191 protein-coding genes, 1 tRNA gene, 3 pseudogenes and 1 riboswitch (1 of these 196 only partly in view) are annotated in these 229,056 nt (G+C 56.9%); of the genes and pseudogenes, 118 read left to right on the top strand and 77 right to left on the bottom strand.

Annotated elements, in window-relative coordinates; translation table 11 throughout:
* Window positions 1-19: the 3' end of a choline sulfate utilization transcriptional regulator gene (locus tag CUC55_RS14410; protein ID WP_103088304.1), read on the top strand. 875 nt of this gene lie to the left of the window's left edge; only the last 19 of its 894 coding nucleotides appear in the window; its start codon lies beyond the left edge, outside the window; it ends in the stop codon at window positions 17-19.
* A 20-nt stretch (window positions 20-39) separates the two neighbouring features.
* Here the strand turns inward: CUC55_RS14410 and CUC55_RS14415 are convergent, their stop codons facing one another.
* Entirely contained in the window at window positions 40-873 is an 834-nt protein-coding gene (locus tag CUC55_RS14415; RefSeq protein ID WP_067646702.1) for an AraC family transcriptional regulator, read from the bottom strand.
* A gap of 102 nt (window positions 874-975) precedes the next feature.
* Here CUC55_RS14415 and CUC55_RS14420 point away from each other — a divergent pair, with 102 nt between their 5' ends.
* Window positions 976-2,181 (top strand): MFS transporter, encoded by a 1,206-nt coding sequence (locus CUC55_RS14420; RefSeq protein ID WP_103088306.1) that lies wholly within the window; start codon window positions 976-978, stop codon window positions 2,179-2,181.
* 56 nt (window positions 2,182-2,237) lie between these two features.
* On the opposite strand, the gene minE is transcribed toward CUC55_RS14420, so the two are convergent.
* The 3 genes from minE to minC are packed head-to-tail and all read right to left on the bottom strand — an operon-like array spanning window position 2,238 to window position 4,078.
* Window positions 2,238-2,498, bottom strand: a complete 261-nt coding sequence (gene minE, locus CUC55_RS14425; RefSeq protein WP_045229302.1) for a cell division topological specificity factor MinE — start codon at window positions 2,496-2,498, stop codon at window positions 2,238-2,240.
* On the bottom strand, window positions 2,495-3,307 hold the full coding sequence (gene minD / locus CUC55_RS14430) for a septum site-determining protein MinD (RefSeq protein ID WP_067646708.1): 813 nt from the start codon (window positions 3,305-3,307) through the stop codon (window positions 2,495-2,497). The genes minE and minD overlap by 4 nt, the downstream gene beginning before the upstream one ends.
* A 33-nt stretch (window positions 3,308-3,340) precedes the next feature.
* Window positions 3,341-4,078 carry a septum site-determining protein MinC gene (gene minC, locus CUC55_RS14435; protein ID WP_170063890.1) on the bottom strand — a complete coding sequence of 246 codons (738 nt, stop codon included), beginning with the start codon at window positions 4,076-4,078 and terminating at the stop codon, window positions 3,341-3,343.
* 339 nt (window positions 4,079-4,417) lie between these two features.
* Between minC and CUC55_RS14440 the strand changes: the two genes are divergently transcribed.
* The 6 genes from CUC55_RS14440 (at window position 4,418) to CUC55_RS14465 (ending at window position 11,298) form a co-directional block, all read left to right on the top strand.
* Window positions 4,418-5,191 carry an amino acid ABC transporter substrate-binding protein gene (locus CUC55_RS14440; RefSeq protein ID WP_103088307.1) on the top strand — a complete coding sequence of 258 codons (774 nt, stop codon included), beginning with the start codon at window positions 4,418-4,420 and terminating at the stop codon, window positions 5,189-5,191.
* A 104-nt stretch (window positions 5,192-5,295) separates the two neighbouring features.
* Window positions 5,296-5,976 (top strand): amino acid ABC transporter permease, encoded by a 681-nt coding sequence (locus tag CUC55_RS14445; RefSeq protein WP_067646717.1) that lies wholly within the window; start codon window positions 5,296-5,298, stop codon window positions 5,974-5,976.
* Window positions 5,973-6,728 carry an amino acid ABC transporter ATP-binding protein gene (locus CUC55_RS14450; protein ID WP_067646721.1) on the top strand — a complete coding sequence of 252 codons (756 nt, stop codon included), beginning with the start codon at window positions 5,973-5,975 and terminating at the stop codon, window positions 6,726-6,728. Before CUC55_RS14445 ends, CUC55_RS14450 begins: the two co-directional genes overlap by 4 nt.
* Before the next feature lie 99 nt (window positions 6,729-6,827).
* Window positions 6,828-8,360: an acyl-CoA carboxylase subunit beta gene (locus CUC55_RS14455; protein WP_103088308.1), complete on the top strand. Its 1,533-nt coding sequence runs from the start codon at window positions 6,828-6,830 to the stop codon at window positions 8,358-8,360.
* Between the two features lie 10 nt (window positions 8,361-8,370).
* Window positions 8,371-10,374 (top strand): acetyl-CoA carboxylase biotin carboxylase subunit, encoded by a 2,004-nt coding sequence (locus tag CUC55_RS14460; protein ID WP_103088309.1) that lies wholly within the window; start codon window positions 8,371-8,373, stop codon window positions 10,372-10,374.
* Window positions 10,375-10,431: 57 nt separating this feature from the next.
* Window positions 10,432-11,298: a D-amino-acid transaminase gene (locus tag CUC55_RS14465; RefSeq protein WP_103088310.1), complete on the top strand. Its 867-nt coding sequence runs from the start codon at window positions 10,432-10,434 to the stop codon at window positions 11,296-11,298.
* 22 nt (window positions 11,299-11,320) lie between these two features.
* Here the strand turns inward: CUC55_RS14465 and CUC55_RS14470 are convergent, their stop codons facing one another.
* On the bottom strand, window positions 11,321-12,832 hold the full coding sequence (locus tag CUC55_RS14470; RefSeq protein ID WP_103088311.1) for a serine hydrolase domain-containing protein: 1,512 nt from the start codon (window positions 12,830-12,832) through the stop codon (window positions 11,321-11,323).
* Window positions 12,833-12,949: 117 nt separating this feature from the next.
* Here CUC55_RS14470 and CUC55_RS14475 point away from each other — a divergent pair, with 117 nt between their 5' ends.
* The 9 genes from CUC55_RS14475 (at window position 12,950) to thiD (ending at window position 24,416) form a co-directional block, all read left to right on the top strand.
* The gene (locus CUC55_RS14475) at window positions 12,950-13,987 is read left to right on the top strand and encodes a dipeptidase (protein WP_103088312.1); all 1,038 of its coding nucleotides are present in this window, start codon (window positions 12,950-12,952) and stop codon (window positions 13,985-13,987) included.
* 182 nt (window positions 13,988-14,169) lie between these two features.
* Window positions 14,170-16,770, top strand: coding sequence for a bifunctional lysylphosphatidylglycerol flippase/synthetase MprF (gene mprF, locus CUC55_RS14480; RefSeq protein ID WP_103088313.1), 2,601 nt, complete (start codon window positions 14,170-14,172; stop codon window positions 16,768-16,770).
* Window positions 16,767-18,134, top strand: a complete 1,368-nt coding sequence (locus CUC55_RS14485) for a virulence factor family protein (protein ID WP_067646743.1) — start codon at window positions 16,767-16,769, stop codon at window positions 18,132-18,134. The genes mprF and CUC55_RS14485 overlap by 4 nt, the downstream gene beginning before the upstream one ends.
* 86 nt (window positions 18,135-18,220) lie before the next feature.
* On the top strand, window positions 18,221-19,375 hold the full coding sequence (locus tag CUC55_RS14490; protein WP_103088314.1) for a M24 family metallopeptidase: 1,155 nt from the start codon (window positions 18,221-18,223) through the stop codon (window positions 19,373-19,375).
* A 66-nt stretch (window positions 19,376-19,441) separates the two neighbouring features.
* The gene (telA, locus tag CUC55_RS23750) at window positions 19,442-20,782 is read left to right on the top strand and encodes a telomere resolvase TelA (RefSeq protein WP_103088315.1); all 1,341 of its coding nucleotides are present in this window, start codon (window positions 19,442-19,444) and stop codon (window positions 20,780-20,782) included.
* Between the two features lie 212 nt (window positions 20,783-20,994).
* The gene (gene iolG, locus CUC55_RS14500; protein WP_103088426.1) at window positions 20,995-21,987 is read left to right on the top strand and encodes an inositol 2-dehydrogenase; all 993 of its coding nucleotides are present in this window, start codon (window positions 20,995-20,997) and stop codon (window positions 21,985-21,987) included.
* An 81-nt stretch (window positions 21,988-22,068) separates the two neighbouring features.
* Window positions 22,069-22,172: riboswitch (TPP riboswitch) on the top strand.
* Window positions 22,173-22,235: 63 nt separating this feature from the next.
* Complete coding sequence (locus CUC55_RS14505; protein WP_103088316.1) at window positions 22,236-22,973, top strand: hydroxyethylthiazole kinase; 738 nt, start codon at window positions 22,236-22,238, stop codon at window positions 22,971-22,973.
* Window positions 22,963-23,619 carry a thiamine phosphate synthase gene (gene thiE, locus CUC55_RS14510; RefSeq protein WP_067646756.1) on the top strand — a complete coding sequence of 219 codons (657 nt, stop codon included), beginning with the start codon at window positions 22,963-22,965 and terminating at the stop codon, window positions 23,617-23,619. The genes CUC55_RS14505 and thiE overlap by 11 nt, the downstream gene beginning before the upstream one ends.
* Window positions 23,616-24,416, top strand: a complete 801-nt coding sequence (gene thiD / locus CUC55_RS14515; RefSeq protein WP_103088317.1) for a bifunctional hydroxymethylpyrimidine kinase/phosphomethylpyrimidine kinase — start codon at window positions 23,616-23,618, stop codon at window positions 24,414-24,416. The genes thiE and thiD overlap by 4 nt, the downstream gene beginning before the upstream one ends.
* A gap of 3 nt (window positions 24,417-24,419) precedes the next feature.
* Here thiD and CUC55_RS14520 read toward each other — a convergent pair whose 3' ends face one another.
* Window positions 24,420-24,881, bottom strand: coding sequence for an Lrp/AsnC family transcriptional regulator (locus CUC55_RS14520; protein ID WP_067646764.1), 462 nt, complete (start codon window positions 24,879-24,881; stop codon window positions 24,420-24,422).
* Between the two features lie 127 nt (window positions 24,882-25,008).
* Between CUC55_RS14520 and alr the strand changes: the two genes are divergently transcribed.
* Both alr and CUC55_RS14530 read left to right on the top strand, forming a co-directional pair.
* Window positions 25,009-26,163 (top strand): alanine racemase, encoded by a 1,155-nt coding sequence (gene alr / locus CUC55_RS14525; protein WP_067647308.1) that lies wholly within the window; start codon window positions 25,009-25,011, stop codon window positions 26,161-26,163.
* Between the two features lie 7 nt (window positions 26,164-26,170).
* Entirely contained in the window at window positions 26,171-27,427 is a 1,257-nt protein-coding gene (locus tag CUC55_RS14530) for a D-amino acid dehydrogenase (protein ID WP_103088427.1), read from the top strand.
* Window positions 27,428-27,433: 6 nt separating this feature from the next.
* On the opposite strand, the gene CUC55_RS14535 is transcribed toward CUC55_RS14530, so the two are convergent.
* Window positions 27,434-28,144, bottom strand: a complete 711-nt coding sequence (locus CUC55_RS14535) for a GntR family transcriptional regulator (RefSeq protein WP_103088318.1) — start codon at window positions 28,142-28,144, stop codon at window positions 27,434-27,436.
* Between the two features lie 262 nt (window positions 28,145-28,406).
* Between CUC55_RS14535 and CUC55_RS14540 the strand changes: the two genes are divergently transcribed.
* From CUC55_RS14540 to CUC55_RS14565, 6 genes are all read left to right on the top strand, one after another.
* A complete protein-coding gene (locus CUC55_RS14540) occupies window positions 28,407-29,492 on the top strand; it encodes an ABC transporter ATP-binding protein (RefSeq protein WP_103088319.1) in 1,086 nt (361 codons plus the stop codon).
* Window positions 29,493-29,521: 29 nt separating this feature from the next.
* Window positions 29,522-30,811, top strand: coding sequence for an ABC transporter substrate-binding protein (locus CUC55_RS14545; protein ID WP_067646773.1), 1,290 nt, complete (start codon window positions 29,522-29,524; stop codon window positions 30,809-30,811).
* 74 nt (window positions 30,812-30,885) lie between these two features.
* On the top strand, window positions 30,886-31,797 hold the full coding sequence (locus CUC55_RS14550; protein ID WP_067646776.1) for an ABC transporter permease: 912 nt from the start codon (window positions 30,886-30,888) through the stop codon (window positions 31,795-31,797).
* A 1-nt stretch (window position 31,798) separates the two neighbouring features.
* Window positions 31,799-32,617: an ABC transporter permease gene (locus CUC55_RS14555; protein ID WP_067646781.1), complete on the top strand. Its 819-nt coding sequence runs from the start codon at window positions 31,799-31,801 to the stop codon at window positions 32,615-32,617.
* A gap of 10 nt (window positions 32,618-32,627) precedes the next feature.
* Entirely contained in the window at window positions 32,628-33,374 is a 747-nt protein-coding gene (locus CUC55_RS14560) for an aspartate/glutamate racemase family protein (RefSeq protein ID WP_067646784.1), read from the top strand.
* A 120-nt stretch (window positions 33,375-33,494) separates the two neighbouring features.
* Entirely contained in the window at window positions 33,495-33,977 is a 483-nt protein-coding gene (locus tag CUC55_RS14565; RefSeq protein WP_067646787.1) for a BA14K family protein, read from the top strand.
* Window positions 33,978-34,032: 55 nt separating this feature from the next.
* On the opposite strand, the gene CUC55_RS14570 is transcribed toward CUC55_RS14565, so the two are convergent.
* Both CUC55_RS14570 and CUC55_RS14575 read right to left on the bottom strand, forming a co-directional pair.
* On the bottom strand, window positions 34,033-35,391 hold the full coding sequence (locus CUC55_RS14570) for a sigma-54-dependent transcriptional regulator (protein ID WP_103088320.1): 1,359 nt from the start codon (window positions 35,389-35,391) through the stop codon (window positions 34,033-34,035).
* A 1-nt stretch (window position 35,392) separates the two neighbouring features.
* The gene (locus tag CUC55_RS14575; protein ID WP_245417765.1) at window positions 35,393-37,210 is read right to left on the bottom strand and encodes a sensor histidine kinase; all 1,818 of its coding nucleotides are present in this window, start codon (window positions 37,208-37,210) and stop codon (window positions 35,393-35,395) included.
* 246 nt (window positions 37,211-37,456) lie between these two features.
* Here CUC55_RS14575 and CUC55_RS14580 point away from each other — a divergent pair, with 246 nt between their 5' ends.
* From CUC55_RS14580 to CUC55_RS14590, 3 genes are all read left to right on the top strand, one after another.
* A complete protein-coding gene (locus CUC55_RS14580; RefSeq protein ID WP_103088321.1) occupies window positions 37,457-38,797 on the top strand; it encodes a dicarboxylate/amino acid:cation symporter in 1,341 nt (446 codons plus the stop codon).
* A 243-nt stretch (window positions 38,798-39,040) separates the two neighbouring features.
* Entirely contained in the window at window positions 39,041-40,189 is a 1,149-nt protein-coding gene (locus CUC55_RS14585) for an amidohydrolase (RefSeq protein ID WP_103088322.1), read from the top strand.
* 141 nt (window positions 40,190-40,330) lie between these two features.
* The gene (locus CUC55_RS14590) at window positions 40,331-40,861 is read left to right on the top strand and encodes a flavin reductase family protein (RefSeq protein ID WP_067646804.1); all 531 of its coding nucleotides are present in this window, start codon (window positions 40,331-40,333) and stop codon (window positions 40,859-40,861) included.
* A 12-nt stretch (window positions 40,862-40,873) separates the two neighbouring features.
* On the opposite strand, the gene CUC55_RS14595 is transcribed toward CUC55_RS14590, so the two are convergent.
* The 6 genes from CUC55_RS14595 to bcsN all read right to left on the bottom strand — a co-directional run bounded on the left by CUC55_RS14595 (window position 40,874) and on the right by bcsN (window position 50,492).
* Window positions 40,874-41,317, bottom strand: coding sequence for an RrF2 family transcriptional regulator (locus CUC55_RS14595; protein WP_067646808.1), 444 nt, complete (start codon window positions 41,315-41,317; stop codon window positions 40,874-40,876).
* Between the two features lie 99 nt (window positions 41,318-41,416).
* Window positions 41,417-43,687, bottom strand: coding sequence for a cellulose synthase (locus CUC55_RS14600; protein ID WP_103088323.1), 2,271 nt, complete (start codon window positions 43,685-43,687; stop codon window positions 41,417-41,419).
* Complete coding sequence (locus CUC55_RS14605) at window positions 43,684-44,694, bottom strand: family 8 glycosyl hydrolase (protein WP_425352852.1); 1,011 nt, start codon at window positions 44,692-44,694, stop codon at window positions 43,684-43,686. The genes CUC55_RS14600 and CUC55_RS14605 overlap by 4 nt, the downstream gene beginning before the upstream one ends.
* Before the next feature lie 35 nt (window positions 44,695-44,729).
* Complete coding sequence (locus tag CUC55_RS14610; protein WP_103088325.1) at window positions 44,730-47,126, bottom strand: cellulose biosynthesis cyclic di-GMP-binding regulatory protein BcsB; 2,397 nt, start codon at window positions 47,124-47,126, stop codon at window positions 44,730-44,732.
* Window positions 47,123-49,318, bottom strand: a complete 2,196-nt coding sequence (gene bcsA / locus CUC55_RS14615) for a UDP-forming cellulose synthase catalytic subunit (protein ID WP_103088326.1) — start codon at window positions 49,316-49,318, stop codon at window positions 47,123-47,125. The genes CUC55_RS14610 and bcsA overlap by 4 nt, the downstream gene beginning before the upstream one ends.
* 115 nt (window positions 49,319-49,433) lie before the next feature.
* Window positions 49,434-50,492 carry a cellulose biosynthesis protein BcsN gene (gene bcsN / locus CUC55_RS14620; RefSeq protein WP_425352843.1) on the bottom strand — a complete coding sequence of 353 codons (1,059 nt, stop codon included), beginning with the start codon at window positions 50,490-50,492 and terminating at the stop codon, window positions 49,434-49,436.
* A 186-nt stretch (window positions 50,493-50,678) separates the two neighbouring features.
* On the opposite strand from bcsN, the gene CUC55_RS14625 reads away from it, so the two are divergent.
* A complete protein-coding gene (locus CUC55_RS14625) occupies window positions 50,679-51,863 on the top strand; it encodes an AGE family epimerase/isomerase (protein ID WP_103088327.1) in 1,185 nt (394 codons plus the stop codon).
* Window positions 51,864-51,916: 53 nt separating this feature from the next.
* Here the strand turns inward: CUC55_RS14625 and CUC55_RS14630 are convergent, their stop codons facing one another.
* The 5 genes from CUC55_RS14630 to CUC55_RS14650 all read right to left on the bottom strand — a co-directional run bounded on the left by CUC55_RS14630 (window position 51,917) and on the right by CUC55_RS14650 (window position 58,104).
* Window positions 51,917-53,920: an aldo/keto reductase gene (locus tag CUC55_RS14630; protein ID WP_103088328.1), complete on the bottom strand. Its 2,004-nt coding sequence runs from the start codon at window positions 53,918-53,920 to the stop codon at window positions 51,917-51,919.
* Window positions 53,921-53,954: 34 nt separating this feature from the next.
* Window positions 53,955-55,040 (bottom strand): ABC transporter ATP-binding protein, encoded by a 1,086-nt coding sequence (locus tag CUC55_RS14635; RefSeq protein WP_067646828.1) that lies wholly within the window; start codon window positions 55,038-55,040, stop codon window positions 53,955-53,957.
* Window positions 55,041-55,055: 15 nt separating this feature from the next.
* Window positions 55,056-55,892 (bottom strand): carbohydrate ABC transporter permease, encoded by an 837-nt coding sequence (locus tag CUC55_RS14640; RefSeq protein WP_103088329.1) that lies wholly within the window; start codon window positions 55,890-55,892, stop codon window positions 55,056-55,058.
* On the bottom strand, window positions 55,889-56,749 hold the full coding sequence (locus CUC55_RS14645) for a carbohydrate ABC transporter permease (RefSeq protein ID WP_067646834.1): 861 nt from the start codon (window positions 56,747-56,749) through the stop codon (window positions 55,889-55,891). The genes CUC55_RS14640 and CUC55_RS14645 overlap by 4 nt, the downstream gene beginning before the upstream one ends.
* An 80-nt stretch (window positions 56,750-56,829) precedes the next feature.
* Window positions 56,830-58,104 carry an ABC transporter substrate-binding protein gene (locus CUC55_RS14650; protein ID WP_103088330.1) on the bottom strand — a complete coding sequence of 425 codons (1,275 nt, stop codon included), beginning with the start codon at window positions 58,102-58,104 and terminating at the stop codon, window positions 56,830-56,832.
* 84 nt (window positions 58,105-58,188) lie between these two features.
* Between CUC55_RS14650 and CUC55_RS14655 the strand changes: the two genes are divergently transcribed.
* From CUC55_RS14655 to recX, 4 genes are all read left to right on the top strand, one after another.
* The gene (locus CUC55_RS14655; RefSeq protein ID WP_067646839.1) at window positions 58,189-59,082 is read left to right on the top strand and encodes a helix-turn-helix domain-containing protein; all 894 of its coding nucleotides are present in this window, start codon (window positions 58,189-58,191) and stop codon (window positions 59,080-59,082) included.
* Between the two features lie 222 nt (window positions 59,083-59,304).
* Window positions 59,305-59,535: a helix-turn-helix domain-containing protein gene (locus tag CUC55_RS14660; protein WP_103088331.1), complete on the top strand. Its 231-nt coding sequence runs from the start codon at window positions 59,305-59,307 to the stop codon at window positions 59,533-59,535.
* Window positions 59,536-59,696: 161 nt separating this feature from the next.
* Complete coding sequence (locus tag CUC55_RS14665; protein ID WP_103088332.1) at window positions 59,697-60,917, top strand: adenylate/guanylate cyclase domain-containing protein; 1,221 nt, start codon at window positions 59,697-59,699, stop codon at window positions 60,915-60,917.
* A gap of 82 nt (window positions 60,918-60,999) precedes the next feature.
* Complete coding sequence (recX, locus tag CUC55_RS14670) at window positions 61,000-61,551, top strand: recombination regulator RecX (RefSeq protein ID WP_067646846.1); 552 nt, start codon at window positions 61,000-61,002, stop codon at window positions 61,549-61,551.
* A gap of 1 nt (window position 61,552) precedes the next feature.
* Here the strand turns inward: recX and CUC55_RS14675 are convergent, their stop codons facing one another.
* The 3 genes from CUC55_RS14675 to CUC55_RS14685 form a co-directional block, all read right to left on the bottom strand.
* Window positions 61,553-61,933, bottom strand: coding sequence for a c-type cytochrome (locus CUC55_RS14675; protein ID WP_067647317.1), 381 nt, complete (start codon window positions 61,931-61,933; stop codon window positions 61,553-61,555).
* Window positions 61,934-62,032: 99 nt separating this feature from the next.
* Entirely contained in the window at window positions 62,033-62,563 is a 531-nt protein-coding gene (locus CUC55_RS14680; protein WP_103088333.1) for a DUF992 domain-containing protein, read from the bottom strand.
* 259 nt (window positions 62,564-62,822) lie between these two features.
* Window positions 62,823-64,253, bottom strand: coding sequence for a mannose-1-phosphate guanylyltransferase/mannose-6-phosphate isomerase (locus CUC55_RS14685; protein ID WP_103088431.1), 1,431 nt, complete (start codon window positions 64,251-64,253; stop codon window positions 62,823-62,825).
* Window positions 64,254-64,561: 308 nt separating this feature from the next.
* Here CUC55_RS14685 and CUC55_RS14690 point away from each other — a divergent pair, with 308 nt between their 5' ends.
* The 3 genes from CUC55_RS14690 to CUC55_RS14700 all read left to right on the top strand — a co-directional run bounded on the left by CUC55_RS14690 (window position 64,562) and on the right by CUC55_RS14700 (window position 69,918).
* On the top strand, window positions 64,562-66,850 hold the full coding sequence (locus CUC55_RS14690) for an NADP-dependent malic enzyme (RefSeq protein ID WP_103088334.1): 2,289 nt from the start codon (window positions 64,562-64,564) through the stop codon (window positions 66,848-66,850).
* Window positions 66,851-67,070: 220 nt separating this feature from the next.
* Entirely contained in the window at window positions 67,071-68,588 is a 1,518-nt protein-coding gene (locus tag CUC55_RS14695) for a glycosyltransferase family 39 protein (protein WP_425352853.1), read from the top strand.
* Between the two features lie 76 nt (window positions 68,589-68,664).
* The gene (locus CUC55_RS14700) at window positions 68,665-69,918 is read left to right on the top strand and encodes an NAD(P)/FAD-dependent oxidoreductase (RefSeq protein WP_103088336.1); all 1,254 of its coding nucleotides are present in this window, start codon (window positions 68,665-68,667) and stop codon (window positions 69,916-69,918) included.
* A gap of 58 nt (window positions 69,919-69,976) precedes the next feature.
* Here the strand turns inward: CUC55_RS14700 and CUC55_RS14705 are convergent, their stop codons facing one another.
* From CUC55_RS14705 to CUC55_RS14715, 3 genes are all read right to left on the bottom strand, one after another.
* Entirely contained in the window at window positions 69,977-70,924 is a 948-nt protein-coding gene (locus CUC55_RS14705; protein WP_067646857.1) for a substrate-binding domain-containing protein, read from the bottom strand.
* A 67-nt stretch (window positions 70,925-70,991) separates the two neighbouring features.
* Complete coding sequence (locus CUC55_RS14710) at window positions 70,992-71,999, bottom strand: ABC transporter permease (protein WP_067646859.1); 1,008 nt, start codon at window positions 71,997-71,999, stop codon at window positions 70,992-70,994.
* Window positions 72,000-72,046: 47 nt separating this feature from the next.
* On the bottom strand, window positions 72,047-73,573 hold the full coding sequence (locus tag CUC55_RS14715) for a sugar ABC transporter ATP-binding protein (protein ID WP_103088337.1): 1,527 nt from the start codon (window positions 73,571-73,573) through the stop codon (window positions 72,047-72,049).
* Between the two features lie 160 nt (window positions 73,574-73,733).
* On the opposite strand from CUC55_RS14715, the gene CUC55_RS14720 reads away from it, so the two are divergent.
* Window positions 73,734-74,765 carry a LacI family DNA-binding transcriptional regulator gene (locus CUC55_RS14720; RefSeq protein ID WP_067646874.1) on the top strand — a complete coding sequence of 344 codons (1,032 nt, stop codon included), beginning with the start codon at window positions 73,734-73,736 and terminating at the stop codon, window positions 74,763-74,765.
* A 9-nt stretch (window positions 74,766-74,774) separates the two neighbouring features.
* Here CUC55_RS14720 and CUC55_RS14725 read toward each other — a convergent pair whose 3' ends face one another.
* Window positions 74,775-75,050, bottom strand: a complete 276-nt coding sequence (locus tag CUC55_RS14725; protein ID WP_342585710.1) for a DUF6074 family protein — start codon at window positions 75,048-75,050, stop codon at window positions 74,775-74,777.
* A 413-nt stretch (window positions 75,051-75,463) separates the two neighbouring features.
* On the opposite strand from CUC55_RS14725, the pseudogene CUC55_RS23225 reads away from it, so the two are divergent.
* Both CUC55_RS23225 and CUC55_RS14735 read left to right on the top strand, forming a co-directional pair.
* Window positions 75,464-75,547, top strand: a pseudogene (locus CUC55_RS23225) (exopolysaccharide production repressor protein); the annotation flags it as partial.
* Between the two features lie 297 nt (window positions 75,548-75,844).
* A complete protein-coding gene (locus CUC55_RS14735; protein WP_103088339.1) occupies window positions 75,845-76,840 on the top strand; it encodes a glycosyltransferase family 2 protein in 996 nt (331 codons plus the stop codon).
* A 21-nt stretch (window positions 76,841-76,861) separates the two neighbouring features.
* Here CUC55_RS14735 and CUC55_RS14740 read toward each other — a convergent pair whose 3' ends face one another.
* Together CUC55_RS14740 and CUC55_RS14745 are read right to left on the bottom strand one after the other, a co-directional pair.
* The gene (locus CUC55_RS14740; protein ID WP_103088340.1) at window positions 76,862-77,812 is read right to left on the bottom strand and encodes a polysaccharide pyruvyl transferase family protein; all 951 of its coding nucleotides are present in this window, start codon (window positions 77,810-77,812) and stop codon (window positions 76,862-76,864) included.
* A 37-nt stretch (window positions 77,813-77,849) separates the two neighbouring features.
* Entirely contained in the window at window positions 77,850-78,815 is a 966-nt protein-coding gene (locus CUC55_RS14745) for a glycosyltransferase family A protein (RefSeq protein WP_103088341.1), read from the bottom strand.
* A gap of 120 nt (window positions 78,816-78,935) precedes the next feature.
* Between CUC55_RS14745 and CUC55_RS14750 the strand changes: the two genes are divergently transcribed.
* The 10 genes from CUC55_RS14750 to CUC55_RS14795 all read left to right on the top strand — a co-directional run bounded on the left by CUC55_RS14750 (window position 78,936) and on the right by CUC55_RS14795 (window position 91,349).
* The gene (locus CUC55_RS14750; protein ID WP_103088342.1) at window positions 78,936-80,408 is read left to right on the top strand and encodes a lipopolysaccharide biosynthesis protein; all 1,473 of its coding nucleotides are present in this window, start codon (window positions 78,936-78,938) and stop codon (window positions 80,406-80,408) included.
* 362 nt (window positions 80,409-80,770) lie between these two features.
* Window positions 80,771-81,919, top strand: a complete 1,149-nt coding sequence (locus tag CUC55_RS14755; RefSeq protein ID WP_103088343.1) for an acyltransferase family protein — start codon at window positions 80,771-80,773, stop codon at window positions 81,917-81,919.
* Window positions 81,920-81,923: 4 nt separating this feature from the next.
* On the top strand, window positions 81,924-82,712 hold the full coding sequence (gene exoK / locus CUC55_RS14760) for an endo-1,3-1,4-beta-glycanase ExoK (protein WP_103088344.1): 789 nt from the start codon (window positions 81,924-81,926) through the stop codon (window positions 82,710-82,712).
* A gap of 247 nt (window positions 82,713-82,959) precedes the next feature.
* The gene (locus CUC55_RS14765; protein ID WP_425352854.1) at window positions 82,960-83,946 is read left to right on the top strand and encodes a glycosyltransferase; all 987 of its coding nucleotides are present in this window, start codon (window positions 82,960-82,962) and stop codon (window positions 83,944-83,946) included.
* A gap of 13 nt (window positions 83,947-83,959) precedes the next feature.
* Window positions 83,960-84,976 (top strand): glycosyltransferase family 2 protein, encoded by a 1,017-nt coding sequence (locus CUC55_RS14770; RefSeq protein ID WP_103088346.1) that lies wholly within the window; start codon window positions 83,960-83,962, stop codon window positions 84,974-84,976.
* A complete protein-coding gene (locus CUC55_RS14775) occupies window positions 84,973-85,911 on the top strand; it encodes a glycosyltransferase family 2 protein (RefSeq protein ID WP_103088347.1) in 939 nt (312 codons plus the stop codon). Before CUC55_RS14770 ends, CUC55_RS14775 begins: the two co-directional genes overlap by 4 nt.
* Window positions 85,908-86,903, top strand: a complete 996-nt coding sequence (locus tag CUC55_RS14780) for a glycosyltransferase family 2 protein (protein ID WP_103088348.1) — start codon at window positions 85,908-85,910, stop codon at window positions 86,901-86,903. The genes CUC55_RS14775 and CUC55_RS14780 overlap by 4 nt, the downstream gene beginning before the upstream one ends.
* A 43-nt stretch (window positions 86,904-86,946) precedes the next feature.
* A complete protein-coding gene (locus CUC55_RS14785) occupies window positions 86,947-87,852 on the top strand; it encodes a UTP--glucose-1-phosphate uridylyltransferase (RefSeq protein ID WP_103088349.1) in 906 nt (301 codons plus the stop codon).
* A gap of 75 nt (window positions 87,853-87,927) precedes the next feature.
* Complete coding sequence (locus CUC55_RS14790) at window positions 87,928-90,276, top strand: polysaccharide biosynthesis tyrosine autokinase (protein WP_103088350.1); 2,349 nt, start codon at window positions 87,928-87,930, stop codon at window positions 90,274-90,276.
* Window positions 90,277-90,404: 128 nt separating this feature from the next.
* Window positions 90,405-91,349, top strand: coding sequence for a 2-hydroxyacid dehydrogenase (locus tag CUC55_RS14795; RefSeq protein WP_067646915.1), 945 nt, complete (start codon window positions 90,405-90,407; stop codon window positions 91,347-91,349).
* A gap of 12 nt (window positions 91,350-91,361) precedes the next feature.
* On the opposite strand, the gene CUC55_RS14800 is transcribed toward CUC55_RS14795, so the two are convergent.
* Both CUC55_RS14800 and CUC55_RS14805 read right to left on the bottom strand, forming a co-directional pair.
* Window positions 91,362-94,298: a hybrid sensor histidine kinase/response regulator gene (locus CUC55_RS14800; protein ID WP_103088351.1), complete on the bottom strand. Its 2,937-nt coding sequence runs from the start codon at window positions 94,296-94,298 to the stop codon at window positions 91,362-91,364.
* A gap of 141 nt (window positions 94,299-94,439) precedes the next feature.
* Window positions 94,440-95,654 (bottom strand): TIGR03862 family flavoprotein, encoded by a 1,215-nt coding sequence (locus tag CUC55_RS14805; RefSeq protein WP_103088352.1) that lies wholly within the window; start codon window positions 95,652-95,654, stop codon window positions 94,440-94,442.
* A gap of 80 nt (window positions 95,655-95,734) precedes the next feature.
* Here CUC55_RS14805 and CUC55_RS14810 point away from each other — a divergent pair, with 80 nt between their 5' ends.
* The 3 genes from CUC55_RS14810 to CUC55_RS14820 are packed head-to-tail and all read left to right on the top strand — an operon-like array spanning window position 95,735 to window position 97,667.
* Complete coding sequence (locus CUC55_RS14810; RefSeq protein WP_067646924.1) at window positions 95,735-96,322, top strand: IMPACT family protein; 588 nt, start codon at window positions 95,735-95,737, stop codon at window positions 96,320-96,322.
* 45 nt (window positions 96,323-96,367) lie between these two features.
* Complete coding sequence (locus tag CUC55_RS14815; RefSeq protein WP_067646927.1) at window positions 96,368-97,036, top strand: RluA family pseudouridine synthase; 669 nt, start codon at window positions 96,368-96,370, stop codon at window positions 97,034-97,036.
* A 7-nt stretch (window positions 97,037-97,043) separates the two neighbouring features.
* Window positions 97,044-97,667 (top strand): class I SAM-dependent methyltransferase, encoded by a 624-nt coding sequence (locus tag CUC55_RS14820; RefSeq protein WP_067646930.1) that lies wholly within the window; start codon window positions 97,044-97,046, stop codon window positions 97,665-97,667.
* Window positions 97,668-97,673: 6 nt separating this feature from the next.
* On the opposite strand, the gene CUC55_RS14825 is transcribed toward CUC55_RS14820, so the two are convergent.
* Window positions 97,674-97,859, bottom strand: a complete 186-nt coding sequence (locus CUC55_RS14825) for a hypothetical protein (protein WP_067646933.1) — start codon at window positions 97,857-97,859, stop codon at window positions 97,674-97,676.
* Window positions 97,860-98,050: 191 nt separating this feature from the next.
* Here CUC55_RS14825 and CUC55_RS14830 point away from each other — a divergent pair, with 191 nt between their 5' ends.
* From CUC55_RS14830 to CUC55_RS14860, 6 genes and pseudogenes are all read left to right on the top strand, one after another.
* The gene (locus CUC55_RS14830; RefSeq protein ID WP_103088353.1) at window positions 98,051-99,280 is read left to right on the top strand and encodes a PQQ-dependent sugar dehydrogenase; all 1,230 of its coding nucleotides are present in this window, start codon (window positions 98,051-98,053) and stop codon (window positions 99,278-99,280) included.
* A 114-nt stretch (window positions 99,281-99,394) separates the two neighbouring features.
* The gene (locus CUC55_RS14835; RefSeq protein WP_103088354.1) at window positions 99,395-100,411 is read left to right on the top strand and encodes a DNA topoisomerase IB; all 1,017 of its coding nucleotides are present in this window, start codon (window positions 99,395-99,397) and stop codon (window positions 100,409-100,411) included.
* A gap of 879 nt (window positions 100,412-101,290) precedes the next feature.
* Complete coding sequence (locus CUC55_RS14845; protein ID WP_067646942.1) at window positions 101,291-102,952, top strand: phosphoethanolamine transferase; 1,662 nt, start codon at window positions 101,291-101,293, stop codon at window positions 102,950-102,952.
* Between the two features lie 65 nt (window positions 102,953-103,017).
* Window positions 103,018-103,671, top strand: a complete 654-nt coding sequence (locus CUC55_RS14850; RefSeq protein WP_103088356.1) for a response regulator — start codon at window positions 103,018-103,020, stop codon at window positions 103,669-103,671.
* A 4-nt stretch (window positions 103,672-103,675) separates the two neighbouring features.
* A pseudogene (locus tag CUC55_RS14855) lies at window positions 103,676-104,995 on the top strand (sensor histidine kinase); the annotation flags it as partial.
* A 77-nt stretch (window positions 104,996-105,072) separates the two neighbouring features.
* Window positions 105,073-106,173, top strand: a complete 1,101-nt coding sequence (locus tag CUC55_RS14860; RefSeq protein ID WP_067646949.1) for an RHE_PE00001 family protein — start codon at window positions 105,073-105,075, stop codon at window positions 106,171-106,173.
* Window positions 106,174-106,250: 77 nt separating this feature from the next.
* On the opposite strand, the gene CUC55_RS14865 is transcribed toward CUC55_RS14860, so the two are convergent.
* The 3 genes from CUC55_RS14865 to CUC55_RS14875 form a co-directional block, all read right to left on the bottom strand.
* Entirely contained in the window at window positions 106,251-108,173 is a 1,923-nt protein-coding gene (locus CUC55_RS14865; protein WP_103088358.1) for a methyl-accepting chemotaxis protein, read from the bottom strand.
* A gap of 328 nt (window positions 108,174-108,501) precedes the next feature.
* Complete coding sequence (locus tag CUC55_RS14870) at window positions 108,502-109,812, bottom strand: HlyD family type I secretion periplasmic adaptor subunit (RefSeq protein ID WP_067646955.1); 1,311 nt, start codon at window positions 109,810-109,812, stop codon at window positions 108,502-108,504.
* Window positions 109,799-111,643: a type I secretion system permease/ATPase gene (locus tag CUC55_RS14875; protein ID WP_103088359.1), complete on the bottom strand. Its 1,845-nt coding sequence runs from the start codon at window positions 111,641-111,643 to the stop codon at window positions 109,799-109,801. Before CUC55_RS14875 ends, CUC55_RS14870 begins: the two co-directional genes overlap by 14 nt.
* A 328-nt stretch (window positions 111,644-111,971) precedes the next feature.
* Here CUC55_RS14875 and CUC55_RS14880 point away from each other — a divergent pair, with 328 nt between their 5' ends.
* The 5 genes from CUC55_RS14880 to CUC55_RS14900 all read left to right on the top strand — a co-directional run bounded on the left by CUC55_RS14880 (window position 111,972) and on the right by CUC55_RS14900 (window position 116,459).
* Entirely contained in the window at window positions 111,972-112,703 is a 732-nt protein-coding gene (locus CUC55_RS14880; RefSeq protein WP_067646957.1) for a FadR/GntR family transcriptional regulator, read from the top strand.
* 245 nt (window positions 112,704-112,948) lie between these two features.
* Complete coding sequence (locus CUC55_RS14885; protein ID WP_103088360.1) at window positions 112,949-113,971, top strand: ABC transporter permease; 1,023 nt, start codon at window positions 112,949-112,951, stop codon at window positions 113,969-113,971.
* Window positions 113,971-114,855: an ABC transporter permease gene (locus tag CUC55_RS14890; protein ID WP_103088361.1), complete on the top strand. Its 885-nt coding sequence runs from the start codon at window positions 113,971-113,973 to the stop codon at window positions 114,853-114,855. Before CUC55_RS14885 ends, CUC55_RS14890 begins: the two co-directional genes overlap by 1 nt.
* Before the next feature lie 3 nt (window positions 114,856-114,858).
* A complete protein-coding gene (locus CUC55_RS14895) occupies window positions 114,859-115,695 on the top strand; it encodes an ABC transporter ATP-binding protein (RefSeq protein ID WP_067646970.1) in 837 nt (278 codons plus the stop codon).
* Window positions 115,695-116,459 (top strand): ABC transporter ATP-binding protein, encoded by a 765-nt coding sequence (locus CUC55_RS14900; RefSeq protein WP_103088362.1) that lies wholly within the window; start codon window positions 115,695-115,697, stop codon window positions 116,457-116,459. The genes CUC55_RS14895 and CUC55_RS14900 overlap by 1 nt, the downstream gene beginning before the upstream one ends.
* A 4-nt stretch (window positions 116,460-116,463) precedes the next feature.
* On the opposite strand, the gene CUC55_RS14905 is transcribed toward CUC55_RS14900, so the two are convergent.
* The 4 genes from CUC55_RS14905 to katG form a co-directional block, all read right to left on the bottom strand.
* Window positions 116,464-117,159 carry an FkbM family methyltransferase gene (locus CUC55_RS14905; protein ID WP_103088363.1) on the bottom strand — a complete coding sequence of 232 codons (696 nt, stop codon included), beginning with the start codon at window positions 117,157-117,159 and terminating at the stop codon, window positions 116,464-116,466.
* Window positions 117,160-117,238: 79 nt separating this feature from the next.
* Window positions 117,239-119,170 carry a putative bifunctional diguanylate cyclase/phosphodiesterase gene (locus CUC55_RS14910; RefSeq protein ID WP_103088364.1) on the bottom strand — a complete coding sequence of 644 codons (1,932 nt, stop codon included), beginning with the start codon at window positions 119,168-119,170 and terminating at the stop codon, window positions 117,239-117,241.
* Window positions 119,171-119,179: 9 nt separating this feature from the next.
* Complete coding sequence (locus CUC55_RS14915) at window positions 119,180-119,686, bottom strand: putative pterin-binding protein (RefSeq protein ID WP_103088432.1); 507 nt, start codon at window positions 119,684-119,686, stop codon at window positions 119,180-119,182.
* A 345-nt stretch (window positions 119,687-120,031) separates the two neighbouring features.
* A complete protein-coding gene (gene katG / locus CUC55_RS14920) occupies window positions 120,032-122,221 on the bottom strand; it encodes a catalase/peroxidase HPI (RefSeq protein ID WP_103088365.1) in 2,190 nt (729 codons plus the stop codon).
* Between the two features lie 189 nt (window positions 122,222-122,410).
* Between katG and CUC55_RS14925 the strand changes: the two genes are divergently transcribed.
* The 4 genes from CUC55_RS14925 to CUC55_RS14940 all read left to right on the top strand — a co-directional run bounded on the left by CUC55_RS14925 (window position 122,411) and on the right by CUC55_RS14940 (window position 128,361).
* On the top strand, window positions 122,411-123,352 hold the full coding sequence (locus CUC55_RS14925) for a hydrogen peroxide-inducible genes activator (RefSeq protein ID WP_103088366.1): 942 nt from the start codon (window positions 122,411-122,413) through the stop codon (window positions 123,350-123,352).
* 90 nt (window positions 123,353-123,442) lie between these two features.
* Complete coding sequence (locus tag CUC55_RS14930) at window positions 123,443-124,000, top strand: TetR/AcrR family transcriptional regulator (protein ID WP_103088367.1); 558 nt, start codon at window positions 123,443-123,445, stop codon at window positions 123,998-124,000.
* 74 nt (window positions 124,001-124,074) lie between these two features.
* Complete coding sequence (locus tag CUC55_RS14935) at window positions 124,075-125,214, top strand: efflux RND transporter periplasmic adaptor subunit (RefSeq protein WP_245417772.1); 1,140 nt, start codon at window positions 124,075-124,077, stop codon at window positions 125,212-125,214.
* Between the two features lie 9 nt (window positions 125,215-125,223).
* Window positions 125,224-128,361, top strand: a complete 3,138-nt coding sequence (locus CUC55_RS14940) for an efflux RND transporter permease subunit (protein WP_103088369.1) — start codon at window positions 125,224-125,226, stop codon at window positions 128,359-128,361.
* A 109-nt stretch (window positions 128,362-128,470) separates the two neighbouring features.
* Here the strand turns inward: CUC55_RS14940 and CUC55_RS14945 are convergent, their stop codons facing one another.
* The 5 genes from CUC55_RS14945 to CUC55_RS14965 form a co-directional block, all read right to left on the bottom strand.
* Entirely contained in the window at window positions 128,471-128,791 is a 321-nt protein-coding gene (locus CUC55_RS14945; protein WP_067646998.1) for a hypothetical protein, read from the bottom strand.
* 131 nt (window positions 128,792-128,922) lie between these two features.
* Complete coding sequence (mutT, locus tag CUC55_RS14950; RefSeq protein WP_067647001.1) at window positions 128,923-129,336, bottom strand: 8-oxo-dGTP diphosphatase MutT; 414 nt, start codon at window positions 129,334-129,336, stop codon at window positions 128,923-128,925.
* Window positions 129,336-130,121, bottom strand: coding sequence for a GNAT family N-acetyltransferase (locus CUC55_RS14955; protein WP_425352190.1), 786 nt, complete (start codon window positions 130,119-130,121; stop codon window positions 129,336-129,338). The genes mutT and CUC55_RS14955 overlap by 1 nt, the downstream gene beginning before the upstream one ends.
* 3 nt (window positions 130,122-130,124) lie before the next feature.
* On the bottom strand, window positions 130,125-131,366 hold the full coding sequence (gene argJ / locus CUC55_RS14960; protein ID WP_103088370.1) for a bifunctional glutamate N-acetyltransferase/amino-acid acetyltransferase ArgJ: 1,242 nt from the start codon (window positions 131,364-131,366) through the stop codon (window positions 130,125-130,127).
* A gap of 79 nt (window positions 131,367-131,445) precedes the next feature.
* Window positions 131,446-132,321, bottom strand: coding sequence for a peptidylprolyl isomerase (locus CUC55_RS14965; protein WP_067647007.1), 876 nt, complete (start codon window positions 132,319-132,321; stop codon window positions 131,446-131,448).
* Between the two features lie 243 nt (window positions 132,322-132,564).
* Between CUC55_RS14965 and secA the strand changes: the two genes are divergently transcribed.
* The 4 genes from secA (at window position 132,565) to CUC55_RS14985 (ending at window position 138,354) form a co-directional block, all read left to right on the top strand.
* A complete protein-coding gene (secA, locus tag CUC55_RS14970) occupies window positions 132,565-135,279 on the top strand; it encodes a preprotein translocase subunit SecA (RefSeq protein WP_103088371.1) in 2,715 nt (904 codons plus the stop codon).
* A 183-nt stretch (window positions 135,280-135,462) separates the two neighbouring features.
* Window positions 135,463-135,798, top strand: a complete 336-nt coding sequence (locus CUC55_RS14975) for a hypothetical protein (protein WP_067647342.1) — start codon at window positions 135,463-135,465, stop codon at window positions 135,796-135,798.
* A 172-nt stretch (window positions 135,799-135,970) separates the two neighbouring features.
* Window positions 135,971-136,858 (top strand): DMT family transporter, encoded by an 888-nt coding sequence (locus CUC55_RS14980; protein ID WP_067647015.1) that lies wholly within the window; start codon window positions 135,971-135,973, stop codon window positions 136,856-136,858.
* A gap of 224 nt (window positions 136,859-137,082) precedes the next feature.
* A complete protein-coding gene (locus CUC55_RS14985) occupies window positions 137,083-138,354 on the top strand; it encodes a GNAT family N-acetyltransferase (protein WP_067647018.1) in 1,272 nt (423 codons plus the stop codon).
* A 49-nt stretch (window positions 138,355-138,403) separates the two neighbouring features.
* On the opposite strand, the gene CUC55_RS14990 is transcribed toward CUC55_RS14985, so the two are convergent.
* Complete coding sequence (locus CUC55_RS14990; RefSeq protein ID WP_103088372.1) at window positions 138,404-139,000, bottom strand: hypothetical protein; 597 nt, start codon at window positions 138,998-139,000, stop codon at window positions 138,404-138,406.
* Window positions 139,001-139,358: 358 nt separating this feature from the next.
* On the opposite strand from CUC55_RS14990, the gene CUC55_RS14995 reads away from it, so the two are divergent.
* The 7 genes from CUC55_RS14995 to CUC55_RS15025 all read left to right on the top strand — a co-directional run bounded on the left by CUC55_RS14995 (window position 139,359) and on the right by CUC55_RS15025 (window position 145,825).
* The gene (locus CUC55_RS14995; protein WP_067647034.1) at window positions 139,359-140,969 is read left to right on the top strand and encodes an ABC transporter substrate-binding protein; all 1,611 of its coding nucleotides are present in this window, start codon (window positions 139,359-139,361) and stop codon (window positions 140,967-140,969) included.
* A 3-nt stretch (window positions 140,970-140,972) separates the two neighbouring features.
* The gene (locus CUC55_RS15000; RefSeq protein WP_103088373.1) at window positions 140,973-141,959 is read left to right on the top strand and encodes an ABC transporter permease; all 987 of its coding nucleotides are present in this window, start codon (window positions 140,973-140,975) and stop codon (window positions 141,957-141,959) included.
* Window positions 141,959-142,786 (top strand): ABC transporter permease, encoded by an 828-nt coding sequence (locus tag CUC55_RS15005; protein WP_103088374.1) that lies wholly within the window; start codon window positions 141,959-141,961, stop codon window positions 142,784-142,786. The genes CUC55_RS15000 and CUC55_RS15005 overlap by 1 nt, the downstream gene beginning before the upstream one ends.
* Complete coding sequence (locus CUC55_RS15010) at window positions 142,783-143,589, top strand: ABC transporter ATP-binding protein (RefSeq protein WP_103088375.1); 807 nt, start codon at window positions 142,783-142,785, stop codon at window positions 143,587-143,589. The genes CUC55_RS15005 and CUC55_RS15010 overlap by 4 nt, the downstream gene beginning before the upstream one ends.
* Entirely contained in the window at window positions 143,586-144,386 is an 801-nt protein-coding gene (locus CUC55_RS15015; RefSeq protein WP_103088376.1) for an ABC transporter ATP-binding protein, read from the top strand. The genes CUC55_RS15010 and CUC55_RS15015 overlap by 4 nt, the downstream gene beginning before the upstream one ends.
* The gene (locus CUC55_RS15020; protein ID WP_103088377.1) at window positions 144,373-145,470 is read left to right on the top strand and encodes a pyridoxal-phosphate-dependent aminotransferase family protein; all 1,098 of its coding nucleotides are present in this window, start codon (window positions 144,373-144,375) and stop codon (window positions 145,468-145,470) included. Before CUC55_RS15015 ends, CUC55_RS15020 begins: the two co-directional genes overlap by 14 nt.
* Before the next feature lie 172 nt (window positions 145,471-145,642).
* Window positions 145,643-145,825, top strand: a complete 183-nt coding sequence (locus CUC55_RS15025) for a hypothetical protein (RefSeq protein WP_067647056.1) — start codon at window positions 145,643-145,645, stop codon at window positions 145,823-145,825.
* A 244-nt stretch (window positions 145,826-146,069) separates the two neighbouring features.
* Here CUC55_RS15025 and CUC55_RS15030 read toward each other — a convergent pair whose 3' ends face one another.
* The 3 genes from CUC55_RS15030 to CUC55_RS15040 form a co-directional block, all read right to left on the bottom strand.
* Window positions 146,070-147,257, bottom strand: a complete 1,188-nt coding sequence (locus CUC55_RS15030; RefSeq protein WP_103088378.1) for a Gfo/Idh/MocA family protein — start codon at window positions 147,255-147,257, stop codon at window positions 146,070-146,072.
* Window positions 147,258-147,273: 16 nt separating this feature from the next.
* Window positions 147,274-148,329 carry a sugar phosphate isomerase/epimerase family protein gene (locus CUC55_RS15035; RefSeq protein ID WP_067647062.1) on the bottom strand — a complete coding sequence of 352 codons (1,056 nt, stop codon included), beginning with the start codon at window positions 148,327-148,329 and terminating at the stop codon, window positions 147,274-147,276.
* A 97-nt stretch (window positions 148,330-148,426) separates the two neighbouring features.
* Window positions 148,427-149,500, bottom strand: a complete 1,074-nt coding sequence (locus CUC55_RS15040; RefSeq protein WP_103088433.1) for an NAD(P)-dependent alcohol dehydrogenase — start codon at window positions 149,498-149,500, stop codon at window positions 148,427-148,429.
* A gap of 134 nt (window positions 149,501-149,634) precedes the next feature.
* Here CUC55_RS15040 and CUC55_RS15045 point away from each other — a divergent pair, with 134 nt between their 5' ends.
* The 6 genes from CUC55_RS15045 (at window position 149,635) to CUC55_RS15070 (ending at window position 155,998) form a co-directional block, all read left to right on the top strand.
* Window positions 149,635-150,321, top strand: a complete 687-nt coding sequence (locus CUC55_RS15045) for a superoxide dismutase (RefSeq protein ID WP_067647066.1) — start codon at window positions 149,635-149,637, stop codon at window positions 150,319-150,321.
* Window positions 150,322-150,611: 290 nt separating this feature from the next.
* Window positions 150,612-152,213 (top strand): ABC transporter substrate-binding protein, encoded by a 1,602-nt coding sequence (locus CUC55_RS15050; RefSeq protein ID WP_103088379.1) that lies wholly within the window; start codon window positions 150,612-150,614, stop codon window positions 152,211-152,213.
* Window positions 152,214-152,361: 148 nt separating this feature from the next.
* Window positions 152,362-153,366, top strand: coding sequence for an ABC transporter permease subunit (locus tag CUC55_RS15055; protein ID WP_103088380.1), 1,005 nt, complete (start codon window positions 152,362-152,364; stop codon window positions 153,364-153,366).
* Between the two features lie 67 nt (window positions 153,367-153,433).
* The gene (locus tag CUC55_RS15060) at window positions 153,434-154,300 is read left to right on the top strand and encodes an ABC transporter permease subunit (protein WP_425352855.1); all 867 of its coding nucleotides are present in this window, start codon (window positions 153,434-153,436) and stop codon (window positions 154,298-154,300) included.
* A gap of 1 nt (window position 154,301) precedes the next feature.
* Window positions 154,302-155,156: an ABC transporter ATP-binding protein gene (locus CUC55_RS15065; RefSeq protein ID WP_103088381.1), complete on the top strand. Its 855-nt coding sequence runs from the start codon at window positions 154,302-154,304 to the stop codon at window positions 155,154-155,156.
* Complete coding sequence (locus CUC55_RS15070) at window positions 155,153-155,998, top strand: dipeptide ABC transporter ATP-binding protein (RefSeq protein ID WP_067647074.1); 846 nt, start codon at window positions 155,153-155,155, stop codon at window positions 155,996-155,998. Before CUC55_RS15065 ends, CUC55_RS15070 begins: the two co-directional genes overlap by 4 nt.
* 687 nt (window positions 155,999-156,685) lie before the next feature.
* On the opposite strand, the gene CUC55_RS15080 is transcribed toward CUC55_RS15070, so the two are convergent.
* The 5 genes from CUC55_RS15080 to CUC55_RS15100 all read right to left on the bottom strand — a co-directional run bounded on the left by CUC55_RS15080 (window position 156,686) and on the right by CUC55_RS15100 (window position 163,712).
* A complete protein-coding gene (locus CUC55_RS15080; protein WP_067647078.1) occupies window positions 156,686-157,633 on the bottom strand; it encodes a DUF4167 domain-containing protein in 948 nt (315 codons plus the stop codon).
* A gap of 393 nt (window positions 157,634-158,026) precedes the next feature.
* Entirely contained in the window at window positions 158,027-158,851 is an 825-nt protein-coding gene (gene prmC / locus CUC55_RS15085; protein ID WP_067647351.1) for a peptide chain release factor N(5)-glutamine methyltransferase, read from the bottom strand.
* Between the two features lie 38 nt (window positions 158,852-158,889).
* Window positions 158,890-159,969 carry a peptide chain release factor 1 gene (gene prfA, locus CUC55_RS15090; RefSeq protein WP_067647081.1) on the bottom strand — a complete coding sequence of 360 codons (1,080 nt, stop codon included), beginning with the start codon at window positions 159,967-159,969 and terminating at the stop codon, window positions 158,890-158,892.
* A gap of 29 nt (window positions 159,970-159,998) precedes the next feature.
* A complete protein-coding gene (gene ptsP, locus CUC55_RS15095; protein ID WP_103088382.1) occupies window positions 159,999-162,266 on the bottom strand; it encodes a phosphoenolpyruvate--protein phosphotransferase in 2,268 nt (755 codons plus the stop codon).
* 168 nt (window positions 162,267-162,434) lie between these two features.
* Window positions 162,435-163,712 (bottom strand): aspartate kinase, encoded by a 1,278-nt coding sequence (locus tag CUC55_RS15100; protein ID WP_103088383.1) that lies wholly within the window; start codon window positions 163,710-163,712, stop codon window positions 162,435-162,437.
* Between the two features lie 353 nt (window positions 163,713-164,065).
* Between CUC55_RS15100 and CUC55_RS15110 the strand changes: the two genes are divergently transcribed.
* Window positions 164,066-165,916 (top strand): DEAD/DEAH box helicase, encoded by a 1,851-nt coding sequence (locus tag CUC55_RS15110; RefSeq protein WP_103088384.1) that lies wholly within the window; start codon window positions 164,066-164,068, stop codon window positions 165,914-165,916.
* A 54-nt stretch (window positions 165,917-165,970) separates the two neighbouring features.
* Here CUC55_RS15110 and CUC55_RS15115 read toward each other — a convergent pair whose 3' ends face one another.
* On the bottom strand, window positions 165,971-166,810 hold the full coding sequence (locus CUC55_RS15115) for an SH3 domain-containing protein (RefSeq protein WP_103088435.1): 840 nt from the start codon (window positions 166,808-166,810) through the stop codon (window positions 165,971-165,973).
* 207 nt (window positions 166,811-167,017) lie between these two features.
* Between CUC55_RS15115 and ubiG the strand changes: the two genes are divergently transcribed.
* Complete coding sequence (gene ubiG, locus CUC55_RS15120; RefSeq protein WP_103088385.1) at window positions 167,018-167,764, top strand: bifunctional 2-polyprenyl-6-hydroxyphenol methylase/3-demethylubiquinol 3-O-methyltransferase UbiG; 747 nt, start codon at window positions 167,018-167,020, stop codon at window positions 167,762-167,764.
* A 12-nt stretch (window positions 167,765-167,776) separates the two neighbouring features.
* On the opposite strand, the gene CUC55_RS15125 is transcribed toward ubiG, so the two are convergent.
* The 4 genes from CUC55_RS15125 to CUC55_RS15140 all read right to left on the bottom strand — a co-directional run bounded on the left by CUC55_RS15125 (window position 167,777) and on the right by CUC55_RS15140 (window position 170,120).
* The gene (locus CUC55_RS15125; RefSeq protein ID WP_103088386.1) at window positions 167,777-168,205 is read right to left on the bottom strand and encodes a DUF1178 family protein; all 429 of its coding nucleotides are present in this window, start codon (window positions 168,203-168,205) and stop codon (window positions 167,777-167,779) included.
* Window positions 168,202-169,062 (bottom strand): carbon-nitrogen hydrolase family protein, encoded by an 861-nt coding sequence (locus tag CUC55_RS15130; RefSeq protein WP_103088436.1) that lies wholly within the window; start codon window positions 169,060-169,062, stop codon window positions 168,202-168,204. Before CUC55_RS15130 ends, CUC55_RS15125 begins: the two co-directional genes overlap by 4 nt.
* A 35-nt stretch (window positions 169,063-169,097) precedes the next feature.
* Complete coding sequence (gene grxC / locus CUC55_RS15135; RefSeq protein ID WP_067647100.1) at window positions 169,098-169,352, bottom strand: glutaredoxin 3; 255 nt, start codon at window positions 169,350-169,352, stop codon at window positions 169,098-169,100.
* A gap of 45 nt (window positions 169,353-169,397) precedes the next feature.
* Window positions 169,398-170,120: a ComF family protein gene (locus CUC55_RS15140; RefSeq protein WP_245417773.1), complete on the bottom strand. Its 723-nt coding sequence runs from the start codon at window positions 170,118-170,120 to the stop codon at window positions 169,398-169,400.
* Window positions 170,121-170,235: 115 nt separating this feature from the next.
* Between CUC55_RS15140 and CUC55_RS15145 the strand changes: the two genes are divergently transcribed.
* Window positions 170,236-171,132, top strand: coding sequence for a methyltransferase domain-containing protein (locus CUC55_RS15145; RefSeq protein WP_103088438.1), 897 nt, complete (start codon window positions 170,236-170,238; stop codon window positions 171,130-171,132).
* A gap of 13 nt (window positions 171,133-171,145) precedes the next feature.
* On the opposite strand, the gene CUC55_RS15150 is transcribed toward CUC55_RS15145, so the two are convergent.
* Window positions 171,146-171,343 carry a Flp family type IVb pilin gene (locus CUC55_RS15150; RefSeq protein ID WP_067647106.1) on the bottom strand — a complete coding sequence of 66 codons (198 nt, stop codon included), beginning with the start codon at window positions 171,341-171,343 and terminating at the stop codon, window positions 171,146-171,148.
* A gap of 225 nt (window positions 171,344-171,568) precedes the next feature.
* Here CUC55_RS15150 and CUC55_RS15155 point away from each other — a divergent pair, with 225 nt between their 5' ends.
* The 4 genes from CUC55_RS15155 (at window position 171,569) to CUC55_RS15170 (ending at window position 176,288) form a co-directional block, all read left to right on the top strand.
* Window positions 171,569-172,144, top strand: a complete 576-nt coding sequence (locus CUC55_RS15155) for a PAS domain-containing protein (RefSeq protein WP_103088387.1) — start codon at window positions 171,569-171,571, stop codon at window positions 172,142-172,144.
* Window positions 172,145-172,177: 33 nt separating this feature from the next.
* Window positions 172,178-175,588, top strand: coding sequence for a chemotaxis protein CheB (locus tag CUC55_RS15160; RefSeq protein WP_245417767.1), 3,411 nt, complete (start codon window positions 172,178-172,180; stop codon window positions 175,586-175,588).
* Complete coding sequence (locus tag CUC55_RS15165) at window positions 175,578-175,964, top strand: response regulator (protein ID WP_170063891.1); 387 nt, start codon at window positions 175,578-175,580, stop codon at window positions 175,962-175,964. The genes CUC55_RS15160 and CUC55_RS15165 overlap by 11 nt, the downstream gene beginning before the upstream one ends.
* 141 nt (window positions 175,965-176,105) lie before the next feature.
* Window positions 176,106-176,288, top strand: coding sequence for a hypothetical protein (locus CUC55_RS15170; protein ID WP_067647112.1), 183 nt, complete (start codon window positions 176,106-176,108; stop codon window positions 176,286-176,288).
* Here the strand turns inward: CUC55_RS15170 and CUC55_RS15175 are convergent.
* From CUC55_RS15175 to CUC55_RS15200, 6 genes are all read right to left on the bottom strand, one after another.
* Window positions 176,285-177,220: an aldose epimerase family protein gene (locus CUC55_RS15175; protein ID WP_425352845.1), complete on the bottom strand. Its 936-nt coding sequence runs from the start codon at window positions 177,218-177,220 to the stop codon at window positions 176,285-176,287. The genes CUC55_RS15170 and CUC55_RS15175 overlap by 4 nt on opposite strands.
* On the bottom strand, window positions 177,135-178,322 hold the full coding sequence (locus CUC55_RS15180) for a galactarate dehydratase (protein WP_067647118.1): 1,188 nt from the start codon (window positions 178,320-178,322) through the stop codon (window positions 177,135-177,137). The genes CUC55_RS15175 and CUC55_RS15180 overlap by 86 nt, the downstream gene beginning before the upstream one ends.
* 39 nt (window positions 178,323-178,361) lie before the next feature.
* On the bottom strand, window positions 178,362-180,086 hold the full coding sequence (locus tag CUC55_RS15185) for an ABC transporter ATP-binding protein (RefSeq protein WP_067647121.1): 1,725 nt from the start codon (window positions 180,084-180,086) through the stop codon (window positions 178,362-178,364).
* A gap of 8 nt (window positions 180,087-180,094) precedes the next feature.
* A complete protein-coding gene (locus CUC55_RS15190) occupies window positions 180,095-181,219 on the bottom strand; it encodes an ABC transporter permease (protein ID WP_103088389.1) in 1,125 nt (374 codons plus the stop codon).
* 9 nt (window positions 181,220-181,228) lie between these two features.
* On the bottom strand, window positions 181,229-182,215 hold the full coding sequence (locus CUC55_RS15195; protein ID WP_103088390.1) for an ABC transporter permease: 987 nt from the start codon (window positions 182,213-182,215) through the stop codon (window positions 181,229-181,231).
* Between the two features lie 119 nt (window positions 182,216-182,334).
* A complete protein-coding gene (locus CUC55_RS15200) occupies window positions 182,335-184,284 on the bottom strand; it encodes an ABC transporter substrate-binding protein (RefSeq protein WP_103088391.1) in 1,950 nt (649 codons plus the stop codon).
* A gap of 271 nt (window positions 184,285-184,555) precedes the next feature.
* Here CUC55_RS15200 and CUC55_RS15205 point away from each other — a divergent pair, with 271 nt between their 5' ends.
* Together CUC55_RS15205 and CUC55_RS15210 are read left to right on the top strand one after the other, a co-directional pair.
* Window positions 184,556-185,275, top strand: coding sequence for a FadR/GntR family transcriptional regulator (locus tag CUC55_RS15205; RefSeq protein ID WP_103088392.1), 720 nt, complete (start codon window positions 184,556-184,558; stop codon window positions 185,273-185,275).
* A gap of 12 nt (window positions 185,276-185,287) precedes the next feature.
* On the top strand, window positions 185,288-186,169 hold the full coding sequence (locus CUC55_RS15210; protein ID WP_067647137.1) for an SMP-30/gluconolactonase/LRE family protein: 882 nt from the start codon (window positions 185,288-185,290) through the stop codon (window positions 186,167-186,169).
* A gap of 3 nt (window positions 186,170-186,172) precedes the next feature.
* On the opposite strand, the gene CUC55_RS22895 is transcribed toward CUC55_RS15210, so the two are convergent.
* The 3 genes from CUC55_RS22895 to CUC55_RS15220 all read right to left on the bottom strand — a co-directional run bounded on the left by CUC55_RS22895 (window position 186,173) and on the right by CUC55_RS15220 (window position 187,852).
* The gene (locus CUC55_RS22895) at window positions 186,173-186,331 is read right to left on the bottom strand and encodes a hypothetical protein (protein WP_170063892.1); all 159 of its coding nucleotides are present in this window, start codon (window positions 186,329-186,331) and stop codon (window positions 186,173-186,175) included.
* 163 nt (window positions 186,332-186,494) lie between these two features.
* A complete protein-coding gene (locus CUC55_RS15215; RefSeq protein WP_067647140.1) occupies window positions 186,495-186,689 on the bottom strand; it encodes a hypothetical protein in 195 nt (64 codons plus the stop codon).
* A 146-nt stretch (window positions 186,690-186,835) separates the two neighbouring features.
* Window positions 186,836-187,852, bottom strand: coding sequence for a substrate-binding domain-containing protein (locus CUC55_RS15220; RefSeq protein ID WP_103088393.1), 1,017 nt, complete (start codon window positions 187,850-187,852; stop codon window positions 186,836-186,838).
* 262 nt (window positions 187,853-188,114) lie between these two features.
* On the opposite strand from CUC55_RS15220, the gene CUC55_RS15225 reads away from it, so the two are divergent.
* The 7 genes from CUC55_RS15225 (at window position 188,115) to CUC55_RS15255 (ending at window position 195,797) form a co-directional block, all read left to right on the top strand.
* Window positions 188,115-189,380, top strand: coding sequence for an ABC transporter substrate-binding protein (locus tag CUC55_RS15225; protein ID WP_067647150.1), 1,266 nt, complete (start codon window positions 188,115-188,117; stop codon window positions 189,378-189,380).
* A 67-nt stretch (window positions 189,381-189,447) separates the two neighbouring features.
* Window positions 189,448-190,422, top strand: coding sequence for a carbohydrate ABC transporter permease (locus CUC55_RS15230; protein ID WP_103088394.1), 975 nt, complete (start codon window positions 189,448-189,450; stop codon window positions 190,420-190,422).
* Window positions 190,419-191,252 (top strand): carbohydrate ABC transporter permease, encoded by an 834-nt coding sequence (locus CUC55_RS15235; RefSeq protein ID WP_103088395.1) that lies wholly within the window; start codon window positions 190,419-190,421, stop codon window positions 191,250-191,252. Before CUC55_RS15230 ends, CUC55_RS15235 begins: the two co-directional genes overlap by 4 nt.
* 11 nt (window positions 191,253-191,263) lie before the next feature.
* Window positions 191,264-192,289, top strand: coding sequence for an ABC transporter ATP-binding protein (locus CUC55_RS15240; RefSeq protein ID WP_067647160.1), 1,026 nt, complete (start codon window positions 191,264-191,266; stop codon window positions 192,287-192,289).
* Window positions 192,290-192,352: 63 nt separating this feature from the next.
* Window positions 192,353-193,138 (top strand): ThuA domain-containing protein, encoded by a 786-nt coding sequence (locus tag CUC55_RS15245; protein WP_103088396.1) that lies wholly within the window; start codon window positions 192,353-192,355, stop codon window positions 193,136-193,138.
* A gap of 5 nt (window positions 193,139-193,143) precedes the next feature.
* Entirely contained in the window at window positions 193,144-194,193 is a 1,050-nt protein-coding gene (locus tag CUC55_RS15250; protein ID WP_067647166.1) for a Gfo/Idh/MocA family protein, read from the top strand.
* Window positions 194,194-194,384: 191 nt separating this feature from the next.
* Window positions 194,385-195,797: a Gfo/Idh/MocA family protein gene (locus tag CUC55_RS15255; RefSeq protein ID WP_425352846.1), complete on the top strand. Its 1,413-nt coding sequence runs from the start codon at window positions 194,385-194,387 to the stop codon at window positions 195,795-195,797.
* Between the two features lie 184 nt (window positions 195,798-195,981).
* On the opposite strand, the gene CUC55_RS15265 is transcribed toward CUC55_RS15255, so the two are convergent.
* Both CUC55_RS15265 and CUC55_RS15270 read right to left on the bottom strand, forming a co-directional pair.
* Window positions 195,982-196,743, bottom strand: a complete 762-nt coding sequence (locus CUC55_RS15265) for an SDR family oxidoreductase (protein ID WP_103088398.1) — start codon at window positions 196,741-196,743, stop codon at window positions 195,982-195,984.
* A 32-nt stretch (window positions 196,744-196,775) separates the two neighbouring features.
* Window positions 196,776-197,345 (bottom strand): nucleoside 2-deoxyribosyltransferase, encoded by a 570-nt coding sequence (locus CUC55_RS15270; protein WP_103088399.1) that lies wholly within the window; start codon window positions 197,343-197,345, stop codon window positions 196,776-196,778.
* A 161-nt stretch (window positions 197,346-197,506) separates the two neighbouring features.
* On the opposite strand from CUC55_RS15270, the gene CUC55_RS15275 reads away from it, so the two are divergent.
* Both CUC55_RS15275 and CUC55_RS15280 read left to right on the top strand, forming a co-directional pair.
* A complete protein-coding gene (locus CUC55_RS15275; RefSeq protein ID WP_103088400.1) occupies window positions 197,507-198,133 on the top strand; it encodes a ribonuclease D in 627 nt (208 codons plus the stop codon).
* Between the two features lie 252 nt (window positions 198,134-198,385).
* Window positions 198,386-199,960, top strand: coding sequence for a hypothetical protein (locus tag CUC55_RS15280; protein WP_067647183.1), 1,575 nt, complete (start codon window positions 198,386-198,388; stop codon window positions 199,958-199,960).
* Window positions 199,961-200,037: 77 nt separating this feature from the next.
* On the opposite strand, the gene rpsA is transcribed toward CUC55_RS15280, so the two are convergent.
* Together rpsA and cmk are read right to left on the bottom strand one after the other, a co-directional pair.
* Window positions 200,038-201,738, bottom strand: a complete 1,701-nt coding sequence (rpsA, locus tag CUC55_RS15285; protein ID WP_103088401.1) for a 30S ribosomal protein S1 — start codon at window positions 201,736-201,738, stop codon at window positions 200,038-200,040.
* Window positions 201,739-201,906: 168 nt separating this feature from the next.
* Entirely contained in the window at window positions 201,907-202,539 is a 633-nt protein-coding gene (cmk, locus tag CUC55_RS15290) for a (d)CMP kinase (RefSeq protein ID WP_067647189.1), read from the bottom strand.
* Between the two features lie 230 nt (window positions 202,540-202,769).
* On the opposite strand from cmk, the gene CUC55_RS15295 reads away from it, so the two are divergent.
* Both CUC55_RS15295 and CUC55_RS15300 read left to right on the top strand, forming a co-directional pair.
* Window positions 202,770-203,156, top strand: a complete 387-nt coding sequence (locus tag CUC55_RS15295; RefSeq protein WP_103088402.1) for a TIGR02300 family protein — start codon at window positions 202,770-202,772, stop codon at window positions 203,154-203,156.
* A 152-nt stretch (window positions 203,157-203,308) separates the two neighbouring features.
* Window positions 203,309-203,384: transfer RNA gene (locus CUC55_RS15300), tRNA-Ala, on the top strand.
* 138 nt (window positions 203,385-203,522) lie between these two features.
* Here CUC55_RS15300 and CUC55_RS15305 read toward each other — a convergent pair.
* Entirely contained in the window at window positions 203,523-204,731 is a 1,209-nt protein-coding gene (locus CUC55_RS15305) for a low temperature requirement protein A (RefSeq protein WP_103088403.1), read from the bottom strand.
* 38 nt (window positions 204,732-204,769) lie between these two features.
* Complete coding sequence (locus tag CUC55_RS15310; protein ID WP_067647198.1) at window positions 204,770-205,060, bottom strand: hypothetical protein; 291 nt, start codon at window positions 205,058-205,060, stop codon at window positions 204,770-204,772.
* Between the two features lie 333 nt (window positions 205,061-205,393).
* On the opposite strand from CUC55_RS15310, the gene CUC55_RS15315 reads away from it, so the two are divergent.
* A complete protein-coding gene (locus CUC55_RS15315; protein ID WP_103088404.1) occupies window positions 205,394-206,287 on the top strand; it encodes a helix-turn-helix domain-containing protein in 894 nt (297 codons plus the stop codon).
* A 41-nt stretch (window positions 206,288-206,328) separates the two neighbouring features.
* Here the strand turns inward: CUC55_RS15315 and CUC55_RS15320 are convergent, their stop codons facing one another.
* Complete coding sequence (locus CUC55_RS15320; protein WP_103088405.1) at window positions 206,329-208,446, bottom strand: TonB-dependent siderophore receptor; 2,118 nt, start codon at window positions 208,444-208,446, stop codon at window positions 206,329-206,331.
* Between the two features lie 229 nt (window positions 208,447-208,675).
* Here CUC55_RS15320 and CUC55_RS15325 point away from each other — a divergent pair, with 229 nt between their 5' ends.
* The 8 genes and pseudogenes from CUC55_RS15325 (at window position 208,676) to CUC55_RS15360 (ending at window position 216,042) form a co-directional block, all read left to right on the top strand.
* On the top strand, window positions 208,676-209,677 hold the full coding sequence (locus CUC55_RS15325; protein ID WP_103088406.1) for an iron-siderophore ABC transporter substrate-binding protein: 1,002 nt from the start codon (window positions 208,676-208,678) through the stop codon (window positions 209,675-209,677).
* A complete protein-coding gene (locus tag CUC55_RS15330) occupies window positions 209,677-210,720 on the top strand; it encodes a FecCD family ABC transporter permease (protein WP_067647212.1) in 1,044 nt (347 codons plus the stop codon). Before CUC55_RS15325 ends, CUC55_RS15330 begins: the two co-directional genes overlap by 1 nt.
* Window positions 210,721-210,722: 2 nt before the next feature.
* Window positions 210,723-211,757 (top strand): FecCD family ABC transporter permease, encoded by a 1,035-nt coding sequence (locus CUC55_RS15335; RefSeq protein WP_425352856.1) that lies wholly within the window; start codon window positions 210,723-210,725, stop codon window positions 211,755-211,757.
* A complete protein-coding gene (locus CUC55_RS15340; protein WP_067647219.1) occupies window positions 211,754-212,554 on the top strand; it encodes an ABC transporter ATP-binding protein in 801 nt (266 codons plus the stop codon). The genes CUC55_RS15335 and CUC55_RS15340 overlap by 4 nt, the downstream gene beginning before the upstream one ends.
* A gap of 144 nt (window positions 212,555-212,698) precedes the next feature.
* The gene (gene argE / locus CUC55_RS15345; RefSeq protein ID WP_103088408.1) at window positions 212,699-213,823 is read left to right on the top strand and encodes an acetylornithine deacetylase; all 1,125 of its coding nucleotides are present in this window, start codon (window positions 212,699-212,701) and stop codon (window positions 213,821-213,823) included.
* Between the two features lie 101 nt (window positions 213,824-213,924).
* Entirely contained in the window at window positions 213,925-214,848 is a 924-nt protein-coding gene (locus CUC55_RS15350) for a 2-hydroxyacid dehydrogenase (RefSeq protein ID WP_067647225.1), read from the top strand.
* Window positions 214,849-214,952: 104 nt separating this feature from the next.
* A pseudogene (locus CUC55_RS23235) lies at window positions 214,953-215,094 on the top strand (aspartate aminotransferase family protein); the annotation flags it as partial.
* 129 nt (window positions 215,095-215,223) lie between these two features.
* A complete protein-coding gene (locus CUC55_RS15360; RefSeq protein ID WP_067647368.1) occupies window positions 215,224-216,042 on the top strand; it encodes an alpha/beta fold hydrolase in 819 nt (272 codons plus the stop codon).
* Between the two features lie 61 nt (window positions 216,043-216,103).
* Here CUC55_RS15360 and CUC55_RS15365 read toward each other — a convergent pair whose 3' ends face one another.
* The gene (locus CUC55_RS15365; RefSeq protein WP_103088409.1) at window positions 216,104-216,745 is read right to left on the bottom strand and encodes a TetR/AcrR family transcriptional regulator; all 642 of its coding nucleotides are present in this window, start codon (window positions 216,743-216,745) and stop codon (window positions 216,104-216,106) included.
* Between the two features lie 267 nt (window positions 216,746-217,012).
* Between CUC55_RS15365 and CUC55_RS15370 the strand changes: the two genes are divergently transcribed.
* A complete protein-coding gene (locus CUC55_RS15370; protein ID WP_103088441.1) occupies window positions 217,013-219,484 on the top strand; it encodes a glycoside hydrolase family 3 C-terminal domain-containing protein in 2,472 nt (823 codons plus the stop codon).
* A 57-nt stretch (window positions 219,485-219,541) separates the two neighbouring features.
* On the opposite strand, the gene CUC55_RS15375 is transcribed toward CUC55_RS15370, so the two are convergent.
* Window positions 219,542-220,756: a putative bifunctional diguanylate cyclase/phosphodiesterase gene (locus CUC55_RS15375; RefSeq protein ID WP_103088410.1), complete on the bottom strand. Its 1,215-nt coding sequence runs from the start codon at window positions 220,754-220,756 to the stop codon at window positions 219,542-219,544.
* A gap of 1,344 nt (window positions 220,757-222,100) precedes the next feature.
* Between CUC55_RS15375 and CUC55_RS15380 the strand changes: the two genes are divergently transcribed.
* The 4 genes from CUC55_RS15380 (at window position 222,101) to CUC55_RS22755 (ending at window position 229,026) form a co-directional block, all read left to right on the top strand.
* Window positions 222,101-223,378, top strand: coding sequence for a dsDNA nuclease domain-containing protein (locus CUC55_RS15380; protein ID WP_067647234.1), 1,278 nt, complete (start codon window positions 222,101-222,103; stop codon window positions 223,376-223,378).
* A complete protein-coding gene (locus CUC55_RS15385) occupies window positions 223,375-223,983 on the top strand; it encodes a hypothetical protein (RefSeq protein ID WP_067647237.1) in 609 nt (202 codons plus the stop codon). Before CUC55_RS15380 ends, CUC55_RS15385 begins: the two co-directional genes overlap by 4 nt.
* 3,192 nt (window positions 223,984-227,175) lie before the next feature.
* Window positions 227,176-228,612 carry a recombinase family protein gene (locus CUC55_RS15405; protein WP_157940964.1) on the top strand — a complete coding sequence of 479 codons (1,437 nt, stop codon included), beginning with the start codon at window positions 227,176-227,178 and terminating at the stop codon, window positions 228,610-228,612.
* An 87-nt stretch (window positions 228,613-228,699) separates the two neighbouring features.
* On the top strand, window positions 228,700-229,026 hold the full coding sequence (locus CUC55_RS22755; RefSeq protein ID WP_157940965.1) for a hypothetical protein: 327 nt from the start codon (window positions 228,700-228,702) through the stop codon (window positions 229,024-229,026).
* Window positions 229,027-229,056 lie beyond the last annotated feature (30 nt).

Genomic DNA, 229,056 nt, shown 5'->3' on the forward strand with positions numbered 1-229,056 from the left:
GCGTGAGCAAGCGCCATAGCGATAGCAGATCCNTTTACGTCATGGATGCCTGACTATCCGCACACCCGATGATTTGAGGTAAGCGCTTGGCGAACTGCCCAGCATGCGCCTGAACATTGTGGTGAAGGCGGAAACATTCTCATAGCCCGCATCCAGCGCAACATTCGTCACGCTTTCCCCGTTTGCCAGACGCGGCAGCGAGGCAAAAATACAGGCTTGCTGGCGCCATGTCACGAAACTCACACCAGTTTCGGCGCGAAACACGCGGGTAAATGTCCGCCTGCTCATACCCAGCGTCTGCGCCCAATCATCAATGCTGGCGTTGGCGGCCGGGGCACTCAAAAAATGCCTGCAAAGCGCTGCTATGTTTGGTTGAGACGGAAAGGGAAGCCCCAGCGGCTTTTCGGGAAGCTGACTGATTTCGTCCATCAGCAACTCCATGACCAGTTCACGCCTGCGCGTTGCCGATCGTCTTACGTCATCTTGAACGAGTTCCTCGATCAAGTTTTCAGCGAGAACGGTGACCTCCACGACGCGTGGCCTGTCGGTGTTGATGACATCGCGATGCACGTAGACGGAATGCATTTCCACATCGCTGATCATTTCGCTGGAATGTTGCAATCCGGCAGGAATGATCAGCCCATGGCCAGGCGGGATCATCCAGCGTCCATCACCTGTACTGACGATCACGACACCGCTATGGGCAAACCACAACTGCGTCTTTCTGTGTAAGTGCACCGGGCTCTTGAAGCCTTCGGGATAGACGCGACGAAGTGCTAGCACGGCTTCATTATTGCCATCGATGAAACTGAGCATGGCGTCATGCTCGTCACTGCGCAAAAAGCTCAATCCCTGGGAATGATCGTCAAGCATTTGGCCCACTCTCGTAAAAACTAGACCACACCACAAAAGCAGGCCGAAAACAATGAGGGTAGAAGAGCGCNAAATCATGACGAATATCTGGAGAGAAACCCTATGGCGAGTGTGACCAGCACGAGCTTCAGTGCCGNAAAAACGACGNTTTCCATCATCGCCGCAGCCAGCTTCTGCCATATGCTCAACGATATCATGCAGTCGCTGCTCACGTCGCTGTACCCGCTTCTCAAGGCGAACTATGCGCTGGATTTCGTCCAGATCGGCCTGCTGACCTTCGCCTTTCAGGTGACTGCCTCGCTGCTTCAGCCAGCCGTGGGCATAGCAACAGACAAATGGCCGATGCCATTTTCATTACCAGTCGCCATGCTCTCCACCTGTGCCGGACTGTTCACGCTTGCCTACGCACATAGCTTTGCGGTCTTGGTGATCGGCGCTTGCATGATTGGCATCGGCTCTGCCATTTTCCACCCGGAAGCGTCGCGCGTCGCGCGCGTCGCATCGGGTGGTCGCCACGGTCTTGCACAGTCGTTCTTTCAGGTTGGTGGCAACACCGGCACGGCCATCGGCCCGCTTCTCGCAGCCTTCATCGTTCTTCCGATGGGTCAGCAGAGCCTGAGCTGGTTTTCCGTGATCGCCCTTATCGGCTTTGCCGTTCTGTCATGGGTGAGCGTCTGGTACAGCCGTCACCGCCGCAGCAATGCGGGCCGCGCACCCGTCAGCCGTACTTTGNCCATGGCCNAAAACAAGGTGATCATGACGCTTGTCGTCTTGATTATTCTGACGGCGACCAAGAACGCCTACCTCGCCAGCCTGTCGAGCTACTTCACCTTCTACACGATTGAGAAGTTCGGCCTGTCTGTTCAGGATGCGCAGCTGCTGTTGTTCCTGTTCCTTGGCGCATCCGCTGCGGGCGTGTTCTTCGGCGGGCCGATTGGTGACAAGTTCGGCTCGCGCGTCGTTATCTGGNTTTCGATCCTCGGCGTCATCCCGTTTGCACTGCTTTTGCCCTACGCCAATTTGATGTGGACTGCCATTCTCGTTGTCATGATCGGCTTCATCNTTTCCTCGGCGTTTTCAGCCATCGTCGTGTTTGCGCAAGAGTTGGTACCCGGACGTGTCGGCCTGATCGCAGGCATGTTCTTCGGATTTGCCTTCGGTTTCGGGGGCATTGGTGCTGCGGTTCTAGGCGTCTTCGCAGACCGCGAGGGCATAGATTTCGTCTACCGCCTCTGCTCCTACATGCCGTTGCTTGGCTTGCTCACGGTGTTTCTACCGCAATTGCCAAGCCGCCGCAGGGCCGCTTGAAGTCAATAAAAAGCCGCCCGGAAACCATCCGGGCGGCTTTTCTATATTGCTATCTATCAGGCTGCACGAAGACTCGCAGCCAGAGGAATCTCAACGTCGATCTCCAGCAGCGAGACATGCTCGTCGCTGTCCATCTTGACGTGAACCTTGTCGCTGTCGATCTGGACGTGCTTGGCGATTACAGCGAGAATTTCCTCACGCAGCAAGGCGACGAGCTCGTTGCCAACACCGTTGCGTTCATGCGCGAGCAGAACCTGCAACCGCTCACGGGCAAGGGGTGCCGATTTTTGTTTGCGGAAAAGGTTGAAGATGCTCATGCGGCCCTCCCGAAGAACTTGGCGAAGATGCCACGCTTTTCGCCGGGAATCATCATCGGAACGTCTTCACCGCGCAGGCGGCGTGCCGCATCGAAATAAGCCATGGCCGGTGGAGATTTCGCATCCGCCAGAGTAACCGGCGCACCGACGTTCGACGCGCGCAGAACATCCATGCTTTCAGGGATGATGCCGATCAAAGGAATGGATAGAATTTCCAGAACGTCTTCGACCTTCAGCATATCGCCACGCTCGGCACGAACCGAATCGTAACGGGTCAGCAGCAGGTGCTTTTCCATCCGCTCGCCGCGCTCGGCCTTTAGTGTCTTGGAATCCAAGAGACCGATAATGCGATCGGAATCGCGAACCGAGGATACTTCCGGGTTTGTAACGACAACGGCAACATCCGCATGGCGCATTGCCAAGGTCGCGCCGCGTTCGATACCAGCCGGGCTATCGCAGATGACCCAGTCGAAATGCTTCTTCAGCTCGCCGATGACCCACTCGACACCTTCAGGCGTCAGATTGTCCTTGTCGCGTGTTTGCGATGCCGGCAACAGAAACAGCGTGTCGAGACGCTTGTCGCGGATCAGCGCCTGCGGCAGCTTCGCATCGCCTTGAATGACGTTGACCAGATCGTAAACGACGCGGCGTTCCGCACCCATGACGAGATCGAGATTGCGAAGACCGACGTCAAAATCAACGACGACGACCTTCTCCCCGTTCTGCGCCAGCGCTGCACCAAGCGCGGCTGTCGACGTGGTTTTACCAACGCCTCCCTTGCCGGAGGTAACGACGACTACCTTCCCCATCCTGCTCTCCTATCCGTTTTTGCCGCATACGGCTTAATTGAGTTTGTCCGCTTTGATCGTATCGNTTTCCAGCCATAGCTGGACGGCCTGACCGCGAAACTTCGGGTCGATATCTTCAGCCACTTTGTAGACGCCATCGATGGCCAGCAGCTCGGCCTCCAGCTTCTTGCAGAATATCCGCGCCGAAGCGTTGCCCAGCGATCCCGCCATGGCACGACCGCGCAGCGCGCCGTAAATGTGGATCGATCCACCCGCGATGACTTCGGCACCCGAGGCTACGGACCCGACTATGGTCACATCGCCCTCAGGAAAGATGATCGATTGGCCGGAACGCACCGGCTCGCTGATCATCAGGGACTGAACCACACTGCGGATTTCCGTAACGGGTGGCTTCGAAACATCCTCAGCCGCTTCGGCCGTGGCGAGCGATACGGGTTCCACATCGACGTCCGAAGCTGCCTTTCCACCCTTCAAAGCGGGAGGCATGCCGGGCTCAATCATGGACGGGCGTGCGCCTTCGATACCCATAATGGCGACATTACGGGAAAAAAGCTCTGCCAGAAGGCCTTTCAGCCCCGCCTTGTCGAGCTTCAGTTCCGCAACATCCAGAACCACGGGGCGCGACAGAAAAAACCCGGCAGAGCGTGCTGCCAGATCATCGAGTCGCTCAAGCCATTGGTCCAGAGGCTGTTCAGGAGATAGCACGACCGCAAGAAACGAGCGGCCTTTGATGCGGATTGAGCGTGAGGTGTCTGTTAGCACTTTGGTCATCTTGGTAAAGAAATCATTGACAATGAGGTACCGCGAATGTGGTTAACAAATGGTTAACAGGCACCATGTCAACCAAGAGAAATTAACCTCGACATGGCCTTGACAGACGTACATCTTGCAGCGGCCATAGCGCTGAATTTCCAAGTGATTCTGCCTTCGGACGAAGTATGCAGCTCGCCTTTAGAGAGTGGCCATCCACCCTTCAACCAGTCGACCCGGACGACGCACTTGAGAAGAGAAAAATATTCTCCCAAACTGCATCTTTTTGCGTCTTTGTGCCGTTTAAACCAGCACGATTTATGGGAAGAGACATCAACAGAAAATTCTGAAAGGAATACCATGAGCTGGCTCAAGACAATCACAACCGCAGCAGCCCTGAACGCTGCCATGTTCGCTCCAACATTTGCTGGCGAAAATCTTGACCAGATCAAGTCCGCGGGCGTCATCAAGATCGGCACCGAAGGCACTTACGCGCCATTCACGTTCCATGATTCTGCCAACAAGCTGGTTGGCTTCGACGTGGAGATCGGCGAAGCCGTTGCAAAGAAGCTCGGCGTCAAGGCCGAGTTTGTTGAGGGCAAATGGGATGGCCTGATCGCCGGTCTCGATTCCAAGCGTTACGACGCCGTCATCAATCAGGTCGGCATCACCGAAGCGCGCAAACAGAAATACGCCTTCTCCGAACCTTACATCGCCTCCAAGGCGGTGCTGATCGTCAGCGAGAAGAATACCGACATCAAGGGCTTTGCAGACCTGAAGGGCNAAAAATCGGCCCAGTCGCTGACCAGCAACTTCGGCAAGCTGGCAACGGAAGCGGGCGCTGAGCTCGTTGGAACAGATGGCTTCGATCAGTCGATCCAGCTGGNTTTGACCGGTCGTGCCGACGCGACTGTCAACGACAGCCTCTCGTTCCTGGATTTCAAGAAGAAGCAGGCAAACGCACCCGTGAAGATCGTGGCTGAAAAGCCGGATGCCGATTATTCCGGTATCATCGTGCGCAAGGGTGACGACGATCTGGTAGCCTCCATCAACAAGGCATTGGCCGACATCAAGACCGATGGCACTTACAAGAGGATTTCCGACAAATATTTCGGTCAGGACGTCTCCAAGTAAGCTGACGTGACGTCTATTTTCCTTCGGGNAAATAGGCCATTGTTGAGATAAGATCATAAAGTCCGGCGTCCAGCGCCGGACTTCGCATTTTTAAGGGGTTTACCGTGCCGCATTGGCTTCAACTGATGATGGATTCCCTGCCCACGCTGCTTTGGGCAGGTGTGAAATTCACCATCCCATTGACATTGCTGTCCTTTCTCTTTGGATTAACGCTGGGTCTTGCCACCGCTGTCGCACGATTGTTCGGCCCTACGCCGCTCCGGTTGCTTGCGCGGTTTTACGTCTGGGTCATCCGTGGCACGCCGCTGCTGGTGCAGTTGTTCGTGATATTCTACGGCCTTCCCAGCATGGGCATTCTGCTGGATGCGTTCCCGGCGGCCCTTATCGGCTTTACGCTGAATGTAGGCGCCTACACGTCCGAAATCATCCGCGCTGCCATTTCGTCGGTTTCGAAAGGTCAGTGGGAAGCGGCATTTTCGACCGGCATGAACTGGCGGCAGGCCATGCAGCGTACCATCCTGCCGCAAGCAAGCCGGGTGGCCGTACCACCGCTGTCCAACACCTTCATTTCTCTGGTGAAGGACACCTCGCTCGCCGCCGCCATTACCGTGCCGGAACTTTTTCAATCGGCACAGCGCATCGTGGCCACCACCTATGAACCGCTCATCCTCTATATCGAGGCGGCCATCATCTATCTGGCCCTGAGTTCCGTGCTGTCCAACTTGCAGGCGCGGCTGGAAGTGCGTTTCGCCCGTTACGGCGGCATGATGGAGAACAGCCGATGATCGAGCTTTCCAATATCGAAAAACGTTTCGGCGAAGCGGTCATCCTCAAGGACATTTCGCTCAGCTTTCCTGAAGGCAGCGTAACCGCTTTGGTCGGCCCATCCGGCGGCGGCAAGAGCACCCTGCTTCGTTGCATCAACCTGCTGGAGTTGCCAACGGAAGGGACCGTAAAGATCGGCACCGATGCGGTTTCCTTTACCGCAGGCAAGAAAGTGACGTGGCAGTCCATCCAGAAAATCCGCCGGCAAACGGGCATGGTGTTTCAGAGCTTCCAGCTTTTCCCCCACCGCACGTCCATCGAGAACGTCATGGAAGGACTGCTGATCGTGCAGAAGTGGTCACGCGAAAAGGCAAGAGATCGCGCCATGGAGCTTCTGACCAAGGTCGGCATGGCGCACAAGGCCGACGCCTGGCCCGCCAATCTCTCGGGCGGGCAGCAACAGCGCGTGGCCATTGCGAGGGCACTCGGTCCCTCGCCGCAAGTGCTGTTATGCGACGAACCGACGTCAGCGCTCGACCCGGAATTGTCAGAGGAAGTGGTCGACGTGTTGGGTCAACTCGCCCGTGAGGGAACGACCATGGTCATGGCGACGCACGATCTGCGCCTTGCCTCGCGCATTGCCAATAACGTCGTGTTTCTCGAAGCTGGAAAAGTTGTCGAAACCGGCTCCTCCGAAGCCATTTTCCGCTCGCCCAAGCAAGATCGCACCCGTCGCTTCGTTTCCTCCATCAACGCGGCACAATCCCTTTAGCATGTCGTCGAATCCCTACCGTTGGCCGTAATAGACTGTTTTCAATTCGGGATTTGACCCTTAAGTCTAGAACGACGACATTCGCATCAGGGAGGCTGCATGCAGACGGTTCTTGAGGAAGTGGAAGCGCGCCGGGCGCAGGCACGGCTTGGCGGCGGGCAAAAGCGCATCGATGCGCAACATGCCAAAGGCAAGCTGACGGCGCGGGAGCGTCTGGATGTTCTGCTTGATGAAGGCTCTTTCGAAGAATACGACATGTATGTCACCCACCGCGCGGTGGATTTCGGGGTGGCCGAACAAAAGGTCGCAGGCGATGGCGTCGTCACCGGCTGGGGCACCATCAACGGGCGGCAGGTCTACGTCTTCAGCCAGGACTTTACCGTTCTGGGCGGTTCGCTATCCGAAACCCATGCGCAGAAAATCTGCAAGGTCATGGATATGGCCGCACGTGTTGGAGCGCCTGTCATCGGTCTTAACGACAGCGGCGGTGCGCGTATCCAGGAAGGCGTATCGTCGCTGGCCGGTTACGCAGAGGTTTTCAGGCGCAATGCCGAGGTTTCCGGCGTTGTCCCGCAAATTTCCGTCATCATGGGCCCCTGCGCGGGCGGCGCTGTCTATTCCCCCGCCATGACCGATTTCATCTTCATGGTTCGCGATACCTCCTACATGTTCGTCACCGGACCGGATGTGGTAAAAACCGTCACCAACGAGATCGTCACGGCGGAGGAACTGGGCGGGGCCTCCACCCACACCAGAAAATCGTCTGTGGCCGATGGCGCTTATGAAAACGATGTCGAGGCACTGGAGGCAGTGCGGGCGCTGTTTGATTTCCTGCCGCTCAACAACCGCGAGAAGGCACCGAACCGCCCGTTTCACGATGATCCGGCACGGCTGGAGCAGCGTCTCGACACACTCATTCCTGACAGTTCCAACAAGCCTTACGATATGAAGGAACTGATCCACGCGCTGGCCGATGAGGGCGATTTCTTCGAGATTCAGGAGGCCTTTGCAAAGAACATCATCACCGGCTTCATCCGCCTCGAAGGCCAGACCGTTGGCGTTGTCGCCAACCAGCCGATGGTGCTGGCCGGTTGCCTTGATATAGACAGCTCACGCAAGGCAGCCCGTTTTGTACGTTTCTGCGATGCTTTCAACATTCCTGTTCTGACGCTAGTGGACGTCCCGGGCTTCCTGCCCGGCGTGGCACAGGAATATGGCGGCGTCATCAAGCATGGGGCAAAACTGCTCTTTGCCTATGCGGAAGCGACAGTGCCGATGGTAACGTTGATCACACGCAAGGCTTATGGCGGCGCCTACGACGTGATGGCCTCGAAACATATCGGCGCCGACGTCAATTACGCGTGGCCGACGGCGGAAATTGCGGTGATGGGCGCGAAGGGCGCGGCAGAGATCCTCTACCGCTCCGAACTCTCCGACCCAGACAAGATCGCCGCGCGGACCAAAGAATACGAAGAGCGTTTCGCCAATCCCTTCGTAGCGGCAGAGCGCGGCTTTATCGATGAGGTCATCATGCCGCATTCGTCCCGCCGCCGCATCGCCCGCGCCTTCGCATCACTGCGCAATAAGCAGGTGACGACGCATTGGNAAAAACACGACACGATTCCGCTGTGAGGATAACCCAATGATTTCCAAAATCCTCATCGCCAACAGAGGCGAAATCGCTTGCCGCGTCATTCGCACCGCGAAAGCCATGGGCATCAAGACCGTCGCGGTTTACTCCGATGCCGATGCCAACGCGCTGCATGTGCGGGAAGCGGATGAGGCCGTGCACATAGGCCCGGCCCCGTCCAACCAGTCCTATATCGTCATCGACCGAATTCTCGACGCCATAAAGCAGACCGGGGCCGATGCCGTGCATCCCGGTTACGGCTTTCTGTCGGAGAACGCAGCTTTTGCCGCAGCGCTGGATAAGGCCGGCGTCATCTTCATCGGACCGCCGGTGAAGGCAATCGAGGCGATGGGCGACAAGATCACCTCGAAAAAACTGGCGCAGGAGGCCGGTGTTTCCACCGTGCCTGGGCATATGGGCCTGATCGAAGACGCGGACGAAGCCGTGAAGATTGCATCATCTATCGGTTACCCTGTCATGATCAAGGCATCCGCAGGTGGCGGTGGCAAGGGCATGCGCATCGCCTGGAACGACACCGAGGCACGCGAGGGCTTCAAGTCCTCCAGGAACGAGGCGAAGGCGTCATTTGGCGATGACCGCATCTTCATCGAAAAATTCGTCAACCAACCACGCCACATCGAAATTCAGGTTCTGGGCGACCAGCATGGTAAAGTGCTCTACCTCGGCGAGCGGGAATGCTCTATCCAGCGCCGCAACCAGAAAGTCATCGAAGAAGCGCCCTCTCCNTTTATCGATGAAGCTACACGCAGGGCCATGGGTGAACAGGCCGTGGCACTCGCCCAGGCCGTTGGTTATTATTCCGCTGGCACGGTGGAATTCATCGTGGATGGCGACCGCAATTTCTACTTTCTTGAGATGAACACCCGCCTTCAGGTCGAGCATCCAGTTACGGAACTCGTCACTGGCATCGATCTCGTGAAGCAAATGATCCGCGTGGCCTCTGGCGAACCCCTTGCCTTCAGCCAGAACGACGTGAAACTCAACGGCTGGGCCATCGAAAGCCGTCTTTACGCGGAAGACCCCTATCGCAACTTCCTGCCGTCGATCGGTCGTCTCTCGCGATATCGCCCACCCAAAGAAGGGACCCGGCCTGACGGCACCATTATTCGAAACGACACGGGCGTTTTCGAGGGTGGTGAGATCTCGATGTATTACGATCCGATGATCGCCAAGCTCTGCACCTGGGGAAAAGATCGGGCAGAAGCCATCGATGCCATGGGGGATGCGCTGGACAGTTTCGAGGTCGAAGGCATCGGCCACAACCTGCCCTTCCTCTCCGCCGTCATGCAAAATCAGCGTTTCCGCAGCGGAAACCTGACGACAGGCTTCATCGCCGAAGAATTTCCCGAGGGCTTTGCGAGCGTCGAACCGGATACTGAAACCGCACGGAAACTGGCTGTCATTGCGGTCCTTGCTCATCACCGTGTGCAGACCCGGGCAACGCAGATTTCCGGCACCATCGGTAATCATCGCAGAGTGGTTGGCAATGATTGGGTTGTCACCTTAGCAAAGGCGGACCATCGCATTTCCCTTACACACGCTGAGAACAATACCTCTGCAACCTTTGAGGATGGCACAACTTTGCCAATCGACACGGCATGGCAGCCAGGGCAAACGCTGCAAATGTTTACGGTCGGTGGCCAGTCCATGGCAGTGAAGATCGATCTTTCGCCATCAGCCATCCGTCTTCGCTGGCGCGGCATGGATATATCTGCACGGGTTCGTACCCCACGCGTGGCAGAACTGGCCCGGCTTATGCCGGAAAAACTGCCACCGGATACGTCGAAACTTCTGCTTTGCCCCATGCCGGGCGTCGTGACCTCTATTTCCGTACAGCAGGGCGATCATGTGGAAGCGGGCCAGACGCTGGCGACGGTCGAGGCGATGAAGATGGNAAACATTCTTCGTGCGGAACGGCGGGGGCGCGTCAGCAAAGTGGCGGTCAGTGCAGGCGACAGCCTGGCTGTCGATGAGGTGATTTTGGAGTTTGAATAGGTCGCCGGATCGTTTTAAACAGACACTGCTTTTCAGCCTGACACCAAAGGACCTATCATGCCCAGCGCAACCGACCGCATCGTCTATCTCAACGGTGAATTTCTACCTGAATCCGAAGCCAAACTGTCGATCTTCGACCGTGGCTTTCTGTTTGGGGACGGCATCTATGAGGTTACGTCCGTCATTGATGGCAAGCTGATCGACAGCGATCTGCACATGGCGCGGCTGGAGAGAAGTGCTGGTGAAATCGACATTCCTTTGCCCATCACGACCCAGCAGGTGGTCGAAGCGGAACGACGCCTGATCAAGGAAAACAATTTGACGGAAGGTTTGATCTACCTGCAACTGACGCGTGGCGCGGAAGACCGCAACTTTCTGTTTTCAGATGATCTCGCACCTACGCTCGTCATGTTCCCACAGGTNAAAAAACTGATTGGCAGCCCCCAGGAGGCAATCGGGCTCTCGGTAAAATCTGTTCCGGATCAGCGCTGGGCTCGCCGTGATATCAAGTCCGTTTGCCTGCTGCCGCAGGTCATGGCAAAGCGCATTGCAAAGGCCGAGGGCTGCGATGAGGCATGGATGATCGAGGACGGTTTCGTAACCGAAGGTGCCTCTTCGACTGCCTACATCATCAGCGCAGACAAGAAGCTGATCACACGCGGCAACAGCAACAAGACCCTGCCCGGCTGCACACGTCAGGCCGCTTTGCAATTGATTGAAGAAGCAGGTCTGACGCTGGAAGAGCGCCCCTTTACGCTCCAGGAAGCGTTGGACGCGCAGGAAGCGGTGCTGACAAGTGCGGGCAACTTCGTGATGCCCGTCACAAAAATCGACGGAAAGCCGGTGGGCGATGGNAAACCCGGCCCACTGGTGAAGCGCCTTCGCGAGCTTTACCTCGNAAACGCGATGCGCACGGCTATCTGATACTTGAAGGCGCTCGATTCTCTCAGGTCGAGCGCCTATACTCGACCATACGCGCACGGCTGGAAACCAGTTCCAGGCGATCTTGATCCAGCAAATTGATGCAGACCCGNTTTGTCCATGGACCATCATTCAGCGTAAACAGGAAGCGACCATTCCCCAACGCTGTGATCGGCATCGACTGACGAGTGGGGCCAATGCCCATCGAGAGAACGCCACTCTCGATCACNAATTCAGCCCCTTCTTCTGAAGACCAGCGGCCTGAAAGCGTGGAGGGAACGTCATGCTTCCCCACTGGTATAAAGCGGCGCGGCGCGTGTCCCGCTTCTCCGACCAGCGCGCCATCTTCCAGACGCAGGCGCATAGGCGACGATGCAGAAAGCGACGAGGCCCAGCCATCGCCATCATCATACAGCGTGTCGTCAGCGTCGATGAACGTGCAAGTGCTTCCGTTGATTTCCAACCACCAAGGGCCGGTTTCGGTAACGTAAAGGCCGTTGGGCAGATCGCTCTTGGGTCTTGGCAGCGGCAATCCCGTCAATGCTGCCATGCACTCTATTGCGATTTTAAACCCGTTCGTATCTTCCCGGTTCGAGACGACGGCAAAGCCCGTTCCGTTTTCAGGATCGAGCAGAAAGTAGGTCTTGTAACCGGGATGCGAGCCACCGTGACCGATAAACCGACGCTCGCCCAAATGCGACCAGCGCAACCCCAACCCGTATTCGCTCATTCGGCCATCCGCCAAGGAGCGTTCCGCAGAGAGTTTTTCCAAGACGCCCGCGAAACCCTGCTCGCCTTTCAACAGCGCTTGCAGCCACCGAACAAGCGCCTCGGCACTTCCCGCCAGACTACCGGATGCGGAGATATGCAGGCCTGCGGATGAAAGCTGCCAGCCAGGCTTGGATTTCCAGTAACCCGGCACAAGCCCCGCGACCGGGTCGTTCCAGACATCCGGTGCTTTCAGAACGATGCCGAGCGGTTGGGCAATCTTCTCTTGTACGAAATCATCAAAACGTAACCCGTTTCGCTCAAGCGCTGCCTCGACGAGACGGTAGCCGGTATTGGAATAGGAAATTTCACTGCCTGCCGGAAAATTAAGGCGTTTCAGACGCGAGAGATAATCGAGCAGCGGTCCGGCTTCCGTTTCCGTGTAGACCGACAGGCCCAGAAGTGAGAGGCATTCGCGCACATCCGGCAGACCGCCGCTCATGTCGAGTGCCTGCCCGACCGTCACGTCGCAAAGCGGTGCTTGCAGTTCGGGAATGTGCTTGCCGAGCGGATCATCGAGCAGGATCAGATCGCTGTGTTCCAGCACCATGGCGCAAAACACATGTTTCGTTACCGACGCATAGCGCACGACACTTTTGGGCGTAAACGGCATATAGGTCGACAGGCTTTCAACACCTCCCGAAGAGGCAAACCGCAAGCCTGACAGATCAAAGCCGATGACGGAACCGCCCGGTTCGTTGCTGTTCCATTGCGAAACGAAATCCTCCGCGACCTCAGATGCAGCGTTCCAGTCTTGATTGTCCGTCATGTANTTTTCCATTCAAATAGTCCCTGCAATACCATAGGGCACTGTTCAGCTCTTGCATTTGCACCTATCTGACGCTTACAGCAATGCCGTGTCAGACCCTCCGAAAGCGACCAACATATGACGAACCTCAATGCCGTGCCCGTATTTGATGGCCATAACGACGTCCTGTTGCGTCTGAAACTTTCCGGCTCTTCCGCGCCGGAGACACAGTTCATCGAAGGCGACACGGTTGGGCATATCGATCTGCCCCGGGCNAAAAAAGGTGGATTGGCTGGCGGTCTATGTGCGATCTTTGTGCCGTCGCCACCGGGTTTTGACGCTGACCGCAATTTCACACCTCCGAGCCAACCTGACGCCCTGGCCACCACATTTGGCATGGCAAGCCTGCTGTTTCGCATCGGATCGGCGTCAGATGGCAAACTCAAGGTATGCCGCAGCGCGTCTGATATTCGTGATGCCATGGCGAAGGGCGCGTTTGCTTCGGTTTTACATATCGAGGGCGTGGAAGCTTTCGACGCCGATCTCGACGCTCTCTATGNTTTGCATCAGGCAGGACTTCGAACATTAGGACCGGTCTGGAGCCGACCCAACATATTCGCGCATGGCGTTCCCTTCCGCTTCCCTTCGACGCCCGATATAGGACCCGGCCTGACGGAAGCCGGACAGCGGCTGGTGAAGGTCTGCAATGATCTGAAGATCATGGTCGATCTCTCTCATATGAATGAGCAGGGTTTCTGGGATATTGCCAAAATTTCCAACGCGCCGCTGGTCGCGTCCCACTCCAATGCACACACGCTGTGCAACCACAGCCGCAACCTCACTGACCGGCAACTGGATGCCATCCGTGATACAGGCGGGCTTGCAGGCATCAATTTCGGCGTGCTGTTCGTACGTCAGGACGGCGTCAAGAACCCCGACACCGATCTGGGTGAACTGGTTCGCCATGTCGATTACATGGTCGAGCGCATGGGCATCGATCACGTCGCAATGGGTTCGGATTTCGATGGCACGACGATTCCGGCGGCGATGAAGGATGCGGCTGACCTGCAACTGCTTGTCGATGCGTTGCGAAACGCTGGTTACGATCAAGCGTCGCTTGAAAAAATCTGCCACGGCAACTGGATCAGGGTACTGGAAGCGACCTGGGGCCAATAAGTAGTCTGGAAGGGTAATACTATATAACAACGCGCGGTTGTTGTAGTTATTGCTGCTTCTCGTAATATTCACCGCCACAATTTAGAAAATAAAAATTAAATCTTTATATGACTGAGACGATACCGAACTAGCGTCACAATCCTGTGGTTCGCCAGACGCAATCTGGTTTCGTGGAAAAGCATATGACCGAGAAGAACGACGTCGCAAATATCGAAGAGGCCGAAGCCGGGCTCGAGGGNTTTTTTGAGCGGTACAGGCCGCATCTCACATCGATCGCAGTGACGGTCGTTTTCGTGATGATGACCTTCACAATCTACAAGCTGACGTCAGAAGTCCGCTACGACGACATCGTTGAGGCGCTTGCGGACACAAGCTGGAAGTCGGCGGCGCTTGCGATCCTGTTTACAGGCTTAAGTTTTGCCGCCCTGATCTGTTATGATCTGAACGCCATCGAATATATCGGCAAGAAGCTGCCGACGCCCTCCGTCATCGCCACTGCATTCATTGCCTACGCGGTTGGCAACACCGCCGGTTTCGGGCCATTGAGTGGCGGCGCCATCCGCTTTCGCGCCTATTCTCGCATGGGACTAACCCCCTCGGATATCGCCCGCATAATCGCCTTTGTCACGCTATCATTCGGCCTCGGGCTGCTTGCAGTCAGTGCTTTGTCGACGTTGATCGTGGCTCCGCGCATCGCCAGCATCATCAACGTCGATCCGACTTGGTTGAGAGGCGGCGCACTCGTCGTCATCGGCATCATGGCAACGTTGATGTATCTGGGGCGAAACAGCCGGGTCATCCAGATAAAGCGCCTGAAACTTCGCCTGCCGGATAGCCGGACATCCTCACGGCAGTTTCTGGTGTCGGCCCTCGATATTGCAGCCTCCGCATCCGTTCTCTACGTGCTCCTGCCGGAAACAAATGTCGGCTGGCCCAGCTTCTTTGCAATCTACGCAACCGCTGTCGGCCTCGGCGTTCTCAGCCACGTGCCTGCGGGTCTGGGCGTTTTCGAAACGGTGATGGTTGCGGGTCTCGGCAACGCCATCAGCCTCGATCAACTGCTCGGTGGCCTCGTTCTTTACCGGATGATCTACCATGTGCTTCCGCTTCTGGTCGCGATTATCCTGATGCTTGCTACGGAAATGAAGCAGTTCGCGTCCAAGCCTGTCATGGCCGATATCGGCCATCTTGCCGGGCGACTGGCGCCGTCTCTACTCTCAGCCTACGCGCTCATTCTCGGCACCATGCTCATTTTCTCGAGTGTGACGCCGACGCCGGATAGCAATCTCGATTTCCTCTCCGGCTTCGTGCCTTTGCCGATCATCGAAGCAGCACACTTTTTGTCGAGTATTCTCGGCCTCGTCCTGGTGGTCGCATCCCGTGGCTTGAGCCAACGGCTAGATGGCGCATGGTGGGTTGCACTGGTTGCTGCGGCAGGCGGTCTTTTTCTGTCGTTGATCAAGGCTATCGCTGTTTTCGAGGCGATATTCCTTGGAATTTTCATTGTCGCGTTGTTCTTCAACATTCGCAGTTTTACCCGCCATGCCTCACTTCTGCGTCAGGCGCTGGGCCCGACATGGCTCGCCGCCATGGCTGTCATCGTTGCAGGAGCAGCAACAATTCTGTTCTTCGTGTATCGCGATACCGATTACAGCCAGACGCTCTGGTGGCAGTTCGAANTTTCAGAGGAAGCCCCGCGCAGCTTGCGAGCCCTGCTGGGTCTGGTTCTCGCTTCCTCCACCGTCGCGATCTTCAGCCTGTTGCGGCCGGTCATGTACCGCCCGGAAGAAATACATCCTGAAGATATCGTGAAAGCGACCGAGATCGTCAAAAAGCAGGATGTGGCCGACGCCAATCTTGTACGTATGGGTGACAAGCACGTCATGCTGTCGGAAAGCGGCAATGCCTTCATCATGTACGGCATTCGCGGGCGCTCCTGGATTGCGCTGGCCGATCCTGTGGGAGACGAAAACGATTTCGCAGACCTCGTCTGGCAGTTCGTTGAGACTGCTCGTGCTTCCGGTGGAAGAGCTGTGTTCTATCAGATATCGCCTGCCATTCTCACCCACTGCGCCGATGCGGGCCTGCGCGCCTTCAAGCTGGGTGAGCTCGCCATGGTCGATCTCACCCGTTTCGAATTGAAGGGCGGCAAGCTGGCCAATCTGCGGCAATCGCTCAGCCGTGGCGCGCGCGACGGCCTGACGTTTTCTGTCATCGATACGCCGCAAGTTCCTGAAATCTATGAGGATATCAAGCGGGTTTCAGATTCCTGGCTGGAACATCACAACACGCGCGAAAAGACTTTTTCGCTTGGTTCCTTTGAAAAGGACTACATTCTTTCACAGCCTGTTGCCGTGTTGTACAAGGATGGTCAGGTCACAGCTTTTGCCAACCTGCTGATGACCGAAACGNAAAAAGAAGTCACCGTCGATCTCATGCGCTTCTCACCGGATGCGCCGCGTGGTGCTATGGACTTCCTGTTTGTCAGCATTATTGAATATATGCGCGATCAGGGTTACTCCTACTTCAATCTCGGCATGGCACCGCTTTCTGGCATGTCGAAACGCGAGGCTGCTCCAGTCTGGGATCGGATTGGCGGGACATTATTCGAACACGGTGAGCGTTTCTACAATTTCAAAGGATTGAGAGCGTTCAAATCGAAGTTCCACCCGAAGTGGGAACCTCGTTATGTCGCGGTTTCAAACGGTACAAGTGCCGCTTTGGCGCTGATGGATGCAACGGTGCTCATCAGCGGTGGCGTCAGAGGAGTAATTGGTAAATGACAGGCCTGAAGTTTCTGAAAGCCGCCTTGATAGCAGCGACACTCTCCGTACCCTTTCATGTGTCGGCACAAGACGCTAGCGGCTATCAGACAGGCATGATCCCGCCAGATCATATCATGCTGCCGGACGGTGATGTCAGCGCCAATATTTTCCTCATCTCCGGTGCCACCGGCTGGGGCAAGGCAGAACAAACAGAAGCGGACGCGCTGGTCGAAAAGGGCGCCGTTGTCGTCGGCATCGATTTTCCGAAATATATCGAAGCACTCAAGGCCGATGACGACGAGTGCATCTACATGATCTCGGACATTGAAGAGCTTGCGCAGGAAATACAGCGTAAAGCAGGCGTCTCGAACTATCGGCCACCGATCATTGCCGGCATCGGTGACGGTGCAACACTGGCCCTGGCCATGATCGCGCAGAGTCCGGCGGCAACGATAGGCGAGGCTGTTGCCGTTGATCCCGTTGCAGGTGTTCCTCTGGACAACAAGATACTCTGCACGCCAGCTACCAAGGAAAAGGATGGTGACCGTACAATCTATGGTCTGACCGATGGCCCCTTGCCTGCCCCAGTCAGCGTCGTTTTCACGCCGAAAGCAGATGCCAAGGGCCGCACCCATGTGGAAAACCTCGTGAAGTCTCATGCCGACATCGACGTCAAGGATGTGACGGATGACGCGCAGGCAGCGCTTGCACAGGCGTTGCAGGACCGCATCGATGCGGCCGGAAACAGCGACAACCCACTCGGTTTGCCGCTGACGGTTCTGGAAGCCAAGCCGACAATGGATACGATGGCGATCATCTATTCCGGCGATGGCGGCTGGCGGGATCTGGACAAGGATGTCGGCAGCTTTCTCCAGCAGGATGGTGTGCCAACGATCGGCATCGATTCACTGCGTTACTTCTGGTCTGAGAAAAAGCCAGAGGAAATCGCCAGCGACCTTTCACGCATCATCAATACCTATCGCAAGGAGTGGAAGGTCAAGAACGTCATGTTGATCGGTTACTCCTTCGGTGCGGACGTTCTCCCTGCGACCTTCAACCTTCTGCCAGAGAAGGACAAAAGCCGCGTCGTGCAGATGAGCCTGCTGTCACTGTCCAACGAGGTTTCCTATGAAATTTCGGTCGGCGGTTGGCTTGGCGTCTCTGGCTCAGGCACGCAGGACCCGGTGACGGACCTCGAAAAGATCGACCCGAAGATCGTCCAGTGCGTGTACGGCACTGAGGATGAGGATGCCGCCTGCCCGGCACTGAAAGACAAGGGCGCGGAAGTCATCGGCATAGATGGCGGCCATCATTTCGATGAGGATTATGAAGCGCTCACCAAACGTATCGTCGCTGCTCTNAAAAAACGTCTGCAGCAATAACTTAAGACGGAATTCTTTGTCGACATATTGAATACAGCGCTCCAACTCTGTATCCCGTTGTCATGACGTCAACGAAAGACCAGCCTATGTTTTCCGGTGCGAAGCCAGCCCTGATTGACAATGCCGAACGCGTGCAGAGGATCAAGCGCCTTCGCGCTAAGATGGAGCAGCAGGACGTTACCGCGCTGTTGCTGGGCTCGACCGAAAGCCTGCGCTACTTCACGGGCCTTGTGTGGCACCAGAGCGAGCGCTTGCTGGGCGCTGTTATCACCCCGACATCTCTGCATTATATCGTCCCCGGTTTCGNAAAAAGCCGGGTCGATACGCTGCCTCATATCGATGGTGACGTTCATATCTGGCAGGAGCAGCAGCGCCCCTCCACTCTTGTTGGTTCGCTGGTCGGACGTCAGGGTCGGGTTGCGCTGGATGATGGGCTTCCGCTTTTTATCTACCACAGTCTCGTAAGAGAGCTTGGGCAGGAACGACTGATTGACGGCGGTCCTCTGGTCAGCGGTTTGCGCATTCAGAAATCACTGTCAGAAATCGCCATCATCCAATACGCTATGGATTTGACGCTGGAGGTGCAGAAGCGAGCACACGGGCTGATGAAACCCGGAATCCGCGCCTCCGAAGTAATTCGCTTCATTGATGAACAACATCTGGAGCTTGGTAGAGAAGGCGGCTCCTCATTCTGCATCGTATCTTTCGGGGCAGCCACGTCGCTGCCGCACGGTGCAGATGGCGACCAGACCCTGCAAGAGGGTGACGTCATTCTGGTCGATACCGGTACGCGGATCGATGGCTACCATTCCGATATAACGCGGACCTATGTCCTCGACCAGCCTTCCAGCGATTTTGCGCAGGCATGGTCCATAGAGCGACAGGCACAACAAGCCGTCTTCGATGCCGCAAAACTCGGTGCGCCATGCAGCAATCTGGATAACGCGGCGCGCAGCGTTCTGGTGAAAAACGGGTTGGGGCCTGATTACGCTCTCCCTGGCCTGCCGCATAGAGCCGGTCACGGCCTTGGGCTGGAAATCCACGAAGAGCCTTACATCGTGCGCGGCAACTCGCTTCCGCTGGCCGAAGGCATGTGTTTCTCCAACGAGCCGATGCTGGTCTACCCGGACCGTTTCGGCATTCGTCTGGAAGACCATATTTATATGGGGAGCAACGGTCCAAACTGGTTCACCCGGCCCGCCAAATCACCGACCGAACCTTTCTCCTGNAAACTCGAATAAATTTGCACGATGCATTGCGTCTAAAATATACTTTTCTAACTGCGAATCATATCCCTGGAGCTGACGATGTCCGTTGCCGAAAAAAGAAAAACCAAGACACCTATTCTGGTGGATCGGATCGCGGACTTCATCGNAAAAATAAAAGCCACGAGAAAGCCGGACGGCACATTCGATACGAAAAAAATTGGCGCTCTCTGGAATGAGGAAGTGCGTTTTCATTTTGACAATGGCCGAACGGNAAAGACGCTCGAACTCTACATTGTAAAATATAGATATGCGCTGAAGGATGCCTTCGGTCCAAAGACGACGCCGCTTGCCATCTGCAACATGNAAAAACTACGCGAACGTTTGGATACCTACATTAAGACCGCCGACTATTCTGTGAAAGGTGTTGCCAGTTCAATCGAAGAGAAGCTGGAACGCGCAGGATATAACATGGTTGGGCGCAAACCGCGCTTTTTGCTGCGGGTCTCCGACTTTATCTCGGCCACAAACGGTGTAGCCACGAAACCTGAAATGCAGGCCCTTTGGGATGCCGAGATGGCGTCCATGGGAGACAAGGCGCAAGCCACCGTGATCTCCTACATCACCAAATATCGCAATGCTCTGCGCGAGGCCTTCGGCGACGATCACCCCATGCTGCGTATCGCGGCGGGCACACCCCAGCTTTATGACGAAGCGCGCAAGATCAAGATGGCAAAGATCGCCAACAAGCACGGATCGCTGATAACGTTCGACAACTACGCCGAGGTCATGAGGCGGTGTCGCCGCTATCTGCAATCGTCGGATATCATGACGGTTGCCATCGGGCTGATGGGCACCACNGGGCGACGNCCCTATGAAATCTTCACACAGGCGGAACTGACACCGGCTGCCTATGGCAAGGGCGTTTCGAAATGGAGCGTGCTGTTCAACGGCCAGGCAAAGACGAAGCAGGGCGAAGGCACGAAGTTTGGCGTGACCTATGAAATTCCAGTTCTGGAGCAGTCGAAAATAGTGCTGGACGCCTACAGTCGCCTGCGTGAGAGCAGCGACGGCAAACTGTGGTTCGGTTTGAGCGTGGACGATTTCACGTCCGAGGTGCGTTTGCCATTGCGTGATGCGGTCATCGGCAAATTCGAGGATATCTGGCCGAAGGAAGAACCACCGAAGCCCTATGGCCTGCGCCATCTCTATGCGGAAATCGCCTTCCGCAATTTCGCACCATCCAGCGTCACCAAGAACAGCTATTTCGCCGCCATCCTCGGCCACAACAACAACGACCTCGAAACGTCGCTGTCCTATATGACCTACACGTTTCCAGAGGATGCAGCGGCATCGAAGGCACGCGCCGAAAAGGTCGCTGACCGCACCATCCGCCAAATGGTTGAGGTGAACCGCATCCCGGGCATGCCGCAGACATCGTGATGAGTTCGATGCCTCGCCAGCCGAAGGGGTGGGCAGGATTTACAGCGGCTAAAGATGCGAAATGAACGCGCTTGTTTCTAAATATCCGCGTCTTGCGCCACGGCTTGACAGCCGTGAAATGGCGCTCTAGCAAGATGGAACGTATATTCCAAAAAGGTCCGATGTTCGCATCGATGTTCTACGGACCGGAACCACCATATCGGGAGGAAACGATGGTTACGAGATTGGCTTTGCTGGGCGCCGGGCGCATCGGAAAAGTACACGCCAAGGCGATTGCATCTGACAAACGCGCCAAACTGGTTGCCGTTGTCGATGCGTTTGCCGATGCTGCGCAGGCAATTGCGGATGAAACAGGCGCCAATATCAGCACCATTGATGCCGTGCTGGNAAACGCAGATATCGATGCCGTCATCATCTGCACGCCAACCAATACCCACGCCGATCTGATCGAGCGTTTCGCGCGCGCAGGTAAGGCGATCTTTTGCGAAAAACCGATCGATCTTGATGTCGCACGCGCGCAGTCCTGCATAGATGTCGTTAAGGAAACCGGTGCGAAGATCATGCTCGGCTTCAACCGCCGGTTCGATCCGCATTTCCGCGCAGTTCGCAAGGCCATCGATGACGGTCAAATCGGCAAGGTTGAGATGGTGACGATCACCAGCCGCGATCCGGGTGCGCCGCCACCGGAGTACATTAAGGTATCCGGCGGCATCTTCCGTGACATGACGATCCACGATTTCGACATCGCCCGCTATCTGCTGAGTGAAGAGATCGTCAGCGTTTTCGCCACGGGTTCCGTTCTGGTCGATCCCAAGATCGGTGAACTCGGCGATTACGATAGCGCCAGCATTATTCTAACGACTGAAAGCGGACGCCAGGCAATCATTTCAAACTCGCGCCGCGCCACCTATGGTTATGATCAGCGTATCGAAGTTCACGGCTCGCTTGGCTCGGTTGCCGCAGAAAATCAGCGCCCGGTGTCCATCGAAGTCGCGACCAAGGATGGCTACACCCGCCCACCGCTGCACGACTTCTTTATGACGCGGTATACGGCAGCATACGCAGCGGAAATCACTGCGTTCATCGACGCCATAGAAAATGACGTCGCACCTTCGCCTTCCGCCCAGGATGGCTTGATTGCGCTGAAGCTGGCGGATGCGGCGCTGAAGTCGGTACGCGAAAAAGTACTCGTTCAGATCGCCTGATCACATTCAGGAAGACGCGGCTTATCAGCCTTGCGTCTTCCTGAATGTCATTGACAGCACACTCNAAAAACGACACTTTCCAGACATTCCGAGGGGAGCATCTTAACGATGCTGAGATGGCGCTGAGCCGGACCCTTGAACCTGATCCGGGTCATGCCGGCGTAGGAACGGAACAGTCGCCAACGGCATGCTTTTCTTTTCCGCGCTGAACCTGGGTCTCCGTGATTGTATCTGGAGTTCAATGACCCATGTCGAGNTTTCCAACAGCACAAACCGCAGCAGACCTTCTTGCGCGGTTGCGGCAACGGCGACCAAGGGTTCATTGCCTGATGAACACGGTCGTTCAAAAGTTCACCGCTGATGGCATTACCGCCATTGGCGGTATTCCTTCGATGACCTCCTCGGAAGAAGAAATCGAAAGCTTCGTCTCAACGGTCGACGCCCTGACGATCAATCTCGGCACACTGGACGCGGCGCGNCGCAAGGTCATTCGGATGGCAGTCGAAATTGCCAATGCCCATGGCAAACCATGGATCGTTGATCCCGTGCATTGCGACTACTCACCGTCGCGGCTGGATTTTGCCCATGAACTGATTGCGTTGCGGCCCACCATCGTGCGCGGCAATCTTGCCGAAATAGCGATCATCGGTGATGTCGGCACAGCGTTACGCATCCAGACAGGACCAGAAGACCTGCTTCAGAACACCCATACGAAGGCCAAGATCAGCAACGGCCATCCATGGATGGCAAAGGTTACCGGCACCGGCTGCCTGTCCGGCGGAATTATTGCCGCCTTCATGGCAGTGGAGTCCGACGCTATACTGGCAGCAGCGGCAGCGCTGACCGTGACGGGTGTATCGGCAGAGTTGGCGGCGATCCACGCACGCGGCCCCGGATCATTCGAGGCAGCATTTCTGGATACGCTCTACGCCATAGAGCCCAGCGACATTCTTTCCCTCGCAAGGATTGCTCACCATGAAAATTGATTACAGGCTGAACGCTCTGGTAGACGCATCGCTGGCCAATATCGCGCCTTTGCAGGAGCTTGCGACTGTCGCAGCACGCCACGGCGCGACGATCATCCAGTACCGGGACAAGCATGCCTCGACCCGGCAGATGATCGAGCAGGCGAAACTCATTGTCGACGCCTTGAAGGCAACGGGCGTTCCGCTTGTCATCAATGACCGTGTCGATGTTGCACTCGCTTCAGGTGCAGACGGCGTCCATCTTGGCGCGGACGACATGGATGCCGAGACGGCGCGGCGCTTGCTGGGCGAAAATGCAATTATTGGCCTCACCGTCAAAAACACGGCAGATGCGGAGCGTGCGGCTAAAGCACCGGCAGACTATGCCTGCATCGGTGGTGTTTTCGAGACGGTTTCCAAAGTAAACCCCGACGCGCCGGTGGGGCTGGATGGATTTCGGGAATTGCGCAGCTACCTCAGACACGCCCGCCCTGAAATGCCGGTCGGTGCTATCGCAGGCATTACCCTCGATAGGGTTGCCCCGTTGGTCGACGCTGGCGCAGATGGCGTCGCGGTTATTTCGAGCCTATTTCGTGCTATAGATATTGCTGCCGCAACCGGCAATTTCCGCCGTCAGGTAAACGTCGCTCTGGGAGTGCACGAATGACGTCCATCGCTCTGACGATTGCCGGTTCCGACAGCGGAGGCGGCGCAGGCATTCAAGCCGACCTGAAGACATTTTCGGCACTCGGCGTTTATGGCGCCAGCGTCATCACCGCCATCACAGCCCAGAACACCCGTGGCGTGTCGGCCGTCGAGGATATTTCCATAGCAATGATTGCCGCACAGATGGAGGCCGTTTTTCCTGATCTCGCCATCGGCGCCGTCAAGATTGGCATGGTTTCGCGCATCGAAACCATCGAGACGATTGCCGAACATCTTCGCATCACGAACAAACCTGTGGTGCTGGACCCGGTTATGGTCGCGACATCCGGCGACCGCCTGCTGCAGGAAGAAGCCATCGAAACCCTACGCACCGCTTTGCTGCCTTTGGCCATGCTGGCGACCCCGAATCTGCCGGAAGCAGCGCTTCTCAGTGGCCACCCCATAGCGACAAAGCCCCAAGACGTTGTGCGTCAGGCGGAAGCGATCCTCAAGACTGGCGTTCAGGCAGTACTCATTAAAGGGGGGCATAGTGGCGGGTCGGAAAGTGTCGATCNTTTGCTGGATAGGGATGGGCTGCACGAANTTTCCATGCCCCGCATCGAAACCCGCAACGACCATGGCACCGGCTGCACCTTGGCGGCTGCCATCACCGCAAATCTGGCGCTCGGATATCCCATGGTGGATGCGATAGGACTGGCAAAGGATTATCTGCAGGGCGCACTAGCCGCAGGGCGAGAATTGCATGTCGGCCACGGCCATGGGCCTGTTCACCATTTTTACCGCTGGTGGAACGCCTGACCATCAGCCTCTCGGTTTCGGACTTGCCAGCGCGTTGCGGATGGCAAAGCTGGAGTGAATGCGCGAAACGCCGGGGAGCTTTGAGAGGATATCCTTGTGTACCCGCTCGAAATCGCCAGCGCTTTCCAGCTCGACACGCAGAAAGTAGTCGGAGCCGCCAGTCATCAGATAGCATTCGCGAATTTCCGGATACCTCCGCACCGCGCTTTCGAAACGGTTGAGAAAATCTTCCGTCTGGCGATCAAGTGTAATCTGGATGATCACGGAAATAACGTCGCCGCCAGCGGCACTTCCCGTCAGCGCCGTGTAGCCGCGAATGACACCTTCCCGCTCCAGAATATCGACCCGTCGCAAGCACGCAGATGGCGACAAGCCAACCTCCGCTGCGAGCTTCGCGTTGCTGATGCGGGCATTGAGGCGTAACGCCCTGATGATGTGGCGGTCAGTCGCGTCTAAAGATGACATAGAATCATTTCCATCTGCCGTAGAAAATTGCAATAAATTTGCGATCTTCGAATTATCCACGCATCAAACTGCGAAAATTCGATGATCGTTGCAATAGTCTTGTTTGAAAAATAACAAGGGAACGATGATGGACATGACGATCAGTCGCCAAAAAGCGAGTGGCGGTGCCAGCGGTTATCTAACCATAGATTTGGGTGCCCTTCGCGACAATTTCCTGATGTTGAAGGCGATGGCCCCGAACGCTGTCACCAGTGCCGTGGTCAAGGCCAATGCCTATGGCCTTGGTGCCGATATCGTCGCGCCCGTGCTTTATGATGCCGGTTGCCGCCATTTCTTCGTTGCCCATATTGATGAGGGCATCGCACTTCGCCTTCGCCTGGCAGGCGACGCCGATATCTTCGTTCTGAACGGGTTACAGCCCGACAACGAAACATCCTGCGCCGCGATGTCGCTGACACCTGTCATCAATTCGTTAGAGCAAATGGCACAATGGACGGCCCACGCNAAAATATTGGGCAAGACGTTACCAGCAGCTCTTCAGATCGATACCGGCATGTCCCGGCTGGGCATGGCGCCGTCCGAAGTCGAGACCCTGAAAACCTCGCCCGAATTGCTGGATGGCATCGCGGTGACATTCGTGATGAGCCATCTGGCCTGCGCCGATGAACCGGAGCACATCGCCAATGGCGCGCAATTGACGGTCATGCGGAAGGCGGCACAGATGTTTCCAAATGCCCCGGTGTGTTTCGCCAATTCCGGCGGCATTTTCCTCGGCGCCGATTACCACAATGCCGTCATGCGCCCCGGCATCGCGCTTTATGGCGGCGCGCCTTCCACGCTTAAGCCCAATCCGATGAAGCCAGTCGTGCGGCTGGATGTGGCGGTGGTGCAGACTCGCACCGTGCCCGCCGACACTCTGGTCGGTTATGGCGGTACTTTGCGTACATCAGGTGAAACACGACTTGCCACTATTGCGGCGGGTTATGCGGATGGCCTTCCACGGTCGCTCAGCAGCCGGGGCTCTGCCTATTTCAATGGCGTGCGCCTGCCTATTGCAGGCCGCGTCTCCATGGATAGTATCAGCATCGACATTACCGCGCTGCCGGACGGAACCTTGACCCATGGCAGCCTCGTTCAGATCATAGGGCCTGACCAGTCGCTGGAAGACATTGCCGAGGACGCGGGTACGATTGCCTACGAAATTCTAACGGGCCTTGGCCACCGTTATCGCCGCACATATCTTCAGCCGCAACAGGCTGCCGCAACGAACGCAGACAAGTGAGATGAACATGAACATCACGATTCTCGGAGCCGGTGTCGTCGGCGTCACGTCCGCCTGGTATCTCGCNAAAGCCGGTCACTCGGTCACCGTCATAGACCGCCAGCCAGCAGCAGCACTCGAAACCAGCTTTGCCAATGCGGGCGAGGTTTCGCCCGGTTACTCGTCTCCCTGGGCAGCACCGGGCATTCCCATGAAAGCCGTCAAATGGCTGTTCATGGAGCATTCTCCGCTCATCATTCGCCCGACACTGGACCCCGCCGCCTTGCGCTGGATTGGCCAGATGCTACGCAACTGCACGTCGCAGCGTTACGCCATCAACAAAAGCCGCATGGTGCGGGTGGCGGAATATAGCCGCGATTGCCTGATGGCCTTGCGGCAGCAAACAAACATTCAATACGACCAGCGCACGCAGGGAACACTCGAGGNTTTCCGCACCCAGAAGCAGTTCGATGGCATCGGCAAGGATGTTGCGGTCTTGAAGGCTGGCGGCGTGCCCTATGAGATCTTGGATCGCGATGGCTGTGTGGCAGCGGAGCCGGGTCTTTCCACATCACGCGAAAAGATCGTCGGTGGACTTCGTTTGCCCGGTGACGAAACCGGTGATTGTTTCATGTTCACCACCGAACTTGCAAAGTTGGCCGAAGAGGCTGGCGTCAAGTTCATTTATGATACCGGCATCATGCGACCGATTACCGAAGGCAACCGCGTCAAAGCCATCGAAACGACAAAGGGGATTGTGGAAGCCGGTGTCTTCGTCGGCGCGCTGGGAAGCTATACGCCGCAACTCCTCAAGCATCTCGACATCGATCTGCCGGTCTATCCGGTCAAAGGCTACTCGATCACCGTTCCAATCGTGGACGCCGCACGCGCGCCGATATCCACGGTCATGGATGAAGCCCACAAAATCGCCATGACCCGTCTGGGCGACCGCATCCGGGTGGGCGGTATGGCTGAGATTGCGGGTTACAGCAAGGATCTGCCGGCCAAACGTCAGGCCACATTGACCCATTCCGTGGAGGATTTGTTTGGCGGCGCTGGAGATCAGTCTCAGGCGAAATTCTGGAGTGGTTTGCGGCCAATGACACCGGATGGCACGCCCGTTATCGGCGCCACCCGCTATAGCAACCTCTACCTCAATACGGGGCATGGCACGCTGGGATGGACCATGGCCTGCGGGTCGGCCCAGGTTCTCTCCGATATCATCAGCGGAAAGAAGCCGGAAATCGAAGTCGCAGACCTCGCCATCAGCCGCTATTCGGCGTGATATTCCTTAAAGTGACAGCGCATCCTTGAGGGCCAGTCCCTCTTTGTTGCGCAGGTCGAGATCGGCCTCGATGTGGTCTATATGATGCAGCATCAGGTGTTTCGCCTTGTCGGCGTCACCTGCTTCCAGCGCATCGAGAATGGCCGCGTGGTCACCATNGCCGCAACTCGATATGCCTGAGCGTCCGTAAAGCGCGATAACCAGCGATGAGCGGGCCACGAGCTCGGCCATGAANTTTTCAAGAATGGCGTTACCGGCAACAGCTGCCAGCATCAGGTGAAAATCACCGGATGCCTTGATTTCGGACCGGCGCGCGCTGGGNCCTCGCTCGTGTTGATAGCGCGTTTCTTCGGTCAGATGCGCCCGCATCTCCGCAATGGCCTCCGGCGTCAGACGCTCTATCGCGGCGTGAACAATGCCAGGCTCGATCAGTCTGCGGGACGNAAACACTTGCCGCGCCTCGTCCGGCGTCGGGTTGGAAACGAAAGCACCGCGGTTTCGCTCCGTCTTTACCAATCCCTCAAAAGCCAGCATCTGCAACGAAGCCCGTACGACGGTGCGGCTAACCTCGAACAACGTACCGACCTCCGCCTCTGAAAGCTTCGTGCCCGGCGCCAGACGCCTGTCCACGATGGCGTCGCGCAACGTGTCACGAATGGCCTGAGCTCGATCTTCCTGGCTTGTGTCGGTGTCTGGACTGATATTGGCAATGTTCATGTCGGTATCCGCGCTTCCTTATTCTTTTACTCCGATGTGAGAAAAGTGGAAACAGAAAAGGTTCTCATTTTCTCCGCGGATTGAATACAATCCTTATGCATCATCGCGAACAATCGCATGNTTTTTGGGCATTTCTGCGAGGGCGGCATATCCCGTCCCAAACCGAAAATAAAAATATTATTTTATTTCAATCTCTTACCAGTAACGCACCTGAACTGGCACGGCTTATGCAGAGCACTTTCTGACGAGAAGGGGAACATGCATGAGCAAAGCCGCCGAAATCGATATTGCGTCCGTGTCGAAAGTCTACGGCACCACGACCGCTGTCCACGCGATCAGCCTGAAGATACCGGCGGGCAGTTATTGTTGCCTGTTGGGTCCATCCGGCTGCGGCAAGACATCGACCCTGCGGATGATCGCAGGACACGAGAGCATTTCAAGCGGCGACGTTCGCCTCGGAAACACTGTCGTCACCGATTTTCCACCCGCCAAGCGCGGCACGGCGATGATGTTTCAGTCTTACGCACTTTTCCCGCATCTCGATCTTGTCGACAATGTTGCCTTCAGCTTGAAAATGAAGGGTGTGGGCAAGGAGGCGCGGCGCGCAAAGGCTATGGAAATGCTGCAATTGATGCAGTTGGAGCCCTATGCCAACCGTCGCCCTGCCCAGCTTTCCGGCGGTCAACAGCAGCGTGTCGCGCTCGCCCGTGCCCTCATTACCGATCCCGAAGCTCTTCTGCTGGACGAGCCGCTTTCGGCACTGGACCCGTTTTTGNAAATCCGCATGCGTGCGGAGCTGAAGAAGCTGCAAACAGCGCTGGGCATCACTTTCGTCCATGTCACGCACAGTCAGGAAGAGGCCATGGCACTGGCTGATGTTATCGTCATCATGAATGACGGCCGCATCGAGCAGGCCGCTACCCCGCGTGAGGTTTTCGAGCGTCCCGCCACCAGTTTCGTGGCGCGCTTCATGGGTAACCACAATGTCATTTCAGGCCGTGTCAGGGAAAAGAACGGCGAGTTGGTGACGATGGACGTCGTCGGTGGGGCCTCCTTCAGTGCCGCCGGACAGCCGCCCGAAGATGGCCAGGTGGACATTGCCGTTAGAACCGATCGCGTCCGTATCGGTTCGCAGGACGTGCCGGGTTACGGCTTCACCGGCATTGTTTCCAATGTCGAGTACCACGGCGCAAGCGTCAAAGTCGTCGTCACGGGTGCCGGTATCGAAGACTTCAACGTCGTCCTGAGCGACGTCGCCNTTTTCGNAAAACCAATCAAGGTAGGGGATGCCATAGCCCTTTCCTGGAACCCGGCAGATGCCATCGTGCTCGGCCGAGTCGAGAAATAATCACNAAAATAACCAGAGGAGAATGTGTCATGACCAATACATCCAACACCAAAAAAGGCTTGTCCCGCCGCGGTCTTCTGAAGGCCGGTGCTGCAGCAACCGGTGCCGCCATAGGCTCTGGCCTGATTACCGGCTTCCCGACCATATGGGCGCAGAACCCGATCACGATCCGCCAGTTCGGCACGGGCGTGTCGAACCTCAACGCCATTGCTGAAAAGTGCAAGGCAGACCTCGGCATCACGCTCGAGATGACAGCAACGGATTCGGATGCAGCAGCACAGCGCGCCGTGACTCAGCCGAACTCCTACGATATCGCCGATATCGAATACTGGATCTTGAAGAAGGTCTATCCATCGGGCGTCATCCAGCCGATGGAAATCAAGAAGCTGAAATATTACGACAAAATCGTGCCGCTGTTCAAAAACGGCAAGCTGACGCCAGACAGCGTCATCGCGCAGGGCACCGCGCCGCACACCGTAGGCTATGTAGAAAAGCCGGGCGACAAGAAATTCGCCAAGGGTGAAACCGAATATTTCACGATGGTTCCGACGATCTATAATGCCGACACACTCGGTATTCGTCCCGACCTCGTCGGTCGCGAGATCACCAGCTGGGCCGATATCATGGACCCCGCGTTCAAGGGCAAAGCCTCGATTCTCAACATTCCATCCATCGGCATCATGGACGCCGCCATGATCATGGAAGCCATGGGTAATCTGAAATATGCCGACAAGGGCAATATGACCAAGGAAGAGATCGACAAAACGATCGAGTTCCTTATCAAAGCCAAGAAGGACGGCCAGTTCCGCGCTTTCTGGAAAAGCTTCGATGAAAGCGTCAACCTCATGGCATCTGGCGAAGTCGTCATCCAGTCCATGTGGTCGCCTGCTGTTGCCGCCGTGCGTTCCAAGGGCATCGCCTGCAAATACCAGCCATTGAAGGAAGGCTACCGCTCATGGGGCGGCGGTCTTGGTCTTGCCAAGCACCTCACCGGCGCAAAGCTGGACGCCGCCTATGAATACCTCAACTGGTACACATCCGGCTGGGTCGGCGCTTACCTCAACCGCCAGGGTTATTATTCCGCAGCCATGGACACAGCCAAGGAACACATGTCGGCTGACGAGTGGGGTTACTGGGTCGAAGGCAAGGCCGCACAGGGCGATATCATCGCGCCAGACGGCAAGATCATGGAAAAGGCAGGCGCAGTGCGCGACGGTGGCTCTTTCCAGGAGCGCATGGGCAAGGTCGCCTGCTGGAACTCCGTCATGGACGAAGACCGCTACATGGTTCGCCGCTGGAACGAGTTCATCGCCGCCTGATCAGGCCAAGACGAAAAATGAATGCGCGGATAGTCCTCCGCGCATTCCCTCAACGGGAAACGAGGAGACAGGCCGTGGTAACAGTCAGATTGATCGGCGTCAGCGACAAGACGGAGAAGAAGAGCCGCAGCTTTTCACTTCCACCGAAGCTCGTCGCCTACGTTCAGGCTGCGCCGCTCGCCCTTATTCTCGGATTCTTCCTCGCATTGCCGATCCTGATGATCGCCATCGTCAGTTTCTGGGATTACGACTTTGCCCAGATGTATCCAGGTTTCGTCACCTTCAACTATGGTGAGACGCTGGGCTCCTGGGTCACCTGGCAGACCTATCTCAACACGCTGAAATTTGCGGCCATCGTCTGGGCAATCACGCTGTTTTGCGGCTTCTGGGTCGCCTATTTTCTCGCTTTCCATATTCGCACCACGACCATGCAGATGGTTCTGTTTCTGATCTGCACCGTGCCGTTTCTAACGTCGAACATTATTCGCATGATCTCGTGGATACCGGTCTTGGGACGCAACGGGCTCGTCAACGGCGCCCTCGTCAATATGGGTATAGTGCCCGCCCCGATCGAATGGTTGCTCTATTCGGATTTCGCGGTCGTGCTTGCCATGGTGCACCTCTATACGCTGTTCATGGTCACGCCGATTTTCAACACGCTGATGCGCATAGATAAATCATTGGTGGAAGCTGCCCGTGACGCTGGTGCCACGAGTTGGCAAATCCTCTGGAATGTTATCATTCCCCTTGCCAAACCCGGCATTGCCATCGGCACGATTTTCGTCGTGACACTGGTTATGGCGGATTTCTCGACGGTCCAGGTCATGTCAGGCGGCCAGAGCGCATCCGTGGCGCTGATGATGAAAAATCAGATGTCACTGCTGCAATATCCCGCGGCCGCAGCTAACGCCGTCATCCTGCTGGCGCTCGTCCTGTTGATGGTGGCTGGCATCCTGCGTGTTGTCGATATTAGGAAGGAGCTTTGACATGCATTCTGAAAAACGCGGTCGCGAGTTTTATGTTCTCTGCTTCTTCTTCGCTCTCTTCGTGCTGTTTCTCTATGGCCCATTGTCAGCCATCCTGATCCTTGCTTTTCAAGGCCCCAATGGCGGTTTGACGTTTCCGCTGAACGGACTCTCGGTTCACTGGTTCGGCAATCTCTTCCAGCAACAGGCTGTGGGTGATTTCGGCGGCTCTTTCCGCCGCTCGCTCGCTCTTGGCATCATGGTCATGAGTGCCACGGTGCTGGTGTCACTTCTGGCGGGCCTGGCGTTTCGTCGCAAATTCGTCGGTGCGACGCCGCTGTTTTATCTTTCGGTTGCCAGCCTCGTCGTACCCTCCATCATCATTTCGCTTGGCATCGGCGTTCTCTTCCAGCAACTCGGTCTGGAGCCGGCCTGGTACACGTCCGCNTTTGGCGCGCATATGACATGGACGTTGCCTTTCGGCGTTCTGATCATGCTGGCCGTCTTCAACCGCTTTTCGCCATCCTATGAAGAAGCCGCGCGTGATCTGGGCGCGACGTCCTGGCAGACATTTCGCGAGGTCGTTCTGCCGATGATTGCGCCAAGCCTGATCGGCATTGGCCTCTTCGGCTTTACTCTCTCCTATGACGAATTCGCCCGCACACTCATGACGTCAGGCACTTACAACACGCTGCCACTGGAAATCTACGGTATGACCACCAACGTCACGACGCCGGTGCTCTACGCATTGGGGGCCGTAACAACCCTCTTTTCGTTTCTGGTGATTGCGGGGACCCTCGGTTTCATCGTCTATCTGAACCGACGCCAGTTGAAGGCCTGAACGACACATCATGCGCATTCTCATCGTCAATCCCAATACCACCTCCTCCATGACCGCAACCATTGCCGCTGCCGCAAAAGGCGTGGCCGCCGAGGGCACGGAAATCACAGCCGTCACATCGCTGATGGGGCCTGTCTCCATCGAAGGATATTATGACGAGGTGTTCGCCATTCCCGGCATGCTGGCGGAAATTGCCAAGGGCGAGAAGGCGGGCGCACAAGCCGCCATCATTGCCTGCTTCGACGACACCGGACTGGACGCCGCCCGCGCGCTCGCCAATATTCCGGTCATAGGCATCTGCGAAGCAGCCGTGGCAACGACAGCTTTCATCGCGCAGCGCTTCACCGTCGTCACCACCATGGAGCGGTCACGTCTGCCCATCGAACATCTGGTCCACCGCTACGGCATGAGCGCCCGCGCCAAGGTTCGTGCCGCCGACATTTCGGTGCTGTCGCTGGAAGACCCCAGCTCCAACGCGCTAGAGCGGCTGCGTTCAGAAATCGCCGCCGCCATCCGCGAGGATCGTGCAGAGGCAATCGTGCTGGGCTGTGCTGGTATGGCCGACCTTGCGGCTAAACTCTCTGCCGAATTCGGCGTGCCTGTCGTCGATGGCGTGACGGCTGCGGTCAAACATGCCGAGGGACTGATCACGCTTGGCCTGAAAACCGCAAAGCGGGGAGCATACGCTGCCCCTGTCGACAAGCCGTATCTCGGCATGCTCGATGGTTTTGCACCGGCGGCGATGTTGAACATCTAGCGCGACGACGTCACCTTGCATCGCCACAATTCGTTCAGCACCGGTTCAGCCGAAGGCCATTAATTCTTAACCATTGAATAACAACTGGCAGTTCATTTGCCCTTTGGATGGAAAACGAAAATGGCCTCGTTTGCAGCAAAAACTCTTCTGGCTCTTGCAGTCTCTGCAGCTGTCATCGTTCCCTTGAACTCGGCGTCCGCCGATGACTGGCGTCGCCACAACCGCGATGACGCGCTGCTTGGCGGCGTGCTTGGTCTTGCAGCCGGTGTAGCGGTCGGTTCCGCCCTCGCTCAACCACGTTATTCGGATGAGCGGGTTTATGACGAACCGCCCGTTCGTCACTACCAGACGTACCAGCCGCGCTATACCTATAACGAGCCCGACGATAACTACTATTATCGCCAGGCACCCCGCCCGGTTTACCGCGCGCAGCCTGTTTACAACTCAAGACCTGCCTATCAGCCTCGCCCGACCTACCGCACGATCGAGCCATGGACATCGGCTTGGTATGACTACTGCTCGCAGCGTTATGGCAGCTTCAATTCCCGGACCGGAACCTACATGGGTTACGATGGACAGAACCATTTCTGCGTCGCGGGCTGATCTATCCCACCTCCCCTCACTCCTGTTTCTGTGACAGGGGTGAGGCTTCGGGACCCTATGATGCCTTTTGGACATAGTCCGTCCGGCTGATATTGTGCCGCTGAAGCTTGTCGTAGAACGTCTTGCGGGCAATACCCAGCGCGCCAATGGTCCCGGCGACATCACCGTCGAACTTCTCCAGCGTTTCACGAATGATCTGAGCCTCCTCCCGATCCATTCTTTCGGAAAGTGTTCCTGACGTAACGCGGGCATCGGCGGATGGCTTGTCTGTTGCCGCACCCTCCAGACCCAGAACAATGCGTTCTGCAAAATGGCCAAGCTCGCGGACATTTCCCGGCCAGTCGTGATCATTGAGATAACGCGACACTGTGGAGGTGATGCTCGGCACCGGCATACCGAAACGCGTCGATGCTTTTTTGACAAAGTGTGNAAAAAGCAGCGGAATATCTGCTTTCCGCTCTCGCAGTGGCGGAATGGACAAGGTTACGACATTGAGACGGTAATAGAGATCGTCACGGAAATCTCCCCGCAGCAGCGGGTCTCCCAGATCGACCTTTGCTGCGGCCACCACACGAATATCGACGGCGCGTTCTTCGTTGGAGCCAACGGGGGAAACCTTGCGCATTTCCAGAACTCGTAACATACGGACCTGCACTGCAGGTGGCATGCTTTCGATTTCATCCAGAAACAGTGTGCCGGCACTGGAGTGTTCGATACGGCCAACCCGTTTTTTCTGCGCACCGGTGAATGCGCCAGCCTCGTGGCCGAACAACTCGCTTTCGATCACCGTCTCGGGCAAAGCACCGCAATTCAGAGCAACGAAATTTCCCTGCGCGCGNCGTTTGCTCCAGCGATGAAGGGCCGTCGCAACGACCTCCTTGCCGCTGCCGGTTTCACCGGCCACAAGCACGTCCACATCCGTATCGGCAATGTGGCGCAGCGTGTTGCGCAGCCGCTCCATGGCGGGTGTCTGGCCGATGAGGGGAAGATCGTCTTCCGCCTGCAGGGCCACCCGTTTCAAGGCTCGGNTTTCCATGACGAGATGACGTTTTTCGAGTGCGCGGCGTGCGCTTTCCACCATTCGTTCTGCGGGAAACGGCTTTGAAATGAAATCATAGGCTCCGTTGTGCAGCGCGGCCACCGCCATAGGCACATCACCGTGCCCGGTAATAAGGATGACAGGAAGGTCGGCATCTATCTCACGCACGCGCTCGAAAAACTGCAGACCGTCCATGCCAGGCATACGCACATCGGTGATGACAATACCATCGAAGTCCGTCGAGAGCGCTTCCAGAGCCTGTTCCGCCCTCGGAAACGGCATGACGGTCATGCCTTCCAGCTCCAGCGTCTGGCGCATGGCCTTGCGCAGTTGGGAATCGTCATCGACCAGATAGACAGTACCGATCATCGTCATGTCATGCTCGCTTCAGATAAACNAAAAAACAGGTTCCATTCTCGCTGGTTTCAACATCGACCCGCCCGCCATAATCGGACGCGATATCGCGTGAAATAACCAGGCCGAGGCCAAGCCCCCCTTCCTTCGACGTGTTGAAGGGAGNAAACAATTGTTCGTGGATAGCAGTCTCAATACCCGGTCCATTATCCGCAATGGTCAGAACCACCTCATCAGACATAAGCTTTACCCGCACCTCGACGCGGCCGTTCGGTTTGTCTTCCAGCGCCTCAAGGGCGTTTTGCAGAAGGTTGATGACGATCTGCTCCAGACGAATGCGACTGCCGGACACGATAACGTTTTCATCCGGCAAGATGATATCCAGCGCATCCATGCGCCCTGCAAACCGACTGCGGAGCAGCACAACCGCACCTTCTATCACCAGGCGCAAACTGACCGGCTCCGCCGCCGTGCGGCCTTTCCGCGCCAGGATTTTGAGGTCGCTGGTGATGACGCCGATGCGGTCCGTCAATGATGCGATACTTTCCAGATTTTCATCCGCATCCTTCATGCGATCACGCTTCAGAAAAACGCGGGCATTATCGGCAAAGGCGCGGATGGTCGCGACCGGCTGGTTGATTTCATGCGCGACACCGGCGGCAATCTGGCCAAGAATGGACAGTCGGTTGGCCTTGACCAGTTCGTGCTGCACGCTTTGCAATTCTTCAGCGGTTTGTTCGTGTCTAATGATTTCGGCCTGTAGACGATCCCGTGCCATCGTCAGGTCAATCGTTCTTTCCTGCACACGGCGCTCCAGCTCGGAACGATCACGCTCGGCTTCGGCACGAGCCTGCGCTGCCTTTTGCCTGCGACGCAGCCATATCGCGGAAAAGGCCATCAGCGGCATGAGGCCCGCAGCGGCAATCACCCGGTTGCCACGGATAGCCACGCTCATGGTGGCCTTGACCGGCTGCAAATAATGCAGCGACCATGCCGTGGTCGGAACCGGTAGTTCCAGCCGCAGATATTCACCGCTGAGGGAGGAAGGCGCGTCGATCTTGACGATCGCCACTTGTGGGCCCNGATGGGACAACGTCTCAACCGGCATAGTCGAAAGCTTCTCGTCACCGAACTGCAGGCTTTCGGAAATGGTCTTTCGCCGGGCTTCATCAATTGGTGCAACGGTGTTGAAGCGCCATTCCGGAATGCTGGTCATCAGAACCACGCCATTGGCATCCACGATATAGACAGGGTGCCTGCCGATATTCCAGTCCGCTTCGAGGCGATTGAACTCGACCTTGGCAATAACCACCCCCAGCGGACGACCATCGGGGCCATCTACCCGGCGTGAGATATATAGACCCGGCTTCCGGCTGACATTTCCCAGCGCGTAATGTTCGGCCATGCCGGTGTCCATCGCGGCCCTGAAATACTCCCGNAAAGCATAGTTGGAGCCCACGAAACTCTCCGGCGTTTGCCAGTTGCTGGACGCGATGGTCACGCCATTGGTATCCGCGACATAGATGACCGACGCCTGTGTACCCTCGATCAGCCCTTCCAGCTTTCGGTTCAGACGCGGGACAGCTTCATCGCCATCCCGGAGGGCTTCGATGATATCCCGGTCCCGGGCCAGCACGAGCGGCAGAACGCGTGGACGCTCAAGGGCGACATTCAGAAGCGCCGATTTCAGTTCCGCATCTGTGGTCGCCGTGGCCAGCAGCGCCTTCATGGCCTGAACGCGTCCAAGCCGTTCGGCAGCGACGAAGGCAGCAAGGGCGATGATCAACCACATGACGATGAATGCGGTCCATCGAGCGCGAGATGTATCGAGACTGCGCATAAAGCGAAATGCTCCCAATGTGCGGATTTCCACACAAACTCATGATTTTAATGGGCGGGAACATACACAAATTTATTTCACTGGCAAAGTAGGAAAACTAAAATTATTAAATTTCAAATGGTTACGCCATAAAAATTACTCTGGCACGGGAATTGCTCAATCATAAATAGGCGGTCCTTGACCGTGAACCAAATGCGTCAGACCCGGGAGGCCATAAGGCAGGGTTTTGATCGAGGAGGAACTAACATGATTGATAGCACCACCGTGGCCTCCAGCCACGTAAAACTGCCANTTTATCGGCACCTTTANTTTCAGGTTCTCATAGCCATTGCAGCGGGCATCGCACTCGGCCATTTTTACCCTGCAATCGGCGAACAGTTGAAGCCGCTGGGTGACGGCTTTATCCGTCTCGTCNAAATGATCATCGCCCCCGTTATCTTCCTGACGGTCGCCACCGGCATCGCCGGCATGAACGACATGAAGAAAGTCGGCCGCGTTGCCGGCAAGGCAATGATCTACTTCCTGACGTTTTCGACGCTCGCCCTTATCATCGGCCTCATCGTTGCCAATGTCGTGCAGCCGGGCGCGGGCATGAACATCGATCCGGCCACGCTGGATGGTTCTGCCGTCGCGACTTACGCGGCAAAGGCTCATGAACAATCCATCACCGGCTTCCTCATGAACATCATCCCGACGACCATCGTCGGCGCCTTTGCTGATGGCGATATTCTTCAGGTCCTGTTCTTCTCGGTGCTGTTCGGCATTTCGCTTGGTATCGTCGGCGAACGCGGCAAGCCCGTTGTCGATTTCATGCATGCGCTGATGTATCCGATCTTCAAACTGGTCGCGATCCTCATGAAAGCTGNCCCGATCNGGGCCTTCGGCGCCATGGCGTTCACAATCGGCAAATACGGCATTTCGTCCGTTACCAATCTGGCGATGTTGATCGGTACGTTCTACTTCACATCGATCTTCTTTGTTGTCGTGGTTCTTGGTGCGGTCTGCCGATATAACGGCTTCTCGATTTTCGCCTTGATCCGCTACATCAAGGAAGAGTTGCTACTCGTTCTGGGCACATCGTCTTCGGAAGCGGCCTTGCCGGGCCTGATGAGCAAGATGGAAAAGGCGGGGTGCAAGCGCTCCGTCGTTGGCCTGGTCATCCCCACCGGTTACTCCTTCAATCTCGATGGCACCAACATCTACATGACGCTGGCGGCCCTCTTCATTGCGCAGGCAACCGGTATCGACCTGTCCTGGGGTGAGCAGATCCTGCTGCTTCTCGTCGCCATGCTCAGCTCCAAGGGTGCCGCAGGCATCACCGGTGCGGGCTTCATCACCCTTGCCGCGACGCTATCTGTCGTTCCGTCCGTCCCGGTGGCCGGCATGGCGCTCATCCTCGGCATCGACCGCTTCATGTCGGAATGCCGCGCCCTGACCAACTTCGTCGGCAACGCTGTCGCAACCATCGTCGTCGCCCGCTGGGAAGGCGAGTTGGACGAAGCACAATTGGCCAGCGTTCTCAACGGCGACGTCGTTCCCAACATCGGTGAAGTCGCTCCAACACAGGTACCGCAACCCGCGGAATAAGCCGTCACCACACGCAACGTTAAGAGGGCTGCCCGAGAGATCGGCGCAGTCCTCTGGCGTTATACAGCCCAGCTCTATCCGATAGTATCAGATCGTTCGGTCAACAGCATGGTGGAAGACCCACTGCCCACATTGCTGAGACTGGGCGAAATCGAAGATGGGTGNCGCCGAAGANTTTGCATTGAGAGGCCGAACCTGTAGACATGATGCGGTCTCTCTTGAACGCCATGGCAGCAGGTTATCATGTTTCTATCGAACCACGATCTGGTTGAACTCACAGACATTCGCCACGAACTGCATCGGTTTCCCGAAATTTCCGGGCAAGAAAAGGACACGGCGCGACGCATCTGTGCTCATCTCGAAGAATCGCGGCCAGACAGGGTTTTGACCGATCTCGGCGGCCATGGAGTGGCGGCGATCTTCGACAGCGGCAATGACGGCCCAAGCATGCTCATCCGCTCGGAACTCGACGCGCTTCCCATTCTGGNAAAGACCGACGTACCGTACCGCTCTACCATTGAGGGGCATGGGCATTTGTGCGGTCATGATGGACATTCCACGATATTGCTGGCTTTGGCGCGGGGGCTTGCAAAGCGTCGCCCCGGCAAAGGCAAGGTGATATTGCTGTTTCAGCCAGCTGAAGAAACCGGAGCGGGTGCTGCTGCGGTTATCGCAGATCGTTCTTTCGAGGACATCAGGCCGGACTACGCANTTTCCTTACATAATCTGCCCGGTCTGCCGTTGGGTCACGTCTCGCTGATAGAGGGGCCGGTCAACTGTGCATCCCGTGGAATAAAGATAAAACTTACCGGCAAGACAGCGCACGCTTCGTCGCCCGAACATGGCGTTTCGCCCATGCGGGCGATTTCAGCGTTAATGCCAGCGCTCTCGTCTCTCGGACAAGGNTTTCCGCCTCAGCCGGACTTCAAGATGGTAACGATTACCCATGCCATGATGGGTGAAGCGGCCTTCGGAATAGCGCCAGCCAATGCAGAAATATGGGCAACGCTTCGGACCCTGACGGATGAGCGTATGGCAGAACTTTGCGCTGCCGCCGAAGAACTGGCCACGAAATCCGCTGCCGATAACGCGCTGGCGATCGACATGTCCTATGCCGATATCTTTCATCATTGCGAGAACGACCCAGATGCCGTGGCCCAACTTCGAATGGCACTGGATCAAGAACAGGTGCAGTATGATGGTCGTAGCTTGCCCATGCGCGCATCGGAAGATTTCGGGCGGTTTGGCGCTGTCTCCAAGTCTGCGATGNTTTTTCTCGGCGCAGGCACCGATCATCCCAACCTGCATAATCCCGATTACGANTTTCCCGACGCATTGATCGCGACAGGCGCCCGGATATTCATGCGCGCAATCAGAAACCTGACGGACTAAACCTGCCTCGGGCATTAAACCGTCGCAAACCACAACAGATTTCTACAAAATTCATAAACAATGAAATCCTTTCGCTCCTCGGCCCCTGAGCCCGCTGATATCGTTTGATGACTGGGGACTTGAAGCTTTGGAGAGAACAGGATGACGGCAACAGTGACTTACCTCCACGATGAACGTGAGAAAGCGGCATTCGATTCCAACGAACTGAAGGCGGCCATGCGCAGCTTGGCAGGCGGCGTCTCCGTCGTCACCGCAGGCACGGGGTCGAACCGCACCGGGGCGACTGTGACCTCCGCGACCGCTCTTTCCATGGAGCCCGCTACGATGATCGTCAACATCAACAAGTCCTCGTCGACGTGGCCGATCATCGCACGCTACAACCACTTCTGCGTCAACATTCTGTCCGCAGAACAGCAGGACGTCGCTTCACGATTTGCCGGTGTCGGCGGCTTGAAAGGCGTTGACCGTTATACTGATGCGGAATGGTTCGAGCTGGAAAGTGGTGCTTCTGCGTTGCGTGGCGCGCTCGCTGCCATCGACTGTGCCGTTGAAGACGTCATCGAACGCCACACACACGCCATCATCATCGGACGCGTGCTATCGGTAGAGCGAGCCGAAGGTGCACCGCTCATCTATCACGGCGGGCGATATGCCAATCTTGCGACTGTTTGATAGGCTGAGCACCTAAGCCGTGCGTTCCGTAGCAACGTCGCCCTTGTTGGACGCGAATTGTTCCAGCGTCATGTTGTCCAGAACGGCGGCCATTGCGTCCCGCACGTCGGTCATTGACCTGCGGACCTGACAGGTTTGTGGATCAGAACAGTCTTCGCATGCTTCGAACGCAGTGCGGCTGGCACAGCGGATCGGCGCCAGCGGACCGTCCAGGGCGCGGATGACCTGACCGATGTAAATGTCGGAAGCCGCTTTGGACAGCGCATATCCGCCACCCGGGCCTTTCTTGGAACGGAGCATTCCTTCATTGCGAAGCTCCAAGAGTATGGCGTCCAGAAATTTCTTAGGGATATTATTACGAGCTGCGATTTCGCTGACGAAGGCCGTTTGTCCCTGTGCGAGACCAGCAAGGTCGATCATCGCCTTAAGCCCGTATTTGCCCTTTTTGGTCAGCATCGTCGTCTTTCAGAGAAGAGTATCTGAGAACCACATATAACCCGCCAGATGAACTTTCAATGAACTCCATGAAATCTATCAAAAATACATGAGCTGTATTCAACCGCCTCTTGGGCCATTGCTCGGGCGCGCATCCCTTGCCGCAGACAGGCCTCTGACAGCGTCTCNTTGCCCGGTCGAAGCGGGGCCCTCAAAGACTTGAATGGCCTCGCCGTAGCGTTTCATATTGAGGTAGGCGTACCCCCTGATGACCATCAGATCGGTGCGTTCCGTGGCAAAGCGTGCTCGCTGATCGAGCAGGATCAGCGCCTTTTCATATTGCTTGTTCTGATATGCCGCCAGCGCCCTGTCCGTCAGAATGGCTATCTGAAGTTCCGTCGCCTTGGTTCTGTCCATTCCAGCCTTGGTGGCGGAAATTGCAGCGTTATCCGTCAGCCCCATCCGAAGATAGGCAAGGCTTTGACCATAGGCGGCATCGCTTCTGACCGTTTCCTGACTGCCTTTGAGCGCAGAGCCAAAAGCTTTCAACGCCTCGGCGGGCCTGTTTGCTTCCATCAGGCACCAACCCTGCTGCAACGCCTGCTGGGGTGCAAGACTATCCGGATCAAAACTCGTCACACATCTGCTGGTCTTGCGTGAAGGCTGGCTCTGGCTTGAAATGCGCCCCTGTCTGGGGCTAACGGTGTTTGCGTATTGCGTATAGGCAACATCGTCGCGACGAACCATAACAGCCTGGGCCTGCGGAGCGTTCTCGGCAGGTCGGGCAGTGGCGACACTCGGCGCTTGGGGTTCTGACCGGCCGACATTCGCGATGCGCTGGGATTGCGCACCCCATTGCTGCTGCAGTCGGCGGACTTCGGCAACATTGTTCAATTGCTGATAGGTCAAAGCTAGGCCGTAGGCCGAGGCTTCATCGTCTGCCTTCCATGCCAAGGCCGTGCTGAACCACTGCAACGCCATCTGCGGCTGCTCGAACGCTCTGGAATACCAGCCGAACTCCTGTGCGGTCGCCGCATCTTTCTGCGAGACCGCTTCCTCCGCAATGCGCTTTAGAACCTCGGGCTCAAGGGCCACAGGCGGATCGAGCGCCAGAAGATTTGCGGCCGATGCCAGATAGGTCTTGCGGGAATCATCGGATGACGCCCGCCATTTATACATGACATCCTCGGCATCGCGCGGCGCATCGCGAGCAATCAAAGCAAGCGCAAGGCCCTGTGAAGCGGCTGCGGAATCGTCTGCCGTCTTGGCTTGACGGAACCACTTTTCGGCGTCTTCCATCTTGTCGCGGCGAAGATTGTACCAGCCCAGCAAAAGCGCATCGCTTGCCAGCTTGTTGCTTTCCGCCAGACGTTCCAAGCGCAACAGATAGGTCGTTGGAACAATAGCGTTCTTGTCCTCGCCCGCATTGGCAACAAGCTGCCGGGCCAGATCATCGCGGATCGGCTCGAATTCAAGCTGCCCGTCGGTGCCCGGNTTTTCCTTCGACAGGAGGTCTTCCATCATGGCGATGGGCAAAAGGGCGGATGCTTTTTGAACCGTTGCGAGCCGTTCACCGGGTCCATCACAATTGCTCAAGACATAGGTATAAGCGTCGCGCGCACGTTCTGGCTTATCTGTGCGCACAAAGGCTTCGGCCAGACGCCACAGCACATCCACTTCACCGCACGTCAACAGGCCCGGATTGTTTGAGGCCGTCTCGACCACTGCATTATACTGCTTGAGATCGGACGAGTTGACAAGGCGCTGGCGCGCTTCGGCAAGGTTGACCATCTCAAGCAAATTGGATGGCGGCTGCCAGCTCGCATCTGTCGCCTGCCTGTCGGCAATGGCTTTTCTAACTTCGGCATAACGGCCATTGGCATATAGTTGCCACATGGCATCCATTTGCGGATCGCGCAATTCTGGCACAGCCAATGGATCTGCCGGAGGCGTCCAGCCTGGATAGAGCGCTCTCAAACGTGCGATTTCTGCCTGTAGGCGGGCGGTATCGCCTTGTGCGGCGAAATACCGAAGGGCGCTCTCATCGACCACAGGAGGGTTGGGTGTAGCAGTGTCGGGCGAAACTGGCGCGGCGCGTTGGACGCGCGCCAAAGTCGGCTCCTGCGCACCATCGACAACTGGCACGGTCACGGGCGGTTCTGCTGCCGGGGCTTCAGACTGTGTAACGCGGCTTGCTGCAGGTGACCGCACCGGATTGGTTCGGATTGGATTCTGATCGAAAGACACACGGCTGCCAAGCGCACCCGGATTGATCGAACCCGTCGTGTGAACACTTGAAACCCTGCCCAAAAGCTCGTCACGCCATTGGAACGCTGCAACACCACCAACAACTAAAAGCGCGGCAGATATGTAGAGCGTCTTTCCGTTCATAAGCACTCCTGATGCGCCTGAGTCGCGAATGACAAGGCCAAGAGATGCAACGTAGATGGATAATAAAGTGTTGACGTAAAGCGACGGAGGTCATCCGGGATGGGTTTTCTGTCGATTATACAGGCCGCCAGTGCTGGAATAACGCGATATCCGGCATCGGAAAGAACATCCTTGGTGTCGCCGGAACGGAGATCGAACGTGGCCATATTACCATCGTCCAGGAGGATGGACGCACGTAATCTATCGAGAAGCTTCACATCCGCCAGCCCTGCGCGTGCCAGATAGAGCGGTATGCGGACGGAGTTATAACCAAACTCCTGGGGGAAACCATCTGCCGGACGTGGCTTCGTCCTTACCGAAACCCAGTCTGCTGGCAGCTTCCTGGGACCGAACAAGTATGACGATATCTGAGCAAGCCCGTCCCGCGTCAACGCCCCCCAGAGCGGAGATGGAGCAAGCTCGTTCAAAACAGGAAACGCTTCAAAAATGAAATAGGACGGATTGACGACCGGGCCATCCGGGCGGTCTTTTTCTCCGAAACCAACCGTGCCGGGCAGCAGAAGTGTGCGTCCTCCGCGTACGACAACTGACTTGTCGATTACGGTCTGGGCAATTTTCCGCGCCGCCTCGGCGTAATCCGGCTTGGCCCACTGCTTCGCCGCGAGCGCCAGAGCATAAGCAATAAGAATATCGCCGTCCGTCGCGTTGTTGATATCCGATATGTGTGGGTTGGCCTGCGGGTCCCACTTCCATGCTGCCAGACCATCATCACGAACCAGAAGCTCGGTTCTGGTGAACGACCAGATTAGTTCGAAATCCGCAGGCTTGTCGGCGAGCACAGCCAGCCACATGCCGTAACCCTGGCCTTCACTGTGGCTGATATTGTTGTTTCCGGTATCGATGATACGGCCCGTGGGGTCGAGAAAGGCCGTTTTATAGATACTCCAGTCGGCTTCCGTAATCGAAGCAGCCGTGGCGGTGAATGGNAAAAACATGGCTGCCAGCATCACCAGAAGTTTGAACCGAAAGCGGAGGAACTGTCTCATTTGCCTCGTCCCATGCCGCGCAGCATCAGAAACGTCACACATCCCAACAGCGTCAGAAAACCGATGAAAACGAGGGAGTAGGACAGCGTGTTGGTGGACAGCCAGTTGGCGGCGATCAACCGCCAGTTGGAGAAGCTGAACGGGCGGGTCACGATGAAGGTTGGTTGCTCGGCAGCAATTGTCTCAACCGTGTCGGACGTCGCATCATAGGTCGCAACGCGCCCAGCCAGCGTCGCCCATCGCTTCTGTTCAACGATGGCGGCCACGCCGGTCCGCAAATCGGCGGAGGTCGGGGCGGTGGCCATGGTCCAGACGCCCTCGCCGCCCGGGCTCATGCCCTGCGCCAACATGAATGTAACATTGCCCGGCGGCGTATAGACCTGTTCGGCACCGGGAAGGAACCGCAGCGTATCCGAACTGATGTCGAAATTGCGTTTGAGCCACTCCTCGAAAGACGATACCTGCCCCTGCCAGACGCCTCCATCCACCCGCTGGCGCCAGTCGTTGAACAACTGGTCGGTCTGTGCGGGCTGTACGGCATTGTCGCTTTCTTTCCACGCCACCTGACTGGCGGATGCTAGATCAAGCTGGTTGACCAACCCCTGCGGCATTTGCGCAAGCGTGCCGAAAAACAACGCGTTTCTATCGCCAACTGCCGCCGGTGTCGCCACCAGCTCGACCGGCACCGGTTGACCGCCAGCGACAGCCAATCGGCTGAGCAGCGTGGCCGCTGCGGACATCGTATCCGTGTCCACGCGCTCCAGCCAAAGGGCAACGGGCTCTGCACCGTGCCGATAAGGTTGTCCTACACCGTTCATGGCGGCCAGATCAGGCGCACGACCAATCATCGCAAAGTTCGGAATATGCAGCTCTGAGGTATCGAACAATGCNAAACGAGGGGTCTGATTGGCNGGCGCGCCCGGCAGGCACTCCGTATCCGCCTGCGTCATCAGCACGGCTTCGATGGCGATCGTGTTCACGCCCGGCACGAAATGGCGCATCGTGACGTTGATGGGAAGATGGCGAAATATCCCGCCACCCCGGTTGGAAACCGGCACGGTCGACGCGATGTTGCCATTTACGTAGACATCGATATGGCTGCCCGGCAGAATTTCATTGGAATAGGCCGCATCCAGAAGCAGGGTGGCCTCGCCGTAAGCGGATGCGTNAAAATCTGCTGGCGCGCCGATGGTGAACTCGGTGCGGAACCGTCTGCCTGAAAATTCACTGCTGCGGACGCCGAGTGCCGATAACGGCAAACGCCGATCGGACATGACCAACGGCGCATCTGGCGTGTGCCAGGCCTTGGTCGACAGCGCGGTGCGGGATGTACCGACGGGCCGCTCTACAGAAGAGGAAAGCGACTCGATAGCAGTCTGCACCGCCTGCGCGGTGGGTCCGCTGACAATCAGCGCCGATACGCCACCGACGATGGCGTTCTCAAAGCCCGCATAGGGGCCAGCCAAAGCCTCTGGTGGGACAGACCGCGTGGCGGTGGCAATCTCACGTGACGTTCCCGCGATGACGACCAGCGTTCCGGCTTTGCGTTCCGTGGGAACCGTGGTGCGAAACGTGATGCTCTGGTTCGGCATTTGCGTGCGCAGTGCAAGCGCCTGTGCCAGTTTCAACAGCGGCTGTGCAGAAACAGGATTTGCAAGCCCNNGGGCGACGATCTCGATGGCGGTCAACCCGGCTGGATCGGCACCCGTGGCCTGAATGTCATCGATAATGTCGAATTGGCTGCCAACATCGGCATTGAAGGACATATAGGTGCTGGAAGGACTGACTTCGGTCCACAGATCATAGGTGGATTGAATGGTGCAGTCCGTACGGTGGCGCTGTTGCACGCCAAGAGACACCATGTTTGCACCGGCCTGAAGCGCGCCGGGCGGTATCGTCATCGTCACATTGCCTTCGGCATCGGGCGACGACACGCTTTTGCGCTCCAGCGGTACATTGTTGACAGAAACCTCAAGATTGGAGCTTTCCGGCGCAACGACAATGGCGTTCTGATATCCGATGTTCAGCGACACAGCCGACCGGGCTTGGTCCTGCGTCAGATACAGCGTCCACTGACGCTGATCCATCTCACCGGACAGACTGAGATCGGAAAACGGCAGGATGTAACGACGGCGATCATCCGGGTTGCCGGCGCCCAAACGCGTGACGACCTTTGGCGGGGCACCAGGCGGGGTGGATGCAGCGGGCGGGACCGGAGACGATGGCGCAATCCGACTGGGCAACTGAATTTGTGGCGGTGCCACGGGTGCCAGAGGTGGAGGCGGCGCGGACGTTGCTGGCCGCTCCGGCGACATGTCGAAAGGTGCCGACTGCGCAAAGGCTACGGTTGAAACGGACGCCAAAAATGCGGTGAGAAGAAGCGCCGTTCTCATGACTTCGCCGNTTCCAGTTTCGTTTTATGGGGCCGCTCCGGCTTGAGCGAGCGGAAAAAGTAATACAAGCCGCGCTGCGTCTGAAACACGGCAATTGCGAGGAACGTCGCGGTACCCTTGATAAGCCCGGGATTTTTTCTGCGCGCCCGCTGGAATTCGCTCCATTGTTCGGAATTGGCAAAGATCAGGTCGGCGATCAGCCGATGGTCTATCGCCTGCTTTGGCGCAAAGGTGCACCCGACCTGGGTAAAGCCGTCCTTTTTAACGGATCGGACGATGTCGATGCTCATGGTCGTCGGCGCGCCTGCGCTGTGCGGTTTGACGCGGATGGTGGCCGCAGAACCTTTTTCGACCGTCCCCAGGCCTTGCTCGAAAATATTGATGAGCATGCCGTTAACCGAGACGTTTTCAACAGTCGCTGGCGACCACGCCTCGCTATCACCGATTTGCAACTCGCAGCGACGATTGACGGTGATACGGCGTGACGCGGATTTCTCGCCGCGTTCCGATACAACGCCAAGCGCACAGCCCGCGAAAATGATGTTGAGCAGGTTCCAGCCGCCCACCACCAGCGTGACGTCGGCCTTATAGGGCTCGGCGTAGATCCGGTAGATCGCGAAGATCATGGCAATGATCAGCACAGCGAAGATGACGAAGAATGGCCGACTGATTTCGGAAAGCCGTGCCTCGCTGATGGAATCGTCTTTTGCCGTCACCTTGAAGGTCGGCTTGGACGGATTGAAAATGANCGACACGACCGCAGGCAGAAGATGCACCGTCTGCACATATTCATAGAGTTCGGAAATCCACGGCCAACGGAAACTGCCATAGAGAAAATTCTGCATCATGAGGTTCACCAGCATGTACGCAGCGGTGTACGCCAGAAATTCACCGCCGGACGCGACGAATATCTGCAAGTCGAAGAACAGGTAAAAAAGCGGCGCGAAGAGAAAGATGGTGCGTGGGAAGGGAAACAGCCAGAACAGCGTGGATGACATGTAACAAAGACGTTGCGTAAACGAGAGCCCGCGACGAAACAACGGCTGACGGAAGATCAGGATCTGCATCATGCCCTGCGCCCAACGGCTGCGCTGACCGATAAAGCTGGTGAACGTTGCGGGCTGAAGTCCCGCGATCAGCGGCTTGTCGACGTAGAGGCTGTTCCATCCACGCGAGTGCAATGCAAGCGCCGTTTCGCAATCCTCGGTGATACTGACACCGCTNAAACCATCAGTTTCCTTCAGCGCAGCCCGGCGCAAAACCGCAGCGGAGCCACAGAAAAACGCGCCGTTCCATTTATCGAGGCCGCGTTGGATAATGCCGTAGAACATTTCGTTCTCGCTCGGCATCGTCTCGAACGTACGCAGATTACGCTCGATAGGGTCTGGGTTGAGGAAGAAATGCGGAGTCTGGACGAGGAAAAGCTTCTCGTCCTCCTCGAAGTAACCGACGGTTTCCAATAGAAAATCGCGCGCAGGCGCATGGTCGGCATCGAAGACGGTAATCAGCTCACCTGTGGAATGCTCCAGCCCGTTGTTGAGATTTCCGGCCTTGGCATGCACATTGCGCTCTCGTGTCAGATAGTTGACGCCCAGATCGGCGCATAGTTTCTGCAATTCTTCATGTCGTTTTGCCGCAGCCTGTGCATCGGGGACGCTGGACGCATTACGTTTCTGAACCGTACTGCCATCGTCCAGCAGCCAGACAGTAAACTTGTCTGTGGGATAGTCGATATTCTTCGCCGCAGACAGTGTATTGGCAAGCAATGTCGTATCTTCATTGTAAGTGGGTACGAAGATATCGACCGTTGGCACGTAGCCTGGAGAACCGGGTCGCGTCTTTCTCGACGGCAGCGGCATGGATACGATGACGAGGCTGAGTGCCAGCATCACAACGCTATACATCTCAGCGAGATAAAGCAGGAAACCGGGAATGAAGTTTTCCGGCTGATTAATCGGCGGCAAGGTGCTGGTGGTGCGCCAATAGACGTAGCGCAACACGATGGCCGTGCCAAAGCCAAGCGCTATCAGCCGCCAGGCGCCCTTCCCGTTCAGCGATTTGATGGTGGCAAGCAAAACGAGTGATATCGCCGTTGCGATGAGGTGGGTCTGCAAGCTGACGGGCAGCGTCACGATGACGAGAACGCAAACCGAGACGAACGCCCAGACGACAACGGAGATGGCCTTGCTCATGCAAACCCTCGCTTTCCAATCAACTGAAGGCATAATGCCTCCCAAAACGCGACGTTACGGCCTCTCGACCGCAGCGACGTCGCGATACTTATTACTGNAAACTATACAGAAATGGTTAATTGCATGCCTGCGACCCTGGTCCCGTAGACGGGCAACCGGGTGACGGAATGACGACACGCTTCGTTGCGGGACTGTTTGCAGGCCGTGGCACATCAGCCGGTCGCGAAACATTCGGCAACTCGCCCGTCGGAGATGGTATCAAAACGCGGGGTTGTGACGTCGCTGTAACCGGCGGTGGCTGCAATTGCGTTTGAGGCTGAACGACGGCAGCACGAGCGACAGGACGAATGACCGGGGCGGGAGACGGTGGCGGCGATTGCACCCCCGGCTGCATGGGAACTTCGGTTGCCGTCACCGGATAGATGGGGTTACCGGAACGCCCAAGACCCTCCGGTGGCGCCTGTGCGGTACCGTAGGGGTTCCAGTTTTCGGCATCGTAGCTTCCGGTAATCGTGTAATTATACATGACAGTCAGCAGATCGCGTACTGTCACACCGGATTGGCAGAGACGCAGGGTCACATTGATGCGACCGAGATTTTTGAACCCTTGGCGCATGCTTTCGGGAGAGCGAATTTGTTGCCAGCCATAGATACACGTATCGTCACCAGCGCCTGTACCGGATGCATATGAAAACGCGCCATACGCGTTTTGCAGATACTCGGCTGACGTCGCTACATGTGCCCCCGGAAAGGCGGTACGAATTTCACGCGAGATGGACGATGCGCGCAAACTGCTGCTGGACAATCCATCCTTGCCGGTATCTTCGGCGCGCTGCGGCCCGTAAAGCTCGATCTTCAGATAGTTCTGGCCGGGTGTTCGCGCGTCGGAGCGTAATATGACCTGCTGCTCGACTGCGTTGGAATAGGTGCGATTGATCACGCTGATGACTTCAGGTCCACCGGGTGGCGGNAAAATAAGCGCCTCTTCTGGCGGCAGCATTTTTGGCGCGCCGGATGGCCTGACGCCTCCGGGATTATTGCAGCCTGAAAGCGCCATCGCGATGCCCGGCAAAAGAACGAAAACAGCGGNTTTTGCTGACACNAAACCAGCCGCATTGCCCATGCTGGCAAGGTCACGCGCATGACGAATCAATTTTGAAAAGACCATTGGCATGAAATACGTGAGGATAGTGATTTAGCAATATCATAATTCGCCCACATCTTGTTCTTGGTCATGACCGATGATGGGAAAGAGACCAGTTCCCCGCCACTTTTGGTGGAACTTTGAACGCGGACAGGGATTGAGATTGATGTGGTTTTAACGCACCGGACATATAAACAGGCATAAAACAGGACGAATATGGCAGATCAACCGATGAGCACAACGAGCCAACTTTCTGATGAAGTGAAGCGATTGCGCCGCTGGCTGGACGAAGATGCCCTACCGATGTGGTGGGAAATCGGCGCGAGCAAACCGGATGGCGGCTTTTACGAGCGCATCGGGCAGAACGCAAAGCCGATGCTGGGTGACAATCGCCGCTCCCGGGTCCAGCCGCGTCAGGCCTATTGTTATGCGGCAGCCGGGCAGAACGGCTGGAACGGTGAATGGCAAAAGGCGGTCGGTCACGGCCTGAACTGGTTCGACAAGGTTTATCGTCTGGAAAACGGGCTCTACGGCAATCTGGCCAACTCATCCGGCAAGCTGATCGATCCGACTTTCGACTTCTACAATCAGGCCTTCGCGCTGTTTGCCGCAGCACAGACTGCGATGGTTTTTCCGCAACGCCTGGATGAGATGCGCCAGCGAGCGAATTCCATTCTTAAAACATTGCAAGATAACTATGCCCATCCGGTGGTGGGCTTTGAAGAAGCCAAACCGCCGCGCGAGCCCCTTTGCTCCAACCCGCACATGCANTTTTTCGAGGCCATGCTGGCATGGGNAAAGGTCGATCCCGAAGGCCCATGGCATCAGTTGGCAGACGATGTAGCCCAACTTGCAATGGACAAGTTTATCGATCCCACTTCGGGCGGGCTGAGAGAGTTCTTTGACCGCGACTGGAACCCGATGCCGGGTGACAAGGGCCGCATCATGGAACCCGGCCACCAGTTCGAATGGGCATGGCTGCTCGTACGCTGGGGTCATTTGCGGAACGACACCACGGCCGTCACGAAAGCAAAACGCCTTTTCGAGATCGGTGAAAAATACGGCATCTGCCCGCGCCGCAAGGTGGCGATCATGAGTCTTTACGATGATTTCACAGTTCACGATCCACTGGCGCGTCTGTGGCCGCAGACGGAATGGCTGAAAGCGGCGGTGCGATTGGCGTCGGTGACACATGGCGAAGAGCGTCATCGCTACCTCGCGTCCGCCACGCGTGCCATCGGTGCTCTACAGCCGTTTCTCGACACGCCCATCGCTGGCCTATGGTTCGACAAATGGCCGGAAAACGCACCAATGCTCGATGAACCAGCACCTGCAAGCACGTTTTATCACATTGTCTGCGCGATCTATGAAACGCAGGACGTGCTGAAGAGCTTGCAGTAGTTAACGCGCGTCACCCTCGGGATTGTCCGAGGGTGACGCACCATTGACGAACGTCAAGCCTCCAGCCAGAGCACCTGTTCTGGTGTCAGCTTGATATCCAGCGCCGAGAGGCTGTCCTCAAGCTCCGCAATCGTGCGTGGCCCGATCAGCGGGATAACCGGGAAAGGTTGCGCGATCACATAGGCCAAGGCGATATGGATCGGGCTTCGGCCTAGGTCCTTGCCCAGTTGGATGGCCCTGTCGCGCCGTTCGAAGTTACGATCAGAATACCAGACGCGCACGATTTCCTCGTCATCGCGTTTGTCGCGCCCCGCTCTTTCCGTGAAAAAGCCTCGGCCTTGGCTCGACCATGCGAAATTCGGAATCTGTCGCTCTTTCTGCCACTCTTTCCAACCGTCATCGGATGCAGCAACGCAACCGGCCCAGATCGGGTCCAGCATTTCCGCAAGTGAAAAATTGTTGGAAAGTGCTGCTGGTGCTGCCTTGCCGTTCTTCTGCGCATAAGCCGCTGCCTCGTCCATCCGCTCGCGCGTCCAGTTGGAGCCGCCGAAGATTCCCCGAATACGGCCACGTTTTACTTCGGAGTCCATCGCATCCACAAACTCGCCCACCGGCACAACGGTGTTGTCGCGGTGCATGAAGTAGATGTCGACATAATCGGTTTTCAGCCGCTCCAGCGATTGATCGAGCTGCTTTGCAATCATATCCGGGTAGCAGAGCGGCGAGTGGGCACCCTTGCCGATGACGACGATCTCTTCGCGCGGCACGTTTCGGCTGGTGTGCCAGTCTCCGAAAATGCTTTCCGTCTTGCCGCCGCCATAGACATAAGCCGTGTCGAACAGATTGNCCCCAGCCTCATAGAACGTGTCGAGCGTCAGCGATGCGGAAGCGAAATTCGGGAAGAACTCAAACCCAAGCGCCACCACCGAAGCTGGCTTGGAAACGCCTGGAATCGTGCGCTTAGGTACAGTGCTGCCCGCAACAACGGTGCCACCGACAATATTCGAAACGCGCTTGGCAGAGGTTTCGACACCATACTCAAGACCAACAGAGTGACGCCATTGATCCATGACGCGCAGGTTGCCGAGGCTATCGGCCCAGCTCATGCCGGGATAAGCAAATTCCGCTTTTCCAGCACGAATGGCCTCACCTGCGGCATCGACCTCGAAGGAGTAAAGCCAGCCATCTTCACGCACGTCTACGGTCTGCCGGTCATTGCCCTTGATGATGTCGATCTTGCCAACGCCGCCCTGATGACCGGAGGCGAACCAGAAATCTTCCACCTGAATGCGGCCTTGCGAGCCGATGATGCGTAGCACATTGTCCTGCTGCGCCATGATGGAGCATGAGACTTCCGCGACGATGCCGTTGGGAAATTTCAGCACGGCGGATGCCCATTCATCCACCCCGGACTGACCGAGATGCGCGACACCGGATACTTTTTCCGGCTCCAGAACCGGCTTGTCTGCAACGGCCCCGGCAATGAGGCGGGCCATCGAGACGGGATAGCCGCCGACATCGAGAATGCCACCACCGGCGGCATCATTGGCAAACAAACGGTGTTCTGGTTTGAAGCCGCCCATGTTGAAGCCGAAACTGCTGCGAATGATACGGACCTCCCCGATCACCCCGCTTTTGACGAGCTCGACAATTTTCGCCGTCTGTGGGTGCAGCCGGTACATATAGGCCTCACCAGCAAAAACCCCGGCTTTCTTCGCCTCATGGAAGACAGCGTCAGCGTCATAGGCCGAAAGCGCAATCGGCTTTTCCACCAACACATGTTTGCCAGCGCGCACCGCCTTGATCGCCCATTCGGCATGGCCGGTGTGAGGGGTTGCAATATAGACGGCATCGACTTCAGGATCGCTAAGCAAGGCATCGTAACCATGAACGATGCGAGCGCCGACAAACCCGTCCCCAAGACCTGGCTTATCAGGATTGCGGCTGGCGATTGCCACGAGCTTTCCGGTTTTTGAATGAGCAACGCCATCGGCAAACGTGCGGGCGATTGTTCCGGGGCCGATAATACCCCAACGGATGGGTTGAACGTCAGTCATGATAGATCCTCATTGGATGGTCTTGGAATAGTCTTCAGCGCAGACGAGCGCCCGCGCTGTCAAAAAGGAAAGTCTTGTTGGCGAAAAGTCCGACGGTCAGGTGTTGCTGATCGTTGGAATGTCGGGATTCCGGCCGCTCGATAATCATTGGCGTATCACCGGCCATACGCGCATAGACGTAGCTCGTGTTGCCCAGATGCTCTGCTACGTCGATCTCGACCGTCAGATCGGCATCGCCTTGGCCAGCCTCACCGAAATGCTCTGGCCTGATGCCCAGAACAACCTCGCTTCCGTCCGCGATCTGCGATTTCAGTGGAAGCACGAGTTGCACACCGGCACCGCCAGCCAAACGCACGGTAACTCCGTCAGCTGTTTGACCGACGACGTTGCCGGGCAGGAAATTCATCTTGGGCGAGCCGACGAAACCGGCGACGAAACGGTTGGCGGGGTCATCGTAAAGATCGAGCGGCGCACCGACCTGCTCGATATGCCCTGCTCTCAGCACCACGATCTTGTCGGCAAGCGTCATCGCCTCCGTCTGGTCATGGGTGACGTAGATCATCGTCGTGCCAAGTTGCTTGTGAAGTCGTGAAATCTCCACCCGCATCTGCACACGCAGTTCTGCATCGAGGTTCGATAGCGGCTCATCGAACAGGAAGACACGAGGTTGGCGCACGATGGCGCGACCAATGGCAACACGTTGCCTCTGGCCGCCCGAGAGCTGCTTGGGCGTTCGGTGAATCAACTCGTTGATCTGCAATATGTCGGCGGCACGGCGCACACGCTGCTCCGTATCGGCTTTCGGATTGCCGTTCATCCGCAGGCCGAAGGAAAGGTTTTCTTCGACCGTCATATGCGGATAAAGCGCGTAGGACTGAAACACCATGGCAATGCCACGATCCGTCGGCTCGGCATCATTGACAACCTTGCCACCGATACTGATCTCACCCCCGGAGATATCCTCCAGCCCCGCAATCATGCGAAGAAGGGTGGACTTGCCGCAGCCCGAAGGGCCGACAAAGACGACGAATTCGCCATCGGCAATCTCCAGATCGGCACCGTGGATGACCTTCAGGGCTCCGTAACGTTTGACGACATTTTTAAGCGATAATTCCGCCATGAGGTTCCTCCCGGATTACTTGACGGCACCGGCAGAAATGCCGGCGATGAAATGGCGCTGCAACAGCACGAAGATGACGAGAATAGGGGCGGTCAAAAGCATTGCGCCCGACATGATGCCGCCCCAGGAGACTTTAGTCAGGCCGATGAGAGTTCCCAACGCCACCGGCGCCGTCATCATACCCGGTTTCGAATTGACCAGCAGCGGCCATAGATAATTGTTCCATGATGCAAGGAAGAGGATGATCGACAATGCTGCCATGGTTGGCCGTGCCAGCGGCAGGGCGATGCGCAGGAAAATCTGCCATTCCTTGACGCCTTCGACACGCGCAGCATCGAACAGTTCGCTTGGCATCATCGNAAATGACTGACGCATAAAGAGAACGCCGAGTGAGTTGAACAGTGGCGGTACGATCAGCGCGACCCAAGTATTGGCGAGTTTGAACTCCCGCGCCACCATGATGAACTGCGGAATGACGACGACCGCATAGGGCAAGGTGATGGTACCCAGAATGATGGCAACGACGACCGAACGTCCGGCAAAGCGGTAACGCGCCAGCGCCCAGCCCGCCATGGATGTCAGCATCACCGACAGCACCGTGTAGATGATCGCCACGCCGATGGAGATGAACAGGGCGCGTAGNAAATCCGTATCGGCCTGAAGGTTACGGAAGTTTTCCAGAAAATGTGTCGATGGCAGCAACTCGATGTCAGGGCTGAAAATGCCGTAATCGGGCATGGTGGAGAAGACGAACATCATCCAGATGGGAAACAGCCAGATGATGGCGAGTGGTGTCAAAGCGGCATGGAGCGCAATTTTCTGCCACAGGGCGGATTTGGACTTGGATCTCATTTCGCTTCCCTCCCGATCCATAGGTTGAACAGCGAGATGGCGACGGCAAGCGCCGCGACTGTATAGGCAATAGCCGATGCGTAGCCGAAGTTCAGGGAGGTGAAGCCTTGGCGGTACAGGAAAATACCCAGTGTTTCGGTCGCACCGCCGGGCCCACCACGGTTGGTGATGAGGAAAGGTTCAGTGAACAGCTGCATGGTTCCGATAACGGATAGCACCACGCAAAACATGATGATGGGTTTCAACAGTGGCAAAGTGATGTGAAAAAACTGCTGGCGTCTGCTGACATTGTCCAGCCTTGCCGCCTCGTACACATCGCCCGGAATAGACTGGAGCCCAGCCAGAAGGATGATGGCGTTATAGCCCGCCCACCGCCACGTCACCGCAATGATGATGAGCGCCATGGCAGCCGTGGAATTGTCAAACCATGCGACGGGCGGCAGCCCGACGGATGTGATCAGCTTATTGATGATGCCGAAATCGGTGCTGAACATCAGCCGGAAGACAGCGGCATAGGCAACTTCCCCGACAACGACGGGCGCGAAAAATGCGAAGCGGAAAAGCGGGCGCGCTTTCAAGAGCGGCGAATTCAGCAGCACTGCCATAACCGTGGCGAGCGCAATCATCACCGGAACCTGAACGACCAGAATAACGAGCGTGTTCTGCAGGGCGTTATAGAAAGCCGGATCGCCGACCAGCCGCCCCCAGTTCATCGACGGCGCATAGCGCCAGGGGTTGACGCGCGTATTCTGGAACGACAGCAGAAACGAATTGATGATCGGCCATAGCCAGAACGTCGCGAAGATGAGCAAATACGGGGCAAGGAACGCATAGGCGACCCTATTGCGCAAAGGCATATCGACCTCACAAAGCCAGANGGGATGATGGGAGCCGGACGCCCTTGACAAGAGCGCCCGGCAACGGTCGGCCTGGGAGACTATTCAGCGATCGGAACACCTGTCGCGGTTTCAATCTGCTTGGCGGCATCGTCAAGTGCAGCCTTTGCATCGGGAAATCCGCCTGCAAGGTATTTGGTCTGGGTTACGCGGTAGATACCTTCCGCATCCGACTGGAAAGCCGTGCCACGGCTAGGTACGATTTTCGGAAGCGTGGCGAGAATATCAGACCAGACGGCCTGCCCACCCCAATAGGGTTGCGGCTCCTTGACGAACGGGTCTTTGTCAGCAGTCAGCAGCGATGGAACGAGGCCGAAAGATTTCAGCATCGTAACCTGACCCTCATTGGTCAGAAGCGCATAGTCGATGAACTTCCAGGCTGCTTCCTTGTGTTGCGACGCGGAGCTTATCGCCAGTGACGAACCGCCGAGATTGGCCGCATGTGGGCCATCGGCTGTCAGGCTGGGCATGGTATAGACGCCCCATTTCCCAGCTAGATCCGGCGAGCCTGAGCGAACCGTGCCCTCAAACCATCCGCCATACATCTGCGTTGCGACTTTTCCAGACGTGTTGGACTGGATTTTTTCATCCCAGATAGCAGCCGTGATAATGCCCGCGTCCTTCATCTGCTTGAGCNTTTCAAGCGTCGCAACGCAAGCAGGCTGGTTGATGGTAATGCTCTGACCATCGGTCGAAAAGTAACCGCATCCCTGTTCGTTGGCGATCATGCGGAACCATTCGCTATCGCCGTTGAAATCTGCCTGCGTCATGACAGTACCGGGATTGGCTTGCATGACCTTCTTGCCAGCGGCAATAAAGTCATCCCAGGTTTTGATCGTCGCGGGGTCGACGCCTGCCTTCTCGTAGAAATCACGACGGTAGAACATCGCGACAGGACCAGAGTCCCATGGCACGGAATAGGCGACGCCATCCACCTCAAGCTCTGTCCGCTTGAAGTCCGGAAATAGAGCCTGTTTCTCGGGCGTGTAGCCAAGCTTCGTCGCATCAGTGAAGCAATCGGGGAAGCGGTTCCAGAAAACCTCCGCCTCAAAATTTTCAACGGTCACGATGTCAGGCAGGCCTTCGCCACCAGCAGCACAGGCCGCAAGCGACTTGTCGTATACTTGGCTGTTTCCCAGATCCTGAACATCGACTTTGATATCGGGATATTTCTTGTTGAAACCCTCAAGCGTGGATTTCAGAGCGGATGCTGCAACGTTCCAGCTCCAGATCGTAATTGTCGTAGATTGCGCGGCAGCAGGTGTTGCGGCTAGAAGCGCGAGCGAAACCGACGCGCCGATAAATTTAAAATTCATTGAAAACCTCCCTTTTCAATTGCCGTCCTCCAACGACACGGGCAGATTAGCGGCGCAAAGAAATCTGTCTCGTAAAAAGGGAACATGGATTTGGCGGAAAGTAAGATACTTGAAGCAGCAACGTACCAACCAGGTGCCAGTACCATCGAGGGGTCACCGACCAAGCTGCAGTTCTTTCAAGCGCATCCCGCCATCATGCTCATGCCGCACTGGCACGCGCAGGTCGAGGTGAACTACGTCATTTCAGGCCATGTTCATTACCGGATGGGCGACCATGCGTTGCGACTGGAAGCCGGGCAGATGTGCATCTTCTGGGGTGGGCAGGCCCACCAGATGGACCAGTCTTCCGATGACTCTTTCTATGCCGGCGCCCATCTGCCGCTCGTGCATTTCTTTCGTATGCGTCTGCCGGTGTCGGTATCCAGTATGCTGATGGGTGGCGCGACCATGCTGACATCGGTCACCGATAAATCAGACGAGGAAAATTTCGCCCGTTGGCACCGCTATGTCAGTTCTGGTGATCCGCAAAAGTCTGAAAACGCCGTGGAGGAGCTGCTTTTGCGGGTGGAGCGAATGTTTCTGGAGCCGTATTCAGTGGTCACCAGTCCGTCGCGAGAGGAACAGCCCAGCAACACGGACGGCTATCATTCATTGAGTGTAGTACGGATGTGTGACTTCATTGCTGCCAATTTTCTGGAAGATATAGACGCCACCGATATTGCCCGCTCCGCCAGCCTGCATCCNAAATACGCGATGAACCTGTTTCGCAAATCGACCGGCATGACGCTGATCAAATATCTGACCTTGCTGCGGCTTTCGCGCGCCCAGGCCATGCTGATCAAGGACAACGACAACATACTGCATGTCGCCATGGAAAGCGGCTTCGGTTCCGTCAGCGCTTTCAACAAAGCCTTCCGTCAAGTCGCGGGAATGTCGCCCTCGGACTTCCGTCGCGACACGAGAATCAGCATCGTATGATATACTCAAGCATATGAATTATAATGCNTTTTTTAAGCGATTCATCCGCCACACAGGCCGTCGTTAATCCTTAACAAAATTTAACTATTGCTAGTGCCATAAAGATGGCTATTTTCCTGCTGCGTTGCAGCATGAACTCTCCTTACGCGACGCTGTCGCATGAAATGCCGGTGAACCTGATGGACCCCGGCTCCATTCAATGTCCATTCCAGGGAGATTATTATGACTATATCTATTTCTCATCCAGATTACAGTGACCAGACGCATGCACCANTTGCAGAGAAAATCGCAGTTGCCAGAAAAAGCTCGGGCTACACGGTCGAGCAACTGGCAATTACCTGCGGACTGACGACGCAGGAAATCGATGCGCTCGAAAACGGCACGGACAGCAATCCGTCGCACATTCAGCGCGTGGCGGCGGCTTTGCAAATTCCGGTCTCCGACGTCGTTTGACCATATGCCCTCGATAGTCGAGGGATTTTTTCGCCCGTCATTCGTAAGGACCAGTGCCTTGAGAAGACGGGCGAAACAATAAACGTTTCAATCTACCCCTTCAAAACATCCTCACAATTTACCACATGCGAAGCGCATCAGCTCTGACCTGTGGGNAAATCATGACAGAAGCAACTCACGCTAGCCTGTCCCTCAATCGCGTACCGACCCCGCCCTGGCCATCCCAGCCTTACGAGATATTGAACTGGCTGGTTCTCGAGACCCACGATCAGCGCTTCATCGACAATATTTTCGTCGAACTGTGCCAACGGCTGAATGAAGCAGGCGTCTCCGTTGCCAGAGCATCTTTGAATTTCATGGTCGAGCATCCCCAATGGCGCGGTGCCAGGATTTTGTGGCTGAAAGGTCGAACAGACGTCGAGTTTTCTACATATGCCTACGGCACAGAAGACACGGCAGAGTATCGCAACAGCCCGATCCATGAAATCCATTCGGGTGCAGATGAACTGCGCTACCGGCTGGATACTCCGCCAACAGAATCCGAACCTTCCATCTATGCCGATCTTCGCGCGGAAGGGCTGACGGAATATTGCGCCTGGCCGTTGAAGCACACCTTCGGCAAACGCCATGTCGTTACCNTTTCCAGCAATCAGCCGGGTGGCTTCACCGACGCGGAAATTGAGATGCTGAGAAGCCTCATTCCGGCGATTTCTCTGGTTTCGGAAATTCGCCTCAAAAACCGCATAGCCCGCACCTTGCTGGAAACCTATGTCGGCCCGCACGCCAGTCAGGCCATTCTGGATGGCGCCACGCGCCGGGGCAGCGGCACAACGGTCGGCGCAGCAATCCTGATCTGCGACCTGCGCGATTTTACGCACATATCGGACCTTTGGCCGCGAGACGATGTCATCGAACTTCTGAACGGCTACTTCGATGCCATGTCAGAGCCTATCGAGAAATTCGGTGGCGAAATCCTGAAGTTCATGGGTGACGGTTTGCTGGCAATTTTTCCGCTGAGCGATCCCGATGCCTGCACCAACCTGCTTTCGGCAATCGGAGAAGCACAAACCCACCTCAAGACCTTGAACGAAGACAATATTGCCCGTGGTCACGATCCCCTNGGGTATGGCATCGGTGTGCATGTCGGTGATGTCATGTATGGCAATATCGGCTCGAAAAGCCGGCTGGACTTCACCGTCATCGGCCCTGCCGTCAACATAGCGTCGCGTCTGGAAAGCTTGACCAAACTGATCAAGCGACCGGTTTTGATGTCTGAGCAATTCGTCAGCATGGCAGGCGGGCCTGCAAATTTCGAAAGCATTGGAGCACAGACACTGAGAGGTCTCGAAACCCCGATCAATGTCTATGCCTTGCGGACCTAGGCTTTGACNTTTACACTCGCCTCTTTACGCCTTAGAGAGACGATCAGCGTAAAATCGAAATGCTAGACGGGGACTGATTTCGTTGACTGACCAGGCGGAAGCACAGACTGCTCCCACGAAAAGAATGCTGACATGGGTTCGCAATTCAACGATCTACCGGCTGGAGCGCCGAATGATGACCGAGCGCCAATTGTTCGACGCCATCACGCGCAAGGCAAAGCAGAAATTCGAGGACATCACCCCGGAGCAGATTGAAGCCCTCGCCCATGCCGCAGTAAAATTCGCCTATGACATCAAGGCGTTGGATGACGTCGCTTATGCCGAAAGTGCAACCCGTTCGGCCATTCGCAGCGGCAAGTCACGACGGGCGATAGCCCAGAAGCTCAGCATCAAAGGCGTCAGCAAGGACATCACCGAACAGGCTCTGGTCGATAAGGACGATCTCTATTCCGCCGTCATCATGGCGCGGAAACGTCGCTTTGGGCCATTTCGCCGTGACGAGCCTGATGAAAAGCGCATGCAAAAGGAAATCTCCTCCTTCGCGCGCAATGGCTACAGTTTCGAAATCGCCAACAGGGTCTATAAAATGAGCCTTGAGGACGCAGAAGAGGTTCTGGATCAAAACCCGCTTTAGATTACTGCGGGGCCGGGACGGTTTTCAGATAGGCTATCAGGTCATCGATCTCGCTGTCGCTCCAAAGTCCAAAAAAGCGCATCGAAGTGCCGGGAACGGTTTTCTTCGGGCTGTAGAGAAATGCGTGCAATTTCTCTTCCGTCCATACAAGTCCGCCGCCTCCGGCCTCCGTCATCGCTGGGGAATATTTATAGTCGGAAACGGTTCCGGCAGGCCTTCCGACGACGCCCATTAGATGCGGGCCGAGGCGTGTGCGAGGATGGTCTATGCTGTGGCATGCGGAACACTTGCTGAAAGCACGCTCTCCGCGTTCGGCATCCCCTTCCGCCCAAGATTGCGACACGGGCAGCAAGAGGCATAATGCAGTCAAAAATCTCAACATCACCGCACTCCACCTGAAAGGTCCGGNAAACAAAACGCCCTTCTCGTCATAATACGNAAAGGGCGTTTCATTGAATGCGTCAGATTGACCTGATGCCAATCAGCCGTTGACTGGGTTCAGCGTCACGGACGTGCCAGTTGCTGCAAGGTTGAGGCCAACCTGACCAGCAACGCTCACTGTCTGAAGCTGGATGGAACCGGCGGTTCCGCCAACCAGAATGTTCGCACCGACGCCCAGACCAACTGTGGCTTCAGCTGTTGCGCCCTGATAGAGGCCGCCCAGCGAACCACGGTGATATCCGGCTGTTGGAGCGAATACAGCCCAGACAAGACGACCCTGCGTGGTAAAGCCAAGGTCTACGCCCATCTTGCGGATAGCGCCAGAATAGTGGTCCGTACGGCGTGCACCAACGGTCGACTGGAATGTGCACTCAAGCTCTTTGGAGGAGCCGATAACGTAACCCACACCGCCACCGACGTCACATGTCAGGTAGCCGATCTTGACGCCATTGCGGTCGTCCTCGTCCTGATACACAGCGGAAGAGCGGGCGAGATCTGCGGCAATGGCGCTGGCAGTGCCGCAGAGGCCGAGAATCATCGCTGCGAAAGTTACGGCAAAAGCNTTTTTCATTGANTTTTCTCCTGTTAGATTCTTGACCCGCGGCAGCCCTTTGCCCTTTTCGGATTATGAATGACGCTGCTTTAACGCTCTTTCTGGAAAATCGATCCATAGCGATGGTCAAGTCAGCGAAAACTGGGCGTTCGTGTCAAGAACTGTCTGTGCAGCTAGAAGCGTATTGAGGCACAGTTAGGGCGCTTCATCCGCTTCAAGAGCGGTGGCCTACGCAATTAGAAGCCCGGGCGGGTTACGCCCGGGCTGCAACAGCTCCTCACTCGCGTTTGTAGTCATCCTGCAAACGAATGATGTCGTCCTCTCCGAAATACGAGCCCGTCTGGATTTCGATGAGCTCGAGCGGGATCTGACCTTCATTGGCAAGACGGTGAGGCTTGCCAATGGGGATGTAAACAGACTCGTTTTCGGTCAGCAGCCGCGTTTCTTCGTCAATCGTCACAGTTGCGGTCCCGCGCACGACGATCCAGTGTTCGGAACGGTGATAATGCTGCTGCAGCGAAATTCTGTGACCCGGCTCCACCTTCAGGTGACTGACACGGTACCGTGGCCCGGAGTCGGTCTGTTCTATATGGCCCCAGGGGCGATAAGCACGTTTGTGAATTTCCGTCTTGCGCGAATGGTCGCTCGACTTCAAAGCCTCGACTAGGCCTTTGACGCTCTGGACCCTGTCCTTCGGCGTGACCAGAACCGCATCTTTCGTGGCCACCACAACCAGATCCTTCGCGCCTACCACCGTGGTCAGGATGCTACTGGAGTGGATCAGGCAACCTTCGGAATCGATGAAGATGCCCTGTCCTTCGACAGCGTTGCCGTTCTCCTGCTTGTCTGCAATCTCCCAGATCGCGTCCCAGCTGCCGATATCGGACCAGCGGAAATGACCGCGCACCACAGCCATGCGCTTTGTGTTTTCAATGACGGCGTAGTCGATGGAGTTTTTCGGCGATGCCTCGAAACTCTCTTTGTGAAGACGCACAAATCCTAGGTCGGTCTCGTGCTCATCGACCGAACGGGTAACCGCTTCGAGTATTTCCGGCACGTAAGCCTTGAGTTCGGCAATCATGACATCGGAGCGAAACAGAAAGTTGCCGGAGTTCCAGAGATAACCCTTCTCGACATAGGATATGGCGGTCTCTTCGTCGGGCTTTTCCACGAAGGCTTCCACGACACAGAGGTCTTCATTGCCGTCTATCGATGGGCCNGGGTTGATATATCCGTAAGACGTGCGGGGCTCCGTCGGTGTCAGACCAAAGACAACGATATTGCCCTGCTCCGCCGCGCTAGCGCCCAGTTTGACCGCCTCTGAGAACTTGTCGTTATCGAGCACCACATGGTCGGCCGCCAACGCCAGAACCAGCGAACCCGGCTCACGGCGCTCTGCCAGCACCGCGGCAGCGGCCATGGCGGCGGCACTGTCACGGCGTGCGGGTTCCAGTACGACGGTTGCGGTAAGGTCGATTTCCTCTGCCTGTCTGCGCGCAAAGAAACGAAAATCCTCGTTGGTTATGACGAGTGGTTCGCCGTAGAGGGCTTCATCATTCACGCGCTGCAATGTTTGCTGATAGGTGGACAAGTTCCCCACCAAAGGCTGAAACTGCTTCGGCAACTGATCGCGTGACACAGGCCACAATCTCGATCCCGCCCCGCCTGCCAGAAGAACAGGGATAATCTTTCTTGTCTGTGCGTTCACGTCTTCACCTTTCATATTCCACTCATCATGCTCTATGGCCCTTCAGCAAACATGTGTGATCACGAATTACAGATCGCCACAACCATTTGCTGTATCGAATTCAACGATCACGTGTCCACCGGCCCCTTGACCAACGGCAATGAACGCTCGTGGTTCCGAAATTTCAGGCCAGCTAATCGATTGAAGCGTTCGGAACCACCATGNTTTGTTGGATTTATTGTCATGAATGGCACTCAGCGCTTGGCAGCCTTCCAGAAAATACAATAACTACCACCACGAATTTATAACAAACGATAAGGGGTGGAGCCATGTCAGAAAAAGTGAAATCCGCAACCGGCAAGACGTCGGTAACAGATCAAGAGGCATTGGACTTCCATTCTCAGGGACGGCCCGGCAAACTGGAAATAACGCCAACCAAGCCGATGGCGACACAGCGTGACCTGTCGCTGGCCTATTCTCCGGGCGTCGCCGTTCCCGTCAAGGCAATCGCCGAAAACCCGGATACGGCCTATGACTACACCACCCGTGGCAACATGGTCGCGGTCATCTCCAACGGCACCGCCATTCTCGGTCTCGGCAACCTCGGCGCTCTCGCGTCAAAGCCTGTCATGGAGGGCAAGTCGGTTCTGTTCAAGCGCTTTGCCGACGTGGATTCCATCGATCTGGAAGTCGATACCGAAGACGCAGACGAATTCATCAACTGTGTTCGTTATCTCGGCCCGTCCTTTGGTGGCATCAATCTGGAAGACATCAAGGCACCGGAATGTTTCATCATCGAAAGCCGCCTGCGCGAACTCATGGACATTCCAGNTTTCCATGATGACCAACATGGTACCGCCATCATTGCAGCAGCCGGTCTCATCAACGCAATCGCGCTGACGGGTCGTGATTTCAAAACAACAAAGCTGGTCTGCAATGGCGCAGGCGCTGCCGCCATTGCCTGCATGGACCTCATCAAGGCCATGGGCTTCAACCCTGCCAACATCACGCTGTGTGACACCAAGGGCGTCATTTATCAGGGCCGCACCGAGGGCATGAACCAGTGGAAATCGGCGCACGCGGTGAAGACCGATAACCGCACGCTGGTCGAGGCGATGAAGGGTGCCGACGTAGTGTTCGGCCTGTCCCAGAAAGGTGCCTTCAGCGAAGAGATGATCCGTTCCATGGCTCCAAAGCCGATCATCTTCGCCATGGCAAACCCTGATCCGGAAATCACGCCGGAAGAGGTGGCTTGCATTCGCGACGATGCCATCATGGCGACGGGCCGCTCCGATTACCCCAATCAGGTCAACAACGTTCTCGGCTTNCCCTACATCTTCCGCGGTGCGCTGGATGTGCGCGCCAGTCAGATCAACGATGCGATGAAAATCGCTGCCGCCAAGGCTCTGGCCGATCTCGCACGCGAAGATGTGCCTGACGATGTTGCCGCGGCCTATCAGGGTGTGCGTCCTCGCTTTGGACCGCAATACATCATTCCCGTTCCCTTCGACCCGCGCCTGATTGCAGCCATCCCGGTCGCTGTGGCAAAGGCCGCCATGGAAACAGGTGTCGCCCGCCGCGAGTTGCCCGACCTTGAGGCCTATGCCCACGAACTTTCCGCCCGTCGCGACCCGATGGCATCAACCACACAGCGCCTTTACGAACGCGTTCGCCGGTCACCCAAGCGCGTTGTGTTCGCGGAAGCCGAAGAAGAGCAAGTCATGCGCGCCGCTATTTCCTATACGGCGCAGGGTCTGGGTACTGCCATCCTGCTTGGTCGTGATGACATCATCCGGGCAAATGCGGAACGCGCCGGCATCGATCTCGACCGCCCCAACATCAAGATCACCAATGCCCGCCTGTCGGAGCGTGTCGAGATCTACATCGATTATCTCTATGCGCGCCTGCAACGCCAGGGATTCCTGCTGCGTGACGTGCAGCGCCTTGTTCACAACGACCGCAACCATTTCGCCGCCTGTATGGTGGCGATGGGCGATGCCGATGCGATGGTCACGGGCACGACCCGAAACTATTCCACGGCGCTGGAAGACGTGCGCCGTTGTATCAACACCAAGCCAGGCCATCGCGTTATCGGCGTGTCTCTCGTCGTGTCGCGCAACCGCACCGTTTTCGTGGCCGACACCGCCGTTCACGATATGCCATCGGCGGAAGACCTGGCAGATATTGCCGTGGAAGCGGCCGGTCTGGCGCGTCGCTTCGGCTATGAACCGCGCGTTGCGATGCTCGCCTATTCCACTTTCGGTCACCCGCTGGGTGAGCGTTCCGAAAAGGTGCGCGAAGCCGTTCGCATTCTCGACAAGCGCAATGTGAACTTCGAGGTGGATGGTGAAATGGCGGCAGATGTCGCTCTCAATCACCAGAAGATGCAGAGCCAGTATCCATTTACCCGTCTCTCGGGTGCGGCCAACGTTCTGGTCATGCCTGCCATTCATTCGGCATCCATTTCCACCAAGATGTTGCAGGAACTCGGCGGTGCCACGGTCATCGGCCCGCTTCTCGTCGGCCTCGACAAGTCCGTGCAGATCACCTCCATGGGGGCGAAAGATAGCGACATCGTGAACATGGCCGCAATCGCCGCGTATAATTCAGGACAGTAACGAGATGACGCCCCTGATTGGGGCGTCATCCTGCGGCACCCGATACGCAGACCAGGCAAATAGTTGTGTACGCCTGCCCTTACTCCATGGTTCGGCCACATAGTTCCATTTTGTCACCGCGATAAGATGGGCGACAATCGATTCTGCCGCTTGGCAACGAAACGGATGAGGCATGGATATATCGGGACAACAGGCAGGGACATCGCTGCACTTAAAGACCATGGGGACGCTCAGAAGGTTGTCGTTACGCCTGGCGGACAATCCGAACGCGGCAATCGTGCTGTTCGGCGCCTACTTTCTTTTGCAGATCGTCCTGCGCGAATTGGCGCCTCCCGCTTTGCGCATCGACGAGGCGCAGCAGGTGCTGTTCGCGCAGTGGCTGGCGCTCGGCTATGATGCCCAACCACCACTCTACAACTGGTACCAACAGGCGATCTTTGCCGTTTTAGGCACGTCGATGTTTGCCATCGCGTTCGCCAAGAACTTCATATTGTTTCTTATATTTGCGGTCTTCGTAAAGACGGCCGAACTGGTGCTGGAAAACAAACGCTTCGTCGTCGTTGCCGCAATGGCTCTTTTCGTCATTCCGCAGGTATTCTGGCAGGCGCAACGCGATCTCACCCATACCGCGATGCTGATGCTAACCTTCACTGCACTGCTCTATTCCAGCATCAGGCTGATCCAGCGTCCCACCTTGAATGGTTACCTTCTGATTGGGGTCGTCGCAGGACTGGGAATGTTATCGAAGTACAATTTCGCCCTTGCTTTGCCAGCATTGCTCCTTGCTGTGTGGCTGCACCCACAGGGTCGTGAACGGATTCTGGATCGACGCTTTCTGCTGACAATCCTCGTTAGCGTCATCGTGTTCCTGCCCCACCTGTTCTGGCTGATCGACAATCTCCGNTTTGCATCCGAAGTTACATTGCAACGAATGGCCGAAGACGCGCCTGACAGCCGCTTTCTGCAGGTGGCGCGTGGATTGGCTCGTTTCGTCAGCGGCTCCCTTATCATCTCGGCAGTACCCGCCCTGCTGATCTGGCTGGCGGCCCGCCGAGAAGCGAAACGTCCGCAAACGTCACAAAGCGTCTGGTTCCGGTTTTTACTCCACTATTTCATCGCAATCACCGCGCTGATGGCACTCGTCATCATGATGGCGACGATGACGGAACTGCGGGACAGATGGCTACTGCCGCTACTGCTTCCGGCTCCCATCCTTGCGGCACTTTACCTCGAACGGCACCTTGCCGACACGGCGCGTTTCGTCAGCCGGTTTTTGCCCATCCCCCTTATCATGATGGTGCTGGTACCAGTGGCACTGCTGGCATCGCACCCCCTGATGGCATCTCTGGGACGAACATCGAATTCGAATTACGACTGGCAGAGTTTTCATCGCTATATCGTCGAAACCGAAAAACTCTCGCCATCCGTCATTATTACGCCGAACTGGCCGACCGGCGGCAATCTTCGGTTTCTGTTTCAGGACGTACCCGTCGCCACCAACATCTACGACGATTACGATCCATCCTTCACCCTCTCTGACGAGCATCCTGCCCTTATGGTCTGGACGGGCGATGACAATGACGTCCCCTTATTGACGGAATGGATTGAGGGACAGATGAAAGTAAAGCTGAAGGCGGTGCAGCAATCCACGCTTGATATTCCGATGTATTATCCGGTGAAAGGAAAAACCCTCCGCATCAGCTACGCCATCATCAGGCCGGNCGACATCGAGCACTAAGACTGGCACAGAGTCCTTGTCGACAGTTTGCATTTAAGCGTGCTATCGGTGTGCATCAAACCTCGGGATACCCATGATGAACCCTTCAGAAAAATGCGACGTGCTGGTGATCGGTACAGGTATTATCGGCGTCATGTCGGCGCTTTATCTTCAAAACGCTGGAAAGACCGTCACATTTCTGGAGCGCGGCGACGTTGCCCGCGGCGCAAGTGCTGGCAATGCCGGTATCCTTGCATTCCCGGAGATCATTCCCATTCCAGCTCCCGGCATCATGAAGAAAGCGCCGAAGTGGTTGATCGATCCACTCGGTCCGCTGAGTGTGCCGCCTGCTTACGCATTGAAGATCGCTCCCTGGCTCTGGCGTTTCTGGCAGGCGAGTTCGCCGCGCAAGTTCCAGCATGGTCTCGAAGTCCAGNAAAACATGATGCGGCTTGCCGCCAATGAAATGCAGCATGTCGCTGCGATGCCTGAGCTGGCACAGTACATCACCAACACCGGAACGCTTGATCTTTACGACACTCGGGAGAGCTTCGACGCTGCCCGTCGTGACTGGGACGAAAAGGAGCGTGCCGGCTTCACCTTCTCCCGTGTCGGTCGCGATGAAATCGAGCGCTTGCAGCCGGGGCTTGCGCCGCGGTTTCAGCATGCAATGTTCACACCCGGCGGCCTGCAGGTGAGCGATCCCTACGAGTTTACAAAGGCCATCGCCGATCTCGTCATAGCCCGCGGTGCAACCTTGCGCAAAGGCGAGGCCGTGCGCGTCGAGACGATGGGCGAAAGCACGATCGTTTCCTTGNAAACTGGCGAGAAAATCACGGCTGATAAGGTGGTGATTGCCTGTGGCGCTTGGTCCAAGACGCTGGCGGTATCGCTGGGTAATACAGCGCCTCTGGAAACCGAACGCGGTTACAACACGACGTTGCCGGTTGGCGCCTTCGACCTGACGCGACAGCTCTATTTCAACGATCACGCCTTCGTCGTCACGCCGCTGTCGTCCGGCATTCGCGTCGGTGGCGCTGTGGAACTGGGTGGTCTTGATCTGCCACCGAACTTCCGTCGCTCTGAAGTCATGTTGAAAAAGGCGGCTCAATTCCTGCCGGGTCTAAAAACGGACGGTGGTACGCAGTGGATGGGCTTTCGCCCGTCCATGCCCGATTGCCTTCCGGTGATCGGCCCGTCGAGAGCGAGCCAATCGGTGATTTACGCTTTCGGCCACGGACATCTGGGGCTGACGCAATCGGCAGCAACTGCAAGGCTCGTCACACAATTGGTGAGCGGCGCGGAAACGGCAATCTCGGTCGATCCCTTCAGGGCCAGCCGTTTTTCCTGATTGCTCNAAACGAAAACGGCCCGCTCTCTCAAGCGGGCCTTCATCACGANTTTCCGTATCAGAACGGTGAGTCGGGGAAGTAGAAGCTTTCCGCATTGTCCTTCGTAACAAGCGTTGCATCCAGAATGTAGGTGCCGCTCACGGGGACTTGGTCGTAGAAATTCGCCGCCGTCAGTTGCATGGCGGTTGCGACCATGGCTGGCGGATAAAGCACATCGACCGGGATCATCTTGTCACCATCCATGACCTTCTTGATCATGTCTTTTGAACCGGCGCCGCCGACCACATATTTAATGTCCGTGCGCTTCGCCTGCTCGATGGCCTGAAGAACGCCAACGGCCATATCGTCGTCCTGGCACCAGACCACATCGATCTTCGGATATTTGGTCAGATAGTCCTGCATGACCTTGAAGGCATCATCGCGGTTCCAGTTGCCGAATTGACGGTCCAGAATCTTCACCTTCGAGCCTGCAATTCCCTTGTCGAAACCATCCTGACGTTGCTGATCGATAGGGATCGGCAAGCCGCGAATAACAACGACCTGAGCTTCCGGTGTCGTGTCGGCAATATATTTTCCAGCGACTTCACCCAGCGCCGGATTGTTACCGGCAACATAGATATTGCGAACGGTGTCGTCATTGACGCTTGGTGCGCGGTCAACAAGAGCGACGAACTTACCGTTGCCCTTCACTTCCTTGATGGCATTGACCAGCGGGTCCGGATCGGACGGCAGAATGACGAGCGCATCGATGCCCTGCGTTTCCAGATCCTGCACCGCATTCGCCTGCGTTGCCGCATCCGGCGATGTCTTGACGATGACGTTGAGGCCGGGATGTTCTTCCATCAACAGCTTTGCAACGCGCTCAGCGTGATAGACGACGCCAGCCGTCCAGCCGTGGTCGGCAGCCGGAATGGACACGCCAATCGTTACCTTCTTGTCTTGTGCCTGCGCTCCACCCGCTAGCGCCAACAGCGCAACAGTAACTCCCAATAGTCTTTTCCGCATGTGTTTTCCTCCCACACAAATAAAGGTCTCGATTTCCTCACCCGGGCGACCCGTTAACCCGGTAACTTTATGAACGGCGCATCAGCGACCGCTGAACCAGCATGGCAATGATGATAATCGCGCCCTGGATCGCGCCGATCAGATATTCGCTGATGAAGTTCGACAGCAGCATGATATTGCCGACGAGTTCCAGAATGAAAGCGCCGCAGATGGTTCCCCATACGCGCCCTGCCCCACCTTTAAGCGCCGTACCGCCCACCACGACGGCTGTGATCGCCTGCAATTCCCACATCATGCCTGTCGTCGCAGAGGTAGAGCCGAGACGCGGCACGTAGAGCAACACGGCTATGGCAACGCACAGACCCTGAATGACGAAGGCGATGGTGCGTACGCGGTTGACGGCAACGCCCGAATATTTCGCAACGTCGCGGTTGGAACCGACAGCGGTGACGTGACGTCCGTAACGCATGCGGTACAGCACGAAGGCCGCTACGCAGGTTACCAACAGAATAACGATAATGGGAATCGGCACACCGAGAAACGAGCCGAAATAAACTGGACGATACAGGGTCTGCAATTGTGGATCCCGAACCGTGATCGCGCCACCCTGGGAAAGCCAGGTGGTCAGCCCCCGGTAAACGCCCATGGTACCAAGCGTGGCTATGAACGGTTCTATCTTGCCAACCGTCGTGATCAAGCCGTTTGCCAATCCGCATAACGACCCGGCGACGAGCGTAAACACCACGGCAAGAACCAGCATAAGCGCAGGATCGGCGACCATGCCGGAGTTCATAAGCAGGATCATCAGACTTGCCACGAACGCAACCATGGAACCGACCGACAGATCGAGATCGCCTGCCGAAATAACGAAGGTCGCGCCGACAGCGATAATCGCGATAAACGCGCTTCGCGTGGCAACATTTGCCAGATTGTTGATACTGATGAAGTTGGGATTGACCATCGCCCCGACAATCAGCAGCAGGAAAAGGGCCACGAAGGGTGCGACGGCGCGCAAATCGATATCGCGCAGCGACCGCCCGGCCTTCTTTTCTTTGCTGTCTTCACTCACACTCATACCCAAAACAAACCTCCCGCCCTGTCAAACCGGCCAATTGACCGACGCTACGCCGCCGCCCGCGTTTTCAGCCCGGCCGCATAACGCATGATTTCCCGCTCGTTGATTTCATCGCCTTCCAGCATGCCGACGAGGCGCCCTTCGCGCATGACCGCCACGCGTGTGCAAAGCCCGATGACTTCTTGCATTTCGGATGAGACAACGATGACCGAGTGGCCATCCCGTGCCAACGCCGAAATGAAATGATAAATCTGCTGCTTCGTGCCTACGTCGATGCCGCGTGTGGGCTCATCGATGATGATGANTTTCGGTTCGGTCTCCATGACCTTGGCGAGCAGCAGCTTTTGCTGATTGCCGCCCGACATGCGCCCGACGACCACACTGCCGTCACGCACACGAATGTCGAACCGGCGGCGCGCGCGCTCCAGCGACCGGGCCTCGCTTGATGCGCTGAGATAGCCAAACTTGCCATGCCGCTCCAGCGACTGAAGCGTGAGGTTCAGCCCCATTCCCGCACTCAAAAGCAGGCCTTTGGATTTGCGATCCTTGGTCATATAGGCAAGACCGGCATCTATAGATGCATGCAGATCATGGGGTGGCAACACTTTCCCATTCACCTCGACCTCCCCCGAGGATCGGCTGCGCAGACCGACGATGACCTCGGCAAGCTCGGTGCGACCTGACCCGATCAAGCCGGAAAAGCCAATGATTTCACCTCTGCGAAGCTCAAAACTGGCATCCTGCACGTAGCGCGTCGAGACATTGCTGACCTTCAGAACAATTGCCTCGTCCACGTCAGGTTCGCGCTTGGCGGGGTAAAGGCTGGAAAGCTCTCGCCCAACCATAAGCTGGGCAATGGCCTCACCATCAAGAAGAGAGGTTGGCGCGGTCTTGACCCAATGACCATCGCGCAAAACAGTGACGCGGTCCGTCAACTCCATGACTTCGTCCAGCTTGTGCGACACGAACACGAAGCTTGTGCCTTTATCGCGCAATTTGCGCACTTGCTGGAAAAGGTAGTTGGTTTCCTCACGGGACAGAACCGCTGTCGGTTCGTCCATAAAAACGATGCGCGCATCGCGACTGATCGCCTTTGCGATCTCGACCATCTGCNTTTCCGCGACAGACAAGGTTCCGATCAGGGCGCTCTCATCCACACGGCAGCCGAGCAGATCGAGAACACGTCGCGTCTCTGCCCGCATCGCCTTGCGATCGAGAATACCGAAACGGGTAATTTCCCGGCCAAGATACAGGCTTTCGGTAACTGTCAGATGTTCAGCGAGATTGAATTCCTGATGGATGATGACAATACCGAGCGCTTCGGCGGTCCCGTTCGGTGGAAGCGTGACCGGCTTGCCATCAAGGAGGATTTCACCGGAGCTTGGCTGTTCGAACCCGGACAGTACCTTGACGAGCGTCGATTTCCCGGCACCATTCTCGCCCATCAACGCATGGATTTCTCCAGCTTTCAGGTCGAAATTGATGCTGAACAGCACTTGCACGCCGTTGAACGATTTCGAAACACGACGCGCGGACAGCACGATTGCGCCGTCGTCAGCAATGTCCGTATCCATGATTTCCTCCAGGCGTCTCCCTACGCCTGTGATGGATGTAAACCTTTACACGCTTTATGTAAAGGTTTACATTATGTGTAATCTTTAGATTTGCGTGATCGTATTTGACGCGTCGGCAGGTCTGTGTAGTGTCCGGACGCGCACATATCCGAGGCCTTCCTTGTCAATTCTATCAGCAGCCACAATAGAAGATGTTGCCCGTATCGCGGAGGTTTCCATCGCGACGGTGTCGCGGGCTATCCACAATCCCGAAAAAGTGGCAAATTCCACACGACTCAAGGTCAATCAGGCCATTGCCGTTACCGGTTACACGACCAATGCCATGGCACGCAGCCTTCGGCTTGGCCGTTCCAACATGATTCTCGTTGTGGCACCCGATATCGGTGATCCGAATTTTTCCAACATTCTTGTCGGCCTGGAAAATGAAGCCCGCTCGCACGGCTACGGCATCTTGATCGGCCATACGCAAAACGACGCGCAGCGCGGGCTGGAATATCTCAAATTTCTTAACTCCAACCAGGCGGCGGGGCTGATCCTGTTCACCGGCATCCTGCCGTTTGGACATCAGGCCATGACGGCGCGGCTACCGCCCTGTGTCGGCGTGTTCGAGCCCATTTATAATGGTGGCATTCCCTATGTGGGGGTGGACGACACCGCAGGTGCGCGCAAGATCGTCGACATGCTGATTGCCGAAGGTCACAGGCGCATCGCCTTTATTGGAGATTCGCGCGTACGCCTCGCCTACAACAGGCGTCGAAAGGGTTACGACGAAGGCATGCTTGCGGCTGGCCTGACGCCTGCACCTGCCATGATCATCGAGGGCGACGGAACATTGGAAAGCGGCCGTCTTGCAATCGAGCAGCTTTTCATGCGCGATACGTTGCCAACGGCATTCATGTGCGTGAACGACCAGACGGCCATCGGCGTGATGATCGGGCTCAGCGCACGCGGCTATGACATCCCCGGAGATTTCTCGGTAACCGGATTTGACGACATTCCGCAAGCGGCCTTCATGTCACCGGCGCTCACCACCATCCGTCAGCCCAGAACATCCATCGGCAAACATGCCATGGCACTGCTTCTCGATCTTCTGGGAGGCCAGCAGCCGGACCATCCCGAAATATTGCTGACACCGGATCTTATCGTTCGCAATTCCGTCGGCGCACCCGCCAGACGGCTTTCAAGCAAATAACCAGACCTATCAGTATGCGTCGCGACGTGCAGGCTCGGCCTGGGTGCATGCAGCCCATAGCTCGGTCTGCACCGCATCCTGAAACTCCATCACTTCCTGCCGCATGGCAACGTCGTCATAACCGAGATTGAGGAGATGGGCGGCAAGCCCCCTGCACTCGTCCCGCCAGAAGCGGTTCGCTTCTTCTCCGTGAAGCTCTTCAAGCATTTGAACACATCGCTTTATGTCTGCGACACGGTTTTTAGCGGGAAACGCAATTACTTCTGAACGCTCTGTCACACGCACACCTTACTGCTTCGGGAATCAACCACCTATCTTTACCGGGCGCATAGTTAACGAAGTCTACAGAGCCAGCAGAAAGCCGCTGGCAGTGCGGGAATCACCGCGAAATGTCCGATATTTGCAGGGAACTACGCTGCCAAGGGCGCGATAATGAAAATGCCCTTAACCTTACGACAAGATCATCGAACAGAATCCAGGCGGATGGATCAAAATAACAAAAATTTGCGCAAATTTTACCATTAAAAATTACCGAAATTTCACGCTGGGCGATCTAATGAAAGTATAACTGTGTTGAAACGGCATTCGTTTCGTAATATAAACCCCACNAAAGAAAGCCATAAAGATGCATTTCTCTACAGAGGGACAATGCTTAGCGGAGGAGAAAGATATGTACGCCCCGCGCGNTTTTCATCAGCATGATCTGTGCTCTGCTGGTGTTCGCCATCGCAACATANTTTATCTATGGCTCTTTCTACACAAGTTTTATTCAGACGCTGATCTGTCTTGTCATTATACAAGTTGGATATTTTGTAGGCGTGCTTATTCTTGTTGCAAAAGAAAAGCGGCAGATGCGTGCGACACTTAACTTCCAGAAAGACGTTGCTCCGGCACCGGAGAAGTCAGTGACGGAAACGATTTCTGTCGTTGCTCCACATAGCCCCAAGCTGAGTGACTTCTGATCGCCACCTGTCAGGTGGACCTAAACTTTTCGCAGGTGCGAAATAACCCTCCCATTTCCTTATCCCTGACATTTTCTGCGTCGAGATATCACCGATGCAACGAAGCAGGAGTTGGGCATGACCGGGGAACCGCAATCCATTTGCGTAATTATTGCTGCAAAGAACGCATCTGACACCATTGCAACAGCCATTTCCTCCGCGCTCGCAGAGCCGGAAGTTGCCGAAGTGGTCGTCATCGACGATGGATCGACGGATGCGACGTCCTCTTTCGCGCAATCCTGTGACGACGGAACCGGGCGGTTGAAAGTCGAGCGGTTCGATGTCAATCGCGGCCCCTCGGCTGCGCGCAACCACGCCATTGCCATTTCGTCTGNCCCGCTCATCAGTATTCTGGATGGCGATGATTTCNTTTTTACGGGCCGTTTTGCCGCGATGCTGGAGCATGACGACTGGGATTTGGTGGCCGATAACATCGCGTTCATCCAGCAGTCGGTGGCCNGGGCATCTTCGATGGTCCCAGACCGATTTGCACCGGAAACGCATTTCCTGAAACTGGCAGAGTTCGTTGAGGGCAATATTTCCAAACGCGGTGTCGAACGTGGTGAGACCGGTTTCCTGAAACCCGTCATCCGCCGGTCTTTTCTTGAAACTCACGGCCTACGTTATGACGAAGCGCTGAGACTGGGCGAAGATTACGAACTTTACGTTCGAGCTCTGGCCTGCGGCGCGCGCTACAAGGTCATTCGCAATTGCGGTTATGGTGCAATCGTGAGAGGCGATTCACTCAGTGGCCGCCACCGGACGGATGATTTGCGCCAACTTTACGAAGCCGACCGTNAAATCATGGCCGAATACACTCTTGCACCGCAGGAACAGGCCGNTTTGCAGGAGCATGAACGGCATATTCGTGAAAAGTTCGAGCTGCGTGACTTCCTCGATGCCAAGGCGAAAGCCGGTCTGGGTGGCGCATTGTCTCATACGCTGAAACGGCTGCCCGCAGCGCCTGCCATTGCGCAAGGCCTATGGCGCGATAAGACGGCGCGTTTTCGCAAGAAGCCACAGCAGGTCGCAGATATTCGTTATCTGCTGAGAGCAACGCCGCTCAACCCTTGAGCCGAGCGGCGTCTGTTTTCGTTAGAAGTAGTCTTTCTTGATGCTCTCCAGCACAGCCTGGAAACGCTCTTTACGTTCTTCCAAACGGCCATCGGGGCTGAGACGCGGCTCCGCCCGGCTGGCCTGCCACAAAGCCAATGTCGATGGTGCCGCCAGCACCTGCTTTGCCAGCTTTTTCAAGGATAGTTGTTCCTGCTGCGGACGGACCAGTAACTCACCGTCATGATGAGAGGTCTGGTGCTCGACAATTTCCGCTGGCGGTGGTGGTGGAAAGCTCATGCCCCAGAATTTGGAGCCCNTTTTTGCCGCTTCCGCGCGGGTCGAAACCGGGATGTAACGCGGCTCGTACTTCACGCCGACACTGCCCGCCCAATCGCTCCACTTGAAGCTGTTGATGGAGGTGGAGGTGCTGACCGCGACCCATGGCACCCGAAACGCATCGGCCAGAATAGCGCCGTGCATCGATTCAGCGACGATGAATTCCGACTGCGCGATGTGTTTGATAACCGACTTCGCCTCACCGCGTGGATCGAGATAGGTAAGCCCGGCTGGCTCGCAAACCGTCTCCCACATACCGAATTCAGCCGATTCCCAATGCGGAACAAAGGTCTTCTTGTGCAGCTTTGGTAGANTTTTGAAGTCCGGCATATCGGTGACCATGACGGCGGGATCGACAATGCCCATCTCCGCTGGCAGGCCGAGCTTGGCGGCCGTCATCTCACCGCGCACGCATCGGATGTCCCACAGTTCCTTGTTGGACGTATCCGGCACCGCGCCATAACCATAGCCGCTGCCGATGATCAGCTTGCGTTGGGTGGGCGGGAAAAGAACATCGTTGAGCACGGTGCCGACACCGACCAGCAGGACATCCGGGTGAACGTCACGCAGCCCCGGCAGCAGGAAATCCCAAAGCCAAAGATTGAGGTCGTCGCCGAAATTACCGTGATGCGATTCCCAGTGATAGGGTTTCATGGACTACTCCTGAATAAGAATACTGTTGGCAGCGGGCTCATTTCGGGCNGGCAAATTTGCCGGTTCCCAATTCCAGCGCTGCACGCAAAATAGCCGGGTCACGCATCATCCATTTGAACAACAGGCCAAGTTCCGGTGCCTTGCGCTGTTTCAGCTTGCCCGCTTGGCTCCACAGCGCCTGCTTGCGCGCCGTGTTCTTATAGGATGCGATGGATGCAACGTCTGCGGGACGCTTGGCAAAGCGGCCCTGCAACGTATCCANCGCCACCCAGGTATTAAACTGCTGGCGCAAAAACTCCGGCGACGTGTTGTCGATGCTGTGGAAAATATTCACACCCATGCCACGCATGGCGCCGGCATCGTCACACAAAAGACTACGCTTAGATGCCATGATGCAATCGCAGAAGAACAGAACGTCTTCTGCGGCCAACCGCAATATCGGGTCAAAACGAANTTTTTCAAACAGCGGCCTGCCAATGACCATGCAGGACAGATGCAGGAAGCTCCAGTTGCGCAGCATGACACTAGCCAGATCCGGCAGCTCGATAACCTTTGGTGATTCGGAGAGGCGGGTAGCACCCTCGTTGTTCTCCAGCTCGGAGATCGCGAAGTGATAATAAAACTCGTCACTGGCCTGCATTGAGGCCCAGTAGCACTCACCGCCGAAGATTTCCAGGCTGTACGCCGCGTTCTTCAGGTGATCTGGAATCCAGATATCGTCCGAATCGAGAAAAGCGACATAGGCAGTTTCAGCCGGGACATTATCGAGCCCCGTATTGCGCGCACCGCCCGGCCCGCCATTCTTCTGCTTGACGATTTTGATACGGTTTTTCTGGTCTTCACTCAGTTCGGCGATTTCGTTTTCAATAGGATAGGGCGATTCGTCGTCTACGATGACGAGATCGAAATCCTGAACGGTCTGCGCAAAAACCGATGTCAATGCACGACCCAAAACGCCATGCTGNTTTTGATAATAAGGAATAACGACTGTAAATTTCGCCATTGTTTCGCCCCTTGTGTTGCTCAAGAAGTGTCGGGCCCGATAAGAAGAGCGGCCCCGATGAGTGGCAAACCTCCCGCCAGCCCACCACCCGCTGGCCTCCAAATTTAATAGGATGCACGTATGCCCCCTGCTCCGAGCGTCAAAACGATTACCACGAATGTCGGTTGGAGCGTATTGTCAAAAACAGGCACATTCGGGCTTAAGTTTGTCACGGTGCCAATTCTTGCCCGATTGCTGACACCGGAAGAATTCGGCGTCGTCGCCGTCGGGCTAACAGTCGTTCAGTTCCTGACGATGATTGCAGGTGCAGGTCTTACCTCCGCGCTGATTGTGGAAAAGGAAGAGGATATGGACACGATCCATACCGTCTTCTGGGCAAATCTCGCGATTTCCTGCACAATGGCTGCAATCCTCTACTTTGGCGCGGAGTTTTTTGGGGAGCTCTTGGGGGCCGTTGAAAGCGCCTATTTGCTGCGCATCATGGCCTTTCTCATTCCCCTGCAATTGGCTGGAGATGTCGCATACTCGCTGTTGGCGCGGCGGATGAATTTCAGCAAGGACGCCATCTGGAGTATGACCTCGGAAAGTGCCGCCGCCATCGTGGCCGTCATACTTGCCTTTGCCGGTTACGGCGTCTGGGCGCTTATCATTCAGCTCTTTGCCGCAGCCCTGATCCGGCTGGTCGGTCTATACGCGGTCTCCCACTACAGGCCACGGTTCGTGATGAAGCCAAAGCGGCTGGTTCCGCTTCTCGGCTTCAGCTCCGGCCTGATGGGCTCGGAAATCGCAAATTTCGTCACCTTCCAGTCGCCCATGGTCGTCATTGCCCGTCATCTGGGCCTTGCCGATGCGGGCGCCTATTCCGCCTCCAACCGTTTTGCCAGCATCCCCAATCAGGTGGTTCTATCTGCCGTCATGGGCGTTCTCTTTCCCGCCTTCAGCCGCATGATGGATGACAAGCAGCGCAGACGAGATGCCCTGATGTTCTCGACACAGGTTCTAACCGTGCTGCTGGCCCCGATGATGTTCGGGCTGTGGGCTATTGCAGAACCGGCCATGCTGGTCATCTTCGGACCCAACTGGGCCTATGCATGGCCGGTTCTCGGTTTGCTGGCCCTATCCAAGGCGATTCTGACCCCGTGCAGCACCTTCATCCCATACCTCAAAGGTGCAGGCTACGGCCGTGTGCTGTTCTGGTCGGCAACGATTCGCGCCGTCTTCACCACCCTTGCGGTGTGGATCGCGGCAACTTACGGCACCTTGATCGACGCCATGGTGTGGCTCTGCATCGTCAACGGCGTGACGCTGTTTGCCTATTCCTGGGCGGTGTTCAGGGCCAGTGAAATGCCACTGCTGAAGGGGCTCTACATCAGCAGCCGTCCCATGATCGCCTCCTTCGTCATGGCGCTTGCCGTGCGCTACATATTGCACGTGTTCGAAGGCAGCCTGCCTCACGCCTACATGCAGGNTTTCGTTGGCGCTATCGCCGGTGGCGTTATCTATGCCGTGCTGATCTTGCTGACGGAACGGGAGTTGTTGAGAAAAATTCTGGGCATGGTAAAGGACCGCAAAGCCAAACCCACCGTTGCGTAAGGTATCGAACCTTTTTCGCCACAATCCACTCACCCTGAAGCTAGCTCCTCACGATCCCGTTACGTGAGGTCTGTTTTTATTTTGTGCGCCGCAACATAATCGGACGTTTGTTGACAATGAGAAACCGTCTGCGATTTCTCGGCTCTTCTCATCGTTATTTCATTTTAAACAAACACTTAACTTACATAGACGAGACATATCGACCATCGATCCAGAGATTCACCCCTCACAATTCGATAGACGTTTTTCCCGCGTTGCCACATTTTACCCCAAAGTAAAAACCAGACTCCGCGAGTGGGCTTACGTTCGCTCTTGGTTGTAACGCGGTGAGGGGAGACACCGCCCAATAAAGGGGAACTGATGTGACTTTTGATCAGAACCTGTCTTCCCGCATCAATTTGATGCGTATCGTTTTAATTTCCGGCATTGNTTTCGTACACGTGCCGCACGATCCCGAGACCAGCCCGTTTCTCGGGATGTACGGTTTCTTCGACTGGATGAGGGTATTTCTGGGCGACGCCCTGTTTCGTGTCGGCGTGCCGTGCCTGAGCGCGATCTCTGGCTACCTTCTGTTTCGCCGCGGCATGAGTGCCTTCGATTACTCTGCGACCGTCAAATCGAAAGCAAAAACCGTCTTACTGCCCTTCTTCTTATGGAATGGAGCGCTTTTCGTCGCCGTTCTCATCATGCAGCGGGTTGGCTTGGGTGATGGATATTTCCCGGATTTGTGGAACGCGACGCCGCGTGAAATGATCAGCCATGGCGCTGCCGTAGAAGAGTTCCCGGTCAACGTTCCCCTCTANTTTCTGCGTGATCTGTTCGTCTGCATCCTGCTGTCGCCAATTCTTGCGTTTCTCGTACGGCGCGTTCCGCTGCTGACGCTTGGTGCACTTCTGGTTCTTACCGCATGGCCAGATTTGACGCTGCTTATCGTGCAGAAAAAGTCCATCCTCTTCAGCTTTACCCTCGGCATCGCGCTTGCGCTGTATAAGATCGATCTGAAAACGCTTGACCCCTATGCAATCNAAATCACCGTCGCGCTCTTCGCTGCAACAGCGCTGTTGGCGACGGGCCTGTATTTCACCGGGCCGGATTTCACATTCGAGCTCAACCTGATGCGAAATCTTCTGGCTGTATTCGGCGCGGTAGGACTTTGGGCGTCGTCGTCTTTACTGATCCAGAGCCGTATTGGACGCCGTCTTGCCGACACGGGAAGTCTGAGCTTCTGGATTTTCTGCGCCCACTACCCACTCCTCGTCATCATGTGGATGGTCTGGAACAAGGGCGGCCCGGATTTCTATCCCGCCTTTTATGTAGGTGCCGTGCTGCTTTCCTTCGTTATCCTGATCGTCAGCAATGCGCAGGTCCGCTCCAAGCTGCCGTCTCTCTACGGCGTGTTGACTGGTAGCCGGGCCAAGAAACCGAAGATCGGCTCTGAAAACAAACCATCCGTAAAGGCCGAATCCTATCGGCCTTCCGCAGATACACCCGTTCCACAACGACAAAGGTGAACCCATGACCGCAATCCTCAGCAGCGTTCACGCGCGCTTGATAGCTTCAGCTCTTCTGGTTCTCAGCCTCGGCACTGTCGCAGTGGCACAGGAAGAGAATGGCAAGTCTTTCGTGGAGAACTTCGACAGCATGGACCGGTCCTTCTGGTACGTCTCTGACGGCTGGAACAACGGTCCGCATCAGAACTGCACATGGTCGAAGAAACTGGTGAAATTCGAGGGCGGACAGCTGCAGCTCGGTTACCAGGAAGGCAAGGCTGGCGACCGGAATTATTCCTGCGGTGAAATCCAGACAAAGGGTCGCTATCGCTATGGCACCTATGAAGCCCGCATCAAAACCGCGACAGGCCCCGGCTTGAATTCGGCTTTCTTCACCTATATCGGACCAACCGATAAAAAGCCGCATGATGAAATCGATATGGAAGTTCTGGGCAAGAACACGTCTCAGGTCCAGCTCAACCAGTATATTTCCGCCAAGGGTGGCAATGAGAAGCTGGTGGATGTCGCAGGCGGTGCCGACAAAGCGTTCAACGATTATGCCTTCGTCTGGGAGCCGCAGCGTCTGCGCTATTTCGTGAACGGAAAGATGGTCCACGAAGTCACCGATCCATCCAAAATTCCCCAGAACCCCCAGAAGATTTTCTTCAGCCTGTGGGGTACAGACACGCTGNAAAGCTGGATGGGCAAGTTCGCCTATAACGGCCCGACGGTGATGAACGTCGATCGTATGGCCTTCACGGCTCTTGGCGACAAATGCCAGTTTCCGGAATCCGTCGCCTGCCTGTCGAACTGACACCTTTGACCTCTAGACTGCCCGATGACCCTTCGCTTCAGGACTGTTTTTGATGACGCACGTTCTCTATTTTGCTCATGACCTCGCCGACCCGGCCATTCGCCGGCGGGTTATGACGTTGCAGACGGGCGGAGCAACGGTTAGCCTCGCGGGCTTCACGCGCGGCGAAAACAAGCTGGCGGATGTCGATGGCGTCACACCTATCGTGCTTGGCGAAACCGCCGACGGGCGGTTTGCCCAGCGCATCATGTCCATCGTCAAGTCCAGCCTCTCGCTGCCGCGCGCCTTGCGACAGGTGCGCAAACCCGATGTCATCANTGCGCGCAATCTCGAAATGCTGGCTTTGGCGCGCCGCGCATCGGGTATGTACGGGCGGGACGTGCCAGTGGTTTATGAATGCCTCGATATTCACAGGCTGCTCCTCAACGAGGGGCAGGTCGGCAAACTCGTCAACGCAGCTCAACGGTATTTTGCAAGAGACGCAAAGCTGCTGATCACCAGTTCACCGGCCTTCGTCGCGCAGTATTTCGAGCCCCGCTCCGGTCTGCAGTTGCCGGTACTCTTGCAGGNAAACAAGGTGCTGATGCTGGATTCTGTTGAGCAAACTCCTGCACAGCCACGTGCCTCGAAGCCAGGCGAGCCATGGAAAATTGGATGGTTCGGAGCATTGCGCTGCGTCAAATCCCTGCAAATACTGACCGANTTTGCAGCNAAGATGGATGGCAAGGTCGAGATCATCCTGCGTGGGCGCCCAGCCTATTCCGAGTTCGATGATTTCGATGTCTTGGTCGCCAAAGCCCCGCATGTCAGTTTTCTCGGCGCGTACAAGAACCCCGAGGATCTGGCCTCGATCTATAACGAGGTTCAGTTCACATGGGCCATCGACTTCTTCGAGGAGGGCCAGAACTCGAGCTGGCTGCTGCCCAACCGCCTCTATGAAGGATGCCTGTACGGCACACTGCCAATTGCTGTGGCGGGAACGGAAACGGCGCGCTTTCTTGAGAGCAGGCATATCGGCGAGGTCTTGCCCCACGCAAATGCCAGCACTCTGGAACAGCTTTTCGCGAGCCTGACCGAACAATCCTATATCAAAGCCTTCGCCCGACTTTCTGCGATCGACAAGAAACAATGGGTTACCGAGCGCCAGGACTGCGTTCAACTCGTTCACACACTCGCCTCCCTGGCAGCGCCGCACAATGGCCGCACGGTGGAAGCCGCACTCTCAACCGCTTGACGGGATCTAAGCCATGAAGTTGCAAACCATTCCAGACGTGNAAACATTGATCGTCATACCGTGCCTCAATGAAGCCCGCACGATCGATGATCTGTTGCTGAAGTTTTCGAGCAGCCTGAACCATCCGCAGGACCGCATCATCGTCGCCGATGGCGGCAGCACGGATGGCACGCGCGATATCGTCGCCAGCNTTTCCATGCAGGACCAGCGCGTCATCCTGCTTGCCAACCCCAAACGCATTCAGAGCGCCGGCATCAACCTTGCCGTCGAGATGTTCGGCACCGATTACGATTACCTGATCCGCATTGATGCGCACGGCGATTACCCGGACGATTATTGCCATCGCCTTCTGGAAGATGCGGTGAAGACGGGTGCGGACTCGGTCGTCGTCGCCATGGACACGGTTGGTCATGGCACGTTCCAGAAAGCCACGGCCATCGCCCAGAACTCCAAACTCGGCAATGGCGGTTCGAAACATCGCGAAGGTTCGAAAGGGCATTGGATCGATCACGGCCATCACGCGTTGATGCGCATATCCGCGTTCACCACGGCTGGCGGCTACGATGAAAGCTTCAGTCATAACGAGGATGCCGAACTGGATTACCGGCTGCGCAAGGCCGGTTTCCGCATATGGATGACCGACAAGACCCGCATGACCTATTACCCTCGTTCCAACGTCAGCCCCCTGTTCAAACAATATATGGCTTATGGTCGGGGACGTGCGAAAAACCNTTTGAAGCATCGTTCGCTCCCCAAGATCCGTCAGATGATACCGCTGGCGGTCATGCCGGTTGCAGTCTTTTCTCTGCTCGGCTTCTTCCACTGGGCGGCATTCGTACCTCTTCTTCTTTGGGTCGGCGCTTGCCTCGGCTACGGCTTGTGGATGGCTGTCGCCGAGAAAAATTCCTATGGCCCGCTGGCAGCGTTTGCCGCAATGGTCATGCATTTTGCCTGGTCCACCGGTTTCTGGCTTGAACTCCTTGGCTCCATTGGCACACCAGCGCCCGTGGCGGGAAAGGCAGTTTCATGACCGTAACCTCCCTCCCATCCACACACGTCACGGTCGATATCGGCATCTGCACCTACCGCCGTCCGGCGGTCGTTGCGACATTGAAGTCTCTGTTCGAACTCGATGTGCCCGANGGCGTGACCGTGCGGCTCATCGTGGCGGATAATGACGCAGAGCCGAGCGCAAAACCATCCATCGACAATCTGCGCGAGATATCGCCTTTCGAGATCACTTACGTCCACTGCCCCAAATCAAACATCTCGATTGCCCGTAACGCCTGTCTTTCAACCTCTGAAGCCGATTATCTGGCCTTCATCGATGACGACGAAACCGCGCCACGCGAATGGTTGTCGGAGCTTTTGAAGACCGCACAGGAAACCGGTGCAGAAACCGTGCTGGGACCTGTGACGGCAATCTATAAGCCGAATGTGCCGGAATGGATGCGCAGAGGCGATTTCCATTCCACCCTCCCTGTCTGGGTCAATGGCGAGATCATCACCGGTTACACCTGCAACACCCTGCTTCGCATGTCGGCACCGTCTGTCGCAGGTCGTCGCTTTGCGCTGTCGCTGGGCCAAAGCGGTGGCGAAGACACGCACTTTTTCTCGCACATGCATGCAGCCGGTGGCCGCATCGCCTATGCGCAAAACGCTGTTCTTTCAGAGCCGGTGCCGAATACGCGCGCCAGTTTCAAATGGCTTGCGAAGCGCCGCTTCCGTTCCGGCCAGACCCATGGTCGGCTGCTCGCGGAGAAAAAACCAGGGCTTCGTCGTGTTGCACAGGTTGCGATTGCCGCTGCGAAAGCGACTGCCTGCGCCGGAATGGCGCTACTTGCCATTTTCGATCCGGTTCGTCGTACCCGCCAATTGCTGCGCGTCGCCTTGCATTGTGGTTCCGTCAGCGGTGCCTTCGGCGTGAAGGAAATTCGCCAGTACGGCACCGTGGAGGCTACATGATGGAAGCCTCGATACAGCCGGACGTGACATTCGTCATCGCCGCCTATAATTCCGCAGATACGATCGTTCCGGCCGTTGAAAGCGCTCTGGCGCAGGCACTGGTCACGCTGGAAGTCATCGTCGTTGACGATAAATCGAACGATGCCACCCGTGAGATCGTGAAGGCTTTCGCCATGAACGACCCCCGTGTCCGGTTGATCGAACTGGAGAAAAATCTCGGCCCCGGCGGCGCTCGCAATGCCGGGCTCGATGCGGCAGAGGGACGGTGGATCGCGGTTCTGGATTCCGACGACGTAATCCTCCCGCACCGCACGGCGCAGATGATCGCCCGTGCCGAGGCCGCGACCGCCGACATCGCCGTCGATAATCTCGATGTGGTCTACACGGATGGCCGCCCCAAGGAGACGATGTTTACCGACGCTTTCCTGCGGGAACGCGGCGTTCTGACGCTGGAAGACTTCATCGCGTCGAACGTTCTTTTTCGCTCGACCTTCAATTTCGGTTACATGAAACCGATGTTCCGGCGTGATTTCCTGAACGATCACAAACTGCGTTTCCACCCGACATTGCGGATCGGAGAAGACTACCTGCTTCTGGCATCAGCACTCGCAGTTGGTGGCCTCTGCACCATCGAGCCGTCGCCCGGCTACGTCTACAACATTCGTGAAGGCTCGATTTCCCGTGTGCTCGAACTTCGTCACGTCGATGCGATGATTGCAGCCGACCGCGAGTTCATGACCAGCTATACGCTTTCGCCCCCCGCACGCGACGCGCAAAAACAACGCAGCCGCAGCCTTGTCGAGGCGCGCCATTTCCTGATGCTGATATCCAGTATCNAAAGCCGCTCCGTTTCCGGCATCGTCAAGATAGCCTTCCGCGATCCCATCGCGTTTCGACACCTGCGCATGCCCATCGAGGTACGGTTGAGAAAACTCAAGGATACGATGACCGCAAGATCAGTTTCNAAACGGGTGAACAGACAAGTGTCCTGATCTGCCCGATATCGATACTCAACAATGAATTAAGGAGAATGCCGTGGATTTGAAGAGGACTGTCAGAAAGGCCGTCATCCCTGTAGCAGGCAACGGAACACGGTTTCTGCCCGCTACAAAGGCAATGCCGAAAGAAATGCTGACGATTGTTGATCGTCCCGTGGTTCAATACGCCGTCGATGAGGCCATGCAGGCCGGCATCGAACACATTATTTTCGTCACCAGCCGTAACAAGACAGCCATCGAAGACTATTTCGACAGCGCGCCGGAACTGGTCAGCACCCTGACGAAATCCGGCAAGACGATGCAGGTCCTTCAGCTTGAGAAGATGCTGCCGGTGGCGGGTACCGTCAGCTATACGCGCCAGCAGGTTCCGCTTGGCCTCGGCCACGCCGTATGGTGCGCACGTGAACTCGTCGGCAAGGAGCCATTCGCACTTCTTTTACCAGATATGGTGTCTTACGGTGCGCGCGGCTGCATTGCCGGTCTCATGGAACTTTATGATGAAGTCGGCGGCAATATTCTCGGCGTCGAGGAATGCGCGGCTGAGGAAACCTCATCCTACGGCATCGTGGGCGTCGGCAGCACGGTCAGCCACGGTTTCCGCGTGACGGNAATGGTAGAGAAGCCTGAACCTTCGGCTGCCCCGTCCAATTATTACCTGAATGGCCGTTATATTCTGCAGCCTGAGATATTCGATATTCTCGCAAAGCAGGAGCGCGGCGCGGGCAATGAAATTCAATTGACAGATGGTATGAAACGTCTTGCGGAAACGCAGCCTTTTCATGCTCAAAAATTTATAGGACGCACATTCGATTGCGGTAGCAAGCAAGGCTTTATCTCCGCCAACGTCGCCTTCTCGCTGATGCGCTCTGACATGGAAGCCCAGGTTCTGGCCTCCATTAAGGAATTGGTTCTGAACCATGAGAGCCGCGTCAAAGCGGCCTGAAACTAAAAACAAGAGAGCCGGGATGGCAGGAAAACTGCCGTCCCGCTCGTCANTTTTTTAAACACAGGTGGGTCAATGCACCACAAGACCTTTAGATCGAACATGAATTTCCCGGACCAGTCCAAGGACGCCGACACGTTTATTGACCTCGACCGCCTCTGGGCCGCCGTGGTGCGCCGTGCCAACATCATCGCAGCCTGCGTTATCGCGACGATGGTTCTGGCAGGGCTCTACCTCGTTCTGGCAACACCGGTCTACACAGCTATGACGCAGGTGCTGCTGGATGAAAGTCTGTCGCGTTATGCGGAAGACGAAACGCCCGTACCCGCGGCACAGGTGATAGACAACCGTATCGCCAGCGCCGTTGAAATCTTGAAATCCAAGGAGATGGCGCTGACCGTGGTGGACAAGGCGGGCCTCGACAGCAACGAGACCATCGTTAATCCCCCCAAGAGCCCTGCTGATCTGGTCAAATCGTCGATCAAGGGCGTGGTCGATCTTCTGACGCCAAACTCCCCACCGGCCTCCGAAGAAGCCATGCGTAACGGTCGCCGCGAGAAAGCTGCGGCAGTTATTCAGCAGGCACTGACGGTAGAGCGCGTGGGCCGAAGCTCGGTCATTGCCATCTCCATCCGCTCGATAGACCGGCAATTGGCAACACAGATCGCCAAAACCTACGCCAACTCCTATCTGACCGAACAGTTGAACGCGAATTTCGACGCCACGGAACGCGCTTCCGTCTGGCTGCAGGAGCGTCTGACCGATCTCAACCAGCGTTCGCAGGCCGCATCGCTTGCCGTCGAAAAATACAAGGCCGCCAATAACATCGTGTCGTCGCGTGGCGAACTGATGTCTGAAAGCCAGCTTTCGGACCTGAACGGCCAATTGATTGCCGCACAGGCAGATGCAGCCACCGCGTCCGCCCGCTACACGCAGTATAAATCCATCACCGATCAGGGGCCGGACAATGCCGTCAATAACGCCATCGTCTCGGCGCGTGATACGGATAACACGGTGATCCAGGACCTGCGCAAGCGCTACATCGCCATTTCCGACAGGGAACGCGGTGTCGTGCAGCAATTCGGCAAGGACCATCCGCAAGCAATCGCGCTTGAGGGCGAAAAGGGTGATCTCGCTCGCCAGATTTACCAGGAGCTTCTACAGCTCACCGGCAGCTTCAAGAACGACTTCGATGTAACGCAGTCCCGCGTACAGTCGCTGCGCGAAAACATCGACCGCGTTGCCGGACGCAATTCCGAAGCCAATATAACGTTGGTCAAACTGCGTGAGCTAGAGCAGCAGGCGGCGGCGCTGAAGACTCTCTACGAATCCTACCTCGGTCGCTTCGAAGAGGCATCGCAGAAGCAATCCTTCCCGATTGCCAAGGCCCGCGTCATCTCCGAAGCTGGACTGCCGACATCGCCTTCCAGCCCCAAAAAGACCATGACGATGGCGCTTTCCATCATTCTTGGCTTGATGCTGGGTGGCGGTGTGGCTGCTGTTCTGGAATTCCGCGACCGCTATTTCCATACCGGCAACGATGTGCGCGATAATCTGCGCATGCGCTTCCTTGGTTATCTCCCCTTCATCGGCGAGAAAGGCGTGGAAACGGCTAAATCCGAAACGGGTGCCGCGACGCCTGAAATCCCTGAAACCGATATCGAAGATAACGGACAGGTCTCGTTCCAGAAAATGCTGCGGCTTGCGGTCGATAGTCCGCGCTCCAGCTTCACGGAGACGCTGCGAAATGTGAAACTGACCGCCGATGTCGTCATCCAGGAACGCCAGTGCCGCGTGATCGGCGTCATCTCTTGCCTGCCCAACGAGGGCAAGTCCGTGGTCGCCCTCAACCTTGCGGGCCTCATCGCCACCACCGGCAAGCGCACGCTTGTCGTGGATGCCGATATTCGCAATCCGGGCCTCAGCCGCATGCTGACAACGCGCCAGTCCGCTGGTCTCGTGGAAGTCGTGCTGGACGAGGTCCCTTGGACCAAGGCCGTGAAGGTCGATAGCCGCACCAAGATGGGTATTTTGCCGGTTTCCACCAGCAACCAGTTTGCTCACTCCAGCGAGTTGCTTGCCTCATCCGGCATGCGCAAGTTCATGGATTCGGCGCGCGAAGCCTGCGACTACATCATCGTTGACCTTGCGCCTGTGGTGCCTGTTATCGATGCCAAGGCATTCGCCTCTCAGGTCGATGGTTTCGTGTTCGTCACCGAATGGGGCAAGACACCTATCCAGATGGTGCAGAACCTCATGAGCCACGAACCCCAGATCGCCAACAAGACGCTGGGCATCGTGCTGAACAAGACCGATATGACCGAGTTGCAGCGTTATGCCGGTCCGGGCNGCTCGGAACATTATCACGAGCAGTTCTCCGCCTATTATGGCGACGCGAAAAAACCGGTTTCCGAACCCGCTTAAAACAAGATCAAGATGCCCGCGTCGAGCGGGCATCTTTTTACCCGCTATTGAACAATAATGGCTGGCTTCCGACAGAAGTTTTCCGCATTGATATGACATCACGAATATCAGCGTAGGACACTTCCTTCATGCCATCTCCCATCGCCTTCGTTTCCCGCACCACCGACGCCAACGAAGCGGAGTGGATCGAGATGCTGTCGTCAGCCCTGCCAGGCGAGACAATTCTGTCGGTCAAAACGATGAGTGATGACGAGAAGGCGCAAGCGGAAATCGCTATCGTCGCCAATCCTGATCCAGCCGATATTGCCAAGCTGACCGGTTTGAAATGGATACACAGCCTGTGGGCGGGCGTGGAACGCCTCGTGGCTGAACTCGGCACGACAGCGCCACCCATCGTGCGTCTGACCGACCCGGAACTGACACGCGTGATGGCCGAGGCCGTGCTGGCGTGGACCTATTATCTCCACCGCGACATGCCAGCCTATCGCGACAACCAGCAAAAGGCGCTGTGGAAGGAACTGGAATATCGCCATCCGAGGGATGTTGCGGTTGGCCTTCTCGGGCTCGGCGCCTTGGGAGCAGCCGCCGCTGCAAGATTGCGTGAAGCGGGTTTCAACACCACCGGCTGGAGCCGTTCACCCAAGACGCTGGAGGGTATCGACACGCTGTCCGGCGACAGCGGTCTTCAGACATTACTGGCGAAAAGCGATATTCTCGTCTGCCTCGTTCCACTGACAGCCGATACGAAAGGGCTGCTTAACAAGGTTCGTCTCGGCACCATGAAAGCCAACGCCGCGATCATCAATTTCGCACGCGGCGCAGTCATCGTATCGGAGGATCTGCTGGCAGCGCTGGATGCCGGGCATCTGTCGCACGCCGTCCTCGATGTATTCGAGCAGGAACCGCTGGATGCGCGATCACCTTTCTGGAGCCACCAGCGCGTGACTGTACTGCCGCATATCTCCGCGCCCACCAATCGGCAGACATCCGCCGCGATCGTTGCGGAGAACATCAGCGCATGGCGGAAGACAGGCAGCCTGCCAGCAACCGTGGACATGGCCCGCGGTTACTGAGCCACGCCGACCTTACTCGCTCATGGCCTGGACGATCGCCGAACGGACATCGATTTCATTGTAGGGCTTGCACAGCAAAACCGCGCCCGCCGGTGCATTGTTCGGCAGGAAGTTGTCGCCTGTCGCAAACACCACGCCCACCAAAGGCTTGCGCTCCTTGACTAGCACGGCAAGATCAGCACCGCTCATATCCGGCAAGCCGACATCGGTTACCAGCACATCGACCTCTTCTCTTTCGATGAGGTCAAGCGCCTGCGTCGCGTTTGCCGCCTCAACGACGTCGTGGCCACTTTCGAGAAGAATATCGGATGTATTCATGCGGATCAGCTCATCGTCTTCCACCAGCAGAATACGCATCGCGGCCTTGCTGCGAAGTCTTGCAATAGCGTCCTGATTGGACGCGCGGTCCTTGTTCGACTCGACTCTTTGTTTCTGGTTGGCGATGACATGGCGCAAACGTCTGGCAAGAGCCTCGCGCGTATAGGGCTTCGACAGCAACTCGACGCCTGCGTCAAGCTTGCCTCCGTGAACGATGGAATTTTCCGTGTAACCGGAGGTGAAGAGGATGGCGAGGTTGGGCAGCCGCTCCTTGGCGCGCCGCGCCATTTCACTGCTCTTCATTGGCCCGGGCATGACGACATCGGTAAAGATGACATCAATGGGAACGCCGCTTTCTGCGACCGTCAGGCCTGCCTGTGCATCCCGCGCTGTCAGAACCCGGTAGCCGAGATCCGTCAGCGTTTCAACGACGATGCCTCTTACCTCATCATCGTCCTCCACAACGAGAACCGTCTCGCTGCCGCCGACGATGGGTCCGCTCTGCACCACGATTTCACGGTCTTCGTTGGAAAGCGAACGGGGAAGATAAACCTTGACCGTCGTTCCCTGATCGATCTCACTGTAAATCTTGACGTGGCCGCCGGACTGCTTGACGAAACCATAGACCATGGAAAGGCCAAGGCCTGTGCCCTTGCCTTCCGGTTTGGTGGAGAAAAATGGCTCGAACACCTTGTCGACAATCTCAGGCGCCATGCCCGAACCCGTGTCGGTCACCGCCAGCATGACATATTGCCCGGCTTCGACCTCGGCATGGGTACGCGCATAATCCTGATCGAGCGAGGCGTTGCCGACTTCGATAGTCAGCTTTCCGGAACCTGCCATCGCATCTCGAGCGTTGATCGCAAGGTTCAGCAGCGCGTTTTCCACCTGCGCCGGATCGGCAAATGTGTTCCACAAACCGCCTGCCGTGATAACTTCGACTTCGATGGCTTCTCCGATGGAGCGACGCAACAGATCATCCATTCCGGCGACGAAACGGCCGACATTGATCACGCGCGGCTCGAGCGCCTGACGACGACCGAAGGCAAGCAATTGGCTGGCAAGCTTTGCACCACGGCTGACGCCCGCCAGTGCGTTGCCAACCCGTCGCTCAGCGCGTTCATTGCCGACGACATCCTTCGCCAGCAGTTGGAGATTGCCCGCCACAACCTGCNAAAGATTGTTGAAATCGTGCGCCACACCACCGGTCAGTTGGCCAATGGATTCCATCTTCTGCGCCTGCTGCAAGGCTCTTTCAGCCTGACGACGCTCGGCAATTTCCGATGTAACACGCGCTTCTAGCCCTTCGTTCAGTTGACGAAGCTGGTCTTCGGCACGCCGACGATGTCGAATTTCACGCTCCAGATTGGCGGAATGTTCCTGAAGTGCGGATTCGGCTGCACGCTGGTCGGTGATGTCGGTGTGCACACCTACCCATTCGATGATGTCACCGCTGGCATTCAAGATGGGAACGCCACGAACAGCAAAGGTGCGGTAGACGCCGTCGTGACGCAGAACGCGGTGTTCCCAGACATAGGTGGACTTGGCCGCAACCGCTTCGTTCCAGCTCTTGATCGAGCCGTCGCGATCTTCCGGGTGGACTGCATCCGCCCAGCCATAGTCCTGATATTGCTCGACGGTCTGGCCCGTCAATCCGGCCCAGCCGCCCTGCACACCCAGCATTCTGCCATCAGGGCTATTCGTCCACAACACGCCGTGAACCGCATTGACGGCTGCACGAAAACGGTTGTTGCTGACCGTCAGCTCAAGCTCGACGCGTTTGCGTGCGTCGATATCGATGATCAGGACGTAACAACCGTCAACATCCCCCTTTGCCGTGTGCCGGGGAACGTGTCGGATTTCCGCTGCGCGGGTCCTGCCATCGGGACACAGGATTGCGGCATCGTGGATGACTGTCTCGCCAGCCATAGCCCGCTCGATGTAAGGCAACCGGGCCTGATAGAAGGTCTCGCCAACCACATCGACTGCCCTGCGTCCCAGCACATCCTCGGGGCGACGATTGAACCATTCGAGATAACCCCGATTGGCAAACCGGTAGACATGGTCAAGGTCGATAAAGCCCACGAGAATAGGCAAGGCATCCGTCAGGCGGCTCAGCTCTTCACGGCTGGCAGCAAGGTCGGAAACGGCTTTGACCTTCTCGGTATTCTCAAGCACGGTGCACAACACCGCATCGACCGTTCCACCATCATTGTGAATGGGGGTATAGAACAGATCGAACACGACCTCCTCAGGCTGCCCGTTGCGCTTCAGAACCATTGTCTGGTCGCGGTAGGACTGTACCGCGCCGCCAAAGCCAGCGGCTAGAACAGTCTTGTTCCAGTCCCATATCTCGGGCCATATCGTTGGAACAGTGCCACCAAGCGCTCTGGGGTGATAGTTCCCGGCAATCTCGATGTAACCGTCATTGTAGATCATGACGTGGTCTTTGCCCCACATCAAAACCTGCGGAATGGGCGAATTGACGACCGAATTCACCTTGTGGCGAAGATTGGCTGGCCAAGAGGAGATTGGACCAAGTGATGTTTTGGACCAGTCGAAAGCACGCACGAGGGCGCCAGCCTCACCGCCGCCGATCGGCCATTGGCCAAATGCAGATATATCAGTCATNAAACATCACCAGCGAAAGCAAAGGCTCTCATCCACCACNAAATCAGCCACGNAAACAGACTGGCCGACCTTACCACTTTATTCGAAGAAACTTATCAAGCGNTTTTTTTGGAAGGAAGCAATAGCCAACCCACTATATAATTATCGAGTATGTCCAAGCATATCGATAATACCCTTGGCAGCGGCTTTTCCCGTCGCAAAACAAGCGGTTAACAGGTAACCACCGGTTGGCGCTTCCCAGTCCAGCATCTCGCCTGCCGCGAATATTCCGGGCATGGATTTGAGCATATAGCGCTGGTCGATCTCTCGCCAGTCGATTCCCCCAGCACTCGATATTGCCTCGGCGATGGGACGTGCAGATGTAACGGCAATGGGCAAAGCCTTGATCAGCGCTGCGATGTCAAACGCGGACATGGCAGAGAGCTCAGGTCTGCGCTCTCTCAGCAGCGCGACCTTGACCGGCGAAAGACCAGCCGCCTTTCGCAATCTGTTTGAAAGACTATCCNTTCGGGGGTGCCGTTCGAGATCATGCGTCAGACGTTGTTGCATCCGTCCGGGCGCGAGATCAACCATCAGAGTTGGTCTGTCGGTCCGCTGGAAGGCATCCCGCAAAGCCGCTGAATGCGCATAAACCAGACTGCCTTCGATGCCATGCCGGGTCACCACGAATTCACCCTCGAAACGTCCGGCTTGAGACGTCGTGACAACCGACTTTACCGGCGCACCTGCAAAGCGGCCTCGAAAATGATCACTCCACTCCAAGTCGAAACCGCAATTGGCGGGTTGAAAATCATTGATGGCGATGCCTTTTTGCCGAAGCCACGGCACCCAGGCCGCGTCCGAGCCCAGCTTTGGCCAGCTGGCACCCCCGAGCGCCAGAAGGACGGTGCCTTGCTCAACGGTCACGTCACCGGAGGGCGCCTGGAAGACAAGCGCATTCCCATCAAAACCTGCCCAGCGATGGCGCGTCTTTATCTCCACCCCTTGCGCATTCAATCGGGACAGCCAGGCACGTAAAAGCGGCGAAGCCTTCATGGCAACGGGAAAAACCCGACCGGAGGTTCCGGTAAACGTCTCCTGCCCAAGAGACAGCGCCCAGTCGCGAAGCATGGCAGGCGTGAAATCATCCAGCGCCGATTGAAGCTTTGACTGCGCGTGGCCAAACCGCGTGACGAACCCGTCGTAGTCTTCCGCGTGGGTGATGTTGAGACCCGATTTGCCAGCCATGAGAAATTTGCGCGCAACCGTCGGCATCGCCTCATAGACGGTAACAGTCAACCCGGCCGCAGACAGCACGTCTGCCGCCATCAGCCCCGCCGGTCCGCCACCAATGATCGCCACTGTCTTGCCGTGCATCACACAAATTTCCAACGCGGTTTGATTACATCCGCCTTATACCGATTTGCCCGCGCCGGTACATGCGCTATTGACGGAACATGTTCACGCTCAATCGTCCCGAAACATTTTCGCAAGACATCAAGAAAAGCCGCTTCATTGCCTTTGCCTGTCCCATCGCGGATGAGGAGGCGGCAAAGCGCTTCATCGAACAGCAATCCGACGCAACCGCCAACCACAATTGCTGGGCTTGGCGCGTCGGTCAGGTCTATCGTTTCAGCGATGATGGCGAGCCTTCGGGTACGGCAGGCAAGCCCATCCTTCAAGCCATCGACGGACAATCGCTGGATTGCGTGGCAGTGGTGGTTACACGCTGGTTCGGCGGCATACTTTTAGGCAGCGGCGGCCTGATGCGTGCCTATGGCGGAACAGCCGCCACCTGCCTGAGACAGGGTGAGAAAACGCCGGTCATTCCGACCTTCTCGACGGAAATCGACTGCGGTTTTTCTGACCTGGCATTGGTCAAATCGAGGCTGATGGCCGTGCCGGACCTGACAATCGAAAGCGAGGCGTTCACCGCGGATGGTGCCCGTTTGACGTTATCAGTGCCGATCTCATCTGCTGAAACAGTCGCGAAAATGGTCATGGACCTGACCAGCGGTCGCGTCACCGTTCCTCTTCCAGAATGATGAGCAATCTCCTCGCCATCATCCAGATTCATGCTATGAGGCAGCATGACATCAGAGCTTGAAAACCCGGTCTATAATCCGCCGATGGAACCTTATGTTTCCATCGTCTATCGGGACGACGACCTCCTCGTTCTCGACAAGCCCAGCGGGTTGTTGTCCGTTCCAGGCCGTGACCCGGCCTTGTCCGATAGCCTGGCGACGCGCGTACAAAAGCAGTTTCCGAAGGCGTTGATGATCAACAGGCTGGATAAGGACACATCCGGCCTCGTGCTGATGTCGCTAAACCGCAAGGCACATGCAGTCATCGCCTCTCAGTTCGAAAACCGGACGACCGAAAAAACCTATATCGCCGTGGTCTGGGGCGACGTCAACGGCGAAAGCGGCCACGTCGATCTGCCGCTTACGATCGATCCCGACAACAAGCCGCGCCACCGCGTGGACCACCAAGGTGGCAAGTCGGCGCAAACGGACTGGCACGTCATCGAGCGGCTACCGTTGCCCGCCACACGTCTTCGTCTGCATCCCCTGACAGGGCGAACGCACCAGCTGCGCGTTCATATGAAAGCCATAGGCCATCCTATTCTCGGTGATGCGTTTTACGCGCAAGGTGACGCGCTCGTCGCGTCCGACCGCCTGCTGCTGCATGCGCAAGACCTGCGCTTTCGCCACCCCGATGGTCGCGATATGACAGTAACCGTTCCCTGCCCTTTTTGAGACGAAGATGACGGAAAAAGATCGCAACGAAGGTTTTATCGTTGATTTTGTCGGCGGTGCCGTGGGCCACCGGTTACGCTCTGGCGAAGGGCGCGGCCAAGCGCTCGCAAAGGCAGCCGGTTTGAAAAACGGAAAAACACCCAGAATTGTCGATGCGACTGCCGGATTGGGGCGCGATGCGTTTTTGCTCGCCTCTCTCGGTGCCGAGGTGACGCTGATCGAAAGATCGCCGGGAATGCATGCGTTGCTGGCTGGCGCGATTGCGCGGGCCGATGCGGAGGGCGGCATCTACCGGGAGATCACATCCAGAATGACGCTTCTTCATGGCGATTCCCGCACACTCATTCCAACGCTGTCGCCAGAGGTCGTCATCATCGACCCGATGCACCCTCCACGCCACAATACGGCGCTGGTGAAGAAGGAGATGCGTGTTCTGAGGGAGTTGGTTGGGGCCGACCCGGATCAGGTTGAGCTGATGACGGTGGCCCTGGCATACGCGACGAAGCGTGTAGTGCTGAAGTGGCCATTGCGTGCCGAACCAATGCCCGGCATCCGCAAACCCTCTCATCAGCTTCTCGGTAAAAGTACGCGTTACGATGTCTTCATGGTATTGGGTGACAAACCGACTTGAATATGATCAGCGGAACGTAGCCTTGCGCTGGGCGTTCATCAGCAGCTCATGACGAGAGGCAAAATCTCCAAACAGCTTGCGCAGACGGGACTCCTCGGCATCGTCCAGCCTGTAACGACGGCAAAATTCGACGACGCTGAGGATCGGCTTTATCTCCGTCGTTTCGATTTCCTTGTTGTCGATGATTTGCATGGCACCCTCCTACGATTTGCGACATCACAAAACTCGGAAAGCGACGGAACGTTCCCGACTAATTTTCGCCCACGAAATATAAGAGGACCGAGATTTACACGGCGGAATCAAGTTTTGTTGAAACCGCTAGGTGAAACGAAAAACGTTCCCACATGTTTCCCGCCTGCAAATACTTTATGGAAGGGAGACTTATGCCACGCACTCACCACCTGCTGACGACGACCGTTCTTTCGATGTGCCTCCTCGCGCCGCTTGCCCCCATGGCCACCGCGCAGTCGACAGGCCCAGCCGAAACAAAACAGGCGAATGCACCGGACCAGAAACCGGCGTTTGAAGGTCAGACGCGTGCGGTCCAGCCGGAGAAAATGCCGTCGCTACAGAAGATGGTGGTTGCAGACGATCTGCCGCATCTCTGGTCCATGGAAATTCTGCCTGATGGCCGCATGCTCGTCGCCGCCAAGGAAGGTGCGATGCATATCGTCGCCGATGGCAAGGCAGGTCCGGCTCTGGAAGGCGTCCCCGACGTTGCGTCCTCCGGACAGGGCGGACTTCTCGACATCGCGCTTGCCCCCGATTTCGACACCTCCAAAATGATCTATTTCTCTTTCTCCGAACCACGAGATGGCGGTAACGGAACTTCGGTCGCATCCGCCAAGCTCATGGAGAGTGACGGCAACGCGGTTCTCGAAGATACCAAGGTGATATTCCGTCAGATGCCGACCTATGACGGCGATAAACATTTCGGTTCGCGCCTCGCATTCGGACCCAACAACGAACTCTACGTCACAGTCGGCGAGCGGTCCGACAAGGAACCGCGGGTTCAGGCGCAGGATCTGTCCAGCGGACTTGGCAAGGTTTTCCGCATCGACAAGGACGGCAAAGCATTTGAAGGCAATCCTTTCGCTAGCCAGCAAAACGCTCTTCCCGAAATCTGGAGCTACGGCCACCGCAACGTCCAGTCATCGACTATCGATGGTCAGGGACGGCTCTGGACGGTCGAGCATGGCCCAAAGGGTGGCGATGAACTGAACCTGCCGAAGGCCGGTCTCAATTACGGCTGGCCTGTCATCACCTATGGCATCGAATATAGCGGTGGTGCGGTCGGCGACGGTATGACCACAAAAGACGGCATGGAACAGCCGGTCTATTATTGGGACCCCGTCATCGGTCCATCGGGCATGGCCTATTACGATTCAGATGCCATCCCGGAATGGAAAGGCTCTCTCATCATCGGCNGCCTCGTCAGCCAGGGCCTCGTCGTGCTGAAGGTGGAGAACGACAAGGTCGTGTCGGAAGGGCGCTTGCCGCTTGAGGCGCGCATTCGTGACGTCAAGATCGGCAGTGATGGCGCGGTCTATGCCGTGACCGAAGAGCGCGGGGGCGGAAAGTCACAAATTCTCAAACTGGCGCCCGGCGCCTGATCTCCTGCATCTGATGGGAGCGGTCTAAGCCGCTCTCATCTTGCCTCATCCGGCTGGGAACAGACGCAGGGTTAGGCGCATTAAGCCTCACAATGGTGAGGAGCACAAAAATCCATGAATCAGCTTCCAGTTCGCATCCTGAGNAAAGTCGGATTGACATATGTCAGTGATCAGGAACCGGGTATTTCCCGAGAGAAACGCGGCAAGGGTTTCGCTTACAGGCTTCCCGATGGCATGCTTCTGTCCGACAAGCTGGAGATCAGTCGTCTCAAATCCCTTGGTGTACCGCCCGCCTATGAACGGGTCTGGATCTGCATCGACCCATCCGGCCATTTGCAGGCGACGGGTTACGACGCGCGTGGGCGCAAGCAATATCGCTATCACCCGGATTGGCACGCCTTGCGGGGCGAAAACAAATTTTACCAGCTGAAGACATTCGGGGAGGCATTGCCCGCCATTCGCCGCCGCGCAACGACCGACCTGTCGAGACAGGTGCACGGCGCAGACGTAACGCTCGCCGCCCTCGTCCTGTTGCTGGACGCAGCCTATCTTCGGGTTGGCAACAAGACCTACCTCGAAACAAATGGCACTTATGGTGCAACGACCTTGCTGNAAAAACATGTTTCTTTCGGCGAGACGATAGAACTGCGTTTTACAGCCAAGGGCGGGCAGCGCGTAAACCGCAAACTCAAACATCCACGTTTGCAACGCATTCTGGAAAACATCGCCGACCTGCCGGGTAGGCAGCTCTTTGTCTGGCAGGACGAAAATGGTGTCGTTCACCCCATCGATTCCAGCGCACTCAATGCGTACATCTCGCAAAGTGCGGGCGAAGGCATATCCGCAAAGACGTTCCGCACATGGGGCGGCACTCTTGCTGCCTTCGGGCACGCCTCCCGTGCTCTAGGAAGCGAGGAGCGACCAACGATAAAGGGCATGTGCATGGCAGCCGCTGAAGAGCTGTCCAACACACCCGCAATATGCCGGAAAAGTTATGTCCATCCAGCGGTCTTGGACCTTGCAACGGAAGACAAAGCCGTCAAACGGCTGGAGNAAATCATGGGCAGCGAACTCAAATCCATTGCGGGATTAAGAGCCGACGAGCGGAGACTACTGGAATTTTTGCCGTGACTTAGCGCAAAGCCGCATCGATAATGAACTTTGCCGGGTTGACGATCTCATATGTACATTGGAAAGCAGCCGCTGCAACACGGTAGGTGTCGCTCTCATCCGTTTGCACTTGCACGATAGCATCTCCCGGCAGGGCAACCATCGTCTCATCCCAAGGCGCACGAAAGTTGAACGGACCAATCTCGTCCGTCACGATGAAATAGTTCATCTCGGAGCCCTTCGGCTTGAAAGCGCGGTAACCGGCTGCGTCGGCTTGCGAAAGCGGCTCGCCATATCGGTCCGAAAAATTCCGCTTTTTGACGAGGATTTCTTCGTTGCCCGTCTCTTCGCAGCGATTGCGCACCACCCAATCACCGTCTTCGGCGGGCTTGGAGCGCGTTTCGACCCCTTGCCCCCGGATGTAGGTGATGACGATTTCACCAGGAGATGCGGGGCGGGCGTCAACATCTTTGGTTTTTCGAGCAACACCCACCATGTCGANTTTTTTGAACTCGTCCATCAGGGCAATCTGATCTTTTCGCGGGACGTCCTCGCTCGCAAAGGCGGCGATCGGGAAGAGAAGTTGTACCAAAAGCAGCGTTTTTGGAAAATCCAAGAGAGCCATCTGAATTCCATTCACAGCGGCGAAAAATCGNAAAAAATCATANTTTGCGAAAATTTCAGATGTGGCAGAACCATCCCTGAGAGATCACGTCAGTTTGAATGTACATATCTGGAAACAAACGAAAACCGCACCTTCTAAAGGGTAGATTTTAACATTCGTTAACATGCCCATTTTACCGGCATATGCCTTCCTGGTAGCCTTGCCAGACCCCGTTCAGTTTCATGTCAGCTAGATGACACATCCCCCGCAGGACAAGCAGCGGGAAAACGAGACATATGGCGCTATCATCTCCAACAATGAGAAGCGGGCGTGGCGCTATCGCACGACCAGCCGTGGGCAGCGTTACACTCAGCATCGCAACGGCTCTCTACCTTCTGTTTTTCACCAATCACACATTCTGGGCCAAGATTCACACCTATTTATCGGCCTATCCCGTTGCGATTTTTGGCCTTTACATTGGGATGGGCGCCGCATTTTCTGCGGTTCTCATCCTGTTTTCGGTCAAATACATCACGAAACCGATCTTCGCGGTGCTGATCATCATCGCTGCGGTGTCATCATGGTTCATGGACCGCTTCGGTGCGGTCATCGACAGCGACATGGTGCGCAACGCGTTCGAAACGACTCAGGCGGAAGCGAGCAACCTGATGACGCCGGGTTTTGCCCTGCACCTCGTGCTGTTTGCCGGCATTCCCATCGCCCTGCTGGCGATCGTGAAAATCGATCATAGACCGTTCTTCAGCAAATTCCTGTGGAACGTAGCCAGCATCATCGGCTGCCTTGCCATTGTCTGCGCAATTGCCGCTGCCAACTCCAAGACGTTTACGACCGCCGTTCGCCAGCACAAGGACATCGCCAAAAGTCTCAATCCCTTTACGCCGATTTCCTCGGCGGTTCGCTACATCTCGCAGGCCGATCAGGAAGCCCAACTCACCGTCTCACCCACCGGTCAGGACGCGAAAGTCATGCCCGCTCTCGGCGGCATCACCAAACCCCGCATAACCGTCATCGTTGCTGGCGAAACCGGGCGCGCCGCCAACTTCTCGCTCAACGGATATGGCCGCGACACCAATCCTCAGCTGGAAAAGCGTGATGTCGTCTATTTCCCAAGCACGGTCAGCTGCGGCACGGCAACGGCAATCTCCATCCCTTGCATGTTCTCCAAATTCACTCGTTCGCAATATAGCCACAGCAAAGCACTCTCGAATGAAAACCTCCTCGACGTGCTCGTCCACGCAGGCGTCGATGCACGCTGGTGGGACAACAATACCGGCAGCAAGAATGTCGCAGACCGCGTTCCCTATTTCGACCTGACCGCAGCACAGGACCCCAAATTCTGCTCGAACGGCGAATGCCGCGACGACATCTTCCTCGACCGGCTGGATAGCTGGCTCGACAATGTGACGAAAGACAGCGTCATCGTCCTACACCAGTTGGGTAGCCACGGCCCCACCTACCATCTGCGCTATACCGACGAATTCAGAAAATTCACACCCGATTGCCAGACCGCAGAGCTGCCGGATTGCAAGGATATCGAAATCGTCAATGCCTATGACAACACCATCCTCTACACCGACCACTTCCTCGCCAGCATCATCGACAAGCTGAAGGCCCGCTCGGACAAGCTGGCGACGGGAATGATCTACGCATCGGACCATGGCGAATCGCTGGGCGAGAACGGCATCTATCTCCACGGTGCGCCCTATATTCTGGCACCTGCCGAGCAGACACATGTTCCGTTCCTGGTCTGGTTCGATCCTGATTTCGCCAAGTCCATGGGGCTGGACGCCGCTTGCCTTGCGAATGAGGCGAAGGCGGGCGGGCGCTCCCACGACGACTTCTTCCACAGCATATTGAGCATGATGAATGTCTCGACCTCGGTCTATGATCCCTCTCTCGATGTATTCAGCGCATGCAAACGCAGACCCACAGCTTGACGTGACAAAATGCGAAGCATACCCACTCTTTAGCCCTCCCGCATATGGCTGGAAGTGAGGTATGCTTGCGCGTTCTACTTGTCGAAGACGATCATGTTCTGGGTGAAGCGCTTCGCGACCATGTGGCAGCCGCAGGGCATGCCGTGGACTGGTTCAAGACAGTCGCGGACTCGAACGCCGCAACCCAAACCGTCGATTACGGCCTGATCCTGCTTGATCTGCGATTGCCCGATGGTGAGGGCCTTTCCATTCTCAGAGGCTTGCGCCAGCGCAACGATCCGACGCCGGTCATCATCCTGACCGCCCACGATCAGGTGTCGGATCGCATCGAGGGGCTGAATGCGGGCGCAGACGATTACCTCGTCAAACCCTTCAACCTCGGAGAATTGACCGCGCGCATGCTGGCTGTTTCGCGCCGTTATGACGGTCGTTCGGAACCTGTGGTCAAATTGCCCGGTATCGAGATCAATCAGGTTGCACGCAACATCGTCGTCAACGGCATCGCACTCACACTCAGCGCGAGAGAATGGGCGGTGCTGGNAAAACTGGTCGAGCGTCCCGGTGCGGTCGTTTCCAAGGCGCAGTTGCACGAAACGCTCTATGAATTCGGTGCCGAAATAGAAAGCAACACCGTCGAGGTCTATGTCAGCAGATTGCGCAAGAAGATCGGCTCTGACAGGGTGGAGACAGTGCGTGGCCTTGGTTACACGATCAGGTAGAGACATGAAGCGAAGCGAAAGCATGACACGCCGAATGGTGATCGCACTGACAAGCGTCGTCGCTCTGTCATGGCTTATCGCCTCCGCCCTCGGCGTCATGGTGATGCAGGACGAATTTGCCGAAATTTTCGACAGCGGCGTGCAGGAAACCGCCGAACGGCTGTTGCCGCTGATCGCCGACGATCTGAAGGAACGCAGCCCCGAGGACGAACGCCATCTGGTTCAGCCCGCAGATGGCAAGGAGTACCTGACCTACCAATTGCGCGACAGTGAAGGCGAAGTCCTTCTTCGCTCCCGCGATGGGGCCTATGAGCCCTTCGACGTGCCGTTGACACCCGGCTTTGCCGATACCGCCACGCAGCGCATCTACACCGTCGCAACCGAAGACGGTACTCTTTATCTACAGATGGCGGATGCCTTCGCCAATCGCCGCGAAGCGATCGTGGAGGCCGGAACGGCGCTGATCCTACCTTTGCTGCTGCTCATTCCCGCCAGCATCGTGGCGGTCATCCTCGTCGTCCGGCGCACACTGGCCCCGGTCCAGACATTGCGCGATGAAATCGGCAGAAAAGACAGCGGCAACATGGTGCCGGTGGACGATACGCGCCTACCCAAAGAGCTGAACCCCATAGCCAGGTCGGTCAATCTGCTGCTGGAACGCCTGCGGGCAGCGCTGGAGTCCGAACGCGCCTTTGCATCGAACAGCGCCCATGAACTTCGAACGCCCATTGCTGGCGCACTGGCGCAGGCGCAGCGCTTGCAGGCGGACATCCCTCGCGAATTCGCACCGCGTGTCGCCCAGATCGAGCGCTCTCTGTCACATCTGGCCCAGCTTGCCGAAAAACTTCTGCAAATGTCGCGTGCCGAAGCGGGCATCGGCACCTCGGATGTCGAAACCGATCTCCTCCCCATCGTCGGCCTTGTTCTGGAAGATATCGGCCGTTCGGATAAGGGTGATGACCGCATCGAGCTGCATGTGCCGTCAGGCGGCAAGCTTCGTGGCATGATCAACGGCGATGCTTTCGGGATCGTCGTGCGCAATCTGGTAGAGAACGCGCTGATCCACAGCCCCGCAGGCACGACGGTCGATGTTCACGTTGGAGATGACAATTCTCTTCGTGTCATCAACGACAGCCCTGTCATCGATCCGGCACTGTTGCCAAAGCTGACGACACGCTTCACCAGAGGCACGACGCAGGCCACCGGGTCCGGCCTCGGGCTTGCTATCGTCAAGCACCTCGTCAAGCAAATGAACGGCTCACTCACCCTCTCTTCTCCCGCCATGGGTCGAGATGACGGGTTTGAAGCCAGGGTTTCGCTACCAGGCATAAAAGCGGGATNAAATCATATGAAAGCCAATTGCGAAATTGCTTTCATATCGCGTCCATTCTATCAAATCCCATGCTTTACGATGTGAATCGGCTACCTTTGGACAGATTGATCTTGCCATGCATGCGCGCAACTGACGCGCTGGCGCGGCTGGATGAGCGCATTTCCCGTTCACCTTTCGGGCAGGGTTTTCTCGAACGGCAGGATTTTATCGATGCCGCGTCCTCTCTGTGGATAGATGGCGAACTCGTTCATATCGAAGACCTTGTTCTCCATGATGCCCATATGGATATCCGCGCGCCGACCCACGAGATGGCAATCGCAAGCCGCATCCTGCGCGCACGTCGTCAGATAGCGGGCAATGAGCCGAAATGGGCGTTGAGCCCGGCTGGTCTTTCTCGTCTGCGTGGCGAGGAGGCCGCAAACATCGCGACAGCCCAATCCGACCCCCTACCATCCAAAGCCGAAGCCCGTTCAGACGACGACGAGGATATGGCACTGAGCGACGAGCTTTCCGCCATCGACCGTCTTCTGGCCAGAAGCTCGGCAACGCTTGAGGCCATAACCAAGGACGAGCGCCCCTCCTCCTATTCCCATACCGAAACCATAATCCGCGATCCGGACTGGAACGAGGACGAACGGTTGGAGGAATGGCGGACGGTTGTGAAAAACACGGCAGGGCTTCCTGCTGCGTTGCGCGCAGCCATCGCGCTCGACGCATGGTCCAAGCTCGAAGTGTTGCAGCGAAGCCCCTGGCTTGGCCGCCAGCTTGCCTCTGCCCTGTTACGGCAGGAAGGCATGACCCTCTCCCACCTCACCGCTTTCAACACCGGTTTGAAAGCCGTCCCTCGGGAACGGCGCAACGCCAGTAGCAGGACTGAGCGGCTGGTGGCTTTTCTGGACAGTATCCAAGAAGCCGCAAGCTTTGGCCTGAAGGAACATGACCGTCTGCTGAATGCGAAGAACCGCATGGAGCGCAGACTTGTGGGTCGTAGATCCAACTCACGCCTGCCCGATCTGATCGAGTTGGTGCTGGCGCGGCCCGTGGTTTCCACCTCCATGATCGTGAAGACACTGGGCACCACACCTCAAGGCGCTGTCGGGCTCGCCAACCAGCTTGAACTGCGTGAAATGACAGGGCGCGGACGTTTTCGTGCCTGGGGCGTTATTTAACCCAACCTGCAAATGCAAAACCGCCCGCGACAGGCGCGGGCGGCGTAAAACCTATCAGGTCATCCAAGCCCTACAGCTCAGAACTCCTGCCAGTCGGCCTTGACGGCGGCATTGCCGCTGAACGCGGAGGCAACCTTGCGGCCCAGCGCGCGGGCTGGAGACTGTACCGGACGCTCGGCCTGCGTGGCTTGGCGAGCCGGTGCTTCGTAACCACCACCCAGCTTGAACTGGCCCAGCAGATGGTTGAGCGAAGCCGCTTCCCGCGCCAGACCATGGCTGGCAGCGGTCTGCTCTTCCACCATCGCCGCGTTCTTCTGTGTGTCCTGGTCCATTTGGTTCACAGCCGTGTTGATCTGCTGCAAACCGGAAGACTGTTCCTGCGCGGCATCGACGATGGCCACCACGTGACGGTTGATTTCCTGCACTTCGGTCACGATGGTTTCCAGCGCACGGCCGGTTTCGCCAACCAGCTGCACACCCTGCTGGACCTGCGTATTCGAAGTGGTGATCAGGCCCTTGATGTCCTTGGCAGCGTTGGCGGAACGCTGCGCCAGTTCGCGCACTTCCTGTGCAACCACTGCAAAGCCCTTGCCTGCTTCACCGGCACGCGCCGCTTCCACACCGGCATTCAGCGCCAGTAGGTTGGTCTGGAAGGCAATCTCGTCGATGACGCTGATGATGTTGGAAATCTCCGACGACGACTTTTCGATCTGCTCCATGGCAATCACGGCCTTGCGGACGACATTACCGGATTGTTCGGCACCGGTGCGGGCTTTCGCCACCAGCTCACCGGCTTCCTGTGCACGGCGGGTGGAATCCTTCACCGTGGTGGTGATTTCTTCCAGCGCTGCTGCGGTTTCTTCTACCGATGCCGCCTGCTGTTCCGTGCGCTTTGCCAGATCGTCGGCAGCGGAGCGAATTTCGTTGGCACCGGCATCGATACCACGGGCGTTTTCGGCAACACGGCTCAGGGCCGATTGTAGCTTCTCGGCAGAACCGTTGAAGTTCTCGCGGACCTTGTCCAGATGTGCGGCAAAAGGCTGGCTGATGCGGAACGATACATCGCCATCCGACAGGCGCGACAGGGCATCGGCCAGATTATCGACGGCAAAGCTCGTGTCAGCGGCTTCCTTGGCCTTCTGCTCTTCGCGGGCCATACGCTCCNTTTCGGAGAGGCTGCGATTGGCTTCGGCCTCCTGTTCCAAGCGGGCACGCTCAAGCGCGTTGTTGCGGAAAACGGCAACGGCTTCAGCCATCTGACCAACTTCGTCGCGACGATCGAGCCCGGCAATATTTTCTTCTGTCTGACCATTGGCAAGCGATACCATGCGGCTGCGCAAACGATCGATCGGACCGGTGATGCCACGAGCAGACACGAAAAGCGCAAGGGCGATTGCAGCNAAAAACAGCATGCCCAGAGTGACAAGCGTCGTGAGGATCGTGGAGTTGGTCTGATCGGTTAATGCATCCGACTTTTCCATAACAACAGCAAGATTACGTTCGCTGATGACGCGGATATCGGAACGCCATTGTTCAATTTGCGGTCCAACCTCAACGAGGATTTTACGGGCTGTCCGAAAATCACCTGTCTTCGCGACCTGCCAGACCTGGTCCGTCATTGCGGAGATCGTGTTTGTTCGCGAGATGAATGCGTTGATCTCACTGGCCATATCCGGCAAGAGCTTCTTTGCATTTTCGAGGCGCCGGATCGTGGTCGCCACATCGTTCTTGTAACCCTCTTCCACTTTCGCGGTGTTGGCCGATTGCTCACGCAGCACCAGTCCCAGCGTGGTATCGTAACCCAGCGACACGAGTGCCGTGTTGGCGCGGAACAGTTCCGTCGACCCAATAGCGTTGTTCGAGATGAAATCCGAATAGCTGTTGTCGGCGTTTTTGTAGTTGCTGGACACAAGGCCAACACCTACTAAACCAATGAGTGCAACGGGAACGATAAGAGAAAGCACCTTGGTGCGGANTTTTGCATTTTGCAGAAAAGACATAGGGCCTCAATGAGTGTTTCAAGGAAACCGACGAGGCACATTGTGTGACGTCACGAAATCGTGAGCATCCACCATCGTGCTGCCAGAAACTGAATGCACTTCATCATGAAGCGGCGGTGAGATTTATGNTTTGGACCNAAACAATTTAAACTGAGTTAAAACAATCGGCTCGGCAGGATAATTACCTAACATAAACAACACACTTAGGATGAAAAAGCAGCCTAACACATCCAAAACGTTTACTTACGTTACGTTAGGTTTCGGCTCTTGCGTAAGTAAAAACAGCCCACGCTATGGCATCATTTTCACGTCTGACGCCAAGCTGACATTACTCCTCCCGAAACGCACGAGTGATCTGGTCAGAAAGCGGCTTGAACAGATAAGACAGCACGGTTCGATCTTCGGTCTTTATCATCGCTTCGGCGGGCATGCCGGGAACAAGCCTGAGCCCCTTCAGCTTTGTCAGTTCCGCGTCAGCAACCGTAAGACGTACGACATAGTACGACGTCCCGGTTCGCTCATTTGTGACGAGATCAGCGGCGATGCGGGTTACATGCGCGTTCAACTGCGGCGTGGTTCTTTGATTGAAGGCAGACATGCGCAGCACTGCCGCATGACCAAGGCTTATCTGGTCTATGTCTTTCGGGGCAATCTGCACCTCCAGTGCCAGTTCATCACCTTCCGGCACAATGTCCATGATGGCCTCGGCAGGGCTGACAACGCCGCCCACAGTATGGACGGTGAGTTGATGGACGACACCAGCTTGCGGCGCGATGATATCGATACGCTTCAGACTGTCTTCAGCGGATATCTTGCGCTCGACATATTCGCCGATCTGCGCCTGAACATCGGCCAGTTGGCTGCCAATCTCTGCCTTCTGGTCCTGATCGACCTGAAGAACTTGCAGCCTGGTTTCCGAAATCTTGCCTGCGGCCTGCGCCTGATAGGCTATTTTCTCGCCACGCTCTCCCCCGAATGTCGCGACCTGCGTCTTCAAGCCGTTCAGACGTTGGTCGGACACCACGCCCTGCTGCCTGAGAGGGTTCAACGACGATATCTCCCGGTTCAGAACGTCCATACCATCCGCGTAAGCCGTCTCCTGGGCTTTCAGCCCTTCGATTTCATGGCGGAACTGCACAATGCGTTCCATCAATTGGGCCTTCTTGCCGTCGCGGGATTGTTTACGAAACTCGAAGAGGCGCGTTTCACTGTGTATGGCAGCGGCTACATCCTCATTATCCACGCGCGCCAGCATGCCATCAGGAAATGTGATCCGCGCAAGGTCATCACGCTCCGCTTCCAGCCGCGCCTGCCGTGCCGTCAACTCATCCAGCCGTTTGGTGACGATGGCGAGGTTGGCGCGGGTCTGCGTGGCGTCCAGGCGTATGAGAATGTCCCCGGCCTTGACCGCATCGCCCTCGCGAACCAGAATTTCACCCACCACGCCGCCTGTCGGGTGCTGCACTTTCTTGACATAGGAACCGACAACGAAATGCCCCGAAGCGACCACCGCACCGGATAGAGACGTCACCGAGGCCCAGGCCCCTGCACCGCCCACCATCACCACGCCCACAACAAGACCCGCCGCCAGATGGCGACGGATAGACCGCCTGACATTGAAAGGCTCAGCGTTTGGCATCCTCACCCTCGTTTCTGTCCAGAACGTCCGCGCCCACATGTTCAGGCTGTGCGGCCTGCTGCGCAACGGCGCGGAGCGGACGGACCCCATAGCCGGTTGCCATGAAACTCCTTGCGGCAGGCGCAGCGGTGGATGTACCTTTCAGTACCTTTGAAAGAACGTCGTCTCGCGGCCCAAATGCCTTTTGCCGACCGCTTTCCATCACCAGAACAAGATCGGCGGCACCAATGGCGCTTGGCCGGTGCGCGACCACCACGGCGATACCGCCACGCGCACGAACGGAGGCGATGGCTTTCACCACCGCCGCCTCACCTTCCGCATCCAGGTTCGCATTCGGTTCATCCATAACCACCAGAAAAGGATTTCGATACAACGCACGGGCAAGGCCGATGCGCTGTCTCTGACCCGCCGACAGCGCCGAGCCGGCCTCTCCGATGCAGGTTTCATATCCTGTTTCGAAACGCAGGATCAGATCATGTGCGCCAGCCGATTTCGCCGCAGCGACGATTGCCTGTGGATCGGCATTCTCCTCGAAACGAGCAATGTTTTCGGCAATGGTGCCGTCGAAAAGCTCGACGCCCTGCGGCAGATAACCGATGTGGAAACCAATTGCCTCCCGGTCCCATTGCTGCAAGCTTGCGCCATCCAGCCGGACCTTTCCCGATGCNGGCGCCCAGACGTGAACCAGCGCGCGGCACAGCGTCGACTTGCCGGAGCCAGATTGACCTATGATGCCGAGCGCACTGCCCGCCGGCACGGTGAAATTGATGCCCGTGACGGTTGGTATTTTCTCGCCCGGCGGCAGGATGACGAGACCTTCGACGCGAAGCTCCCGCACCGGTGCGGGCAGTGCCGTGACAGGCAGATCAGCGGGCAGCTTTGCAAGCAGATCCTGCAAGCGCCTCCAGCTTTCGCGGGCCATCAGAAACGGTTTCCAGCTTGCGATTGCCATATCGACGGGCGCCAATGCCCGTCCCATCATGATCGAGCTGGCAATCATCACGCCACCACTCGCCTCCTGACGAATGACGAGATAGGCACCCACGCCCAATATGGCCGATTGAAGCACCACTCGCAGCGTTTTCGAAATGCCGCCCAGCATATTGGAGACGTCACCGGCTTTACGGTTGGCAGCGAGATATTGAAGGTTGGAACCCGCCCAGCGTGATGAAAGACGCATGCCCATGCCCATGGACTGAATGACTTCGGCATTGCGTCNGGCGCCCTCCAGCAAACCGTTTCGCGCCATGTTATACTTGATCGTATCGCGGATCGGCTTTTGCGAGAGAGCGTTCGCGAGCACTGTCAGCGCAATCAGCACGACAGCACCGGCAAGCGCGGTTACGCCGATCCATGTATGAAAAAGGAAACATATGCCCAGATAGAGCGGCATCCACGGAAGATCGAAAAACGCGTTCGGNCCCTGCCCGGACAGGAAACCGCGAACATTGTCCAAATCCCGCAACGGCTGCAAACCATCTCCCGGCATTCTGGATATCAACGGCAGCCGCACGACGGCGCTGTGAACGCCTCGCGACAATTGATTGTCGAACTGCTCGCCAATGCGCAACAGAATACGGGCGCGAATGATTTCCAGCGCTGCCTGCACGGAAAACATGGCAACCGCAAGAATGGCCAGACCGACAAGCGTCGGGACGCTGCCGCTTGGCAGCACACGGTCATAGACCTGCAACATGAAAATGGGTGAGGTCAATGCAAGCAAATTAACGACACCGCTGATAACGGCGATGGCGCAGATCACCCACCGTGAGCTTACAACGGCACCAGCCGTTCCGTCGTGAAGCAATGTCTGTTTGAAAACGCCAAACAAATTTCAATTCCGCATGTTCAAGCAACGAACTCCCGCTACCGACGCCGAAGCGCCGATAATCTCGTCTTCTGGTAGAGTCGATGGCATCCAGACATAGCTTCGCCACGGCAAAANTTGCCGCNAAATCAGGGAGGACCATGTCTGTGAAGCGCACGATAAATGTAGTATTTACCCGTCGCCGTTGTAAACCCTGAGACCGCGTCAGTGCCAATTGGGATAGACAAAGTGCTTTCGATGTGCGCTGCAACATGAGATGACGCGATCAAAACTTGCATTGCAGCAGCAAGTTGTTAACATGCCAGACAAGTAACAGCCAGATGGGGCATATATGGACGCCGTACAGACGCCGGAGCGCGGAGCTTCACTCGCTACCAAGATCAGCACCGCGCTGCGGCGTGATCTGGTCGGAGGTGTCTTCCGTCCCGGCGACAGGCTTCCCAGCGAAAGCGCCCTCACCCGCGAATACTCCGTCAGCCGCACCGTCGTGCGCGAGGCCATCGCCATCCTGAGAGCGGATGGACTGGTGGAGGCCCGCAAGGGTGCAGGCGTTTTCGCGCTGCAGGTCCAGCATGAAAAAGACGAACCTTTCAAGGATTTGACCACAGAGCGGATATCTTCCGTCATCGAGCTTCTCGAACTGAGAACGGTGTTCGAGGTGGAGTCCGCAGGGCTTGCGGCCTCACGGCGCTCCGCGGCACAGATCGAATCAATCCTCGATGCTCACAACACCATCGGCTTGTGTCTTGCGGAAGGAAAATCCACCCGCGACGCGGATTTCGATTTGCATTTCAAAATAGCGGAAGCCACACAAAATCGGCGCTTTCCGGAGTTTTTGCGGCTTATTCGCTCCGGCATCATTCCTCGCGGGGAATTACAGGGTGCCGAACCGGGCTCGCGCCCGAAAGACTATAACCTTCATCTGCAAGAAGAACATGGGCGTATCGTAGACGCCATCATCGAAGGAGATGCGGAGGCAGCGCGTGAGCAGATGCGCATTCACCTGCGCGGAAGCCTGGAACGCTACAAAGTGCTCCTGCGCTCCAAAACCACGAGCGTCTGATAGCGCCGAATTTTCCTTCGATCCCATCTCACTCCCGCCGCTGATGCAAGCGATCAGGAAACGCGTCATTTGCGCTGATCTCTATTAGAGGCAGCCCAAAATGAGCTTGCCATTTCCATCTCTCATGCAAACCTGTATCGCAGCTTCACGCCACTCGCTTGACAGATACGACAACATGTGACAGATTTTTGAAAAGTTGTCAGACATGAAGCTTAGGCTTCCACATTCTGACGCAGGGAGGAAATATGCACATACGAAGCCCGCGCCTGGCTGGCGTGGCGGGGCAGATCGGCACTATCGCCATCACGCTGCTCGGCCTCCTCTTGTTGACTTTCTTCATCGGGCGCTTGATGCCTGCCGACCCTGTCCGCGCCATGGTTGGGGAAGATGCGACGCGCGAAACCTATGAACAGGTGTTCCGCTCGCTGGGTCTCGACAAGCCGATCTGGCAGCAGTTCTTCTATTACCTCGGCGATGTCTTAACCGGCAATTTCGGCACATCCATCCGCACCGGCCAGCCCGTCATTCAGGACATTCTCCACGTCATGCCTGCAACCATCGAGCTTGCGACATTCGCAATTCTCATCGGTGCGGGGCTGGGCATCCCCATGGGCGTCTTTGCCGCCGTCAACAAGGATCGCTGGCCGGATCATCTCGTGCGCGTCGTCAGCCNTTTTGGGCACTCGATGCCCATCTTCTGGACAGGCATGATCGCGCTGATCGTATTCTACGCAAAGCTCGATCTCGTCGGTGGCAGCGGACGTATGGACCAGTTCTATATCGGGCTGGTGGACGAGCGTACCGGCTTTCTCCTGATCGACAGCCTTCTGGCAGGGGACATGGATGTCTTCTGGTCCGCCGTGAACCACCTCATCCTGCCAGCCTCGTTGCTTGGTTATTCCTCATCCGCCTACATCACCCGCATGACCCGAAGCTTCATGCTGGACCAGCTCGGTCAGGAATATGTAACGACCGCGCGCGTCAAAGGCCTCTCCAGCCAGCAGACCATCTGGCGGCATGCCTTCGCCAATATCCGCGTCCAGCTGGTCACCATCGTCGCCCTTGCCTATGGTTCGCTGCTCGAAGGCGCGGTGCTGATCGAAACCGTGTTCGCATGGCCGGGTTTCGGTCAGTATCTGACCAGCAACCTTATCACCGGCGACATGAATGCCGTCATGACCTGCGTTCTCATCGTCGGTGTCATCTTCATCGGGCTCAATCTTCTGTCCGACATTCTCTACCGCTTCTTCGATCCGAGGACACGCTGATGACCGCCCATGCAGNAAAAATCAGGCTGCCAGCTTCCGTAAATGCGATGAAGAACATCGTTCTTTTCCTCCTGCGCAGCCCGACGTCCGCTTTTGGTCTGGCGGTCCTTGCCGTGCTGATCCTGGCTGCCGTCTTCGCACCCTTGATCGCCACGCATGACCCTTACGTGCAGGACTTGACCAACGTGCTGAAATCACCCGGAAACGGCCATCTGTTCGGCACCGATGAACTCGGCCGCGACATATTCAGCCGCTTGATCTTCGGGGCGCGCATCACGCTGACGATCATTTTTCTCGTCTCCGTCGTGGTCGGCCCCATCGGCCTCATCATCGGCACCGCGTCTGGTTATCTCGGCGGCAAGTTCGATACGGTGATGATGCGCATCACCGATATCTTTCTGTCATTCCCAAGCCTCATCCTGTCGCTGGCTTTCGTTGCGGCATTGGGACCCAGTCTCAACAATGCGATCATCGCCATTGCCCTGACCTCATGGCCACCAATCGCCCGTCTTGCCCGCGCAGAAGCGCTGACATTCCGCAATGCCGATTACATTGCCGCAGCCCGCCTCCAGGGCGCATCACCCATCCGCATCATCGTCAAGTCGATCATGCCCATGTGCCTGCCATCGGTCCTCATTCGCCTGACACTGAACATGGCAACCGTCATCCTGACCGCCGCTGGCCTCGGCTTTCTCGGCCTCGGCGCACAACCACCGCTGCCGGAATGGGGCGCGATGATTGCGACCGGCCGTCGCTACATGCTGGACAACTGGTGGCTGGTCACCTTCCCCGGCATATCGATCCTCACCGTCAGCCTTGCCTTCAATCTTCTGGGTGATGGTCTGCGCGATGCGCTCGATCCGAAGCAGATGAACCGGAGATAGACCATGGAACGGACGATACTGGACGTCGAAAATCTCCGCATTCGCTATGGTGGCTCTGCAACGGAGGCAGTGCGCGGCGTGTCTTTCACGCTCGGTCGCGAGCGGCTGGGCATCGTTGGCGAAAGCGGTTCGGGCAAATCCACCGTGGGACGTGCACTGCTGCGCCTTCTGCCGGGTGCCGCGATTACCGCCGATACCTTGCGCTTCGATGAACTCGATCTTCTTTCCCTGTCCGAAAGGGAGATGCTGAAAGTTCGCGGCAGGCGCATGTCGATGATCCTTCAGGACCCGAAATTTTCACTGAACCCTATCAGGCGCGTCGGTGATCAGGTGGCGGAAACCTATCTGCGGCATTTCAAATGCACAAAAGCGGAAGCCAAGATCAAGGCGCTCGTCATGCTGGAGGCGGTTAAAATCCGCGACCCTGAGCGCGTCTATGCGCAATATCCGCATGAAATCTCCGGCGGCATGGGCCAGCGGGTGATGATTGCCATGATGTTGCTGGCCGACCCTGATCTCGTCATTGCCGACGAGCCGACATCGGCGCTCGACGTTACTGTTCGTTTGCAGGTTCTCAACATTCTCGACGGCCTCGTTCGTGATCGCGGCATTGGCCTCATCATGATCAGCCACGATCTCAATCTTGTGCGCAATTTCTGTGACCGCGTTCTCATCATGTATGCGGGTCAGGTGGTGGAGACCCTGTCGGCAGGCAATCTGGATGCCGCGCAACACCCTTACACACGCGGCCTTCTGGCCGCTCAGCCCCGCATTGGCGGCACCCGTGCGCCGCTTGCGGTACTGGACCGCCGCCCGGAATGGCTGGAGGAACATGCCTGATGTCAGTTTCCGTTGAAATTCGCGACCTGTCGATCAGCTTTGGCGATGGCCCTGCGGCGGTAAAAGTCCTGCCATCCGTTTCGTTTTCCGTTAAACCCGGCGAGTGTTTCGGCCTTGTCGGTGAGTCCGGTTCGGGCAAATCCACCGTGCTGCGCTGCGTTTCCTTGCTGACCGATTTCTGGAAAGGCGATGTTCTGATCAATGGCAAATCCGTGCGCGACATGCCGTTGATCGAGCGCTGCCGCAAGTTGCAAATGGTGTTTCAGGANCCCTACGGTTCGCTTCATCCGCGCCAGTCCGTCAGAACCGTGCTGAACGAACCGCTGACCATCCATAAGCTTACGGACAAGGAAGAGCGGATGCAAAAGGCCATCACCGATGTCGGCCTGCCCGTTTCATTTCTCGACCGTTTCCCCCATCAGCTTTCCGGCGGCCAGCGCCAGCGCGTAGCCATTGCCCGCGCTTTGATCCTCGAGCCATCTTTGCTGTTGCTGGATGAGCCGACATCGGCGCTTGATGTTTCGGTGCAGGCTGAAATTCTCAATCTGCTCCAGCGTCTGCGGGAGGAACGCGGTTTCACCTACATTATGGTCACGCATGATCTGGCCGTCGTTGACCACATGTGTGACCGGTTTGCGGTGATGCTGCGCGGCGAAGTTACCGAAGTTCTCCCCCGTGACGCCATCGCCAGAAACGGCGCAACGCACCCTTACGCGCGCGAATTGATCGCGGCATCGCTGGAATATGAAGGCGTGAACGCCTGACGCTTCAGTCCACGTCGGGATCATATTCCCGTTTGCTGTCGTCCTTGGAAAACAGGACGCACGGTCCGCGAGAACCGCGTGGATCGTAGGAATACCCCTTCAGCGCAAGCGCCTGGGTGATATCGCGAATGCCTGCCAGATTATAGAGGTGGTCGTGCAGTTCCACGAAGATGCGCTCGACACCGGCAAGCTGCGCATTCTGCAGGAGATCGTGCTCCGCTCCCTCGATATCCATGACCAATGCGTTGATGCGATGCTGCGCAATGAACGCATCGATANTTTCCGAAGGGATTTCGATGCGGTGCTCATATGGCCCCTGATTTTCATCCATGGATGACATCCAGAGGTCTTTGCGCACATAAAACGAGTGAACATGCGGGGCATGAGCGGTCAGCAACCCCTGCGAAAACACGACATTATCGGCGCAATTGGTCTTGATCACCCGCTCAGCCAATGCCGCCGTCCCCGGGTTGGCCTCAAACGCCCAGACCATGACATCCTTTATGCCGGCTATGATGGAGGTGATGATGCCGATGCCGGAGCCCAACTCAAGAACACGGTCGCCCGGCTTGATGGCTTTGAGAATGCTGCGGGCTTCCTTGGCCTCATAGCTGCCATCAGCCAGCGCTTTCCAGATGACGGGAGAAACCTCGTCCCGCGCCAGATCGAGCTTCACCCCATGCACGTCAAGCCGTTCCATTCCAACTTCCCTTCGTGGCGAAGCCACGCATAAACGCCATTACAAGTCTCGCCCTCATNAAAAGGACAAATGGAAACACTCAGCTGACACGCCTGAAGACATCGAGCTTTTCGGCAGGGCCTGGTCGGCCGATCAGATACCCCTGCATCTGGTCACAGCCCAACCGGGACATGCAATCGAACTGCTCCTGCGTTTCGATACCCTCGGCAATCGTCGTCATTCTCAAGCTTTTGGCCATACCGACCACGAATTCCACAATGGCCAGCGCATCGGTATCGGTCGCAACATCGCGCAGAAACGACTGGTCGATCTTGANTTTGTCGAAGGGTACGCCGCGCAGATTTCCAAGCGACGAATAGCCGGTTCCAAAATCGTCCATGGCGATCTTTATGCCGACATCTTTCAGTTTTTCAAGCGTGTCGAGCGTCTGGTCGCTTTTGTTGAGCAGCACGGACTCGGTAATCTCGAGTTCGAGCCTGCTGGCGTCCAGCCCGCTCTTGTCCAGTGCATCCACCACGTTTTGAATGAGGCTGGTGCTGTGAAACTGGACNGGGGACAGGTTGATCGCAATCTTGAGATCGCCCTTCCATGTCTTGGCCTCCTGGCACGCAGTGTCCATCGCCCATTTGCCCAGCGAATGGATCAACCCGGTCCGCTCCGCAACGGGAATGAACGCTGACGGGGGAACACTGCCGCGAACCGGGTGCGTCCAGCGCAGCAAAGCCTCGAAGCCGCAGATTTCGCGAGTCTTCGTCAGCATCTGCGGCTGATAATAGACTTCCATCTCATTGTTCTGAACCGCGGTTTGCAGGTCCGCTTCAAACGATCTTTTCTCGGTCAGCTGCTGCTGCATATGATCCTGGNAAACGCTGACACGGCCCGGCCCCAGCCGCTTCGACTCGTAAAGCGCAAGGTCGGCACGCTTGAACAGCTCGTCGGCATTCGTCACGTCGCTGGAAACGGCAATACCCACGCAGGTACCAATTTTGATTTCCAGATCCCCGAGATTGTAGGGTTCGCTTATCTGCGCAATCAGGGTATCCGCAAAGACGAGCGCTTCTTCTTCGTCACGGGCGCTGGTTATGAAAGCAAACTCGTCGCCGCCGAGCCGGCATACCATGTCATCATCCTCGCGGATGTCAGACAGGCGCACGGCCACGGACTGCAAAAGCGCATCGCCGACATCATGGCCGAGCGTATCGTTGATGTCCTTGAAACCGTCCAGATCCAGCAGCAGGATGATCGATGTTCCAGCGCCTCCAGACGCCAGTCTTTCGTTCAGCTCCTTGCGAAACAGCGCACGGTTGGGCAGTTCGGTCAGAGCGTCGTGATAGGCATCATGCTCAAGGCGGGCATTGTTGTCCTTCAGCTCCAACGTGGCCGCCTGCAGATCATCCGTCAGGCCGCGCATCTCCTTATGAGCACCATCGAGCAAATTGTTGTGCCGGTTCAACAGCAGGATGAGCGCCACACCACAGACGATCAGACCGCCCGCCAGTGCGGAGAATATCGTGTGAAGCTGGCGGACCTCGGAGTGGGCATTGTCTACGACTTCGACATCATAGGCGACGGATGAGGAGGCAAGCGTCGTCAAAGGGCCATCGAGCGCTTTCATCGCTTCCAGAATGGGTCTGACGGCAGGGGGTTGCAGGGTGTCGATCCGCGTGTCGAGGTCGGACAGAACCGCATTCAGCTGCGTAACGAGGTTTCGCCATTCGGGCCTTCCGCCAATGAACGCGCCCAGATTTCCCTGTTTCAAAAGCTCGAGCCTGCCCAGCATCAGATCCATTCGCAAGCGCAGGTCGTCATGCGTTACGTTTTCGGGGTCTACGAGGAAGCCATAAAGATTATTCTGAAGACGCAGATATTCCGAGACGGTCTGACTGACCGCCCAAGAATCATTGTATCTGGCGAATTTCTGCAGTGCGGTTTGCCGCTGCGCGATGACATAGGCTATGTAGCCTGTCGCCAACACGAAGCAGCATATGATGACCGCCAATACTTTGCGCAATTGGCACCTTTACTCGACTATAAGCTTTGCAACCTGCCATGCGGAGCGGGTATAATATGTCTGTGTTTGAAGTTCAGATGCTGTATCGTAAGGGTAAATCACAAATAAAGGCCCTTTTTCGCGAACCTCCATATAGTTCCCATCGCGCTTCATGGCCAGTATTACATTGAACTTGTCAAAATCCGCCATAGGAATCGTACTGACATAATCGTTCAGTGCAACGGCGGTTACCGTGGTGCCTTTGGCGCCGACGAAATCCATCAGNTTTTTCAGCGAAACACCCTCAAAACGCGTCAACCCGTCATACCACGGGGAATGTGTCTCGATCGTTACAAGACCGACGGCTTCCAGCATGTCGCGGTCGAATTTCGCAGCAGCGTCTGCGTTGGTGTTGGATATGTTGCCCGAGATCGTCAGGATAGGCTTACCCGTCGGTTGCGGCAACGCGTCAGCCTGAGCGTAAGNAAAAAAACAGATCGCCAAAACGGCACTGAGAACTAACCGCACGATACCCATCATCGTCTTGTCCCTCGATAGAACTCTTGGTTAACCCGGAGGCTCTTCTAAAATCTTATATCAGTATTTTATACAATACGAGTATTCGGATTTCTTGCCGGACCCTGGGNNCCTGATGCCATTTCGATCGTGCTGCCACGACCTGCCCTGACACACCCAAAGCATAGTAACGGTTATCCAATGTTGATGATTGTGGTTAGCGAAATCGTAAAAAAANCCCMAAATGGTTTAGGAAAACAAAACACATGGTTACCGGGCGTGGCAGTCGCCACGCCCGGTGCTATCTAAGGTTAAATTTGAACGGTAAAATCGTGCCGTCGTCTAACAACAACGAATCGGCATTGGTCAGACGAGATCGAACCGATCAGCGTTCATGACCTTATTCCACGCAACCACGAAATCCTTCACGAACTTTTGNTTTGCGTCTGCCGAGGCGTAGACTTCCGCAAGGGCACGTAGCTGCGAATGCGAACCGAAAATCAGATCGACGCGCGTTCCCGTCCACTTTGCTTCGTTGGTCTTGCGGCTGCGGGCTTCATAAACGCCTTCCTGTCCCTGAACCGGCGCCCATTGCAGGTCGATGTCCAGAAGATTGACGAAGAAGTCGTTGGTCAGCGTTTCCGGGCGCGTGGTCAACACACCATGTTCCGGCTTGCCGACATTGAGAACGCGCAAGCCGCCAACAAGGGTCGTCATTTCCGGCCCTGTCAGCGTGAGAAGCTGCGCACGGTCCACAAGCGCCTCTTCCGGCTTCATGAACTGGTGACGAGCCTTGTTGACGAAGTTGCGGAAGCCATCGGCGCGCGGGTCGAGTGCTGCAAAGGACGCAACGTCCGTCTGCTCCTGAGACGCATCCGTGCGGCCAGGCGTAAACGGAACGGTGATATCGTGACCGCCAGCCTTCGCCGCCTTTTCAACACCTGCCGCACCGGCCAGAACGATCAGGTCAGCCAGCGAAATCTTCTTGCCGCCGGTTTGGCCGGCATTGAAACCGCTCTGAATGTCTTCGAGAATGCTGAGAACCTTGGCAAGCTGCTCAGGCTGGTTGGCTTCCCAGTTCTTCTGCGGCTCCAGACGGATACGGGCACCGTTGGCACCGCCACGCTTGTCCGATCCACGGAATGAAGACGCCGACGCCCAGGCTGTCGACACCAGTTCCTGTACGCTGAGACCGGTCGCCAGCACCTTCGCCTTGAGATTGGCAATATCGGAATCATCGACGAACGGATGGTCGACCGATGGAATGACGTCCTGCCAGATCAAGTCTTCGGCTGGCACTTCCGGTCCGAGATAGCGAGCCTTCGGTCCCATGTCGCGGTGGGTCAGCTTGAACCATGCACGGGCAAAAGCATCGGCAAACTGGTCCGGGTTTTCAAGGAAGCGCCGCGAAATCTTCTCGTAGGCAGGGTCGAAACGCAGTGCCAGATCGGATGTCAGCATGGTTGGAAGATGCTTCGTATGTGGATCATAAGCATCGGGGATCGATGGATCAGCGTTCTTCGCCACCCATTGCTTGGCACCGGCAGGGCTTGTCGTCAGTTCCCATTCGAAAGCAAAGAGGTTTTCGAAGAAGAAGTTGCTCCACTGCGTCGGTGTCTGCGTCCACGTCACTTCCGGACCACCGGTCGTCGTGTCCTTGCCGATGCCCGTGCCGAATTTGTTGTGCCAGCCTAGGCCCTGCGCTTCCAGTTCGCCGCCTTCAGGCTCTGCGCCGATAAGGGACGGATCGCCTGCACCATGCGTCTTGCCGAAGGTGTGGCCGCCTGCAATCAGCGCCACCGTCTCTTCGTCGTCCATTGCCATACGGGCAAATGTGGAACGAATATCGCGGGCGGAGGCGATAGGATCGGGATTGCCGTTTGGGCCTTCCGGATTAACGTAGATCAGACCCATCTGAACCGCGCCCAGCGGTTCCGCCAGTTCGCGTTCGCCGCTGTAACGCTCATCGCCGAGCCATGTGCCTTCGGGACCCCAGAAGAGCTCCTCCGGCTCCCAGACGTCTGCGCGACCACCGGCAAAGCCGAATGTCTTGAAGCCCATGGATTCCAGCGCGACGTTGCCGGTCAGGATCATCAGATCGGCCCAGGAAATGCTGTTGCCGTATTTCTGTTTGATCGGCCAAAGAAGGCGCCGGGCCTTGTCGAGGTTGGCGTTGTCAGGCCAGCTGTTGAGCGGCGCAAAACGCTGCTGACCGGCGCCGGCACCGCCACGACCATCGGTGATGCGGTATGTACCAGCACTGTGCCAGGCCATGCGGATGAACAGACCACCATAGTGACCAAAGTCGGCGGGCCACCATTCCTGAGAATCCGTCATCAGGGCGTGGAGATCGGCCTTCACAGCATTCAGATCGAGCGCCTTGAACGCTTCGGCATAATCGAAGTCCTTGCCCAACGGATCAGAAAGGGACGAGCCGTGATGCAGGATTTGAATGTTGAGCTGGTTCGGCCACCAATCACGGTTCGTTCGAACGGCTTTGGGTGTCTGGCCGTGGGCCACGGGACACTTGCCCGCGCTGTCGGNTTTCTGATCCATGATAGTCTCCATGTCACNTTTGAGTGGACGTTAAAAAAGCTGTTATTGTCAAAATTGCAGGATTTCAGTTGACCTTTATCGCGGAAAACCACGACACGAAGTGAAATGTAACCTCGCCACAAGACCTTTTAACGACCAAGCGCCATAAATTTAAGTTGGATTTACTGATTGACGCGATAAGCTCAGCTTATGAAAAATTTGACGTTGAAGCAGCTGCGCTATTTCGAGGCATTGGCACACCACAAGCGGTTTCGGATCGCAGCGGAAGTCTGCGCCATCTCCCAGCCCGCGCTTTCGATGCAGATCAAGGAACTGGAGCAGGAGGTCGGGCATGATCNTTTCGAGCGGGGCGCGAAAGAGATCAAACTCACCGCTTTCGGGCAGACATTCGCCTTGCGTGTGCGTCAGATCCTGCGCGACGTGAACGAGCTGGGGGAACTGGCACGCGCGTCGAAAAACTCGTTCCTGTCGCGCCTTCGGATCGGCGTCATTCCGACCATCGCGCCCTATCTGCTTCCCACAATCATCAATGATCTCAACAGAACGTTTGATGGCATCGAAATCCGGGTGCGCGAGACGCAAACCGCCAAATTGCTCGAAGAGTTGAAACAGGGCGATCTCGATCTGGCAATCGTGGCTTTGCCGATATCGGAACCGTCTCTGATGGAATCGAAGCTCTTCGATGAGGAATTCGTGCTGGTCAGGCGGCATCAGGATGGTGGCAAGCCTGTACCTGAACGCACGGCACTTCCGGAAATGCGATTGCTGCTGCTGGAAGAAGGTCATTGTTTCCGCGATCAAGCCCTGTCCTTTTGCAATGTCGGCTCATCGCAGCCAAGAGAGGTCATGGAAGGCAGTTCGCTATCAACATTGGTGCAGATGGTCAGCGCCGGCATCGGCGTAACGCTCATCCCGGAAATGGCCGTTCCCATGGAAACGCGCTCTGCCCATGTCTCTGTGTCGCATTTCGACGCCCCCGCACCGATCAGAACCATCGGCATGATCTGGCGCAGTGCAACGCCCATCGGCAAGCAATTGCTTGAAATTTCAGAGGTCATTCGCACCTCAGCAACTGGTATGCGGGAAATGAACAATGCTCTTCGACCATCAATAATTTCTGCAAGTATTTGATTTTCTTACACAAAATATCGTGATATTTATACACTTGCTTTAAAACACGAACGTTCGTATTTAAAATTTCAGCTTCAGGACCCAATCATTATGGCAAGAACACGTNAAATCAGCACGGATGACATTCTGGACGCCGCCGAAAGGGTCGTCCTGCGTGCTGGTGCGACCGGATTTTCCATCGATGCCGTGGCACAGGAAGCGGGCGTCAGCAAATCGCGTGTCGTCTACGATCACAAATCCAAGTCCGCTTTGCTTGAAGCGCTGATCGAAAGGCGCCTTGCGTCGGAAGAAGAACGTGTACAGGCCGCCATCAATGGCAGCAGTCACCTGCCGCACCCCGAACTGTTCGGTCGCATTGCGGTGGCCGAAAAGGTGCCAGATGATACAGACAAGGCGGTTTGCCTTGCCATCAGTGCGGCCATGTCGAGCGAAGAGAAAATCCACGACCGCATGAGCGACTGGACCCGCCAGGATCTTGCCGCCATGGNAAAAGGCAAAAGACCCAGAGCAGCCCTGATCGCTTATCTGGCGTTGACCGGCTTCTGCTGCACGGAATATTTCGATTTTCACCAATGGGACCCAGAAGACAGACTGGCAATCCTCAACGATATTCGTTCTATTTACTCAACCTTTCCAGACGAAACATGACGATCACCTGCGGGTGATATGATGAGGACTATACGATGCACAGCAGAACCACTCTGCCGCGACTGCTAACCTTGATGACTGCCGCCTTCGTACTGGCGGCACCGACGATTGTTCACGCGCAGGAAGGCGCGCAGATGCCGCCCCCTGCCGTCGGCGTGCTGGAACTGACGGCGAAGTCGGTGCCTGTTGTCAACGAGCTTCCGGGCCGTATCGCCGCGACACGCGTGGCCGAAGTTCGCGCACGGGTTTCCGGCATCTTGCTTGAACGCGTGTTCGAGCAGGGAACGCTGGTCAAGAAGGACGATGTCCTCTACCGCATCGATCCTCGATTGTTCAAAGTTCGTGTTGCCAGCGCAGAAGCTTCCTTGCAGCGCGCCCAGGCAACGCAGAGCAATGCGCGCCAGCAACTGGAACGTCAGNAAAACCTGCGTGAACGCAACGTATCGACCGGCATCGATTACGATACGGCAGCCGTCAATCTCGCTCAGGCGGATGCCGATGTTGCACTTCAGCAGGCCGCGCTGGACGAAGCACGTATAAACCTCGACTACACCGAGGTCCGCGCGCCGATCTCCGGCATCATCGGCGGCGCACTGGTCACCGAAGGCGCCCTAGTCACTGCCGATGGTACGCAGAACCTCGCTTTGATCCAGCAGATCGATCCAAGCTACGCCGATTTCACCCAGTCGGCGCAGGATATGATGGCGCTGAGACGTGCTGTCGATGACGGGAAACTGGCGAGCCCGGGCCCCGGTCAGGCCAGCGTCCGGCTGGNTTTCGATGATGGTTCGATGTACCCGGAACCCGGTCGTTTGTTGTTTGCCAGCGCCAGCGTGGATTCCACCACCGGTCAGGTCACGTTGCGGGCGGAGTTTCCCAACGCCCGCCGCGATCTGCTTCCCGGCATGTATGTGCGGGTCAGAATCGAGCAGGCCGTTCGTGAAAACGCCGTCACCGTTCCCCAACGCTCGATCATTCGCAATGCCGATGGCAAGCCGCTGGTCTATGTCGTCAAGGGCGATACAGCGGAAGCACGCCCTATCGAACTCGGTCAGGCGCTTGAAACCGAATGGGTGGTCGAAAAAGGTTTGACCGCTGGCGAAAAAGTCGTGGTCGACGGTGCCCAGAAGGTCCAGCCCGGCGGCAAGATCAAGCCGGAACCATGGCAGCCGGAACAAACAGCCGAGACACCGGCGCAAGCACCAAAGCAGTAAGGTCCTTTCATGGCACAGCTCTTCATAAGACGGCCGATCCTCGCCTGGGTCTTTGCGCTGTTCATTTCCATTGCGGGCGTCATTGCCCTGCCCTTCCTGCCGATTGCGCAGTACCCGAAGGTCGCACCGCCGCAATTGACGATTTCGACCACCTATCCCGGCGCTTCGCCGCAGGATATCTACCAAGGCGTCACCCGGCTCATCGAAGATGAGTTGAACGGCGTCGAAGGACTGATGTACTTCGAATCTACCTCGGATACGTCCGGTCAGGTCTCCATCAACGCCACATTCGAAGCTGGCACAAACATCAATCAGGCCTCGGTCGATGTGCAGAACGCCATCCGCCGCGTCGAGGCACGTCTTCCCTCTGCCGTTGCGGCACAGGGTGTGACAGTGGAAGAAGCCTCCTCTGGCTTCCTTATGTTCATCACGCTGACCTCAACCGATGGCACGATGGACGAGGTAGCGCTGGGCGACTATCTCAACCGCAACGTGCTGGGTGAACTGCGCCGCATCGAAGGTGTCGGTCGAGCGCAACTCTTCTCATCCCAACGCGCCATGCGCGTCTGGATCGATGCCGACAAGCTTGTTGGCCTCAACCTCACGGCTGGAGATATCAACAGCGCAATCACCGCCCNAAATGCGCAGGTTGCCGCTGGCCAGATCGGCGCAGCGCCCAATCCCGTCAGTCAGGATTTGACCGCAACCGTTCTGGTCAAGGGACAGCTGACCGATCCAGCAGAGTTCGGCAACATCGTCCTGCGCGCCAACCCGGATGGCAGTAGCGTGCGACTGAAGGATGTCGCCCGCATCGAGCTTGGCGCGGAGACCTACAACNTTTCCAGCCGTCTGAACGGACAGGCCAGCGCTGCCGTGGGTATCCAGCTTTCCTCCACCGGCAATGCCGTCGCAACGTCTAAAGCCGTCTCGGCCAAGCTGGAAGAACTATCACGCTTCTTCCCGAGCGGTGTCGCCTATGCCGTTCCCTACGATACAAGTCCCTTCGTTTCGGCCTCCATCGAAAAAGTGTTGCACACACTGGTCGAGGCCATCGTCCTCGTCTTCATCGTGATGTTCGTTTTCCTGCAAAACTTCCGCTACACGGTCATTCCCACGCTGGTGGTTCCGGTGGCGCTGCTGGGCACCTGCGCGGTCATGTATGCCACCGGGNTTTCCATCAACGTTCTGACCATGTTCGCCATGGTTCTCGCCATCGGCATTCTGGTGGATGACGCCATCGTCGTCGTGGAAAATGTCGAGCGCATCATGGCCGAAGAAGGCTTGTCGCCGAAGGCTGCAACGCAAAAGGCCATGAAGCAGATCACCGGTGCCATTCTCGGCATCACGCTGGTTCTGGCCTGCGTGTTCATACCCATGGCGTTCTTCCCCGGATCGACCGGTATCATCTATCGTCAGTTCAGCTTGACGATGGTCGTGTCCATCCTGTTCTCCGCCTTCCTCGCATTGTCTTTGACACCAGCTCTTTGCGCCACCTTCCTCAAGCCCATCAAGCAGGGCCACCATGAGAAGCGCGGTCTTGGCGGCTGGTTCAACAGGAAGTTCGATGGCCTGACGAATGGCTACACCAAGGCGGCAACGGGCGGTGCGCGTCGTGCAGGGCGGATGATGGTCATTTATCTCGCGCTGGTCGCCGGTCTCGGCTATCTCTTCGTCAGCCTTCCCAGCGCCTTCGTGCCGGATGAGGATCAGGGCTTCCTGATCGTGGATATTCAGGGGCCGCCGGAAGCCAGTGCCAACCGCACGGTTGCCTCCATCGAACAGATCGAGAAAATCTTCAAGGACGAACCTTCGGTAAAGGACGTCGTTGCTATTCAGGGCTTCAGCTTCTCCGGTAACGGTGCCAATGCGGCACTGGCCTTCATTACCTTGAAGGACTGGAGCGAAAGAGGAGCCGATAATTCGGCTCAGGACATCGCCAACCGCGCCAACATGAAGCTGTTCGGGCTAAAGGATGCGCAGACCTTCGCGCTGTCTCCGCCGCCCATTGAAGGCTTCGGCACATCTGGCGGCTTCTCCTTCCGCTTGCAGGACCGCAATGGCATCGGCCAGGCAGCACTGTCTGCCGCCGCTGGCGAATTGATGCAGAAGGCAAGCAAAAGCCCTGTTCTGGCTGGAATGCGCATCGAAGGCTTGCCGGATGCTGCGCAGATCATGCTGGTGATCGACCGCGAGAAAGCCAACACATTCGGCGTCACCTTCGCCGATATCAACAACACCATCACCGCCAACCTTGGATCGTCCTACATCAACGACTTTCCAAATGCCGGACGCATGCAGCGCGTCGTCGTTCAGGCGCAGGACCGTGACCGTCTTCAGGTCGAGGATCTGTTGAAGCTGAACGTGCGCAATGCCAGCGGCGGCATGGTGCCTCTCAGCTCGTTTGCCATCGCGCAGTGGCAGAAGGGCTCTCCGCAGGTCGTCGGCTACAACGGATATCCGACCATCCGTATTTCGGGCGCGCCTGCGCCGGGAAATTCGACAGGTGCGGCTATCACAGAGATGGAACGTCTTGCTTCCGAACTTCCCGCTGGCATCGGCTACGAATGGACGGGCCAAGCCCTGGAAGAGATCAAGTCCGGCTCGCAGGCGCCGTTCCTGTTCAGCCTCAGCATCCTCTTCGTGTTCCTGCTGCTGGCAGGTCTCTACGAAAGCTGGTCCATCCCGCTTGCGGTGATGCTGGTCNTGCCCCTTGGCATCATCGGCTCGGTGCTGGCGGTCCTTCTTCGGGATATGCCCAACGATATCTACTTCAAGGTAGGCCTGATCGCCATCATCGGGCTCTCGGCCAAAAACGCGATCCTTATCGTGGAGTTCGCCAAGGATTATTATGCGGAAGGAAAAACGCTGATGGAATCCGCGGTCCTCGCCGCAAAGGTCCGCTTCCGGCCGATCATCATGACCTCGCTCGCCTTCACGCTCGGCGTGGTGCCGCTGGCCATCGCCACCGGCCCGAGCGCTGCCAGCCAGAATGCCATCGGTACCGGCGTTCTTGGCGGCATGATCTCGGCAACGATCCTGGCCGTCTTCTTCGTCCCGGCATTCTTCGTCTTCGTCCTGAAACTGATGCGGACGAAACGCCCGGAGGCGGAGACGCCGCCGGAAGAGCCGAAGGCAACTCAGCCTTGATCAAAAAAAGAAACGCCGCAGACATCGTCTGCGGCGTTTCTGCATGTCTTCCCTCACGCATGTATTCAGAAATGGGGAGGTGTCAGGATGTTAAAACATTGCGTGGAAATCAGCAGCCCTGGCCGCCAGCGTAGCCATCGACGATGCAGACCGAACCCGGCATTGGCTGGGTTACGCTGCGACGAATGCTGTAAGATTTCTTGGCCGCGTCGCCGCGATTGATCGAGCCGGTGCTGATCATATCGAAATTGTCGGGCGTCTGGGCAAAACGCGCAGGCGGGGTTTTGCCTGCCAGCATGGGGGTTACGATTAGCGAAAGTGCGATTGCCGCCATGCCGAACAGCAGGGCGACGTTGACGACACCGATTCTACGAGACTTTTTCGAATAGGATTGACGATCCTCGACTGTCTTCCAAAAATCCTCGTTCATACCAGGCCTCGCTACGCGCCATTTACCAATTGTTCAGTCTTTGAATTTGCCAGAGGGTGATAAACGATTGGTTAATAACGCCCCGTTTTGAGACGTTCAAAGCCCAGACGAGCCCTTATTCACGGGATTGTTTACAGCAGGTCCTGAAGATAGGGGATCAGCGGCTCATCGGCCGGCGGCATCGGGTAATCTCGCAAAGCCTGCGGCTTGACCCATTTGATCGCCTGTCCCTCGGCACCGCGCGGAATGCCCTCATAACGACGGCAGACGTAAAGGGGCATCAAAAGGTGAAATGTCTCATAGGTATGGCTGGCAAAGGTCAGCGGCGCGAGACAGGCGATCTTGGTCTTGATGCCAAGCTCTTCTTCCAGTTCTCGAACAAGCGTTTCCTCGGGTGTTTCGCCGCTTTCGACCTTGCCGCCGGGAAACTCCCATAGACCGGCAAGCGACTTGCCTTCAGGCCTTTGCGCCAGCAGAATGCGGCCATCGGTGTCGATCAGTGCGCAGGCTGCCACCAGAAGAATGTTTCGCCCAGCGTCAGCCATCAGGCCGCATCCTTGCGCCAGTAGCGATACGTATAGGCTGTGGAAAAACCGAATTTCTCATAAAGCGCCACCGCTGGCACATTGGTGGAAACCACTTGCAGCCATGCGGTCTTGGCTCCGCTGATGCGCGCCCAGCGGAGCGCGGAGGTGAGGATTTGCGTGGCCGTTCCCTGCCGCCTGATCGCTGCATCGACATCCAGCGACAAAATACCCGCCAGATCGTTGTCCTGAACGCAGATCACGGTGGCCTGTGGCTCGCCTTCCACCTCTTCCTTGGTAAACAGCCCAAGCGTCGGCTTGATGGAGCTGACGATCTCGGCGATGGCGGAACGCAAGGACGGGTCGTCGCCACTGACCTTCAGACTGGCTTCCACGAAGCGTCCAATATCATGGCTTGGAAGATGCGCCATGGTCTCAGGCAGTTCGGCAGAGGCGAGATCCGCTGTCATGACGTCGACGTTCTCGAACACAGCCCAACCGTCGTCCAAAAGATGCTCGCGCAGTTGAGGCGGCATCAGCGTCGTTTCACGCACGATCAGCGGCCGCCCGAAGTCCTCGAAGCGTTTGCGGGCCTTTTCCAGCCGAAGGCTGCAATTACCGTAGTCGGATGGATCGAGCGGCACGACACAATTGATCCGCTTCGACGGATGCGAACCCGTCAGTCTTATCTGCCAGCTGCCATCATAGATGACGGAAGACGCCGGCCATGCACGGAAGCTGACAGCCTCGAGACGCCGCACGAGCGGTAGATTGACAGGAGCACTCTGGATATCGTTAGACCCCACTGATCAGCTCCGATAATCGCCGTTGATTTCGACATATTCCTTGGTCAGATCGCAGGTCCACACGGTTGCCGTGCCGTTGCCGAGACCAATATCCACCTTGACTGGAATATCCTGGNTTTTCATCACGGCAGTGGCTTCAGCCTCGGAATAATCCGCGTCGCGCTCGCCGTTGACGGCCACACGAACATGGCCGAACCAGATTGCAAGGCGGTCGCGGTCCGCCATCTCGCCGGACTTGCCGACGGCCATGACGACACGGCCCCAGTTGGCGTCTTCACCTGCTACCGCCGTCTTGACCAGCGGCGAGTTGGCGATGGACAGAGCGATCTTCTTGGCTGCCGCGTCATTTTCGGCGCCTGTCACGGTGATTTCCACCATCTTGCGCGCGCCCTCGCCATCGCGAACGACCTGCAACGCAAGGTCTTTCAACACATCGTTCAGTGCTTCACGGAACGAGCCGAGCCTGGAGTCTTCAGCCGTCTCGATACGCACCTGTCCGTCGGCACGGGCCGCACCTGTTGCAAACAGCATCAACGTGTCGGAGGTGGATGTGTCGCTATCAACAGTCACCGAATTGAACGTCGGGCCAACGCCTGCGGCCAACAGCGCCTGCAAGGCAGTGGGCGCGATATCCGCATCGGTCACGACAAAGGACAGCATCGTCGCCATGTCTGGCGCAATCATGCCCGCACCCTTGGCGATGCCGTTGATGGTGACGGTGACGCCACCGATCTCGGCTGTGCGTGTGGCGACCTTCGGATACGTGTCCGTGGTCATGATAGCCTTGGCGGCCTCCTGCCAGAAGTCACCCTTGGCATCCGTATTCATCTGGCCGAGAACGCCCGCGAACTTCGTGGCGTCGAGCGGCTCACCGATGACACCGGTCGAAGCGAGAAACACTTCGTTTGCTGCACAGCCCACGGCCTCAGCTGCGGATTTCCCCGTCAGCTCAGTCGCGGCCCGACCCTTGACGCCAGTAAAGGCATTGGCGTTGCCGGAATTGACGACCACGGCGCGGGCAACGCCCTGCGCCAGATTGGCTCGGCAGAAATCGACAGGAGCGGATGGGCATTTCGATTTGGTAAAAACGCCTGCGACGCTGGCGGGTTCATCGAACACCATCAACAGAACATCGGTGCGGTTTTTGTATTTGATACCAGCGGCAGCCGTTGCCATTCGCACACCGCGAACGGCAGGCATCTCTGGATAGGATTTNGGGGCGAGCGGAGAAACGGCAGCGGACATTGGCGGAGAACCTGCATTTGTCGGGACGAGATAAAATGAAAACGGGGCGGCTCATCGCCGCCCCGTAAATTGCGGAGAATTACTGCTGCGCAGGTGCAGGTGGCTCAGCGGCCTGCTGCTTGCTGGCATCTTCGTAAGCCTTGCGCATTGCCTCATCGGGAATGTCGATCTTCTGTTCGGCCTTCGCCTTTTCGATCAGGGCAACATACTTGTCGCGCATGACGAGCTGACGAACCTGTGCTTCGACCTGCTCGTATGCTGGTGGCGGCGCAACGCGCTTGTCTTCCAGCTTGATGACGTGAAAGCCGAACTGCGACTTGACCGGGGTCTTGGTGTAGGCACCCTTTTCGAGAGCGAACGCAGCTTCTTCAAATTCAGGAACCATGCGGCCCTTGCCGAACCAGCCGAGATCGCCGCCATCATCCTTGTTGGAATCGGTCGACTTTTCCTTGGCGAGCGCTGCAAAGTCCTTGCCAGCGTCCAGCTGCTTGATCACTTCCTTGGCTTCTTCTTCAGTCGCAACCAGAATGTGGGCAGCCTTGATTTCGTCTTCCTTCGGAAGCGCAGCCACTTCCTTCTCGTAACGTGCCTTGACCTCTTCATTGGTCACAGCATCAACCACGTGCTTGCGGAAATATGCGTTGTGCAGTTCGCGGTCGGTGATGAAAGCGAGACGCTTCTTGAAGTCGTCGGTCTTTTCCAGACCTTCGGCAGTCGCGTCCTTTACCAGAAGCTTCACGTCGATGGCGCCGGAGAGAGCAGCAACCTTCTTCTGTTCATCAGGAAGCTGTGCAAGCTGCGGATCGAGGTTGCTCATGGCGAGATCGAGTTCGGACTGGCGGATTTCCAGATCACCGACCTTTGCGACAACGGCATCTTCCTGCGCGAAAGCGGGAAACTGAAGACCAAGGGTGGCCACGATAACAGCAGCCGCAATTCTATTATAGCGCAACATATTAAACCTTTCGGAGACAATGCCGGCTCCAGACGTGGTTTTCCGGCTGAAAAAACTTCCAAACACCGGAATGTGGCCATTCTGTAACGGGCAGAACCGTTGACATCATTTGNCCCCCCTCTTATCTGTCGCGTAACCTCGCGTCCAGATACGTTTCAGGGTCAAGTTTGTCATTTGTGTTTTATTACAGTGCCAGACCGCCANCCCCCTGGAAAAAACGGAATTTCAGAAAGGGCCACTAAGATGGTCAGTCTCGGCGGAATCGCCCGCAAGTTGTTCGGCTCGGCAAATGATCGCCGCGTTCGCTCCTATCGTAGCAATATCGGCGCCATCAGCGCACTCGAAGAGGAAATGAAAGCCCTTTCCGACGAGGCGCTGGCTGCAAAAACGGTTGAATTCCGCGCGCAGCTCGCCGAGGGCAAATCGCTCGACAGCCTTCTCGTGCCTGCCTTTGCGGTGGCGCGTGAAGCGTCCCGCCGCGTTCTTGGCATGCGCCCCTTCGACGTGCAGTTGACCGGCGCGATGATTCTTCACTCCGGCGACATCTCGGAAATGAAGACCGGTGAAGGTAAAACGCTGGTCGCGACACTCGCCGTCTACCTCAATGNCCTCGANGGCAAAGGCGTCCACGTCGTTACCGTCAACGATTACCTCGCCCAGCGCGACGCCGCCACCATGGCGCGCCTCTACAACTTCCTGGGCCTGACCACCGGGGTCATCGTCCACGGACTGGATGACGACCAGCGCCGCGCGGCTTACGCCTGCGACATCACCTACGCGACGAATAACGAGCTTGGCTTCGATTATCTGCGCGACAACATGAAATACGACAAGCCGCAGATGGTGCAGCGTGGCCACCACTACGCCATCGTCGACGAAGTCGACTCCATTCTGGTGGACGAGGCGCGAACGCCGCTCATCATCTCCGGTCCGCTGGACGACCGTTCCGATCTCTACAACACCATCGACGCTTTCATTCCGATGCTATCGCCGGAAGATTACGAAATCGATGAAAAGCAGCGTTCGGCCAACTTCTCCGAAGACGGCACCGAAAAGCTGGAAAACCTGCTGCGTGACGCTGGCCTTCTCAAGGGCGAATCGCTTTACGACATCGAAAACGTCGCGATCGTTCACCACATCAACAACGCGCTGAAGGCTCACAAGCTGTTCCAGCGTGACAAGGACTACATCGTCCGAAACGATGAAATCGTCATCATCGACGAATTCACCGGTCGCATGATGCCCGGTCGCCGTTATTCCGAAGGTCAGCACCAAGCTCTTGAAGCCAAGGAAAAGGTCCAGATCCAGCCGGAAAACCAGACGCTGTCTTCCGTCACCTTCCAGAACTACTTCCGCATGTACAAGAAGCTCGCCGGCATGACCGGTACGGCCTCGACGGAAGCTGAAGAATTCAACAACATCTATGGTCTCGATGTCATCGAGGTTCCAACCAACCTGCCGATCCAGCGTATCGATGAAGACGACGAAGTCTACCGGACCGGCGAAGAGAAGTTCAAGGCGATCATCGAACAGATCAAGGCCGCACACGAGCGCGACCAGCCGGTTCTCGTCGGCACGACGTCGATTGAGAAGTCCGAACTTCTGGCCACCATGCTCCGTCAGACCGGCTTTGAGAATTTCCAGGTTCTGAATGCCCGTTATCACGAGCAGGAAGCCTATATCGTGTCGCAGGCCGGTGTGCCGGGCGCTGTCACCATCGCCACCAACATGGCTGGTCGCGGTACCGACATCCAGCTCGGCGGCAACGTCGACATGCGTCTCGAGCGTGAGCTTGAAGGCGTCGAGCCAGGCGAAGAGCGCGATGCCACGGAACGCAAAATCCGTGAAGAGATCAAGGTCCTGAAAGACAGGGCGCTGGCCGCCGGTGGTCTTTTCGTCATCGCGACCGAACGCCATGAAAGCCGCCGTATCGACAACCAGCTGCGCGGTCGTTCCGGCCGTCAGGGTGACCCGGGCCGCTCGAAATTCTATCTCTCGCTTCAGGATGACCTGATGCGCATCTTCGGTTCCGATCGCATGGATTCGATGTTGCAGAAGCTGGGTCTCAAGGAGGGCGAAGCCATCGTCCACCCTTGGATCAACAAGGCTCTGGAACGCGCGCAGAAAAAGGTCGAAGCCCGCAACTTCGAAACCCGCAAGAACCTTCTGAAGTATGACGACGTTCTCAACGACCAGCGCAAGGTCATCTTCGACCAGCGTCTGGAGCTGATGGAAGCCGACAATATCGGTGAAACGGCTGCCGACATGCGCAACGAAGTCATCGAAGCGCTCGTTACCAAGCACGTGCCGGNAAATGCCTATGCTGAACAGTGGGACATTGTTGGCCTGAAAGCCGGTGTCGAGCGTTTCCTTAACCTTGATCTTCCCGTGGAAGATTGGGCCAAGGAAGAGGGCATCGCCGAAGACGATATCATGCAGCGCGTTACCGAAGCCGCAGACAAGACCATGGCTGACAAGGCGGAGCGTTTCGGCCCTGACGTCATGACCTATGTCGAGCGCTCGGTCATCCTCCAGACCATCGATCACCTGTGGCGCGAACACATCGTCAACCTCGATCACCTGCGCTCCGTCGTCGGTTTCCGTGGTTATGCCCAGCGTGATCCTTTGCAGGAATACAAGGCGGAAGCTTTCGAGCTTTTCCAGGCGCTCTTGTCCAACCTGCGTGAAGAAGTCACGGCTCAGTTGATGCGCGTGGAACTGGTGCGCGATCCTCCGCAGCCTGAACTGCCGGAAATGACGGCCCACCATCTTGACCCGATCACCGGCGAAGACGAGTTTGCTCAGCATGGCCAGGGCGCAGCCGACACCTTCGTTCCGCCAGAGCAGCGCGACCCCAACAATCCCGCCACATGGGGTAAAATTGGCCGTAACGAAGCCTGCCCATGCGGTTCCGGCAAGAAATACAAGCATTGCCACGGAATTTTCGAACAGGCCTGATACAGGCTCGAAAAAACCTATGAAATGCAAACGGCCCGCGGCATCTCTCCGCGGNNCGTTTGCATTTGTCTGCGAATATCTGGCGTCGGCCAAAAATGGTCGCGTACAGCTTCCGATTCGCTCTTAACTGCCTGCGATTTTCTGCCTAGAAAGCGTCTGTACCTCAAACGGGCGGACACCCACATGACCCATTTCAAATCTGCATTCATAGCCGCTCTCGCGATATTCACGTTCGCAATGCCTGCACTTGCGGAGGACCTGACATTCGAATTGAAGAACGGCACCAACTCGGTGCTGACCCATTTCTTCACATCACCGGTTGGCCAGCGCAGCTGGGAAGGCGATGTCTTCGGCAACCAGACCCTCAATCCCGGCGAGAGCATCGAAATCACCATCGCCGACGGTCGAGATGTCTGCAAATACGATATGCGCTTCGAGTTTCAAGGCAGCGACGACCTCGACACGACGACCGATACACAAAATCTCTGTGAGCTTGGCGAATACACCATCGAAGAGTGATCGCTGCCACCTGCGTCGTCTGGCCGAAAAATCTTACGTGCCAGAAACCTCTCACGAGAATGTGTCGGGCGGGCAGACCACGCAGGTAAAGCATCCACTAAAATTCATTTGACGGTATGCGTAACCTCTCGTAACCGTTGGCTTTCCGCTGTGATTGCTGAGACATAACGACATGAAGCCCTCGGAACTGGCCGCCTATCTCTTTCTCGCCGTTGCGTGGGGATTATCGTTCCTTTTGGTGTTGCATGCCGTTGCCGCATTCGGCTGGGTGGGCGCAGTCACCCTGCGTTGCTTCATTGCCAGTTTCACGCTTCTGATCGTCGCGCGCGTTTCGCGCCGAAAGCTGGATTTCAGTGCAGGCTGGCGCGCCTTCGCAGCGGTTGGCGCCACCACCGTTGCAGGTCAGCTCATTGGCCTGTCCTATGCAACGCCGGTCATCGGAACGGCCATGGCCGCCATTCTCGTCGCCAGCATTCCGCTGTTCTCCATGCTGATTGGCCAGGTTTGGGGGCTCGAGAAAATATCGCCGCAGAGCCTGCTCGGCATGGCTCTGGGTTTCAGCGGGATTATCATTCTCGTCGGTTTTCCTGCGGTGCCCGTCACCACCGCCTTTGTCATCGGCTGCATCGCCTGTCTTCTTGGCTGCATTTGCGCAGCGTTTGGCAGCAATTATGCAAGTCGCTACCTCCAGGGCTCAGGATCATGGGAAATCACGATCGGCTCATTTCTGGCGGGTGGCATCATAACGCTGCCGTTTCTGGTGGTGGTTCCCATTCCCGGCACCCCCGGCCTCGAGGACTTCGCTTACCTGTTCGGCCTCGCCATCATCATGAGCGCCCTCACCTATGTCACCTATTTCCGGCTGGTGTCCCTTATCGGCGCAACCAAAACAATCAGCGTGGAGTTTGTGGTCACTGTCATCGCGGTCATCGTTGGCACAGTGGCGCTGGATGAGCCGCTTTCACAGATACAACTCCTCGGCGTATTCATCATTATCGCTGGCTGCGCTCTGGTTCTTGGGCTTTATCCAAAACGCAGAGTAACACCCCTTTTGCCGTAAACCTCAAGCCAAACGGCCTTCATTTAGAATTCACTCATATTTAGTGGTAGCGATACTCTCAACATTGTTAACGTTTCGATGTAAGATTGAAATAGTCTGGGTCTATCAACCNAAAACATGGTAGGGATCAGACCTCCCTGCAAAGGTCGTGTCCCATAAGAAAACGCGGCTTTCGGCAGATACGCTGTCACGGAAAGCACGAGAAAGACGGTTATAAGACAGGCATGGCAAGCGATCCGAACGACCCAGATATGCGAGACGAGCGTTTCGCACTGCTGTTGGCAAAAACAGCGTCGGATCGGCCCACGGCAGACAGCAGCTTGCGCGTCGGTCGCGCCGGGCGGGAGTTCTGTATCTATCCGGCACAACTCGGCTACGATCTTCAGGAAGAGCTTGATTTCCTGTCCAACCGGGTGATGGAGCCCAACATCTTCTTCACCGGCAAGCTTCTGGCGCCAGCGATGCCGCGCGTGGATGAACGTTCCGTGCGTTTTGCCCTGATGCGCGATGAAAACGGCGCGCGCAGCCGCATGCGCCTTCTCATGCCTTTTACCGTGGAAAAGCCCGGCTTCTCGGTCGGCCCTTCCATTTTGCGCGTCTGGGCGAATCCCTTCGGTCCGCTCGGGACACCTCTGGTCGATTCAGAAGGTGCTGCCGAGACCATCGATAATCTGCTCGATGCGCTGTTGCAGCCGGAGCTTCGCCTGCCGAACATTCTGGTTCTTCCGCAGCTTCGGCTGGACGGTGCTTTCGTGCGCATGATCAAGGCCATCGCGCTCAGCCGAAACTTGCCTCTCGCCACAGCCGAACCACATCGCCGCATGATGCTGGAAAGCAAGGTTGATGCCGGCATTTACCTGCGAGACACCCTGCCACCGGCTCATCTGCATGCGTTGAAAAAGCATTGGCAGGATCTGGAAACCGTCGGCGCGATGACCTATGATGTGGCTAGACAGCCGCAGGACATCAGGCTGCGCACCGAGGAGTTTCTGGCGCTGGAGGGCAGCGGGTCCAAGGGCCGCAATCGTTCCGCTCTCGTCAGCGATCGCTATCGCCCCGCCTTTGCCCGTGAAGCGATCACCAATCTCGCTGAAATAGACGCGGTCCGCATTCACACCCTCAATCTGGATGGTGCCGCCGTCGCGTCCGCGGTGGTGTTCATCACCATGGGTGAAGCCTATGTCTGGAAGCTGGCAACCAGCGAAACACACGCTCGCCATTCCATTGACCGGTTGCTGATGCAGCGATTGACAGAATGGCATCTTGATGACGCCAATATTCTGCGCACGGATAGCTGTGGTGCGGATGAAGATCGCGATCTCGACGGCTTCTGGAGCGAAAAGGCGGAGATGGGTACGCTCGTCATCGGTCTCACGCAAAACAGCGACCGCGATGTGCGTCAGGTGGCTGGCCAGGTCCACATGTATCGCAATACCCGAAATCTTGCGAAACTCCTGCGCGAGCGGATCATGTCTCTTGGTCGCAAGAACAGTTGATTGGCCATAAAAAAGGGGTGCGAACACCCCTTTTTCGTTTTTGACGCGGTTAGCGAGACGCTGTCCTGATCATTCGGCATAGCTGCGTCAGCGCAGCATCATATCCGCCTCCCAGAATATCCGCGCAACGTTTCGCCAGTCGCAACTGCTCCGACCGTGACATGTCGTTGTAAGAGTTGATGGCTTCGCGAACGGCACCTCGAGGAAGCGTACCCGGGTTGACGGGACCGCCTGGAACACTTGGGCTGCCAATGCCTACGCCGACACCCACGCCGATGCCGGATGCGGCGCCAGCACCAACATTGGCGTTAACATTCACGCCGCTTCGTCCGCCCACCGATGCGTTGACATCGGCGTTGACGCCATTCCGTCCACCAACGCTGGCGCTTGTATTGGCATTGATGCCGTTGCTTCCGCCAACCGACGCGCTGACGTCAGCACCGAGGCCACCGCCGCTTCGCCCGCCGACATTGGCCCCGGCATTGATGNCGCCACTGCCGCCCACAGAGGCGCTGGCACTGACACCGCCACGGTCGTTACCGCCGACGCTGGCGCTCACGCCGCCTACATTCACATCCAATGCCTGCGCCTGAAACGGCAATGCCAGACAAGCGGTGATGAATAAAGAAGATGTTANTTTTCTCATGGCTCTCTCCTCCTTCTCGTGGGTCGGGTTGGACTTTGTCTCTCGTTCTAACCCACTGGAAGAAATAATATATAAGATTTTGCTTTAATAGNAAAGAGTAATTTTTAGCGATAACTAATATTCCATGATGCTAAACCTTGACGCTGACCCGATGAGAGACATCACCGGCACGTATCGCCGCTGTCGCAGGTAAAGATTTCCCCTTATCATCAACGGCTTGCAATACTGATCCTGCCTGTAGCTCGGCGCGCGTCGATCTTTGCTGTCCAGCCTTTGAATTGTCGTGGACACTGGGCTTCGCGAAGCTTTACACTGCACCCTGCGGCGTCTCGACAGCCGCTTCTTTCCGGAGTCTGCCATGTCCCTCACCACGTTTTCCCGACGTTCCCTCTTGAAGACAACGGCCCTGCTGGCGGCCTCGACAGCGCTTGTGCATTCCGGCGTTGCCTGGGCGGCTGGCAGAGGCGGACGGCTGGTGGTGGCGGCGGATTCCGAACCAAAGAACCTCAACCCTGCTATCGTCGCATCCAACGGCGTTTTCTACATTTCCAGCAAGATCATCGAGCCCCTGGCGGAAGCATCCTACAAGGGCAAGGATGGGCTGGAGCCACGCCTTGCCACCAGTTGGGAAGGGTCTGAGGATGGTCTCAGCGCCACTTTCAAGCTGCGCGAAGGAGTAACATGGCACGATGGCAAGCCGTTCACATCCGCCGACGTCGCCTTCTCGGCCCTTTCGGTTTGGAAGCCTCTCCAGAACCTTGGGCGTCTGGTTTTCGCCAATCTGGACACGGTCGATACCCCTGATGATCACACTGCGATTTTCCGCTTCTCCAAGCCGACACCGTTCCAGCTGATCCGCAACGCCTTGCCTGTCGTCACCAGCGTCATCCCCAAACACCTCTATGAGGGCACGGATATCGCCACCAATCCTGCCAACACCAAACCCGTCGGCACCGGGCCTTTTGTGTTTGCGGAATACAAGCCCGGGGAATATTACCGCCTGACGCGTTATGACAAATATTGGGCCAAGACCGCTCCGAAGCTCGATGAAATCATCTACCGCGTATTGCCGGATCGCGCTGGCGCTGCCTCCGCACTCGAGGCTGAAGAAATTCAGCTTGCCGCCTTCTCTGCCGTTCCCCTGTCTGATCTCGCCCGCATTGCCAAGGAGCCCGGCCTCAAGGTCATCGCCGATGGCTATGAAGCCTTGACCTATCAGCTGGTCGTGGAAATCAACCATCGCCGCAAGGAACTGGCCGACCTGAAGGTACGTCAGGCCATCGCCCACGCCATCGACAAGAAGCTGGTCGTCGATACGGTCTTCCTGGGTTACGCCAGCATCTCCACCGGTCCGGTTCCCAAAAACGCACCGCAATTCTTCACATCGGATGTCGAAACCTATCCCTTCGACGTGAACAAGGCCAATACGCTCCTGGATGAGGCCGGTTACAAGCGCGGTGCCGATGGCACACGCTTTTCGCTGAAGCTTCTGCCCGCGCCCTATTTCAACGAGACCAAACAGTTCGGAGCCTATCTGCGTCAGGCGCTGGCGGAAATCGGCATCAAGGCCGAGATCGTCAACAATGATTCCGCCGCACACCAGAAAGCGGTCTATACGGACCACGCCTTCGATCTTGCCGTCGCGCCGCCTGTCTTCCGGGGTGACCCTGCCATTTCCACCACCATCCTCGTTAAGTCAGGCACCCCTGCCGGCGTCGGCTTTTCCAACCAGGGCGGCTACGAGAACAAGGAACTGGATGCGCTGATCGACAAGGCCGCCGAGACGACCGATGAAAAGACCCGCACCGAGCTTTACAAGCAATTCCAGAGGAGGGTCACGGAGGACCTCCCGTTGATCAACGTTGCCGAATGGGGCTTCATCACCGTCGCGCGCGACACGGTGGACAACGTCGCGTCCAATCCTCGCTGGGCGGTGTCCAACTGGGCAGATACCGTCGTTGAGGGGTAGGTTTTGAAACGGGCAGCACGAATTTTACGTCGCAGGTTGTTCAGCGCCATTCCGGTGCTCATCATCGTGCTTCTGCTGACGTTCCTGCTGCTCGAAAATGCGTCTGGCGATTCCGTCGATGCTTATCTTGTCTCTATCGGCGGCGGCGATGCGGCCTTGAGAGAAACATTGCGCGGGCAATATGGATTGGACCAGTCCATGCTTGCACGGCTGTGGCTTTATGTCTCATCCATCGCTCGGCTGGATCTCGGATGGTCCGTTGCATTCGACCGGCCGGTCCTTTCACTCATCGTTGAACGCCTGCCCAACACCCTGTTGTTGATGGGCAGCGCCACCGCCCTTTCCTTCGCGGTCGGCTCGGCACTGGGCATCGTCGCCGGTGCCAAGCCCGGCAGCTTGCAAGACCGGGCGCTGTCGACGGTGTCTCTGGCGCTCTACGCCATGCCCGGTTTCTGGCTGGGACTGGTGCTGGTCATCGCCTTTTCCGTCAAACTGCGTTGGCTGCCAACCTCTGGCATCGAGACAATAGCATCCGGCAAGGAAGGGGTGGCGCGTGCGGTGGATATCGCTCGGCACCTCGTCCTGCCGGTCGCCAGTCTCGGTCTGATTTACCTTGCCCTGTTCCTGCGCGTCATGCGCAGCGCCATGGCCGATATCTGGCGGATGGATTTCGTCACCTTCGCTCGTTCCAAAGGCCTGTCACACGGCCGCATCGTGTGGCGTCATGTTGCGCGCAATGCGGCCCTCTCGCTGATCACCGTTCTTGGTTTGCAGTCGGCAGCCATGCTGGGCGGCAGCGTCGTCATCGAAAGCGNTTTTGCCGTGCCCGGTTTCGGCAGACTGGCGCAGGAAGCGGTCAGCGGGCGCGATACGCCATTGCTGATGGGCATCATTCTGACGAGCGCGATTTTCGTCATCCTCGTCAACCTCACCGTCGATCTGCTCTACGCCCTCCTTGATCCGCGCATCGGCGCGCAAGAGGCAGGGTGATGCGTATTCTCCATCATANTTTCCGCAGCCCGGAAGGGCTCATCGGCTTTCTGGTTCTCCTGACTATCGCCGCAGCCGGCATCTCCGCCCCGTTCCTATTCCCAAAAGACCCGCTCTCGATTGTCGGTGCGCCACTCATCGCGCCCTTCACCAACCCGGCGCTGCCATTTGGCACGGACAGTCTCGGCCGAGATGTGCTGGCCTGCCTCTTACATGGTGCACGCGTCTCTCTGGCTGTGGGCATCAGTGCAGCAGCGGCGGCTCTTTTCATCGGCGCCGTCATGGGAACGCTCGCCGGTTTTGCAGGCGGTCTGATCGATGAAGCCCTGATGCGCGTCACCGATGCCTTTCAGATCGTGCCGAGCTTTCTACTGGCGCTGGCTTTCGTCAGCACAATCGGCGCGTCTATCCCGGTCGTCATTCTCGCCATCGCGCTGGGTGCGTGGGTTGATCCCGCGCGGCTGACGCGGGCGCAGGTTCTGTCCATCCGCGAGCGCGATTACGTCGCCTCCGCCCGCGCCATCGGCATGCATCCACTGGAAATCGCCTTCCGCCAGATTTTGCCCAACGCGCTGGCCCCCGTCATCGCACTGGCCGCCATCATCGTCGCAGGTGCCATTCTCACCGAAGCGGCCCTCTCATTTCTCGGCCTTGGAGATCCCAATGTCGTCACTTNGGGGTCGATGATAGCAGAAGGCCGCAATGTGCTGCGCTCCTCGCCGTTTCTTTCGATTATCCCCGGTATCGGATTGGTGGTCACGGTTCTCGGCGTTTACCTGCTGGGCGAAGGCATCAACAAGGCATTGGCGGCAGAGGTGAAGCGATGAGCCAGCCACCACTCTGCCGCATCGNAAACCTCTCTGTCACCTATGCCGGTGCAGCCCACCCTGCGCTCGACACCATATCCCTGTCGCTCGCGCGCCATCGTTCCCTCGCCATCATCGGCGAAAGCGGCTCTGGCAAAAGCACCCTTGCGCGGCGGTTGGCCGGTCTCTTGCCAGCCAATGCCGCAACGTCCGGCACCGTTGTTTGGAACGCGGGCGCGGAGGTGCAAACCGATACGACTTTCCCCCGCTCCGGACGCGATATCGGCTATGTCTTCCAGGACCCCGGCGCAAGCCTCAACCCGGTTCTCACCCTTGGCGAACAGGTCGCAGAAGGCGCCGTTCGCCACCTCGGACTTTCGTGGAAAGAAGCGCTCTCCCATGCCCGCGATCTCTTGGAGCAGGTGCAGTTGCCGCATCCTTCCGCACTGCTGAAAGCCTATTCGCACCAGCTTTCCGGTGGCCAGCGCCAGCGTGTCGCCATCGCGTGCGCCATCTCGGCTCGTCCGAACATCCTCATCGCCGATGAAGCCACAAGCGCGCTCGACACCATCACGCAGGCTGCCATAACCAGCCTTCTCGACGGTCTGGTGAGGGAAAGCGGCATGACGCTTGTCTTCATCACCCATGACATCGCATTGGCCTCATCGCTGGCCGACGATATTGTGGTTCTGAAATCCGGCCAGTTGGTCGAAGCCGGCAAGGCCACCAATGTCCTGTCAAACCCCGCCCACGCCTATACGAAAAGCTTGATCGCCGCCCATCTCGATCTCTCCACGCCGCGACTGATAGAGAGCGTGCCGTGATGCCTCAGCTTCTGTCCATTGAAGGATTATCCAAAACGTACACCACGCAGGGCCGTTTGACTCACGCCGTGCGCGATGTCTCCTTCTCCCTTGCCCAAGGTGAAACGCTGGGGCTGGCAGGGCCTTCCGGCTGTGGCAAATCATCGCTCGCCCGTCTCGTCATGCGGTTGATCGAACCCGACGCGGGCAGCATTCGCTTTCAAGACCAGAACTGGCTGGCTCTTTCCGGCCCACCGCTTCGCCACGCAAGGCGACACATGCAGATGGTGTTTCAGGATACCCACGCCGCCTTCAACCCGCGCTCCACGGTCGGAACCGTGATCAATGAGCCGCTGCGCATCCATCACATCACGCCACCGAAGGATCGCCCTGCGGAGATTGCGAGATTACTGGAGCGTGTCGGTCTGCCCGGCGATGTCGCCAGCCGCCCCGTGCTGGAGCTCTCCGGCGGCCAGCGCCAGCGGGTGGCAATCGCTCGCGCGCTCAGCACTCGGCCAGCGCTTCTGGTGATGGATGAAGCGGTATCGGCGCTCGATGTTTCCGTGCGCGCAAAGGTTCTCGACCTCATCGTTTCCATTCAAAGGCAAACCGGCCTTGCCTGCCTGTTCGTCTCGCACGATATCGCCGTCATCCGTGCTGTTTGCCACCGGGTGGCCATCATGGAAGCAGGCAGCATCGTTGAATATGGCGAAACGCAACGCATCGTTTCCGCTCCGCAATCTGAGACAGCGCAGCGTCTGATCGCGGCAACGCAGACGCTGCGCAACCACAGGGGACCCGACCATGCCCAACCGTGACTGGAGCCATCTGCTCGATATCCCATCCNTTCCGGCAGAAAATTATGCCGTTCTGGCAGACCGGCTGGGCGCGCTCATGGGCACGAGAAACGATGTACTGCTGATCCAGGCCGAGGCGGTTCTGGCGCTGGAAGCCGTGGCAACCAGTCTTGCGCATCCCGGCCTTAAAGCGCTCAACATCGTCAGCAGCCCCTATGGAACATGGTTTGGAAACTGGCTGGCAGAAGGTGGCGCGGATGTCGTCAATCTCACCGCCGCGCCTGCGCAACCGGTGACGCTGGAGGCCGTCAAAGCCGAGCTTGAGCATCACCCTGATATTGACATCCTGTCTCTCGTCCACGCGGAATCGGCAAGCGGCATTCTCAACCCGCTGGAGGAAATCGCAGCCCTTGCCAGAGAACGCGGCATTCTCACCATTGTCGATGCGGTCGCCTCCGTCGGCGGTCATGCCCTTGACGTGGACGGTCTGGGTATCGATATCGCCGTCATCGGGCCGCAAAAAGCACTGGCGGGAACAGCGGGGCTTTCTGCTATTTCCGTTAGCCCAGCAGCCTGGACCCTGTTGCAGCATGCCAAAGCACCGCGCATATCGATGCTCTCCCTGCTAGATCAGAAAGAACAATGGCTCGATCTGGGTCGCCATTCCCTGCCCGTCACACCAGCCCCGCTTGAATTCTTCGCGTTGCAAGCGGCACTCGACAGGGTCGAGGCGGAGGGAATGAGTGAGATGCAACAGCGCCACGAACTGGCGAAACAGGCGACACGCTCCGGGCTTCTGGCACTGGGTGCGCAGCTATGGGTGCCGGACCCGGTCGCATCCGCCCTCGTCACCACCGTCGTCCTTCCGCCACACATGGACCGAAAGACATTCCTGTCACGCCGCAATATTGCCGGTGCTGACATGACGGCCGGCGTCGGCCCTGGCACCGAACGGCTGGTTCGTCTCAACCATACCGGCCAACGCGCAACCGAAGAAGCGGTGCTGGCAAACCTCACCGCATTTTCGCAAGCACTGGAGGTTCATGGACATGCAAACGACCTCGATACAGCGTTGAAAACCGCCATAGCGACTTATCGACGATAAGTCGGCAGTTTATGGCCGCGGAAAAAAGTGCCGCATATTAGCTGCTCTTGGAAATGAATCTCTCAAACTCATCCACATCGCTAACAGACAAATTCCCTCGGCAATCTTGACGAAATCGTGGCAACGCGCGAATATTTACGTCTCGTTAAATATTGTGACAAAGAGGGACNAAATGGTAGCTGGCTTCAATATGCTTTCCTTCGACCTGTTCGGTCTCGGTCGCAAGGCGCAGGAACAAAAACTGAAACGCGAAAGCGGCGTGAACTCGGAACCCAGAAATAAGGATGATTCCGAGCAGCACGACCGTGATCAGGAACACGAACTGTTCTTCTGGTCGCTGTACCCGGTGATTTAGGACGCTTCATAGTGAGGGTAGAGGGTGTGGCGTACCCCCCTCTGCCCTGCCGGGCATCTCCCCCACAAGGAGGGAGATTGGCTAGGAGCACGAGTACCACTCTATCCGCGACGGTAGAGTTGGGCGAGGGCTCACCGCAAGTCGATCTCCCCACCTGAGGGGGAGATGCCCGGCAGGGCAGANGGGGGTAAGCCAAACCCGGCAGCTCGTGATGCTTATGTGACCCACCACCCTCACGTCGAGATCACAGCTTCACCCATCCGCCATTCTGCTTCGATGAAGCAATGCAGGCCTCGACAAAGGCGACACCCTTCACGCCGTCATCGATGGTAGGGTACACCACCGCGCCATCCAGTGCCGTATCANTTCGGCGTGCCTCAATCGCATTGGCCGCTTCGGTGTAGATCGTCGCGAAGGCTTCTAGGTAGCCTTCCGGATGGCCGGATGGAATACGGCTGACGCGGGCAGCAGCCGCTCCTGCGCCTGCACCGCCACGAGTGATAAGCTGTTTGGGTTCGCCCAGCTTGGTGAACCACAGATAGTTCGGGTCAGCCTGCGTCCATTCGATGCCAGCTTTACTGCCATAGATGCGCACCTTCAGGCCGTTTTCGTTGCCCACAGCCACCTGGCTGCACCACAACAAGCCCTTGGCAGGCATCTTGCCGTCCTTGGCCTTGAAGCGCAGCATGACATGGGCGTTGTCGTCGAGACGACGACCTTCCACGAAAGTATGCACATCCGCAGCCAGTTCATCGGCCTCAAGACCGGAGATGAAGCAGCCGAGATTGTAGGCGTGCGTGCCGATATCGCCGGTCGATCCGCCTGCACCAGATTGCGCCGGGTCCGTGCGCCATACAGCCTGCTTGGCACCCGTCTGCTCGACAGGTTCCGCCAGCCAGTCCTGCGGATATTCCATCTGCACCAGACGGATATCGCCCAGCGCACCGGTTTCCACCAGTTCACGCGCATGGCGCGCCATGGGGTAACCGGTGTAGTTATGGGTCAGCACGAAAAGCGCATCGGCCTTATCGGCAACCGCTTTCAGCTTCTTGGCATCCTCCAGATTGGAGGTCAGCGGCTTGTCGCAGATGACGTGGATGCCGCGCTCCAGAAAAGCCTTCGCCGCAGGATAGTGCACATGGTTGGGCGTGACGATGGACACGGCCTGAATACCATCGGGCCGTGACGCTTCCTTTTCCGCCATCTCCTCGAACGAGCCATAGCAGCGGTCTTCATCCAGACCCAGTTCCAGACCTGAAGCCTTGGACTTCTCCGGTGTCGAGGACAGCGCCCCTGCAACCAGCTCAAACCGGTTGTCCAGCCGCGCTGCCATACGATGCACGCCACCGATGAACGCGCCGGAGCCGCCGCCTACCATGCCGAGGCGAATGCGCGCATTGGCCTTGTCGGTCGTTTTTCCTTCGATCGTCATTTTATCTCCTCGGATTTTATGAAAGGCCGAGCATGCGGCGGTTGGCGGCGTCATCGGTGCCTGACGACGCGAAGTCGTCGAAGGCTTTTTCAGTAACGCGAATGATATGCGCCTTGACGAATTCGGAGCCTTCGGCAGCACCGTCCTCAGGATGCTTCAGCGCGCATTCCCATTCGACCACGGCCCAGCCATCGAAATCATTGGCGGCCATTTTCGAGAATACGGCGCCGAAATCCACCTGCCCGTCGCCCAGCGACCGGAAGCGTCCAGCCCGCTCGACCCAACCCTGATAGCCGCCATAAACGCCCTGGCGTCCGGTCGGGTTGAACTCGGCATCCTTGACGTGGAACATCTTGATACGGTCTTTGTAGATATCGATATTGTCGAGATAATCCAGGCACTGCAGCACGTAGTGCGAGGGATCGTAGAGCATGTTGGCCCGTTTGTGGTTCTTCACGCGCTCCAGGAACATCTCGAAGGTCACGCCATCATGCAGGTCTTCGCCGGGGTGAATTTCGTAGCAGACATCGACGCCCTGCTCATCGGCGTAATCGAGGATCGGCGTCCAGCGCTTGGCAAGCTCGTCAAACGCGGCCTCCACCAGACCGGCAGGACGCTGCGGCCAGGGATAAATGAACGGCCAAGCCAGCGCGCCGGAAAATGTCGCATGGGCGTTGATGCCGAGATTGCGCGATGCCTTTAGCGCAAGCTTGACCTGTTCGACGGCCCATTCCTGACGCGCCTTGGGGTTGCCACGCACTTCAGGTGCGGCAAAACCATCGAAAGCTTCGTCATAGGCCGGGTGTACCGCCACCAGTTGGCCTTGCAGATGGGTGGAAAGCTCAGTGACCTCGACGCCGTTCTGGCGTGCGACACCGGCAAATTCGTCGCAATAGTCCTTGGATTCGGCTGCCTTTTTCAGGTCGATCAACTGTCCGGCCCAGGTTGGCACCTGCACGCCGAGATAACCCTTTTCAGCCGCCCACTTGGTAATGCTGTCCCACATATTGAACGGTGCGGCATCGCCTGCGAACTGACCGAGAAAAAGCCCCGGTCCTTTGATCGTCTTCATGAATTTCTCCTCCTGCATCGATACAGTTGAACGGTTATGACCTCCGCCCGTCAACGGCGTTCAAGCTAACCGCTGATAAATTTCGTGCAACCCTCAATCATCCACCCGGCATGATAATTTGCATCTTCACTTCGCCAGCGGGGGCAGAAGCGGCGAGATCGAACGCTTTGATGCTGTCTTCGAAATCGAAGGTGCGGGTGATCAGCGGCGCGACATCGATGGCACCCGATGCCAGCATATCCACGCAACGACCAAAGACATTGGCGTAACGGAAGACGTGCTCGACACGGGCTTCACGGATTTGTGCCGCAACCACATCATAGGCAACCAGCTTGGTCNGCATGCCGACAAAAACCACCGTTCCCGCTGGCCGCAGCGGTTCGAACACGCGGGTAATCGCGGCTTCCGCGCCGGAGCATTCGAAAATCACATCCGCACCCCAGCCAGCCGTGGAATTCAGCACCTGCTCGGCCAAATTCTGCTCTCGGACGTTTACGGTTTCGACGGGTCCAAGCGAACGCGCCATATTCAGCTTCACCGGATCGACATCCGACACGATGACCCTTGCGCAACCGGCAGCAAGCGCGGCCAGGACGGTGACGAGACCAATGGGACCAGCACCGATAACGACCGCTATGTCGCCTGGCTTGACCTTGGCTTGCGTCGCCGCCTGCACGCCCACCGCCAATGGCTCCACCATAGCGCCCGCAGCAAAGGATACATTATCAGGCAGCTTGAACGTATAGGCCGCCGGGTGCACGACCGATGCACGCAGTACGCCGTGAATGGGCGGCGTGGCCCAGAAACGCACGGCGGGGTCCAGGTTGTAATGGCCGATGCGGCTTGCGCGGCTGATCGGGTCCGGGATACCCGGCTCCATGCACACACGATCGCCGACAGAGAGGTTCGTCACGCCGGAACCGACCTCTGTCACCGTACCGGAAGCCTCATGTCCCAAAATCATCGGCTCGCGAACAACNAAATTACCGATGGCACCGTGGGTGTAATAATGCACGTCGCTGCCGCAAATGCCGACGGTGTGGATGGCAATACGCACATCATGCGGGCCAACCTGCTCATCCAGCGGAAACGGACGCAGCGACAGTTTGCCCAACTCTTCCAGAACAAGCGATCGCTCCTCGCCCGTTCCTGATATTCCTTGCGACTGCATGCGGTCCTCCTCGACCATCAACGGTACATTTGCGGTAACAAAACCGGGAACGGCATCAATAAGCAAGGTCGAAAAGAAACTTTTCCAGCCCCAACCGGTTTGCTCTGCTTGGACACCAACCGGGAGAATGAGACATGTTAATGACCAGACGCGCCGTCATGGCCGCCACTGCAGCAACGGCGGCCGCTGCGACGCTTTCCGCGCCCTCAATTGCAAAGGCGGCACTTCCTTTGAAACAGCCCGCCCTGCCTTTTGCGGAAGACGCTCTTGCCCCACACATCTCAGCCAAAACGGTTTCCCTGCATTACGGCAAACACCACAAGGCCTATTTCGACAAGCTGAACACGCTGGCCAAGGGCACGCCTTACGCCGATATGGAGCTTGAGGATATCGTCAAGGCATCTGCTGGAAAGACAGCCGACAAGAAGATTTTCAACAACGCGGCACAGGCCTGGAACCACGTCGCCTACTGGGAGCAGTTCACCCCCGGCGGTCCGAAGCGCCCGGAAGGCAAAGCGGCAGACGAAATCAACGCGGCCTTTGGTGACTACAGCAAATTCATCGAAAAGGCAGTTGCCACCTCGGATGAAGTGTTCGGCACGGGCTGGGTCTGGCTGACGCGTGATGACCAGAACAAGCTTGCCCTTGTGGGATATGAGGACGGCAACAATCCGGTCGCCGTAGGCCGTCCTGCCTATCTCGGCATCGATATTTGGGAACACGCCTATTACGTCGATTACGAAAACCGCAAGCCAGAGCACATCAAAGTCGTGCTGGAGAACCTCATCAACTGGCGAATTGTCGGCGAAAAGATGGCTTGAGTGTAACAATAAAAACTGTTTGTATTTGGAAGGCGTCCCGATCCATCGGGGCGCCTTCTTTGCTAACAGGCCTTCGGGAAGAAAAACATCGAGCTTTTTACCANTTCNAAACAAAAATTCTAATCCCCTCGCCTAAATTAGTATCAAAATCGCAAGAAGTTGAACTTTTGATCNAAAACCTCTGAATTGGCGCCGCATGCCCGCTTGAGTATGTGCAAAGTTTCTTATAACCACGTTGCATCGGTAGTCGCAGAATAAGCGAGCCGGATACAAAAATTGGGAGCTCTTTGATGAGATACAGACTTGGCCTAATCGCTGCAGCCTTGCTTTCGGCGACGTGCTTTGCACCTGCCGCTGCAAGCGCAAAGACATTCGTATATTGCTCGGAAGGTTCGCCGGAAGGTTTCGATCCGGGCCTTTACACAGCTGGCACCACATTCGATGCCTCGGCCCACACCGTTTACAGCCGCCTTCTGGAATTCGAACCCGGCACCACAAAGCCGGTTGCCGGTCTCGCAGAAAGCTGGGAAGTGTCGGAAAACGGCACGGTCTACACGTTCAAGCTCCGCAAGGGCGTCAAGTTCCAGACCACAGAATTCTTCACGCCAACGCGTGATCTCAACGCAGACGACGTCATTCTGTCGATCGACCGCCAGATCAAGACCGATAACCCTTGGCACCAGTATGTACCTGGCACGTCCTGGGAATATGCTGAAGGCATGGGCTTCCCCAAGCTGATCAAGTCTGTCGAAAAAGTCGACGACATGACGGTCAAGTTCACCCTGAACCGCCCTGAAGCGCCGTTCCTTGCCAACCTGGCCATGCCATTTGCTTCGATCATCTCGAAGGAATACACGGACAAGCTGGCCGCTGAAGGCAAGCAGGCCCAGTTGAACCAGATGCCGGTCGGCACCGGTCCATTCGCCTTTGTCGCCTACCAGCAGGATGCCGTCATCCGCTTCAAGGCCAACAAGGAATATTGGGGCNGCGCGCCAAAGATCGACGATCTGGTCTTCGCCATCACCACCGATGCTGCCGTTCGCTTCCAGAAGCTGAAGGCTGGCGAATGCCACCTGATGCCTTACCCGAACGCTGCCGACGTTGCGTCCATGAAGAAAGACCCAACCCTGACGGTTATGGAACAGGAAGGCCTCAACGTTGCCTACCTCGCCTACAACACGACACAGGCTCCTTTCGACAAGCCGGAAGTCCGCAAGGCGCTCAACAAGGCCATCAACAAGAAGGCCATCGTTGACGCCGTGTTCCAGGGCATGGCAACACCTGCCAAGAACCCACTGCCACCGACAATGTGGTCCTACAACGACAAGGTCGAAGACGACACTTACGATCTGGAAGCAGCCAAGAAGATGCTGACAGACGCAGGCGTCAAGGACCTTTCGATGAAGGTCTGGGCGATGCCGGTTTCGCGTCCATACATGCTCAACGCGCGCCGCGCTGCCGAAGTCATCCAGAGTGATTTCGCCAAGATCGGCGTGAAGGTCGAGATCGTTTCCTACGAATGGGCCGAATATCTCGACCGTTCGAAGGCAAAGGACCGTGACGGCGCCGTGTTCCTCGGCTGGACTGGTGACAATGGTGATCCGGACAACTTCCTTGACACGCTGCTGGGTTGCGATGCCGTTGGCGGCAACAACCGTGCTCAGTGGTGCGACAAGGACTTTGATGCACTGGTGAAGAAAGCCAAGATCACCACCGATCAGGCAGAACGCACCAAACTCTACGAAGAAGCACAGGTCGTCTTCAAGAAGCAGGCACCTTGGGCCACCATCGACCACTCCTTGTCCGTCGTTCCGATGCGCAAGGAAGTCACTGGTTTCGTCCAGAGCCCGCTGGGTGACTTCACGTTCGAGAACGTTGATATCGCCGAGTAACATTCGACGCATCTGAAAATGCCGCGTGTCTTGTCTCAAGGCGCGCGGCACTTGCGTTCTGAAGCATCTCTAAACAACAAAGAAGCAGACCGAAAAGGTCGCTACTGCCAGCGCATAGGTTCCAGGCGGAACAGATCGAAGGTTTTTCATGATTGGCTTTCTCGTGCGGCGTATCGCCGTGCTCATCCCGACCTTCATCGGGGTTTCTATTATCGCGTTCCTGTTCATCCGGCTGTTGCCGGGAGATCCGGTCGCCCTCCTGTCCGGTGAGCGCGTGATGTCGCCGGAGCGGCATGCACAGATCAGTGCGGCTCTCGGCATGGACCGACCCATGATCATCCAGTATCTGGATTACCTCAAGGGCATCGTCACGGGTGATTTTGGCACGTCCATCGTGTCCAAGACGCCTATCCTCACGCAGTTCAAGGCACTGTTTCCCGCAACCGTGGAATTGTCCTTCTGCGCCATGCTCATCGCCATCGCCATCGGCATTCCAGCGGGCATCATCGCCGCCATCAAGCGCGGATCGGCCTTCGATCAAGGCCTGATGGGCGTTGCACTCGTAGGTTACTCCATGCCGATCTTCTGGTGGGGACTGCTGCTCATCATCCTGNTTTCCGGCATCCTGCAATGGACACCGGTATCGGGCCGCATCTCGCTGATGTTCTACTTCCCGCCCGTCACCGGCTTCATGCTGATCGACTCGCTACTGTCAGGTCAAAAAGGCGCGTTTTCTTCGGCGCTCAGCCATCTCATCCTGCCGTCCATCGTGCTGGCCACCATTCCGCTGGCCGTCATTGCGCGCCAGACACGGTCCGCCATGCTGGAAGTGCTGTCGGAAGATTACGTTCGCACCGCCCGCGCCAAGGGTCTTGCACCTTTCCGCGTCATCGGCATCCATGCGCTGCGCAATGCGATGATCCCTGTCATCACCACCATTGGTCTTCAGGTCGGCGTCATGCTGGCCGGTGCCATCCTCACCGAAACGATCTTCTCATGGCCGGGCATCGGCAAATGGATGGTCGATTCCGTCTTCCGCCGCGATTACCCTGTCATTCAGGGGGGTCTCCTGCTGATTGCGGGCATCATCATGGTCGTCAACCTCATCGTTGACCTCCTGTATGGCCTCATCAATCCGCGCATCCGGCATTAAAGAAGAGGATCGTTTCATGGCCGATACCGCCATTACAAAAACAGCCGAGCCGGTTTCCTCTTCCGCCATGCGCAAGCAGATGCTGAAGGAATTCTGGTTCTACTTCTCCGAAAACAAGGGCGCCGTCATCGGTCTCTATGNTTTCATCGCACTGGTGATCGTCGCTGTCTTTGCGCCTGTCATCGCACCACATTCACCGTTCCAGCAGTATCGTGATGTCGTCCTGCTTCCGCCCTTCTGGATGGAAGGTGGCAACAGCTCCTACCTACTGGGAACAGACCCGGTTGGTCGCGATATTCTGTCCCGCCTGATTTACGGCGCGCAATATTCGCTCTTCATCGGCGTTTTCGTCACCACGCTTTCGCTGACGACGGGCATTCTGATCGGCGTCATCGCCGGTTATTACCGCGGCTGGCTCGATACGATGATCATGCGTCTCATGGACATCATTCTGGCTTTCCCGTCGCTGCTTCTGGCACTGGTGCTGGTCGCCATCCTCGGCCCTAGCCTGACCAACGGTATGATCGCGATTGCGCTGGTCTTGCAGCCGCACTTCGTGCGACTGACGCGCGCTGCCGTCATGGCCGAAAAGAGCAAGGATTACGTCACCGCCTCGCGTCTGGCCGGTGCCGGACCTATGCGTCTGATGTTCAAGACCATCCTCCCCAACTGCACGGCTCCGCTCATCGTTCAGGCCACGCTGTCCTTCTCCAATGCCATTCTCGATGCCGCAGCACTCGGCTTCCTCGGCATGGGCGCACAGCCACCTGCACCTGAATGGGGCACCATGCTGGCCGAAGCGCGTGAGTTCATTCTGCGCGCCTGGTGGGTAGTCACCTTCCCCGGTCTTGCCATCCTCATCACCGTTCTCGCCATCAACCTGATGGGCGACGGTCTGCGCGATGCCCTTGACCCGAAACTGAAGAGGTCCTGATATGGCACTTCTGCAAATCGATAATCTCACCGTCGAATTCGAAACGGCAAGCGGCTGGTTCCGCGCCGTGGACGGCGTTTCCGTCTCCGTTGAACAGCGGGAAGTTCTGGCCATCGTCGGAGAGTCCGGCTCTGGCAAATCGGTCTCGATGCTGGCAGTCATGGGCCTTCTGCCTTGGACAGCCCGCATCACCGCTGATCGCATGCTGTTTCAGGGCAAGGATATCCAGAAGCTCAGCGCGTCCGAGCGCCGTAAGCTGATCGGCAAGGATATCGCCATGATCTTCCAGGAACCGGTCGCAAGCCTCAATCCGTGCTTCACGGTCGGCTTCCAGCTCGAGGAAGTCCTGCGCATCCATATGGGCATGGATAAATCGACACGTCACGCCCGCGCCATCGAGTTGTTCAAGCTTGTCGGCCTGCCGGACCCGGAAGAGCGCCTGAAGCACTTCCCCCACCAGATGTCGGGTGGCCAGTGCCAGCGCGTGATGATCGCCATCGCTATTGCCTGCAATCCGAAACTTCTGATTGCCGACGAACCGACGACCGCGCTCGACGTGACGATCCAGAAGCAGATCCTCGATCTGCTGATGAAGCTTCAGGCAGAAACCGGCATGGGTCTCATCATGATCACCCACGATATGGGTGTTGTGGCTGAAACTGCGGACCGGGTGATCGTGCAATACAAGGGCAAGAAAATGGAGGAAGCCGACGTGCTCTCCCTGTTTGNAAACCCAAAGAGCAATTACACCAAGGCACTTCTGGCAGCGCTTCCTGAAAATGCGACGGGTGATCGCCTGACCACCGTGTCGCAATTCTTCGATGGCACACCAGCAGCTGCGGGAGAACCGGCATGACCGACACCAAAACCATGCTCGAAATCCGCAACATGAAGCGTGATTATCATCTTCCCGGCGGCTTCATGAAAAAGGCCAAGACCATTCATGCGGTCAAGGGCGTGTCTTTCTCGCTCGAAACTGGCAAGACGCTGGCCATCGTCGGCGAAAGCGGTTGCGGCAAGTCCACGCTCGCCCGCATGCTGACCTTCATCGATGAACCGACATCCGGCGATCTTCTGATCGACGGCCAAAAGGTCGATACACGCCCCGGTCACCTGACATCCGAAATGCGCCAGAAGGTGCAGATCGTTTTTCAGAACCCTTACGGCTCGCTCAACCCACGTCAGAAGATCGGTGATGTCCTGGGCGAACCGCTGCTGATCAACACCAAGCTGTCCGCAGCCGAACGTCGTGAAAAAGCCAACGACATGCTGGTGCGCGTCGGTCTGGGACCGGAACACTATAACCGTTACCCGCACATGTTCTCCGGCGGTCAGCGCCAGCGTATCGCCATTGCGCGTGCACTGATGTTGAACCCGAAGCTGCTGGTGCTGGACGAGCCTGTCTCGGCACTCGACCTTTCGGTGCAGGCACAGGTGCTGAACCTGCTGTCCGACCTTCAGGACGAGTTCGGCCTCACCTACGTCTTCATTTCCCACGATCTATCCGTGGTGAAATATATCGCAGACGAAGTCATGGTGATGTATTTCGGTGAAGCGGTGGAATACGGCACGCGGGAGGAGGTCTTCTCCAACCCGCAGCATTCCTACACGCGTTCGCTGTTTGCAGCGACACCCAAGGCGGATGTCGATTCCATCCGCGCGCGCGTAGCCGCCAAGGCTCTGGCGAAGGCTGGATAAGAAGCTTTTGAGTGCCATGCGTCCTCTCGGGCGCATGGCAATTTCAAAAACTTCCGAGACGAATCAACGCCTTATNAAATAATCGACNAAACCCTCAAAAAAGTTTTCTCCACGGCTGCAAAACTGCGCGCACAATAGTCTCGCGTCCATTGCACACATGTATCGCGAGACATGCGGGCAAATGGAGGCAGGTGCGCTGATGGCTGGCTGTAACGTGCGGGCAGATATCAGTGTTGCCTCACGGTGAAACGATGTGCGATGCGCCGTGTTTCGAAGACCTTGAACGGCTTCGNAAAGGCAAGCTCACATGGTTTCCTCGAAGTAACCTTGGGTGACGGACAGGTTCTTGAACGACCTGTCCCGAGCCTTGTACCAAAAGCCACGCAAATGCGGCCAACCACAGACTAAAACCATACCAGAGACCTTCCGCATTTGCGTGGCACTCTCCGGGTTGAACAAGACGGCAAGCCACGGGCGCTCAGGCACCGCGTGAACGGAAAAGTGCATCCAAGGCAAAAGCAGGGTAAAGACGATTGGCGAAGGGCATATGAGAGTACGGCCGAGCCAATCGCCTTTGATCCTGACGGGAAGACGCACGACCATTCGAGTTTTGCAAAGCAGGCCAAAAACNAAAAAACTCCGGCGAACCGGAGTTTTCTCAATTCATATCTGACGAAAGCGTCTGCGTTATTCCGCAGCGTTTTCGAGAGTGGAGGCATCGCCGCCTTCTGCACCTTCCGTTGCTGCTGCTTCGCCATCTTCGCTGCCAGCGACGCGACGCGGGCGACGTGGGCGTGGGCTGGTGCTGCGGGGACGGCGTGGAGCGCGCTCGGTAGGAGCAGTCGCTCCCTGCGCTTCTTCTTCCACGGCAACTTCCTTGGGCGTGCCTTCGATGACTGGCTGCGGTGCAGAGCTTGCGTCGTAGACAGGCGCGCTCACAGGAGCTGGAACAGGGGCAGCAACAACAGCGACCGCGTTCTCATCATCGCCTTCGCGAGGCTGACGTTCCTGACGGGCAGGACGTTCGCGACGGTCACGGCGCTCGTTTCTGTCCTGACGTTCCGGGCGATCCTGACGCTCTGGTCGATCCTGACGTTCGGCACGCTCAGGGCGTTCCTGACGCTCGGACCGTTCCTGGCGCTCTGGCTGCTCGTTACGCTGAGGCTGATCATTGCGTTGAGCCTGATCATTGCGCTGCGAGCGCTGATCCTGGTGATCATGCATGGAAGATGCAGAGCCCATGCCATCATCGTTGTCATCGCCATCGATATCGTCGCCATCGCGGTCCTGCTGGAACTCGCCGCGTTCATCGCGCTGGAAGCGTTCCTGCATCTGCGCCTGAGCGGACAAGATGATACGGTTATAATGTTCAGCGTGCTGCAGGTAGTTTTCAGCCATGACGCGGTCGCCAGAGCTTTGAGAATCGCGAGCCAGCGTCAAATATTTTTCGGCTATATGCTGGGCTGTGCCGCGTACTTTAACGTCCGGGCCGGAGCTGTCATAACTTCTGGTGAGCGGATTGCCGCCCTTGCGGTTGAAGTTGTTGTTGTTTCCGCTGCCACCACCGCCGCCATTGTTATTGTTGTTGCTACCACGCCCCCGGCCGCGCTTGTTTTGCTGCTGTCCTGGCCTCATCAATTGCTCACCTGAATTCTGNTTTGCTGATAATTTTCATTGTTTCGATGCAATGGCGGAATCATGGGACCATTGCCCTGNTTTCCGAAACTGCCCCCAATCGCGCGCCATGACCCCAAGGACAAGGCGTCGCGTATATCGCCCGGATGCGCAAATGCTGCATCAAGCCGCCTGCGAAGAAAGTTTACTGAGTCACACACCGGGAACGCCCAGCCTTACAGGGACCTCAAAAAGGACCCGCGTCGGGACTGATCTTTACCACGGCGAATCTAAAATCCACCCTCAGCCACCCGGCATGTGGCCGCAAACTAGCCCGCTTCCCGTGGAAATCCAAGCCTTTTCTTTTGCTTTGCAAAATAACCTTGAACNAAACACATATCAGATCGGTCCGGTCTATTTGCGAAAGATCATAGCGCGGTCATTCCCGCCATAATCCCTGATTGCTTCGATACAGCCATAGGCGTTGCTTGCGAATATAGCCGCCACATCCACCTTTTGATCGTATCCGATTTCAACGCCGATAACGCCGTCTTCGTTGAGGAAATCCACCGCTTTTTCAGCAATCGAGCGATAGGGAGAAAGGCCATCCTTACCGCCGTCGAGAGCTTGCATCGGGTCGAATTTGCGCACGTCGCGATCAAGCGTTTCGATGACTGCGGTTTTTATATAAGGCGGATTCGACACGATTATGTCAAAACGGCCGGAAATCTGCGCAAACCAGTGGCTTTCAACCGCTTCGAACCTGGTATCGAGCCCATGACGTTGCGCATTTTTGCGCGCCGTTTCCAGCGCATCCGTTGAAATATCGCTGCCGACGCCTGTGGCTTCAGGACATTGCTGGAGAAGCGCCAGACAGATAGCTCCGGTGCCAGTACCCATGTCGAGAATACGCGCAGCGCCGGTTTTGGCGATGATGCGTTTTACGTGTGGCAGCAGCGCATCCACCAGCACTTCGGTGTCTGGCCTCGGCTCCAATGTGCCCCGAGACAACATGAAATCGAGACCATAGAATTCGCGATGGCCGAGAATGCGATGTACCGGTTCGCCATGTTCGCGTCGCGCAATCATGGCCTCGATCTGCGCCATCTCTTCTTCACTGACCGGGCGGGCTCCATTCAGCACGAAATCCGTCAGCGAAAAGCCGATGACTTCACCGATGAGCAGGCGCGTGTCGGTCAGCGGATCGGCCATGCCGGCGTCAGTCAGACGCTTGCGCATCTGCGCCGCAAGCGCATCAACCGTCAGCGGCGGCTGGTTCACGACTGCTCGCCGAGTTGAGCCAGTTGGCCCGCCTGATAATCGGCTATCAGAGCGTCGACCATCTCGTCTATGTCGCCTTCTATCATGCGGTCCAGCTTGTAGAGCGTCAGGTTGATGCGGTGATCGGTGATGCGGCCTTGCGGAAAGTTATAGGTGCGGATGCGCTCGGACCGGTCGCCCGAGCCGACCTGGCTCTTGCGCTCGGCAGACCGTTCTCCATCCACCTTCTGGCGCTCGATATCGTAAAGGCGCGAACGAAGAACCTGCATGGCCTTGGCACGGTTCTGGTGCTGTGATTTTTCCGAACTGGTGACGATGAGGCCGGTGGGTAGATGGGTGATGCGAACCGCAGAGTCGGTGGTATTGACGTGCTGGCCACCGGCACCGGATGCGCGCATCGTATCGATGCGGATGTCTTCGGCGCGAATTTCGATGTCGATCTCTTCGGCTTCCGGCAGGACAGCGACGGTTGCCGCTGAGGTGTGAATGCGCCCGCTGGCCTCGGTATCCGGCACACGCTGGACACGGTGAACGCCGGATTCGAATTTCAGCTTAGAGAACACGCCGCGCCCGGTGATGGTGGCGATGATTTCCTTGTAACCGCCCGCTTCCCCTTCGCTGGCAGACAGAATTTCCACCTTCCAGCCCTTGGTGCTGGCGAAACGCTCATACATGCGAAACAGATCGCCCGCGAAAAGAGCGGCTTCCGAACCGCCGGTACCGGCGCGAATTTCCAGGATCGCGCTTTTCTCGTCGGCGGCGTCCTTGGGCAGAAGAAGGATTTGCATGTCCTTCTCCAGCGTTTCGATATGCTCGGATATCTCCGGCAACTCGGCCTCGGCCAAATCCCGCATGTCCTTGTCGGTGGATTTATCCGCCAGCAACGCTTCGAGATCGGCAGCTTCGGCTATCGCCTTTTCGTATTCGCGGATTTTGTTGACGACCGGTTGAAGCTCGGAATATTCCGATGCCAGCTTCACATAGACATCGGCGGCTGGACCGGCCGCCATGCGCGCTTCGATTTCACCGAAGCGACGCTCAAGCTCACGCATTTTTTCGACGGGGAGCTTAGCCACCTGTCACGCACTCCAATTGTTGTTGGCTTTCAGATAGGGATAGAATGGGCCGCGGCAAAGCGCAAAAGCAGCTGGCGCGGACTTTCCACCGACTTTTGATCGTCTAGTGCCGCTTCCAGCGCTTCAGACAGTGTCGCGACATCCAGACCCAGCAACATGGCCTTGACGGGACCGATGGCAGTTGGCGACATGGAAACAGAGCGGAAGCCAAGCCCGATCAGTGCCATGGCGGATAGTGGCTTGCTGGCCATTTCGCCGCACAACGTCACCTTCGTGTTGTTGCGAATGCCCGCGCGAACGATATCGCGCAGAATGCGCAGGAACGGTTTGCCGAGATTGTCAAACCGATCAGACACGCGAGCATTGCCGCGATCCACCGCCATGGTGAACTGGAACAGATCGTTGGAACCGACGGAGACGAAATCAACCTCCTGCATCAGCTCGTCCAGCTGCCACATCAACGACGGCACTTCCAGCATCGCACCGAATTGCAGTTTGCGCGGCAGGGAATGGCCGAACTTCGACAGATGCTGCACTTCNTTTTGCAACAGCTCACGCGCGGCTCGGATTTCGGACACTTCCGTAATCATCGGCAGCATGACGCGCAATTCTGCGCCGGAGGCCGCGCGCAACAGAGAACGCAATTGCGTGCGCATCAGACCGGGACGATCCAGCGATAGGCGGATGGCGCGCCAGCCGAGGGCCGGATTTTCCTCCTCCTGTCCACGCATATAGGAGACGACCTTGTCGCCGCCAATATCCAGCGTGCGGAAGGTGACAGGCTTACCCTTGGCGTTGCGAAGAACGCTGCGATAGAACGCTTCCTGCTCCTCGCCCTTCGGCATGGTCGAGGCTATCATGAATTGCAGTTCGGTGCGGAACAGGCCGATGCCATCGGCGCCGGATTCTTCCAGTTGCGGCAGATCGACAAGAAGTCCAGCGTTCATTTTCAGATCGACGCGCACACCGTCCTTGGTGACGGGCTCGACATCGCGCAACGCCCGGAACTGCTCCTGACGCTTGGCACGCAGACGCACCTTTTCCTCATAGGCGCGCTGCAAATCGATGACNGGGCGCAGATGCACCTGCCCGTCATCGCCGTCGATGATAATCGCGTCGTTATTTTCGGCAAGCGCTACGATACCGGCAGCCTGCCCGATTATGGGAATGCCCATGGCGCGGGCAACGATAACGACGTGGCTGGTGACCGCACCGTCTTCCAGCACAAGACCGCGAAGTTTTTCGCGTGGATAATCCAGCAACTCGGCGGCACCCATGGCGCGGGCCAGAACGATGGCATCCACCGGGAAATCCTGCTCTGCCGGGCGACCGCCATAACCGATCAACTGCCGCAACAGGCGGTTGGCCAGATCGTCGAAATCATGCATCCGCTCGCGCAGATAGGGGTCCGTCAGGCGCATCATGCGCGCCTTGGTATCGCTCTGGACCTTTTCGACCGCCGCTTCTGCGGTGAGGCCGTTGCGGATGGCCTCCTCCATGCGGCGCACCCAGCCCTGATCATGGGCGAACATGCGATAGGTTTCCAGAACCTCGCGGTGTTCGCCTTCGGTGGCAACATCGCGGCGCTGGAGCATGTCATCGATCGACAGACGCAGAGAACCGATCGCTTCTGCGAGACGCCGGATTTCGGTATCGGCATCTTCGTTCAGAAGATTGGTGACGACAATGCGCGGATCATGCAGCACGACATGGCCGAGGCCCAGGCCTTCGCCATAGGCATCACCATTGATGGACACGGCCCTTGTCAGGTCCAGTTCCACGCCGGGACGGGTGATTGTTTTCAATTCACCGCTCGCTACGATTTCTGCAATGAGCATCGCGGTTGTTTCGAGTGCCTCAACTTCGTCCTCCCGGTATGTACGGCTTGTCTTGTTCTGGACGACAAGAACGCCAAGAGTGCGACCGGATCTCAAAATCGGGACACCGAGGAAGGAATGATAAATTTCTTCACCCGTTTCAGGCAGATAGCGGAAAGCGGGGTGGGCCTGCGCATCGGAAAGATTGAGCGGTTGGGCGGATGCGGCAATGGTACCGACCAGACCTTGCCCCANTTTCAACTGGGCAAGATGGACTGCGTCTTTATTGAGTCCTTCGGTGGCATAAAGCTCGAGTACGCTGTCAGAGCGCAGCACGTAGACGGAGCACACCTCCGCCACCATGTTACTGGCAATCTGCCGGACAATCTGGTCGAGGCGCTCCTGCGGCTCAAGATGCTCCGCCATCATTTCGCGAAGCCGCTTGAGAAGAACACGTGGACCTGCAGATAGGTCTCTCATCGCGTGTGCTCCCTGACACCTTCACATGCGGGGCGAGATGACCCGCATGGAAGAACCACCAAAACAAAGCCTGCACAGCAAGCCGGACGGCAGGGATGCGCAGTCGATTCACCGTCAACCGTTCAACGTCTCCAAAAGAATCGGATGACGTGTATCGACGTTACAGAATCAACTCTTATCCAGACCGTAAGCAGAATGCAAAGTACGAACTGCAAGTTCCGCATAGGCACCATCAATAAGAATGGAAATCTTGATTTCCGACGTCGTGATGGCCTTGATGTTGATANTTTTTTCAGCAAGTGCCTTGAAAGCGCTTGCGGCAACACCGGCATGGCTGCGCATGCCGATGCCGATGACCGAAACCTTGGCAAGACCGGTCTCGTTCTGAACGACGTCGAAACCGATCTGCGTCTTGTTGTCTTCCAGAACCTTGATGGCCTTGGGCATATCGCCAGAAGGAACTGTAAACGTCATGTCGGTGCGCGAACCATCTTCAGAGATGTTCTGCACGATCATGTCCACATTGATGTGCGATTCGGCCAAAGGTCCGAAAATGGCAGCGGAAACACCCGGCCGGTCCGACAGGCGGCGCAGCGAAATTTGTGCTTCGTCCTTGGCATAGGCGATGCCGGTTACGACTTCCTGTTCCACGATTTCTTCCTCGTCACAAATCAAAGTACCGGGCGGATTGATAAGGTCACCCATGCCCGGCGCATCGGGATCCTCGAAACTGGAGCGCACGAAGGTACGAACCTTGTGCACCATGGCAAGCTCTACCGAGCGAACCTGCNAAACTTTTGCGCCCAAGGATGCCATTTCCAGCATTTCCTCGAAGGCGACTTTCTTGAGGCGGCGCGCCTTTGGCACGATGCGCGGATCGGTGGTGTAGACGCCATCGACATCCGTATAGATATCGCAACGATCTGCCTTGACGGCGGCGGCGATAGCAACGGCTGACGTATCCGAGCCGCCACGACCGAGCGTGGCAATGCGGTTATCTGGCCCCAAGCCCTGGAACCCGGCAACCACGGCGACCTGTCCCTCGCCCATGCGGCGAACGATATCGGAACCATCGATTTCCAGAATGCGGGCAGCGCCATGGGCATTGTCGGTGCGGATGGGAATCTGCCAGCCCTGCCAGGAACGGGCATTGACGCCCATGGACTGCAAGGCGATGGCCAGAAGACCTGATGTGACCTGCTCACCCGAGGCCACGATGGCATCATATTCGCGCGCATCGTNAAAGGATGTTTCGTTGGAACCGGCGACCTTGGGCGTGTTCTGAACCCATTCCACGAGCTCGTTGGNTTTGCCGGACATGGCGGATACGACGACCGCCACTTCATGGCCAGCATCCACTTCACGCTTCACATGCCGCGCGACATTATGAATGCGTTCGAGATTTGCGACGGATGTACCGCCGAATTTCATGACAATGCGCGCCATAGTTTGACCAGTACCATCCCATTATTACCGCCCAAACGGCGGACAAGAGCACAACCCAGTCGGCCCTTCCTAAAAACGGCCTCAGTTGCGCGTCTCATAGCGAAAAGGCATGGGCCACGCAATGCCGTTTATGAACCGTGCGGTACGCCTTTTTATCGGCACGGCGACCCACCAACGGAGTTTCGACCGAGCGAGCGTACCGCTTTGGTCTGTACAAACGTCGCTATTCACAGTATGAGCGCGTCAATTCAACTGGCTGAATGGCCGAAATGGCCCGTATCGGCTGCTTTATGACCCTTATGATCTAATGGTTTCGAGCGGATGCAGGCAGCCCAATATCCGAAAGACGGTAGATGACAGAAACCCAGGGTATCGCCCCGGCGATTGCACAGGCGTTGGAAAAACGCGGCTACAAAGATTTGACTCCTGTTCAGAAGGCAATGCTTGNCCCTGAGCTGGACGGACAGGACGCGCTGGTTTCCGCCCAGACGGGCTCTGGCAAGACCGTCGCCTTCGGTATGGCCATTGCCCCGACGCTGTTGCAGAAGAATGGCCGCTTCGGCCAGGCGGGTGCGCCACTCGGCATCGCCATTGCCCCGACCCGCGAACTTGCCATGCAGGTGATGCGCGAGCTGGAATGGCTTTATGAATTCACCGGCGTTTCCATTGCATCCTGCGTTGGCGGCATGGACATCCGTGCCGAGCGCCGTGCGCTGGAGCGTGGTGCCCATATCATCGTTGGCACACCGGGCCGTCTTTGCGACCACATCAAGCGCAAGGCGCTGGACCTTTCGTCCATTCGCGCCGTGGTGCTGGATGAGGCCGACGAAATGCTCGACCTCGGTTTCCGCGAAGATCTGGAATTCATTCTGGAAGAATCGCCATCCGACCGCCGCACGCTGATGTTTTCGGCGACAGTTTCTCGCAGCATTGCCAAGCTTGCCGAAAGCTACCAGAAGAATGCCGTGCGCGTTGCGACGACATCCGAGCAGAAGCAGCACGTCGATATTGAATACCGCGCCATGGTGGTTTCGCCATCCGACCGCGAAAACGCGATCATCAATGCACTGCGCTTTTACGAAGCCCGCAATGCCATCGTATTCTGCTCCACCCGTGCAGCCGTCAACCATCTGACAGCGCGCCTGAACAATCGCGGTTTCTCCGTTGTGGCCCTGTCTGGTGAATTGAGCCAGAACGAGCGTACGCACGCTTTGCAGGCCATGCGTGATGGCCGCGCCCGCGTTTGCGTGGCGACAGACGTTGCCGCACGCGGTATCGACTTGCCGGGTCTCGAACTCGTTATCCATGCCGATCTGCCGACCAACTCCGACACACTTCTGCACCGCTCCGGCCGCACGGGTCGCGCCGGACAGAAGGGCATCAGCGCCATTATCGTGCCGATGAGCCAACGCCGCAAAGCCGAGCGTCTTCTGGAAGGCGCCAAGGTCAGCCCTGCCTGGGTTCGTCCGCCATCTGCCGAGGAAATCACCCAGCGTGACGGCGAACGTCTGCTGGCCGATGCTTCGCTGACGGAAAACGTGAATGATGACGAGCGCGATTTCGTTGCCAAGCTGTTGGAACAGCACGGCGCCGAAAAGGTAGCCGCCGCTTTCGTGCGTCTCTACCATGCGGGTCGTTCCGCACCTGAGGACATTGCCGAAGTTTCTCTGGATGGAGCCCGCAAGCCACGCCGCGAAGGCTTCGAGACCGTTGAAAACAACGAACCGCGCCGCGATCGCTCCGACTTTTCCGACAGCGGCTGGTTTACGCTTTCCGTTGGCCGCAAGCAGAATGCCGAACCACGCTGGCTCATTCCCATGCTGTGCCGATTCGGCAAGCTGACGCGTCAGGATATCGGCGCGATCCGTATGCAGCAGACCGAGACCTATGTGGAACTTGCCGCCGATGCGGTGGACCGTTTTACCTCGGCCCTCGGCAAAGACATGATGCTGGAAAAGGGCATTCGTGTGAAAGCCATGGACGGCAAGCCCGACATGACCGGTGGTGCGCGCGAAGACACGCGCCCTGCAAAGCCGCAGCGGAAATTTGCCGAAAAGCCCGCAGCCGGTGGCGAACGCCGCACGGATGACAAGCCTTGGAAGAAGAAAGCGGCGGCACCCGTCGGTGACAGGCCGGCGAAGTTCGATGGCAAAAAAGACAAGCCCTTCGAAAAACGCGCTCCCAAGAAAAAAGATCGCACCTAACAAAAACCCGGCGGATATGATCCGCCGGGTTTTTGTTTAATCGTCAGGCCGCAATTAAGGTTGCGGGCAGCCGGGCGAACCGACGATGCAGCCAAACTGCTGACCGCCCTGCTGGGGCTGCGGAGCCTGTGGCGGCTGGCCACCTTCCGGACGGCGGCGGCCCTCGTCGTTCTGACGGCGCTGCTGCTGGTCGTTCTGGAAACCGCGGTTGCGGTCTCTTTCGCCATCACGATTGCGTTCGCGCTCGGCATTGCGATCCCGATCGCCGCCGCGATTGTCGTTATCCCAACGCGGACGATCATTATCGCGATCGCGCATCGGCGGGCGCTGGCGGTCGTCCTGGTTCCAGTCGCCATGGCGCTGCTCCCAACGACCATCATTCGGACCCCGGTCGCGGCGGTCATCACGGCCGCGATCGTCGCGCCAATCGTCACNGGGGCGCGGGCGGTCGAAATTGCCGCGTGGTGGTGGAGCGTTCCAGTAGCCACCGGACGGGCGGCGCCAGCGGTCACGTTCGCGGTAGAAATCGCGGTCGCGGTAGTAGCGATCCCAGTAACGCCCGGCCTCGAAAGTGATGATCGGCACGCCGAGGTCGCGGTAATAACGTGGCTCTACATAGACGCGGTTCTGACGGTAGACGGCCTGAACGTAACGTCCGGCAACCCAGCCACGACCATAGCTGAACGACACGTCGCACCATGGCGTATCCGACAGGCAACCATGGATCGTCAGCGGTGCGCCGTTGGGAATGACCACCACGGCCGGATAGGCGGTGCTGGGACCGGAGCGCATATTGACGTTGGCAGTGGAAAAGCCTTGCGTCGCCGCTTCAGCCAAGGCCGGGGCGGCGATAAGCGCAAGCAGCGCAAAGGCACCGAACAGTTTCTTCTTCATTTCTTCTCCCTCAAGCAAATGCTTGGCAGCCGATATCGGCATGTGACATTTTTGAAAATACGCGCGTGATGATGAACGCAGCATGAAACGAAAATCCCCTCATAACGGTTCCTCTCGTCCGCGCTGCAAGACCGACATGAGGGCCGCCTCTTGACTTCGCGCACCAAGCATCCGACTTCAGGGGGAGAACACGGATGGAGTACAGCCATGAGCGAAACCGCAAAAACGACCATTGACCAGAGCGAAGTGGACCGGTTTTCCGCCATGGCCGCAGAGTGGTGGAGCCCGACCGGCAAATTCCGGCCGCTGCACAAGTTCAATCCCGTCCGTCTCGAATATATCCGCAACCGCGCCTGTGAGAATTTCGGTCGCGACCCCAAGGCACATCGCCCGCTGGAAGGCTTGCGGGTTCTCGATATCGGTTGCGGTGGCGGCCTGCTGTCCGAACCGATGGCGCGAATGGGTGCGGATGTCGTCNGGGCCGACCCATCGGAGAAGAACATCGGTATCGCATCGACCCATGCCCGGGAGAACGATGTCTCAGTCGATTACCGCGCGGTGACCGCCGAGCAGTTGCTGGCATCCGGCGAGAGCTTCGACGTTGTCTTGAACATGGAGGTGGTGGAGCACGTCGCCGATGTCGATCTCTTCCTGACGACATGCGCAAAGATGGTGCGCCCCAACGGACTGATGTTTGCGGCAACGATCAACCGCACATTGAAGGCTCGCGCTCTGGCAATCTTTGCCGCGGAAAATGTCTTGCGCTGGCTTCCGCGTGGAACGCACCAGTATGAAAAGCTGGTGCGCCCGGACGAATTGGAAAAGCCCCTCGTCACTGACGGCATGCATGTCGTTCACCGCACCGGTGTCTTCTACAATCTTTTGCAGGACCGTTGGAACCTGTCACCGGATATGGAAGTGAACTATATGATACTGGCGAAACGCGCCGCTTAACGGCACAGGCCGTCAGTTCACATCATCCGGCAGAAGCGGAAGGGGCGCAACTTCGATGCCCTCTTCGATCAGCGCCATGGCTTCCTGTGGAGATGCTTGGCCAATGATGCCGCGCTCTTCGACTTCGCCGTAGTGGATTTTGCGGGCCTCTTCGGCAAACCTGTCGCCGACATCTTCGGTATTGGCGCGTATGGTGGCAAGCGTTTCCTTGATTTTGGCAAAGGCCTGCTTCTGCGCCGTGTCCAAAGCAAGCGTGCGCGTGGCGTCTTTCTTGCGGGCCGTGGAGACAGATGGCGCCATCAGCATCNTTTCGACAGATGATGAGCCGCAGACAGGGCAGCCGATCAGACCGCGCTGAAGCTGGTTGTCGAAATCGGTGCTACCGGAAAACCAGCCCTCGAACTCATGGGCGTTTTCGCAATGGAGCGAATAGCGTATCACTGCACGCTGCCCCTGGCGCCTGCGTTGTTACTGACCGTATCGAGGTTGAAATCACGGGCATTCTTGAGATTGGGAATCTTGCCGCGTGCCGATGCGACGGCATCCGGATCGATCTCCGCNAAAATGATTTCCTCGCCAGCGCCACCGGCGACAGCAAGAACATTGCCCCAGGGATCGATGATCATCGAATGGCCAAAGGTTTCGCGACCGTCTTCATGGACGCCCGCTTGCGCAGCAGCCACGAGAAACGCGCCGTTTTCGATAGCGCGGGCACGCAGCAGAATTTCCCAATGGGCTTCACCGGTCTGTTTTGTAAAGGCGGCAGGAACGGTGAGGACCTGCGCACCCGCAACGGCTTCGGTGCGAAACAGCGATGGAAAGCGGACGTCGTAGCAAATCGCAAAACCGAACGTCGCAAGCGGCAGTTCGGCGACGCGGGCTTCGGTGCCTGCTTCATAAGCCGCACTTTCACGCCAGCTTTCACCATTGTCGAGATCCACATCGAACATGTGGATCTTGTCATAGGTGCAGATGCGCTCGCCATCCGGCGCGAACAGAAAGCCCCGATTGGCGATCTTGCCGTCGGCGCGGGCAATGGCGGTGGAGCCGACATGGATGTAAATGCCGAGTTCACGGGCAAGCCGTGCAGCCGTCAGGACGATGATATCGACCTTCTCGTCCTTCAAAACGGCGCGAAGCGCATCACGGTCCTTCTGGATTGCGCCCGTCATCTCCGGTGTCTGCACGTAGACGGCACCCTGCGATGCGGCATCACGGATAAGACGCTCCATGCTGGCGGCGTTTGTTATCGGATCAACGCCCGAACACATCTGGATTGCAGCAGCCTTGAAGCTCATCTTATCGGTTCCTTGTCCAGTTGTCATATCGAACATCAGCCTGCCAGCATCGCATCCAGCTTGCCGTCGCGGTCCAGCGCATGCAGATCGTCGCAGCCACCGACATGGTTCGTACCGATGAAGATTTGAGGAAAGGTGTTGCGACCGGATTTGTCCATCATTTCCTGACGATAATCAGGGTTCGTGGTGGCATTGAATTCGGCGAAATCCACGCCCTTGCTTTCCAGAAGCGCCTTTGCACGAGCGCAAAAGCCGCAAAAATCACGTGTATAAATCGTAACGGATGCCATTGGTCTCAACCCTCGCACTATCGATCCTAGCCAGTCTCTCCCGTGTCATATAGGCCCGGAAATCGCCATTGCAAAGGTCAAAACAGTCACATCCGAGGCACCCGCCTTCTTCAGCCTGCGCGCCGCTGCCGCAACGGTTGCTCCCGTGGTGTAGACGTCATCGATCAGCACGATGCGCTTGCCGACAATATCGGCTTCCCGCCCCGGCGCTATCGCAAAGGCGCCTCGCACATTCTGCTGTCGTGCGCGGGCGGAAAGGCCAACCTGCCGGCTCGTCGGCTTGATCCGCAACAGGGTGGAGGATAAAAACGGCTTGCCCGACAGGGCCGCGACATGGCGCGCAAGCTCTGCGGACTGGTTGAACCGGCGGGCGAGAAACCGCCGCCTGTGCAAGGGAACAGGCACGATGCAATCACACGCGGCAACCGTCCCGTCACTCGCCCGCAGCATCCACGACGCCATCAGAAGCGCAAGATCGGTCCGGTCGAGATATTTGAGTTGGTGGACGAGCTTTCTGGCGGGTCCATCATGAATGGTGGCTGCGCGCAGGCGTTGGAATGGCGGCGGCTCGGCAATGGCTTCGGCGCTGAGAATGCCCGGACCGTGATCATGCGCGAAGGGAATGCCCAGCACTTCACAATAGGGCCGTTCAATGAAATTGACCTCAGCCCAGCACTCCACGCAAAAAGCACCGCCGCTTTTGGTCTTACGCCCGCAACCCACGCAGGATGGCGGGTAGACGAAATCGGCCAGCGCGCGCCAGACCATACCCAGCGCACCGAACCCATCCACGTTTGNAAACAGCTTTTGCCCCTGGCCCATGCGGTTGACAATAGGCGCGAACGGGTGCCTTTGCGACAGCAAAGTTTGGATGGATCACGGCATGGACATGATTTTCGACCCGGCGCTGGTGGNAAAGAACCGCAAGCGCGCATGGCGCGTCAGAGACGATAAAGCGCTGTTTCTACTGGACATCGCAGCCGATGAGCTGGCGGACCGGATTGCCATCGTGGAACGGCATTTCGATATGGCGGTCGAGCTTCATGGTGCAACGGGCGTAACGGCACAACGCATTCTGCAAACCGGCAAGGTCGGCGCTGTCATGCGCGTCGAAACAGATGCCGCGTTTGCCGAAGGATTTCAGGAGTTCAAAGTTGCGCCAATCGAGGCACTGCCGTTGGAGCCTGCATCGGCAAACCTGATCGTTTCCCCCCTCACCCTGCATCTGACCAACGACACGCCGGGAACCCTGATCCAGATCCGCCGCGCGCTGAAGCCCGACGGGCTTTTTCTGGCGGCGATCCCCGGCAGCGGTACCTTGCAGGAACTGCGCGACGTGCTGCTATCGACGGAAATTGAGCTGACGGGTGGCGCAAGCGCCCGTGTCATTCCCTTTGCCGATGTGCGGGATGTGGGTGCGCTGTTGCAGCGCGCCGGTTTCGCGCTGCCGGTAACGGACGCCGAAACCTACACGGTGCGCTACGATTCCATTCTTCCGCTGATGCGCGACCTACGCGCCATGGGCATGACCAACCCGTTGATGGACCGGAGCAGAAAGCCGCTGAGCAAGCGCTTCCTGATGCGGGCTGCCGAGATTTATGCCGAGAAATACAGCGATGCCGACGGGCGTATCCGCGCGACATTCTCGATGATCTATGTGTCTGGCTGGGCTCCGCATGAAAGCCAGCAAAAGCCACTCAAACCCGGTTCAGCAAAAGTGCGCCTTGCGGATGCCCTGAAGACAGCGGAAATCACACTGCCTTCNAAAGATGCTGATTGAACAATCTTGGCACTCAGACAACTGCGTTTGCGAATGTATCGGATATGATCTTGAAGATCGCCAGCAGATTATCGCGGATACTTTCCATACCGAAGATGATCGACAGGGAGATGATGCCAACGATGAGGCCGTATTCAATGGCGGTTGCGCCTTGCCGGTCGGCATAGAGGGCTGTCATCTTCCGCACCACCAATTCCGACCTGTCTGTCATTCGGCAAAACCCTTGATCCATTTCGTGAAAGACACGTCACAGTGAAACCAACACTATTTATACCGGAATAAAGTGTGTAATTTGTTACGCACTTTACTAGGATTGCGCGTGCGGTATCTTTGCCATGCTTTATGGGAAACTCGCTGACCTAAACTGTGGCCGAAGCCTTTCTTAAGCCAATGTATTACCGTAAAGATCGATACCGATGTTTGAACGATGAGCCATATGCCCCAGCTTGAAATTGACCAGTCGCTTCAGAATTTCTTCCATAAATCGACCGTCGCCCTTGCGTTATCTTATGCGCAGGATGATCAGCATCTGGCACTGGTCAACGAGAAATTTTGCGCTTTGACGGGTTACAGCGGCGATGATGTGCTGGGCAGGAACTGCCGGATGCTGCAAACCAGCCACAACGGAATGCACGCGAAAAACGAAGACGCCCGCACTAAAATCCACGANTTTCTGCAGGTGGATGGCCCCATGACCGTTCGCACGCCTATCGTGAATTTCCGCAAGGACGGCAGCCCCTTCGTCAATCTGCNTTTCATGTCGAAGTTGAAGGCGACTTCCGGCCAAGTGCGTTACATTCTCGCTTCGCAATTCGATGTCAGCCGCGCCCATGCACATCTGTTGCACGACTATGATCTCGAACTCGACCGCGCGCTGAAAACGATCAAACCGCTTCTTGATGACCACAACATCATGATCGAGGGCACGCTTGCGACGATTGCAAATTCGACCACGACCATTGCCCAGGCAAAACTAACATTGGCGGAATGGGAACAAAACTCCCCCTATTGATCGTTTCAATACAGAATTTTCAAGGACGCGTGTTTGTCTCAAGATTATAATGTTCCTTCAATTCCCGTCGTCGGTGTCGGCTCTTCGGCCGGTGGTCTGGAGGCGTTGCGCGAGATGTTGAGTGCTGCCGAGGTTCCGACCGGGCTTGCATTCGTTGTCGTTCAGCATCTCGACCCTCATCATGAGAGCATGCTGGCAGAACTGCTGGACCGGCATACCGGGTTGAGCGTGCGCCAATGCGAAGGCGGTGAAGCGATAGAGGCCGACACTGTCTTCATCATTCCACCGGGCAAGGGACTGAGCATTGAGCGAGGGCGGCTCGTGCTGAACGATTTTGCCCAGCCGCGCGGCCTGCGCCGGCCAATCGACGATTTCTTCATCTCTCTCGCCAACGATCAGCAATCGAATTCGGCCTGCGTCATTCTTTCGGGAACCGGAGCCGATGGATCGACCGGCCTTCGCGCCATCAAGGNAAATGGGGGGCTTTGTGTCGTTCAGGAGCCTTCGACAGCCAAATATGATGGCATGCCCGTTTCGGCAACCGGCACCGGCCTTGTCGATTTCATCAAACCGCCACAGGAAATTCTCGCCTGCATCGGCGGGTTCTTCTTTCGCAAGAATCAGGGCGCCGATNAAAAAGAAACGCCAAAGATCGCCGATATTGTCGAGGACCTCTGCACGGCTCTTCGGCGTAGCATCGGCCATGATTTTACCGGCTACAAGCAGACGACCTTCGTTCGGCGCGTGGAGCGTCGCATGCATGTGCTGGGTATCGGCAAGGGGTCCGAATATCTAGCCCGTGTCCAGAACGACCATAAGGAGTGCGATGCGCTATTTCGCGATTTGCTGATCAACGTTACCCGCTTCTTTCGTGATCGGCATTCGTTCGACGTTCTGAACGAGATTGGCATCACCAATCTGATGCGGGATGCGGCTGGTAGCGAAGAAGGTGTGCGTGTCTGGATTCCCGGCTGTTCGAGCGGGGAAGAGGCGTACACGATCGCGATCCTGTTCGCGGAGGCTGCCCGGACACTCAACCTGCCATGCAATGTGCAGATATTTGCGACCGACATTGATGAGAGCATGCTCAAAATCGCGCGGGAGGGATCGTATCCGATAGCTTCGCTCGCAGACATACCGCACGAGCTGCAAGAGCACTACGTCATTCCGCACAAGGAGCGTTTCAACTTCATTGGCCAAATCAGGGATATGATCCGCTTTTCCGGCCATAGCCTGATCAAGGACCCGCCTTTTTCCAAGGTGGACCTCGTCTCCTGCCGCAACCTGCTGATCTATTTTGACGAAAAGCTGCNAAAAACGGTCATGCCGCTTCTGCACTACGCGATCCGGCCCGGTGGCTTTCTGTTTCTGGGGTCGTCGGAAACGGTGGGTCGTTTCGACAGCGTTTTCTCTGTGATCGACCAGAAGGCAAGATTGTTCGAGCGCCTGCCCGGTTCGCCCACCTACCCTATTCCGCTGACCGGAGAGCGCAACAATCGCCGTCCTGCCAAACCCAGAGCCGAGGTCGAAAAAGTAACGGGTTCGATAGACGAACTGGCGGCAAACCGTCTGATGGAGCGCTACGTGCCCGCAAGCGTCGTTCTGGATAATGACGGGCAGATTGTTGCGGCTTACGGTCGCCTTAGCCGGTTCTTCGAATTTCCAGTGTCGGGAACGAGTGAATCCAGCGCGGCAACATTGGCACGCCCTGGCGTTAAAGAACAGCTGGGCACGCTGCTGCGACAGGCCAGAGCGGCAAAGCGGCGCGTCGTTGCGCGCAATGTCGAGGTGTTAACAGACTTCGGCACTCTGAAGACCGAGATCATCTGCGACCCACTTGAAGACAACGCCTGTCTCGTGGTGTTCCAGGAATCGGCAACGTTCACGCCGCTCGAAGCCATTGATCTCGTTGAAATGGAACCCGGAGACGGCCATGTCGAGGCGCTGGAAAGGGAACTGCGCTCAACGAAACACCGGTTGCGATCAGCAACAGAGGAGTTGGAGACGGCCAATGAGGAGTTGAAGAGCTCCAACGAAGAAATGATGTCGATGAACGAAGAGCTTCAATCGACCAACGAAGAACTGACGACCGTCAACGACGAGTTGAAGACAAAGGTCGATGAAGTCTCCGTTGCCAACGCCGATCTGCGCAATTTCTTCGATTCCACTAGTCTGGCCGTCATCGTTCTCGATGATAGGATGAGGCTTCGGTCCTACACCAAAGCGGCAACGGCGANTTTTCCGTTACAGCCGACCGACCGCGGCCGCCCCCTATCCGATGTGGCCAGCCGGTACCCCTCGCTGGACTTCACCACACGCGTGNAAAGCGTGATGGCCACCGGTGCCGAATATAACCAGACGGTCATGGACCCTGAGCAGGAACGGACGTTTTCGCTGCGCATACTGCCCTATCGAACTGCCAATGGCGCGATAGACGGTGCGACGATCATCATGACCGACATATCGCACGCGCTGAGCGTCGAGAGCCAGTTGGCGGCCGAGCGGGAGCGTCATGAACTGGCAGTCGAAGCAGCCGGGATCGGCGTATGGGAGTATTTGCCGGACCACGGAGAATTCGTGTTGGGGGGCGCGGCGATGGATCTGCTGCAGACCCGCGACGGCAGGCCTGCGCTGCAGGCCGTCCTGCAGAATTTCAGCGAGCCGGACCGCCAGCAACTGCGCGAAGCGCTGGATTCTGCCGTCCACAACCACACCGGCTTTGAGCTGACCTCGCGCATCATGGGCAATGACNGGCGNCCAAGGTGGCTGAAAACCTTTGCGCGTCATGTTGCCGAAAGCGAGCCCGGCCNGGTGATCGGGGTAAGTGTGGATGTGACGGCTGAACACGAGCTGGCTGAAGCGCGCGAGCTGATGCTGAGCGAAATGAACCACCGCGTGAAAAACCTTTTCGCGATGATTGGTGGAATATTGCGCATGGCAGCGCGCAAACACGAGACCGTCAAGAGCCTGGTGGAAGACGTCGAGGGCAGAATTCTGGCGCTTGGAAGCGCGCATTCACTGGCGTCCAACCAGAAACGCACATCGGCAGTTCATATCAACGACCTGATCGATACCATCCTTGCGCCCTATGACCGGCACGCCGAAATCGACATTCAGGGCGACAATTTCCTCATAGCTGTCAACTACATCACCCCGCTGACGTTGATCCTGCACGAATGGTCGACCAACGCCTTGAAACACGGCATTCTTGGGAAGTCCGGTGGGCATTTGCGCATCAGCTGGGAAGAAAAAGACGATCACATCGAACTGGTTTGGAACGAAATCGGCACGGACGCAGTTGAGAGGTCTGTAGTGGCCGGATTTGGGACGGTTTTGTTGACAAGTGCCGCAAGGCAGATTGGCGGCACGGTCTTAACGGACATCAGCGGGGTGAGCGTCACGCACACCCTGACGATGAGGAACAAGGTAAGACATGACCGATAAAACTGTGTTGCTGGTTGAAGACGAAATCTTTGTCGCGATGGATATCCAGATGACCCTCGAAGATGAGGGTTGGACCGTTGCAGGACCTTTTCCGAGCACCGCAGACGCTTTGTCCTATCTCGACGAGAATGTCCCAACCTGCGCTATTCTCGACGTTCGCCTGACGGATGGCGATGTGTTTCCTGTCGCTGACAAGTTGCGTGAAACGAACGTACCATTCGTATTCCACTCTGGCCATGCCGATGGCAGGGCATTGGAAAAAGTCTATCCTGACTCCGCTTTCTGTCAGAAACCGTGCCTGCCGAGCAGCCTGTTACAGCAGGTAGCGCAACTGTTGAATCGCAACGAGCCTCAAAAGCGCGCTGCCGCCCTTTGAACGATTCACGAAATCGTTAACCACGTTAAAATCCCGGAACGATACAGTCGTTCAATCATTGAAGCCTTATGTACGGCTAAACTGATGTCATAAAGACGTTGGTTTTGCTGTCCTGCGATTCCTCTTTCGAAAGGCTTCCCTGTGAACCAGAAAACATTGGTCGAGGTTTCCGTGCCTGATACGGACGGAACCATGATCCCTTTCGGCATCATGAACAGCGAGCAGGCAGCCGAACTACCCGACGACTACGAGGTTTTGATCGCACATCCAGCGGGCGATCAGAACGAGCTACCGACAGGCCCGCAGGCGGATGTAGCGGTTTAAATGCTCAGTCTGACGCGACCTGTCAGACTCTCGCCGGTGCGTAGAATTTTAAGGCCCGTATGGATGCGTTGCTCCTCAGGCAATTGCAGTGTGCCAGCAGCCATCGAAACAGGCTCCAGGCAGATATAGCGGTCAGTTCGATGCGCGGCGAGATGGCCGAAGACCGCATCGGCCTCCNAAATAAGACAAGAGCCATCACCCTGTACAATTTGAGCTTTGGACCAATGCGCGAAGTGTTTCGTGTAAGCCGGTGTCGCTGACAAGATCGTGGTAAAGCGCGGCGTTGGAGGCTGCCCCGTAGGGACATCACACGCGTCCAGCGGATAGGCCAGTTCTGCATCCGTCGATGCTTCACAAGCGAGATTTGCTGCNAAATAAGGATGCCAGCCAATGCCGGCGGGTGCTGGTATGTCCGCCCTGTTCGTCATCGCAAGATGGATGCTCAAGCCATTCGGATCGAGTGAGAAGGATTGCCGCGCTTCGAAGGCGAAGGGCCACTCGGCGTCCGCTTCGTAGGCAAGCGAAAGAACGACCTGCGTTTCCGTCTGGCTGACAACGCGCCATGAACGTCGGTGCGCGGGTCCATGGATGGCATCGGCGCCGAGAGCGGGATGGGGCGACACATCGTATGTGATGCCCGCACGCACGAAGCGCGCTCCGTAGAGCCTATTGTGATACGGAAACAGCGGATAGGCGCCAGCCTTCGGCCAGTTCCACGGCTCAAAGGCGTCAACCTCGGTCGGCACCAGAACATCACCGACATCAGCGTGGGTGAGATGTGTCATGCGCCCACCCCAAGCGGGCCGGATGCGGGCCGAGAACGGCCCGCTGGCAATCGAAATCACATCAGGCGAAGGCATAAGAGCCGTCTGGCCGCTTCGGAACGCGGCGCTGCCAGTGGATGTAGCCGTCTTCCTGCATGGCCTTTTCATCCATCTCGACACCCCAGCCGGGGCGGTCTGGCCGCAGTTCCAGATACCCGTCTTTCGGCAGATAGGGATCGACCACGTAACGTGTCTCGTCTTCGCGGGTTTGGATATCCGTGCCGCCATAGACGTAGCACTGGCCCTTTGGCAGACGGTATTCCAGAATGCGGAAATTCTGCTGGGCGGCAGAAAAATGTACGTTGACGGCGGTGGCGAGCGGTCCCATCGGATTATGTGGCGCGATGCTGACGAAATGCGCTTCGGCAAGCGTGGCAATGCGGCGCATTTCGGAAATGCCGCCAACGACGCAGATATCCGGCTGGATGATATCCGCGCCCTTGACCTGCAAGAGCCGCAGAAATTCATTGCGGTTGTAAAGGCTTTCGCCGGTGGCCAGCGTGCAGTTCAGACCCTGCTTCAAGTCGCCCCACATCTCGATATTTTCAGGACGCAGAGGCTCTTCGAAAAACAGCGGATCGTATGGTGCGAGCGCATTGCCGAGCTGGCGCGCGGCTGCGGGTTCGAAAATCTTGGCGTGAGCATCGAAGGCGATATCGTAGTCCGAGCGCACGGTTTCGCGAAGTGAGCGGAAATATTCCGCCGAACTTCTGACGACCTCACCCCAGCGATGGGCGTGGATGTCGAGACGCCATGGGCTGAGCTTGAAGGCAGTAAAGCCCCACTCCTCGTTCAGCCGGTCGAACTCTTCCTTGGCCGCAGGTGCATCCGGGGCCGTGTAGACACCGGCATAGACCTTGATACGGTCACGCACTTCGCCGCCCAGCAGCTTGTAAACCGGCACGCCTGCGGCCTTGGCTGCCAGGTCCCACAGGCAATGGTCGAGCGCGGAAATGGCCGACAAGCCCAGCGCACCCGGAGGAAAACGGTTCTGCTGAAGCATGAGATTATAGAGATATTCCACCCGCGTCGGGTCTTGCCCAGCAAGGAAGTTGTAGAGGTAATCGAGGATCGGCGGCAGTGCGAGGTCGGGGCCGTGATTGTAGCACTCGCCCCAGCCGGTCAGCCCGTCATCGGTATCCAGCGCCACGACGACACGCGGACGGTCCTTGTCGCGGGTGACGAATACCCGCATGCGATCGATTTTCATGCTCTTGTCTTCCTCGTGGANTTTAGAAGCCGCATCGTGTCATCCGGCTTTGCTTTCGGTCTTGACGGTAGCAGGCTCGATGTAACGGAAGCGGCGCGTGCGGTCCCGGTCCCGCGGATCGGGGCGTGGAATGGCGGAGAGGAGCGCCTGCGTGTAGGGATGATCCGGCGCGTTGCAGACCTTTTCTGCATCCCCCACCTCAACCAGCTTGCCGCGATACATGACGCCGACGCGGTCGCACATATATCTGATGACGCCGATATCGTGGCTGATGAAGATGTAGGCGAGGCCCAACTCGTCCTGGAGCCGCATGAGCAAATCCAGCACCTGAAATCGGACGGATACGTCGAGCGCCGATGTCGCCTCATCCGCAACGATGATGCGGGGTCGAAGTGTAATGGCGCGGGCAATGCCGATACGCTGACGTTGACCGCCTGAAAAGGCATGCGGGTAACGCTCACGTCCAGCGGGGTCCAGCCCCACTTGGTCCATCAGTGCGCAGACGCGCTCATCCAGTTCTTTGCCCTTGGCGATGCCGTTGACCAGAAGCGGTTCACCAATGACCTGAGCGACCGTCATGCGTGGGTTGAGGGAGCCGAACGGGTCCTGAAACACCATGCGCAGTTCCCGCCGTGCGGCTTTGAGTTCCGCACCCTCGATCTTGGCCAGATCAACCACGCTGCCGTCAGTCTTGCGGTACAGCATCTCGCCGCCGGTCGGATCATAGAGCCGCATGATGGCGCGACCCATGGTGGTCTTGCCGGAGCCGCTTTCACCAACGATGCCGAGCGTTTCGCCCGGCAACAGTTTGATGGAGACGCCGTCCAGCGCCTTCATTTCCCCGAAGTGCATGGAGAGGTTCTTCACCTCCAGAATGGGGGCCGCGGTGATATCCAGCGGCGGGCGGGCCAGCCGTATTTCTGCTTTCTGTTCAAGCTTCAGAACAGAGCCGATCAGCATATGGGTGTAAGGGTCTTGCGGGCTGTGGAAGATTTGTTCGACCGTGCCATATTCCTTGGCAATGCCGTGATGCATGACCAGCACGTCATCGGCAATCTGCGCAACCACGCCCATATCGTGGGTGATGAACAGCACAGCCATGCCATGCGCCTTTTGCAAACGGGCGATAAGGTCGAGGATTTCAGCCTGTGTCGTCACGTCGAGTGCCGTCGTCGGCTCATCGGCGATCAGCAATTGCGGTTTGCAGGCCAGTGCCATGGCAATCATGGCGCGCTGGCGCATGCCACCGGAATATTGGAAGGCGTATTTATCCAGCGCGGTGTCCGGGTTGGGGATTTCGACCTGCCGGAGCAAATTTATTGCCTCGGCACGAGCCTGTGCCTTGTTCATTTTGAGATGCAGGCGCAACACTTCGGTAATCTGGTCTCCGACGGTATGCACCGGCGAGAGCGACGACATCGGCTCCTGAAAAATCATCGAAATATCCGCGCCGCGCACCGAACGGATGGCGCGACCACGCGGGTCGAGCTTTGCCAGATCCAGCGTCGTGCCATCTGCACGGTTGAGGATGATGGAGCCGGACGCGATGTGACCGGGGCTGTCGATAATTTGCAGAATGGAGCGGGCAGTGACGGATTTGCCAGAACCGCTTTCGCCGACGACGCAGAGGGTCTTACCCGGATCAATCGAGAAAGAGAGGTCGTTGACGGCGCGGAACACCCCGTTGCGCACCGGAAATTCCGTGACCAGATTGCGGACTTCGAGAAGTGGCTTTGCAGGCTTGATCGCGTTGATATCGCTCATCTTTGGCCTCACTTGTTGTAGGGATCGGCTGCGTCACGCAGACCGTCACCGAGCAGGTTGAGCGCCATGACGGCGACCACGACAGCCACACCGGGCAGAAACAGCCAGGGCGCGGTTGCGATGGAGCGAATGTTCTGGGCCTCGCGAAGCAGCACACCCCAGGAAATGGTAGGTGGTTGCAGGCCAAGGCCGAGGAAGGACAGCGACGTCTCGGCAAGGATCATCGCCGGAACCGCCAATGTGACGGAGGCGATGATGTGGCTGGAGAAGCTGGGCAGCATATGGCGGAAGATGATGCGCCTTTCCGGCACGCCATCCAGCCGCGCGGCCGCCACGAACTCTTCGGTTCTGAGCGACAGGAACCGGCCACGCACGACGCGGGCAAGCTGCGCCCAGCCAGTGAGCGACAGAATGATGGTGATCATCATGTATTGAAGCGTGGCGGGCCAGCCCTGCGGAAGGGCTGCGGCCATGGCAAGCCAGATGGGGATGGTGGGCAGCGACAGCACGAAATCGATAACGCGCTGCAAGACGAAATCGATGCGGCCACCATAATAGCCTGAGATACCGCCCAAGACGACGCCGAGCAGCAGCGAGAAAAACACGCCGACAAGACCGATGGACAGCGATATCTGTGACCCCTGCACGACGCGGCTGAAGACATCGCGCCCGAGACGGTCTGCCCCGNAAAGGAAGAGAGGGCGGGTCTTATCGGTGGAGGCCAGAAGGTGGATGTTGGTGTTGAACAGACCAAGCACCGAATATTCGTAACCGCGACCGAAAAGCTGAATCGGGATTTTCTTGCCCGTATCTTCAACAAAAACGGCGGCCAGTGTTTCAGGATCACGCGTCAGCTTGAGCGGATAATAATGCAGGCCGACCGNAAAACCATTTGTCGTATCCAGCAAATGGACCCGTTGCNGGGGATAGAAGGTGGCACGGGCGTTTTGCAGCACAGGATCATTGATGGCAAAGAAGCCCGGCACAAGAGCCACGATATACATGGCAATGGTGATGAACAGCGCGGCCATGGCCAGCCGGTGGCGTTTGAACGCCCACCAGATGAGCTGCCATTGCGAGGCGACGGCGGCACGGTCCGGGCGGACAGTGGTGGTGATGGCAATGTCACTCATGACGCCCTCCTATTCGAGACGAATGCGCGGATCGACCAGCGCAAGCAGGATATCGCTGATCAGCGATCCGATCAGCGTCAGCGCGCAGATCAGGAGCACGAATGNCCCGGCGAGATACATGTCCTGCGCCATCAACGACTGCAAAAGCAGTGGCGCGGCAGTGGGAAGGTTCAGGACGATGGCAACGACCACGGAGCCCGAGATAAGGTTGGGCAGCAGCCACGCAATCGTAGAAATGAAAGGATTGAGCGCGATCCGCAGCGGATATTTCGTCAGCAGGCGAAACTCCGACAGGCCCTTGGCACGCGCCGTGGTGACATAGGGTTTCGGCAACTCGTCCAGCATATTGGCGCGCATGACACGGATAAGGCTGGCGGTGGAGGAGATGGCAAGGATGGCCACCGGCAACCAGATATGCGCCATAAGATCGACCATCTTGCCGATACTCCAGGACGCGACTTCGTATTCCGGCGAAAACAGACCGCCGACATCGGCACCAAACTCCACCGCAGCAACGTACATCAGCACCAGCGCCAGCAGGAACGACGGCACGGAAAGGCCGAAAAAGGAAAACGCGGTAAAGAGATAATCGCCAATCGAGTATTTGCGAACGGCGGAATAGACGCCGATGGGAAGGGCAATCGCCCATGTGGCCAGAAGGCTTGCGACGGCGAGTACCAGCGTCAGGGCCATGCGTTCCCAGATGAGACCCGACACCGGCTGTTGCCACTCGAAGGAGATACCGAAATCACCACGGCTGATGATACCCCAAATCCACTTCAGATATTGAAGGATCATCGGGTCATCAAGGCCGAAACGCTCACGCAATTGCGCGGCTGTATTATGGTCGATGACTTCGTTGGAAGCGGCCAGCGTGGCGATATAGGTCGTGACATAGTCGCCGGGAGGCAACTGGATGAGGACGAAGGCCAGAAAACTGACGGCAAACAGGGACGGGATCATCCACAGCAGGCGTTTCACGATAAAAATCAGCATGTCGCTCTCGCAATCACATTTTACCGCACACGCCGCCGTCACTGAACGACGGATTGCGAGCGGTCGACACAGTCTGAAAAGCGTCGCCGCCCGAAAACGGCGGCGCCCATGTGGCATTGTTAGCTTGTGAAGGTGAACTGTTGCGGCAGCGCGGGACCGGGGTTCGGCCACGTCCAGCTGTCAGGTTCCGTTTCCGGTACGTTGCGAAGATTGTTGCGGATGATGCCGAAACCACCAACGGCGAGGCAAAGACCGATCGTCTCGAACTCTTCTGCCGCAATATCGAAGATCTGCTTCATCTTCTCACCACGCTTGGCAAGATCGGCTGTCGAGCGTGCTTCATCGAACAGCTTGAAACGCTGCTTCTGGCTTTCCGGCGGCTCTTCGCCCTTCTGCCCGTTCGATGTGTACCAGAGCGCCCAGGGAATGGCGTAGCGCGAGCCCTGTGGATGAAAGGCGAAGAAGTCACGTGGGTCGAGCATCGGATCGAGACCACCCGGACCCGGCCACACCGCTGCATCATGGGCGTTGTCGTCGCCACGTGTGTAATACAGCGCGCGCTCGATGGTATTGACCTTGATATCGATACCGATCTGCGCCCACTGTGCCTTTACCAGTTCCAGCGCATCGACAAGATCGGGATAAAGCGTGGGAATGACATCGATGGAGAAGAAGACGGGCTTGCCATCGGGGCGCAAGCGCATGCCATTGCCGTTCTTCTTGTCGTAGCCGGCTTTGTCCAGAAGGTCGTTGGCCTTGTCGGCATCGTATTCGGTGTACTGGCGCGCAAGTTTTTCGTGGTACCAAGGGTGTGTCGGGCGCGGTCCAGCCTGGTAACCTTCGCTCTGACTGAAATAGACGATGTCGATGANTTCCTGACGGTTCAGAGCAATGGACAGGGCCTGACGGAAAGACTTGTCGGCAAACATCTTGCGCATCGCCGGGTCTTTATGAGTGATGTTGAGATAAATCTGGCACTGCTGGGCAGCCGATGGCACCAGCGTCAGCAGGCGATAATCACCCTTCTTCATGNTTTGCGATAGGGTCGGCTTATTGGCGAGAACGCTGATATGGCGCTCCTGAATGTCGATCTTGCCGGAGATGACGTTCAACATCAGCGATTCCACATCCTGCGAAATGCCGAAATTGACTTCATCGATATAGGGCAACTGGTTGCCTTCGGTATCGACCTGCCAGAAGTACGGATTGCGCGTCATGACAACGCGCGTCGCGCCGCCAGAATAGGGTTCCTTGACCACCCATGGGTCGAGCGTTGGCTTGTCTATATTCGACCAGCGCGAGGGAATTTCGATATCACCGCACTTTGCCCGGAAAAGTTCGGTCCAGCTGGAAACACCAGCGGCCTTCACATCGGCATCGAGAGCCGTGTTGTATTTGGGCAGGAACTTGCTGCAATAATGCTTGGCGAACATCGTCGGATGCTGGCCGAGCGGGGTCGCGAGGTTTTCGAGATAGAGGGCGTTTGGTGCGGCGAAAATGAATTTGACGGTGAACTCGTCGACTTTTTCAACGGTGACTGCCTTGCCTGCGACAGCAAGCTGCGCCGGGGTGGCGCTGTAAAGTTCCGTGTTTTTGATGCAATCCTCGATGGCGAAGACGACGTCATCTGCCGTGAACGGATGGCCGTCAGACCACCTGGCACCTTGTATGAGATGGAATGTGAACTGCGAGGCGTCGTCGCTGACTTCCCATTTTTCCGCCAGGTTCGGCAGAACTTCGGTGAAGTCCATGTTCCAGCGTACCAGACCCTGGTTGCCGACCATGCGCAGAATGCCGTTATGGTCCGAAGAGCCGCGAAGACCGCGACGCAACGTGCCACCGTATGTGCCGANTTTTTCGTGCGGCGTTACCACCATCGGATTTTTCGGCAACCGGTCGGCCAGTGGCGGCAACTTGCCGTCTTTTACCATGGCCGCCAGCGCGGGTGCTTCTTTGCCGCCAGCGGCAAATGCANGGGCTCCCAGAACCGAGACGGCGGCAACGCCTCCAAGTCCTGCGACAAAGGTTCGGCGTGTCACGCCCAGCGAAAACTGATGCTCGTCGCTCATCGATTATCCTCCCNAAAAGTCACTGGCAGCAACAGAGCTTTCGCCCCGTCGCAACGACCCTCCCGGTCAGCCAGCATGCCAATCCTCCATCGGCACGCAGACCATATGGGCGTTTTCAGATGATTACAAGTATTGACAGATTTTTACAGATTTTTTATTGATGGGTCACTTGCGGGGCTCCACCGAGGCTTCGTGCAACTCTTCGTTTCGATCCGCACCAACCTTAAAAACATAACAAACTCAGCGGTTTGCAACCCAAAAAGGCGCGCTGATGGATAATCTGGCGACATCTGCTCCTTCCCGAAGCGACACCCGTTTCAGCGACATCATTTATGAAAAGATCGTCGGGATGATTTCCGACGGGCGGTTTCCGGTCAACGAACGCCTGCCTTCCGAACAAAACCTCGCTCTGCTGTTTGGTGCATCACGACCGGTTGTGCGTGAAGCGCTGGAACGGTTGCGCAATGACGATCTGATCGTATCGCTCAAGGGCTCGGGCTCCTATGTTCGTCAACAGCCTGATTCGTCGGTTTTGCAGCAAATCCCGGTGGGATCGCTGGCCGACGTTCAGCGCTTTTTCGAGTTCCGATCCGGGCTGGAAGCATCTGCTGCGGAACTGGCAGCGCGCAATTGGCAGACTGCCGACAGAGCACGCATCGAACAGGCCATTATCGCCTTGGAATCCTGTCTTGAGAGCGGCGATCTCGGCGCGGACGAAGATTTCGCGCTGCATGAAGCCATTGCCATGGCCAGCCAGAACCAGTTTCACATCACTGTCCGGGCCTGGTTCAAGCCGCATTTTTCCATCGGACAATCCGTGACGCGAAGCCTCAGCCTGAAGCGGACGCCGCAGCGGGTGCGCAATGTGCAGGACGAGCACACGGCAATCGTGGAGGCGATTTTCGCACGGCGCGAACGGGCTGCGCATGATGCTATGNAAAACCATGTTCTGAAAGCCCGCGCCCGGATGTTCGAAGGCGTGGGAAGCTGAGGTAGATTGCAAATGACCCAACCGCGCATCATTGAACCAACGTTCAATCAATTGATCGATGTCCCTCTCAAGGTGGGCGAATCGCCGGTTTGGGATGACCGTACGGGCACTCTTTGGTTTGTCGATATTCTGGCGCCTGCGGTGTTTCGTCTCGACCAGTCCGGACATCTCGACCGCTTCGACATGCCAGCCCCTGTCGGATGTCTTGGTCTTTGCGAAAACGGTCTGGTCGTGGTTGGCCTGAAGACCGGTGTGCATCTGCTTGATCCGGCAACGGGAAAGCTGGACCTTCTTTGCGACCCTGACGGTGGGCGTCCTGACAGCCGTCTCAATGACGGCAAGATCGGGCCGGATGGCCATTTCTGGGTAGGAACGCGAGACGAGGCCGTGCCTCAGACCGGCAATGCCCGTCTTTACCGCGTTGGGCCAAACGGCGACTTCACGTGTGTGATCGACGGCGACATGTTGACCTCGAACGGTCTCGCCTGGAGCCCGGATGGCAGGCGGATGTATCATTCCGATAGCAGCGGGTTGCTGCTGCAAGCGTTCGATTTCGATCCGCAGACCGGGCAATTGGGACCCGCGCAACGGCTGCACGACTTCGCGCCTGGCGAAGGAAGGCCGGATGGAGCGGCAACGGATAGCGAGGGTTTTTACTGGAGCGCAGGCGTTCAGGCGGGTCGTCTGAATCGGTTCTCGCCAAAGGGCCACATCGTGGAAATTTACACATTTCCGTTCAAGGGTCCGACCATGCCCTGTTTCGGTGGGCCGGATTTAAAAACGCTCTATCTGACGAGCCTTACAACGGAAAATGACGGCACCAGCGTGGCCGGTACCGTCATTTCATTTAAAGCTCCAGTCGCTGGCGCGCTCGTCAGCCGGTTTGCCCTTTAACCTTTACAGCACGCGTGGAACGTCATCGTTCTCATCGGGATTGGGAAGCGGCAAATCATCCGGCAGGCCATCGGGTTCTGGCTCTTTGACCGGTGGAACATCGGGCTGCGGTGTAAGGGGTGGAACCTGTCCCGGAACGGGTTCAACAGGGATGACAGTCATGGACGTCTCCTAATCATGAAATCGGCGGGCAACATCTTTTTCGAAATCGCCGTTCGGTCCACTTTCGTTCGCCGGTTTGGTCCATTCAGATTTGATGTCGCCCGCCTCGCGGGTATCATGGGGTAAACGTATCTGGCCCGTCAGAGTTCCAGATGGTTTCGGATCAGGCGAAGCCGAGGGAGTTCCTGGCAACTTCGCGGCGATCACCATAGTCGCGGGTATGGGATTCGTGGCCATATTCGCGGGCGACCATGCGGCCAACCTGCATGTCGGGCATTTGCAGAAGAGCGTCGGCATAGGTGCCGGTTTCTTCCTCTACCACGACAGTATTCTGCGCTGTTTTCAAAAAATCGAACATGGCTTCCTCCCACTCCAATGTTAATTTGTTAACGCGTCAGTTGCGTCCCTGTTCCCTCCCAGAAAAGCGAAACAACCTTTGTAGATCAAACCAATAATACAACACGGTTTTTTGACAATCCGTTACAGCGCATCGTTAAAATAAAGTCATTTTACTGGACCAGACGATTGCCGCAGAACCAGATCGACGGGCCAAAGTTCCTGACACTCCGTTACCGGGCGGCCTGCAATGATCTGCAACAGCAAATCCGTCACCCTTTCCCCTGCCATGCGCTGGGGAGAACGGGTCGTGGAAAGCGATGGCAGCATGCTTTCAGGCGTCAGATAGGGGAAGACGTCATCATGCGCGATGACGGACACATCCTTGCCGATGACGAGACCAAGCTGGCTCGCGGCGCGGTAGACGCCCTGCGCCGTCATCATGGCACCAGCAACAAAGGCCGTGGGACGCGGGCNTTTTTCCAGCAGGGAACGAGCGAATTGAAATGCCGTTTCCTCGCTGAAGGGTGACGACAACATCATGCGCGGATCGGCTACGATATTCATCGTCTCCAGAGCGTCGCGATAGCCGTTTTCGCGATCGATGACGAAGGTTCTGCCCTTGGGGCCGTTGATGAAGGCGATGCTGCGATGGCCACGTTCAAGCAGATGCACGGTGGACAGATAGGCCACGGAATGGTTGTCGATATCCAGCCACGCATGTTCGCACTTCGTGGCAGAGCGCCCGTGAACCATGAAGGGGACGCCGAGTTTATGCAGGAGCGCGATACGCTCATCATCAGGGCGCGGCGAGTGAATGATGATACCATCGACGCGGCCGCTCTGCGCCAAGCGGCTGAAGATGCTGAGTTCCTCGTCGAGATCGTTGTCTGTGGTCACGCTGACGAGGATATCCGTATCCTCGCCCTCCAGGCGGCTGGCCATACCGCCCATGAATTCCGAGAAAAAATGCCCGCCACCGCTTCGGCCCATGACGACGCCGATGGCACCTGCCCTGCCCGTGACAAGACGTACGGCATTCGCATTCGGCCGGTAGCCGAGTTTGCGGGCGGCTTCCGTGACCCGGTCGCGGGTTTCCTGCCGCACCTCGGGGTAGCCGCCCAGCGCCCGACTGACGGTGGTGGGTGACAAACCCACTTTTTCTGCAAATTCCTTGAGTTTCATAGGCCCCGCCGTTTCTTTCTGAATGCTTCGATCAGAGCAAAGTTTCAAGCCAATAAAATTGAAATCGATTTCAAATCTTTATCACAATCGGCGCGATACAGATACTCGCTGCATCGTTTCATCTAAAACGAGACGAATAATCCGTCCGTATCGTTTCAACTTTGCCCCTATTGACACATAGGCGCTAATTTGACAGCTTTCCGAAGTCGAAAGCGTTTTCAATTCAGAGGATGATTGAATGCGCCATGGAGGAGTTTTGACAATGAATGTTTCTATAAAAGTTTTGTTGCTGTGCGGCAGCATGATGGCTACGGGCTTTGCCGCGCAGGCTGCGGAAATTTCGATGGCCGCGAATTCAACGGGCAAAAACCTGAATTTCATCCGCGAGCAACTGGTGGAGTTCGAAAAGCAGAGTGGCCACAAGGTGAAACTCGTCACCATGCCGCCATCGTCCAGCGAGCAATTCAGCCAGTACCGCCTGTGGCTCGCGGCTGGCAACACAGACGTCGATGTCTACCAGACCGACGTGGTCTGGGCACCGCAACTGGCAGAGCAGTTCGTCGATCTGACCGAGGCTGCCAAGGATGTCGTTTCCAAGCACTTCCCGTCCGTCATCGCGTCGCAGACGGTGGATGGCAAGCTGGTTGCCATGCCTATGTACACGGACGCCCCGGCCCTGTTCTACCGCAAGGATTTGCTGGAGAAATACGGCAAACAGCCGCCCAAGACCTGGAAGGAACTGGCAGAAACCGCCAACGAGGTTCAGGACAAGGAGCGCACGGCCGGACAGAAGGACATGTGGGGCTTCGTGTTTCAGGGAAGCGCCTATGAGGGGCTGACCTGCAACGCGCTGGAATGGATCGCATCTGCTGGCGGTGGCCACATCGTCGAGACCAATGGCGACATCAGCATCAACAATGAGAAGGCTGCCGCTGCCCTCGAGATGGCCAAGAGCTGGATCGGCACCATCTCGCCACAGGGCGCGCTTGCCTACAAGGAAGAGGAAGCGCGCGGCGTCTGGCAGACAGGCAACTCCGTGTTCATGCGCAACTGGACCTACGTCTACGCGCTTGGCAATGGTGGTGATAGCGCCATCAAGGGCAAGTTCGGCGTCGTGCCTTTGCCTGCGGGCACTGAAGGCGAAACAGCGGCTTCGACATTGGGCGGTTGGAATGCGGCCGTCTCCAAATACTCCAAGAACCAGGAAGCAGCTATCGCGCTGGTGAAATTCCTAGGGTCGGAAGAAACGCAGAAGAAGCGGGCCGTCGAACTTTCCAACATGCCGACGATCGCGGCCCTCTACGACGACAAGGATGTCGCTGCAGCACAGCCATTCATGCCGCTGTGGAAGCCGATCTTCGAAACCGCCGTGCCGCGCCCATCAGCGGCAACCAAGGTGAAATACAACGAGGTTTCGGCAAAGTTCTGGGGCGCCGTACACAACACGCTGTCCGGCACCGGCACTGCGGCTGAAAATCTCGAACTTCTGGAAGTCGAACTCACCGATCTCAAGGGCGACAGCTGGTAATTCGGCGTCACCCGTCAGGTGGCCGTTACCGGTCACCTGACGCCTCTNAAACACGGTGGGAAACGATATGAGTAAGATAACCACAGGCAGAACTGCCTCAGCGCAAGTGCTCGGTTCCGATTTACAATCGGAACGTCTTCGCTCCGCGTGGCTGTTTCTGGCGCCTACATTTTTGACACTGGCACTGGTTGCCGGTTGGCCCTTGGTCAGAACCGTCTGGTTCAGCCTGACCGACGCATCCCTGACCAGTCTTGGCGATGCGCAGTTTGTCGGCCTGAAGAACTATCTTTCATGGATCACACTCAGCAGCGGCCGCACGGTCTATCGCGGCCTGCTGGCAGACCCCGCTTGGTGGGGTGCTGTGTGGAACACGCTGAAATTCACGCTGATTTCGGTTTCGGTTGAAACCCTCTTCGGCCTGATCGTGGCGCTTGTTCTCAATGCGGATTTCAAGGGTCGCGGCCTCGTTCGCGCCGCCATTCTTATTCCATGGGCCATTCCGACCATTGTTTCCGCCCGCATGTGGGCATGGATGCTGAATGATCAGTTCGGCATTCTCAATGACATGATGCTGAACCTCGGTCTCATCTCGCNAAAGATCGCCTGGACCGCCAATCCTGAAACGGCAATGACGGCGGTATTGATCGTGGACGTCTGGAAAACGACGCCGTTCATGGCGCTGCTCATTCTGGCCGGACTTCAGATGGTGCCGAAGGATATGTATGAGGCGGCCAAGGTGGATGGCATTCACCCCATCAAGGTGTTCTGGCGCGTCACGCTTCCGATGATCCGGCCTGCGCTGATGGTTGCGGTTATTTTCCGCATGCTGGATGCCATGCGCGTCTTTGATCTCATCTACATTCTGACGCCGAACAACGCCCAGACACGTACCATGTCGGTGCTGGCCCGCGAGAACCTCTTCGACTTCGACAAGTTCGCTTATGGCGCGGCAGCATCCACCATGCTGTTTCTCATCATCGCCTCCGTCACTGTCATCTACATGTGGTTGGGCCGGGTCAACACGGATGGAGGAGCACGATGACCGCCTCTGATGTTATCAAGACAACGGCGTTCTACGCCCTCGTCGCCATTATTGTCATCATCGCGGTCTTTCCGTTCTATTACGCGATCCTGACGAGCTTCAAAACCGGAACGGCACTGTTCGAGATCAACTATCTGCCGACATCGATCTCGTTCAGCAATTACGGCGATGTGCTGGGCAATGACAGCTTTCTGCGCAATCTCGGCAATTCCCTGCTGGTTGCATCCTGCGTCGTGGCATTGTCACTGTTTCTGGCCGTGACCGCCGCCTACGCCTTGGCGCGTGTGCGGTTCAGAGGCCGGTCGCTGCTGCTGCTGACGATCCTCTCGGTGTCGATGTTTCCGCAGATTGCGGTTCTGGCGGGCCTGTTCGAGCTGATCCGCTGGGCTGGCGTCTTCAACACGCCGTTTGCGCTGATCNTTTCCTACATGATCTTCACCCTGCCCTTCACGGTCTGGGTTTTGACGACCTTCATGCGGGATCTGCCTGTCGAAATCGAGGAAGCGGCAATAGTTGATGGCGCATCGCCATGGGTTATCATCACGCAGGTCTTCATGCCTCTGATGTGGCCGGNCTTGGTGACGACGGGGCTGCTGGCCTTCATCGCGGCATGGAACGAGTTCCTGTTCGCCTTGACCTTCACCTCGTCCAACGAGCAGCGCACGGTGCCGGTGGCTATCGCGCTTCTGTCAGGCAGCTCTCAATTTGAAATTCCATGGGGAACGATAATGGCGGCATCCGTCATCGTTACCGTACCCCTCGTCATCCTCGTTCTGATCTTCCAGCGGCGCATCATTTCCGGCCTCACGGCTGGTGGCGTCAAAGGTTAGGAGATACATTCATGACCAGCATACAATTGCGCGATATCCTTAAATCCTTCGGTGCCTTCGACGTCATCAAAGGCATCGACATGGAGATCAAATCCGGTGAGTTCATGGTCTTCGTCGGGCCATCCGGTTGCGGCAAGTCCACCCTGCTTCGGCTCATTTGCGGCCTTGAAGAAATTACCGGCGGGGAACTTTCCTTCGAAGGCCAAGTGGTCAACAGGCTAACGCCCGCCAACCGTGGCGTGGCGATGGTGTTCCAGTCCTATGCGCTCTATCCGCATATGACGGTTTTCGAGAATATGGCCTTTGGTCTGAAGCTTGCCGGTTCGACTAAAGACGAGCGCCGCAAGCGGGTCGAGGCGGCAGCAGAGATGCTGCAACTGACGCCTTATCTGCAACGCCTGCCCAAACAACTGTCCGGCGGACAGCGCCAGCGCGTCGCCATTGGCCGCGCTATCGTGCGTGATCCAAAGGTGTTTCTGTTCGATGAGCCGCTATCCAACCTCGATGCCGCACTGCGCGTTGCGACCCGTCTCGAAATAGCCAAATTGAACCGCAGTATGCCTGACACGACAATGATCTATGTTACCCATGATCAGGTGGAGGCCATGACGCTGGCAGACAGAATTTGCGTGTTGCGTGATGGCCGTGTGGAACAGGTCGGTACACCGCTGGAGCTTTACGAAACACCGGTCAATACCTTCGTGGCGGGCTTCATCGGCTCGCCGCAGATGAATTTCCTGACCGGCAAACACGCCGACACCTACGGCGCTCACACCATCGGCATCCGCCCGGAACACATCGTTGCCGGAGATGGTGCCGATGGCTGGACGGGCGACATCGTGCATGCGGAAATGCTGGGTTCCGACAGTTACATTTATGTGGACATTGGGGCAGCGGAACCTGTCGTTGTGCGTGAAGATGGCGTTTCCAACCGGCAGACAGGCCATAAGCTGACCATCGCGCCGCTGCCAGAGCACATTCATCGTTTCGACGCGCAAGGGAACGCTCTGCCGAAAACCCAAACTCGCGCCGCCTGATACAATCGAGACCCATCTTCACCGGCAGTCCTCTCAAGTGCCGGATCATCAAGGAGCATACATATGACCATCAATACCGTCGTCTGGGGCGAAAACATCCACGAGCATGTCAACGAAACCGTTCGCGCGATCTACCCCAACGGCATGCACACCACGATTGCCGATGCCTTGAACAAGACCCCCGAGATCAATGCCACCACCGCTACGCTTCAGGAGCCTGAACACGGGCTATCGCAGGAGCGGCTTGATAAGACCGATGTTCTGGTCTGGTGGGGTCACAAGGACCATGGTGCCGTTCAGGACGAGATCGTCGAGCGTGTCGCCAAGCGTGTCTGGGAAGGCATGGGCCTGATCGTTCTGCATTCCGGCCACTTCTCCAAGCCATTCAAGCGGCTGATGGGTACCCCGTGCGCGCTGAAGTGGCGTGAAGCGGGCGAGCGCGAGCGCCTGTGGAACATCAATCCCCGCCACCCGATTACAGCAGGCTTGCCGGAGTCCTTCGAACTCGAGAACGAGGAAATGTACGGCGAACAGTTTTCCGTGCCGGAACCGCTGGAAACCGTCTTCATTTCCTGGTTCCAGGGCGGCGAAGTCTTCCGCTCCGGCCTGACATGGCGCCGCGGTGCTGGCAACATTTTCTATTTCCGCCCCGGCCACGAGACATATCCGACCTATCATGATGCCAATGTGCAGAAGGTGATCAGCAACTCCGTCAAATGGGCCTATAACCCCGCAGGCGCGCTGACCAGCATCCACGAAGCTCCGAACGTACCGGTCGACAAGGCACCGGNAAAAATCGAAGAGCGCGGTCCGAAACTCCACGCGGCTGGCGAAGCAGGTTACAGGTAATCGATATGAGACTTCTTATTCTTGGTACTGGCGGCATGGCCAACACCCATGCCATGCATTTCTCACTGATTTCCGGCGTCGAACTCGTTGGCGCTGTGGATGTGGACGACGTCATCGTGCGGGCCTTTGCGGCGCGCCACAATATTGGCACCACCTTTACATCGCTGGATGACGCGATTGCGTGGGGCGAATTCGATGCGGTCGCCAATGTGACACCTGACGCGATCCACCACCCGACCACGCTCAAGCTGCTGGCCGCAGGCAAGCACGTGTTCTGCGAAAAACCCTTGGCGGAAACTTATGCGAAGGCCGCCGAAATGGCGGATGCGGCGGAGAAATCCGGTCTCGTCGCCATGGTCAACCTGACCTACCGCAACGTGGCACCGTTGCAGGCTGCGCGGCAGATGGTCACCGATGGCAAGATCGGCAAGTTGCGGCATCTGGAGGCATCATACCTCCAGAGCTGGCTGGTTTCCAAGGCCTGGGGCGACTGGATGACAGAGAGCAAATGGCTCTGGCGTCTGTCGACCAAGCACGGGTCGAACGGCGTGCTGGGCGATGTCGGCATCCACATTCTCGACTTCGCTTCCTATGGCGCAGGCAGCGATGTGGAACGCATTTTCACACGCTTGAAGACCTTCGACAAATACGAGGGCAACAAGATCGACGTTTATGATCTCGATGCCAACGACAGCTTCACCATGACAGCCGAACTCGAAAACGGGGCAATGGGCGTGATCCACGCCAGCCGCTGGGCAACCGGCCACCTGAACGAGCTACGCCTTCGTCTGCACGGCGACAAGGGCGCTCTGGAAGTGATCCATACGCCTGAATACTCCACGCTTCGCGGCTGCCTGGGTGAAGACGTGGAAAAAGCCGTCTGGAGAGACATCGAAGTTGAAGACGTCGAAACCAACTATCAGAAATTCGCCAAGGCGGTGATGGAGGGCGGACAGGCCGATCCGAATTTCCGCCACGCTGCAAACCTGCAAAAGGTGCTGGATCTTTCCATCGTCACCGACCGGGAGAGACGCGAGATTGCCGTATCGGCCTGACTTGGGTCCTCTAAAAGCAACGAAAAAAGGCGGCCTCAATGGCCGCCTTTTCTGCTTGAAGCGCGAACAAATGAGTGCGGTGCAGCATTGAGAATATGCTTGCCTCGAAATGATAATATGACTTTAATGGCGATAGTATCAGTTCGCAGGTTCATTATGCGCTCACGCGTCAGTTCCTCTCCAAGCTAACAATGACGTCTGCCCGCGCCGGTCGCGCGGCTTTTTGCGTCGAACAATCATGTCATGTAAAAGGAAGTGCAGTGAAAATCGCCATCGTAGGATGCGGATCACGTCATAAGATGTTCCGCGATTCCGTTACCGAAGACTACTCTGACAAGCATGAGATCGTAGCACTTTGCGACAGCAACGCTCACCGATTGGGTGAGGCTGCAAAAGCCATATCCAAACCCGGGACGAACGGCGTTCCGACCTATCTAGCGGAAAATTTCGATCAACTGATAGCTGAGCAGAAGCCCGATACCGTTGTCGTGGCGACGCCGGATTTTCTGCATTCCGACTATATCGTTCGAGCTTTCGAGGCCGGTTGCGACGTTATTTGCGAAAAGCCGCTGACGATAGACCTGTCGCGATTGAAACAGATCGTGGACGCGCAGGCGCGCACCGGCCGCAAGGTCATGGTCACGTTCAATTACCGTTATTCCCCTGCCCGCACGCAGATCAAGGACATGCTGACCTCAGGCGTCATCGGCACGGTCACCGCGGTGGACTTCCGCTGGCATCTGGACCGGGTCCATGGCGCGGATTATTTCCGGCGCTGGCACCGACACAAGGNAAATTCCGGGGGGCTGCTGGTTCACAAATCCACGCATCACTTCGACCTTCTCAACTGGTGGCTGGCGTCCGCCCCGACAGACGTGTTCGCGTCTGGCCAAAGAGCGTTTTACCGACCGGAAACAGCGGTGGAACTGGGTCTGCAAGACCACGGCCCGCGATGCGCAGACTGTCCCGTGGCGGAAAGATGTGCGTTTCGCCTCGATCTCTCCGCCGATGAACAGTTACGCGCTCTTTATCTGGATGCCGAGGACGAGGATGGTTATTTCCGCGACCGCTGCGTGTTCGATGCCGATATCNGCATCGAGGACACCATGCAGGCCCATATCCGTTACGCATCCGGTGTGACCGCCAACTATACACTGACGGCCTATTCACCCTGGGAAGGTCTGGAAATTCGCTTTCAGGGCACGAAGGGCGAAATTACCCATAAGCACATCGAGGTACACGGCGTCTTCGGCGGGGTACGTGACCACGCGGATGAGGAAGCGATCACGACCGAACTGCATCTGGCGGGCGAAAAACCGAGAATGATTGATGTTCCCAAGGCTACGGGAGATCACGGTGGCGCAGACCCTGTGATGCTGGGCTATATCTTTGCCCCTGAAACCATGGAGCCTGATCATTTCAACCGCGCTTCCGACCATGTTTCGGGTGCATGGTCCATTCTGACAGGCATTGCAGCCAATGCTTCCATCGACACGGGATCTGTCGTCAACATCCGGTCTATGCTGAAGTCACGCGACATTCGAATTTGNAAAGACCCTGNAAAGGAAAAAGCCTGCCGCGGGAGGAGGTGCGGCAGGCTTTAAACTTGATCAGCAACTGGGAGGAGGAGTGCTGCTGATCCACATCTTGCGACGCTGGGAGGAGGAGTGCGTCGCTTCGATGTTTTGAATATAACGCTCCTGAAAAAATTTAACAGAGCAAGTCTCGCAAGGCAGCAATGCATTATTGCATGGCTCAATAATGTCTGCCTCGTTTTTCATCACATCCTCATGTAGCGGTCACTGTATCGCGATGCACCTGAAAACCGGCGAAGGATTGGTTGACCGGCATCATTTCGATGCTGTTGATGTTGATGTGTTTCGGCTGCGACGCGACCCAGTGGATCGTATTGGCGATATCCTCCGAAACGATTGGGTTTACGCCCTTGTAGAGGTTATCGGATGCCTCCTGATTGCCGCCGGTACGCACGACGGTGAATTCCGTTTCGCACATGCCTGGCTCTATCGAGGTCACGCGGACGCCCTTGCCATGCAAATCCGAACGCAGTCCCAGTGAAAACTGGCGCAGAAACGCTTTGGTCGCCGCGTAGACGTTGCCGCCAGCATAAGGCCAGTGGGCTGCGACCGACGACATGTTGATGACCATGCCGTGACGCTCGATCAGCCCCGGCAACAGGTGATGCGTGATGTTAAGCAGGCCGGTGATGTTGGTGTTGACCATGGTTTGCCAATCCTTGAGCGGCACCTGCGGTGCGGGGCCGGTGCCGAGCGCCAAGCCAGCATTGTTGACGAGAACGTCGATATCCCTGAATTCGGCGGGAAGCACTTCGAATTGCGAGCGCATAGCCGCTTCATCGGTAATGTCGAACACCATACCGTGAAAGGCAGTCCCGAGCTCCGCTCCCAACTCCGCCAAGCGATCCGCACGGCGCCCCGTGCCGATGACCTTCCAGCCATCCNTTGCNAAAAGTCTGGCTGTCGCNTTTCCGAAGCCTGATGTTGCGCCGGTGATAAGAATTGTTCCGCTCATAATAGCTGTCTCCGCTTTGTCTATCTTGTCTTTTAAAGAAGTGCTTTCGCCGCCTGCGCCAGACACTCTTTGAAAGCCGCAAGGTCGGTATAGACTGTTTCAGCAGACGCATTACCGACCACGACGATCCCACCGCGTCTGATGATACCGCCGTGCAGCATGAGATTATCGACCATGTCGAAGNTTTCGATAGAGAGGCCGTCGGGCCCTCTGTATCGGCCGGTTTCGTCCTGGTTGGCGATGCCGCCATTATAACCCAATATGCGGTCAAAATGGTTGGTCGCGACATTGGTATAGGCGAAGACTGGTTTGCCCAGCGCGCACATGAAACCAAGCTCAAAACTCGTCCCTGTATCGGCAGCGATGCCTCTGAACGGCGTGAGGTTGGCAATGACGGCGTCCGCCTCGATCATCATCTGCTCATCAACCGCATTGATATTGCAGCCGTGACCGATTTTCGTGTCGGCAGGCGGAATTTCAAGGTCACCGGGGGAAAGTGGAATAAACCCGGCTTCTCGGGCAAGAGCCGCCTTGGCGTCGAGCATTGCACGGGCATTCGACAAAAACACTTCCGGCCCGGCGAGATAAATTTTGACTGGCATGACTATGCGGCACTTTTCAAAAGAGAAACATTCTGGCCAACTTAACCTTTCGGTTCGTGGCGATGCAAGGCCACGAAGAGGACAGAAAAGCAGCCTCAGCCGTATCGCTGATACGCATGATCAGCTATAGCCCCCGCAACAGTTTACCGGTGGAGACAAGAATGGCCGCAACGATCCGTTACCATGAAGGCGATATTTCGCTGAGTGATGCAGCGCGTTACACCGGCGCTATCGCCATCGATACGGAGACGCTGGGCCTAGTTCCGCGCCGCGACCGGCTTTGCGTGGTTCAGCTTTCTCCAGGTGACGGAAGTGCAGATGTCATTCGCATCGCGTCTGGACAAAAAGAGGCCCCGAACCTCGTTGCCATGCTGGAAGATCCCTCGCGTCAAAAGATTTTCCACTATGGCAGGTTCGACATCGCCGTTCTTTTCCACACATTCGGCGTGACCTCGAACCCGGTCTTCTGCACCAAGATCGCCTCTCGCTTGTGCCGCACCTATACGGANCGACACGGGTTGAAGGACAATCTGAAAGAAATGCTGGAGGTGGATATCTCCAAGGCGCAACAGTCTTCCGACTGGGCGGCTGAAAAGCTGTCGCCCGCGCAACTGGAATATGCGGCTTCCGACGTGCTTTACCTGCACGCGCTACGTGACAAGCTGACCGCACGCCTCATTCGCGACGGGCGCTACGAGCATGCTGAAGCCTGCTTCGCGTTCCTGCCGACCCGATCCAAGCTGGACCTGCTCGGTTGGGACGATACGGATATCTTCGCGCACAGCTGACGCCGGGTGGCGCGTACCAGAGCTATGGTTAGCGGATCATTAATCTTTGAAGACCATTCTTCACTGAGATGATTCGGTGCATTTCCATGCAACTGGACGTCCGTATTGGCGTTAGAGCCGAATACCGCGCCGCATGAGTGGTCGGGAATAACATCTGCGTCGTAACCATCGCCCACTCGACATCCGGGTCGATCCAACGGCACATGTGCTGGCACCCACCGCCGACACCTGTCGCCAAAAAGGGAGCGCACCATGCTGCCACCTGTCAGCGCCGTCAGCGCGGTCGATATGCCCCTTTCCACGTCTACACCGCGTCAGGATGCAGTTGTGGCCCCCGGCACGCCGGCAGCAGCACCGCAGACAGAACCGGCGGGTGTCGTCAATCTGGCGTCAGGCACCGGCATTCGCGCTGTTTCCGGCGAGCTTCAGCTGTCCGATAACGTCAATGTTCTCGCAGAAACGCTTGGAAAGCTGTTGAACATCGCACGCATGGATGGGGAGGCCGCAGACGCCTATGTAAACCGCCTCGTGGCAAACATTCAAACGCTACCGGCAGACCAGAAGGCTACGTTAGAAAAAGCGCTGGGCAGCATCCTGCGCGGCATCAGTCTCGATGCGCTGGCCAATATCTTGAAAACCTCCGCAGGGCCTGAAGCCGCGCGACTGGCGATCATGTTCGAGCTGTCGCGCTCCAGCGTTTCCGCGCGTGCGCCGAAGCCATCGATTACGCCTTATTTGCAGGACATCCTGCCGGACAGCCCGGTTATCAGCCAGATCAGAGCCACCAATCCACCTTCCCCAGCGACTGCCGCTGCAACCACAAACAAAGCGATGCCGGTGATCGGAGCTGAAAACCCTGTCACGGCTCAACCAAAGTTAAGTCTGGCTGTCGACAGGCAACCACCGGCCGTAGCTGCGGTCAGCGCGTCCTTGCCTCAGGCACATGACATAACAACGCTTTCCAATGCCATAATAACGGCGAAAACTGCATTAGCTTCGGTTGGTCAAAACGTTGCGCAGCCAACGTCTTCTGTCCCCGCGGAAGCGCAGACAGCGAACGCCAACCCGGTGGTCGGCATTGGCAGGGTTCCACTCGATATGATCAAGACCGCACTGATGGAGGTCTTAAAGAGGTCGAATGCGGCACAGCCGCCACAAGCGGAGTTTGAGCAATCGCCGGAACCATTCCCGGTAAAGCCAATCGACCGCCAGTCCATGTCAGCCATCACGGCAGCGTTTTCCGGGGCAACACCCAAAGAGATGGAAAATCTTCTTCTCGCAGTCGTTCTTTCAAAGCTGCCGTCCCGTGGCGAGGGGTCGATACCAGAGGCAATGCTGCTGCCTGGCGCACATGTGGAAAGCGAGCGCGCTGTGAAATCGCAGCCTCTGAATCCATCCGTTATCCAGCCCAGCGTCGAGACGGAGACGCAAGACGCGGCTCTTGCCAATGGGCGTCCAGACATTGCGGCTATCCAAAGAGCTGCACTCGCCGAGGATATCAAGGCAGCGATACTGGATCAGCCAGCCTTGCAGGCAGCCGTTGCAGCGATCATTTCCAAAGAAGGAACAGGGCTGCCTTTTGTTACCTACCCATTTGCCAAGGACGAGGACGAATCGGACACCCCTCACCGCGGACGCTGGCCCTCTTCCGAGGGGGAGGCTGAAAATGGTGAAGATGGCGAGCAGGCAGACCAAGGGTCCGCTCAGGAAGAGCGCACCGCCGCCAATGATGAAGTGATCGATCACTCCCTGTCGGAAGGTGCCAATGATGATGGCGCGGCTGGCAATGCGGAATCCTATTATCTCAGGATGAGCGGTTTTTCCTGATATTTTTTGGTTTTGAACCCAAAGAAAAACCCGCCGGATCGCTCCGGCGGGTTTCTTATTTCAGATGATCTGGACGATTACTCGCCGCGGTTCTTCAGAGCCGCGCCAAGGATGTCGCCGAGCGAAGCGCCGCTGTCGGACGAACCGAACTGAGCAACTGCTTCCTTCTCTTCTGCGATTTCCAGAGCCTTGATCGAAAGCATGACCTTGCGATCCTTCTTGGAGAAGTTGACGACGCGGGCGTCGAGAACCTGGCCAACCGAGAAACGCTCTGGGCGCTGATCGTCACGATCGCGGGCCAGGTCGTTGCGGCGGATGAAGGATGTGAGGTCTTCGTGGGCCACGAGCTTCACTTCGATGCCGCCTTCGTTCACGCCGATGACTTCAGCGGAAACAACAGCGTTCTTGCGCAGTTCGCCAATCGTTGCGGCGTCGCCAACAGCGTCCTTGCCGAGCTGCTTGATGCCGAGCGAGATGCGTTCCTTCTCGACGTCAACGTCAAGAACAACAGCCTTTACGGTATCGCCCTTGTTGTATTCTTCGATGACCTGTTCGCCTGGACGGTTCCAGTCGAGATCAGACAGGTGAACCATGCCGTCAACGTCGCCTTCGAGACCAATGAACAGGCCGAATTCGGTCTTGTTCTTGACTTCGCCTTCGACTTCAGTGCCGGCTGGATGGCTGAATGCAAATGCCTGCCATGGGTTTTCGAGGGTCTGCTTGAGGCCCAGCGAAATACGACGCTTGGAAGGATCGACTTCGAGAACCACAACGTCGACGTCCTGTGTTGTGGACAGGATCTTGCCGGGATGTACGTTCTTCTTGGTCCAGGACATTTCGGAGATGTGGATCAGGCCTTCGATGCCTGGCTCCAGCTCAACGAATGCACCGTAGTCGGTGATGTTCGTAACGGTACCGGAAATCTTCTTGCCAACTGGATACTTGGCAGAGATGCCATCCCAAGGATCAGACTCGAGCTGCTTCATGCCGAGCGAGATACGGTGGGTTTCCTGGTTGATGCGGATGATCTGAACCTTGACCGACTGGCCAATGTTGAGGATTTCCGAAGGGTGGTTGACACGACGCCAAGCCATATCCGTGACGTGCAGCAGGCCATCGATGCCACCGAGGTCAACGAACGCACCGTAATCGGTGATGTTCTTGACGACGCCGTCAACAACCTGGCCTTCTTCGAGGTTCTGAACGATTTCAGAACGCTGCTCGGCGCGGGACTCTTCTAGAACCGTACGACGCGAAACAACGATGTTGCCGCGACGCTTGTCCATCTTGAGGATTTCGAACGGCTGTGGGTTGTGCATCAGCGGTGTAACGTCGCGGATCGGACGAATGTCGACCTGCGAACGTGGAAGGAACGCAACAGCGCCATCCAGATCGACGGTGAAACCACCCTTGACCTGGTTGAAAATAACGCCTTCGACGCGTTCGCCAGCTTCGAACTTGGCTTCGAGCTTGACCCAGCTCTCTTCGCGGCGAGCCTTTTCGCGCGACAGAACGGCTTCGCCCAGAGCANTTTCAATGCGCTCAACGTAAACTTCAACTTCGTCGCCGACCTTCAGGCCGCCGTCTTTCGAACGTGCACCGAATTCCTTGAGCGCGATGCGGCCTTCAACCTTGAGGCCAACGTCGACGATCGCTACGTCCTTTTCGATCGCCGTGACGATACCTTTGGCTACATAGCCTTCAGCAAGGTCGTTGGACGAAAAGGACTCTTCCAGCAGGGCTGCGAAATCGTCGCGCGTGGGGGTAGCTACTGACATTCAATCTCCTGAGAGTGTCCACGAATGAACACAAAGCGCCGGGGGTTCGCGTTGATGATTCCCAAAATCCATGCCCGCCTCTTACATTTTGAGGCTTTCCGGCGCAGGACATGCTTTCGGGATATTCCAGTATAAACAGGGACCGGACGTGCCGGTTCCCCGCAAATGTCATTTATTCAAGGCGGCATCGACAATCGACTTCGCTGCTTGAAACGCCGCCTCTATACCCATTTCCGACGTATCTAGCAAGTGCGCGTCTTCAGCTGGTTTCAAAGGACTATCACGACGTCCCATATCGCGCTCGTCACGCTTTTTCACATCCGCAAAAACGGCGTCGTAATCCGCAGCGCCACCCGTCGCGACAATCTCTTCATAGCGGCGCCGCGCACGGACCTGCGCCGATGCCGTCACATAGAGCTTCACCGGCGCTAGTGGGCAGACCACGGTGCCGATATCACGACCATCGAGCACCGTTCCCGGCTCCCTGACCGCAAAGGCGCGCTGCGCCTCCACAAGCGCACGGCGAACAGCGGGCATGACGGCAACCCTGGACGCGGCCTCGCCGATCTCGTGTTTCGCCAGCACCTCACGGTTCAGCCCGGACAAATCGAGCCCGAGCGCGATCTCTGCGGCTATCGCCTCGTCATCCAGCGGCAAGCCTGCATCCAGCAAAGCCTTCGCCGTGGCGCGGTAGGTCAGCCCGGTATCGAGATGATGAAACCCGTAGACCTCGGCAATCTGCCGTGAAAGCGTTCCCTTGCCGGCAGCGGCTGGTCCATCGATAGCGATCGTGAATGTCATTATAGCTATATTCCGCTTTGGATTTGGCCAGATTGCCCAATAGAGGGTTATTATAAGTCGCGAGATGGATCATCAAGAGACGTTGGACCAATGCCTGTCTGCGCGGCTTATAAAGTTTATCTTTGACAGGAAAGACATCAGCGATTAATGGGACCGGCTAGAATTTTACCGTCTACTGCCGGAAATACGGCGTAAACACCGAACTCATCTCACAATTCGAGGCTTAGACAGTGGCAAAAGTGGACCTTGGAACCAAGCGTACAGATCCCGATACCGGCAAGAAATTTTACGACCTGAACCGCGACCCAATCGTTTCTCCCTATTCGGGCAAATCCTGGCCGCTTTCCTTCTTCGAGGAAACGACTGCTGCCAAGAAGATGGAAGAACAGGCTGAAGAGGAAGAAGTGGCCGAAGTCGATACCGNAAATACGGAAGTCGAACTGGTACCTCTTGAAGATGCCGACGCCGACGCCAGCGGTGACGACATTCCTGACATCGAAGGCGACGACGATGTCGAGCTTGACGATGACGACGACACGTTCCTGGAAGCGGACGAAGACGAAGACGACGATGACGTTTCCGGCATCATCGGCGTAAGCGACGACGACGAAACCTGATTTCCACAGAATTCATCGCCCGGCGTCAAAAAAATGTCGTCGGGCGAACTTTTCGGCTTGCCATCTTCCATAAGCAGAAGTATCAAGCCGCCACCGAACGCAATCAACCGCTTCGGTTCCCGGAACCGGATTAAGAATACCGGAACCCTTATGGGGCTATAGCTCAGCTGGGAGAGCGCTTGCATGGCATGCAAGAGGTCAGCGGTTCGATCCCGCTTAGCTCCACCAAACTTCCCAGACTAAATATTGATAGATACCATTANTTTTGGCAGATAATGACGTCACGCTGAACACGTCTGTCGTCAATACGAATGCGTGAGCCGGGCTGGGCCGAATTTTAGGCGGACAGAACGCCGCGCTGTTGGATCAGGCCACTTTCGGAGCGTGNTTTTTCAACGCCACATATTCCCATACCGCGACCAGCAACAGAACACTCACTGCAGAAATCTGCATCGCATACAGGGGTAANCCCTGTAAGAAGAGCAGCACGACGAGGATACCAATTCCGGCGAAATGCGATATGGGCCGGATGTAGGATGCGGCGATCTTGACGCCGATGTTTCCGGCGAGGAACAGGATGGGGCCACCGATGATCGCCAATGCTTCGCGCAGGGTGGAAGGGTCGTGGCTGTGCGACAGGCTGAAGTCTTCCCCGACTGCGGTTAATATGATGCCGGCGACAATTGGCAAGTGGCCGTAATTGAAGAGTGCATGGCCAATCTTTTCAGGCTCGGCGGTTTCTTCCGCCTTTTCAGACACTTTTTCCTGGCCGTGATGGAAATAAATCCACCACATCAAGACCGTGCTGGCGAAGGCCGAGCAGAACACGACAAAGCTGAGACTGGAGCTCATGTGGTCGGTCGCGGTGCGTCCGGTCGTCAGAACCGTCTCGCCAAGGCAGATGATGACGAAGAGAGCGCATCGTTCTGCGAGATGTTCTCCCGAGAGATGCAGCTTTTCTTCCTTCCCGGTTTCGAGGCCGGGAAAGTAATATTTCAGAGCCGGACCGAGATATTCGATACCGATTGCGATGGCCCAGAAGACGATCTGCCATTCCAACTGCCCGGAAAACCCGCCTATGATCCAGAAGACGCTGGAAACGGCCAGCCACAGGGCCATGCGGCCGAAGGTCAGCGAATTTTCATGATCGACGCCTTTGNAAACATACAGCGCGAAGGCCGATCGCATCAATTGCATGCCACTATAGATAAGGGCGAAAGTGAAGCTCTGATCATGAAAGGCTTTGGGCAGTGAAATTGCCAGCAGGACGCCTGCAAACATCATGGCAAAGAGGAAAAGCCGTACAAGCCCTGCTTCGGTGTTGAGGAGGTTTGTCAGCCACGTGATTTGCACCCACAACCACCAAAGCGCCAAGATGATGATGGCGGCTTCCAGCAACGCCGTAGAGCCAAAGTCTTTGGCAAGCGTATGCGAGAGTTGGATGAGCGCGAAGACGAAAACGAGATCAAAGAACAATTCGGGAAATGTCGGCTTACCCGCTTCGGCATCTTTCTGCCGTATCAGGTACCACTTCGGGTCCGTCTTGACGTCCGAAGGCTCGGCCGATTTCCCCATATTCACATTTTCCCCTGCACGTCAGTTTATCTAGTCGGTTATTTCGCGGCGATCTGCGACCGTGCCTCTTCCCGCGCCAGCGCTCGATTGCGACCGAAAAGCGCGACACCCTTCGAATTATCGGGGAAAAAACGTGGACCTACCAGCCGGACCTGCTTGCCGCTAACGTCAACGATATAGCCATGCTTTGCTACATTCGAACCGGTGGTTTCGCGGATGTTCTGCGTATGCTTGATATCAAGGCTACTGACTTCGATATCCTGCGCCATTGCGGCCGTCACGAAACAAACAACAGCGCCCACGGCGGCGCCAACGGCAACCCGGTTCATCAACAATCTCCTGAATGTATTGAGCTTTTCTGGCTCAACAACACAACAGACGGCGATTTGGTTCCATATGTTCGATCAAGTCGATAATCGAAGAAGACATCTCGTGAAAAGCTGGCTTGCGAATCGACTACACGGGATTTGCGTCCCCTGATTTTACGCCATTCCTCAAACTTCTGCCGCGGCGCATGCGGCAGGCATCGCATCCAAACTTGCTAAACTTCAGAAACATGATAATTAGCGTCATAATATGACGCATGTCTGGCCATTGCCTGAGCGCGGGTCGCGCGCTGGGGGTTTGCCACTCTTCAGACCAAACAAGACGAGTTCAGGATTGTGACGTATCTTCACTCGATGACCTCCTTCACGGACGGTATTCGCGCAATCGCGCCCGCCAAATGGCGCGGCCTCGACGGTTTGGTCAGTGTGTTCTGGGACGCGGAAGGGCATGCGGGAGCAACGGGTTACTATCTTTCGCCTGACCCACGTATCGTCATATTCTTTAATGACGTGTCGCCACACATTGTTATGGCAAACCGCGAAAGCAGCGGCGCGGCGCATTATAGACCGATGAAACGCGCCATTTATGTTCCTGCGGGTGTGCCACTGTGGACAAGTTTCACCTCGTTTCATCGTTTCTCCCACCTGGATATTCACCTGCACAGGGACAAGGTGCTAAAATACCTGTCTCCATCTGTCGGCACATCCCTTGCGCTTTGTGCCTTGCGAAGGCCGGTCGAAATTCAGGATACGAGGGCGATTGAGACGCTGGCCAGCCTGTTGGTGGATGAACTTTCCAACCCGTCCAAACATGCCGTCTATGCCGAAAACCTCGTTGGCAGCATCGTTGCCGGTCTGCTTGATATCAACGGCGAGGCCGACGACCGGACGAATGCCCGGCTGACACAGGCACAGATGAACAAGCTGATATCGGTGGTGAATGCACGGGCCGACTACCGCATGACTGTTGCCGAAATGGCCGAAACGGTTGGTCTTTCGGAAAGCTGGTTTGCCAACGTCTTCAAGCAGACGACTGGCACGACACCGCTGCAGTGGCAACTCGGCAAACGCGTTCGTCTTGCCCAGAACATGCTGGCAGAAAGCGATCTCACCGTCGCCGCGATTGCAGCGCAACTCGGATTTTCCGACCAAGCGCACCTGACGAAGACCTTCAGACAGGTAGCGGGCGAAACACCCGCCGCATGGCGTCGTATGCGGCGGGTCGATTGATAAGTAAGTCCATCCGCATGAATACGGATGGACCATTTACGTCACCAGGTCTGGCGCAGTGTGGCGTAAATCGCACGGCCCGGGTTGTAATATTGTCCACCAGAATCTTTGCTCGCGATATGTTTTTCGTCGAACAGATTGCTCGCGTTGAGCTGCAGCGTCGTGNTTTCCTTGATTTTGTATGTGAATGCTGCGTCGAATAGCACTGCGCTTTCTGAAGCGATTGTATTCTCAATGTTCGTAAAGTAACTGTCCATGTAACGCGCACCGAGACCGAACGTCATGTCGCCGCGAACACCCTGACCTTCCAGCGTATAGGTTGCCCAAATCGAAGCGACATGTTTGGGGACGCGCATGAGGCGATGTCCATCATTTGCACCGCCGGGCTCCTCAATGTTGGAATCGATGTAGCTATAGGCCGCGACCAGCTCAATATTGTCCGTTACCTCTGCCTTGGCCTCGAGTTCCAGACCTCGGTGGCGGATTTTATCAACCGTTGCAGGTACATAGCTAACACTGTCATAAACGGTGAAGTTTTCCTTGGTCAGGTCATATAGCGACGCGGTAAACATCGCAGGGAAAGCGTCCGGCTGATATTTTACACCCACTTCGTATTGTTTACCGGTTGTAGGCTCCGTGCCAATGCCGGGTGGCGCTGCTGACTCAGCGTAGCTTGCAAAGGCTGCGAATTCCTCAGTAATTTTGTAGCTAAGGCCAATCTTTTTGCTGAGTTCGCTGTGATCATCGGACGTCGTGGCGCCAGACGACAATTGTGTTTGGCTAAGATCAAGCCAGTCGTTACGCAGCCCAAAGCTCACGGTGAGCCTGTCTTGGTAAGTGATATCTTGCTGGAGATAAATTGCCTTCGTTGTCTGATCGTTCCCATTTCCGGGCGTAAGCCCAATACTGGGACCACCAGCATAAATGGGATTTGTGGGGTCAATCGTCGGCGCAGCACCATACAGGCTGGCTTCCTCCGATTTGAAGTTATTGTATTCGACGCCAATGAGCGTGCGGGTCTCGAAATTGTCGAAGTCCCTCTCATATTTAAGGTTTGCATCAATAACAAATTGCTCGGAGGATTTGTCGCTGCCGAAGAAATAACGGTTCAGAGGATTTGCTCCTGGCGTATTTGCAAGACCCAGATAGGCACTCCCAAATCCAGTGTTCGTATCGCTATACCGCGCTTTAGAACCGAAGCTAAATCCATCACCAAGGTCGTGATCGAACATCAAGCTATAGGTATTGCGGTTGGTGTTATTGAAGTAGTAATCTGGTTCGCCGAAAAATTTGCTCCTGTCGAAGTCTGAACCGAGAGGATGCCCGCCACTACCAGGTACACCATCCTTGTTAAGATGATCGAAGACAAACGATAGGCTCGTGACGTCCGTAGGCCGCCATGTCAGGCCGCCCATGATGAACTTCTCGTTATCCTTCGAGTGGTCGTATTCCGCGTCTGCGTCCTGAAACTTACCGGTCAGGCGATAGGAAAGCGTATCGTCTTCGGTGATGTTGTCACCAAAATCCAATCCTACTTCTTTATGATTGAACGAGCCACCGGTTACGTAAGCTTCCCCGAAGCGCTCACTCTTTGGCAATTTGGTGACATAATTCACCGCCCCACCGGGTTCGGCTGATCCGAAACTGGTAGAACTTGTCCCTTTGAGAACCTCGATACGCTCGAATGCAAAAGGTTCTTCCCGAACTCCGCCGAACGTCCTGCCAATGGCCAGTCCGTCCCGATAGGTATAAGGCGTGAAGCCTCGGATATCGAAGAAATCCCAACGATCATCCGAACCGTAAAAATCCGTAACAACACCGGCTGTGTATTGCACAACCTGTTCGACACTGGTGGCGGCGCGCTCCTTGATTTCCTTGGCGGTGATGACGGAAACGGAGGCCGGTGTCGTCAGGACATCGCTCGGCATCTTTCCGGCACCCGTCGTCTGCCTTGCCACAATCGACTTCTCATTATCATCGCCACCGGCGCCTTGAACGACAATCGTTTCTAGAACCGTACTGCTGCTTTGGCTTGTCGCATCTTGAGCCAGCAGCCGTACCGGCGCCAACGCGACGAGGGCCGTACAGCCCAGCAATACAGCTTTGCGATAGCCGCGTTGCGAGGTTGCCCGGCCTGCGCTTGTCGTGTCATTCATCATGATCAAATTCCAGAAGTCGTGTTGCAATGTCTGGCAGCTCGGCGAAACTCCGGCGCCCCCTGTCGTGCAGATAACTTGAGGATGTTTGTCTGGTATTGTACAATTCCACGGTTTTGTAGAAAACCACGGAAACTTCGTCGCTCTTGGCGGCGGGTTCTCACATCGGTCTTGACGTTCAGCGGTGAAGCTGAGACGGGAAGTCAACTTTTAATATCCAGAGGTTTCGCCGATGCTGCGCTTCGTCCGCGCTTTTGCGCCAATTGTAACATTTCTGTCCCTGATCGCTTTCAGCAGTGCCTCTGCACAGGACGAAACCTCATATCCAATCGTCATCAAACACGCTTTGGGCACCACGACGATTGNAAAAAAGCCACAGCNGGTCGCGACCGTTGCATGGGCCAACCATGAAGTCCCGTTGGCGCTCGGTATCGTGCCTGTCGGTTTTGCCGCCGCTAATTTCGGTGATGATGACGGCGATGGCGTGCTTCCCTGGGTAGCGCAAAAGCTGAAAACGCTTGGCGCTGAGAAGCCGGTGCTTTTCGATGAGGGAGACGGCATTGATTTCGAAGCGGTGGCCGCGACCAAGCCGGATGTCATCCTTGCGGCCTATTCAGGGCTCAGCCAATCCGATTACGACACGTTGAGCCAGATCGCTCCTGTTGTCGCCTATCCGCAGTCGGCATGGGCAACGGATTGGCGCGATATGATCCGCTTCAACAGCACGGGCATGGGAATGGCCAAGGAAGGCGAAGCCCTGATCAAGCGGATTGAAGGAGAAATTACCGATGTCGTTGCTGGTTTTCCTCAGCTCAAAGGCAAGTCGGCAATGTTCGTGACGCATCTGGACGCCAGCAATCTCAGCACCGTCAACTTCTATACCGCCAATGATTCCCGCGTGAAGTTCTTTGGCGATCTGGGTTTGACGTCGCCCAAAAGCGTGAGAGAGGCGACCAAACCCGGCCAGTTCGCGGCAGCAGTTAGCGCAGAACGCGTGGATGCGTTCGATGATGTGGATATTGTCGTCACCTATGGCGGCCAGCCCCTGCTTGATGCGGTACAGGCCGATCCGCTTTTGTCCCGAATGCCAGCCGTCGAGCATAAGTCGATTGTCATGCTTGGCCGAAATCCTTTGGGAACTGCCGCCAATCCCACCCCTCTTTCGATTTCCTGGGTCCTGAAAGACTATGTCGCGCTGCTTTCCCAAGCGGTTGAAAAGTCGGCTGGAAAATAATGGCGTTCAGATACGTCAGGCAAAAATCGGCTCGTGATCTCATAAAGCGGTCAAATGGCGTCCTGTCACTCTGGCTCATGGGTCTGCTTGCTACGCTTTGCCTGCTTTGCACCTTGTCCGTGGCAATAGGCACCCGCGATGTGGCCTGGGGCGATGTATTTGCGGCGCTGAGTGGTCAGGTGGACAATATCGGTCAGGCAGCGGTTGCGGTTCGCATCCCGCGAACCGTGCTGGCGCTGGTTGCAGGCGCTGCCCTNGGGCTTTCCGGCGCCATCATGCAGGGGGTCACGCGCAATCCGTTGGCTGATCCCGGCATTCTGGGTGTGAACATGGGTGCGTCGCTTGCTGTCGTTATCGGCGTTGCATGGTTCAACATAGATTCGGCCAATGCCTTCATCTGGACCGCCATCCTCGGCGCAGGCTCTGCAGCTGTTTTCGTTTACACCATAGGCTCGCTTGGTCGGGGCGGCGCAACACCGCTCAAACTGGCGCTCGCCGGGGCGGCAACATCCGTCGCTTTCTCCTCGCTGGTCATCGCAGTCGTGCTGCCGCGAAACGATATCGCGGGCGGTATTCGCTCCTGGCAGATCGGCGGCGTTGGCGGCGCGACGTTCGAGCGCATCTGGCACGTTCTGCCGTTTCTCGCCGTCGGTTTTCTTATCAGCATGTTGTCGGCACGAAAGCTCAACTCACTGGCTCTGGGGGATGAACTGGCCGCGGGCCTTGGGGAGCGTGTGGCCACGGCCCGCGCATTTTCAGCCCTCGGCGCCATTCTTCTGTGCGGCGCAACGACGGCGGTCTGCGGACCAATCGGCTTTCTGGGTCTGGTCGTGCCGCATCTGTGTCGTCTTCTGGTGGGGGTCGATCATCGCTGGCTGTTGCCGTTCTCGGCACTCGGTGGCGCTGGCCTTCTGCTTGCCGCTGATATTGTCGGGCGCATCATCTCGCGCCCTGCCGAGCTCGATGTCGGCATCGTCACCGCGCTCATCGGGGCTCCGTTCTTCATCTGGGTCGTCAGACGCCAAAGGGTGCGAGAGCTATGACGATGCTGTCTCCCATCATCACGTCCCTCGTTGAAAATCGCAACAGACATGCACGCAAACGCGTGACCGTTATATCCATTCTCACGGTCCTGTTGATTGCGATCTTTTGTCTGGCCCTCGTTCTCGGCCAGTCCTTTACGCCGCCTGTGGATGTAGCGCGGGTTCTGATGGGCAAAGATGTCGCTGGCGCCAGNTTTACGGTGGGCCAGTTGCGGCTGCCGCGCGCCCTTCTTTCCGTGCTGGCAGGGCTGAGCTTCGGGCTTGGCGGCGTGGCGTTTCAGATCATGCTGCGCAACCCGCTGGCCAGCCCTGATATTATCGGCATCAGTTCCGGTGCCAGCGCCGCAGCCGTTTTCGCTATCGTCGTTCTGTCACTGAAGGGGCCGATCGTCTCAGTCTTTGCCGTGGTCGCCGGGTTGGGTGTCGCGCTGTCGGTCTACGCGCTGTCTTCGCGCAACGGCGTTGCCGGAACACGGCTCATCCTTGTCGGCATCGGCGTTTCCGCAATGCTGGAAAGCATCATCGCCTACATCCTCTCAACTGCACCCGCATGGAACCTGCAAGAGGCAATGCGGTGGCTGACGGGAAGCGTCAACGGCGCACAGCTTTCTCAAGCGCTTCCGCNTTTACTGGGATTGATCGTTTTCGGCGGGTTGCTGCTCAGCCGCCAGCGGGATCTGGAAGCATTACGGCTGGGCGATGATACGGCAGCGGCGCTTGGCGTACGCCTCGGCGTCACGCGCATCGTCGTGATCGTCGCAGCCGTCGGGATGATCGCCTTTGCAACGGCGGTGACCGGGCCTATCGCCTTTGTGGCGTTTCTTGCGGGGCCGATTGCAGCCCGCATTGTCGGCAATAGCGGCTCGCTGCTCATTCCGTCCGCTTTGATCGGCGCTCTGCTGGTGCTGGCGGGGGACTATGTCGGCCAATTCTTGCTGCCAAGCCGTTATCCGGTCGGTGTGGTAACAGGCGCGCTGGGCGCGCCCTATCTGANTTTTCTCATCATACGCGTCAACCGGACCGGAGGCTCGCTTTGACCGCTCATTCCCTGACTGCCAGCAAGCTTTCCGCCGGTTACGGCGATAATGTGATTCTGGAAGATTTGAACCTCGCCATTCCCAAAGGCAAGATCACCGTCATCGTCGGAGCCAATGCTTGCGGCAAATCCACATTGCTGCGCACCATGTCGCGGCTGATTACCCCACGCCACGGCCATGTTTTTCTGGACGGCAAATCCATTCACTCCACGCCACCGAAAAAACTGGCCCAGACATTGGGGCTGCTTCCGCAATCTCCCATCGCGCCGGAAGGCATAACCGTCGCCGATCTCGTCAGCCGCGGTCGACATCCACATCAGGGATTGCTGTCACGCTGGACGAGTAAGGATGATGAGGCGGTAGCGGCAGCCCTTGAAGCGACGAAAACTTTTGAATTGGCAGAGCGCGCCGTCGATGAACTCTCGGGTGGCCAGAGGCAGCGAGTCTGGATTGCGATGGCGCTGGCGCAACAAACGGAAATTCTGCTGCTGGACGAGCCGACGACTTTTCTGGATATCAGCCATCAGGTGGAGGTTCTCGATCTCCTCACGGACCTCAACCATATCAGGGGCACGACCATCGTCATGGTGCTGCACGACCTCAATCTCGCCGCCCGCTATGCCGACCATCTGGTGGCGATGGCTGCAGGGCGTCTGCATGTTATCGGCACACCTGAACAGGTTTTGACCGAAGAGAACGTCCGCGATGTCTTCGGGCTGGAAAGCCGCATCATCGCAGACCCGACATCGGGCAGGCCCATCATGCTTCCCATCGGGCGTCATCGCATGACGTCCTGAGGGCGGGCAGAGACTTTCGACATCTGCACCAAATAAATTGTTCGAATCCGCGCGCCTTTCAGCAGTTTCCATCAAAGCGAAGAAATATTCGGTACGTTTCGATATGCCAACGCTCTATCTTGGCGTAAACGGCGCGAGGCAGCGATGGCGGAATTCGACATATTGGAACAACTGGTTTCGTTCTCATCGGTGGTGGGTCAACCCAATGCGGATATCGTGCACTGGATTGCCGATTATGCCCGAAGCCACGGAGCCGAGGTAACGACGGCGTTAGGCCCCGAGGGAGACCGCTCCAATCTCTTCGTGACAATCGGCCCGCGCGATATTTCCGGTGTCATACTGTCCGGCCATATGGACGTGGTTCCGGCAGGTGAATCGGATTGGGCATCTGGCCCCTTCTCAATTCGTGCGGATGGAGACAGGCTCTACGGGCGTGGCACCAGCGACATGAAAGGCTTTCTGGCCTGTGCACTTGCGGCCCTTCCAGACTTTACAAAAATGCCCCTGAAGCGGCCGGTCCATCTTGCCNTTTCCTATGATGAGGAGGCTGGCTGCAAGGGTGTGCCACATCTCATTAAACTCATCCCCACGCTCTGCGCTCTTCCAGATATGTGCATCGTTGGTGAACCAAGCGGTCTGCGCGCCATTCGAGCCCACAAAGGCAAAGCCGCAGCACGGATTACCGTCAAGGGACGGTCCGGCCACTCCTCGCGGCCTGATCAGGGTTTGAACGCCATCCATGCCATGATCGAGATATTGGCAAGTGCCGTGAATGCTGCAAGCGCGCTGACACAAGGCCCTTTCGATAGCAATTTCGAACCACCCTACTCCTCGCTTCAGGTCGGCAAGATCAGCGGTGGTCAAGCGGTCAACATCATCCCGGATCTCTGTGTTGCGGACATCGAGGCAAGGGCGATTGCCGGGGTTTCACCCGCAAGCCTGATTGAACCTCTGCGCTGGGCAAGCGAGGCATTGCGGGTTCACGGCTTTGAGACGACATTCGATATGTTGAGCGAATATCCGGCACTTTCGTTAGCCGTCGATGCGCCGCTGACGACCCTGATGCATGAGTTGACGGGCATCGAGCCGTTGGCGGCTGTGAGTTACGGGACAGAGGCCGGGCTCTATCAGGCGGCAGGCATCGACAGTATTATCTGCGGTCCCGGAGATATTGCCCGCGCGCACAAGGCAAACGAGTTCATAACCCGCGATGAGCTATCCGCCTGCCGCAGCATGCTGGTAAATCTGGGCAAGCGATTGAGCGCCTGAACCCGAAATAAGTGGGATATGCTGAGAACTATTACCGCTTCAGTTCATCCTGCCGTGGGAAACACGCCAGTTTCGACTGACACCAAAACGAGGGCTGGCACATGACATTTCTGTTCAATTCCGACGCAACACGGGCGAAAATATTCGCGGAGCTTTTTGCGCAGGAATTGCCAGACGTGCCGTTTGCCTCCGACCCAGCCTCTGCCGACCCGCAGAGTGTGCGTTATCTCATCACCTGGACGGCCCCTGCTGATCTTGCCCGATATGAGAACCTGGAAATCCTGTTTTCCATCGGTGCCGGTATCGACCAATTCGATGCTTCCGGGCTTCCCACCCATGTCAAACTGGTGCGCATGGTGGAAGACGGCATTATCAGAATGATGCAGGAATATGTGACGCTCGGCGTGCTGGCGCTTCACCGCCGCCTGCCCGACTATCTTTCGCAACAAAAGCGAGCGGAATGGAAGCCCCAGCCGGTCAAGCAGGCGCACGAACGTCGTGTCGGTGTGCTCGGCCTCGGCCATCTCGGCAAGGCTGTTCTGGAAAGGCTGAGACCCTTCGGTTTTCCTTTGTCCGGTTGGAGCCGCAGCGCCCACACTATCGACGGCGTGACCTGTCACTACGGCGCAGATCAGCTCGACGACTTTCTGGCAAACACCGATATTCTTATCTGCTTGCTGCCCCTGACTGACGAGACACGTGGCTTTCTGAATGCCACCCTTTTTGCGAAGCTACCGACCGGTGCAGCCCTCGTCCATGTGGGTCGCGGNCCCCAGCTCGATCAACTGGCTTTGATCGAAGCGCTCGACAGCGGTCATTTATCCGGGGCGGTGGTTGATGTGACTGACCCTGAACCACTGTCTGCCGAACATCCGCTCTGGCAACATCCGGGCGTCATCATCACGCCGCACATCGCCTCCGTTACCCAGCCGCAAACGGCAGCAATGGCTGTCATCGAAAATATTCGTCGTCACAAAAACGGACGTGATCCAATCGGCCTTATTGACCGCAGCCGCGGCTATTGAGGCATCCCAAAATGGTGCTGTGTATCGACACTATGGCACCGGCCAGCGGATTATGCCGCAACTGAGACGGCTCATTACACCGATCCATTTTGATCTCCAAACCGGAAAGCCTTAAGGACTATACGCTGGTGGGAGACATACGTGGATGCGGAATGCTTGCGGCCGTTGAACTGGTGACGGACAAGCAGAAGAAGACGCCCCTGCCCCCTGCCCTCCGATCCATCGCGCCGTATTTTCGAGCGTAGCTGCTTAACACTCGATCAGCTATGGATCGATCCGTAGGTAGGCGGGCGTTGCGGAACTCCTCGGCATGCAAGCATGGAACTGTATCTTGACGAGACGCTTTACGGAGTGGCATCGCAAAGGAGTTTCCAGATGGCATTCATCGAAGCNAAAGATGGCACGCAACTTCACGTAAAGGACATGGGGAAAGGCCGCCCCGTGATTTTGATCCATGGCTGGCCGCTAACCGGCGATATGTTCGAGTATCAGACAGTGGCACTGCTCGAGTCCGGGTTTCGCGTCATAACCTACGACCGTCGCGGGTTTGGCCAGTCCGGCCATCCGGCAGACGGATACAATTACGATGTGTTCGCCGATGACCTCGCCAGCGTGATAGAAGGTCTTGATCTTCAGGCCGTCTCGCTGGTGGGCTTTTCGATGGGGGGCGGCGAGATTGCCCGCTACCTGTCGCGCCATGGTGCCGACAGAATTTCCAAGGCAGTGCTCGTTGCCTCGGTCGTTCCTTATCTTCTCAAGGATGAGAGCAACCCTGACGGCGTCGATGCCAGCGTGTTCGAGGGTATAAAGAAAGATATCCGTAAGGACCGTTTCGCGTTTCTTCAAAGCTTTGCAAAGACGTTTTACGGCGTTGGTCTCGTCACCAGCCCTGTCAGTCAGGGCATCCTGGACTGGTCCTTCGTCCTGGGCGTAATGGCAAGCCCNAAAGCAACGATCGATTGTGTCGATGCTTTCGGAAAGACCGACTTCAGACCCGATCTGGCGGCGTTTACGATCCCGACGCTGGTTATCCATGGCACAGCGGATAAGACCGTACCGATCGACCCATCGGGCCGGGCCGCAGCGAAGGGCATCGCTGGTGCCAAATTTATCGAATATGACGGCGAGCCCCACGGGCTGTTCGCTACGGTTCCAGACCGGCTCAATCAGGACCTGATCGAGTTTCTGGCATAACACAACGGAAACAACCTGCTGCCCCTTACGTTANGGGCAGCCTGGGGCAAAGCCACCGCGCTCAGCTTCGCTCGATCGAGGCGATCAGTCGGTGTATATAATCGGNAAAAACCTTCGCCATGTCGAACTCTTCAGGTGATCTGAGCCAGAGCATCTGAAGGCCGTCCATGATGCCGATTAGCTCCGCTGCGACGGATTGGGCGTTGGTTTCGGCTTTAAGTTCGCCTGCCGATATTCCCTTCTGCAGCGNAAAAACGAGGTTATCTCTCAGGTGACTGACGCGCGACGCGAACCATGAGCGTGCAGGGTGGTCTTCAGTCAGGCTTTCGGCGTTCAGGACTGCAAACGCCTGAACGACATGCGGAATGCTTTGGTTGGATTTGGTGACATCGATCAAACCCAGCAAAACCTTGCGCCAGTCCGCGTATTCCTCACCGATAGCAGATCCGCTCTCGATATCTCGCTTTTCGAGAATGGCGAGGAGCAAATCCACCTTCGTCGGAAAATAATGCAGAAGGCCCGGCAACGACAGACCGACATCGGTGGCAATGGCTGCAAAGGATGCGTTTTGATACCCGTCTTTCGCGAAATGCTGCATCGCTGCCGTCAGGATCGACTCCCGACGGATAACGCCCTTGGGAGATTTTCGCCGCCTGACCGGCGGCGTGTCCTTTGCGACAACCAACTTTTCTCCGTCGCCCATCGTGCTTCACCCCTTCAACCGGACCTGTCCCTTACCTGAAAGAGCATGAAAAGTAACCGTTCTGCCCTGAATGAAATTGGCATCTGAACGGCAACCAAGGCACAGAAAAAGTTGACTCCTCCATAATACCTATTAGTTAGTAGGTTTAATGCGGCGTTCGGTGGAGGATGCTGCGTGGAATACATTGAGGTGGAGGTTATCAAATATGAACCGCACCCGATGATCGGCGCGGCACGTCTTTCCCAAATCAACAAATCGGAGTCTCGCATGATCGAGAATATTCTGAACCACATGACCCTTGAAGAGCAGGTTTCATTGCTTTCCGGTGCCGATTTCTGGACGACCGTACCGGTTGAGCGCCTCGGCGTTCCCAAAATCAAGGTGACGGATGGTCCCAGCGGCGCACGTGGCGCAGGCTCGCTGGTTGCCGGCGTCAAGGCAACCTGCTTTCCTGTGGCGATCGCGCTGGGTGCCACCTGGAACCCCGATCTTGTCAAGCGCATGGGCGTCGCACTGGCTGGCCAAGCGAAAAGCAAGGGCGCGTCGGTTCTGCTGGCTCCCACCGTCAACATTCACCGTTCGGGCCTCAATGGCCGGAATTTCGAATGCTACTCCGAAGACCCGTTGCTGACGGCGGAGCTCGCCGTTGCTTATATCAAAGGTGTACAGAGCGGTGGCGTCGCGGCGACGATCAAGCATTTTGCTGGTAATGAATCCGAGATCGAACGCCAAACCATGTCGTCGGATATCGACGAGCGCAGCCTGCGCGAAATCTATCTCCTGCCTTTCGAACAGGCGGTGAAAAAGGCTGGCGTCATGGCGGTGATGTCATCCTACAATCGCCTAAACGGTACCTATACCAGCGAACATGAGTGGCTGTTGTCTCAGGTCCTGCGCAAAGAGTGGGGCTTTGATGGCATCGTGATGTCGGACTGGTTCGGCTCTCATTCTACGGCTGCGACGCTCAACGCCGGTCTTGACCTCGAGATGCCCGGCCCGACCCGTGACCGTGGTGAAAAGCTGGTTCAGGCTGTTCGTGATGGCGAGGTCAAAGCAGAAACCGTCCGCGAAGCAGCGCGCCGAATCCTTACCCTTCTGGAACGCGTCGGCGCATTCGAGGCCACTCCAGATCTCACCGAAATCTCTCTCGACCTTCCAGAAGATCGAGCCCTGATCCGTCAGATCGGTGCTGACGGTGCCGTTCTGTTGAGAAATGACGGCATTCTGCCGCTTGCGAAAACCACGCTGGACAGCATCGCCGTTCTTGGCCCCAATGCCGCTGAAGCCCGTGTTATGGGCGGCGGAAGCGCGCAAATCGCCGCGCATTACACCATCAGCCCGCTTCAGGGCATTCGTGCCGCGCTTTCCAATGCCAACAGCGTTCACCACGCTGCCGGATGCAGCAACAACCGCCTCGTCAATGTTTTCGCGGGTGATATGCATGTCGACTATTTCAAGGGTCGAGAGCTGAAAGGCGGCCCGGTTCACAGCGAGCCGGCTGAAAGAGGAGAGTTCTTCTGGTTCGATCTGCCCTCGGCAGAGCTTGATCCGGCAGACTTCTCGGCGCGCATCATTGCAAGCTTCGTACCCGCAGACAGTGGCGAGCACGTCTTCGGCATGACCAATGCGGGTCTTGCGAAACTCTATGTCGATGGCAAGCTGGTGGTAAACGGTTATGATGGCTGGGCGCCCGGCGACAACTATTTCGGCACGGCAAACAGCGAACAGCGACAGGCGGTGGAACTGGAGGCCAGACGCAGCTACACCATCACCATCGAATATTGCTCACCGGCTGATACCTCCGATGGCATTCACCTGACGGCCATTCGCTTTGGTGTCGAAAAACCGCTCGGCGATGCTGCAATCGAGGAAGCCGTCGCAAAGGCTGCTGCTTGCGATGTTGCGTTATTGTTCGTCGGTCGTGAAGGCCAGTGGGATACCGAAGGTCTCGATCTGCCCGATATGCGCCTCCCCGGTCGCCAAGAAGAACTGATCGAGAAGGTCGCCGCCGTCAACGCCAGGACCGTCGTCGTTCTCCAGACCGGTAGCCCGGTGGAAATGCCGTGGCTGGACAAGGTGCAAGCCGTTCTGCAAATATGGTATCCGGGTCAGGAACTGGGCAACGCCGTGGCTGATGTTCTATTTGGCGATGGGGAGCCCGGAGGTCGCCTGCCGCAGACCTTCCCGAAATCACTCTCGGACAATTCAGCCATCACCGACAATCCGCTGGTCTATCCCGGCCAGGATGGCCATGTGCGCTATGACGAAGGCGTCTTCGTCGGTTACCGCCACCACGATACAAGTGACATTGCGCCGTTGTTTCCATTCGGTTTCGGCCTTGGTTACACGCAGTTTGCCTGGGGTGAGGCAAAAGCGTCCTCAACGGTCATGGGTGAGGACGGCATCACGGTCACGCTTGATGTGACCAATACCGGTAAGCGTAAAGGCTCAGAGGTCGTACAGCTTTATGTCCGTGCGCTTGATGCCACAGTGTCCCGGCCTGAAAAGGAGCTGCGGGCNTTTGCNAAAATCGAACTCGAGGCCGGAAAGACCGTAACGGCGACATTGCGGGTGACACCACGTGATCTCAGCTTCTTCGACGTCGAAGCAAAGGCGTTCCGTTCGGACCCTGGCCAATATGAACTGGTGATTGCGGCAAATGCTTCTGACGTTAGAAGTCGCATCGCAATCGNAAATCCATCACTTTGGCTGGGCCGTGTTGACGATCCCTCCATTTGAGGGGGATCGTTTTATCGGCGTCTGACTGCAAACCAAGCACAAAGTCGATACTCTACGTCAGACAAACCGATCTTCAAATGCGTGCAGCGCCAATGGCCGTCCGAAATGATAGCCTTGAAAGGCGCTGCAACCGCAATCGAGCATGAATTGGAACTGCTCGTCGGTCTCGATGCCTTCGGCGAGAATTTCAAGGCCAAGGTCATGTCCCATTTGAGCGATGCTGCGCACTAAAAGCGCACCACGTTTGGTCGTGATGGCCCACACGAAACTGCGGTCGATCTTGAGCTGTTGAAGCGGGAGCTGGCGCAGATAGCTCAGGGACGAATATCCCGTTCCAAAATCGTCGAGTGCGATGCCTATCCCTCTGTCTTGCAAAGCCTTCATCTTCTTGACCAGCCCATCGACATCGGCCACGAACATTGTTTCCGTCAGTTCCAGCTGAAGACGGCGTGGCTCGATAGCCGAAGCCTCCAGTGCCGATGTCACATTCTCNAAAAAATCTTCCTTGAAGAACTGGTCAGGGCTGACATTGACGGAAAGGACCAGATCCTTGGTGTCCTCTCGCAAACTCCATGCAGACAAGGTTTCGACGGCAGTTCTTAAAACCCAGCCACCCAACTCCGGCATCAACCCCGCGCGTTCGGCGATGGGGATAAAATTATCGGGTGCGACATAACCCAGACGTGGATGCTTCCATCGCAGCAAAGCTTCTGCACCGATGAGACCGCCTGCTCCATCGACTTGCGGCTGGAAGAAAAGTTCGAATTGCTCCTTGGCAATGGCAGAGCGCAGTTCCCGTGCCAGCATACTGTCGGGACCCAATTTCCGCTGCAGCAGCAATACTGATCCACAAAGAAGAAGAGCCACTACCGCCGCATGTATCCAAGCGGTTATTGCCCTGACATCATCGGTCAGAGGCGTTGCAAAGCTAAACGCCATGGGCGTCGCAGNAAACAGGGTGAAACATGCGATAGCGACGAGGATAATCAGTAGTTGGAGACGACTGGGCGCGAGCTGATAGTTTACGAAACCAGCCAAAGCGATGATCAGCAGATATATGTGCGAAACCCGAGGAACGGCATCGTCATGAACATCGAACCACAGTGAAAACTGTAGAATAAAAGCGACGCACGCAACCTGAGCCAGCAGCATACCCGTTGAAAGATGTCCTTTTCTCGCCACCCACCAACAGGCCAATATGGCCACAAACAAAAGTGTAGAAGATATAAAAAGCACCTGGNTTTGCATCAACGCAAAAATCAGCGCCCACATCCCGCTTACAACGGCGCCGACAGGAAAAGCGACAAAACAGATGAATTGAAGATCACGTAAATGCAACTTTTGGGTGCCGCACTTACCAATATCGGAAAATCTGTTCAAAACTCGAACCCGCAAAATATGAAAGATATGATGCGGAATAAATGCCGTAGAACGGCTTAATTATCCTACAATATGTTCGCTTTACAAAAGCTTGCTCCGAACGCGAACTCGTGTGTCGTAAAACAACGTCGCCCTTACAACCCGATCCTCGATATGGCACACTATGACCTGACTCGGAGCTACGCTCAGGGCATATTATTAGCTTGCGAGGCGTTTTCTGNTTTGATTCAATGAAATCAAACGAAGAGATTTCGATGAAGGATTTAATGCCTCGTTAGGAGGCGCAGTGACCACGCCGGGTTTGCCGGAGGCCGTTTGGTTTACGTTATGTTGCCATGGGTGTCGTACCACGGCATGACAAGAGCAACAGCCTTGCCCTGCTTGGGGCAGATGGAGAAAAGATAGGCCGATCGGGTTCGCTGGCCGTGTGCCGCGGGTATACGAACCGGGGCTATTCAGGCACCCGATTATTGGGTTAAAGCTGGGCTAAAACTTAAAATAGTTTTTAGAAGCACAGAACCTTTTTATCGGTGGTGTTGAAACGGTTCCGCGTCGATCTTGCCGCCAAAGGACCCCGCACTGAAGAAACTTTCAGACGGCACGCATTTTGGGCCGTTAATGAACACATCGACGGGCTTCGTGCACGCATGGACAATTTGCCCACTCACACTCAAGCTCAAACACCTCGGCTGGATGAATCGATGATGGNAAATATGCTGAAGTTCAGCCTAGGTGTTAAAACGACCTCGGCCTCCCGAGGGAGGCCGCATAAAGTCTTGGTAGTCTTAGAATAATTTGGTTGCGGGGGCTTGAGCGCACGGAGACTTGTAAATTGTTCGCCTCAAGCCGAGCCTTGAAGGCAACAATTCGGCATTGCGGCGCCAATGAGCCACCTGTGCTCCGTANTTTGCAGTTTCCCGTTCCGGGCCGGAAACTGTCAGTCCGGTTCCCAAGAGGAATTCGATAAAGCAAACGTTTAGAACCTGTGTATGGCATACCGACCGGTTCAAAATATTATTGTCGAGCCACCGCCGTTTGTGCGCTATTACTAGCGAACCCGTTCGAGTCTGTTGCGGGATTTAATTGCTTAGGGGCGCGAGTTTTGCAGGTGACGCGGCATTTCAGACAAGTGCAAAGCGATGGTAGATCAACCGTGTATGCCGTTGTCAAGCAAGTGGAATCCGAATAGCCTGGCATAGGGGGCAAGTATGAATCAGAACAAACGGATCGCTGCGTTTGTGTAGTGGCGATATTCAATCACAGGAAGTCAACGTCCATGCTCGGCTAAATACGACAGCCAGCGGGGATCCCGGTGACGAGACCGAACGCAACTTCCGTTATCAACATCAATATGGCGTGGTGCTTCTTGCCGCTGTACGGCGTGGCACGTTCAACTACATCGCCCTCTACTGCGAACACCACGAAGACTTCTTGGCGGAGCGTCCGGATGGCCTCTTCGATGGCTACCAAATCAAGACATCCAGACCTGAGAATGGGGCCTGGACGCTCACCTCAGCCGCCCTCACGAAATCGATCGGGCGCTTCGTCGATCTCATGACAGCATTTCCCGGCCAGCTTGGGATGTTCGTGTTCGTGTCCAACTCCGACGTGGATTCCGTCACACTCGCCAGCACAGACGAAAAGCGTCGCGGCCGCTGCCCCGGCCTCATGCTGGAACACGTGAAATCATGCAGCGACGCCAACGCTATGCAACCGCCTTTTCGGAACACTTTCGACTCCTTGGCGGCGGAACTTGGCGCGGAGAACGCGCAGCTTTTCGAAGTGTTGGGGCGGCTCGAAATCGTTAAAGGCCCTTCGCGTGAAGACTTCGACGCGGCGCTCGCTCAAGAGCATATTGGCGGATTGGCCGAATGTGCACACCTAGCGCCAGGCCCCCTCCGCGAACTCTGCAACGACCTTGTCGCTAGGTTCCACCGCGCCGCATCGCTATTTGTGGTGGATCCGGATCGTCACCTTGCGAAAATTCCCTCGGGAACAACTGACGATCCAATCATCACGGCCAAGCGCATTGTGATTGCTGATGTGGCCCTAGTACCACGGTCAAAGGCTAGCGACACGTTCCGCTACCAGGGCCCGCCCACAATCAGCCTCGGTCAACCTCGACCCAAGCGCATCTTGGAACAGAAGCTCGAGCGCGGCGGCGTCGGCGCACTGACCGACTATATGAAGGCGCGCGAGCAAGCGGCTGAGTACCACTTTCTGGAGGAGCAGGCAAAGGACCCCCTATGGGCGGCTCGCCACCTTCGACAAGTCGAGGAGGCTGTTCACGGCGAATGCCTCGAATCATACATGGCGCGTCATACCCCTGAAGCGCCTTTTGGGCAGGCTATGTTTAACGACGTGTCGGCCCGTCTACGGACTTTGGAGACTCAGCGGAAAGATCTGCTTGGGGGAGCGCCCTATGAACTGCTGATGGGCACCGCAGCGTTGCTGACCGACGATTGCCGCGTGTGGTGGAGCGACCGCTTTCAGATCGAAGGTGGCGAAGAATGAGCCTCTCTGTACTCAAGGCCGCAGCCGACGCTGAAAACGCCGACGGCCTACACCTCGCCCGCCTACTGGTGCTGCTACGAAGCGCCGACAAGCGCGGCAAAAGCGCCCCAAAGCCAGTGGAAGGCATAACAAAGCTTGCCAAGCTAGACTTCCTGCTTCGCTACCCGGTCTATCTGGAACGGGCGTTGGTGGCGCTCAACAAGTCGCCAGCCGACGCAGCGGTGCTGCCGCGGGAACGAACGACCGTCGAGACCAAGATGATCCGGTTCCGCTACGGCCCGTGGGACGGCCGTTATCGGCGCTGGCTCAGCCTCTTGTCCTCTCGCGGCCTCATCACCCTGTCGCTCAGCGGACGCAAGATCGAAATCGGCTTGACTGAACGCGGTCGCACACTGGCCGATGAGCTAGCCACCCGTCCAGCATTCGAGGACTTTGCGAAAAGAGGCGCCCTCGTGATAAGAGCCGTCGGCGCCATGTCTGCCACGAAGCTTAAAGACTTTGTCTACGAAATTGTCCCGGAGATCACGGGCATGAAATGGGGCGCTGAGATCGGCGCCAGCAACCCCGAGGCGGAGACCTTCGCCACCAGCGGAGAGCCCCAATGAAGTTTAATTTGCTGTCTCTACATCTATCGCTGCGGCGGGCCGACGAACAGATCGAGTTCTCAAAGCTCAGCTACTTCTGGGGTCAGATGGGCGCGGGCAAGTCGAGCATTGCCCGGCTGGTTGACTACTGTCTCGGCGGCACGATTCAGTTGTCGCCCGCGCTGCAGGCCGAATTCGTCTCGGCGACGCTGACCGTTGAACTTGAACGGGCCACGGTCAGTATCGAGCGGGCCCGGGACGCCGCCGACGTCTTTGCCTCGTGGGAGGACGGGGAGGGTCGCTATTCGATTGTCATCCCTGCCCGTGTGCCTGCGGGCGAGGTTATACCTGAGACGGGGGTCGAAACATTGTCGGACTTGGNTTTCTGGCTCTCGGAGATCAATCCGCCGCGGGTTCGCAAAAGCAAGGCTAAGGCAGACAGCAAGATCGTGCGGTTATCACTGCGCGACCTGCTTTGGTACTGCTACCTCGATCAGGACCATATCGACAGTTCGTTCTTCTACCTCGAGGAATCGGCTGAGTTTTATATGCGACTCNAAAGTCGCGACGTGATCCGCTATGTCATCGGCTACCACGACGAACGGGTCGCCGATCTAGAATCGGAACTGGACCAACTCCGAGCGAACAGGACCGCACGCGTTGCGTCGATCGATAGCCTGTCCAAGGCGTTAGCGGAGGTCGGGATTGAGTCTGAGGCGCAAGTGGCAGAGCGCGCGTCGGGGCTTCGAGCCTCGATCGTCAAAGTGAACGCCAAACTGGAAGTGCTGCGCAANGGGCGCCGCGAAGAGCAGACCATTCATGCCATTGACGAACTGGCGAGGAGGGCTAGGAGCCTGGGTTCTGATATCGCCAAGCTCGACCTTGACGCTGAGGAACTCCGCGCCATGCAGGACCGGCACGTGCGGCATCGCAACGAAATTGACATGCTGAGCCTGAAATTCAGACGCTCCGCGGAGGCCCGCGAAATCCTCGGAGACGTGGCCTTCAGCGCCTGCCCTCGATGCACCCAAGCTTTACCGACCCGCCTGACGCAATGCTGCGACGTGTGCGGCCAGGAGGATCTGGCCGACCTAGCCGATCCCGCCGAGGTCTCGGCGCTTGAGGCTGACATCGCCAGCCGACGCGCCGAACTGCAAGAAGCTATCGCCGCGATCGACAACAATCTGGCCAAGACGCAGGCGCAGCGGTCGGACTTGCTGCAGACCAAGGAAAAGGCCGAAGCCGACATCAATCGCGCCCTCGCCGAGCAGGACTCCGCCTTCCTGTCAATGAGCCTGCTGAAAGAACGAGAGCGCGCGGCGCTGGAGGCAGAGTTGGCCAGCATCGCTTGGCTACTACGCCTACCGCTCTTGCTGCAGCAGCAGCGCGAGGCTCTCGCGCAAATCGTTGCGCTGGAACAGGCGAAGCGCGAGGTGCTCAAAGAGGCACGCACCAAAGCGGAGGCGGACCGTACAAGTCTCGATCGTTTCGCAGGCTATTTCCTGGACTGTTTATCCCTATCTGGAGTGCCGGGCATCCACCGCACCGATCATGTGGAGCTGGATCCGCCCGACTTCTACCCCTCGATCCTCAGTGCCGACCCACGCGANCTCACGCGTTCGACCTTCACCTCGCTCAGCAGCGGTGGAAAGAAGACCCTTTTTAAATGTTGCTTCGCGATCGCCCTGCACCGCATCGCGGCACAGCTTCACGCACCATTGCCCAATATGCTGATAATCGACTCCCCGATGAAGAATATAAGTGAGAGGGAGAACAGGGCGCAGTTCGAAGGGTTCTATCGTATGCTCTACCAACTGAACGCCGGAGAACTTCGGCAGACCCAGTTTATCTTGATAGACAAGGAGTTCTTCCCGCCACCCGACGATCTCGTGGCGGGCGTCACGAACCGACACATGCAGCCGGATAGTGACGAGCATCAGCCACTGATCCGCTACTACCGAGGCAAATAGCAGAATAGAATCGGAATGCTTGTAGTCTACCATGGCTCCCGATCAACGATCNTTTCAAGCCCGCGCTTCTCGACGAGTTTCTGTTTAATCTGATCTAAAAGACGCTTGAAACCGGCTTTGCCCTGCACTGAGACTTCGAGTTGCTCGCCGTAGATCTCTAACCAGACATCTCGCAATGCATTCACGGCGTTCCAATAAATTTGGCCCCCAAGCTTAGCGCCCCANGGGGGATACCCGTATTCTTCATCCCTCATAACCAATCTCCTATCGCGATCATATGAACAGCTTCTCGCAGTTTTTTCGACATAATTCGTGCGTGTGCAGTTTTTTGATTGATGATTTATGCGGTCGCAGTTATTATGTATCGAAAGATGTCCTGGCAGTTATTATGGCCCAATTTTAGCATGACCGTAATTCTCACCGCATGCACGATGCGCAAGCGTTTTTCCCCAGATGTATTGCTCAATGCGAGAGCAATCACTGCAGGAACGACGCGTTCAGTACCTGCTCGGGTATACCGGAGAGTGGCGCTGGTTGCGTGATCAGCCAACGCTCGCGGCTTACTTGAAGGCTCGCACTGGCAAAGAGCGCGATCATCCTTGCGTGCTTTCGATCAGCAATTACTACGCCGCGGTAAGCGGTGGCGTTTTCTGCGACATCTCCAGCCGCGGCATCGTTGTCGATATCGACGATGCAGAAGGCCGCCGCAAGAAAGTGCACCGTGTCTTCGTCGTGACGACACGCATTGCACCCTCGCCGATCGCTTCAAGAAAGCCGGTGCGCAAGGCTAGTCCAAGGGGCAAACTGGATCAGCNTTTCCGTAAAGCGATCAAGGCTGAGACAGGAGCGATCCGCGTCAAGATCACTCCCAATGAGGTCTTCATTACATTGTCTGAGCAGGCTGGCTGGCAGTGGATCGGCGCGCGCGACAGTGTCGAGGACTCGATCTTGAGGCCACATCCCGACTGCCGTCTACGCGGCGACACGGACGAAGCCGCGACCTACCGTAAAGCGATGGGCGAGTAGCTGCGCGCTAGCAGGTGTCGTTGCGGCAATAATTGCCGCGACCTTTTGCTCTGCCGCCCGGCCATGATGGCTTAGCGGCTTGCCCGGGCTCCCAAGCGGCCCGTGCCAGGCTACCATGTGCCCAATTCGTCACCTCGCGGTCGAGCAGACCGCACCAGACTGGCCGGCCACATCGGCCAGTCTCCACAATCACAGTATTGAAGATGGAATTCAGCACATGACCAAGAACGTTCTGTTCTACGNCCGCTACTCCACCGACCGCCAGAATGAGGTTTCGATCGAGACCCAGACGGAACTCGGCAAGACGTTTGTTGCCGACAGGGACTGGAAGCTGGTCGCGACCTACTCCGACTCCGCGATCAGCGGGACGACATTCACCTCTCGCCCTGGCATCCAGCAGCTCTTGGCGCACGTGAAGCGCGAACGTATCGATGTCGTGCTCTGCGTCAATGTCGATCGTCTGTCGCGCGATGTCGAGCACACCTCGAAGATCCTGAAGGATCTGAACTACCACGACTGCGCCATCTGGACTGTCGAGGNCGGCCNGGCGGTCACAGATATGGAGTTGCACATGCGCTCCACGATGAGCCATGAGCTCGTCGAGCAGGGTCGGACACGCACACGAGAAGGTATGAAGACAGCAGTACGCAAGGGGAAGGCAACCACTTGCCTCTCCTACGGCTACAAGCTCTCCCAGCAGCGCGATGAGAATGGTGACCGCATCAAGGGGCTGAGGGAGATCGATCCGGTCAAGGCCGAGATCGTGCNGGGGATCTTCAAAGACTATGTCGATGGCGTCTCACCGGCAGCCATCGCACAGAAGCTGAATGACTTGCAGATCCCGGGCGCACGTACCAAATACTGGCGTGATACCACCATCCGGGGCAGCGTCACTGACGGGAACGGCATCCTGAACAACGTTCTCTACGTCGGGAAAGTCGTCTGGAACAAACAGAAGTTCCGCAAGGACCCGACGACAGAACGGCGAACCTCTCGTGCGAACGACATGGACGAATGGGAGTTCATGGACAAACCTGAGCTGCGCATTGTTTCGGATGAGCTGTGGGAACGGGCGAAGCAACGCCAGGCCGAAAGCCGGGAAGAGTTCGACAGGCACTCTGCAAACCGTCTCAACGCGACGCACCGTCCGGAATATCTTCTCAGCCGGATGCTCCAATGTGCCGAGTGCGGCGGCCCCTACGCAATCAGCGGAAAGGATCGCTATAGCTGCACCAACCGCAAGAAGCGCCTGCCGATTGATGAGCTTGACGGTGAATGCTGCACCAACAGCAAGACGATCACCCGCCATGAACTGGAAGAGCGCGTCCTCAACTGCCTTCCGGTCGCGTTTTACTCGATCGAGACATTCGACCGGATTTCGCAGAAGATGATCGCCCAAGAGGTGACCAAGCTGAAGAGCGTCCCCTCCCGCAAAGATCAGATTGCGACAGAGCTTGCAAAAATCAAATCGACACAGGCAGGTCTGATGCAACAGATCCAGGACCGGCATGCCGAAGGCCGACCGCGTCTTGCCATCCTCGACGACCAACTGGATGGCCTGGAAGTCACGCGTGAGCAGCTTGCCTTGGAGCTTGCCGCTACCGAAGCGCCGACGGAGGATTTTCAGGAAAAAATTGCGAAGCTGAAGCATTAGTTCAATCCTAATAATGTCGAGGTTGCCATCCGCAAGCTGCTATTCCTTGCCCGTAACAATGCCGACGAAGATGCCAAGCAGCGTCTGATGCCGATCGTTTGGGATCTCATCCAGACCGTGGTGATCGGCAAGACACCGGGGCATCAGCCAGCGAGCCTGCAGGTGCATGGCGACATTGCCACCATCATGGCATCCATGGAGGTTCTGGATCTCATGGAGCAGCAGTTCCTTGCCGCGGCAGGCAACGATCTGATGGCGCGGATTGTGTCCGGCGAGATCGACACGGAGGCCAAACGCAAAAAGCTCCTCGACCAGTATGGTGAGGAGCTTGAACGTAAATATTCTGAATGGGAGAATTTACAAGTTTCAGTGGTTGCGGGGGCAGGATTTGAACCTGCGGCCTTCAGGTTATGAGCCTGACGAGCTACCGGGCTGCTCCACCCC

Source organism: Agrobacterium bohemicum, assembly GCF_002896715.1.
Lineage (GTDB): Bacteria > Pseudomonadota > Alphaproteobacteria > Rhizobiales > Rhizobiaceae > Agrobacterium > Agrobacterium bohemicum.

Coding starts and splice junctions, on each gene's coding strand:
- minD (WP_067646708.1), bottom strand. CDS start 3,307: ATGGGGAAGGTAGTCGTCGTTACCTCCGGCAAGGGAGGCGTTGGTAAA.
- CUC55_RS15140 (WP_245417773.1), bottom strand. CDS start 170,120: ATGGTCTGGCGCGCGCTGGCCGATTTCGTCTACCCGCCATCCTGCGTG.
- CUC55_RS14870 (WP_067646955.1), bottom strand. CDS start 109,812: ATGCCAAACGCTGAGCCTTTCAATGTCAGGCGGTCTATCCGTCGCCAT.
- CUC55_RS14450 (WP_067646721.1), top strand. CDS start 5,973: ATGATCGAGCTTTCCAATATCGAAAAACGTTTCGGCGAAGCGGTCATC.
- CUC55_RS14795 (WP_067646915.1), top strand. CDS start 90,405: ATGCCATCTCCCATCGCCTTCGTTTCCCGCACCACCGACGCCAACGAA.
- CUC55_RS14705 (WP_067646857.1), bottom strand. CDS start 70,924: ATGCGGAAAAGACTATTGGGAGTTACTGTTGCGCTGTTGGCGCTAGCG.
- CUC55_RS15070 (WP_067647074.1), top strand. CDS start 155,153: ATGACCGACACCAAAACCATGCTCGAAATCCGCAACATGAAGCGTGAT.
- CUC55_RS14560 (WP_067646784.1), top strand. CDS start 32,628: ATGCGCATTCTCATCGTCAATCCCAATACCACCTCCTCCATGACCGCA.
- CUC55_RS14565 (WP_067646787.1), top strand. CDS start 33,495: ATGGCCTCGTTTGCAGCAAAAACTCTTCTGGCTCTTGCAGTCTCTGCA.
- CUC55_RS14945 (WP_067646998.1), bottom strand. CDS start 128,791: ATGAACGAGGATTTTTGGAAGACAGTCGAGGATCGTCAATCCTATTCG.
- CUC55_RS14645 (WP_067646834.1), bottom strand. CDS start 56,749: ATGCCTTTGCGCAATAGGGTCGCCTATGCGTTCCTTGCCCCGTATTTG.
- CUC55_RS14710 (WP_067646859.1), bottom strand. CDS start 71,999: ATGAGTGTGAGTGAAGACAGCAAAGAAAAGAAGGCCGGGCGGTCGCTG.
- CUC55_RS15310 (WP_067647198.1), bottom strand. CDS start 205,060: ATGAACCGGGTTGCCGTTGGCGCCGCCGTGGGCGCTGTTGTTTGTTTC.
- CUC55_RS14975 (WP_067647342.1), top strand. CDS start 135,463: ATGACCCATTTCAAATCTGCATTCATAGCCGCTCTCGCGATATTCACG.
- CUC55_RS15180 (WP_067647118.1), bottom strand. CDS start 178,322: ATGAAAATCGATCGCATGCGGGTATTCGTCACCCGCGACAAGGACCGT.
- CUC55_RS15045 (WP_067647066.1), top strand. CDS start 149,635: ATGTTAATGACCAGACGCGCCGTCATGGCCGCCACTGCAGCAACGGCG.
- CUC55_RS14595 (WP_067646808.1), bottom strand. CDS start 41,317: ATGCTGACCAAAAAGGGCAAATACGGGCTTAAGGCGATGATCGACCTT.
- minE (WP_045229302.1), bottom strand. CDS start 2,498: ATGAGCATCTTCAACCTTTTCCGCAAACAAAAATCGGCACCCCTTGCC.
- CUC55_RS14815 (WP_067646927.1), top strand. CDS start 96,368: ATGACATCAGAGCTTGAAAACCCGGTCTATAATCCGCCGATGGAACCT.
- CUC55_RS14995 (WP_067647034.1), top strand. CDS start 139,359: ATGTCCCTCACCACGTTTTCCCGACGTTCCCTCTTGAAGACAACGGCC.
- CUC55_RS14545 (WP_067646773.1), top strand. CDS start 29,522: ATGACCAATACATCCAACACCAAAAAAGGCTTGTCCCGCCGCGGTCTT.
- CUC55_RS15250 (WP_067647166.1), top strand. CDS start 193,144: ATGAGACTTCTTATTCTTGGTACTGGCGGCATGGCCAACACCCATGCC.
- CUC55_RS15215 (WP_067647140.1), bottom strand. CDS start 186,689: ATGTTCGATTTTTTGAAAACAGCGCAGAATACTGTCGTGGTAGAGGAA.
- mutT (WP_067647001.1), bottom strand. CDS start 129,336: ATGGCTGACGCTGGGCGAAACATTCTTCTGGTGGCAGCCTGCGCACTG.
- CUC55_RS15080 (WP_067647078.1), bottom strand. CDS start 157,633: ATGAGGCCAGGACAGCAGCAAAACAAGCGCGGCCGGGGGCGTGGTAGC.
- prmC (WP_067647351.1), bottom strand. CDS start 158,851: ATGCGCAAGCGTCTGACTGACGCCGGCATGGCCGATCCGCTGACCGAC.
- CUC55_RS22895 (WP_170063892.1), bottom strand. CDS start 186,331: ATGACTGTCATCCCTGTTGAACCCGTTCCGGGACAGGTTCCACCCCTT.
- CUC55_RS14590 (WP_067646804.1), top strand. CDS start 40,331: ATGACGGCAACAGTGACTTACCTCCACGATGAACGTGAGAAAGCGGCA.
- CUC55_RS22755 (WP_157940965.1), top strand. CDS start 228,700: ATGCCGATCGTTTGGGATCTCATCCAGACCGTGGTGATCGGCAAGACA.
- CUC55_RS14820 (WP_067646930.1), top strand. CDS start 97,044: ATGACGGAAAAAGATCGCAACGAAGGTTTTATCGTTGATTTTGTCGGC.
- CUC55_RS15025 (WP_067647056.1), top strand. CDS start 145,643: ATGGTAGCTGGCTTCAATATGCTTTCCTTCGACCTGTTCGGTCTCGGT.
- CUC55_RS14965 (WP_067647007.1), bottom strand. CDS start 132,321: ATGTTGCGCTATAATAGAATTGCGGCTGCTGTTATCGTGGCCACCCTT.
- CUC55_RS15385 (WP_067647237.1), top strand. CDS start 223,375: ATGAGCCTCTCTGTACTCAAGGCCGCAGCCGACGCTGAAAACGCCGAC.
- CUC55_RS14985 (WP_067647018.1), top strand. CDS start 137,083: ATGGCAAGCGATCCGAACGACCCAGATATGCGAGACGAGCGTTTCGCA.
- cmk (WP_067647189.1), bottom strand. CDS start 202,539: ATGACATTCACGATCGCTATCGATGGACCAGCCGCTGCCGGCAAGGGA.
- CUC55_RS14980 (WP_067647015.1), top strand. CDS start 135,971: ATGAAGCCCTCGGAACTGGCCGCCTATCTCTTTCTCGCCGTTGCGTGG.
- CUC55_RS15240 (WP_067647160.1), top strand. CDS start 191,264: ATGACCAGCATACAATTGCGCGATATCCTTAAATCCTTCGGTGCCTTC.
- CUC55_RS15210 (WP_067647137.1), top strand. CDS start 185,288: ATGACCCAACCGCGCATCATTGAACCAACGTTCAATCAATTGATCGAT.
- CUC55_RS15280 (WP_067647183.1), top strand. CDS start 198,386: ATGCTGCCACCTGTCAGCGCCGTCAGCGCGGTCGATATGCCCCTTTCC.
- CUC55_RS14895 (WP_067646970.1), top strand. CDS start 114,859: ATGGAACGGACGATACTGGACGTCGAAAATCTCCGCATTCGCTATGGT.
- grxC (WP_067647100.1), bottom strand. CDS start 169,352: ATGGCATCCGTTACGATTTATACACGTGATTTTTGCGGCTTTTGCGCT.
- CUC55_RS14635 (WP_067646828.1), bottom strand. CDS start 55,040: ATGGCGGAATTATCGCTTAAAAATGTCGTCAAACGTTACGGAGCCCTG.
- CUC55_RS15150 (WP_067647106.1), bottom strand. CDS start 171,343: ATGACAGACAGGTCGGAATTGGTGGTGCGGAAGATGACAGCCCTCTAT.
- CUC55_RS14860 (WP_067646949.1), top strand. CDS start 105,073: ATGCTTTACGATGTGAATCGGCTACCTTTGGACAGATTGATCTTGCCA.
- CUC55_RS14415 (WP_067646702.1), bottom strand. CDS start 873: ATGCTTGACGATCATTCCCAGGGATTGAGCTTTTTGCGCAGTGACGAG.
- CUC55_RS14825 (WP_067646933.1), bottom strand. CDS start 97,859: ATGCAAATCATCGACAACAAGGAAATCGAAACGACGGAGATAAAGCCG.
- CUC55_RS14520 (WP_067646764.1), bottom strand. CDS start 24,881: ATGTCATCTTTAGACGCGACTGACCGCCACATCATCAGGGCGTTACGC.
- CUC55_RS15185 (WP_067647121.1), bottom strand. CDS start 180,086: ATGAGCGATATCAACGCGATCAAGCCTGCAAAGCCACTTCTCGAAGTC.
- CUC55_RS14880 (WP_067646957.1), top strand. CDS start 111,972: ATGGACGCCGTACAGACGCCGGAGCGCGGAGCTTCACTCGCTACCAAG.
- thiE (WP_067646756.1), top strand. CDS start 22,963: ATGAAAATTGATTACAGGCTGAACGCTCTGGTAGACGCATCGCTGGCC.
- CUC55_RS14675 (WP_067647317.1), bottom strand. CDS start 61,933: ATGTTGAGATTTTTGACTGCATTATGCCTCTTGCTGCCCGTGTCGCAA.
- CUC55_RS14810 (WP_067646924.1), top strand. CDS start 95,735: ATGTTCACGCTCAATCGTCCCGAAACATTTTCGCAAGACATCAAGAAA.
- CUC55_RS15165 (WP_170063891.1), top strand. CDS start 175,578: ATGACCGATAAAACTGTGTTGCTGGTTGAAGACGAAATCTTTGTCGCG.
- CUC55_RS15035 (WP_067647062.1), bottom strand. CDS start 148,329: ATGAAGACGATCAAAGGACCGGGGCTTTTTCTCGGTCAGTTCGCAGGC.
- CUC55_RS15225 (WP_067647150.1), top strand. CDS start 188,115: ATGAATGTTTCTATAAAAGTTTTGTTGCTGTGCGGCAGCATGATGGCT.
- CUC55_RS14845 (WP_067646942.1), top strand. CDS start 101,291: ATGGCGCTATCATCTCCAACAATGAGAAGCGGGCGTGGCGCTATCGCA.